Origin of the sequence: Streptomyces sp. G-G2, from assembly GCF_030063135.1 — a bacterium.
Lineage (GTDB): Bacteria > Actinomycetota > Actinomycetes > Streptomycetales > Streptomycetaceae > Streptomyces.
In genome coordinates, this window is sequence record NZ_JASISO010000002.1 from 1 (window position 1) to 226,551 (window position 226,551).

General features: G+C 72.1%; 201 protein-coding genes, 6 tRNA genes, 1 other RNA gene, 3 pseudogenes and 1 riboswitch (1 of these 212 only partly in view). Of the genes and pseudogenes, 125 read left to right on the forward strand and 86 right to left on the reverse strand.

The window, feature by feature from the left end; translation table 11 throughout:
* Positions 1-128: 128 nt before the first annotated feature.
* The 3 genes from QMF80_RS01545 (at position 129) to QMF80_RS01555 (ending at position 6,743) form a co-directional block, all read left to right on the forward strand.
* The gene (locus QMF80_RS01545) at positions 129-629 is read left to right on the forward strand and encodes a DUF6912 family protein (protein ID WP_283448836.1); all 501 of its coding nucleotides are present in this window, start codon (positions 129-131) and stop codon (positions 627-629) included.
* Positions 626-1,315, forward strand: coding sequence for an HAD family hydrolase (locus QMF80_RS01550; protein WP_283448837.1), 690 nt, complete (start codon positions 626-628; stop codon positions 1,313-1,315). Before QMF80_RS01545 ends, QMF80_RS01550 begins: the two co-directional genes overlap by 4 nt.
* Positions 1,316-1,694: 379 nt before the next feature.
* A complete protein-coding gene (locus tag QMF80_RS01555; protein WP_283448838.1) occupies positions 1,695-6,743 on the forward strand; it encodes an NAD-glutamate dehydrogenase in 5,049 nt (1,682 codons plus the stop codon).
* A 115-nt stretch (positions 6,744-6,858) separates the two neighbouring features.
* Here QMF80_RS01555 and QMF80_RS01560 read toward each other — a convergent pair whose 3' ends face one another.
* Together QMF80_RS01560 and QMF80_RS01565 are read right to left on the reverse strand one after the other, a co-directional pair.
* Positions 6,859-7,698, reverse strand: coding sequence for an ABC transporter ATP-binding protein (locus QMF80_RS01560; protein WP_502962738.1), 840 nt, complete (start codon positions 7,696-7,698; stop codon positions 6,859-6,861).
* Positions 7,691-8,581: an ABC transporter permease gene (locus QMF80_RS01565; RefSeq protein ID WP_283449172.1), complete on the reverse strand. Its 891-nt coding sequence runs from the start codon at positions 8,579-8,581 to the stop codon at positions 7,691-7,693. Before QMF80_RS01565 ends, QMF80_RS01560 begins: the two co-directional genes overlap by 8 nt.
* A gap of 187 nt (positions 8,582-8,768) precedes the next feature.
* On the opposite strand from QMF80_RS01565, the gene QMF80_RS01570 reads away from it, so the two are divergent.
* Complete coding sequence (locus tag QMF80_RS01570; protein WP_283448839.1) at positions 8,769-9,419, forward strand: TetR/AcrR family transcriptional regulator; 651 nt, start codon at positions 8,769-8,771, stop codon at positions 9,417-9,419.
* Positions 9,420-9,605: 186 nt separating this feature from the next.
* Here QMF80_RS01570 and QMF80_RS01575 read toward each other — a convergent pair whose 3' ends face one another.
* From QMF80_RS01575 to QMF80_RS01595, 5 genes are all read right to left on the reverse strand, one after another.
* On the reverse strand, positions 9,606-11,831 hold the full coding sequence (locus QMF80_RS01575) for a bifunctional glycosyltransferase/CDP-glycerol:glycerophosphate glycerophosphotransferase (RefSeq protein WP_283448840.1): 2,226 nt from the start codon (positions 11,829-11,831) through the stop codon (positions 9,606-9,608).
* A gap of 142 nt (positions 11,832-11,973) precedes the next feature.
* Positions 11,974-12,831, reverse strand: a complete 858-nt coding sequence (locus QMF80_RS01580; protein ID WP_283448841.1) for a carbohydrate ABC transporter permease — start codon at positions 12,829-12,831, stop codon at positions 11,974-11,976.
* Positions 12,828-14,156 carry a carbohydrate ABC transporter permease gene (locus QMF80_RS01585; RefSeq protein WP_502962739.1) on the reverse strand — a complete coding sequence of 443 codons (1,329 nt, stop codon included), beginning with the start codon at positions 14,154-14,156 and terminating at the stop codon, positions 12,828-12,830. Before QMF80_RS01585 ends, QMF80_RS01580 begins: the two co-directional genes overlap by 4 nt.
* A gap of 5 nt (positions 14,157-14,161) precedes the next feature.
* Positions 14,162-15,541, reverse strand: a complete 1,380-nt coding sequence (locus tag QMF80_RS01590; protein ID WP_283449179.1) for an ABC transporter substrate-binding protein — start codon at positions 15,539-15,541, stop codon at positions 14,162-14,164.
* Between the two features lie 118 nt (positions 15,542-15,659).
* Positions 15,660-18,845 (reverse strand): FHA domain-containing protein, encoded by a 3,186-nt coding sequence (locus QMF80_RS01595; RefSeq protein WP_283448842.1) that lies wholly within the window; start codon positions 18,843-18,845, stop codon positions 15,660-15,662.
* A gap of 425 nt (positions 18,846-19,270) precedes the next feature.
* Here QMF80_RS01595 and QMF80_RS01600 point away from each other — a divergent pair, with 425 nt between their 5' ends.
* Both QMF80_RS01600 and QMF80_RS01605 read left to right on the forward strand, forming a co-directional pair.
* Positions 19,271-20,998, forward strand: a complete 1,728-nt coding sequence (locus QMF80_RS01600) for a serine/threonine-protein kinase (protein ID WP_283448843.1) — start codon at positions 19,271-19,273, stop codon at positions 20,996-20,998.
* Positions 20,999-21,167: 169 nt separating this feature from the next.
* Positions 21,168-22,427, forward strand: coding sequence for a serine/threonine-protein kinase (locus QMF80_RS01605; protein ID WP_283448844.1), 1,260 nt, complete (start codon positions 21,168-21,170; stop codon positions 22,425-22,427).
* 139 nt (positions 22,428-22,566) lie between these two features.
* Here the strand turns inward: QMF80_RS01605 and QMF80_RS01610 are convergent, their stop codons facing one another.
* Positions 22,567-23,580: an isopenicillin N synthase family dioxygenase gene (locus tag QMF80_RS01610; RefSeq protein WP_283448845.1), complete on the reverse strand. Its 1,014-nt coding sequence runs from the start codon at positions 23,578-23,580 to the stop codon at positions 22,567-22,569.
* Between the two features lie 325 nt (positions 23,581-23,905).
* Here QMF80_RS01610 and prfB point away from each other — a divergent pair, with 325 nt between their 5' ends.
* Positions 23,906-25,015 (forward strand): peptide chain release factor 2, encoded by a 1,110-nt coding sequence (gene prfB, locus QMF80_RS01615; RefSeq protein ID WP_283448846.1) that lies wholly within the window; start codon positions 23,906-23,908, stop codon positions 25,013-25,015.
* 73 nt (positions 25,016-25,088) lie between these two features.
* Here prfB and QMF80_RS01620 read toward each other — a convergent pair whose 3' ends face one another.
* Positions 25,089-25,283 (reverse strand): hypothetical protein, encoded by a 195-nt coding sequence (locus tag QMF80_RS01620; RefSeq protein WP_283448847.1) that lies wholly within the window; start codon positions 25,281-25,283, stop codon positions 25,089-25,091.
* A 225-nt stretch (positions 25,284-25,508) separates the two neighbouring features.
* On the opposite strand from QMF80_RS01620, the gene ftsE reads away from it, so the two are divergent.
* The 5 genes from ftsE to ssrA all read left to right on the forward strand — a co-directional run bounded on the left by ftsE (position 25,509) and on the right by ssrA (position 29,452).
* A complete protein-coding gene (gene ftsE, locus QMF80_RS01625) occupies positions 25,509-26,198 on the forward strand; it encodes a cell division ATP-binding protein FtsE (protein WP_283448848.1) in 690 nt (229 codons plus the stop codon).
* A gap of 58 nt (positions 26,199-26,256) precedes the next feature.
* Positions 26,257-27,180, forward strand: a complete 924-nt coding sequence (gene ftsX, locus QMF80_RS01630; RefSeq protein WP_283448849.1) for a permease-like cell division protein FtsX — start codon at positions 26,257-26,259, stop codon at positions 27,178-27,180.
* Positions 27,181-27,247: 67 nt separating this feature from the next.
* A complete protein-coding gene (locus QMF80_RS01635) occupies positions 27,248-28,456 on the forward strand; it encodes a S41 family peptidase (protein ID WP_283448850.1) in 1,209 nt (402 codons plus the stop codon).
* A gap of 18 nt (positions 28,457-28,474) precedes the next feature.
* On the forward strand, positions 28,475-28,960 hold the full coding sequence (smpB, locus tag QMF80_RS01640; RefSeq protein ID WP_283448851.1) for an SsrA-binding protein SmpB: 486 nt from the start codon (positions 28,475-28,477) through the stop codon (positions 28,958-28,960).
* A gap of 103 nt (positions 28,961-29,063) precedes the next feature.
* Positions 29,064-29,452, forward strand: a transfer-messenger RNA (tmRNA) gene (ssrA, locus tag QMF80_RS01645).
* 87 nt (positions 29,453-29,539) lie between these two features.
* Here ssrA and QMF80_RS01650 read toward each other — a convergent pair.
* Positions 29,540-30,799 (reverse strand): MFS transporter, encoded by a 1,260-nt coding sequence (locus QMF80_RS01650; protein WP_283448852.1) that lies wholly within the window; start codon positions 30,797-30,799, stop codon positions 29,540-29,542.
* A 93-nt stretch (positions 30,800-30,892) separates the two neighbouring features.
* Between QMF80_RS01650 and QMF80_RS01655 the strand changes: the two genes are divergently transcribed.
* From QMF80_RS01655 to QMF80_RS01690, 8 genes are all read left to right on the forward strand, one after another.
* A complete protein-coding gene (locus tag QMF80_RS01655) occupies positions 30,893-31,858 on the forward strand; it encodes a LysR family transcriptional regulator (protein ID WP_283448853.1) in 966 nt (321 codons plus the stop codon).
* A 170-nt stretch (positions 31,859-32,028) separates the two neighbouring features.
* A complete protein-coding gene (locus QMF80_RS01660) occupies positions 32,029-33,390 on the forward strand; it encodes a nitrate/nitrite transporter (protein WP_283448854.1) in 1,362 nt (453 codons plus the stop codon).
* Positions 33,391-33,489: 99 nt separating this feature from the next.
* Complete coding sequence (locus QMF80_RS01665; RefSeq protein WP_283448855.1) at positions 33,490-34,626, forward strand: uroporphyrinogen-III synthase; 1,137 nt, start codon at positions 33,490-33,492, stop codon at positions 34,624-34,626.
* Positions 34,627-34,743: 117 nt separating this feature from the next.
* Positions 34,744-35,295 carry a GNAT family N-acetyltransferase gene (locus tag QMF80_RS01670; protein ID WP_283448856.1) on the forward strand — a complete coding sequence of 184 codons (552 nt, stop codon included), beginning with the start codon at positions 34,744-34,746 and terminating at the stop codon, positions 35,293-35,295.
* Positions 35,296-35,358: 63 nt separating this feature from the next.
* On the forward strand, positions 35,359-35,928 hold the full coding sequence (locus QMF80_RS01675; protein WP_283448857.1) for a CGNR zinc finger domain-containing protein: 570 nt from the start codon (positions 35,359-35,361) through the stop codon (positions 35,926-35,928).
* Between the two features lie 137 nt (positions 35,929-36,065).
* The gene (locus QMF80_RS01680) at positions 36,066-38,372 is read left to right on the forward strand and encodes a HelD family protein (protein ID WP_283448858.1); all 2,307 of its coding nucleotides are present in this window, start codon (positions 36,066-36,068) and stop codon (positions 38,370-38,372) included.
* 535 nt (positions 38,373-38,907) lie between these two features.
* Positions 38,908-40,353 (forward strand): NAD-dependent malic enzyme, encoded by a 1,446-nt coding sequence (locus QMF80_RS01685; protein ID WP_283448859.1) that lies wholly within the window; start codon positions 38,908-38,910, stop codon positions 40,351-40,353.
* 315 nt (positions 40,354-40,668) lie between these two features.
* Entirely contained in the window at positions 40,669-40,950 is a 282-nt protein-coding gene (locus tag QMF80_RS01690; protein WP_007264399.1) for an HU family DNA-binding protein, read from the forward strand.
* Positions 40,951-41,065: 115 nt separating this feature from the next.
* On the opposite strand, the gene murA is transcribed toward QMF80_RS01690, so the two are convergent.
* Positions 41,066-42,412: a UDP-N-acetylglucosamine 1-carboxyvinyltransferase gene (murA, locus tag QMF80_RS01695; protein ID WP_283448861.1), complete on the reverse strand. Its 1,347-nt coding sequence runs from the start codon at positions 42,410-42,412 to the stop codon at positions 41,066-41,068.
* Between the two features lie 265 nt (positions 42,413-42,677).
* On the opposite strand from murA, the gene QMF80_RS01700 reads away from it, so the two are divergent.
* From QMF80_RS01700 to QMF80_RS01770, 15 genes are all read left to right on the forward strand, one after another.
* A complete protein-coding gene (locus QMF80_RS01700) occupies positions 42,678-43,238 on the forward strand; it encodes a YqgE/AlgH family protein (RefSeq protein ID WP_283448862.1) in 561 nt (186 codons plus the stop codon).
* 196 nt (positions 43,239-43,434) lie between these two features.
* Positions 43,435-43,716, forward strand: coding sequence for a DUF3039 domain-containing protein (locus QMF80_RS01705; RefSeq protein ID WP_283448863.1), 282 nt, complete (start codon positions 43,435-43,437; stop codon positions 43,714-43,716).
* A gap of 184 nt (positions 43,717-43,900) precedes the next feature.
* Entirely contained in the window at positions 43,901-45,556 is a 1,656-nt protein-coding gene (locus QMF80_RS01710) for a beta-N-acetylhexosaminidase (protein ID WP_283448864.1), read from the forward strand.
* A gap of 272 nt (positions 45,557-45,828) precedes the next feature.
* The gene (locus QMF80_RS01715; RefSeq protein ID WP_502962740.1) at positions 45,829-46,737 is read left to right on the forward strand and encodes an FAD binding domain-containing protein; all 909 of its coding nucleotides are present in this window, start codon (positions 45,829-45,831) and stop codon (positions 46,735-46,737) included.
* The gene (locus tag QMF80_RS01720; RefSeq protein ID WP_283448865.1) at positions 46,734-48,944 is read left to right on the forward strand and encodes a 2Fe-2S iron-sulfur cluster-binding protein; all 2,211 of its coding nucleotides are present in this window, start codon (positions 46,734-46,736) and stop codon (positions 48,942-48,944) included. Before QMF80_RS01715 ends, QMF80_RS01720 begins: the two co-directional genes overlap by 4 nt.
* Positions 48,945-49,075: 131 nt before the next feature.
* Positions 49,076-51,361, forward strand: coding sequence for a xanthine dehydrogenase family protein molybdopterin-binding subunit (locus QMF80_RS01725; protein ID WP_283449183.1), 2,286 nt, complete (start codon positions 49,076-49,078; stop codon positions 51,359-51,361).
* Positions 51,362-51,538: 177 nt separating this feature from the next.
* Positions 51,539-52,072 carry a DUF2563 family protein gene (locus tag QMF80_RS01730; protein WP_283448866.1) on the forward strand — a complete coding sequence of 178 codons (534 nt, stop codon included), beginning with the start codon at positions 51,539-51,541 and terminating at the stop codon, positions 52,070-52,072.
* On the forward strand, positions 52,072-53,574 hold the full coding sequence (locus QMF80_RS01735; RefSeq protein ID WP_283448867.1) for a WXG100 family type VII secretion target: 1,503 nt from the start codon (positions 52,072-52,074) through the stop codon (positions 53,572-53,574). Before QMF80_RS01730 ends, QMF80_RS01735 begins: the two co-directional genes overlap by 1 nt.
* Positions 53,575-53,622: 48 nt before the next feature.
* Positions 53,623-54,786 carry a type VII secretion-associated serine protease mycosin gene (gene mycP / locus QMF80_RS01740; RefSeq protein ID WP_283448868.1) on the forward strand — a complete coding sequence of 388 codons (1,164 nt, stop codon included), beginning with the start codon at positions 53,623-53,625 and terminating at the stop codon, positions 54,784-54,786.
* A gap of 14 nt (positions 54,787-54,800) precedes the next feature.
* Entirely contained in the window at positions 54,801-55,211 is a 411-nt protein-coding gene (locus QMF80_RS01745) for a hypothetical protein (protein ID WP_283448869.1), read from the forward strand.
* Between the two features lie 33 nt (positions 55,212-55,244).
* On the forward strand, positions 55,245-57,527 hold the full coding sequence (locus QMF80_RS01750) for a hypothetical protein (protein ID WP_283448870.1): 2,283 nt from the start codon (positions 55,245-55,247) through the stop codon (positions 57,525-57,527).
* 47 nt (positions 57,528-57,574) lie between these two features.
* Positions 57,575-58,069 carry a hypothetical protein gene (locus tag QMF80_RS01755; RefSeq protein ID WP_283448871.1) on the forward strand — a complete coding sequence of 165 codons (495 nt, stop codon included), beginning with the start codon at positions 57,575-57,577 and terminating at the stop codon, positions 58,067-58,069.
* A 103-nt stretch (positions 58,070-58,172) separates the two neighbouring features.
* Positions 58,173-58,703, forward strand: a complete 531-nt coding sequence (locus QMF80_RS01760; RefSeq protein ID WP_283448872.1) for a hypothetical protein — start codon at positions 58,173-58,175, stop codon at positions 58,701-58,703.
* 136 nt (positions 58,704-58,839) lie between these two features.
* Positions 58,840-59,439, forward strand: a complete 600-nt coding sequence (locus QMF80_RS01765; RefSeq protein ID WP_283448873.1) for a hypothetical protein — start codon at positions 58,840-58,842, stop codon at positions 59,437-59,439.
* A gap of 549 nt (positions 59,440-59,988) precedes the next feature.
* Positions 59,989-60,666: a hypothetical protein gene (locus QMF80_RS01770; protein WP_283448874.1), complete on the forward strand. Its 678-nt coding sequence runs from the start codon at positions 59,989-59,991 to the stop codon at positions 60,664-60,666.
* Positions 60,667-60,776: 110 nt separating this feature from the next.
* Here QMF80_RS01770 and QMF80_RS01775 read toward each other — a convergent pair.
* Positions 60,777-60,848, reverse strand: a tRNA-Cys gene (locus QMF80_RS01775).
* A gap of 301 nt (positions 60,849-61,149) precedes the next feature.
* On the opposite strand from QMF80_RS01775, the gene QMF80_RS01780 reads away from it, so the two are divergent.
* The 4 genes from QMF80_RS01780 (at position 61,150) to QMF80_RS01795 (ending at position 65,249) form a co-directional block, all read left to right on the forward strand.
* Positions 61,150-62,646: an MFS transporter gene (locus tag QMF80_RS01780; RefSeq protein WP_283448875.1), complete on the forward strand. Its 1,497-nt coding sequence runs from the start codon at positions 61,150-61,152 to the stop codon at positions 62,644-62,646.
* A 32-nt stretch (positions 62,647-62,678) separates the two neighbouring features.
* On the forward strand, positions 62,679-62,879 hold the full coding sequence (locus QMF80_RS01785; protein WP_283448876.1) for a hypothetical protein: 201 nt from the start codon (positions 62,679-62,681) through the stop codon (positions 62,877-62,879).
* A complete protein-coding gene (locus QMF80_RS01790) occupies positions 62,876-63,313 on the forward strand; it encodes a type II toxin-antitoxin system death-on-curing family toxin (RefSeq protein WP_283448877.1) in 438 nt (145 codons plus the stop codon). The genes QMF80_RS01785 and QMF80_RS01790 overlap by 4 nt, the downstream gene beginning before the upstream one ends.
* 151 nt (positions 63,314-63,464) lie before the next feature.
* Positions 63,465-65,249 (forward strand): DEAD/DEAH box helicase, encoded by a 1,785-nt coding sequence (locus QMF80_RS01795; protein ID WP_283448878.1) that lies wholly within the window; start codon positions 63,465-63,467, stop codon positions 65,247-65,249.
* Positions 65,250-65,377: 128 nt separating this feature from the next.
* Here the strand turns inward: QMF80_RS01795 and QMF80_RS01800 are convergent, their stop codons facing one another.
* Positions 65,378-66,391: a hypothetical protein gene (locus QMF80_RS01800; protein WP_283448879.1), complete on the reverse strand. Its 1,014-nt coding sequence runs from the start codon at positions 66,389-66,391 to the stop codon at positions 65,378-65,380.
* A gap of 370 nt (positions 66,392-66,761) precedes the next feature.
* Between QMF80_RS01800 and QMF80_RS01805 the strand changes: the two genes are divergently transcribed.
* Complete coding sequence (locus tag QMF80_RS01805; RefSeq protein WP_007264382.1) at positions 66,762-67,403, forward strand: IclR family transcriptional regulator; 642 nt, start codon at positions 66,762-66,764, stop codon at positions 67,401-67,403.
* 34 nt (positions 67,404-67,437) lie between these two features.
* Complete coding sequence (locus QMF80_RS01810; RefSeq protein ID WP_283448881.1) at positions 67,438-68,235, forward strand: S16 family serine protease; 798 nt, start codon at positions 67,438-67,440, stop codon at positions 68,233-68,235.
* On the opposite strand, the gene QMF80_RS01815 is transcribed toward QMF80_RS01810, so the two are convergent.
* From QMF80_RS01815 to QMF80_RS01850, 8 genes are all read right to left on the reverse strand, one after another.
* A complete protein-coding gene (locus tag QMF80_RS01815) occupies positions 68,165-69,475 on the reverse strand; it encodes an MFS transporter (RefSeq protein ID WP_283448882.1) in 1,311 nt (436 codons plus the stop codon). The two genes, QMF80_RS01810 and QMF80_RS01815, sit on opposite strands and share 71 nt — an antisense overlap.
* Entirely contained in the window at positions 69,472-69,723 is a 252-nt protein-coding gene (locus tag QMF80_RS01820; protein ID WP_283448883.1) for a hypothetical protein, read from the reverse strand. The genes QMF80_RS01815 and QMF80_RS01820 overlap by 4 nt, the downstream gene beginning before the upstream one ends.
* A gap of 101 nt (positions 69,724-69,824) precedes the next feature.
* Positions 69,825-70,481, reverse strand: a complete 657-nt coding sequence (locus QMF80_RS01825) for an ArsR/SmtB family transcription factor (RefSeq protein ID WP_283448884.1) — start codon at positions 70,479-70,481, stop codon at positions 69,825-69,827.
* 107 nt (positions 70,482-70,588) lie between these two features.
* A complete protein-coding gene (locus QMF80_RS01830; protein WP_502962741.1) occupies positions 70,589-71,590 on the reverse strand; it encodes a glycine betaine ABC transporter substrate-binding protein in 1,002 nt (333 codons plus the stop codon).
* Positions 71,591-71,683: 93 nt separating this feature from the next.
* A complete protein-coding gene (locus QMF80_RS01835; protein ID WP_283448885.1) occupies positions 71,684-72,586 on the reverse strand; it encodes an ABC transporter permease in 903 nt (300 codons plus the stop codon).
* Positions 72,583-73,857 (reverse strand): betaine/proline/choline family ABC transporter ATP-binding protein, encoded by a 1,275-nt coding sequence (locus QMF80_RS01840; RefSeq protein ID WP_283448886.1) that lies wholly within the window; start codon positions 73,855-73,857, stop codon positions 72,583-72,585. The genes QMF80_RS01835 and QMF80_RS01840 overlap by 4 nt, the downstream gene beginning before the upstream one ends.
* Positions 73,850-74,497, reverse strand: a complete 648-nt coding sequence (locus QMF80_RS01845; protein WP_283448887.1) for an ABC transporter permease — start codon at positions 74,495-74,497, stop codon at positions 73,850-73,852. Before QMF80_RS01845 ends, QMF80_RS01840 begins: the two co-directional genes overlap by 8 nt.
* Before the next feature lie 102 nt (positions 74,498-74,599).
* On the reverse strand, positions 74,600-75,070 hold the full coding sequence (locus QMF80_RS01850) for an Lrp/AsnC family transcriptional regulator (RefSeq protein WP_283448888.1): 471 nt from the start codon (positions 75,068-75,070) through the stop codon (positions 74,600-74,602).
* A gap of 122 nt (positions 75,071-75,192) precedes the next feature.
* On the opposite strand from QMF80_RS01850, the gene hppD reads away from it, so the two are divergent.
* Positions 75,193-76,338, forward strand: coding sequence for a 4-hydroxyphenylpyruvate dioxygenase (gene hppD, locus QMF80_RS01855; RefSeq protein WP_283448889.1), 1,146 nt, complete (start codon positions 75,193-75,195; stop codon positions 76,336-76,338).
* A gap of 147 nt (positions 76,339-76,485) precedes the next feature.
* Here hppD and QMF80_RS01860 read toward each other — a convergent pair whose 3' ends face one another.
* Positions 76,486-77,958, reverse strand: coding sequence for a tetratricopeptide repeat protein (locus QMF80_RS01860; protein ID WP_283448890.1), 1,473 nt, complete (start codon positions 77,956-77,958; stop codon positions 76,486-76,488).
* 96 nt (positions 77,959-78,054) lie between these two features.
* Here QMF80_RS01860 and QMF80_RS01865 point away from each other — a divergent pair, with 96 nt between their 5' ends.
* The gene (locus QMF80_RS01865) at positions 78,055-79,422 is read left to right on the forward strand and encodes an FAD-binding oxidoreductase (protein ID WP_283448891.1); all 1,368 of its coding nucleotides are present in this window, start codon (positions 78,055-78,057) and stop codon (positions 79,420-79,422) included.
* 30 nt (positions 79,423-79,452) lie between these two features.
* On the opposite strand, the gene QMF80_RS01870 is transcribed toward QMF80_RS01865, so the two are convergent.
* Positions 79,453-79,932, reverse strand: a complete 480-nt coding sequence (locus QMF80_RS01870; RefSeq protein ID WP_283448892.1) for an SsgA family sporulation/cell division regulator — start codon at positions 79,930-79,932, stop codon at positions 79,453-79,455.
* 265 nt (positions 79,933-80,197) lie between these two features.
* Between QMF80_RS01870 and QMF80_RS01875 the strand changes: the two genes are divergently transcribed.
* Both QMF80_RS01875 and QMF80_RS01880 read left to right on the forward strand, forming a co-directional pair.
* On the forward strand, positions 80,198-81,529 hold the full coding sequence (locus QMF80_RS01875) for an RDD family protein (RefSeq protein ID WP_283448893.1): 1,332 nt from the start codon (positions 80,198-80,200) through the stop codon (positions 81,527-81,529).
* Positions 81,530-81,608: 79 nt separating this feature from the next.
* Positions 81,609-82,376: an RDD family protein gene (locus tag QMF80_RS01880; protein ID WP_283448894.1), complete on the forward strand. Its 768-nt coding sequence runs from the start codon at positions 81,609-81,611 to the stop codon at positions 82,374-82,376.
* A 104-nt stretch (positions 82,377-82,480) separates the two neighbouring features.
* Here the strand turns inward: QMF80_RS01880 and QMF80_RS01885 are convergent, their stop codons facing one another.
* Positions 82,481-82,762 carry a hypothetical protein gene (locus tag QMF80_RS01885; RefSeq protein WP_283448895.1) on the reverse strand — a complete coding sequence of 94 codons (282 nt, stop codon included), beginning with the start codon at positions 82,760-82,762 and terminating at the stop codon, positions 82,481-82,483.
* A gap of 383 nt (positions 82,763-83,145) precedes the next feature.
* Between QMF80_RS01885 and QMF80_RS01890 the strand changes: the two genes are divergently transcribed.
* Both QMF80_RS01890 and QMF80_RS01895 read left to right on the forward strand, forming a co-directional pair.
* Positions 83,146-85,566, forward strand: a complete 2,421-nt coding sequence (locus tag QMF80_RS01890; protein WP_283448896.1) for an immune inhibitor A domain-containing protein — start codon at positions 83,146-83,148, stop codon at positions 85,564-85,566.
* A gap of 110 nt (positions 85,567-85,676) precedes the next feature.
* The gene (locus QMF80_RS01895) at positions 85,677-85,982 is read left to right on the forward strand and encodes a hypothetical protein (protein ID WP_283448897.1); all 306 of its coding nucleotides are present in this window, start codon (positions 85,677-85,679) and stop codon (positions 85,980-85,982) included.
* A 67-nt stretch (positions 85,983-86,049) separates the two neighbouring features.
* Here the strand turns inward: QMF80_RS01895 and QMF80_RS01900 are convergent, their stop codons facing one another.
* Both QMF80_RS01900 and QMF80_RS01905 read right to left on the reverse strand, forming a co-directional pair.
* Positions 86,050-86,652, reverse strand: a complete 603-nt coding sequence (locus tag QMF80_RS01900; RefSeq protein WP_283448898.1) for an isochorismatase family protein — start codon at positions 86,650-86,652, stop codon at positions 86,050-86,052.
* Between the two features lie 190 nt (positions 86,653-86,842).
* The gene (locus QMF80_RS01905) at positions 86,843-88,171 is read right to left on the reverse strand and encodes a nicotinate phosphoribosyltransferase (protein ID WP_283448899.1); all 1,329 of its coding nucleotides are present in this window, start codon (positions 88,169-88,171) and stop codon (positions 86,843-86,845) included.
* An 80-nt stretch (positions 88,172-88,251) separates the two neighbouring features.
* Between QMF80_RS01905 and clpS the strand changes: the two genes are divergently transcribed.
* The 7 genes from clpS (at position 88,252) to QMF80_RS01935 (ending at position 92,993) form a co-directional block, all read left to right on the forward strand.
* A complete protein-coding gene (clpS, locus tag QMF80_RS01910) occupies positions 88,252-88,566 on the forward strand; it encodes an ATP-dependent Clp protease adapter ClpS (RefSeq protein ID WP_283448900.1) in 315 nt (104 codons plus the stop codon).
* The gene (locus QMF80_RS01915) at positions 88,566-89,183 is read left to right on the forward strand and encodes a DUF2017 domain-containing protein (RefSeq protein WP_283448901.1); all 618 of its coding nucleotides are present in this window, start codon (positions 88,566-88,568) and stop codon (positions 89,181-89,183) included. Before clpS ends, QMF80_RS01915 begins: the two co-directional genes overlap by 1 nt.
* 319 nt (positions 89,184-89,502) lie before the next feature.
* Positions 89,503-90,942 (forward strand): amino acid permease, encoded by a 1,440-nt coding sequence (locus tag QMF80_RS01920; protein WP_283448902.1) that lies wholly within the window; start codon positions 89,503-89,505, stop codon positions 90,940-90,942.
* Between the two features lie 97 nt (positions 90,943-91,039).
* Positions 91,040-91,462 carry a M67 family metallopeptidase gene (locus QMF80_RS01925; RefSeq protein WP_283448903.1) on the forward strand — a complete coding sequence of 141 codons (423 nt, stop codon included), beginning with the start codon at positions 91,040-91,042 and terminating at the stop codon, positions 91,460-91,462.
* An 88-nt stretch (positions 91,463-91,550) separates the two neighbouring features.
* Complete coding sequence (locus tag QMF80_RS37980) at positions 91,551-91,667, forward strand: putative leader peptide (RefSeq protein WP_349372164.1); 117 nt, start codon at positions 91,551-91,553, stop codon at positions 91,665-91,667.
* Positions 91,668-91,755: 88 nt separating this feature from the next.
* Complete coding sequence (locus QMF80_RS01930) at positions 91,756-92,043, forward strand: MoaD/ThiS family protein (protein WP_283448904.1); 288 nt, start codon at positions 91,756-91,758, stop codon at positions 92,041-92,043.
* Complete coding sequence (locus QMF80_RS01935) at positions 92,043-92,993, forward strand: PLP-dependent cysteine synthase family protein (RefSeq protein ID WP_283448905.1); 951 nt, start codon at positions 92,043-92,045, stop codon at positions 92,991-92,993. The genes QMF80_RS01930 and QMF80_RS01935 overlap by 1 nt, the downstream gene beginning before the upstream one ends.
* Positions 92,994-93,169: 176 nt before the next feature.
* Here the strand turns inward: QMF80_RS01935 and QMF80_RS01940 are convergent, their stop codons facing one another.
* The gene (locus QMF80_RS01940; RefSeq protein ID WP_283448906.1) at positions 93,170-93,541 is read right to left on the reverse strand and encodes a DUF488 domain-containing protein; all 372 of its coding nucleotides are present in this window, start codon (positions 93,539-93,541) and stop codon (positions 93,170-93,172) included.
* Positions 93,538-93,738 carry a hypothetical protein gene (locus QMF80_RS01945; RefSeq protein WP_283448907.1) on the reverse strand — a complete coding sequence of 67 codons (201 nt, stop codon included), beginning with the start codon at positions 93,736-93,738 and terminating at the stop codon, positions 93,538-93,540. The genes QMF80_RS01940 and QMF80_RS01945 overlap by 4 nt, the downstream gene beginning before the upstream one ends.
* Positions 93,739-93,939: 201 nt before the next feature.
* Here QMF80_RS01945 and QMF80_RS01950 point away from each other — a divergent pair, with 201 nt between their 5' ends.
* Positions 93,940-94,692, forward strand: coding sequence for an MBL fold metallo-hydrolase (locus QMF80_RS01950; protein WP_283448908.1), 753 nt, complete (start codon positions 93,940-93,942; stop codon positions 94,690-94,692).
* A gap of 143 nt (positions 94,693-94,835) precedes the next feature.
* Here QMF80_RS01950 and QMF80_RS01955 read toward each other — a convergent pair whose 3' ends face one another.
* Both QMF80_RS01955 and QMF80_RS01960 read right to left on the reverse strand, forming a co-directional pair.
* Complete coding sequence (locus QMF80_RS01955; protein ID WP_283448909.1) at positions 94,836-96,110, reverse strand: PTS transporter subunit EIIC; 1,275 nt, start codon at positions 96,108-96,110, stop codon at positions 94,836-94,838.
* Between the two features lie 322 nt (positions 96,111-96,432).
* Positions 96,433-97,734 carry a PTS transporter subunit EIIC gene (locus QMF80_RS01960; RefSeq protein ID WP_283448910.1) on the reverse strand — a complete coding sequence of 434 codons (1,302 nt, stop codon included), beginning with the start codon at positions 97,732-97,734 and terminating at the stop codon, positions 96,433-96,435.
* 256 nt (positions 97,735-97,990) lie between these two features.
* Here QMF80_RS01960 and QMF80_RS01965 point away from each other — a divergent pair.
* The 4 genes and pseudogenes from QMF80_RS01965 to rdgB all read left to right on the forward strand — a co-directional run.
* A pseudogene (locus QMF80_RS01965) lies at positions 97,991-98,227 on the forward strand (PTS sugar transporter subunit IIB); the annotation flags it as partial.
* Between the two features lie 153 nt (positions 98,228-98,380).
* A complete protein-coding gene (rph, locus tag QMF80_RS01970) occupies positions 98,381-99,106 on the forward strand; it encodes a ribonuclease PH (RefSeq protein WP_283448911.1) in 726 nt (241 codons plus the stop codon).
* Positions 99,107-99,214: 108 nt separating this feature from the next.
* The gene (locus QMF80_RS01975; protein WP_283448912.1) at positions 99,215-99,616 is read left to right on the forward strand and encodes a hypothetical protein; all 402 of its coding nucleotides are present in this window, start codon (positions 99,215-99,217) and stop codon (positions 99,614-99,616) included.
* Positions 99,617-99,658: 42 nt separating this feature from the next.
* Complete coding sequence (gene rdgB, locus QMF80_RS01980) at positions 99,659-100,273, forward strand: RdgB/HAM1 family non-canonical purine NTP pyrophosphatase (RefSeq protein WP_283448913.1); 615 nt, start codon at positions 99,659-99,661, stop codon at positions 100,271-100,273.
* A 63-nt stretch (positions 100,274-100,336) separates the two neighbouring features.
* Here rdgB and QMF80_RS01985 read toward each other — a convergent pair.
* From QMF80_RS01985 to bcp, 3 genes are all read right to left on the reverse strand, one after another.
* Positions 100,337-100,420, reverse strand: a tRNA-Leu gene (locus QMF80_RS01985).
* 60 nt (positions 100,421-100,480) lie between these two features.
* Positions 100,481-101,482, reverse strand: coding sequence for an HNH endonuclease (locus QMF80_RS01990; protein ID WP_283448914.1), 1,002 nt, complete (start codon positions 101,480-101,482; stop codon positions 100,481-100,483).
* A gap of 145 nt (positions 101,483-101,627) precedes the next feature.
* Entirely contained in the window at positions 101,628-102,095 is a 468-nt protein-coding gene (bcp, locus tag QMF80_RS01995; RefSeq protein ID WP_283448915.1) for a thioredoxin-dependent thiol peroxidase, read from the reverse strand.
* Positions 102,096-102,207: 112 nt separating this feature from the next.
* Between bcp and QMF80_RS02000 the strand changes: the two genes are divergently transcribed.
* The 3 genes from QMF80_RS02000 (at position 102,208) to QMF80_RS02010 (ending at position 103,401) form a co-directional block, all read left to right on the forward strand.
* Positions 102,208-102,528 carry a DUF3618 domain-containing protein gene (locus QMF80_RS02000; protein ID WP_283448916.1) on the forward strand — a complete coding sequence of 107 codons (321 nt, stop codon included), beginning with the start codon at positions 102,208-102,210 and terminating at the stop codon, positions 102,526-102,528.
* A gap of 22 nt (positions 102,529-102,550) precedes the next feature.
* On the forward strand, positions 102,551-102,895 hold the full coding sequence (locus tag QMF80_RS02005) for a GroES family chaperonin (protein WP_283448917.1): 345 nt from the start codon (positions 102,551-102,553) through the stop codon (positions 102,893-102,895).
* Between the two features lie 88 nt (positions 102,896-102,983).
* Positions 102,984-103,049: riboswitch (guanidine-III (ykkC-III) riboswitch) on the forward strand.
* Between the two features lie 31 nt (positions 103,050-103,080).
* The gene (locus tag QMF80_RS02010) at positions 103,081-103,401 is read left to right on the forward strand and encodes a DMT family transporter (protein WP_283448918.1); all 321 of its coding nucleotides are present in this window, start codon (positions 103,081-103,083) and stop codon (positions 103,399-103,401) included.
* An 80-nt stretch (positions 103,402-103,481) separates the two neighbouring features.
* On the opposite strand, the gene QMF80_RS02015 is transcribed toward QMF80_RS02010, so the two are convergent.
* Complete coding sequence (locus QMF80_RS02015; protein ID WP_502962742.1) at positions 103,482-106,013, reverse strand: transglycosylase domain-containing protein; 2,532 nt, start codon at positions 106,011-106,013, stop codon at positions 103,482-103,484.
* A 173-nt stretch (positions 106,014-106,186) separates the two neighbouring features.
* On the opposite strand from QMF80_RS02015, the gene QMF80_RS02020 reads away from it, so the two are divergent.
* The 5 genes from QMF80_RS02020 (at position 106,187) to QMF80_RS02040 (ending at position 111,333) form a co-directional block, all read left to right on the forward strand.
* A complete protein-coding gene (locus QMF80_RS02020; RefSeq protein ID WP_283448919.1) occupies positions 106,187-107,002 on the forward strand; it encodes an ABC transporter permease in 816 nt (271 codons plus the stop codon).
* A gap of 160 nt (positions 107,003-107,162) precedes the next feature.
* Positions 107,163-107,927 carry an ABC transporter permease gene (locus tag QMF80_RS02025; RefSeq protein ID WP_283449189.1) on the forward strand — a complete coding sequence of 255 codons (765 nt, stop codon included), beginning with the start codon at positions 107,163-107,165 and terminating at the stop codon, positions 107,925-107,927.
* Between the two features lie 94 nt (positions 107,928-108,021).
* Positions 108,022-108,990, forward strand: coding sequence for an ABC transporter ATP-binding protein (locus QMF80_RS02030; RefSeq protein WP_283448920.1), 969 nt, complete (start codon positions 108,022-108,024; stop codon positions 108,988-108,990).
* Between the two features lie 89 nt (positions 108,991-109,079).
* On the forward strand, positions 109,080-109,802 hold the full coding sequence (locus tag QMF80_RS02035; protein WP_283448921.1) for a DUF1707 SHOCT-like domain-containing protein: 723 nt from the start codon (positions 109,080-109,082) through the stop codon (positions 109,800-109,802).
* A 118-nt stretch (positions 109,803-109,920) separates the two neighbouring features.
* Positions 109,921-111,333 (forward strand): DUF445 domain-containing protein, encoded by a 1,413-nt coding sequence (locus tag QMF80_RS02040; RefSeq protein WP_283448922.1) that lies wholly within the window; start codon positions 109,921-109,923, stop codon positions 111,331-111,333.
* A 112-nt stretch (positions 111,334-111,445) separates the two neighbouring features.
* Here QMF80_RS02040 and QMF80_RS02045 read toward each other — a convergent pair whose 3' ends face one another.
* Positions 111,446-111,745, reverse strand: a complete 300-nt coding sequence (locus QMF80_RS02045; RefSeq protein ID WP_283448923.1) for a hypothetical protein — start codon at positions 111,743-111,745, stop codon at positions 111,446-111,448.
* A gap of 45 nt (positions 111,746-111,790) precedes the next feature.
* Positions 111,791-111,955, reverse strand: coding sequence for a hypothetical protein (locus QMF80_RS02050; RefSeq protein WP_283448924.1), 165 nt, complete (start codon positions 111,953-111,955; stop codon positions 111,791-111,793).
* Positions 111,956-112,195: 240 nt separating this feature from the next.
* Between QMF80_RS02050 and QMF80_RS02055 the strand changes: the two genes are divergently transcribed.
* Genes QMF80_RS02055 through QMF80_RS02065 form a run of 3 tightly spaced genes read left to right on the forward strand, consistent with a single transcriptional unit; the run spans position 112,196 to position 114,806 of the window.
* Positions 112,196-112,753, forward strand: coding sequence for a GNAT family N-acetyltransferase (locus QMF80_RS02055; RefSeq protein ID WP_283448925.1), 558 nt, complete (start codon positions 112,196-112,198; stop codon positions 112,751-112,753).
* A 35-nt stretch (positions 112,754-112,788) separates the two neighbouring features.
* Positions 112,789-113,778, forward strand: a complete 990-nt coding sequence (locus QMF80_RS02060) for a hypothetical protein (protein ID WP_283448926.1) — start codon at positions 112,789-112,791, stop codon at positions 113,776-113,778.
* Between the two features lie 50 nt (positions 113,779-113,828).
* Positions 113,829-114,806: a NaeI family type II restriction endonuclease gene (locus QMF80_RS02065; RefSeq protein ID WP_283448927.1), complete on the forward strand. Its 978-nt coding sequence runs from the start codon at positions 113,829-113,831 to the stop codon at positions 114,804-114,806.
* Here the strand turns inward: QMF80_RS02065 and QMF80_RS02070 are convergent.
* The 4 genes from QMF80_RS02070 to QMF80_RS02085 all read right to left on the reverse strand — a co-directional run bounded on the left by QMF80_RS02070 (position 114,787) and on the right by QMF80_RS02085 (position 118,528).
* A complete protein-coding gene (locus QMF80_RS02070) occupies positions 114,787-115,920 on the reverse strand; it encodes a DNA cytosine methyltransferase (RefSeq protein WP_283448928.1) in 1,134 nt (377 codons plus the stop codon). The two genes, QMF80_RS02065 and QMF80_RS02070, sit on opposite strands and share 20 nt — an antisense overlap.
* A gap of 141 nt (positions 115,921-116,061) precedes the next feature.
* Positions 116,062-116,955: an NgoMIV family type II restriction endonuclease gene (locus QMF80_RS02075; protein ID WP_283448929.1), complete on the reverse strand. Its 894-nt coding sequence runs from the start codon at positions 116,953-116,955 to the stop codon at positions 116,062-116,064.
* 66 nt (positions 116,956-117,021) lie between these two features.
* Positions 117,022-117,474: a very short patch repair endonuclease gene (locus tag QMF80_RS02080; protein ID WP_283448930.1), complete on the reverse strand. Its 453-nt coding sequence runs from the start codon at positions 117,472-117,474 to the stop codon at positions 117,022-117,024.
* A gap of 49 nt (positions 117,475-117,523) precedes the next feature.
* Positions 117,524-118,528: a tetratricopeptide repeat protein gene (locus tag QMF80_RS02085; protein WP_283448931.1), complete on the reverse strand. Its 1,005-nt coding sequence runs from the start codon at positions 118,526-118,528 to the stop codon at positions 117,524-117,526.
* Between the two features lie 56 nt (positions 118,529-118,584).
* Here QMF80_RS02085 and QMF80_RS02090 point away from each other — a divergent pair, with 56 nt between their 5' ends.
* From QMF80_RS02090 to QMF80_RS02115, 6 genes are all read left to right on the forward strand, one after another.
* Positions 118,585-119,412 (forward strand): class E sortase, encoded by an 828-nt coding sequence (locus QMF80_RS02090; protein ID WP_283448932.1) that lies wholly within the window; start codon positions 118,585-118,587, stop codon positions 119,410-119,412.
* A 61-nt stretch (positions 119,413-119,473) separates the two neighbouring features.
* Positions 119,474-119,644 (forward strand): DUF3311 domain-containing protein, encoded by a 171-nt coding sequence (locus tag QMF80_RS02095; RefSeq protein ID WP_283448933.1) that lies wholly within the window; start codon positions 119,474-119,476, stop codon positions 119,642-119,644.
* A gap of 38 nt (positions 119,645-119,682) precedes the next feature.
* A complete protein-coding gene (locus QMF80_RS02100; RefSeq protein ID WP_283449191.1) occupies positions 119,683-121,146 on the forward strand; it encodes a sodium:solute symporter family protein in 1,464 nt (487 codons plus the stop codon).
* Between the two features lie 51 nt (positions 121,147-121,197).
* Positions 121,198-121,521 (forward strand): DUF6412 domain-containing protein, encoded by a 324-nt coding sequence (locus tag QMF80_RS02105; protein ID WP_283448934.1) that lies wholly within the window; start codon positions 121,198-121,200, stop codon positions 121,519-121,521.
* A 111-nt stretch (positions 121,522-121,632) separates the two neighbouring features.
* On the forward strand, positions 121,633-122,340 hold the full coding sequence (locus tag QMF80_RS02110) for a YidC/Oxa1 family membrane protein insertase (RefSeq protein ID WP_283448935.1): 708 nt from the start codon (positions 121,633-121,635) through the stop codon (positions 122,338-122,340).
* Between the two features lie 179 nt (positions 122,341-122,519).
* Positions 122,520-123,377: a fumarylacetoacetate hydrolase family protein gene (locus QMF80_RS02115; RefSeq protein ID WP_283448936.1), complete on the forward strand. Its 858-nt coding sequence runs from the start codon at positions 122,520-122,522 to the stop codon at positions 123,375-123,377.
* A gap of 185 nt (positions 123,378-123,562) precedes the next feature.
* Here the strand turns inward: QMF80_RS02115 and QMF80_RS02120 are convergent, their stop codons facing one another.
* Positions 123,563-124,669 (reverse strand): Gfo/Idh/MocA family oxidoreductase, encoded by a 1,107-nt coding sequence (locus QMF80_RS02120; RefSeq protein ID WP_283448937.1) that lies wholly within the window; start codon positions 124,667-124,669, stop codon positions 123,563-123,565.
* 59 nt (positions 124,670-124,728) lie between these two features.
* Here QMF80_RS02120 and QMF80_RS02125 point away from each other — a divergent pair, with 59 nt between their 5' ends.
* From QMF80_RS02125 to QMF80_RS02185, 13 genes are all read left to right on the forward strand, one after another.
* Positions 124,729-125,883, forward strand: coding sequence for an ROK family transcriptional regulator (locus QMF80_RS02125; protein ID WP_502962751.1), 1,155 nt, complete (start codon positions 124,729-124,731; stop codon positions 125,881-125,883).
* A gap of 263 nt (positions 125,884-126,146) precedes the next feature.
* Positions 126,147-126,986: a hypothetical protein gene (locus QMF80_RS02130; RefSeq protein ID WP_283448938.1), complete on the forward strand. Its 840-nt coding sequence runs from the start codon at positions 126,147-126,149 to the stop codon at positions 126,984-126,986.
* 92 nt (positions 126,987-127,078) lie between these two features.
* Positions 127,079-127,837 carry a GntR family transcriptional regulator gene (locus QMF80_RS02135; RefSeq protein WP_283448939.1) on the forward strand — a complete coding sequence of 253 codons (759 nt, stop codon included), beginning with the start codon at positions 127,079-127,081 and terminating at the stop codon, positions 127,835-127,837.
* Between the two features lie 148 nt (positions 127,838-127,985).
* On the forward strand, positions 127,986-129,107 hold the full coding sequence (locus tag QMF80_RS02140; protein WP_283448940.1) for a TIGR03364 family FAD-dependent oxidoreductase: 1,122 nt from the start codon (positions 127,986-127,988) through the stop codon (positions 129,105-129,107).
* Positions 129,104-129,931 carry a phosphonatase-like hydrolase gene (locus tag QMF80_RS02145; RefSeq protein WP_502962743.1) on the forward strand — a complete coding sequence of 276 codons (828 nt, stop codon included), beginning with the start codon at positions 129,104-129,106 and terminating at the stop codon, positions 129,929-129,931. Before QMF80_RS02140 ends, QMF80_RS02145 begins: the two co-directional genes overlap by 4 nt.
* Positions 129,928-130,977 carry an ABC transporter ATP-binding protein gene (locus tag QMF80_RS02150; RefSeq protein ID WP_283448941.1) on the forward strand — a complete coding sequence of 350 codons (1,050 nt, stop codon included), beginning with the start codon at positions 129,928-129,930 and terminating at the stop codon, positions 130,975-130,977. Before QMF80_RS02145 ends, QMF80_RS02150 begins: the two co-directional genes overlap by 4 nt.
* Positions 130,970-131,851: a 2-aminoethylphosphonate ABC transporter permease subunit gene (locus tag QMF80_RS02155; protein WP_283448942.1), complete on the forward strand. Its 882-nt coding sequence runs from the start codon at positions 130,970-130,972 to the stop codon at positions 131,849-131,851. Before QMF80_RS02150 ends, QMF80_RS02155 begins: the two co-directional genes overlap by 8 nt.
* Entirely contained in the window at positions 131,838-132,635 is a 798-nt protein-coding gene (locus tag QMF80_RS02160; RefSeq protein ID WP_283448943.1) for an ABC transporter permease, read from the forward strand. Before QMF80_RS02155 ends, QMF80_RS02160 begins: the two co-directional genes overlap by 14 nt.
* Positions 132,636-132,688: 53 nt before the next feature.
* Positions 132,689-133,759 (forward strand): 2-aminoethylphosphonate ABC transporter substrate-binding protein, encoded by a 1,071-nt coding sequence (locus QMF80_RS02165; protein WP_283449195.1) that lies wholly within the window; start codon positions 132,689-132,691, stop codon positions 133,757-133,759.
* A gap of 147 nt (positions 133,760-133,906) precedes the next feature.
* Positions 133,907-135,427 (forward strand): alkaline phosphatase family protein, encoded by a 1,521-nt coding sequence (locus QMF80_RS02170; protein ID WP_283448944.1) that lies wholly within the window; start codon positions 133,907-133,909, stop codon positions 135,425-135,427.
* Positions 135,428-135,573: 146 nt separating this feature from the next.
* A complete protein-coding gene (locus QMF80_RS02175) occupies positions 135,574-136,353 on the forward strand; it encodes an HAD-IIA family hydrolase (protein WP_283448945.1) in 780 nt (259 codons plus the stop codon).
* A gap of 115 nt (positions 136,354-136,468) precedes the next feature.
* Positions 136,469-137,077: a hypothetical protein gene (locus QMF80_RS02180; RefSeq protein WP_283448946.1), complete on the forward strand. Its 609-nt coding sequence runs from the start codon at positions 136,469-136,471 to the stop codon at positions 137,075-137,077.
* 9 nt (positions 137,078-137,086) lie between these two features.
* The gene (locus QMF80_RS02185; protein WP_283448947.1) at positions 137,087-137,797 is read left to right on the forward strand and encodes a class F sortase; all 711 of its coding nucleotides are present in this window, start codon (positions 137,087-137,089) and stop codon (positions 137,795-137,797) included.
* A 60-nt stretch (positions 137,798-137,857) separates the two neighbouring features.
* Here QMF80_RS02185 and QMF80_RS02190 read toward each other — a convergent pair.
* Positions 137,858-137,931, reverse strand: a tRNA-Lys gene (locus tag QMF80_RS02190).
* A 229-nt stretch (positions 137,932-138,160) separates the two neighbouring features.
* On the opposite strand from QMF80_RS02190, the gene QMF80_RS02195 reads away from it, so the two are divergent.
* The 5 genes from QMF80_RS02195 to QMF80_RS02215 all read left to right on the forward strand — a co-directional run bounded on the left by QMF80_RS02195 (position 138,161) and on the right by QMF80_RS02215 (position 144,607).
* Positions 138,161-139,474 (forward strand): peptidoglycan-binding protein, encoded by a 1,314-nt coding sequence (locus QMF80_RS02195; protein WP_283449196.1) that lies wholly within the window; start codon positions 138,161-138,163, stop codon positions 139,472-139,474.
* Positions 139,475-139,485: 11 nt separating this feature from the next.
* Positions 139,486-141,909 carry an SPFH domain-containing protein gene (locus QMF80_RS02200; protein ID WP_283448948.1) on the forward strand — a complete coding sequence of 808 codons (2,424 nt, stop codon included), beginning with the start codon at positions 139,486-139,488 and terminating at the stop codon, positions 141,907-141,909.
* A 225-nt stretch (positions 141,910-142,134) separates the two neighbouring features.
* Positions 142,135-142,755 (forward strand): lytic polysaccharide monooxygenase auxiliary activity family 9 protein, encoded by a 621-nt coding sequence (locus tag QMF80_RS02205; protein ID WP_283448949.1) that lies wholly within the window; start codon positions 142,135-142,137, stop codon positions 142,753-142,755.
* A 26-nt stretch (positions 142,756-142,781) separates the two neighbouring features.
* The gene (locus tag QMF80_RS02210) at positions 142,782-144,467 is read left to right on the forward strand and encodes an AMP-binding protein (protein ID WP_283448950.1); all 1,686 of its coding nucleotides are present in this window, start codon (positions 142,782-142,784) and stop codon (positions 144,465-144,467) included.
* Between the two features lie 66 nt (positions 144,468-144,533).
* Positions 144,534-144,607, forward strand: a tRNA-Lys gene (locus QMF80_RS02215).
* 90 nt (positions 144,608-144,697) lie between these two features.
* Here QMF80_RS02215 and QMF80_RS02220 read toward each other — a convergent pair.
* On the reverse strand, positions 144,698-145,456 hold the full coding sequence (locus QMF80_RS02220) for an IclR family transcriptional regulator (protein ID WP_283448951.1): 759 nt from the start codon (positions 145,454-145,456) through the stop codon (positions 144,698-144,700).
* 297 nt (positions 145,457-145,753) lie between these two features.
* Between QMF80_RS02220 and QMF80_RS02225 the strand changes: the two genes are divergently transcribed.
* Both QMF80_RS02225 and QMF80_RS02230 read left to right on the forward strand, forming a co-directional pair.
* The gene (locus QMF80_RS02225) at positions 145,754-146,860 is read left to right on the forward strand and encodes an LLM class flavin-dependent oxidoreductase (protein WP_283448952.1); all 1,107 of its coding nucleotides are present in this window, start codon (positions 145,754-145,756) and stop codon (positions 146,858-146,860) included.
* Positions 146,861-147,121: 261 nt separating this feature from the next.
* Positions 147,122-148,822 (forward strand): glycosyl hydrolase family 18 protein, encoded by a 1,701-nt coding sequence (locus tag QMF80_RS02230; protein ID WP_283448953.1) that lies wholly within the window; start codon positions 147,122-147,124, stop codon positions 148,820-148,822.
* 135 nt (positions 148,823-148,957) lie between these two features.
* On the opposite strand, the gene QMF80_RS02235 is transcribed toward QMF80_RS02230, so the two are convergent.
* Positions 148,958-150,823 carry a putative bifunctional diguanylate cyclase/phosphodiesterase gene (locus QMF80_RS02235; protein ID WP_283448954.1) on the reverse strand — a complete coding sequence of 622 codons (1,866 nt, stop codon included), beginning with the start codon at positions 150,821-150,823 and terminating at the stop codon, positions 148,958-148,960.
* A gap of 326 nt (positions 150,824-151,149) precedes the next feature.
* Here QMF80_RS02235 and QMF80_RS02240 point away from each other — a divergent pair, with 326 nt between their 5' ends.
* Positions 151,150-152,409, forward strand: a complete 1,260-nt coding sequence (locus tag QMF80_RS02240; protein WP_502962744.1) for a M6 family metalloprotease domain-containing protein — start codon at positions 151,150-151,152, stop codon at positions 152,407-152,409.
* 71 nt (positions 152,410-152,480) lie between these two features.
* Here QMF80_RS02240 and QMF80_RS02245 read toward each other — a convergent pair.
* The 7 genes from QMF80_RS02245 to QMF80_RS02275 all read right to left on the reverse strand — a co-directional run bounded on the left by QMF80_RS02245 (position 152,481) and on the right by QMF80_RS02275 (position 158,740).
* Positions 152,481-152,554, reverse strand: a tRNA-Lys gene (locus QMF80_RS02245).
* Entirely contained in the window at positions 152,545-153,195 is a 651-nt protein-coding gene (locus tag QMF80_RS02250) for a bifunctional DNA primase/polymerase (protein WP_283448956.1), read from the reverse strand. Before QMF80_RS02250 ends, QMF80_RS02245 begins: the two co-directional genes overlap by 10 nt.
* A 168-nt stretch (positions 153,196-153,363) precedes the next feature.
* The gene (locus QMF80_RS02255; protein ID WP_283448957.1) at positions 153,364-153,708 is read right to left on the reverse strand and encodes a DUF8844 domain-containing protein; all 345 of its coding nucleotides are present in this window, start codon (positions 153,706-153,708) and stop codon (positions 153,364-153,366) included.
* Positions 153,709-153,848: 140 nt separating this feature from the next.
* The gene (locus QMF80_RS02260) at positions 153,849-155,189 is read right to left on the reverse strand and encodes an AAA domain-containing protein (RefSeq protein WP_283448958.1); all 1,341 of its coding nucleotides are present in this window, start codon (positions 155,187-155,189) and stop codon (positions 153,849-153,851) included.
* Positions 155,186-156,769 (reverse strand): hypothetical protein, encoded by a 1,584-nt coding sequence (locus QMF80_RS02265; RefSeq protein ID WP_283448959.1) that lies wholly within the window; start codon positions 156,767-156,769, stop codon positions 155,186-155,188. Before QMF80_RS02265 ends, QMF80_RS02260 begins: the two co-directional genes overlap by 4 nt.
* Positions 156,757-157,914, reverse strand: coding sequence for a hypothetical protein (locus QMF80_RS02270; RefSeq protein ID WP_502962745.1), 1,158 nt, complete (start codon positions 157,912-157,914; stop codon positions 156,757-156,759). Before QMF80_RS02270 ends, QMF80_RS02265 begins: the two co-directional genes overlap by 13 nt.
* Positions 157,856-158,740, reverse strand: a complete 885-nt coding sequence (locus QMF80_RS02275) for a phosphatase PAP2 family protein (protein WP_283448961.1) — start codon at positions 158,738-158,740, stop codon at positions 157,856-157,858. Before QMF80_RS02275 ends, QMF80_RS02270 begins: the two co-directional genes overlap by 59 nt.
* Before the next feature lie 138 nt (positions 158,741-158,878).
* On the opposite strand from QMF80_RS02275, the gene QMF80_RS02280 reads away from it, so the two are divergent.
* Entirely contained in the window at positions 158,879-159,475 is a 597-nt protein-coding gene (locus tag QMF80_RS02280) for a histidine phosphatase family protein (RefSeq protein WP_283448962.1), read from the forward strand.
* A gap of 21 nt (positions 159,476-159,496) precedes the next feature.
* On the opposite strand, the gene QMF80_RS02285 is transcribed toward QMF80_RS02280, so the two are convergent.
* Positions 159,497-160,855, reverse strand: coding sequence for an NsdA family TPR-like regulatory protein (locus QMF80_RS02285; RefSeq protein ID WP_283448963.1), 1,359 nt, complete (start codon positions 160,853-160,855; stop codon positions 159,497-159,499).
* 256 nt (positions 160,856-161,111) lie between these two features.
* On the opposite strand from QMF80_RS02285, the gene QMF80_RS02290 reads away from it, so the two are divergent.
* The gene (locus QMF80_RS02290; RefSeq protein WP_283448964.1) at positions 161,112-161,528 is read left to right on the forward strand and encodes a hypothetical protein; all 417 of its coding nucleotides are present in this window, start codon (positions 161,112-161,114) and stop codon (positions 161,526-161,528) included.
* Positions 161,529-161,574: 46 nt separating this feature from the next.
* Positions 161,575-162,471 (forward strand): spermidine synthase, encoded by an 897-nt coding sequence (locus QMF80_RS02295; RefSeq protein WP_283448965.1) that lies wholly within the window; start codon positions 161,575-161,577, stop codon positions 162,469-162,471.
* A 34-nt stretch (positions 162,472-162,505) separates the two neighbouring features.
* Here the strand turns inward: QMF80_RS02295 and QMF80_RS02300 are convergent, their stop codons facing one another.
* Entirely contained in the window at positions 162,506-163,036 is a 531-nt protein-coding gene (locus QMF80_RS02300) for a hypothetical protein (RefSeq protein WP_283448966.1), read from the reverse strand.
* A gap of 79 nt (positions 163,037-163,115) precedes the next feature.
* Here QMF80_RS02300 and QMF80_RS02305 point away from each other — a divergent pair, with 79 nt between their 5' ends.
* The 6 genes from QMF80_RS02305 (at position 163,116) to QMF80_RS02330 (ending at position 167,404) form a co-directional block, all read left to right on the forward strand.
* Positions 163,116-163,805, forward strand: coding sequence for a response regulator transcription factor (locus QMF80_RS02305; protein ID WP_283448967.1), 690 nt, complete (start codon positions 163,116-163,118; stop codon positions 163,803-163,805).
* A 91-nt stretch (positions 163,806-163,896) separates the two neighbouring features.
* Positions 163,897-165,294, forward strand: coding sequence for a sensor histidine kinase (locus QMF80_RS02310; protein ID WP_283448968.1), 1,398 nt, complete (start codon positions 163,897-163,899; stop codon positions 165,292-165,294).
* An 85-nt stretch (positions 165,295-165,379) separates the two neighbouring features.
* Positions 165,380-165,544 (forward strand): DUF5993 family protein, encoded by a 165-nt coding sequence (locus QMF80_RS02315; protein ID WP_283448969.1) that lies wholly within the window; start codon positions 165,380-165,382, stop codon positions 165,542-165,544.
* A gap of 11 nt (positions 165,545-165,555) precedes the next feature.
* Positions 165,556-166,191, forward strand: a complete 636-nt coding sequence (locus QMF80_RS02320; RefSeq protein ID WP_283448970.1) for a disulfide bond formation protein B — start codon at positions 165,556-165,558, stop codon at positions 166,189-166,191.
* A gap of 124 nt (positions 166,192-166,315) precedes the next feature.
* A complete protein-coding gene (locus QMF80_RS02325; protein WP_283448971.1) occupies positions 166,316-167,035 on the forward strand; it encodes an NADPH-dependent F420 reductase in 720 nt (239 codons plus the stop codon).
* 66 nt (positions 167,036-167,101) lie between these two features.
* On the forward strand, positions 167,102-167,404 hold the full coding sequence (locus QMF80_RS02330) for a DUF3303 family protein (RefSeq protein WP_283448972.1): 303 nt from the start codon (positions 167,102-167,104) through the stop codon (positions 167,402-167,404).
* A 102-nt stretch (positions 167,405-167,506) separates the two neighbouring features.
* Here the strand turns inward: QMF80_RS02330 and QMF80_RS02335 are convergent, their stop codons facing one another.
* Positions 167,507-168,088, reverse strand: a complete 582-nt coding sequence (locus tag QMF80_RS02335) for a MarR family winged helix-turn-helix transcriptional regulator (RefSeq protein WP_283448973.1) — start codon at positions 168,086-168,088, stop codon at positions 167,507-167,509.
* Between the two features lie 133 nt (positions 168,089-168,221).
* On the opposite strand from QMF80_RS02335, the gene QMF80_RS02340 reads away from it, so the two are divergent.
* Positions 168,222-169,064, forward strand: a complete 843-nt coding sequence (locus tag QMF80_RS02340) for an NmrA family NAD(P)-binding protein (RefSeq protein WP_283448974.1) — start codon at positions 168,222-168,224, stop codon at positions 169,062-169,064.
* Here QMF80_RS02340 and QMF80_RS02345 read toward each other — a convergent pair.
* From QMF80_RS02345 to QMF80_RS02360, 4 genes are read right to left on the reverse strand one after another with little or no spacing between them, the layout of a single operon-like run.
* Positions 169,061-170,512, reverse strand: coding sequence for a glycoside hydrolase family 1 protein (locus QMF80_RS02345; RefSeq protein ID WP_502962746.1), 1,452 nt, complete (start codon positions 170,510-170,512; stop codon positions 169,061-169,063). The genes QMF80_RS02340 and QMF80_RS02345 overlap by 4 nt on opposite strands.
* Positions 170,509-171,333, reverse strand: a complete 825-nt coding sequence (locus tag QMF80_RS02350) for a carbohydrate ABC transporter permease (RefSeq protein WP_283448975.1) — start codon at positions 171,331-171,333, stop codon at positions 170,509-170,511. The genes QMF80_RS02345 and QMF80_RS02350 overlap by 4 nt, the downstream gene beginning before the upstream one ends.
* Positions 171,330-172,367 carry a carbohydrate ABC transporter permease gene (locus tag QMF80_RS02355; RefSeq protein WP_283448976.1) on the reverse strand — a complete coding sequence of 346 codons (1,038 nt, stop codon included), beginning with the start codon at positions 172,365-172,367 and terminating at the stop codon, positions 171,330-171,332. The genes QMF80_RS02350 and QMF80_RS02355 overlap by 4 nt, the downstream gene beginning before the upstream one ends.
* 6 nt (positions 172,368-172,373) lie before the next feature.
* Positions 172,374-173,711 carry an ABC transporter substrate-binding protein gene (locus QMF80_RS02360; protein WP_283448977.1) on the reverse strand — a complete coding sequence of 446 codons (1,338 nt, stop codon included), beginning with the start codon at positions 173,709-173,711 and terminating at the stop codon, positions 172,374-172,376.
* Positions 173,712-173,849: 138 nt separating this feature from the next.
* On the opposite strand from QMF80_RS02360, the gene QMF80_RS02365 reads away from it, so the two are divergent.
* Positions 173,850-174,914 (forward strand): LacI family DNA-binding transcriptional regulator, encoded by a 1,065-nt coding sequence (locus tag QMF80_RS02365; protein ID WP_283448978.1) that lies wholly within the window; start codon positions 173,850-173,852, stop codon positions 174,912-174,914.
* Positions 174,915-174,996: 82 nt separating this feature from the next.
* Here the strand turns inward: QMF80_RS02365 and QMF80_RS02370 are convergent.
* From QMF80_RS02370 to QMF80_RS02385, 4 genes are all read right to left on the reverse strand, one after another.
* Positions 174,997-175,069: transfer RNA gene (locus tag QMF80_RS02370), tRNA-His, on the reverse strand.
* A gap of 105 nt (positions 175,070-175,174) precedes the next feature.
* Positions 175,175-175,777: an oligoribonuclease gene (gene orn / locus QMF80_RS02375; protein WP_283448979.1), complete on the reverse strand. Its 603-nt coding sequence runs from the start codon at positions 175,775-175,777 to the stop codon at positions 175,175-175,177.
* Positions 175,778-175,924: 147 nt separating this feature from the next.
* Positions 175,925-177,097 (reverse strand): helix-turn-helix domain-containing protein, encoded by a 1,173-nt coding sequence (locus QMF80_RS02380; protein ID WP_283448980.1) that lies wholly within the window; start codon positions 177,095-177,097, stop codon positions 175,925-175,927.
* A 375-nt stretch (positions 177,098-177,472) separates the two neighbouring features.
* Complete coding sequence (locus QMF80_RS02385) at positions 177,473-177,799, reverse strand: hypothetical protein (RefSeq protein WP_349372165.1); 327 nt, start codon at positions 177,797-177,799, stop codon at positions 177,473-177,475.
* A 406-nt stretch (positions 177,800-178,205) separates the two neighbouring features.
* Here QMF80_RS02385 and QMF80_RS02390 point away from each other — a divergent pair, with 406 nt between their 5' ends.
* Together QMF80_RS02390 and QMF80_RS02395 are read left to right on the forward strand one after the other, a co-directional pair.
* The gene (locus tag QMF80_RS02390; protein WP_283448981.1) at positions 178,206-178,736 is read left to right on the forward strand and encodes a universal stress protein; all 531 of its coding nucleotides are present in this window, start codon (positions 178,206-178,208) and stop codon (positions 178,734-178,736) included.
* A 120-nt stretch (positions 178,737-178,856) separates the two neighbouring features.
* Complete coding sequence (locus tag QMF80_RS02395; protein WP_283448982.1) at positions 178,857-179,423, forward strand: GPR1/FUN34/YaaH family transporter; 567 nt, start codon at positions 178,857-178,859, stop codon at positions 179,421-179,423.
* A 103-nt stretch (positions 179,424-179,526) separates the two neighbouring features.
* On the opposite strand, the gene glmS is transcribed toward QMF80_RS02395, so the two are convergent.
* The 3 genes from glmS to QMF80_RS02410 form a co-directional block, all read right to left on the reverse strand.
* Positions 179,527-181,344 carry a glutamine--fructose-6-phosphate transaminase (isomerizing) gene (glmS, locus tag QMF80_RS02400; RefSeq protein ID WP_283448983.1) on the reverse strand — a complete coding sequence of 606 codons (1,818 nt, stop codon included), beginning with the start codon at positions 181,342-181,344 and terminating at the stop codon, positions 179,527-179,529.
* A 74-nt stretch (positions 181,345-181,418) separates the two neighbouring features.
* The gene (locus QMF80_RS02405; RefSeq protein ID WP_283448984.1) at positions 181,419-181,694 is read right to left on the reverse strand and encodes a hypothetical protein; all 276 of its coding nucleotides are present in this window, start codon (positions 181,692-181,694) and stop codon (positions 181,419-181,421) included.
* A gap of 107 nt (positions 181,695-181,801) precedes the next feature.
* The gene (locus tag QMF80_RS02410; RefSeq protein WP_283448985.1) at positions 181,802-182,722 is read right to left on the reverse strand and encodes a DUF4429 domain-containing protein; all 921 of its coding nucleotides are present in this window, start codon (positions 182,720-182,722) and stop codon (positions 181,802-181,804) included.
* A 52-nt stretch (positions 182,723-182,774) separates the two neighbouring features.
* On the opposite strand from QMF80_RS02410, the gene QMF80_RS02415 reads away from it, so the two are divergent.
* A complete protein-coding gene (locus QMF80_RS02415) occupies positions 182,775-184,358 on the forward strand; it encodes a beta-N-acetylhexosaminidase (RefSeq protein ID WP_283448986.1) in 1,584 nt (527 codons plus the stop codon).
* A 120-nt stretch (positions 184,359-184,478) separates the two neighbouring features.
* On the opposite strand, the gene QMF80_RS02420 is transcribed toward QMF80_RS02415, so the two are convergent.
* From QMF80_RS02420 to QMF80_RS02465, 10 genes are all read right to left on the reverse strand, one after another.
* Positions 184,479-186,260, reverse strand: a complete 1,782-nt coding sequence (locus tag QMF80_RS02420) for an IucA/IucC family protein (protein WP_283448987.1) — start codon at positions 186,258-186,260, stop codon at positions 184,479-184,481.
* On the reverse strand, positions 186,257-186,847 hold the full coding sequence (locus QMF80_RS02425) for a GNAT family N-acetyltransferase (RefSeq protein WP_283448988.1): 591 nt from the start codon (positions 186,845-186,847) through the stop codon (positions 186,257-186,259). Before QMF80_RS02425 ends, QMF80_RS02420 begins: the two co-directional genes overlap by 4 nt.
* The gene (locus tag QMF80_RS02430; RefSeq protein ID WP_283448989.1) at positions 186,844-188,163 is read right to left on the reverse strand and encodes a lysine N(6)-hydroxylase/L-ornithine N(5)-oxygenase family protein; all 1,320 of its coding nucleotides are present in this window, start codon (positions 188,161-188,163) and stop codon (positions 186,844-186,846) included. Before QMF80_RS02430 ends, QMF80_RS02425 begins: the two co-directional genes overlap by 4 nt.
* Positions 188,147-189,664 carry a pyridoxal phosphate-dependent decarboxylase family protein gene (locus QMF80_RS02435; protein ID WP_283448990.1) on the reverse strand — a complete coding sequence of 506 codons (1,518 nt, stop codon included), beginning with the start codon at positions 189,662-189,664 and terminating at the stop codon, positions 188,147-188,149. The genes QMF80_RS02430 and QMF80_RS02435 overlap by 17 nt, the downstream gene beginning before the upstream one ends.
* Before the next feature lie 124 nt (positions 189,665-189,788).
* Entirely contained in the window at positions 189,789-190,688 is a 900-nt protein-coding gene (locus QMF80_RS02440) for a siderophore-interacting protein (RefSeq protein ID WP_283448991.1), read from the reverse strand.
* Positions 190,689-190,749: 61 nt separating this feature from the next.
* Positions 190,750-191,787, reverse strand: a complete 1,038-nt coding sequence (locus QMF80_RS02445) for an ABC transporter substrate-binding protein (protein ID WP_283448992.1) — start codon at positions 191,785-191,787, stop codon at positions 190,750-190,752.
* Between the two features lie 367 nt (positions 191,788-192,154).
* On the reverse strand, positions 192,155-193,315 hold the full coding sequence (locus QMF80_RS02450; RefSeq protein WP_283448993.1) for an acyl-CoA dehydrogenase family protein: 1,161 nt from the start codon (positions 193,313-193,315) through the stop codon (positions 192,155-192,157).
* 4 nt (positions 193,316-193,319) lie between these two features.
* On the reverse strand, positions 193,320-194,240 hold the full coding sequence (locus QMF80_RS02455; RefSeq protein ID WP_283449201.1) for a hydroxymethylglutaryl-CoA lyase: 921 nt from the start codon (positions 194,238-194,240) through the stop codon (positions 193,320-193,322).
* 11 nt (positions 194,241-194,251) lie between these two features.
* Positions 194,252-196,255, reverse strand: a complete 2,004-nt coding sequence (locus QMF80_RS02460; protein WP_283448994.1) for an ATP-binding protein — start codon at positions 196,253-196,255, stop codon at positions 194,252-194,254.
* 23 nt (positions 196,256-196,278) lie between these two features.
* Positions 196,279-197,895 (reverse strand): carboxyl transferase domain-containing protein, encoded by a 1,617-nt coding sequence (locus QMF80_RS02465; protein WP_283448995.1) that lies wholly within the window; start codon positions 197,893-197,895, stop codon positions 196,279-196,281.
* A gap of 96 nt (positions 197,896-197,991) precedes the next feature.
* Between QMF80_RS02465 and QMF80_RS02470 the strand changes: the two genes are divergently transcribed.
* Positions 197,992-198,570: an SACE_7040 family transcriptional regulator gene (locus QMF80_RS02470; protein ID WP_283448996.1), complete on the forward strand. Its 579-nt coding sequence runs from the start codon at positions 197,992-197,994 to the stop codon at positions 198,568-198,570.
* A 65-nt stretch (positions 198,571-198,635) separates the two neighbouring features.
* Complete coding sequence (locus tag QMF80_RS02475) at positions 198,636-199,436, forward strand: phosphatase (protein WP_283448997.1); 801 nt, start codon at positions 198,636-198,638, stop codon at positions 199,434-199,436.
* 31 nt (positions 199,437-199,467) lie between these two features.
* Here QMF80_RS02475 and QMF80_RS02480 read toward each other — a convergent pair whose 3' ends face one another.
* Positions 199,468-200,313 carry an SDR family NAD(P)-dependent oxidoreductase gene (locus tag QMF80_RS02480; protein ID WP_283448998.1) on the reverse strand — a complete coding sequence of 282 codons (846 nt, stop codon included), beginning with the start codon at positions 200,311-200,313 and terminating at the stop codon, positions 199,468-199,470.
* A gap of 103 nt (positions 200,314-200,416) precedes the next feature.
* On the opposite strand from QMF80_RS02480, the gene QMF80_RS02485 reads away from it, so the two are divergent.
* Both QMF80_RS02485 and QMF80_RS02490 read left to right on the forward strand, forming a co-directional pair.
* Positions 200,417-200,878: a MarR family winged helix-turn-helix transcriptional regulator gene (locus QMF80_RS02485; RefSeq protein ID WP_283448999.1), complete on the forward strand. Its 462-nt coding sequence runs from the start codon at positions 200,417-200,419 to the stop codon at positions 200,876-200,878.
* Between the two features lie 329 nt (positions 200,879-201,207).
* Positions 201,208-201,423, forward strand: coding sequence for a DUF6243 family protein (locus tag QMF80_RS02490; RefSeq protein WP_283449000.1), 216 nt, complete (start codon positions 201,208-201,210; stop codon positions 201,421-201,423).
* A 37-nt stretch (positions 201,424-201,460) separates the two neighbouring features.
* On the opposite strand, the gene QMF80_RS02495 is transcribed toward QMF80_RS02490, so the two are convergent.
* Both QMF80_RS02495 and QMF80_RS02500 read right to left on the reverse strand, forming a co-directional pair.
* A complete protein-coding gene (locus QMF80_RS02495; protein ID WP_283449001.1) occupies positions 201,461-202,429 on the reverse strand; it encodes a cation diffusion facilitator family transporter in 969 nt (322 codons plus the stop codon).
* A gap of 27 nt (positions 202,430-202,456) precedes the next feature.
* Positions 202,457-203,362 carry an acyl-CoA thioesterase gene (locus tag QMF80_RS02500; protein ID WP_283449002.1) on the reverse strand — a complete coding sequence of 302 codons (906 nt, stop codon included), beginning with the start codon at positions 203,360-203,362 and terminating at the stop codon, positions 202,457-202,459.
* Between the two features lie 158 nt (positions 203,363-203,520).
* Here QMF80_RS02500 and QMF80_RS02505 point away from each other — a divergent pair.
* Positions 203,521-204,784, forward strand: a pseudogene (locus QMF80_RS02505) (RNA-guided endonuclease InsQ/TnpB family protein).
* Here the strand turns inward: QMF80_RS02505 and QMF80_RS02510 are convergent.
* From QMF80_RS02510 to QMF80_RS02520, 3 genes are all read right to left on the reverse strand, one after another.
* Positions 204,759-205,916: an acyl-CoA dehydrogenase family protein gene (locus tag QMF80_RS02510; RefSeq protein ID WP_283449003.1), complete on the reverse strand. Its 1,158-nt coding sequence runs from the start codon at positions 205,914-205,916 to the stop codon at positions 204,759-204,761. The pseudogene QMF80_RS02505 and the gene QMF80_RS02510 sit on opposite strands and share 26 nt — an antisense overlap.
* A gap of 298 nt (positions 205,917-206,214) precedes the next feature.
* Positions 206,215-206,730 carry a hypothetical protein gene (locus QMF80_RS02515; RefSeq protein ID WP_283449004.1) on the reverse strand — a complete coding sequence of 172 codons (516 nt, stop codon included), beginning with the start codon at positions 206,728-206,730 and terminating at the stop codon, positions 206,215-206,217.
* Between the two features lie 101 nt (positions 206,731-206,831).
* Positions 206,832-208,421, reverse strand: coding sequence for a PucR family transcriptional regulator (locus QMF80_RS02520; protein WP_283449005.1), 1,590 nt, complete (start codon positions 208,419-208,421; stop codon positions 206,832-206,834).
* A 124-nt stretch (positions 208,422-208,545) separates the two neighbouring features.
* On the opposite strand from QMF80_RS02520, the gene speB reads away from it, so the two are divergent.
* Entirely contained in the window at positions 208,546-209,511 is a 966-nt protein-coding gene (gene speB, locus QMF80_RS02525; protein WP_283449006.1) for an agmatinase, read from the forward strand.
* A 46-nt stretch (positions 209,512-209,557) separates the two neighbouring features.
* Positions 209,558-211,246: a thiamine pyrophosphate-binding protein gene (locus QMF80_RS02530; protein ID WP_283449007.1), complete on the forward strand. Its 1,689-nt coding sequence runs from the start codon at positions 209,558-209,560 to the stop codon at positions 211,244-211,246.
* Here QMF80_RS02530 and QMF80_RS02535 read toward each other — a convergent pair.
* Positions 211,215-211,670, reverse strand: coding sequence for an ATP-binding protein (locus QMF80_RS02535; protein WP_283449008.1), 456 nt, complete (start codon positions 211,668-211,670; stop codon positions 211,215-211,217). The two genes, QMF80_RS02530 and QMF80_RS02535, sit on opposite strands and share 32 nt — an antisense overlap.
* Positions 211,671-211,826: 156 nt before the next feature.
* Here QMF80_RS02535 and QMF80_RS02540 point away from each other — a divergent pair, with 156 nt between their 5' ends.
* The 4 genes from QMF80_RS02540 to QMF80_RS02555 all read left to right on the forward strand — a co-directional run bounded on the left by QMF80_RS02540 (position 211,827) and on the right by QMF80_RS02555 (position 218,733).
* Positions 211,827-212,588, forward strand: coding sequence for a GntR family transcriptional regulator (locus QMF80_RS02540; RefSeq protein ID WP_283449009.1), 762 nt, complete (start codon positions 211,827-211,829; stop codon positions 212,586-212,588).
* Between the two features lie 137 nt (positions 212,589-212,725).
* Positions 212,726-216,661: an ABC transporter ATP-binding protein gene (locus QMF80_RS02545; RefSeq protein ID WP_502962747.1), complete on the forward strand. Its 3,936-nt coding sequence runs from the start codon at positions 212,726-212,728 to the stop codon at positions 216,659-216,661.
* A 183-nt stretch (positions 216,662-216,844) separates the two neighbouring features.
* Positions 216,845-217,198 carry a hypothetical protein gene (locus QMF80_RS02550; protein ID WP_283449011.1) on the forward strand — a complete coding sequence of 118 codons (354 nt, stop codon included), beginning with the start codon at positions 216,845-216,847 and terminating at the stop codon, positions 217,196-217,198.
* 86 nt (positions 217,199-217,284) lie between these two features.
* Positions 217,285-218,733: a S28 family serine protease gene (locus QMF80_RS02555; protein ID WP_283449012.1), complete on the forward strand. Its 1,449-nt coding sequence runs from the start codon at positions 217,285-217,287 to the stop codon at positions 218,731-218,733.
* A 65-nt stretch (positions 218,734-218,798) separates the two neighbouring features.
* Here QMF80_RS02555 and QMF80_RS02560 read toward each other — a convergent pair whose 3' ends face one another.
* Together QMF80_RS02560 and QMF80_RS02565 are read right to left on the reverse strand one after the other, a co-directional pair.
* Entirely contained in the window at positions 218,799-220,595 is a 1,797-nt protein-coding gene (locus QMF80_RS02560; RefSeq protein ID WP_283449014.1) for a glycoside hydrolase family 3 protein, read from the reverse strand.
* A gap of 34 nt (positions 220,596-220,629) precedes the next feature.
* Positions 220,630-221,553: a LysR family transcriptional regulator gene (locus QMF80_RS02565; protein ID WP_283449016.1), complete on the reverse strand. Its 924-nt coding sequence runs from the start codon at positions 221,551-221,553 to the stop codon at positions 220,630-220,632.
* 82 nt (positions 221,554-221,635) lie between these two features.
* Here QMF80_RS02565 and QMF80_RS02570 point away from each other — a divergent pair, with 82 nt between their 5' ends.
* Positions 221,636-222,556 carry an EamA family transporter gene (locus QMF80_RS02570; protein WP_283449018.1) on the forward strand — a complete coding sequence of 307 codons (921 nt, stop codon included), beginning with the start codon at positions 221,636-221,638 and terminating at the stop codon, positions 222,554-222,556.
* Here QMF80_RS02570 and QMF80_RS02575 read toward each other — a convergent pair.
* Positions 222,507-222,992: pseudogene (locus QMF80_RS02575) on the reverse strand (GNAT family N-acetyltransferase); the annotation flags it as partial. The gene QMF80_RS02570 and the pseudogene QMF80_RS02575 sit on opposite strands and share 50 nt — an antisense overlap.
* Positions 222,993-223,141: 149 nt before the next feature.
* The gene (locus QMF80_RS02580) at positions 223,142-223,672 is read right to left on the reverse strand and encodes a DUF937 domain-containing protein (protein WP_283449020.1); all 531 of its coding nucleotides are present in this window, start codon (positions 223,670-223,672) and stop codon (positions 223,142-223,144) included.
* Between the two features lie 254 nt (positions 223,673-223,926).
* Here QMF80_RS02580 and recD2 point away from each other — a divergent pair, with 254 nt between their 5' ends.
* Positions 223,927-226,170: an SF1B family DNA helicase RecD2 gene (gene recD2 / locus QMF80_RS02585; RefSeq protein WP_283449022.1), complete on the forward strand. Its 2,244-nt coding sequence runs from the start codon at positions 223,927-223,929 to the stop codon at positions 226,168-226,170.
* A gap of 167 nt (positions 226,171-226,337) precedes the next feature.
* Positions 226,338-226,551, forward strand: the 5' portion of a protein-coding gene (locus QMF80_RS02590; RefSeq protein ID WP_283449025.1) for a citrate synthase. It continues 1,076 nt past the right edge of the window; 214 of the gene's 1,290 nt are visible here — the first part of the coding sequence; it begins with the start codon at positions 226,338-226,340; the stop codon falls past the right edge of the window.

Genomic DNA, 226,551 nt, shown 5'->3' on the forward strand with positions numbered 1-226,551 from the left:
GTGGACGCGGACCGCCGTCCCCGCGGCACCCCGAAAGGGGACCGGGCCCTGGGCCGGGAGTGGAGCTTTGGCGCGCGCACCCGCGGTCGTATCCTGAGGGCGTTTCCGACTACCGAAAGCAGCCGGCCATGCGCGTGTACGTCCCCCTGACCCTCCCCGGGCTCGCCGAGGCGCACAAGGCGGGCGAGCTGGGCCCCGCCCCGCTGCGGGCGTACGCCGTCACGCCCGGCCTGCGCGAGTGGTACGTCTCGGACGACATCGAGGAGCTGGAGTACGCCGCCCTGAACCGGGCCGCCCTCGCCTCCCTGCGCCTGATCGCCGCGGACCCCGCCACCCCCCGCAGGCGGGTCGTCGTCGCGCTCGACGTGGACGACAAGGCCGCCGCCGCGACCCCCGGCGTGGACGAGGCCACCCTCGGACAGGTGGCGCTCGGCGCCGCCGTGCGCCTGACCGTGGCCGCCGCCGTGCACGTGGACGCCGAGGACGCCGAGTCCGATGTGACGGCCGCCGCGGCCGCGCTGGCCGCCGCGGACGCGGGCGACGACGACGCGCGGTTCACCGTGGACGGCGCCGAGGACCACGACCTGCTGTGGTTCGGCGTCCAGGAGATCCCCGGGCTGCTCAGATGACCGCCGTGAGCGCGGTGTCGGGGGCGCTCGGCGCCCACATCGTCTGGGACTGGAACGGGACCCTCCTCCACGACATCGACGCGGTCATGGCGGCCACGAACGCCTCCTTCGCCGAGCTGGGCTTCGCGCCGCTCACCCTGGAGCGCTACCGCGAGCTGTACGTCGTACCGGTGCCGAACTTCTACGCGCGGCTGATGGGACGGCTGCCCACCGACGACGAGTGGCTGCTCATGGACGCGACCTTCCACCGCCACTACTGGGCGCGGGCGGAGCACGCCGGGCTGGCCGAGGGCGCCCGGGAGCTGCTGGACGGCTGGCGGACGGCCGGGCTGACTCAGTCCCTGCTGTCCCTCGCGCCCCACGAGAAGCTGGTGCCCCTGGTCCGCAGGCACGGGATCGACGGGCACTTCCTGCGCGTCGACGGCCGCGTCGGCCCCTCGCACACCTCCAAGGCCGGTCATCTCGTACGTCATATGGCGGCCCTGGAGGAGACGGGTGTGACCGCTGCCCGTACGGTCCTCATCGGAGACGCCGTGGACGATGCCCTCGCGGCCGCTCACGTGGGCGCCCGGGCCGTGCTCTACACCGGCGGTTCGCACAGCCGCCGCAGTCTGGAATCAGCCGGAGTCCCGGTCGTGGACACCCTGGCGGACGCCGTACGGACTGCTCGCGAATTGGCGGGATAGCGACGTTTGAGATGCCCAGGAGGCCCCCCGCACGCGCGAGGGCCCTCCGTCGCTGTCCAGAGTGTCAAAGTTCGACCCCTGGTTTTGTACACATACAGCTCATGACGGGCCGGGGGTGAGGCGAGATAGCCTTGTCCCGTGATCAGCGCGATAGTCCTCGGGGGCACTGAAGCCCCCGGCCCGCGCCCGGCGCACCACCGTGCCCGGGCCATCGCTGATCCCCGCCGCCGGGGCCCCGTGCCGAACATGGCCGATTCTGCCCCGCCCGGCTCTGACGACGGCATAGCGTCGATCCCGAACGGACATCCCGCCTCGCGGCGCTATGTCATTTCTTCCTTCACCTACGTCACGCAATGGCGCGCGACAGGAGCCAGAGGACATGCAGACCAAGCTGGACGAAGCAAAGGCCGAGCTGCTCGCACGGGCGGCCCGGGTAGCTGAGCACAGCCCGGCCGGGGGGCTACTTCCGACTGGGTCCGAGCAAGGGGGGCGGCCGGATCCGGACACCACGCTCTCCTACCTCCAGCGCTACTACCTGCACACCGCACCCGAGGACCTCACCGACCGTGACCCGGTCGACGTCTTCGGCGCCGCGCTCTCCCACTACCGGCTCGCCGAGAACCGGCCACAGGGCACGGCCAGCGTGCGCGTCCACACCCCCACGGTCGAGGAGAACGGCTGGACCTCCAGCCACTCCGTCGTCGAGGTCGTCACCGACGACATGCCCTTCCTCGTCGACAGCGTCACCAACGAGCTGTCCCGCCAGGGCCGCGGCATCCACGTCGTGATCCACCCGCAGGTCGTCGTACGCCGTGACGTCACCGGCAAGCTGATCGAGATCCTCGGCCCCGACTGTGCCCACCCGTCGCCCGACCGCCACCCCTCGACGAGTCCCTCCGGGACGCCCGATGTCTTCGGTCCCGCCACCGCGCGTCCCCACGACTCCCTCGTCGAGTCCTGGATCCACGTCGAGATCGACCGCGAGACCGACCGCGCCGACCTCAAGCAGATCACCGCCGATCTGCTGCGCGTCCTGTCCGACGTCCGCGAGGCCGTCGAGGACTGGGAGAAGATGCGGGACGCCGCCCGCCGCATCGCCGAGGAGCTGCCCGGCGAGCCCACCGCCCCCGACCTGCGCGAGCACGAGCTGGACGAGGCCCGGGAGCTGCTGCGCTGGCTGGCCGGTGACAACTTCACCTTCCTCGGCTACCGCGAGTACAACCTGGTCGACGGGGACTCGCTGGCCGCCGTACCCGGCACCGGCCTGGGCATCCTGCGCTCCGACCCGATCCACAGCGGCAAGGACGAGGGCCACCCCGTCTCGCCGTCCTTCAACCGGCTGCCCGTCGACGCCCGCGCCAAGGCCCGCGAGCACAAGCTGCTGGTGCTGACCAAGGCCAACAGCCGCTCCACCGTCCACCGCCCGTCCTACCTCGACTACGTCGGCGTCAAGAAGTTCGACGCCGAGGGCAACGTCGTCGGCGAGCGCCGCTTCCTCGGCCTGTTCTCCTCGGCCGCCTACACCGAGTCCGTGCGCCGCGTCCCGGTGATCCGCCGCAAGGTCGTCGAGGTCCTCGACGGCGCGGGCTTCGCGCCCAGCAGCCACGACGGCCGCGACCTGCTCCAGATCCTGGAGACCTACCCGCGCGACGAGCTGTTCCAGACCCCGGTCGACCAGCTGCGCGCCATCGCCACCTCGGTCCTGTACCTCCAGGAACGCCGCCGACTGCGGCTGTACCTGCGCCAGGACGAGTACGGGCGCTACTACTCGGCCCTGGTCTACCTGCCCCGCGACCGCTACACCACCGGCGTCCGGCTGCGCCTGATCGCGATCCTCCAGGAGGAACTGGGCGGCACCAGCGTCGACTTCACCGCCTGGAACACGGAGTCGATCCTCTCCCGCATCCACTTCGTCGTCCGCGTCCCGCAGGGCACCGAGCTGCCCGCCCTCACCGACGCCGACGCCGACCGCATCGAGGCCCGCCTGGTCGAGGCGGCCCGCTCCTGGGCCGACGGCTTCGGCGAGGCGCTGACCGCCGAGTGCGGCGAGGAGCGCGCCGCCGAGCTGCTGCGCCGCTACGGGTCCTCCTTCCCCGAGGGCTACAAGGCCGACCACTCCCCGCGCGCCGCGGTCGCCGACCTGGTCCGCCTGGAACGGCTGTCCGCCAGCACCAGCGACTTCGACCTGTCGCTGTACGAGCCGGTCGGTGCGGCCCCCGGCGAACGCCGCTTCAAGATCTACCGCCAGGGCGAGCAGGTCTCCCTGTCCGCCGTACTGCCGGTCCTCCAGCGCCTCGGCGTCGAGGTCACCGACGAGCGGCCCTACGAGCTGCGCTGCGCCGACCGCACGCACGCCTGGATCTACGACTTCGGCCTGCGCCTGCCCGTCTCCGCCGGGAACGGCGACTACGTCGGCGACGACGCCCGCGAGCGGTTCCAGAACGCCTTCGCCGCCGTCTGGCAGGGCCAGGCGGAGAACGACAACTTCAACACCCTGGTGCTGAGCGCCGGGCTCACCTGGCGGCAGGCCGTGGTGCTGCGCGCGTACGCGAAGTACCTGCGCCAGGCCGGTTCCACCTTCAGCCAGGACTACATGGAGGACACCCTCCGCAACAACGTCCACACCACCCGGCTGCTGGTCTCGCTCTTCGAGGCGCGGCTGTCTCCCGGCCGCCAGGCCGCGGGCACCGAGCTGATCGACGCGATGCTGGAGGAGCTGGAAGGCGCCCTGGACCAGGTCGCCTCGCTGGACGAGGACCGCATCCTGCGGGCCTTCCTCACCCTCATCAAGGCCACCCTGCGGACCAACTTCTTCCAGAGCGCCAGCGAGGGAAGCGACAAGCGGGGCCAGAAGACGAAGTCCGGCGAGCCGCACTCCTACGTGTCGATGAAGTTCGACCCGCAGGCGATCCCGGACCTCCCCGCGCCCCGCCCGGCGTACGAGATCTGGGTCTACTCCCCGCGCGTCGAGGGCGTCCACCTGCGCTTCGGCAAGGTCGCCCGTGGCGGCCTGCGCTGGTCCGACCGGCGCGAGGACTTCCGTACGGAGGTCCTCGGCCTGGTCAAGGCGCAGATGGTGAAGAACACCGTCATCGTGCCGGTCGGCGCCAAGGGCGGCTTCGTCGCCAAGAACCTGCCCGACCCGTCGGTGGACCGCGACGCCTGGCTCGCCGAGGGCATCGCCTCGTACAAGATCTTCATCTCGGCGCTGCTCGACATCACCGACAACCTCGTCGGCGGCGAGGTCGTGCCGCCGAAGGACGTGGTCCGCCACGACGAGGACGACACCTACCTCGTCGTCGCCGCAGACAAGGGCACCGCGACCTTCTCCGACATCGCCAACGCCGTCGCCGAGTCCTACGGCTTCTGGCTCGGCGACGCCTTCGCCTCGGGCGGCTCGGCCGGTTACGACCACAAGGGCATGGGCATCACCGCCCGCGGCGCCTGGGAGTCGGTCAAGCGGCACTTCCGCGAGCTGGGCCACGACACCCAGAACGAGGACTTCACGGCGGTCGGCGTCGGTGACATGTCCGGCGACGTCTTCGGCAACGGCATGCTGCTCTCCGAGCACATCCGCCTGGTCGCCGCCTTCGACCACCGGCACATCTTCCTCGACCCGAACCCGGACGCGGCCACCTCGTACGCCGAGCGCCGCCGCCTGTTCGAGCTGCCGCGCTCCTCGTGGGCCGACTACGACACCTCGCTGCTCTCCGCGGGCGGCGGCATCCACCCCCGCACCGCCAAGGCCATCCCGGTCACCCCGCAGATCCGCCAGGCCCTCGGCATCGAGGCCGGGATCAGCAAGATGACCCCGGCCGAGCTGATGCAGGCCGTCCTCAAGTCCCCCGTGGACCTGCTGTGGAACGGCGGCATCGGTACGTACGTCAAGGCGACGGCCGAGACCCACGCGGACGTCGGCGACAAGGCGAACGACGCCATCCGCGTCGACGGCCAGGACGTGCGCGCCCGGGTCATCGGCGAGGGCGGCAACCTCGGTCTGACCCAGCTGGGCCGGATCGAGTTCGCCCGGCTCGGCGCGGGCGGCGAGGGCGGCAAGATCAACACGGACGCCATCGACAACAGCGCGGGCGTGGACACCTCCGACCACGAGGTGAACATCAAGATCCTGCTCAACGCGGTGGTCTCCGACGGCGACATGACCGTCAAGCAGCGCAACACCCTCCTCGCCGCGATGACCGACGAGGTCGGCCACCTGGTCCTGCGCAACAACTACGCGCAGAACGTCGCGCTCGCCAACGGCGCGGCCCAGGCCCCCAGCCTGCTCCACGCCCAGCAGCGCTTCATGCGCCGCCTGGAGCGGGACGGACGGCTCGACCGGGGGCTGGAGTTCCTGCCCACCGACCGGCAGATCCGCGAACTGCTCAGCGGCAACCGCGGCCTGACCCAGCCGGAACTGGCCGTCCTGTTCGCCTACACCAAGATCACGGTGGCGGACGAGCTGATCGGCACCGGGCTGCCGGACGACCCCTACCTGCGCCGACTGCTGCACGAGTACTTCCCGGGCGCGCTGCGCGAGCAGTTCCCCGAGCAGATCGACGCGCACGCGCTGCGCCGCGAGATCACCACCACGATCCTGGTCAACGACACCGTCAACAGCGGTGGCTCGACCTTCCTGCACCGGCTGCGCGAGGAGACCGGGGCCTCCCTGGAGGAGATCGTCCGGGCGCAGCTCTCGGCCCGCGAGATCTTCGGCCTGGCCGAGGTGTGGGACGCGGTCGAGGCGCTGGACACCAAGGTCGCGGCCGATGTGCAGACCCGGATCCGGCTGCACTCGCGCCGTCTGGTCGAGCGCGGCACCCGCTGGCTGCTCAACAACCGGCCGCAGCCGCTCCAGATCACCGAGACCATCGGCTTCTTCAGCGAGCGGGTCACGCACGTGTGGTCCGAGCTGCCCAAGCTGGTGCGCGGCGCCGACCAGGAGTGGTACGTGTCGATCGTGGCCGAGCTGACCGGGGCGGGCGTCCCGGAGGAGCTGGCCGCGAAGGTGGCCGGGTTCTCCTCGGCCTTCCCGACGCTCGACATCGTCGCGATCGCCGACCGCACGGGCATCGAGCCGCTGGCGGTGGCCGAGGTCTACTACGACCTCGCGGACCGCCTGGAGATCACCAAGCTGATGGACCGGATCATCGAGCTGCCGCGGTCCGACCGCTGGCAGTCGATGGCCCGCGCCTCCATCCGTGAGGACCTGTTCGCCGCGCACGCGGCGCTGACCGCCGACGTACTGGCGGTCGGCAACGGTGCCTCGACTCCCGAGCAGCGCTTCGCGGCGTGGGAGGAGAAGAGCGCGGCGATCATCGGCCGGGCCCGGACGACCCTGGAGGAGATCCAGAGTTCGGACGACTTCGACCTCGCGAACCTGTCGGTGGCGATGCGGACGATGCGTTCGCTGCTGCGGACGCACAGCTGAGCGTCGTAGCGGGAGAAGCAGGGCGAACGGGGAGGGCCCCGGGACCGGATTCCGGTCCCGGGGCCCTCCCCGTTCGTGTCCTGCCGTGCTGCCGTCCTGCTGCACGGCCCTTGGGCTATTGCCTGCCGAACTCCTCGTACGCGTCGCAGACTTCCTTGGTCGGCCCGTCCATCCGCAGCACGCCGTGCTCCAGCCACAGGACCCGGTCGCAGGTCTCGCGGATGGTGCCGATGCCGTGGCTGACCAGGAAGACCGTGCCCGCCGTCTTGCGCAGCTCCTCGATCCGCCGCTGGCTGCGCCGCTGGAAGGCGGCGTCACCGGTGGCGAGGGCCTCGTCGATCATCAGGACGTCGTGGTCCTTGGCCGCGGCGATGGAGAAGCGCAGGCGGGCGCCCATGCCGGAGGAGTAGGTGCGCATCGGGAGCGAGATGAAGTCGCCCTTCTCGTTGATTCCGGAGAAGTCGACGATGCCCTGGTAGCGCTCCTGGACCTGCTGCTTGGACATGCCCATGGCCAGGCCGCCGAGGATGACGTTGCGCTCGCCGGTCAGGTCGTTCATCAGGGCGGCGTTCACGCCGAGCAGCGAGGGCTGGCCGTGCGAGAAGATCCGGCCGCTCTCCACGGGCTGCAGGCCCGCGATCGCCGAGAGCAGGGTGGACTTGCCGGAGCCGTTGGTGCCGATCAGGCCGATGGCCTCGCCCTTGTACGCGATGAAGGACACCCCGCGTACGGCGCGCACCTCGCGGATCCCGGGCTTGGGCTTCTTGCGGTTGAAGATCCGGCTGAGCGCGGCGGTGGCGCTGCCGCGGCCGCCGCCGGTGCCCACGATCTTGTAGGTGATGTGGACGTTGTCCGCGATGACGGTCGGGACGCGGGTGTCGGCGGGTGCGTGGACCCGGTCGGCCGTCGTGCCGGTCGTCGTGCCCGTCGTCGTATCAGTCGTCGTATCAGCCACGGCCGTACTCCTCCTCGGCCTTCCAGAAGTAGATGAAGCCGCCGATGCCGACGACGAGGGACCAGCCGAGGGCGATCAGCCAGACGTGGTGCGGGAGTGCGGAGATCTTGGTGCTGTCGATCAGCGCGTACCGCATCAGGTCGATGTAGACGGCGGCCGGGTTGAACTGGAGCACGGTCATCACCCAGTGCGGCAGGTGGTCGTTCTTCAGCATGTCGCTGATGCTCCACATGACGCCCGAGGAGTACATCCAGGTGCGCAGGATGAAGGGCATCAGCTGGCTGACGTCCGGGTTCTTGCTGCCGAGGCGGGCCATGACCATGGCGCAGCCCGCGCAGAAGACGGCCATCAGGAACAGGGTGGGGAAGGCCAGCAGCCAGCGCGGGCCCGGAACCTGGCCGAAGCAGAGCAGCAGCACGACCAGCGCGCCCATGGTGACGAGCAGCTGCTGGAAGAGCTGGATCACGCTGGACAGGGGGAGGCTGGCGCGGGGGAAGTGCAGGGCCCGGACGAGGCCGAGGTTGCTGTGGACCGCGCGGGTTCCGGCGTTGATCGAACTGCCGATGAAGTCCCAGACGAAGACGCCCGTGATCAGGAACGGGAGGTAGTCCGAGACGCCGCGGCTGGCGTTCATGATGATGCCGAAGATGAAGTAGTACACGGCCGCGTTCAGCAGCGGGGTGACCAGGTGCCAGACCTGGCCGAGCTTCGCGGTGCTGTACGTCGAGGCCATGCGCGCGGTCGCGTACGACATCACGAAGTGGCGGCGGTCCCAGAGCTGCCGGATGTAGGTCGGCAACGAGGGGCGGGCGCCGCTGAGCGTCAGGCCGTGGGCGGCCGCCAGGGCGTCGATGTCCAGCTCGGCGGCCGGGGCTCCGGCCATGGTGGTGGTCGTGGTCACGGGGGTCGCTTTCGACGGGGGCGGGGCGTCGGGACCCGGGCCTCCCAGCGGCAGCTGAGGGCGGGACGGGTCCGTATCGTCGCTAGGGCGAGATTAGGGCGGGACGCGTCGGAACGCAACCGTATCGTCGTGACGGGCCAGGGACGGCGTACGCGGCTATGCTCCCTGTATGACCACGGACCCCGCCGCTCCCGCCTCCGCCCGTGCCGCCGTCCCCGCTGCCGCTCGGGTCACCCGTCGTCGGGCGCCCGCCGGGGCCGCCGTCCTGCGGGCGGACGTGACCGAGGCGATCCGGGACGCGGTGGTCGAGGAACTGGCCGCGGTCGGCTTCGCACGGATGTCGATCGAGGGGATCGCGCGGCGGGCGGGGGTCGGCAAGACGGCCGTCTACCGGCGGTGGAAGTCCAAGCTGCATCTGGTGCTGGATCTGGTCGCCGCCTTCGCGGTGGACGGGCTGCCGGTGCCTGCCACCGGGTCGCTGTACGGGGACGTACGGGCCCTGCTCGAAGTCATGTCGCACGTGCTGCGGCACCCGGTCGCGTCCGCGGTCATCCCCGACCTGCTGGTCGAGGCGGCGCGGAACCCGGAGATCGCGTCCGCGGTGCGGGGGGCGCTGCTGGACGGGCAGCGGAGGCTCGCCGAGGGGATCGTGTCGGAGGCGGTCGCGCGGGGGGAGCTGGTGGAGGGTACCGATCCGGAGCGGGCGCTCGATCTGGCGATCGGGCCGTTGTACTGGCGGGTGGTGGTCGTGAGCGGTTCCGCTCCGCGGGGGTACCTGGATGATCTGGCCGCTTCGGTCGTGGCGGGTCTCAAGGCCTGACCCTGGCGGGTCGCGGCCCCTTCCCGGGGCGGGGGCCCCGCGGGGCTGCTTTTGGCTGGGTCCGGGTGCCGCCGTGCGGGCTGGTCTGCCCTCCGGGGGCGCCTCAAACGCCGGCGGGGCTGGGGTTGGTGGGTGTCCAGCCTGCCCGGCGTTTGAGGGGCCGCCGGGGGCGCGTCCGCTGGGTCGTTAGGGCCTGAGGGGGGCCGCCGGGGTGGGGTGGCGGTCTTCCAGGGGGATCACCGGGGGGAGGGCCGAGGACTGGCCCAGGAAGACCCGCCGCACCACCCGCTCCGCCGCGTAACCGTCGTCGTACGAGCAGAACCGGGACCGGAAGGACGCCCGGAGCTGCGCCGAGCGCGAGCCCCGCCAGTGCCCGGTGGCGAAGATGTCCACCAGCTCGTCCTCGGTCCGCGCGACCGCCCCCGGCGGAAAGGCGCGGAGGTCGAAGTACGTGCCGCGCGAGGCCTCGTACGCCTCCCAGTCGTCCGCGTGGATCACGATCGGCCGGTCCAGCGCCGCGTAGTCGAACATCAGCGACGAGTAGTCCGTCACCAACGCGTCCGACGCCAGGCAGAGTTCCTCCACCGACGGGTGGTCCGACACGTCCAGCAGCCGGGGGTGCGGGTCCCACGGCGGCGGCGCGTCCGCGTACGTCAGGTGCGTGCGCGCCAGGATCGTGAACCGCGGCCCCAGATCGCGCAGCACCCGCTCGAAGTCGAGGTGGTCGGGCCTGCTGCGCCGGTAGTCGCGGTGCGTGGGCGCGTACAGGATGACCGTCGAGCCCGCCGGGACGCCCAGGCGTTCGCGCAGCTCCAGCACCTCGCCGGGGCCCGCCCGGTGGAAGACGTCGTTGCGCGGGTAGCCGTACTCCAGCGTCGTGTACGACGACGGCAGCGCCTTCTCCCACACCAGCGTGGAGTGCCGGTTCGCGGAGAGCAGGTAGTCCCACTGGTCGGCGCCCCGCAGCAGGCCCGCGAAATCGGTGGTCGGGGTGGCCGCCGGGCGGTCCTGGAGGTCCAGGCCGACCCGCTTGAGCGGGGTCCCGTGCTGGGTCTGCACCAGGATCTGCCCCGGCCGCTTCACCAGCGCCCGGTCGAAGTTGACGTTCGTCACCAGGTACGTCGCCCGCGCCAGCGCCGTCCAGTACGCCAGCGAGCCGGGGAGCAGCGCGGTCGTCTCCTTCGGCAGGGTCGCGGTGTGCGCCGGGTCGCAGATCCACGCCGTGCGCGTGCCGGGCGCCAGTTCCCGCAGCTTCGCCTCGATCGCGGCCGGGTTGCAGGCGTAGCCGCCGTGCCAGTACGCGCTGAACACGGCGAGCCCGGACCGCAGCGGCAGCAGCCGCTGGATCCGGTAGTGGCAGCGCAGGGCGGTTTCCCGCAGCCCCCGCCAGGCGGTGGCCGCGGCGCGCCCGAGCCGGATCGCGGTGGCCCGCAGCGCCGAGAGCAGCCCGTACGTCCGCCGGACCCCGCACCGCATCAGGGTGTGCCGCACCCGGTCGGTGCGGGAGAGGGACACCGGGCGCGCGCCGGAGCGCACCGGGACCCGGTAGCGGCGCAGCAGGGTGGCCGCGCGCCGGAAGAACTCGGGCCGTCCGGCGCGCGGGAGGCGGCGCGGGTCGGCGTACAGGGCGCAGAAGTGCTCGGCCATCCGCCGGTGCACGACGGGCCGCCACCGGTCGAGTTCGGGCCGGGTGCCGAGGTAGGCGAACACCCGGTCGTACTGGTCGAAGATGTCGAGGTGGCGGCGGCTGGAGGTGGCCAGGATCGAGCCGGTGCGTCGCTGGCGGTAGTGCACGCACACCCGGTCCAGGACGGCGACGGACTCGGCGGCCAGCAGTGCCGGGTAGGTCCAGGGGGTGTCCTCGTAGAAACCGGGCGGGAAGGCGAGGCCCTCGCGCTCGATGAACTCGCGGCGGTACGTCTTGTTCCACACCACCATGAGCATGCCGAGCAGCGCCGGGCGGTCCGTGAGCCGGAAGCTGGCCGGGCCCTCCTCTGAGAGCCGGTGCGCGAGCCGGTTGCGGGTGGTCTCGCCGGTCCAGAAGGTGCGCGCGTAGTCGTAGACGAGGACGTCGGGGGAGCCGGTGGCCTTCAGGCGGTCCGCGACGGCCTGCAGGGCGCCGGGGGCGAGGGTGTCGTCGCCGTCGAGGAAGACGAGGTAGTCGCCGGTGGCCCGGGCCAGGCCCGCGTTGCGTGCCGGGCCCAGGCCTCCGTTGTGCGGGAGGTGCACGGGGGTGACCCGGGGGTCCCGGGCGGCGTACTCGTCGATGATCTGGCCGCAGGCGTCCGGGGAAGCGTCGTCCACCACGATCAGTTCCAGATCCGGGTACGACTGGGAGAGGACCGATTCCAGACTCTCCTGGAGGTACGCCTGGACCTTGTACGCGGGCACGATGACGCTGAACCGGGTCACGGCACATCCAGGGGTCGGCGCGGGCATATTACCCACCAACCCCGGGGGTGGTGATCGGGTTACGCGACCTGTGGCATTTGGGTTACGCAGCGTCAACGCAGCACGTCAACGCGGCGATTCGCCCCTTTCGATCATCCGCCGACTACTTGATGGCGCCCGCCATCACCCCCGAGACGAACTGCCGCTGGAACGCGAAGAACACGGCCAGCGGGATCACCATCGACAGGAACGCGCCCGGCGCCAGGACATCGATGTTGTTGCTGAACTGCCGTACTTGCTGCTGGAGCGCCACCGTGATCGGCGGGTGCGCCGAGTCCGCGAAGACCAGCGCCACCAGCATGTCGTTCCACACCCACAGGAACTGGAAGATGCCCAGCGAGGCGATCGCCGGACCGCCCAGCGGCAGCACCACCCGGGTGAACAGCCTCAGTTCGCCCGCGCCGTCCAGCCGCGCCGCCTCCAGCAGTTCGCGCGGGATCTCGGCGAAGAAGTTCCGCAGCAGGAACACCGCGAACGGCAGCCCGAAGGCGGTGTGGAACAGCACCACACCGGCCGTGGTCTCGAACAGCCCGATGGAGCCGAAGAGTTCGGAGACCGGGATCAGCGCCACCTGTACGGGGACCACGAGCAGCGCGACCACCAGCAGGAACAGCGCGTCCCGGCCCGGGAACTCCAGCCAGGCGAAGGCGTATCCGGCGAAGGCGCCCAGCAGCACCACCAGCAGGGTCGCGGGCACGGTGATCGCCACCGTGCTCAGCAGGGACCCCGTGATGGTGTCGTTGGACAGCAGGTGGTCGTAGTTGACGGTGGTCAGCCGGGACGGCGCGGTCAGCACCTGCCACCAGCCGGCCTTGTTCAGGTCGGCCGGGGACAGCAGCGAGGAGATCAGCAGCCCCAGGGTCGGCAGCAGCCAGAACATGGCGGCCAGGACCAGGAACACCCGGACCGCCCCGCCCGCGGCGCGCGCCGCCAGCCTGCCCGTGACGCTCGTGTCGCTCATCGGGCTGCCTCCCGGCGCATCCGGTGGATGTTGTAGAGCATGACGGGGAGCACCAGCACCAGCAGCAGGACCGCGATGGCGCTGCCCAGGCCCGGGTTCGCGTCCGTGCCGAAGGAGGTGCGGTAGAGCTGGAGCGCCAGGACGTTCGCGTCGTCCTGCACCGAGCCGGGCGCGATCACGAAGACCAGGTCGAAGATCTTCATGACGTTGATGACCAGGGTCACCAGCACCACGCCCAGCACCGGCGCCAGCAGCGGCACGGTGATCCGGCGGAACACCTGCCACTCGTTGGCCCCGTCCACCCGGGCCGCCTCCAGCAGCTCCCTGGGCACGGCGGCCAGCCCGGCCCCGATCAGGACCATCGCGAACCCGGCCCACATCCACACGTACGCGCCGATGACGGCCGGAGTGACCAGCGTCGGGCCCAGCCACTGCACGCCCGCGTAGGGCGCGGCGAAGTTCGACGCGGGCAGCCGCAGCAGCGCCCCGTCGGCCTTCGCGGACAGCGTGAAGGTGCCGTCGCCCGAAGCCGTGGCCGAGTCCACCACCTTGCCGTCCTTGACCGCCTCGACCCGCATGCCCGCGTACCCCGACTCCGCCGGGTCCAGCGCGTTCGTACGGCCGCCCCCGCCCCGGGTGAAGTCCTGCCAGGCGGTTCCGGTCACCTTGTCCGGCTCGGCGCCGGCCGCCTTCGCCGGACGGGTGCCCTTCGGGAGGTCGGCCGGGGCCACCCCGACCAGCGGGAGCAGCGCCGGGACGCCCGCCCGTACCGGATCACGCGTCACGAACGCGCCACCGCCCGCGTCCACGAGCGGCGAGTCCCGGCCCGGCCGGGCCTTGGGGAACGCCGAGGACGGCGCGAAGGTGTCGTGGACGCCGACCCACACCGCGTTCGCCACCCCGCGGTCCGGGTCCGCCTCGTACACCAGCCGGAAGATGATGCCCGCGGCCAGCATCGAGATGGCCATGGGCATGAACACCAGCAGCTTGAACGCCGTTCCCCAGCGCACCCGTTCGGTCAGCACCGCGAAGATCAGGCCCAGCGCGGTCGCCGTCGTCGGCGCCAGCACCACCCACAGGGCGGTGTTGCCGAGCGCGGTGCGGATGGTGTCGTCGTGCAGGATCTCCCGGTAGTTCGCGGCGCCCACGAAGGAGCCGCCGGACCGGTCGAAGAGGCTGCGGTAGAGGGAGTAGCCGATCGGGTGCACGACCAGCGCGCCCAGCAGCACCAGCGCGGGCAGCAGGAACGCCGCCGCCACGATCCGCTGCCGCCGGGCCGCACGGGTCCGGGCACCGGCCGCGGCGGCGACCGTCTTCGGGGCCACCGGGATCAGTTCCCGAAGGCCTTGGCCGCGTCGGCCTCCAGCCTTGCCTGGGTCCCCGCCACGTCGGCGGGGTTCGCCAGGAAGTCCTGGAGGTCCTTCCACTCACCCGCCCCCGGCGTACCGCCGAAGGACGCCGGAGCCTGGTCCGACATGTCGAAGCGGAAGTCGTCGCCCGCCGCGATCAGGTTCTTGGCGATGTCGCGCTGGATGGCGTTGGGGTAGGCACCCGGATTCACCGCGCGGTTGGGCGAGACGAACCCGCCCAGCTTCGCCTGGATCTCCGCCGCGTCCGTCGACGCCAGGAACGTCAGCAGCGCCTGCGCGCCCTTCGTGGGCTTCAGCGCCACCGCCACGTCGCCGCCCGACACCACGGGGGCCTTCGCGCCGACCTTCGGGAAGGGGAACACCAGGGCGTCCTCACCCACCTTCGCCTCCGTCTGCGCGATGTTCACCGCGACGAAGTCACCCTCGAAGACCATCCCCGCCGCGGGCCGGTCCCCGCCCGTGAAGGTCTGGGTGACGGACTTCGGGAACTCGGTCGCCAGCGCGCCGGTCTGGCCGCCCGCCAGGAAGTCCTTGCGCCCGAACAGCTGGCCCAGGGTGGTCAGCGCCTGCTTGACGCTGTCGTCCGTCCACTTGATCTCGTGCTTGGCCAGCTGGTCGTACTTCTGCGGACCCGCCTGCGAGAGGTAGATGTTCTCGAACCAGTCGGTCAGGGTCCAGCCGTCCGCGCCGCCCACCGACACCGCCGGTACACCCGAGGCCGACAGGGTGTCCGCCGTCTCCAGGAACGCCGCCCACGTCTCGGGGACCTGCGCGCCCGCCGCCTTGAACGCCTTCGCGTTGTACCAGACCAGCGACTTGTTGGCCGCCTTGTAGTACACGCCGTACTGGGTTCCGTTCACCGCGCCCAGCGACTTCCAGCCCGCCGAGTAGTTCTGGTCCAGCTGCTTCCGCGCCTCCGGGCCCACCGGCTGCACCCACTTGTTCGCCACCGCCGACACCAGCGCCCCGACCTGGGGCAGCAGCGCCACGTCCGGCGGCGCGCCGCCCGCGACCTTCGTACCGAGGAAGGTGACGATCGGGTCCTGCGCGGGGACGAAGGTGACGGTGGCGCCCGTCCGCTTCTCGAACTCCTTGAGCACCTTGGTGAAGTTCTCCTGCTCCGGGCCCGTCCAGACCGCGGCGACCTCCACCTTCTCGCCCGCCAGGGAAGGCAACTGAACGCTCGGCCGGCTCTCCCCGCCCTGCGGGGAGGGGGACGCGTCCTTCTTCCCGTCGCCGCCGCCACCGCACGCGGTGAGGGCCAGCGCGCCCACGGCGGCCAGCGCCGTCCAGCCGCGCAGGCGTGTCCGTGTGGTACGTCCCGATCCGTGCGTGTGCATGGCTGCGCCCCCGATGTCCATGGTGTGTCCCGGACCACAAGGTCTACGCCGAGCCGTGCGCCCCCGCAATACCGCGTCGGGGACCGCTACCCAGCGTCGAGGGCGGGATCAGTGGGGCTCAGGGGGCGGGCGGAAAGAGTACGGGCGTGGCCGAGACCAGGTGGGAGGCCCGGTCCAGGGCGCTGGCCAGCAGCGCGAGGTCGGTCGGACCATTGCCCAGCTCGCGCACCGGACGGCGCGCGGGTGGATCACCCATCCGCTCCCACTCCACCGGAACCACAGTGGGTCTCTGGGTCGCCGTCCGCGGGATCCGGCCGGTCACCCGGCCCGCCTGGAACGGCACCGGCCGCCCGTCGGTGTGCCGCAGCAGCCCGCGACCGGGCCCCGGCTGGTCCGGCGCGTCCAGCTCCACCCGCAGCGTGGCCAGCCGGGCCAGCTCGGTGTCGGCAGTACGGTCCGGCCGGGCGCTGGTCGCCACCAGGTGGACGCCGAGCCGCGCGCCCTCCCGGGCCACCGCCTCCAGCGCGCGCACCACCGAACCCGCCGAGGGGCGGCCCGTACTGCCCAGGGCGGGCGCGACGAGCGCGTCGAAGTCGTCCACCAGCACCACCAGCCGGGGCAGCGGACTGGGCCCCGGAGCGTCGGTGCGGGGGGCGGCCGAACGCAGCCGCAGCGTGCCCGAGCGCAGGGGCTCCAGATCGCCGCGCAGCTCGCCCGTGCTGGGGCGGCGCGGCGCGACCATCCGGTCCGCGACCTCATGCCGCGCGTGCCACTCCGTGAACGGAACCCCGGCCAGCAGCTCGTGACGGCGCTTGAGTTCGGCGCCGAGGGCCTGCGCGAACTCCCGCATGCGCAGCGGATCGGAGGCCACCAAGTGCGCGCAGACGTGCGGCAGTTCGGTGCAGGGGAGCAGCCCGTCACCGCGCTCGCCCCCCGCCCCGTCCAGGAGCACCAGCCCGAGCCGGTCCGGCCGGGCGGCGGCGGACAGGGACGCGGCGACCGACCGCAGCAGCTCCGTGCGCCCGCTGCCCGCCGGGCCCTCGATCAGCAGGTGCGGGCCGTCGGTGACCAGCTCGGCCCCGACCGGGCCGCGCCGTCCGCTGCCGAGGACGATCTCCGCGTGCCCGCCGACGCCCTGCCCCTGGTCGGTGGCCGCCGCCCAACGGGCCATCAGGGAGGCCGGGGTGGCCCGGGCCAGCCCCAGTTCGTCCAGCAGGCGGGCGGTCGCGGGCAGGGTCGCGGTGGCCGGACGCACCGGTTCGGTGACCGCGCCCTCGGTGCGCAGCGGGGCCAGGGCGCGGGCGAAGCGCTCCGCCCAGGCGCTGGAGACCGCGTCGGCGACGGAGGTCTCCCCGGGGGTCACCGGTCGGCCCCCGCTGACGGTGAAACTCCGTACGGTCGTGGCCACATCGCCGCTGAGCAGGCCCACGGCGCCGCAGTCCCGGAAGGCCGGGGCGAGCGCGCAGGCCGCCCGGTAGGTCTCGTCCACCGGCGAGGCCGGGGTGGCGGCCGGTGCGTCGGCGAGGGCCAGTACGTGGATCCCGGCGGCCGGACCGTGCGAGGCGAGGCGGCCGGTGACGTCGCGCAGCTGGCCGGGGCCGGGATCGCCGTCGACGACGACCAGGGTGAAGGGACCGGCGTACGAACGGGCGGCGGCGGCCACGGCCTCGTGGCCCGCGGCGGCCCAACCGGCCCCGAGCGGGCTGTCGTCGAGGCGCCGGGTCAGCTCGCCGGTCCGGGCGGTCGCCTGGTCGCGGTCGTACGCGAGCAGCAGGCGGCAGTCCTGGCCGTGCGCGGGCCGGGTGTGCGGGAGCCAGCCGAGCCAGCCCCAGTCGGCGCGCCGCTCGGCCAGCGGACGGGCCCGGTCCGCGGCGACCAGCACGATCTCCAGCACGGCGGGGGAGTGCAGGGCGGCCAGCTGGGCGACCACGGACCGGGCCACTCCGGTCAGCCGGGCGCGGGGGCCTGCCAGGCCGAGGGCCCCGGCGGTGCGCAGCGCGACCCGGCTGCCCGCGCCGAGGCCGACCACGAGGTGCTCGGGGTGGGCGGGGCCGCGGCCCCAGAGCCGGGCGGTGGGGCCGAGCGCGGCCAGCAGCAGCGTGGCGGGGTCGTCGGGCCCGGGGACGGCGCCCGGCGGCACGGGCGGGGCGGCGGCCGAGGAGCCGGCCCCGTCCTCCTCCTCGCGGCCGACCCACTTGCGGGCCCACGCCCCTATCCCGCGTCGGCGGCCGGCTCCGGCTCCGGATTCGGGTCCGGATTCGGGTCCGGTCGCGGGTCCGGATCCCGGGCCGTTCCCGGGGGCGGTTCTGGCCCGGGTCCCGCCCGGGGGCGTCCCGTTCCCCGTGCCGGAACCGGCGTACGGGTCGGCGTAGGGGTCCAGGTACGGGGCGGAGCGGGGCGCGGCGTGCGGGGCGCCGGCGCCGGACGCGTGGGCGCCCGTATCCGGTCCGCCCGCGGCGGGCCAGGAGGTCGCTCGGTGGCCGGAATCCGACCCCGGGGCGATGGGGCCGGTGTGCGGGGGCCGCGGTCCGGCGGTGTGCTGCCCGGCGCTCGGGGCGCCCGGGGCGGCGTAAGGCGGGGACCCCTGCGCGTGGGGGTCCGTACCGGGGGCGCCCGCGGCGGGCCAGGAAGGGGCGGGGTGGCCGGATTCCGAGCGGGCGAGCGGGAGGGTCAGGTGGCCCTCCAGATCGGGGGTCAGCGGGAGCGGGGCCGCGGCCGGGCCCGCCAGGCGCAGGGTGGATTCGCCGATCCGCAGCAGTGCGCCGGGCGCGAGGGGGACCGGGGTGCCGGTGACGGCCACGCCGTCCAGCGCCGTGCCGTTCGTCGAATCGAGGTCGGCCACCGTCACCCGGCCGTCCTCCGTCACCGTCACCGCGCAGTGCGCCCGTGACACGTCCGGGTCGTCCAGCGGCACGTCCGCGTCCGCCGAGCGCCCGATCCGGATCGATCCGGGGTGCAGCAGGTGCACCCCGCCCGCGTCGGGACCCGCCGCCACGTGCAGCTGGGGCGCGCCGAGGCCCTCCTCGAGCCCGGGCGACACGTCCGGCACGGGTGTGTGCAGCGCCAGTACGGCCCCGTCGACCAGTGGTGGCTCACCCAGCACCCGGCGTTGCGGATCGAGCCGCTCCGCCCCGGCGTAGAGCACGACGGCGCCCCCCGTGTCGGGGCCCGCGACGGTCGCCGCCAGCCCCGAGGCCACCGCGGCCAGGGGGGTGCCGACGGGCGCCGTGACGAGCACGTCGCAGGTCGCGGACGCGATCTGGTGGCCGCTGCGCGGCCCGAGGACGGTCAGCCGGATCTGCATCGCCGTCAGCGGTCCCTTCTGCGCGGTGCGCGCTGCGTGCGCCCGGCAGGGAACAGACGGGACATGACTGCCCGTTCACCCCCGCCCGGCACGGACGCGTCGTCCGGTCAGGTCATCCGGAAGGCGGGGCTCCCGACCCCGCCGACTCCGTACGGGTGCATCCTCGCACCTGTCACCGACAACACGCCCGGCACCCGGGCACAAGTGATCTTGATCGGTCGCCGCCGGGTCCACTCCCCGTACAGATACGGACAGCAACCCGCGGAAAATCGCCATGGGCATACCCCGCAAATGTCACTCTTCGTATATATGTACGGCAACCATCGTCGGTCGCCCAGCGTCTTCCCCGGGGACACCGCCTAGAGTGGGTCGGAAAAACGCTCGGAAGAACGCAGCCAGAACACCACAGCAGGGGAGCGCGAGACGTGCGGCCAGTCGGCAGCAAGTACCTGCTCGAGGAGCCGCTCGGACGCGGCGCCACGGGCACCGTCTGGCGTGCCCGCCAGCGTGAGGCGGCGGGCGCCGAGGCGGCGGTCGCGGGCCAGCCCGGCGAGACCGTGGCGATCAAGGTCCTCAAGGAGGAGCTGGCGCACGACCCCGACGTCGTCATGCGCTTCCTGCGGGAGCGCTCCGTCCTGCTGCGCCTGACCCACCCCAACATCGTGCGGACCCGCGACCTCGTCGTCGAGGGCGATCTGCTCGCCCTCGTCATGGACCTGATCGACGGTCCCGACCTGCACAAATACCTCCGCGAGAACGGGCCCTTCACCCCGGTCGCCGCGAGCCTGCTGACCGCCCAGATCGCGGACGCGCTCGCCGCCAGCCATGCCGACGGCGTGGTCCACCGCGACCTCAAGCCCGCCAACGTCCTGCTCGACGAGCGCGACGGCCAGATGCGCCCGATGCTCACCGACTTCGGCATCGCGCGGCTGGCCGACTCCCCGGGCCTCACCCGCACCCACGAGTTCGTCGGCACGCCCGCCTACGTCGCCCCCGAGTCCGCCGAGGGCCGCCCGCAGACCTCCGCGGTCGACATCTACGGCGCGGGCATCCTGATGTACGAGCTGGTCACCGGCCGTCCGCCGTTCGCGGGCGGGACCGCGCTGGAGGTCCTGCACCGCCACCTCAGCGAGGAGCCGCAGCGCCCCTCGACCCTGCCCGAGCCGCTGTGGACGGTCATCGAGCGCTGCCTGAGCAAGGAGCCGGACCACCGGCCCAGCGCCGTGAACCTGGCCCGCGCCCTGCGCGTGGTCGCCGCGGGCATCGGCGTGCACTCCTCCTCCGCCGAGGTCGAGGCCGCCCTCGGCGTCGGTGCGCTGCTCGCGCCCGACCCCTCGCCCGCGCCGGTCCCGCAGACCCCCGGAGCCGCGGACCCGACCCAGGTGCTGCCGGGGCACATGGGCTCGCCCATGGGTGCCTACGATCCCCACGCGGCCACCAGCGTCATGCAGTCCATGCCGCCCGCTCCGCAGCACTCCCCCGGCGCCGACCCGACCTCGGTCATGCCGCCCGTGCAGCAGCCGGACCAGCCGCACCCGTGGCAGTCGCAGATGCAGGCCGCCCGGGACCGCAACGAGCAGACCCAGGTCCAGTACCTCGACCCGGCCCAGGACCCCCTGCGGCGCCGACCGCAGCGCCAGGCGCCCTCGCCGCAGCAGTACCAGCAGCCGCAACAGCCCCAGCAGTACCAGCAGGGCCCGCCGCAGCACTACCAGCAGCCTCAGCAGCCCGGGCAGTACCGGCAGTCGCCCCCGCCGCAGCAGTACCAGCAGCCGCAGCAGTACCAGCAGCGGCCCCCGCAGCAGCAGCCCCAGCACTACGCGCCGCAACAGCAGCAGCCCCAGCAGCCCCAGCAGCACCAGCCGAGGCAGCCCCAGCAGCAGCCCGCCCAGCGCGAGCCGCGCGAACCCCGCGAGCCGCGCCGCCGCAGCAGCAACCCGATGCGGATCCCGGGGCTGGGCTGCCTCAAGGGCTGCCTGTTCACCATCGTCCTGCTCTTCGTCGCGGGCTGGCTGGTCTGGGAACTGACGCCCCTCCAGGAGTGGGTGGGCACCGGCAAGGGCTGGTGGGACCAGGTCTGGTCCTGGGGCACGAGCATCACCAACTGGATCGGCGACCTCGGCGGCAGCGGTGGTGGCGGGAGCACCGGCTGACGGGCCGACAGAACGGCCCGGTAGCGGTGAGTTCGTGGATTTGTCGACTTCTGGGGCGTGATTTCGCCCGCAGAAGTGAAGGTCGCCACGAATTGAGGCCCCTGCTGGCCTCCAACCCCCATTCGGCCGCGTAGCTTTGGTGCGTACGCCAGCCGCTGAGGGAGCAGTCGTGGCACGGAAGATCGGCAGCCGGTACACCGCGCACCAGATCCTTGGGCGCGGCAGCGCGGGCACGGTATGGCTCGGCGAGGGGCCCGACGGCCCCGTCGCCGTCAAGCTGCTCCGTGAGGACCTCGCGTCCGACCAGGAGCTGGTGGGACGGTTCGTCCAGGAGCGCAGCGCGCTGCTCGGACTGGAGCACCCCCATGTCGTCTCGGTCCGCGACCTCGTCGTGGACGGCAACGACCTCGCACTCGTCATGGACCTCGTCCGCGGCACCGACCTGCGCACCCGGCTCGACCGGGAGCGGCGGCTGGCCCCGGAGGCGGCCGTCGCGATCGTCGCCGACGTCGCCGACGCGCTCGCCGCCGCGCACGCGGCCGGGGTGGTGCACCGCGACGTCAAGCCGGAGAACGTCCTGCTCGACATGCAGGGCGAGATCGGCCCGGGCGGTGCGCACCCGGCGCTGCTCACCGACTTCGGCGTGGCCAAGCTGATCGACTCCCCGCGCCGGGCCGGACCCGCGCCCGGCGGCGTCCGGGCCACCGCGCCGACCACGCGGATCATCGGCACCCCCGACTACCTCGCCCCCGAGATCGTCGAGGGTCTGCCGCCGCGGGCCGCGGTGGACATATACGCGCTGGCCACCGTGCTGTACGAGCTGCTCGCCGGGTTCACGCCCTTCGGGGGCGGGCACCCGGGGGCGGTGCTGCGGCGGCACGTCACCGAGACGGTGGTGCCCCTGCCGGGGATCCCCGACGAACTGTGGCAACTGATGGTCCAGTGCCTGGCCAAGGCGCCCGCCTCGCGGCTGCGGGCCTCCGAACTCTCCGCCCGGCTGCGGGACCTGCTGCCGCTGCTGGCCGGGATGCCGCCGCTTGACGTGGACGAGCCGGACGACCTGGAAGCGGTGCCGCCCGAGCGGACCGCCGTGGAGGAGACCCCGGCGGTACCGGCGCGGCGGCGGGGCGTGGTGCCGCTGGTTCCGGGGTCGGCGACGGACTCGAACCGGGACACGCACACCTCGATGCGGGTGCCCGGGCCGGAGGAACTGGCGGGCGGTGCGCTCGGGACGGCCCGGGTGCCGAGGCCTGCCGGGGGGCACCGGCCGGGGGCGGCGCGGCACCGTGCCGACACCGTGCGCAAGCGCAGGCTGATGCTGTCCGCGGCCGGGGTGCTGCTGGTGGCGGCCGTCTCCGTCGGCGGCTACCTCGCGGCGTCCGACGACGCCCCGCCCCCGCCGGGCACGAAGCGCTCGGCAACGCCGTAGCCCTTGCCGGTACGGAATCCAGCCTCGCCGGCGGGGAGGCGGCCCTTTCAACGCCGACGGGGCTGAAAGGGCCGCCCCGAGGCGCCGACGGGGCTGAACACGACGCCTCAGGCGCCGGCGGGGCCGGAGAGGGCCCGGGTCACGGCGTCAGCAGGGCGGGGTGCCAGCGGCGCGCCACGGCGGGGTGGGCGCGGACCCAGCCCTTGAGCTCGTTGCGCCCGTACTCCGCGTGCAGCGGGTTCGACGCGTCCCGCATCAGGCCCGGCGCCGAGCGCAGGTAGTCCCCGGGGACGGTGTCGACGACCGCGTCCAGCCGCGGGTTGTAGAAGAACGGCACCGAGTACCGTTCCACCGCCCCCGGCGGGCTCACCACCCGGTGGTCGGTGGCGCGCAGGTACCCCCGCGTCGCGATCTCCAGCAGCTCGCCCAGGTTGACCACGAACGCCCCCGGCAGCGGCGGCACGTCCAGGTAGCCCTCCCCGCGCCGGACCTGGAGGCCGCCCACCGCGTCCTGGAGCAGCAGGGTCAGGAAGCCGTAGTCCTTGTGCGCGCCCACGCCCTGGTCGGTGCCGGAGGGCGCCGAGCCGGGGTAGCGGATCAGCTTCGTGTGCAGGTGCGGCCGGTCCGCGAAGGCCGCGTCGAAGAAGTCCGCCGGGGCCCCGATCGAGGCCAGCAGCTCCTGGAGCAGCCGGTGGGCCACCGCGGCGAGCCGGGACTGCCAGTCCAGGACCACGCCCCGCAGCTCCGGCAGGGCGGCGGGCCACTGGTTGGGCCCCTCCAGCCACAGGTACGCCGGGTCCCCGGGCCCCACCGGCGGCGCGGGGCGTTCCGCGCCGACGTCCAGCTGGTCGCGCCAGTCGGAGGCGCCGCCGGTCAGCTCGTGGCCGATCCGGGTGTAGCCGCGGAAGTGCGGCGAGTTCAGATTGCTCACGGCCAGCCGGTCGGCCTCGGGGAGCGCGAAGAAGGCCCGGGTCAGCTCCAGGACGCGGGCGGTCTCGGCGGCGCCGACCCCGTGCCCGGTCAGGTGCAGGAACCCGGTGTCGCGGGCGGCGGCGTGCAGTTCCGCACGGAAACCGGCCCGCTCGGCCGGGTCGTCGGCCCGGGACAGGTCCAGGACGGGAAGAGAGGTCAGAGAAGGGTGCGCGGACGGCATGACGGCTCCGTTTCGGATGTCACGGGGTCCTGTTCCCCAAGGGTGGCGGGGACGGCGGTCGGGGAGGGGCCGCAGGCAGGGGTGGCGCCGGGGGCCGCGTGAGCCGCGTACAGGACCGAAGGGCGAATCGAGCAGCTGGGAACTCAGGCTGTGGTTCGGTCCGGCGGCCGACAGCTCGTCGTCGTGACACGCATGTAGTCCACATGGCGGCGGATCACGAGCGAAACAGTCATGCGATGAGCGTACGCCCGTGCGGAGGCCCGGTCGTAGAGGTGTATTCGGCCTGGCCGGACGGGGCCGTCCGGGGACCGGCTACGCTGGACCCGTGGCAGTCGTCGATGTTTCCGAAGAGCTGAAGTCCCTCTCCTCGACCATGGGGTCGATCGAGGCCGTCCTGGACCTCGACAAGTTGAGGGCGGCGATCGCCGTGCTCGAGGAGCAGGCCGCCGCGCCGTCCCTGTGGGACGACCCGGAGGCCGCCCAGAAGATCACGAGCAAGCTTTCCCACCTCCAGGCCGAGGTCCGCAAGACCGAGAACCTGCGCGGCCGGATCGACGACCTCGAAGTCCTGTTCGATCTCGCCCAGGAGATGGACGACGCGGACACCCTCGCCGAGGCCGAGACCGAGCTGGTCTCGGTCCGCAAGGCCCTGGCCGAGATGGAAGTCCGTACGCTCCTGTCCGGCGAGTACTCCGAGCGCGAGGCCCTCGTCAACATCCGGGCCGAGGCCGGCGGCGTGGACGCCTCCGACTTCGCCGAGCGCCTCCAGCGCATGTACCTGCGCTGGGCCGAGCGGCACGGCTACCCGACCGAGGTCTACGAAACCTCGTACGCCGAAGAGGCGGGCATCAAGTCGACCACCTTCGTGGTCAAGGCCCCGTACGCCTACGGCACCCTTTCGGTGGAGCAGGGCACCCACCGCCTCGTGCGGATCTCGCCCTTCGACAACCAGGGCCGCCGCCAGACCTCCTTCGCGGGTGTCGAGGTGCTGCCGGTCGTCGAGACCAGCGACCACGTCGAGATCGACGAGACCGAGCTGCGCGTGGACGTGTACCGCGCCTCGGGCCCCGGCGGCCAGGGCGTCAACACCACCGACTCGGCGGTGCGCATCACGCACCTGCCGACCGGCATCGTCGTCTCCTGCCAGAACGAGCGCTCGCAGATCCAGAACAAGGCCAGCGCGATGAACGTCCTCCAGGCCAAGCTGCTGGAGCGGCGCCGCCAGGAGGAGAAGGACAAGATGGACGCCCTCAAGGACGGCGGAAGCTCCTGGGGCAACCAGATGCGCTCCTACGTCCTGCACCCGTACCAGATGGTCAAGGACCTGCGGACGGAGTTCGAGGTCGGCAATCCGCAGGCGGTGCTCGACGGCGAGATCGACGGCTTCCTGGAGGCCGGGATCCGCTGGCGCAAGCAGCAGGAGCAGGCTTCGTAGCCTCCCCCCGAACAGCGAAGAAGCCCGGATCCCTCGCGAGGGGTCCGGGCTTCTTCGATCGGTACGTGTGGCGCTACGCGGCCTGGTGAGCCACCAGCGCGAGCGCTGCCACGAGCACCACCATGAGCGCGATCAGCGTCATGGGGTTGAGGTTGGCGAAGGGGCGGTCCTCCTGCTGGAGGCGCTCCCTGTTCGCCCGGCACACCGGGCAGCGGCCCTGACTGACGGGCGCGGCGCAGTTCGCGCACACGAGCCGGTCATATGTCATGCGCTCTCCTCCTCTCGTCCCCATGTACAACGGCGGCGGGAACGAGTCCGTTCCCCTTACCACTGTGCCAGCTCGCGCGACATTCGGCGCGGCCCGTCCGGGCAAACGCGATCCCGGCTCTGCCGCACCACGGGATATAACGGACAACTCCGGATGCCGGGTCCCTAGCCCGCGCCCGTTCGCGTATGGTCACGCTCACCTACTCCCGGCGACCGTGGTGCACCCGTGATCCGATTCGACAGTGTGTCCAAGTACTACCCGAAGCAGAGCCAGCCCGCACTCAGGGACGTGTCCCTGGAGATCGTCAAGGGTGAGTTCGTCTTCCTGGTCGGCTCCTCCGGCTCCGGCAAGTCCACCTTCCTGCGGCTGATACTGCGCGAGGAGCGGGCCAGCCAGGGTCAGGTGCACGTCCTGGGCAAGGACCTCGCCAGACTCTCCAACTGGAAGGTCCCGCACATGCGGCGCCAGCTGGGGACCGTCTTCCAGGACTTCCGGCTGCTTCCCAACAAGACGGTCGCGGAGAACGTGGCCTTCGCGCAGGAAGTCATCGGCAAACCGCGCGGCGAGATCCGCAAGGCCGTCCCCCAGGTGCTGGAGCTGGTCGGTCTGGGCGGCAAAGAGGGCCGCATGCCCGGCGAGCTGTCCGGCGGTGAGCAGCAGCGCGTGGCCATCGCCCGCGCCTTCGTCAACCGCCCGGCACTGCTGATCGCGGACGAGCCGACCGGCAACCTCGACCCGTCGACCTCCGTCGGGATCATGAAGCTGCTGGACCGGATCAACCGGACCGGCACCACCGTGATCATGGCGACGCACGACCAGCAGATCGTCGACCAGATGCGCAAGCGCGTCATCGAACTCGAACAGGGCCGTCTCGTGCGCGACCAGTCGCGCGGCGTCTACGGCTACCAGCACTGAAGCCGGCCCCGAAGCCGGCACTGAAACGCCAGCACTGAAGCAGCACTGAAAGGACGCCATGCGCGCCCAGTTCGTCATGTCCGAGATCGGCGTGGGCCTCCGCCGCAATCTCACCATGACCTTCGCGGTCATCATTTCCGTGGCCCTGTCGCTGGCCCTGTTCGGTGGCTCCCTGCTCATGCGCGACCAGGTGAGCCAGATGAAGGGCTACTGGTACGACAAGGTCAACGTCTCGATCTACCTCTGCAACAAGAACGACGCCGAGGCGAGCGGGGGCGCCTCCTGCGCCAAGGGCGCGGTGACCGCGGAGCAGAAGAAGCAGATCGAGGCCGACCTCAAGAAGATGGACCTGGTCGAGACCGTCGCGTACGAGTCCTCCGACGAGGCCTACAAGCACTACAAGCAGCAGTTCGGGCACACCGCGCTCGCCGCCTCCATCACCCCGGACCAGATGCCCGAGTCCTTCCGCGTGAAGCTGAAGAACCCGGAGAAGTACAAGGTCATCACCACCGCCTTCGCCGGGCGGGACGGGGTCCAGTCGGTCGAGGACCAGCGGACCGTCCTGGACAACCTCTTCCGGCTGCTCGGCTACCTCAATGTGGCCGCCCTCGGGATCATGTTGATCATGCTGGTGGTGGCGCTGCTGCTGATCGTCAACACGGTGCGCGTCTCCGCCTTCAGCCGTCGGCGGGAGACCGGGATCATGCGGCTGGTGGGCGCTTCCAGCTTCTACATCCAGGTGCCGTTCATCATGGAGGCCGCCTTCGCCGGCCTGATCGGCGCGGTGCTGGCCTGCGGGATGCTGGCCTCCGGCCAGTACTTCGTGATCGACCACGGCGCGGGGCTGCGGCAGAAGATGGAGCTGATCAATTTCATCGGCTGGGACGCGGTGCTCACCAAGCTGCCGTTGGTACTGGTCATCGGTCTGCTGATGCCCTCGCTCGCGGCGTTCGTCGCCTTGCGCAAGTACCTGAAGGTGTGACGAGTGCCCCGTGGGCGGTGCGGCCAACCCGCCGTGCCGGCCCGGGGCTTGTCCTAGACTCGGCGCCATGCCGGGCCGCCCCGTCTCCTCCTCTCTCTGTCCACGGCCCCGCGACCTCCGTCGCGGGGCCGCTCTGACGTTGGCGCTGCTCGGAGCCCTCGGCGGGCTCGGGAGCGCGGTGGGCTCCGGGTACCGGCCGGGCGACCCGGGCGCCGGTGGACGGGCGTCCGCGGCCCTCGCCCGTACGGAGACCCCCGCGCCCGGGGCCACCCGGCCGGGAACCGCCGACCGGGACGCCGTCGCCCGGGCCGCGGCCGAGGCCGTCGCCGAGGGCAAGTCCGCCAAGAACGCCGCCCAGGACGTGGTGAGCCGCAGCGGCGACCGCTGGGGCGTGGTCTACGACCAGGGCGAGTACGCCTCCTTCGAGGACGACCTCGACGGCCGCTACACCGGGGTCGGGCTCTGGGCCGAGCGGGCTCCCGACGGCCGGATCCAGGTGTCCCGGGTCCAGCCCGGCGGCCCCGCGGCGCTGGCCGGACTGCGCGCCGGGGACCGGCTGACCCGGGTCGACGACGCGCCCGTGACCGGGCTGGCCGTGGCCCAGGTCGTGGCCCGGCTGCGCGGCGGCGCCGGGACCGCGGTGACCCTGGAGGTGGAGCGGGCCGGGGCGGCCCTCACCGCGACCGTGCGCCGGGCCCGGGTGAACACCGAGGCCGTGACGGTACGGCAGCTGGCCGAGGGGGTGGTGGTCATCAAGGTGGCCTCCTTCACCCGGGGCTCGGGCGAGCGGGTCCGGGAGGCGGTCCGCGCGGCCCCTTCCGGCGCCGGGGTGCTGCTGGACCTGCGCGGGAACCCCGGGGGCCTGGTCACCGAGGCGGTGACGGCCGCCTCCGCGTTCCTGGACGGCGGGCTGGTGGCGACGTACGACGTGCGAGGCGCCCAGCGCGCCCTGTACGCGGACCGGGGCGGGGACACCGCCCGACCGCTGGTCGCGCTGGTCGACGGCGGCACGATGAGCGCGGCAGAGCTGGTCACCGGCGCCCTCCAGGACCGGGGCCGGGCCGTGACGGTCGGCAGCCACACCTTCGGCAAGGGTTCGGTGCAGATGCCGACGGAGCTGGCGGACGGTTCGGTGGCCGAGCTGACGGTGGGTACGTACCGCACGCCCGCGGGCCGCAGCCTGGACGGGCGGGGCATCGTCCCGGACCTGACGGCCGACGAGCGCGTCGAGGAACGGGCCCGTCAGGTATTGGGTGGCCTCGGGGTGGGTCCATAGTGCGAAAATGACCGCACTATGGCTAAGGAAACAGGGCGCAAGCTGATCGCCCAGAACAAGAAGGCACGGCACGACTACACGATCATCGACACCTACGAGTGCGGTCTCGTGCTCACGGGTACCGAGGTCAAGTCCCTGCGCCAGGGACGCGCCTCGCTGGTGGACGGCTTCGTGTCGGTGGAGAGCGGCGAGGCCTGGCTCTACAACGTGCACGTGCCGGAGTACAGCCAGGGCACCTGGACCAACCACAGCGCCCGCCGCAAGCGCAAGCTCCTCATGCACCGCGAGGAGATCAACAAGCTGGACTCGAAGACCGGCGAGACGGGCAACACGATCGTGCCGCTCTCGCTGTACTTCAAGGACGGCCGGGCCAAGGTCGAGATCGCGCTCGCGAAGGGCAAGAAGGAGTACGACAAGCGCCAGTCGCTGCGGGAGCAGCAGGACACGCGCGAGACGAACCGGGTGATCTCGGCCGTGAAGCGCAAGGAGCGCGGTCAGCTGTAATCTCCTGGCATCCCGTGGTCCACTTCGCGTACCATGGGGTCAAGCACCTCCCCGGTGGGGGCGTGCGTCTTGAGCGGTACCCAATTGAATAGCGTGTCAACATGGGGATGATCGGTTTCGACAGCGGATGTCGATGCAGGGGAAGCGAGCCGAGGAAGCGGCAATGATCTCGTTAACCACCTGTCGCAAAAAATAATCGCCAATTCCAACAGCGATAACTCCCGCTTCTCCCTCGCTGCCTAATAACAGCGAACTGAAGCCTCTGTGAGGAGCGTCAGCCCGGGAGTGGTCCCGGCCCGGATCCTGGCGTCACTAAGGGATCTAAACCTCTAGCCCCGGTCACGGGGGTTTGAGGGAAACCAAACAGTGACTGAGCCCGTCGGAGACTTGTCCGTGTGATCTCCGGGGCCGAGAAAAGCGCAGCGGAATGCGCTCGGAGAAGCCCTGCTTCTGCACCGTTGGACGCGGGTTCGATTCCCGCCATCTCCACCACCCCATGTGGCCCCTGGCCCGGCGAGTACCTCGCCGGGCCAGGGGCTTTTTGCTGCCCGTGCCCGGCGTGCACCGGTGGTGCGGCGGTCACCTGGTGCGCGTGAGCGCGGACCGGGCCGCCGCGATCAGGAGGGCCGCCGCGGCCGCCGCGGCCGGGAGGGCGTAGGAGGCGGTGGGGCCCAGGCGGTCGACGGTGGCGCCCGCGGTGGCCGAGCCGGCGGCGATGCCCGACAGGATGGCGGTGACGGCCAGGGTCATGCCCTCATTGAGGCGGGCTTCCGGGGTGGCGCGCTGGACCAGGGCCATGGCCGTGACCATCGTCGGTGCGGTGGCCATGCCCGCCAGCAGCAGGGCCGCGGCCAGCGCGGGCACCGAGCCGGTGGCCGCGGCCGCCCAGGGCAGGGCCATCAGGACCGCCAGGGCGCTCACGCACACCCCCAGGCCGCGGGGGCGCATGGCGCCGTAGATCAGCCCGGCGCCGCAGGAGCCCGCCGCCTGGAGGGCGAGGACCGGGCCCGCGGCGGTGGTGAGGCCGTGGGCCGTGAGGTACGCGATCGAGGCGACCTCCATCGAGCCGAAGACCGCGCCGAGGGCCAGGAACAGGGCCAGCAGCCCCGGCAGGCCCGGGGAGCGCAGCGGTGAGCGGTGGTGGGTGCGGCCCGCGGGCGGCGGTTCGGTGGCCCGCCGCGAGGTGAAGAGGACCATGCCGGTGAGCAGCAGGGCCGCGCCGGTGAGGGTGCCCGCCTCCGGGAAGGCCAGGGAGCACAAGGTGGCCGCCAGGACCGGGCCGAGCAGGTAGCACAGCTCGTCCGCCGCCTGCTCGAAGGACATCGCGGTGTGCCGCGCGGCGGGGGAGTCGCGCAGCAGGTGGGTCCAGCGGGCGCGGGCCAGGCCGCCGATGTTGGGGGTGGTCGCGGTGGCGGCGTAGGAGGCGAAGAGCGTCCAGGCGGGGGCCTGGGTGCGGACGCACCACACCAGGGAGAGCGAGCCGAGCACCGCGATCAGGGTGGCCGGGAGGGCGATCCGGGCCTGCCCGTGGCGGTCGGTCAGCCGGGCCGTGAACGGCGCGACCACGGCGGTGGCGGCGAGCCCGGTGGCGGTGACCGCGCCCGCGAGGGCGTACGAGCCGTGCTGGCCCGCGATCATCAGGACCGCGCTGACCCCGAACATGCCCATGGGCAGCCGGGCGAGCAGGTTCCCCGCGGTGAAGGCCCGGGTGCCGGGGAGGGCGAACAGCAGCCGGTACGGTCCCGGCGGCCGCCGCCGCGGGGCGGGCGCGGGAGCCGGAGCGGGGGCGGCGAGGACCAGGGTGGCGCCGGTGACGGTCATCAGCGGGGTGGTGGGCATGGGCCCAGCCTCGGGGCGGGGAGCGGGGGCGGTCCAACACCTGTTCCGGCACGATTCACGCACCCGCGTTGTCAATCGGGTTAGGCTGCCCGGGTGAACGCACGCGAGGTGGACCCCCGGCTGCTGCGCGGGTTCGTCGCCACCGCCGAGGAACTCCACTTCACCCGGGCCGCCGCCCGCCTGTACGTCGCGCAGCAGGCGCTCAGCCGGGACATCCGCCGCCTCGAACAGACCCTGGGCGCCCGGCTCTTCGTCCGCACGACCCGGCAGGTCGAGCTCACCTCGGACGGCGAACGGCTGCTGCCCCACGCGCGCCGCGTGCTGCGCGCCCACGACGAACTCGCCGCCGCCTTCGGCGCCGCCGGGCGGCCCCTGCTCGTCGACCTCAACTCCGAGGGCCCCGGCACCGCACGCCAGGTCCTGGTCCGGGCCCGCGAACTGGCCCCGGACCAAGAGCTGATGGCCCGCTTCGAGAGCGGCCTCACGCACAGCGCGGGCGAGATCGCCGCCGGACGCCTGGACGTGTCCTTCGGCCGGTTCGGCGGCCTCGCCCCCGCCCTGCGGGCCCGCCTCGCCCACCAGCCGGTGCGCTACGAGCCGCTGGCCGTGGTGCTCCCGCGGGACCACCCGCTCGCCGCCCGGGCCGCCGTTCCCGTCGACGCGCTGGCCGGGCAGACGCTGTACGCGGGGGCGGGCAACCCGCGCACCCTGGAGTGGACCGACCTGGCGCGCGGGCTCTTCGCGGGGCGCGGTATCGCCCTCGCGCCGCCCGCGCCCGTCGCCGTCGGCAAGGAGGAGTTCCGCCGGGTGATGGCGAAGACCGGGCACGCGGTCCTGGCGACCGTGGACTTCCCGGACATGCCGGGCTGCGTACGGCGGCCGTTGATCCACCCCGTGCCGCTGTCCCCGCTGTCCATGGTGTGGCGCGCGGGATTCGGCCACCCCGGGCTGGACGCGCTGCGCACGGCGGCCGCCGAGCTGGGCGGCGTACGCGGCTGGCTCGACGTACCGGACGGCGGCTGGCTCCCCGACGGCGACGCGGCGCTGATGCGGGGCTGACGCGGGCGGACGGCGGGGCGTACGCGCGGCCGACGGCGGGGCGGCGCGCTCACACCGGGCCGCCGCCTCGGGTGAGTGCACGGTATCCCCGTGGTCACCCGGCGGGGACCGGGGGCGAAACGAGCCTTCCCTACGGTCGTCATCACGAACACGAGAGCAGTGGAGGCGTGATGACCGCACCGCGCACGGGCGGCCGCTGGATCGAGCGGTGGGACCCCGAGGACGAGACTTTCTGGAAGGAGACGGGGGAACGGACCGCCCGGCGCAATCTGCTCTACTCCGTACTCAGCGAGCACATCGGCTTCTCGATCTGGTCGCTGTGGTCGGTGATGGTCCTGTTCATGGGACCGGGCTACGGCATCGACCCGGCCGGGAAGTTCACCCTGATCGCCACCGCGACCTTCGTCGGCGCGCTCGCCCGGGTCCCGTACACCTTCGCCGTCGCCCGCTTCGGCGGCCGCAACTGGACCGTGCTCAGCGCCCTGATGCTGCTCGCGCCGACCGTGGCCGCGCTGGTGGTGATGGAGCCGGGCACCTCGTACGGCACGTTCCTGCTCGTCGCCGCCCTGACCGGGGTCGGCGGCGGGAACTTCGCCTCGTCCATGACCAACATCAACGCCTTCTTCCCGCTGCGCGAGAAGGGCTGGGCGCTCGGCCTCAACGCGGGCGGCGGCAACATCGGCGTCCCCGTCGTCCAGCTCGCCGGACTGCTGGTCATCGGCACGGCCGGAGCCGGACACCCGAGGCTCCTGCTCGCCGCCTACCTCCCGCTCATCGTGATCGCGGCGGCGCTGGCGGCGGCCCGGATGGACAACCTGGCGCCCGTGCGCAACGACACCGGGGCGGTCCGCGAGGCGGTGCGCGACCGGCACACCTGGATCATGTCGTTCCTGTACGTCGGCACCTTCGGGTCCTTCATCGGCTACAGCTTCGCCTTCGGCCTGGTCCTGCAGACCCAGTTCGGCCGGACCCCGCTCCAGGCCGCCTCCCTGACCTTCATCGGGCCGCTGCTCGGCTCGCTGGTGCGGCCCGTGGGCGGACGGCTCGCCGACCGGTACGGCGGCGCGTGGATCACCCTGGGTACGTTCGTCGCGATGGCGGCGGCCACCTCGGTGGTGATCCTCGCCTCGGTGCGGCACTCGCTGCCGGTGTTCCTGACCGGGTTCGTGGCCCTGTTCGTGCTCAGCGGGCTCGGCAACGGATCGACGTACAAGATGATCCCCGGCATCTTCCAGGCCAAGGCCCTGGCCCGGGGCATGAGCGGGGAGGACGCGGCCGCCTACGGGCGACGGCTGTCCGGGGCCGCCATGGGGCTCATCGGCGCCGTCGGCGCACTCGGCGGCCTCGGCATCAACCTGGTCTTCCGGGAGGCCTTCCTGGCCTCGGGGACGGGCACCGCCGCCTTCGCCACCTTCCTCGGTTTCTACGCCGCCTGCTGCGCGGTGACCTGGGCGGTATACCTTCGACGGCCCGCCGGGCGCGTCGCCCAGGCTCCGGACCCGGCCGCGAACCCGCAGCTCACGTCGGTGTAACGGCGGTTAACGGCGCCGAAATACGGGGGAACCGAGCCTGACACGACGCCTTGACAGGCTCGGTCCACCCGCACACCCCCTTGCGCAAGGCAGGTCACCATGGACGACACACAGGCCGGGCCGCTCGCCGGGTACACGGTGGGGGTCACCGCCGCGCGGCGCGCCGACGAACTGATCGCGCTGCTGCGGCGGCGCGGAGCGGTGGTCCTGCACGCGCCCGCCCTGCGGATCGTGCCGCTCGCCGACGACAGCGAACTGCTCGCCGCGACCAAGGAACTCCTCAGCTGCCCGCCCGACGCGGTGATCGCCACCACCGCCATCGGCTTCCGGGGCTGGATCGAGGCCGCCGACGGATGGGGGATCGGCGAGGAACTCCTGAGCCGGCTGCGCGGCACCGAACTGCTGGCCCGCGGCCCGAAGGTCAAGGGCGCGGTCCGGGCCGCCGGGCTGGTGGAAGCCTGGTCGCCGAAGTCCGAATCGCTCGCGGAGGTGCTGGACCGGCTGCTCAATGCCGGAGTGGCCGGGCGCCGGATCGCGATCCAGCTGCACGGGGAGCCGCTGCCGGGGTTCGTGGAGGCGCTGCGGGAGGGCGGGGCCGTGGTGATCGTCGTACCGGTGTACCGGTGGATGCCGCCGCAGGACGTCGGCCCGCTGGACCGGCTGCTCGACGCGGTCGTCTCCGGCGCGGTGGACGCGGTCAGCTTCACCTCGGCGCCCGCCGCCGCCTCGCTGCTGGCGCGGGCGGCGGAGCGGGGGATGCGCGAAGAGGTGCTCCAGGGACTGCGTACGGGCGTCCTGGCGGCCTGCGTGGGGCCGGTGACCGCGCTTCCGCTCCAGGAGCACGGGGTCGCGACGGTACAGCCCGAACGGTTCCGGCTGGGCCCGCTCGTCCAGGTCCTGTGCCAGGAGCTGCCGGGGCGGGCCCGGGTACTGCCGGTGGGCGGGCACCGGCTGGAGATCCGGGGCCACGCGGTCCTGGTCGACCAGGATCTGAGGCCCGTACCGCCCGCCGGCATGGCCCTGTTGCGGGCGCTGACCCGGCGGCCGGGGTGGGTCGTGGGCCGGGCCGAACTGCTGCGGGTGCTGCCGGGGGCGGGGCGGGACGAGCACGCGGTCGAGACGGCGATGGCGCGGCTGCGGGTGGCGCTGGGGGTGCCGAAGCTGATCCAGACGGTGGTGAAGCGGGGGTACCGGCTGGCGCTGGACGCGGGGGGCGAGGCGAAGTACGACGCGTGACCCCTGGCGGGGGCGCCGCACCTCCCCTCCGGGGGCGCCTCACACGCCGACGGGGCTGGATGGGGCTGAGGTGGTGGGCGGGCCCAAGGCCCGTGGGGGGATGGGTACCTTGGGGGGATGATCATCGCTGACGGAGTGGACATGCGGGAGGTCGCGCTCGGCGACGCCGCCGCGCTGGCCGCCGCGTTCGTGCGCAACCGCGCCCACATGGCCCCCTACGAGCCGACACGGCTGGACGAGTTCTACACCGAGCGGGGGCAGCGCGAGCGGATCGAGACGACGCTCGGGGACCGGGACGCGGGACGCACCCGGCAGTCCGTGCTCCTCGACACGGCCACCCGCGAGCTCATCGGCACCATCACCCTCCAGAACATCGTGCTCGGCCCCCTCCGCAGCGCCGGCGTCGGCTACTGGATCGACCGGGCCCGCACCGGCAGGGGCCTGGCCTCCGCCGCCCTCGCCGAGACGATCAGGGTGGCCCGCGAGGAGACCGGCCTGCACCGGCTCGCGGCCGGGACGCTGCTCGACAACCTCGCCTCGCAGCGGGTGCTCGCCAAGGCCGGGTTCGAGACGTACGGCGTCGCGCCCCGCTACCTGTACATCAGCGGCGCCTGGCGCGACCACCGCCTCTTCCAGTTGCTGCTGCACGACGATCCGCCCTCTGCATGAGGCTTCCGCCCGGGCCCGCCCCAGGGGCACTCTGGTGGGGAGACGGCCTAGGCGGTGACGGGCATGTGGTTCGAATCCGGGCGGATCTGTCTGGACCTGGTGGCCACCCTCGGGCCCCCCGAGGGAATCGCGGACTGCGCCGGGCTGGGCCTGTGGCTCTCCGGAGCCGGGCTGGTGCCCGGCCGGACCCCGCCCGCCCACCTGGACAGCGACTGGCTGGAGCCGTTCCGGTCCCTCCGGACGGACGTCGGCGCCCTCGTGGCGGCGGAGCTGCGCGGCCGCGCCCCCGGCGAGGAGGCGCTCGCCCGGGTCAACGCGCGGGCCTCCGGTCCACCCCCGGCACTGTGTGCCGTACGCGACCCCGGCGGGCACCTCGTGCGCGAGCTGTGCGGCGGGGCCGCCGCGGTGGGCTGCGCGGCCCTGCTGGCGGCCGTGGCGCGCGACGCGGTGGAGCTGCTCACGGACCCCGGCGACCGCGACCGCCTGCGGGCCTGCGAAGGTGAGGGCTGTACCCGGGTCTACCTGGACACCTCGCGCGGCCACCGGCGGCGCTGGTGCTCCAGTGAACTGTGCGGAAACCGGGAGCGGGTGGCCCGTCACCGCGCGCGGGTGCTCGCCGCGCGTCCCGCGTAGCGCATACACGCCCATAACGGCCTCACGGCGCCTTTCGCGCCCGCCTTTCGCGCGCTCGCGCGCGAGACGGGCGTGCGGACACCCCTTTGTTCGCGTACGGTTGACGGTCGCCCAATGCACGTCAGAAGGGGGCCTTGGTGGCCGCGCAGGATGCCGCTGTCGACAGCACGGCGGATTCCGTCCGCGATCGCGAGATCGCGGTCGAGCAGACTCATCTGGACCAGGTGTACCGCCGCCTTGAGGAGAAGATCCACGAGGCCGAGTTCCTGATGAACGACGCGGCCAAGCGGGGTCAGGTCGGTACCCCCGGCGCCCTCGCGGAACGCGACGCGCAGGTCTTCCGCGCCGGAATTCATCTCAACCGGCTCAACAACGAATTCGAGGACTTCCTCTTCGGACGGATCGACCTCGTCCTCGGCAAGGACGGGGAACGCGGCGCCGACGGCGCCTTCACCTCCGTCGAACCCGCCGAGGACGCGATCCGGCCCGACCTCACCGCCGACATCGCCGAAACCCTGCACATCGGGCGCATCGGCGTACTCGACAACGACTACGCGCCGCTGGTCATCGACTGGCGCGCGCCCGCCGCCGCGCCGTTCTACCGCTCCACGCCCAAGGAGCCCGGCCGGGTGGTGCGCCGCCGCGTCATCCGCTCCAAGGGCCGCAAGGTCCTCGGGGTCGAGGACGACCTGATGCGCCCCGAGGTGACCGCGCACCTCGACGGCCGCGAGCTGCCCGTGCTCGGCGACGGCGCGCTGATGGCCGCCCTCGGCCGGGCCCGTACGCACTCCATGCGCGACATCGTCTCCTCCATCCAGGCGGAGCAGGACATGGTGATCCGGGCCCCCGCCGCCTCCGTCGCGGAGGTCGCGGGCGGCCCCGGCACCGGCAAGACCGCCGTCGCCCTGCACCGGGCCGCGTACCTGCTCTACCAGGACCGCAGGCGCTACTCCGGCGGCATCCTGATCGTCTCGCCGACCCCGCTGCTCGTCGCCTACACCGAGGGCGTGCTGCCCTCGCTCGGCGAGGAGGGCCAGGTCGCCATCCGGGCGCTCGGCTCGCTGGTCGACGGCGCCGAGGCGAGTACGTACGACGAACCGGCGGTCGCCCGGATCAAGGGCTCCTCCCGGATGCTGCCGATCCTGCGCAAGGCCGTGCGGGGCGCGCTGGAGCTGGGCGGCGCCCCCGAACGGCTGCGCGTGGTCGCCTTCGGGCGCCGCCAGGAGCTGGAGGGCGACGAGCTGAACCGGATCCGCCAGGTCGTCCTCGGCGCCACCACGCCCGTCAACCTGCTGCGCCCGCGCGCCCGCAAACTGCTGCTGGACGCGCTGTGGGCCAAGTCCGGCGGCGCCGGGCGGCACACCGACCGGGAACTCGCCGCCGAGCTGCGCTCCGGCTTCGACGAGGACATCTCCACCGAGGACGCCTTCCTCGAGTTCCTGAACGCCTGGTGGCCCGAGCTGACCCCGCGCGGGGTGCTCGCCACGATGGCCGACGAGCGGCGCCTGGGCCGCTGGGCCCGCCGGGTGCTGAACCCGCGCGAGACCCGGCTGCTGGCCCGCTCGCTGCGCCGGACGGGTGCGGACGGCAAGGGTCCGCTCTCGGTGCACGACGTGGCGCTGCTGGACGAGCTCCTGCTGCTGGTCGGCGCCCCGGCGCGGCCCAAGCGCAAGCGCGATCTGGACCCGCTGGCGCACCTCACGGGCCTGGAGGAGCTGATGCCGGGCCGCGAGGAGACCCAGTGGGAGCGGGCCGAGCGGCTGGCGGCGGAGCGCACCGAGTACGCGCACGTGATCGTGGACGAGGCCCAGGACCTGACGCCGATGCAGTGGCGGATGGTGGGCAGGCGCGGCCGGACCGGCACGTGGACGGTGGTGGGCGACGCCGCCCAGTCCTCCTGGAGCGACCCGGAGGAGGCGGCCGCGGCCCGGGACGAGGCGCTGGGCAGCCGCCCGCGCCGCAAGTTCACGCTGACCGTCAACTACCGCAACCCCGCCGAGATCGCCGAACTGGCGGCCCGGGTGCTGCGCCTGGCCATGCCGGGGATGGAGCCGCCGACGGCGGTCCGCTCCACCGGGCTGGAGCCGCGCTTCACCGCGGCGGGCGCCGATCTGGGCGCTTCGGTGCGGGAGGAGACCCGGCGGCTGCTGGAACAGGTCGACGGCACGGTCGGCGTGGTCGTGGCGATGGACCGGCGCGCGGAGGCGGCCGGGTGGCTCGCGGAGCTGGGGGAGCGCGCGGTGGCGCTCGGCAGCCTGGAGGCCAAGGGCCTGGAGTACGACGCCACGGTGGTGGTCTCCCCGGCGGAGATCGCCGAGGAGTCCCCGGCGGGCCTGCGGGTGCTCTACGTCGCCCTGACCCGGGCGACGCAGCAGCTCACGGTGGTGTCGGGGGCCCGGGACCGGCCCGACGGGGCCGGGATGCCGGAGCTGCTGCGGGACTGACGGGCGCGGCCCGCGGGGGCCCCGTACGGGCGCGGCCCGCGGGGGCCCCGTACGGGCGCGCGGGCCTCGTACGGGGCGTGCCGGGGGCCTCGTACGGGGTGCGCGGGCGGGCGTACGGCCATCCGGTCGGCGGCCGGACGCGTGGCCGTCGGAGTCAACCCCCTGGAGGGGGATCACTTCCGGCGAACCTTTGTTAGCCTGGGATACGGCACCGACTCGATCCAAGCCCCCGGGCCCAACCTTCGTCGCCTAGAGCGACCACTTGCCGCGAGGCGAGCATGGCGGGTCGGTGTCGTAAGCGTTGAGAACAGGTCTGCGCCCTCCGCTCCAAGCGGAGGGCGCAGACCTGTTTTGCGTGCCTGGTGGGGGTTTCGGGTGATCGGTAAATCTCGTATGGTGGAAGTGTCTTTCCGAAATTTGTAGCTGGTTACCTTGTACCGGCCGGTAGGTGGGACGATCGGACAACAGGTCCTGCCGCGCTTGACGTGTGCGGGGCCCGTGTACAGCGAACCTTGGACAGCAGAGGAACACGGCCATGGCAACGGCGCCCAGCGTCTCGTACTCGATGACGGTCCGCCTGGAGGTGCCCGCGAGCGGCACCGCGGTCTCCCAGCTCACCACCGTCGTGGAGTCCTCCGGAGGGTCGGTCACCGGCCTCGACGTGACCGCCTCGGGCCACGAGAAGCTCCGTATCGACGTCACGATCGCCGCGACCTCCACGGCGCACGCCGACGAGATCGTCGAGAAGCTCCGCGGGATCGAGGGGGTGAGCCTGGGCAAGGTCTCCGACCGTACGTTCCTCATGCACCTCGGCGGCAAGATCGAGATGGCATCGAAGCACCCCATCCGCAACCGTGACGACCTCTCCATGATCTACACCCCGGGCGTGGCCCGCGTGTGCATGGCGATCGCGGAGAACCCCGAGGACGCGCGGCGTCTGACCATCAAGCGCAATTCCGTCGCAGTCGTGACGGACGGGTCGGCCGTGCTCGGTCTGGGCAACATCGGCCCGATGGCCGCGCTGCCCGTCATGGAGGGCAAGGCGGCCCTCTTCAAGCGCTTCGCGGGGATCGACGCGTGGCCGATCTGCCTCGACACGCAGGACAGCGACGAGATCGTCGCGATCGTCAAGGCCATCGCCCCCGGCTTCGCCGGCATCAACCTGGAGGACATCTCCGCGCCGCGCTGCTTCGAGATCGAGGCCCGCCTGCGCGAGGCCCTCGACATCCCCGTCTTCCACGACGACCAGCACGGCACCGCCATCGTCGTCCTCGCCGCCCTCACCAACGCACTGCGCGTCGTGAACAAGGCCGTTGGCGATGTGAAGGTCGTCATGTCCGGCGCCGGCGCGGCCGGTACGGCCATCCTCAAGCTGCTCCTCGCGGCGGGCGTCAAGAACGTCGTCAGCGCCGACATCCACGGCGTCGTGCACGCCGGCCGCGCCGACCTCGTCGACGCCGACAGCGAGTCGCCGCTGCGCTGGATCGCCGACAACACCAACCCCGAGGGCTCCACGGGCACGCTCAAGGAGGCCGTCGTCGGCGCCGACGTGTTCATCGGCGTCTCGGCCCCGAACGTCCTGAACGGCGACGACGTGGCCGCCATGGCCGACGACGCCATCGTGTTCGCGCTCGCGAACCCGGACCCCGAAGTGGACCCGGCCGTGGCCCGCCAGACGGCGGCCGTCGTGGCCACCGGCCGCTCGGACTTCCCCAACCAGATCAACAACGTGCTGGTCTTCCCGGGCGTCTTCCGCGGCCTCCTGGACGCCCAGTCCCGCACCGTGGACACCAGCATGATGCTGGCCGCCGCGACCGCCCTGGCCGACGTGGTGACCGAGGACGAGCTGAACGCGAACTACATCATCCCGTCCGTCTTCAACGACAAGGTCGCGGGCGCGGTCGCCGGAGCGGTCCGCAAGGCGGCCACCTCGGCGGCCCCGGTGAGCAGCACCGCTGTGACGGGTCCCACGTCCACCTGAGCCACCGGGGGCCCCTTCCCGGCGCGTCGCGGGATGCGGGCCCGGCGGGGCGCCTCTAGGGTTGCGGGGATGCCCGCGTGGTACGCGGTCCGCGTCCCACCGGCGCGGACAGAGCGTCACGGCGGCGTGACTGTGGCGCTTTTCGTGTGACCCTGGCGGGTGCCGGATTGGCTTTCCCGCCGCTGGTGGGGGCAGGATGCGTAACCGGGCGAGAGGGTCTGACGTTCAGACCCGGGTCCGGGGACTGTCCTAGGGCCCTGGCAGCATCGGCTTCGATCTCACGCCTCATAGGCAAGTTGAACACGGGAGTACAACATGAACCGCAGTGAGCTGGTGGCCGCTCTGTCCGAGCGCGCCGAGGTGACCCGCAAGGACGCCGACGCCGTTCTGGCCGCGCTCGCCGAGACCGTCGGCGAGATCGTCGCCAAGGGCGACGAGAAGGTCACCATCCCCGGCTTCCTGACCTTCGAGCGCACCCACCGTGCCGCTCGCACCGCGCGCAACCCGCAGACCGGCGACCCCATCCAGATCCCGGCCGGCTACAGCGTGAAGGTCTCCGCGGGCTCCAAGCTCAAGGAAGCCGCCAAGGGCAAGTAAGTCCCCCTTGCGGGCCTCTGGCCAGTAGGGAACGCGTAGTACCCAGTACTACGAAGGAAGGGCGGCCACCCCAGTGGGGTGGCCGCCCTTCCGCGTGCCGACGCGTACGTCCGTACTAGACGAGGTCACCGTTCGGCAGTTCGACCTTCGCACCCAGTTCCACGAGCTTCTCCATGAAGTTCTCGTAGCCGCGGTTGATCAGGTCGATACCGTGCACTCGCGAAGTCCCCTCGGCCGCGAGCGCCGCGATCAGGTACGAGAACCCGCCGCGGAGGTCGGGGATGACCAGGTCCGCGCCCTGCAGCTTGGTGGGGCCGGAGACGACCGCCGAGTGCAGGAAGTTGCGCTGGCCGAACCGGCACGCCGAGCCGCCCAGGCACTCCCGGTACAGCTGGATGTGCGCGCCCATCTGGTTCAGCGCGGAGGTGAAGCCCAGCCGGGACTCGTAGACCGTCTCGTGGACGATGGAGAGCCCGGTCGCCTGGGTCAGCGCCACCACCAGCGGCTGCTGCCAGTCGGTCTGGAAACCGGGGTGTACGTCCGTCTCCAGGTGGATCGCCTTGAGCGGGCCGCCCGGGTGCCAGAAGCGGATGCCCTCGTCGTCGATCTCGAAGGCGCCGCCGACCCGGCGGAAGGTGTTCAGGAACGTCATCATCGAGCGCTGCTGCGCTCCGCGGACGTAGATGTTGCCGCCGGTCGCCAGGGCCGCGGAAGCCCAGGAGGCGGCCTCCAGGCGGTCCGGGAGCGCCTTGTGGTTGTAGCCGCCCAGCTCGTCCACACCGGTGATGCGGATCGTGCGGTCGGTGTCGACGGAGATGATCGCGCCCATCTTCTGCAGGACGCAGATGAGATCTTCGATCTCCGGCTCGACGGCCGCGTTGCTCAGCTCGGTCACGCCCTCGGCCAGGACGGCCGTCAGCAGCACCTGCTCGGTCGAACCGACCGAGGGGTAGGGCAGGCGGATCTTGCAGCCGCGCAGCCGCTGCGGGGCCTCCAGGTACTGACCGCCCTCGCGCTTCTCGATGGTCGCGCCGAACTGGCGGAGCACGTCGAAGTGGAAGTCGATCGGCCGGCCGCCGATGTCACAGCCGCCCAGGCCCGGGATGAAGGCGTGGCCGAGGCGGTGCAGCAGGGGGCCGCAGAAGAGGATCGGGATGCGCGACGAACCCGCGTGGGCGTCGATGTCGGCCACGTTGGCGCTCTCGACGTACGTCGGGTCGAGCACCAGCTCGCCCGGCTCCTCGCCGGGGAGAACGGTGACGCCGTGCAGCTGGAGGAGCCCGCGCACGACCCGCACGTCGCGGATGTCCGGAACATTGCGGAGCCGACTGGGTGAGCTGCCGAGCAGGGCCGCCACCATGGCCTTCGGCACGAGGTTCTTCGCACCACGGACACGGATCTCGCCCTCGAGCGGGGTACCGCCGTGGACAAGCAGTACATCGTCACTGACTGTGCCGGTCATGAATCTCGCGTTCCGGAAGAGGGGATGGGCAGGGGGCCAGGGGAAAGGGTAAGCGGCACCACCCCCTGGTACGTAAGGGCGACGTGGCCGTATGACTGTCATGAATTCGCCACAGCACCCTATGTGTCCGCCAGATAGCGGAGTGTCGCCTTCCGGCCTGGCGCCGGTACGCGCTCCCGGGCCGCGGCCGTGCGCCCTGAGCTGCGCACGATCACCGAGCGCCGGACGCTCCCCGAACCGGGCGGATGTGCGAGACCATGGCCGCATGACCGAGGTGTCCTCCCTCACAGGGCGGTTGCTCGTGGCCACCCCCGCCCTCGCGGACCCGAATTTCGACCGCGCGGTGATCCTGCTGCTCGACCACGACGAGCAGGGTTCCCTCGGCGTGGTCCTCAACCGGCCCACCCCGGTCGGCGTCGGCGACATCCTGCTGCCCTGGGCTCCGCTGGCCGGTTCCCCCGGGGTGGTCTTCCAGGGCGGCCCGGTCGCCCTCGACTCCGCCCTAGGTATCGCGGTCGTCCCCGGTGAGGAGGGCCCCCTGGGCTGGCGCCGGGTGCACGGCGCGATCGGCCTGGTCGACCTGGAGGCCCCGCCGGAACTGCTGGCCAGCGCCCTGGGCTCGCTGCGCATCTTCGCGGGCTACTCGGGCTGGGGCCCGGGCCAGCTGGAGGACGAGCTGGGCGGGGGCGCCTGGTACGTCGTCGAGTCCGAGCCGGGCGACGTGGCCTACCCGGATCCGGAACACCTCTGGCGCGCCGTCCTGCGCCGCCAGCGCAGCGACCTCGCGATGGTCGCCACCTATCCGGACGACCCGTCGCTCAACTGATTCCCGGGTGTGGATCCGGGGATCGCGAACATCGCCGCCCCTTCGGCCGGTCAGATCATGGCGTACATGGCGTACGTCGATGCGGCGCACACGTCCCGCACCCCGGGTGGCTGGACGCGGACGGAACGCCACAGCCGGTGGCGCCCGACGCAAGCCTGGTCGCTTCGGCGGCGGGTCGTTGATTACTCTGGCTTGTATGAGCACTCTTGAGCCCGAGCGCGGGTCTGGCACGGGAACCCTCGTCGAGCCGACGCCGCAGGTTTCCCACGGTGACGGCGACCACGAGCGCTTCGCCCACTACGTCCAGAAGGACAAGATCATGGCGAGCGCGCTCGACGGGACCCCCGTCGTCGCGCTCTGCGGCAAGGTCTGGGTACCGGGCCGCGACCCGAAGAAGTACCCGGTCTGCCCCATGTGCAAGGAGATCTACGAGTCCATGGGCGCCGGCGGGGACAAGGACAAGGGCAAGGACAAGTAGTCACGTCCTGACCCGAGCGGGCCTGAAGGCCCCCGGGCGCACTTCGGTGCGCCCGGGGGCCTTTCGCGTGCCCGGGGCGCGGGTAGGGTCGGGCGGGACGAGCGCCCTGCGGAACGGCCGTTGCGCAGGGCGCAACACGCTGCGCCGCCTTGGCCGTTCGGCGGCCGTCCCGGAGGACTGACCCATGGACCTGGACCCCGGAAACCATCTGATCCCCGCGCCCCGGGACGCCGCGTTCGCGGACGGCGGGGCGCGGTACGGATTCGGGCCCGAGCCCGATTTCGCCGCCGGGCCCGGTACGGAGGCCACCGCGCGCTGGCTGCGCGGGGTGCTGGGGGCCGCCGCGGGGTGGGGGCTGCCGCCCGCCGACCCCGGTGAGCGGGCCGACGTACGGCTGGGCGTCGACGAGCGCGTCGGGCGGGAGCTGGGCCCCGAGGGGTACGAGCTGACCGTCGGCCCGGACGGGGTCGGCGTCCTGGGCGGCGGGCCCGCCGGGGTGTTCTGGGGCGCGCAGACGCTGCGTCAGCTGCTCGGGCCGCACGCGTACCGGCGGGCGCCGCTGCCCGGGGCGGCCTGGAGCCTGCCGTACGGGACGGTCCGGGACGCGCCCCGGTTCGGCTGGCGCGGGCTGCTGCTCGACGTGGCCCGGCACTTCATGCCCAAGGACGGGGTGCTGCGGTACATCGACCTGCTGGCCGCCCACAAGCTCAACGTGCTGCACCTGCACCTGACGGACGACCAAGGCTGGCGGATCGAGATCAAGCGCTACCCCCGGCTCACCGGGGTCGGCGCGTGGCGGGAGCGGTCCCGCCGGGGCCACCGGGCCTCCCCGCTGTGGAACGAGACCCCGCACGGCGGGTACTACACCCAGGACGACATCCGCGAGATCGTCGCCTACGCGGCGGAGCGCCAGGTCCGGGTGGTCCCGGAGATCGACGTACCGGGCCACGCGCAGGCCGCCATCGCCGCCTACCCGGAACTGGGCAACACCGACGTGGTGGACACCGCGGCGCTCGGGGTGTGGGACGACTGGGGGATCAACGAGAACGTGCTCGCGCCCACCGAGGCCGTGCTGCGGTTCTACGAGGACGTCTTCGAGGAAGTGCTGGAGCTGTTCCCGGCGGAGGTCTCGCCCTTCGTGCACGTGGGCGGCGACGAGTGCCCCAAGACGCAGTGGAAGGCCTCGCCGCTCGCCCAGGAGCGGATCCGGGAGCTGGGGGTGGACGGCGAGGACGGGCTCCAGGCCTGGTTCATCCGGCATTTCGACGGCTGGCTCGCCGAGCGCGGGCGGCGGCTGATCGGCTGGGACGAGATCCTGGAGGGCGGCCTGGCGGACGGGGCGGCCGTCTCCTCCTGGCGCGGTTACGCGGGCGGGATCGCGGCCGCCGAGGCCGGGCACGACGTGGTGATGTGCCCCGAGCAGCAGGTGTACCTGGATTACCGTCAGGCGGAGGGCCCCGACGAGCCGGTGCCCATCGGGTACGTCCGGGCGCTGGAGGACGTCTACCGCTTCGAACCGGTGCCCGCGGCGCTGTCCCCGGAGGCCGCGGCGCACGTCCTGGGCGCGCAGGCCAACGTCTGGACCGAGGTGATGGAGAACCAGGACCGGGTGGACTACCAGGTGTTCCCGCGCCTGGCCGCCTTCGCCGAGGTGGTCTGGTCGCGGCTGCCGGAACCCGCCGCCCGGGACTACGCGGACTTCGAGGCACGGATGACCGGGCACTACCCGCGGCTGGACGCCCTCGGGGTCGACTACCGGCCGCCGGGCGGTCCGTTGCCGTGGCAGCGCCGGCCCGGGGTGCTCGGCCGCCCGAAGGACGGACTCCCGCCGCAGGTGTGACGCACGGGCGTGCGGCTGGTGAAGCATCAGGGGAGATTCCAGGAACTCTTCCTCGAATTCCTGCTATACGGGCACAAACGGGCGATCCGGGTCGGACGCGGACGGCGTACGGGCCCGGCGCATGCGGGGGCCCGGCCCCGGCGGGGGCGCCCGGCGGACCCTCGCGCCGGGCGGCGCTGAAGATGTGCCAGAGTTGCCACGTCCCGGTCGTGAGCACGTACCGTACGGCGGAACAGGCGTGAGCGCCGGGACATCGGGAAGGGGCAGCTGGGTTGACCACGCACGCACCGCACGCACTGCACGCACCGGATTCACCTCAGGGGCCGCAGCCGACGCAGTCCGTGACGCTGCCGGCCTCGCTCGACGAGGCCGTGGCGGCGCTGGCCGCCATGCCCGCCGCCGTGCCCGTGGCCGGTGGCACCGACCTCATGGCCGCCGTCAACGCCGGGCTGCTGCGCCCGGCCGCGCTGGTCGGCCTGGGCCGGATCAACGAGATCCGCGGCTGGCAGTACCAGGACGGCCACGCCCTCCTCGGCGCCGGACTCACCCACGCGCGGATGGGCCGGCCGGACTTCGCGGCGCTGATCCCCGCCCTGGCCGCCGCGGCCCGCGCGGCCGGACCGCCGCAGATCCGCAACGCGGGCACCCTCGGCGGCAACATCGCCACGGCCGCCCCGACCGGTGACGCACTGCCGGTGCTGGCGGCGCTGGAGGCGGTCCTCGTCATCGTCGGCCCGTTCGGTTCCCGGGAGATTCCCGTCTCGCACCTGCTGGCCGGGCGCGAGATGCTGCGGCCCGGTGAGCTGATCGGTTTCGTCCGGGTCCCCCTGCTGCACGCGCCGCAGGTGTTCCTGAAGGCCACGGGCCGGACCGGCCCGGGGCGCGCGGTGGCTTCCGTGGGGCTCGTACTGGACCCCGCGCGCCGGGGCGTGCGCATCGCGGTGGGCGCGGTCGCGCCGATGCCGCTGCGGCCCCTGGAGGCCGAGCAGTGGGTGGCCTCGCTGATCGACTGGGACGGGGAGCGCACGCTGGCCCCGGACGCGCTGGAGGCCTTCGGCGAGTACGTCGCGGCCGCCTGCGTACCGGACCAGGGCGAAGTGGTGGCCCCGGCCGTGCTGCACTTGCGGCGGACGGTGGCGGTACTGGCACGGAGGGCCCTGGGGAGGGCGCTGACCTCATGAGTGAGAACGAGAACGTGAACGACGGTGTGAACGACGGTACGGGCCACGGCGACGGCTCCCCGTGGGGCTGGGAGCCGGTGCCGCACGGGGGCGAGTACGACTCCGACGCGACGGCGTTCGTGAAGCTGCCCCCGGAGATGCTTGGCGCGACCGGTACCGGGGAGCCGCTGGAGGCCCCCGGGCACGGGTTCGTGCCGCCGCCGATGATCGTGCCGCTGGGCTCGGCCGGTACGGACCCGGCGGCGACCGGCACGTGGACGCTCCCGGTGCGCTGGCCCGAGGCGGCCGGCTCCGCCCCGGCGGCCCCCGCCGCGCGGACGCAGGCCCCGGCCGCTCCGGTCCTGGGGCCGATCCCGGCCGTGATCCCGATGCCCGCGTCGGCGATGGCCGCGCTGCACGGGGACGCGGAGCCGGGCGCGGACGCGGAGGGGAACAGGCGCGGGAACGGGAACGGACACGCGGACACCGACCGGGGCGCGGGGCCGGATCACGGCTACGAGTACGGGCACGCCCCGGACCAGGGCCACGAGTCCGGCTCGACCGCCGAATGGCGCTTCCCCGAGGCCGCGCAGCCCGCCGAGGACCCGTACGGCGACCAGAACGGCGGCCCGTACGGCGACCAGAGCGGTCACCACGACCTGAGCGGCCTGTACGACCCGCACGACCCGCACGGGCAGCACGACCCGAACGGCCAGCACGGTCAGCACGACCCGCACGACCCGCACGGCCAGAGCGGCCAGACCGGGCAGTGGGCGATCCCCGTCGTGGACGGGGAACTCCCGGAGGAGTCGGGCGAGTTCCGGCGCGGGGCGGCGGCGGCCGACTGGAGCCAGGCCCCGGCCACCCTGCCGGGCGGAGCCGCGGCCCCCTGGGCCACGCACCCCGGCCTCGGCCTCTCCGACGCCGAGCAGCACCACGCGGAGCAGCACCACGGCGAGCAGTACCGGGACGAGCGGCGCCAGGACGAACGGCACCACGCCGAGCAGCGCCAGGACGAGCCGGTGGCCGGCGCGAGCCGGTTCGACGCCTTCGGCGCCCTCGACCCCGAGCAGACGATGAGCGCGGGCGTCCTTCCCCCCGACCCGGGGGCCGGGCCGGAGCAGCGGGTGCACGGCGAGGCCGACGCGGGGTTGGCGCGCCTGCCGCGCGGACCCCGGGTGCTGGGCGGTCCCGGGGTGGGCACGCCGCTCCCGGAGGCTCTGGAGCACGAGGAGGGGCAGGTCGCCCCGGCCCCGGACATCGACGCCGCGCACGGCGCGGCCGGGGCGCCGGTGACCGCGGAGCGGCCGCATCCGGCCGCCGAGCCCGAGCACGTGGAGGAGCGCGGGGCGCAGCCCCCGGGTGAGCACGTGGACGGGGCCGAGGAGGCCTTCGGGTCCGGCGGAGCGGGCGGTGCGCCGGGTGCCGGCGAGGGGGAGCACCGGGAAACCGCGGCGGCCCCGGAGGCGGACGGTCCGGGGGAGGTTCCGGACGCGGGGACGACGTACGACGAAGGAGCCGCGGCCCCCGTCCAGGACGCGGCGCCGGTCCACGAGGAGCACCCGCTCGCCTCGTACGTGCTGCGCGTCAACGGCGCCGACCGGCCCGTCACCGGCGCCTGGATCGGCGAGTCGCTGCTCTACGTGCTGCGCGAGCGGCTCGGCCTGGCCGGAGCCAAGGACGGCTGCTCCCAGGGCGAGTGCGGCGCCTGCGCCGTGCAGGTCGACGGCCGCCTCGTCGCGTCCTGCCTGGTGCCCGCCGCGACCGCCGCGAGCAGTGAGGTCCGTACGGTCGAGGGCCTGGCCGCCGACGGCGAACCCTCCGACGTGCAGCGGGCGCTGTGCCGGTCGGGGGCCGTCCAGTGCGGTTTCTGCGTGCCGGGCATGGCGATGACGATCCACGACCTCCTGGAGGGCAACCACGCCCCCAGCGAGCTGCAGACCCGCCAGGCCCTGTGCGGGAACCTGTGCCGGTGCTCCGGCTACCGGGGCGTCATCGACGCCGTCGGCGAGGTGGTCGCGGAACGCGCGGCGGCCGCCGAGTCGGGAGCCCCGGGCGGGGCGGGAGCGGAACCGCGCATCCCGCACCAGGCGGCGCCGGGCGAGGGCGGCATCCACCCGGACCGCGGGCACGACCACGGTCCGGACCACGGGTCGGCGACGCACGGCTCGGCGCACGGGTCGACCCACCAGCAGCAGCACCAGCAGCGGCACGGAGGCATGGCGTGAGCGGGCGAGACGCGGCGACGGCGACCAATCCGGGCGCTGTTCCGGGCGCCGGGGCGGGGCCCGGTTCGGGGACCGCGTCCGGGGCCGGGCTCGGTTCGGGGCCCGCCACCGGATCGTTCTCCGTGGCGGCCATGGCCGAGGCCGAGGCCGCCGAGCCGGCGGCCCTGCTGCGCGGCATCGGCGCGTCCGTCCCCGCGGCCGACACCCGCGCCAAGTCCGAGGGGACCTTCCCCTACGCCGCCGACCTGTGGGCCGAGGGCCTGCTCTGGGCGGCCGTGCTGCGCTCCCCGCACGCCCACGCCCGGATCCGCTCCATCGACACCTCGGCCGCCGCCGAGATGCCCGGCGTCCGCGCCGTGATCACGCACGCCGACGTCCCCGGCGCCACCACCCACGGCAGGCGCATCGCCGACCGCCCGGTCTTCGCCCACGACCTGGTCCGCCACCACGGCGAGCCCATCGCCGCCGTGGCCGCCGACCACCCGGACACCGCCCGGCTGGCCGCCGCCGCCATCGCGGTCGAGTACGAGCTGCTGGACGCCGTCACCGACCCCGAACACGCCTTCGGCGCCCCGCCGCTGCACCCCGACGGCAACCTGATCCGGCACATCCCGCTGCGCTACGGCGACCCGGAGGCCGTCGGCGAGGTCGTCGTCGAGGGCCTGTACCGGATCGGCCGTCAGGACCCCGCCCCCATCGGCGCCGAGGCCGGGCTCGCCGTGCCGCGCCCCGACGGCGGCGTCGAGATCTACACCGCCTCCACCGACCCGCACACCGACCGCGACCTCGCGGCCGCCTGCTTCGGCCTCGAACCCGAGCGGGTCAAGATCGTCGTCACCGGTGTTCCGGGCGCGACCGCCGACCGCGAGGACCCCGCGTTCCAGCTGCCGCTGGGACTGCTGGCGCTGCGAACCGGCTACCCGGTCAAGCTCGCCGCCACCCGCGAGGAGTCCTTCCTCGGGCACGCCCACCGCCACCCGACCCTGCTGCGCTACCGCCACCACGCGGACGCGGACGGCCGCCTGGTCAAGGTCGAGGCCCAGATCCTGATGGACGCGGGCGCCTACGCCGACTCCTCGGCGGAGTCGCTGGCCGCGGCGGTCGCCTTCGCGTGCGGCCCGTACGTCGTCCCGCACGCCTTCGTCGAAGGCTGGGCCGTACGCACCAACAACCCGCCGTCGGGTCACGTCCGCGGCGAGGGCGCCATGCAGGTGTGCGCGGCGTACGAGGGCCAGATGGACAAGCTCGCGGCCGCCCTCGGCATCGACGGCGCCGAAGTGCGGATGCGCAACGTACTGGCCACCGGGGACCTGCTGCCCACCGGCCAGACCGTGACCTGCCCCGCGCCGGTGGCCGAACTGCTGCGCGCGGTACGGGACTTCGACCTGCCGCCGCTGCCGAAGGACACCCCGGAGGAGGAGTGGCTGCTGCCCGGCGGCCCGGAGGGCGCGGGCGAGCCGGGCGCGGTGCGGCGCGGCGTCGGCTACGGCGTCGGCATGGTCCACATGCTCGGCGCGGAGGGCACCGACGAGGTGTCGACGGCGACCGTGAAGGTGCTGGACGGTGTCGCGACGGTGATCTGCGCGGCCGTCGACACCGGCCAGGGCTTCGCGACGCTGGCCCGCCAGATCGTCCAGGAAGTACTGGGCGTCGACGAGGTGGTGACGGCCCCGGTGGACACGGACCAGCCGCCCGCCGGGGCGTCGGCGCACGGCCGCCACACGTGGGTGTCGGGCGGGGCGGTGGAGCGGGCGGCCAAGATGGTCCGTACGCAGCTGCTCCAGCCGATGGCCCACACGCTGGGCATGTCCACCGAGCTGCTCCAGATCACGGATGGCCGGATCACGTCGTACGACGGGGCGTTCTCCACCACCGTGGCGGAGGCGATGGCGGGCAAGGAACTCTGGGCGACGGCCCAGTGCCGCCCGCACCCGACCGAACCGCTGGACGCGGACGGCCAGGGGGACGCGTTCGTGGGGCTCGCGTTCTGCGCGATCCGCGCGGTGGTCGACGTGGACATCGAGCTCGGCTCGGTGCGGGTCGTCGAGCTGGCGGTGGCGCAGGACGTCGGCCGGGTGCTCAACCCCCGCCAGCTGGAAGCCCGTATCGAGGCGGGCGTCACCCAGGGCGTGGGCGCGGCCCTGACCGAGAACCTCCGCTCGGCCGCGGGCCTCATCCGCCACCCCGACCTGACGGGCTACGCCCTGCCGACGGCGCTGGACGCCCCGGTGGTGCGGATCGTCAAACTGGTGGAGGAACGGGACGTGGTGGCGCCCTTCGGCGCGAAGGCGGCGAGCGCGGTCCCTGTGGTGACGACGCCCGCGGCGGTAGCCTCGGCGGTACGCGCGGCAACGGGCCGCCCGGTCAACAGGCTCCCGATCCGGCCATCGGCGGCGGTGGCCGCGCCCAACTCGTGACCGTGTGACCCGCATTGCACGTGCAACCCCGAGCTTGGGGCTGTCGGTGCCGGTCGCTACAGTGATCTGTACGTCTGCGTACGTGCGGCTTCGTGAGCACGAAGTCGGGGGCGGGGCGCGGTGGTAACACCGCGCTGACGGGGAATCACGGGGATACGGGGAGTCGGGGAGGCCATCGTGGCAGAGGAAGTGGACCAGAGTGTGATTGCGGCGATCCCATTCGCCGGTCCGGCGGTGCTGGGGTTCAACCAGGTGATGCTGGCGACCCAGGGGCCGGCGCTGTTCGTCGAGCACGAGTCGATGCTCAAGTACAAGCAGCGGGTCGACACCCTGCTGGAACAGCTCAAGGGCTCCCAGGCCGACCACGGCAAACTGGCGGACGGCACCCTGGGCAAGACGGACCTGGGCCACGGCTTCCCCGAGGCGGACGGCCTCTACACGGCGTACAACAAGGTCCGGACCGAGCTGGAGACGCTGTCGAAGGCGTTGGGCGGGCAGATCGAGGCACTCGGCATCGCTGTCGAGGCCTCACGTGTCGGATACGCCAACATCGACGAAGACATCAAGCGGCGCATGAGGCTCCTGCACACGCAGGCCGAGGAGCAGTACGTTCGGGCGCGCGACCCGCAGAAGCAAGCGGCTGACAAGGCGGCGACGGCCGCCGGTCAGCCGCCGCACAACGCAGACGATGGCTCTGGGGGTGCCATTTAATGACGACCAATTTTGAGGCTTATTCGCACAAGGACCTCCTGGCGATGGTCGCGGCGGTGAACCCGGAGACGGTGAAGACGCTCGGTCAGCTGCTGACGGATGCCGAGTCCACGATCACGAAGATCGGCAACGACCTCAAGAACCACAAGGTCGAGGGCTGGCAGGGCAAGGCTTCCGAAGAATTCCAGGAATGGGTCAACGCCGCGGGCAACGCGACGCTGCGGCTGGGTGAGTACAGCCAGACCGGTGGCACCTGGATGACCAACGCGGCCCAGACGCTGGTCGAGGTCAAGGCCAACATGCCGAAGTACGACACGGCCGCGGCGGACAACCTGCAGGCGTCGAAGGACTACCACAACGACCCGGACGCGCGGGATGTCGGGCAGAAGGCCTTCACGAAGCTCAACGGGGACCACGCCTTGGCGGTCCAGCAGATGACGAAGCTGGCGCAGTCGTACGAGGCGTCGACGACGCAGATGAACACGGCGGTGCCGCCTACGTACCCGCCGCCGCCGGGCAGGTTTGTGCCGGAGAGCGTCGGTGGCCGAGAGAACGTCGGGCGAGCGGGCTCGGGTAGCGACGGCACTCGTGATGCAAGCAATACGTCTTCCGGACACGTTGCTCGTGCTGAGAACGATTCCTCGGGACACACCACTACTTCGACGCAACAGGTCTCGCACGACAGCACGTTGCCGCCGTCGACAACAGGGCCAGACTCCGGACAGACGCATGTGCCGAGCGTCCCCGACCACAATGTGGGTACCGACCTCAACACGGTCGGCACCCTGCCGGACAAGCCGGTCACCCAGGTCCCCGGGACGCCCGTCGGCATTGGGCCCAGCGGTCCCGGTGGTGGCGGAGCCGGGCCCATCGGGACCATCCCGCCCCTGACGCTTCCGTCGGTTGGCGGTATGAAGTCGCCCACTGGTGGCATCAGTGGCGGCCGGTCGCCCATCAGCGGTGTGGGCCCGGGCGGCGGTTTCCCCAATACGTCGGCTACCGGCGGCAAGGTCGGCGGCGTCGCGGGTCTTCCTCCGCGTGACGCAGGCATCACTGGTGGCCGTCCGATTTCCGCCGGTGGACGTGCCTCGTCCATCCCGCGCGGCACGGTCATCGGCAACGAAGGCGGTCCGGCCGGACGCGGTATGGCCGGCGGCATAGGTGGTGCCGGTGGTATGGGTGGTGGCACGGGCGGACAGGGCGGTTCGGCCGTGGGCCGTCGGCTCGCCAGTGAGCCCGGTGGTGTGGTCGGTGGCCGTCAGCCGGGTGCGGGCGGCCGTTCGACCACGGGCGGCAAGCCGTTCACACAGGGCGGTTCAGGTCTCGTGCGCAACCAGGGCGGTGGTGCGGCCGGCGGTGTCGGCGGTGCCATGGGACATGCGGGTGCGGGTACCGGTGGCAAGAAGCGCAACGACCAGGCGGGCGAGCGTCCCGATTACCTGGCCGAGGACGAAGAGACCTGGCAGGGCGACCGTCGTGTCGTTCCGCCGGTGATCGACTGAGCGAACGGGACGTTGCACGAGATGCGCATGCGGAGAGTTACGTCGGTCATGATGGGCGTTCTGCTGGCCGGAGTCGCCGCGACTCCGGCCCACGCGGAGACCATTCGGGCCCAGCAATGGCATCTCGAGTCGATGCACGCTGATGAGATGTGGAAGACGAGCACCGGCAAGGGCATTACTGTCGCCGTGATCGATACGGGTGTGGGGAAGGTGCCGGAACTCGAGGGCCAGGTTCTGCCCGGTAAGGACCTGGCTGTCGGCTATAAGGGCGACGAGCGCACCGACTATGAGAATCACGGCACGGCAATGGCGGGAGCTATTGCCGGGACAGGCAAGGGGCCTGGTGGGGACGGGGCGTTCGGTCTGGCGCCAGACGCGAAGATTCTGCCGATTCGTGTGCCTCACGAGGAAGGCGGTGATGGAGAGACTCCTTCGTGGATTCAGGCGATCCGGTACGCAGCTGACTCAGACGCCAAGATCATCAGCATTTCTCTGGCGCGAAAGGGGGAGGATCCTCAGCTCCCTGATGCTGTGAAGTACGCACTGTCGAAGGGCAAGCTGCTCTTCGCCGGCGTGGGCAATACCGGTGTCGGCGAAAACCCGGTGCTCTACCCCGCTGCCACGGCTGGAGTAGTCGGAGTCTCTGCGATCGACCGACAGGCAAATGCCACAGCAGAGTCGCAGCGCGGTGCACAAGTTGACCTGGCGGCACCCGGCATGGACATCGTGGCGGCGTGCGCGGGTGAGACGGGTATCTGCAAGGGGCACGGCACCAGCGACGCCACAGCCCTAGCCTCCGCCTCCGCCGCCCTCATCTGGTCCGCCCACCCCGACTGGACCAACAACCAGGTCCTTCGTGTCCTGCTCAACACCTCCGGCAAGCCCCGCGACGGCGCCGAGCGGAACGACTTCATCGGCTACGGCGTCGTCCGCCCCCGGATCGCGCTCGCGACCCCGGGTGATCCCGGTCCGGCCAACGTCTACCCGTTGCCCGACCTGGCCGCCGCCGAGGCGAAGGGCAAGGCGCCCTCCGCCACTCCTTCGGCCTCCGGAGACGGCAAGACGCCCGAGAAGGCGACCCGGGTGCCCGTGGCCGAGGAAGCCGGCGGCGGGCTCGGGGCCGTGACCTGGATCGCCATCGGGCTGGGCGCGTGCCTGGTGATAGGCGGCGCCGTCACCGCAGTCGTCGTACGCCGCACCAACCGACCGTAGGAGCACCGGACCGGATGTCCTTCGAACAAGAGTGGTCCTCCGCGCGCGCTGCCGTTCGCCTCAACCACGTCCCCGCCGAGCCCGGCCCCGGCGGACCCGGCGGGGCGGACCTGAGCATCGCCGATGACGATCTCGGCGCGGTCGGCAGCGACGCGTACGTCCTGCACGACCGGCTCTCGCGCGACGGCGATCACGCCCGCGTGGCGACCTTCGAAGCGGCGATCGCCCTCACCAACCGGAACTTCACCAGCGGCGCGGCCCTGCTCAAGGTGCACGACCGCTGGAGTTCCCAGCTGAAGGTGCTCGTCGCGGCCTGCGCGAACATCTCCAACCACCTGGACTACACCGTGGCCTCCCACGCGAAGGAAGAGGCGGACCTCGTGGCCGCGCTCTCGGCGTCGAAGGTCAACGAGTACCTCAAGTAGGCCGCCAGGCCCGTAGGAAGGCATCGCAGGTACGTGCTGACGTTCGAGAACGTGATGAACGCTCCGCTGGAGCAGCTCCAGACCGCCGTCCAGGACTGGGGCGCGATGGCCACGAAACTGGCGGAGCTGGCCGAGACGGCCCGTACCGGCATGCGGGCCAAGGCGGACAAGGCCGACTGGAAGGGCGCCAACGCGGACGTGACGAAGCCCTTCGTGGCCAAGACCGCGAAGGAGTTCGACGACGCGGCCAAGGAGGCCGAGGGCGTCCACCTCGCGCTGGCGGACGGGCACGCCACCTTCAAGGCGGCCCGGGACCAGCTCAAGAAGATCGTGGACGTGGACGCCCCGGCCGCCGGGTACCAGATCGACGCCACGGGGCGCGTCACGCCCGTACCGATCGCGGACGCCAAGGAGCGGTACGCCGCCCAGCACGACCCCGACTACCAGCAGACGGTGCGGGAGAACCGCGACGCGTGGCAGGCGCAGGTCGACCGGGCCGTCGAGGACTGCGCCGACGCCGACGACTCGCTGGCCCGGGTGCTCCAGGCCAACGTCACGGACGAGCACAACTTCACCACGCCGAAGTACACGACTCTGGACGCCGAACAGGTGGACCGGGCCGCCGACCTGATGAAGAAGGTGACCGGCGAGGGCGGTACGGCCCGCAACGTCGAGGCGCTGCGCGAGCTGGAGGACCTGCTCGACGACAACCGCGCCGACCCCGAGTTCGCGACGGGCTTCTACCGGCAGGTGGGACCCGAGGCCACGCTCCAGATGTACGCGAAGATGTCGCTGGACTCCAGCATGCTCGGCCCGGCGGGCCAGGACCGCACCCTCATGGTCGGCAACATCCAGAGCGACCTGGGCGCGATGCTCGGCCTGGCCACGCACAAGGACGTACCGAACCACCTCGACGCCGCGTGGACGACGCAGCTGATGAAGGCCGGGCGCAAGGAGATGGACGTCGGCCTGACGCAGAAGGTTTACGGCTACCAGGCACTCGGCTCGCTGCTGCGCGAGGGCACGTACGACAAGGACTTCCTGACCTCGGTCGGCCGCGACATGGTCGCGATGGACGACAAGAACCCGAAGATCTGGGAACACACCGCCCCGATCGATCCGGGCGTCATCCTCAACCACGGAGCCGAGGGCGGCAGGGGCTTCTACCCGCTGACGGGCCTGATGGAGGCACTCGGCAACAATCCGGACGCGGCGACGGCCTTCTTCAACGAGCCGGTGCGCTCCGACACCAACGGTGACGGGATCGTCACCACGGCTGACAAGGTGGTCAGCGGGCAGCACGGCAAGGCGCAGGGCATGGTCGACTACATGCTCGACAAGCAGCCGTACGTGGACGCCTTCGACACGACGCGGATTGGCGAGCCCAATCCGGCCCAGGAGGCCGTCGGCAACGCCCTGGAGACCGCCGTCTCGGGCCGAGTGGCCGGCGACGAGGACGCCAAACCGGTCCCGCACACCAAGGGTATGGCCGACGTCATGGAACGGGTGGTCGAGAAGATCGGCGACAAGCCGGAGTTGGTCCACCCGAAGCCGGGCGAGGACGGCCCACTGAGCGGCCTGTCGGGCCACTTCGGCCAGATGGCCGCCGAATACATGCCGGACATCCAGGCCTCGGCCGAGAACGGCAGCGGGATGATCAAGGTCACTGGGGAGATGGCCGAGTTCCACAAAGCCGACATGGCGAACTTCATCGGCGCGGTGGGCCAGGATCCGGACGCGTACGGCGCGATGACCAACGCCTCGCGGGCGTTCACGACGACGTTGGTCAACGATGTCATCGTCCACCGGGCGGAGTACGAGGACGTCGACGCGGGGATCAAGAGCGCCGTCCACCCGGGCGGTCAGATCGCGGGCATCCTGTCGGAAGCGCGGGCTGAGGGCACGTTTGCCAAGAGTGCTCACACGGCGGAGGAGTACGTCAAGGGCGTCGAAGACAACGCCAAGTGGGTCAATCGGGGGATCAGCGCGGCGGGCGGCAAGTACCTGGAGTTGGTGCCGGTGGCCGGCGATCTCGTGGAGTGGCTCCAGGAGGACGTGACCGAGAGCGTGGTCGAGCGGGCCGAGAAGGACCAGGCGATCAAAACCGGCGAGGTCAACAGCAAAGCGGTGTACGACTACTCGGACGCGGAGGGAGAGGCGAGCCTCTCGGCAGGGCAATCGGTTCGCAAGGCGGCGAGCGGAACCGGTATGAGTCAGCGGACCATCGACGCTTTGGCCGGTGTGGCCTCGACGGAAACATCGAACGCCCACGCTGTAGGCCGTGGTCAGGTCGCGACCGCCAACGGCGGTTCCTGATGCGTGTCGGCCGGGTTCCGCGCATACTCGCTGCCGGGCTGGCCACGATGGTGGGGCTCACCGGTTGTGGCGAGGAGGCGAAGCCGGCGGCGCAGCTGCTGCAGGAACGGACCTGCTTCGGGGTCTTTACGCGGGACGACCTGGCGCCCTTTCTGGGCGACGGTGATGACGTGAGGGTCTCCGGGGCATCGGATGCCGAGCTGACCGCTGCACGTAGAGGCGTCACCTGCACCGTCGCGGCCGGCTCAAACTACTTCCAGGCATCGGCCACCCGGCAGCCGTTGGGGCAGAGCTTCTTCTGGAATCGCGAGACGATCCACCCGGCGGCGGATCCGCTGGCTCTCGGTGACGACGCGATCGTGTATAACGTCGGCGCGAGGGCGCTCGTCAATTGCAGGGGTGGCACTGACGAGTTCGGGCTCGAGGTACATGTCAGCGGCGACGTTGACAAGATGAAGCCCGAAGAGCGCCGCCCCCTGTTCGCCAAACTCGTCGCGAAACTGCTGGACGCCGCCAAGCAGCAGTCGAAGTGCAGGGTCTGACGCGCTGACGCCGACGCGCCAAGATGTGCGGGAGCAGCGGTCCGGGAAGGGCCCGGACGAGTCCGCTTCACCGCGGGCCTCCGCCTCGGCCAAGTATCCGACCGTGGCGGTGGGGGAGGCCTGTCCCGGCCTGCTCGACGCAGCGAGCGGTGAGGCGCTCGAACGTGTGGTGCAGTCGTCGTACCTGATCCGGGATGCCCAGCAGGCCGTCGGTGTCACGGCCATGGGCGAGGCCCTGGAGGGTGCCTACCGCGCGGGCCCCAAGGTCCGGGAGGCGCCGGTGGCGCCGTGCACAGTGACGGGCCGGGTGGGTACGAACAGGTCGGCAGAGATCCGGCTGTCCGCCGAAAGCCGCAATGCGGACCAGCAGGGCGGCGCGCCGGGCGGCATGCAGACGGGCGTCCGCGAGTCCCGTGGCGAGAAGGAACGGGGCGTGGCCTTCGACTGTGTCAGCTCCCGCGTCGGCTCCACCCGCGAGGTTCCCCTGCGGATCACCGCCGTCTTCAAGGACCGGTGGAGCGGTAGCGACGGGGATGCCGCGCTCGCGAAGGACTACCTCGCCATCGCGTACTCCGCCGCGCGCGCCGTGGCGAAGGAGCTGGGCTGCGGCGACGGCGGCGGCCTGTCCAGTTGAGACGGAGCGGCCGGATACGGGTCTGGTCCAGGTGCGCCCGGGGCGCCAAGATGGGCGGGACCAACGGTCCGGGAGCAGCCCGGCGTGAGGGAAGGCGGCTCCTGGGGTGTTGCACCGACGCGGGCACAGAGGTCTCTTGCGCATCGGCGCGCTGGCCATCGGGGCGGGCGTGCTGAGCGGGTGTGCCGGGGGCGGGGTCCTCAAGGCCGCCGGGGTGCCGGAGCTGCCCGAGCGCGGGTGCTGGGGGGTCTTCGACCGGGCCGACCTGGCTCGGGTCGTGGGGGACGGGGACGAGGCCACGGTGAACGTGTCCGGGGGGTTCGTCCTGGCGCGGGACAACCAGGTCGCCGCCTGTCACGTCGACGTGGACGGCGAGGGCAGGTTCCTGGCCGAGGCCAAACGGCCCCCCGGCCCCACCGTCTCCCTGTCGGCGCCGGAGACGGCCGAGGACGGTGACGGTGCCACCGACGGGGAGGCGGGGGACGCGCCGGGGGATGAGGCGGGGGCGGAGCCCGAGCCCCTGCCCTTCGGGATCCGGGGGCGGGTCTGGGCGGACGGCGCCGCGGTCACGTTCACCTGCGAGCGGCCGCTGGAGGACCCCTTCGAGGTACGGCTGCGGATCAGCGGCCGGGTCCGTGAGGCCACCGCCCAGGACACCGACGACCAGCGGGTCCTCACGAGCCTGATGAGGCAGTACTTCGACTCCGCCCAACGCCAGCTGCTCTGCGAGGCGTGAAGGGCGAGGCGTGAGGGTCGTGAGGCGTGAGGGTCGTGAGGCACGGGGGTCGTGAGGCACGGGGGTCGTGAGGCGCGAGGCGCGGGCACGGCGCAACTCGCTGCGCACGTTCGTCCCGGCTGGTTCGAGCAGGATCCGCCGAGGCCCATCGATGTTCATTCTCCCGCAGGCACAGGCCGGGTGAGGGACCGTCAGATTCTCTCAGTCGTCGGCGTGCGCCCGTGAACGAGACGGAAGGTGAGACGGAGCGGAGTCGTACATCGCTCTGGCGGTACCCCGAACCCTGAGGTCGGCCTCGACTCATCGGGCCCGGTGCGGCCACCGTCGCGGCCGCGCCGGAGCCTGCCCGCGGACAACCGCCGAGGGGCGTCCGAGTCGCTGCCGCGGAACCGCGGAAAGGGGGCGATCTGCTTGGCTCCGGCCGGAGTTGCCGAACTCAAGTGCGTGTGCTGAGCTGGAGGAACGGTCAGTTTCTGATGCTGACCGCTTCAGTGCTCTCACCTCGGTGGTAATTCTCTCTGCGCCGACAGGCCAGTGTGGAGGATTCGAATGGGCGCGAAAGGCTTTACCGCGCATGCTCGTCGCTTGCGTTGGCTGTCGGTCAAAGGCCTTGCAGTCATGGCCCTGGCGGCCGGGACGCTTACCTTCGCGCCCGCCGCACAAGCCGATGATTACGGACCCTACACCTGCAAGACCGGACTCGTATGGAGGGAAGCCGTACCGGGCGACTACGTGTGTGTCAGCCCGCCGTGGCGGACGCAGACGCAGCACGAGAATGCGGCAGCCTCCTCGAATGCGCAGCCGGGTGGCGGAGCCTATGGCCCGGATACCTGCAAGCCGGGATATGTCTGGCGTGAAACCCGACCCTCAGACCACGTCTGCGTCCTCCATTCCGGCAATAGTCGTTTTTGGAACAAGCGCAGCGATGAGACTGCGTATACGGGATATGTGCGCTACCCGGAGATGCCTGCCAATGGCACGTCCAGCTACTGGGAAAACATTGACCGTCGCTTGCATGTGAGGGGGCCCGGCTCGACGTTCGCCTTCTACGGCTTGGAACCCGGTCGGGATTTCCGGTACGTGGGCAGCACCGCCTACGGCCAGGACTCGGTGAGTGCGTACCAGTGCGGACAGTCGTCCAGTCGGCGCATGCAGGTGGTCGCCGTCGACGCGCTGACAGGCAGCGTCAGCAATGCCGGCAGCGTGGCTGTCCCCAGCTGCATGTGACGGCCGCGAGGCCCTCGGGGCCGAGCGCGGTAGTGAAGGTCACCAACGACAGGGCGGCACCCCGTTCCGGGGTGCCGCCCTGTCGTTGGTGCGCCTGGTCAAGCGTTCAGAAGCCGTGACCGGAATCGAACCGGCGTAACTCGCTTTGCAGGCGAGTCCCTCAACCACTCGGGCACACGGCTGTGGTGATGAGACGACCGTAAGAGGGCGGCCGGGGCGGGGGGAAGGGGATCGGCGCGGACGCAACGCGACTGCCATACCCCGTTCACAACCGGCGGCCACCGCACCGACGTAGACGCGGCGAGCGTGCGTGGCCGCCGGAGGTCGGACGGACACCGGGACGAACCGCTGCGCGAGGTCCCCTGGTCCGGAGCGCACCCGCCCGACGGGCCGTCGACCCCACAGCACTAGGACCGGAGGCGGAGGCGAAGATCGGTCGTAATGACAGGGACGAACCCCGGATATGCCCCTTACGCTGGGGCGATGAGCGCCCTCGAACCCCGTGCACCCGAGATAGCACCCGATCCCGTCCCCGCGGCTGCGCCGCAGTCATCGGGCGGGATCATGGGCGCGGCGCACCGGACGCTCAGCATCGGGATCATCTCCGTCATCTTCATCATCGCGTTCGAGGCCACCGCCGTCGGTACGGCCATGCCCGTCGCCGCCCGCGAGCTGGACGGGATCGCCCTCTACGCCTTCGCCTTCTCCTCCTACTTCACCACCAGCCTCTTCGGCATGGTCCTGGCCGGGCAGTGGTCCGACCGCAGCGGTCCGCTCGGCGCGCTCACCGTGGGGATCGGCGGGGTCGCCGCCGGGTTGCTGTTCTCCGGAACGGCCGCTTCCATGTGGGTGTTCGTCCTCGGCCGGGCCGTGCAGGGGCTCGGTGGCGGGCTGGTGATCGTCGCCCTGTACGTCGTCGTCGGGCGCGCCTATGAGGAGCGGCTCCGCCCCGTGATCATGGCGGCCTTCGCCGCGAGCTGGGTCGTGCCGTCCATCGTCGGTCCGCTGATCTCCGGCACGGTCACCGAGCACCTCGGCTGGCGCTGGGTGTTCCTCGGAATTCCGGCCATGGTCATCGTCCCGCTGCTGGTCGCCCTGCCGGAGATCCGCCGGAGCGCGGGCGGGCCCGTCGACAAGGACGCCGCCCCGCAGCCCTTCGACCGGCGCCGGATCCGGCTCGCCTTCGGCATCTCGCTGGGCGCCGGGCTGCTCCAGTACGCCGCCCAGGACCTGCGCTGGCTCTCGCTCGTGCCCGCCCTCGTGGGCACCGCGCTGCTCGTGCCCGCCGTGCGGGGTCTGCTGCCGCGCGGGACGTACCTGGCCCGGCGCGGGCTGCCCGCCGTGGTGCTGCTGCGCGGGGTGGCGGCCGGTGCGTTCATCGCGGCCGAGAGCTTCGTGCCGCTGATGCTGGTGACCCAGCGCGGGCTGAGCCCCACGCTGGCCGGGTTCTCGCTGGCCCTCGGCGGGGCCACCTGGGCGCTGGGCTCCTGGGTGCAGTCCAAGGCGCGGGCCGTGCCTCACCGCGAGCGGCTCATGGTGGCCGGAATGCTGCTGGTGGCGTTCTCCGTCGCCGCCGCGCCCGCCGTACTGATCGAGGCGGTGCCGGTGTGGACGCTGGCCGTCGTCTGGGGGTTCGGCTGCCTGGGCATGGGCCTGGTGATCGGCCCGACCAGCGTGCTGCTGCTCCAGTTGTCGCCGCCGCAGGAGGCGGGGGCCAACTCGGCCGCCCTGCAGATCTCCGACGCCCTCGCCAACGTGGTGCTGCTGGCCATCGGCGGGGCCGCCTTCGCCGCGCTCGGCGGGGGTTCCGTCGGAGCCGCGCACGCCGTGACCGGGGCGGCCGGGGCCGGGCCCTCCCATCCGGGGGCGTTCGTGGCCGTCTTCCTGCCGATGGCGGCGGTGGCCCTGGTCGGCGCCTGGGTCGCCACGCGCGTCGCCACTACGGAGCCGACGCCGTCCCCGGCCGCGAAAACCGGCTGAGTCCGGTAGGGCCGCCCGGCTACGCTCCACGGATGAACGAGCTGATCATCGGCCTGTCCGACACCGAGCGCGCCGAGCTGGCCGATCTGGCCGACGCGTGCGGACGTACGCCCGAGGAGTGCGCGCTGGAGGCGGTACGGGCCCACCTGGGCCGGGAGCGCGACCGGGTGGCCGCCGCCGCCGAGCGCCTCGCCGCGGCCCACGCCCCGCTGCTGAAGCGGCTCGGCGCGTGAGCGCGGAGCGGGGCGGGACCGAGGTCCGGCCGGACGTCCGCCACCTCACCCTCGCCGAGGTCGCCGACCTGGCCCGGCTCGCCTGCCTGGCCCGGGACCAGCCCGTGCGGCTGCGCGCCCCCGGCCTGCTGGAATCCGCCGTGCACCGGCCGCGGGCGCGCATGATGGGGACCCCGGCCTACGCCGACCCGTACGAGCAGGCCGCCGCGCTGCTCCACGGCATCGCCGCGAACCACCCCCTGGTCGACGGGAACAAGCGGACCGCCTGGCTCGCGGCCGCCACCTTCCTCGCCGTGAACGGGACCGACCTCGCCGACGCCGACCAGGGGACGGCGTACCGCCTGGTCATCGACGTGGCGTCCGGTACGGAGGGGGACATCGGGCGGATCGCGGGCCGCCTGCGCGCGCTGAGCCCCGCGGCGCACCCGGTGTGACGCTCGCCGCACCCGCCGAGGTCACGGGCCTGTCCCTCCGGCGGGCCCCGGCGGGGGCCGGTAGGGTGGCACGGTTGTCCTACGTACGACTGCCTGCCGCCCGTACCGCTGCCCGTAATGGATACGCCACCGAGAGCCCGAACCGGAGACCGTGACTACTACCGCCTCCCACCACCTCTCTCCCGCCTTCCCCGGCCGTGCGCCGTGGGGTACCGCCAGCAAGCTGCGTGCCTGGCAGGAGGGTGCGCTCACCCGATACCTCGAAACCCAGCCGCGCGACTTCATGGCCGTCGCGACCCCCGGCGCGGGCAAGACCACTTTCGCCCTGACCCTCGCCTCCTGGCTGCTGCACCACCACGTCGTGCAGCAGGTGACCGTCGTCGCGCCCACCGAGCACCTGAAGAAGCAGTGGGCGGAAGCGGCGGCCCGGATAGGCATCCGGCTCGACCCCGACTATTCGGCGGGGCCGCTCAGCAAGGACTACCACGGCGTCGCCGTCACCTACGCGGGTGTCGGCGTACGGCCGATGCTCCACCGCAACCGGTGCGAGCAGCGCAAGACCCTGGTGATCCTGGACGAGATCCACCACGCGGGTGACTCGAAGTCCTGGGGCGAGGCGTGCCTGGAGGCCTTCGACCCGGCGACCCGGCGGCTCACGCTGACCGGAACGCCCTTCCGCTCCGACGCGAACCCGATCCCCTTCGTGACGTACGAGGAGGGGAACGACGGGATCCGGCGTTCCTCGGCCGACTACACCTACGGCTACGGCAACGCGCTCGCCGACGGCGTCGTACGGCCCGTGATCTTCATGTCCTACAGCGGCAACATGCGCTGGCGCACCAAGGCGGGCGACGAGATCGCGGCCCGGCTCGGCGAGCCGATGACCAAGGACGCCATCTCGCAGGCCTGGCGCACCGCGCTGGACCCGCGCGGCGACTGGATGCCGAACGTGCTGCGCGCCGCCGACCAGCGGCTCACCGAGGTCAGGAAGGGCATCCCGGACGCGGGCGGGCTGGTCATCGCCGCCGACCAGGAGTCGGCGCGGGCGTACGCCAAGCTGATCCGGGACATCACCGGGACCAAGGCGACCGTGGTCCTCTCCGACGACACGGGCGCCTCGAAGCGGATCGACAGCTTCACCGAGGACGGCAGCCGCTGGATGGTCGCGGTCCGGATGGTGTCCGAGGGCGTCGACGTACCCCGGCTCGCGGTCGGCGTGTACGCGACGACGATCTCCACCCCGCTGTTCTTCGCGCAGGCCGTCGGCCGGTTCGTACGATCGCGCAGGCGCGGCGAGACCGCGTCCGTGTTCCTTCCGACCATTCCCTACCTGCTGGGCTTCGCGAGCGAGATGGAGGTCGAGCGCGACCACGTGCTCGACAAGCCGAAGAAGCAGGGCGAGGAAGACCCGTACGCCGAGTCCGAGAAGGAGATGGACGAGGCGAACCGGCAGGAGGACGAGGACACCGGCGACGAGGAGCAGATGTCCTTCGAGGCGCTGGAGTCGGACGCCGTCTTCGACCGGGTGCTGTACGACGGCGCCGAGTTCGGGATGCAGGCGCACCCCGGCAGCGAGGAGGAGCAGGACTACCTCGGGATCCCGGGGCTGCTGGAGCCGGACCAGGTCCAGATGCTGCTGCACAAGCGTCAGGCCCGGCAGATCGCGCACAGCCGCCGCAAGCCGGACACCGAGGCGGACCTGCTGGAGCTGCCCGCCGACCGGCGGCCGGTGGTTTCGCACAAGGAATTGCTGGAGCTGCGCAAGTCGCTGAACACGATGGTGGGCGCGTACGTCCACCAGAGCGGCAAGCCGCACGGGGTCATCCACACCGAGCTGCGGCGGGTGTGCGGGGGACCGCCGAGCGCGGAGGCGACGGCGGGGCAGCTGCGGGAGCGGATCAAGAAGGTGCAGGAGTGGGCCACCCGGATGCGGTGACCTGGCGGTGAGCCGGGCCGCGATCCGGCGGCGAGCCGCTCGTGGCAGACGGGAAGGGGTCCGTGCGCGTGACGCGCACAGACCCCTTCCCGTTGTCCTGCGGTGTTCCGCTGCCCTGCGGGAGGGTGCTACGCGGTCGGGCGACGGCGACGGCCGGTGCCCGCGACCAGGGCCGCGCCCATGGCGAGGGCCACGCCCGCGCCGCCGAGGGCCCAAGAAGTGGCGGCGTCAGCGCCGGTCTCGGCCAGCTCGCCACCGGCGTTGGTGCTGCCCGTGTTGCCCGCGTTGCCGGCGTTGTGGTCGACGACCGGGGTGGTGATGCCACCGTCAGGCTTCGGGTTGTTGGTGTTGCCACCAGCGTTGCCGTTGCCGTTCCCGTGGTCGCCGCCGGTGTTGCCACCGCCGTTGGTGCCGCGGGCGGTGATCTTCGAGTACTCGACGGCCGTGTCGGACCAGATGTCCTCGTCGCCGTTGCTGCCGCCGGAGGCCGCGAACAGGATCTCGCCCACCGGGGCGTTCGCGCCGAAGCGGACGCGGACGGACAGGTTCGACGCGCCCTCAGGGAGGCGGATGTCGTCCGTCAGCAGGGCGACCGGGGTGCCGTCCTCGGAGACGATCTGGGCGTTGTGCCAGGTACCGCCGACCAGGACCTGCACCTGTACGTCCTTGGCCTTCAGCTTGCCGTGCTCGTCGGCGACGGCCAGCACGAGCACGTAGCTCTTCTGGACCTTGCCGTCGTTGTCCACGGTGACCTTGAAGCCCGCCCAGTCGCCGCCCGCCGTGAAGGAGGAGGGCACATCCGTCAGGCCCAGCTTCGGCCCGGGGGCGGTTTCGAGGTCCTCGTCGTCCAGGCCGTGCCCGGTGTCGACGCCCGGGGTCGGAGCCGGGGCGGGCTTGCCGCCCGCGACCGGCGGAACGACCGGGGCAGGCGGAACGACCGGAGCCGGGCCGGGCTTGCCCTCGGTGACCGGGGCCGGGGTTTCGGCCTTGTCCGGGGTCGCGGCCTCGTCCTTGGTGAGGTCGGTGTCCGGGGTCGTGACCGAGGTGGTCTTGGTCTCGTCGGCCATCGCCGGCGTGGCCATGAGGACCGTCGGACCGACCACGGCTGCGGCGGCTACGACGGCCATGCGCTTCAGGTTCATTTGTGTGCTTTCCCTCCCGTGTGGCTCCGGGCGGCCTGCCCGTCACCACCCCCCAACATTCTTTTGAACGTGATCAGACTAGTAGTCGTTTAAAACTTTCTTACGCCGGGGGAGGTCACGAAATGACACACGAGCCCGGAGCGAATCGGCATATACGGGTAGCAGGCGCCCGGATTCTGGACGAGGCCTTCCGCTGAGCGGACCCGGTCGCTACTGTCCCCGCATTGAACGCCCCGTGGCAGTGCCGCCGCGGGAGCGCAGCCGGTGCCATGGTCTGAACCGGCGGCCTCTCCGTGCGTCGCCGAATGGGATACGGCAGCGCTCCACCCCGCGAGAGTCACCGCCGCTCACCGATAGAGGGAGAGGCGTCGTGACCGCGGAAACCTCCCAGACTCTCGACAGAGGGCTCAGAGTCCTCAAACTGCTCGCCGACACCGACCACGGTCTGACCGTCACAGAGCTGTCCAACCGCCTCGGTGTCAACCGCACCGTGGTCTACCGCCTCCTCGCCACGCTGGAGCAGCACGCCCTGGTCCGCCGCGACCTCGGCGGCCGCGCCCGCGTCGGCCTCGGCGTGCTGCGGCTGGGACGTCAGGTCCACCCGCTCGTACGCGAGGCGGCCCTGCCCGCGCTGCGGTCCCTCGCCGAGGACATCGGTGCCACCGCGCACCTGACCCTCGTCGACGGCACCGAGGCGCTCGCCGTGGCCGTGGTGGAGCCCACCTGGACGGACTACCACGTGGCCTACCGGGCCGGGTTCCGCCACCCGCTCGACCGCGGGGCCGCGGGCCGGGCGATCCTGGCGGCCCGTCAGGGCTCCTTGATCGAGCCCGGGTACACGCTGACCCACGGGGAGCTGGAAGCGGGCGCCAGCGGCGCCGCAGCGCCCCTGGTGGGCATCACCGGCCTGGAGGGCAGCGTCGGCGTCGTGATGCTCGCCGACGCCGTGCCCGAACGGGTCGGTCCGCGCGTCGTGGACGCGGCCCGTGAGGTGGCCGACGCGCTGCGCTGAACCCGAGCGGGCACCCGGCGGCTAGATTGGCCGGGTGCTCTCTCGTCTCACACGCCTGTCGCGTCCCGCCGCCCTGGCCGTCTGCGCCGCGCCCGTCCTCGGGCTGTTCGCCGTGGCGGCCCTGGCCCCCCTGCCGTTCGTCCTGGCGAGCCCGGGGCTCACCACCGATGTGCTCGGGGCCAAGGACGGCAAGCCCGTCATCACGGTCAGCGGCGCGCCGACCCGCGAGACGGCCGGCAGGCTGCGGATGACCACGATCCTGGCCACCGGCCCCTCCAGCACGGTCAGCCTGGCCGAACTCGCCGACAACTGGTTCCGGACGGACCGCGCCGTCATGCCCAAGGAAGCGGTCTATCCGACGGGCGGGAGCGACGAAGAGATCACCGCGCACAACATGGAGGAAATGACCACGTCGCAGTCGGCGGCCACCGCCGCCGCCCTCGGCTTTCTCCACAAGAGCCCGGACAGCGTGAAGGTCGAACTCAATCTCGCCGACGTGGGCGGACCCAGCGCCGGACTGCTCTTCTCCCTCGGCATCGTCGACAAACTCGACGGTGACGGAAAGGGCGGCGACCTCACCGGCGGCCGCGACATCGCCGGTACGGGCACCATCGACGCGGACGGCACGGTCGGCGCGGTCGGGGGCGTGGCGCTGAAAACCCAGGCCGCCGCGCGGGACGGCGCGACCGTCTTCCTGGTCCCCAAGGCGGAGTGCTCGGACGCCAGGACCGAACTCCCCGAGGGGCTCCGGCTGATCCCCGTCACGACCCTGACGGAAGCCGTGAACGATCTGCGGGCACTGAACCGTGGGGAGCAGGTTCCGTCCTGCTGAGCGGGGGCTTCTCCATCGCGCGCCAGGCCGGGAACACCAGCGGCGCGAGCGTCGTCAGCAGGTAGGCCCCGCCGAACAGCAGCAGCGCCGTCCCGATGCCCCAGGACTCCACCAGCAGCCCGGCCGCCAGCCCGCCCAGCGGCATGGTCAGTTCGCAGCCCGCCGTGGTCACGCCCGCGACCCGGCTGCGCAGCTCCTCGGGCACGTGCTCATAGATCACCGTGGTCAGGACGGGGTTGAGGACGCCCGCGCCCAGCCCGGACAGCGCCATCGTCACGGCCAGCGGCAGCGCGGTGTCGGTGAGGCCCGCCACGACGTAGCGCGGAGCCCCGCAGAGTATGAAGGCCGCGGCGAACACCAGCCGCCGCGGCAGCCGGTCGCCCCAGGCGCCGTAGAGCAGCGCGCCCAGCAGTGCGAAGCCGCCGAAGAGCGAGATCATCAGGCCGATCGCGGTGGCCCCGCCCAGCGCGTCACGGCCGTGCACGGGCAGCAGTACGGCCCCCCACGCCTGGTCCATGCCGTTGGTCAGCATGACCATGGACGTGACGCCCAGCAGCAGCCGGGACTTGAGCAGGAACGCCCAGCCCTCGCCCAGTTCGGCCCGGTAGAGCGCGAGCGACACCGCCCCGCCCCCGCGCTGCGGGTCCGCCGCGGGTATCCCGCGCAGGAACGCGCCGACCAGCAGCGCGGACGCCCCGAAGGTGGCCGCGTCCAGCAGCAGCACCGTCTCCGCCCCGAAGAAGGCGATGAGTACGCCCGCCAGGGCGGCCCCGATCATCCGCGCCCCGCGCGACACCGCGTCGTACAGCCCGGCGGCCCGGGTGATGGTGGTGCCCGCGTGCTCGGCGAGGTTGGGCAGCAGCACGCCCCGGGCGGTCAGCCCCGGCGTGTGCACGAGGCCGCTGACGGCCATCAGCGCGCACAGCATCCAGAACTCCAGCGCCCCCGCGTAGTGCAGCAGCGGTATCGCGCCGACGGACAGCGCGCAGACCAGGTCGGACGTGACCGAGACCCGGCGGCGGCCGATCCGGTCGATCACCGGACCGCCGACGAGGGCGGCCACGATGACGGGCAGGGTGGCGCAGAAGGCGACGACACCGGCCCGGCCCGCGCTGCCCGTGGTCTGGAGCACGAACCACGGGACGCCGATGAGGGTGAGCGAACTACCGGCTATGGAGATCGTGTTGGCGGTGAGGACGGCCGCGAAGGGGCGCCTGCTCCCGCCGGCCGGGGCGCTCACGCCGCGTGCGGGTGAGCGGGACCGCGGCCGAAGCCGTGGTCGTGACCGAGCAGCCGGGTCCCCGCGGCGACCAGCGCCCGACCGACCAGCACGCGCACGACCGGGGCGTGGGCGCGGCCGGTGCCGCGTCCGGCGGACCCGGCGCGGGCGGCGGCGCGGACACCCGCCCCGGCGGCCCGCGCGGCCAGCTCGCCCGTGCGGGCGGTGTGCAGGACGGTGTGGGTCTCGGCGGGAGTGAAGGCGAGCATGGCGGAACTCCTTCTGGCAGGAAGCGAGCCGAAGTGGCAGGGGAGCGAGCGGTGGTGCGGGGCGGGGCGACGGGGTCAGGGGCGAGCGGCGGGGCCCCGGGTCAGTCGGAGGTCCTCGGGAAGACGTGGGTGTGGAAGCGGACGGTCTCGGCGTCGTCCGCCGGGTCCAGATCCCGGTAGCTGTTGATCAGGTCGTGCAGCTTGTTGATGAGCTCGTGGGACTGGCCGGCGGTCAGCCGCAGCGTGAAGTCGCTGAGGTCCGCGCCCTGGCGCCACTCCGTCGACCAGGTGTGGGAGCTGCCGAGCCAGGTGCTCATCTCCTGCGCGTGGATCGTCGCGATCTCCTGCAGGAACACCTCCGCCGCGCTGCGCGTCGCCGGGTCGCCGTCGTTCATCAGCGTCTCGTCGAAGGCGGTGCCGTCGTGGGCGGAGCGCCACCAGCGCTCGCGCCCCTTGCCGTGCTCGGGGGCGTCCTCGACGAAACCGTACGCGGCCAGCTGGCGCAGGTGGTAGCTGGTGGCCCCGCTGGACTCGCCCAGCCGCTCGGCCAGTTGGGAAGCGGTGGCCGGGCCGTCATGGCGCAGGGCGGCCAGCAGCCGTATGCGCAGCGGGTGGGCGAGGCCGCGCAGGGCGTGCGCGTCGAGGTTGCGGACCCTCGGCTGCGAAGGCCCCACGGGCTGCTGCGACTCTGACTGCCGCTGCGACTGTCGCTGCGACTGCGACTGCGGCGGCTGCGGTGCTTCGGCGTTCTCGGGCATGCCCTCACTGTAGGCATGCAAAGCATTCTTTGCAAGGTATTCTTTGCATAGAGTTCTTTGGAACCCGGGCGGTTCCCGTCCTCGCCCCCGCCCCGGCCCCGCCCGCCTCAGCCCTCCTTGATGAGCCCCTGCCCGATCAGCCAGTCCTTCGCCACGTCGTGCGGGTCCTGCCCCTCCACGTCCACCTTCGCGTTCAGCTCCCGCGCGACCCCGGTCGTCAGCTTCCGCGTCAGCGGATCCAGCAGCCGCGCGATCACCGGGTACTTGGCGAGCGTCTTCGCGTGGAGTTCCGGGGCCGCGTTGTAGTTGGGGAAGAACCGCCGGTCGTCCACCAGTGTGTCCAGGTCCATCGCCTTGATCCGGCCGTCCGTCGTGAACGCCTCGCCCAGCAGGCACGAGTCCGACTTCGACACCTGCGTGTAGATGATCCCGGCGTCCATCTTCCGCACGTTGCCCGCCGGGATCCTCATGCCGTACGCCCGCTCCATCCCCGGCAGGCCGTCCTCCCGGGACGCGAACTCGTTCTCCACGCACACCGTCACCGCGCCCGGGTCCTCCCGGGACAGCTTCGCCACGTCCGACATCGTCTTCAGCCCGTACTTGGCGTTGTTCTTCTTGCTGATCGCCAGCGTGTAGGTGTTGTTGAGCGTGGAGGGAGGCAGCCAGGCCACCCCGTTGCGCACGTCGGCGTCGCGGACCGCCTCCCACTGCTTGTACGGGTCCTCGATCGGTTTGGCGTTGCCCAGGTACGTGATCCAGGCCGTGCCCGTGTACTCGTACATCGCGTCCGCGTCGCCCTTGACGATCGCCTCGCGCGAGCTGACCGAGCCGGGCAGGTTCGTCCGGTCCAGGACCTCCGCCCCGGCCGCCTTGAAGATGAGCCCGATCATCTGGCCGAGCACGATGTTCTCGCTGAAGTTCTTCGACGTCACCGTCAGCGAGGCCCCCTTGAGGGGGAGCCCCTGCCCGACCGACCCGGGAACCACGTCGTCCACCATCGGCGAGCCGCTCTTGAGCCCGCACCCCGACACGGCCGTCGCCAGCAGCACCACCGCCGCGAGCCCGGCCCGTACGCCGCCCCGCGCACCGGCCCCTGCGCCGCCCCGCACACCGGCCCGAACGACGCCGCGCGCACCTCCGCGCACGACCCTCCGCCCGCTCCGCACACCCCTGCGCCCGCCCGGGGCGAGTCCCCTGTCCATCTAGGCCTCCAGCCCGCGCGGCGTCATGAGCGTCTCCACCAGCGAGGCCAGCCAGTCCACGAACAGGGCCAGCGCCACCGTCAGCACCGACCCCAGCACCAGCACCGGCATCCGCTGCGTCTGGATCCCCGAGGTGATCAGGTCGCCCAGCCCGCCGCCCCCGCCGAAGGTGGCCAGGGCCGCCGTGCCGACATTGAGGACCAGGGCCGTCCGTACGCCCGCCAGGATCAGCGGGACCGCCAGCGGCAGCTCCACCTTCGTCAGGGTCCCCACCGAGGACATCCCGATCCCGCGCGACGCCTCCACCAGCTGGGGATCGATCGCGCGCAGCCCGGCCACCGTGTTGGAGAGCACCGGCAGCACGGCGTACGCCACCATCCCGATGATCGCGGTCGAAGGGCCGATGCCCAGCCAGATCACCAGCAGCGCCAGCAGGCCGATGGCCGGGGTGGCCTGGCCGATGTTGGCGAAGGCGGTCACCACGGGGGCGGCCCCGCGCAGACCGCGCCGGGTCAGCGCGATGCCCAGCGGGATCGCGATCACCAGCACCCAGAAGGTGGAGATCGCGGTCAGCTGGACGTGCTGGCGCAGCCGCAGCCACACGTTTCCGCCGCCGAGCGAGTTCTCCGCGATCGTGTCCAGGTGGATGTTGGTGATCCACAGGTACGTCGCCACCAGCAGCAGCGCCAGTACGAGGGGCAGCGCGAGCAGCTGGGTCCAGGTGATCCGGCGCCGGGACGCGGCGGCCACCGCGCCCGCGGCCGGGAGGCCCGTCCCCTCGTCCCCGTCGCCGATCAGCTCGTCGTCACGGAAGGCGTGCCCCTTGACCTCGTGCTCGCCGGGCGGCCGCTGGGGGGAGGGGGGACCGGAGGCGCCCGTACCGCGCCCTTTCCTGGTGCTCATGACGGGTCCGCACCGCCCTCCAGCTCTTGTTCGGTGCGGTGGTGGCGCAGTTCCTCCAGGTCGTGCTGGTGTTCGGTGGCGGCGAGCCGGTCCGCCTCCAGCATCTCGTGCACCGAGTTCATCAGGGTCTCCATGTCGACGACGCCGATGTACTCCCCGCGCCGCCCCGTCACCGCGACCCGCCCGCCGCTGTCGGTCAGTACCGCCTCCAGCGCGTCGTGCAGGGTGGCGTCCCGCGTCACCGTGTCGTGCACCAGCTGGCCCGCCCGGGCCAGCGAGCCCTTGGCGCGCATCAGGTCCCCGCGCCGCAGCCACTTGTAGGGGCGGCCGCGCCGGTCGAGCATGAGCAGTTCGTTGTGCGGGCCGGTGCGCAGCTTGTTGAAGATCTGCTGGAGCGGATCGTCGACGGTCACCGTCGGGAAGTCGGCGACCTCGACGTCGCGGACCCGGGTGAGGTTCAGCCGCTTGAGGGCCGCGCCCGCGCCGACGAAGCCGGAGACGAAGTCGTCGGCCGGGTTGGTGAGGATCGCCTCGGGGGTGTCGAACTGGGCGATGTGCGAACGTTCCCGCAGCACCGCGATCCGGTCGCCCAGCTTGATGGCCTCGTCGAAGTCGTGCGTGACGAAGACGATCGTCTTGTGCAGCTCGTGCTGGAGCCGGATCAGTTCGTCCTGGAGGTGGTCGCGGGTGATCGGGTCCACCGCGCCGAAGGGTTCGTCCATCAGGAGTACGGGCGGATCCGCGGCCAGCGCCCGGGCCACGCCCACGCGCTGCTGCTGGCCGCCCGACAGCTGGCGCGGGTAGCGGCCGTGGAACTCCCTGGGGTCCAGGCCCACCAGGTCGAGCATCTCCTCGACCCGGTCCTTCACCCGTGACTTGGACCAGCCGACCATCTTGGGGACCAGGGCGATGTTCTCGGCGACCGTCATGTGCGGGAAGAGCCCGGAGGACTGGATGGCGTACCCGATCTTGCGCCGGAGCTTGACCGGGTCCATGTCGGTGACGTCCTCGTCGCCGATCCGGATCCGGCCCGAGGTGGGCTCGATCAGCCGGTTGATCATCTTGAGGGTGGTGGACTTCCCGCAGCCCGACGGGCCGACGAAGACGACCGTCTCGCCCGCCTTGATGTCCATCGAGACGCCGTCGACGGAGGGGTTGGGGTTGCCCGGGTAGCGCTTGGTCAGCTGCTCCAGCTGGATGGTCGCGCCGGAGGTCGCCCCCGGCGCCGGGCCGGAGGAGGGCGCCGCGGTGGTCTCGGTCGGCTCAGACACGGATTCCCCTCGGGATGGTGAGACGGCCGAGCAGCACGTACGCGGCGTCGAAGAGCAGGGCGAGCACGACGATCCCCAGCGTCCCGGCGAGTACCTGGTTGATGGCGTTGGCGCTGCCGAGCGAGGCGATCCCGCGGAAGATCTCGTTGCCGAGGCCCGGGCCGGAGGCGTACGCGGCGATCGCGGCGATGCCCATGAGCATCTGGGTGGAGACCCGGATCCCGGTCAGGATCGGCGGCCAGGCGAGCGGCAGCTCCACCTTCAGCAGGCGGGCGGTGCGCGACATGCCGATGCCCGTGGCCGCGTCGACGAGGGCCGGGTCCACGCCCCGCAGCCCGACGATCGAGTTCCGGACGATCGGCAGCAGGCCGTAGAGGGTCAGCGCGATCACGGTCGGTGCCACACCGAGGCCGACGAGCGGGATCAGCAGACCGATCAGGGCGAGCGAGGGGACCGTCAGGATGGTGGCGGTGGAGGTGACGGCCAGGTTGCCCGCCCAGCCGCTGCGGTAGGTGAGGACGCCGATGGTGATGCCCAGGACGGTCGCGATCACCATGCACTGGAAGACCGCGCTGGCGTGCTGGAAGGCGTCGGTGAGCAACTGCTGGTGGCGATGCGACAGGTAGGCCCAGAAGCTCACACCGTCTCACCTCGTCCTTCGTGTCGCCGCGGAGCCGAGTGGATGGGCGCCGGGTCGTCGGGTCGCCGGATCGCCGGATTCCCGCGTCCTCCCGTCGCCCCGTCAGTCGTCCTCGGCCGCTTGTTCGACCAGCGGGATGATCCGCAGGGGTACGGGATTCTCCATGACGATCGCCGTCGAAGCCCGAACGATCCCATCAAACCCGACAACCAGGTCGATAACCCGCTGGAGATCGGCGTTGGACCGGGCCACCAGACGGCACAGCATGTCCCCGTGGCCGGTCGTGGTGTGCAGCTCCAGCACCTCCGGAACTCCGGTCAAGTGGGCTCGTACGTCCGCCCCCTGGCCCTGTTTGATCTCCAGAGTGGCGAAGGCCGTGACCGGGTAGCCCAGCGCCGTCGGGTCCACCTGCGGGCCGAACCCCCGGATGACGCCATTCGACTGAAGCCGGTCGAGCCGCGCCTGCACCGTGCCGCGCGCCACGCCGAGCCGGCGCGAGGCCTCCAGGACCCCGATCCGGGGTTCCCGGGCGAGCAGCACGATCAGCCTTCCATCCAGCCGGTCGATTCCCATGGGTGCCCCTCCGCTGGTCATCCTGTACAGATGCTGCACACATCCTGGGCCCTTCCTGAGCAATCTGCGCAGCAAAAATGGCAACTATTGCGCAGCTTGTGGTTCGGCGGGACTCTGCGCTCATGACTGAGACCCTCGATCACGCGCCGGACACCGACCGTAAGGACGACCCCTTCCCGGTCAAGGGAATGGACGCCGTCGTCTTCGCCGTCGGCAATGCCAAGCAGGCCGCGTACTTCTACTCCACGGCCTTCGGCATGAAGCTCGTCGCCTACTCCGGACCGGAGAACGGCTGCCGCGAGACCGCGAGCTACGTCCTGACCAACGGCTCCGCGCGCTTCGTCTTCACCTCGGTCATCAAGGCGTGCTCCGACCACGGTCGCTTCATCGCCGAGCACGTCACCGCCCACGGCGACGGCGTCATCGACCTCGCCATCGAGGTCCCGGACGCCCGCGCCGCCTACGCCTTCGCCGTCGAGCAGGGCGCACGCGGCCTGGACGAGCCGTACGAGCTGAAGGACGAGCACGGCACGGTCGTCCTGGCCGCCATCGCGACCTACGGCCAGACCCGGCACACGCTGGTCGACCGCTCGAACTACACCGGCCCCTACCTGCCGGGCTTCGTCAGCGCCACCCCCCTGGTGGAGGGCCCGGCCAAGCGGACCTTCCAGGCGATCGACCACTGCGTCGGCAACGTCGAGCTGGGCCGCATGAACGAGTGGGTCGCCTTCTACAACAAGGTCATGGGCTTCACGAACATGAAGGAGTTCGTGGGCGACGACATCGCGACCGAGTACTCGGCGCTGATGTCGAAGGTCGTCGCCGACGGCACCCTGAAGGTCAAGTTCCCGATCAACGAGCCCGCGATCGCGAAGAAGAAGTCGCAGATCGACGAGTACCTGGAGTTCTACGGCAGCGCGGGCGTCCAGCACATCGCGCTGGCCACGAACGACATCGTCTCGACCGTACGGACGATGCGCGCGGCGGGCGTGGCCTTCCTGGACACCCCCGACTCGTACTACGACACCCTCGGCGAGTGGGCGGGCGAGACCCGGGTACCGGTCGAGACCCTGCGCGAGCTGAAGATCCTCGTCGACCGCGACGAGGACGGCTACCTCCTGCAGATCTTCACCAAGCCGGTCCAGGACAAGCCGACCGTGTTCTTCGAGATGATCGAGCGCCACGGCTCGATGGGCTTCGGCAAGGGCAACTTCAAGGCCCTCTTCCAGGCGATCGAGCGCGAGCAGGAGAAGCGCGGCAACCTGTAGGAGCCGCCCCCACCGCCGCGCCTCAGACGCCGGCGGGGCAGCCTTGCCCCAGGGCAACGCGGCCCCGCCCGGCGGCTGAGGGCTGCTTCGGGTCCCGCCCGGCGTGTGGGGCGCTCCCGCCGGGCGGGTCCGGGCAGCGCCCGGTGCTCAGCGCGCCGACGGTGACGGCGACGGCTTCGCCGAGGGCTTCGGCATCACCGGCGCCACCCACGGAGTCTTCGGCTGCATGTTCTCCGGCCCGCCCCCCGCGGGCAGGCCCACCGCCTCCAGGGCCTCCTTCGCCTGCGGCCCCCGCAGCGGCGAGAACCGCGGGTTCGTCCGCAGTGCCTCCTGGAAGTGGCGCCGGGCCGCCGCCCCGTCGCCCAGGCCCCGCTCGATCTGCCCCCGGTGGTACGAGAAGTCCGCGCTCCGCAAGCCCAGCTCCGTCGCCTTCTTCGCGTACTCCAGCGCCGCCGCGTCGTCTCCGGTCCGGTGCAGCGCCCACCCCAGGGCGTCCGCCACCTGCACGTTCTTGTGCCGCGCCCACTCCGTCGTCAGCCGCCGCACCGCCGCCGCCGGATCGCCGTGGTCCGCTTCGAACAGCCCGAGCGTCACCGCGTCGGTGACCCCGTTCGCCCCGCCCCGCGTGGCCAGCGAGGCCAGCGCCTCGTACGGAACCCGCGCCTCCTCCGTCCGGCCCAGCGCCTCCAGCAGCTCACCCAGCTCCAGGTCCAGCTGCGCCACCGGCGCCCGGCCCAGCGCCATCCGGTAGTCCCGGACCGCCTCCCCCTCGCGCCCCAGCGAGGCCAGCGCCCGGGCCCGACCGCCCAGCGCCTCCGCCTGCCCCGGGTCCGTCCGCAGCGCGCCCTCGAACTGCCGCAGCGCCTCCCCGGAGTCCCCGCGCTCCCAGGCCAGCTCCCCGAGCCGGCAGAGCACGTACGCCTTCTCCACCGGGGCCTTCGCCGCGCCCGCCGCGTTCGCCATCGCGGCCGTCGCGTCCTCGCGCCAGCCCCGGTCGCGGTAGACCTGCGCGGCCCGGGTGAACGCCGCCAGGCCCGGGCGCAGCTCCAGCAGCCGGTCCATGGCCTTCTCGGCGGCCTTGTAGTCGCCCAGCCCGTTGTAGGCGTCCACGAGCACCGGGTACGCCGTCCACCGCTTCGGCGACTGCGCCCGTACCAGCTCGCCCCACTTCTTCCCGGTCCCGTAGTCCCGCCGGGCGTTGGCCAGCGTGCCCATGCCCGTCATCGCGTCGAAGTTGCCCTTCTCCGCGGGCCGCAGCTCCAGCGATCGCTTCAGCGCCCGCTCCGCCTTCGGGTACCACCCGGAGTCCGCGGTGCGCCGCCCCTGCTCCAGGTACGCGGCCCCCAGCACCGCCCACGACCCGTCGTCGTCCGCGTGCGCCGCCACCCACTTCTCCCGGTCGGCGATCAGCGCGCTCAGGTCCACGGCCGCCGCGGGCGCGCCCATGCCGACCGCCGACGCGGCCCGTTCGCTCGGCCCGGGCGGGCGGGCGTCGTCACCGTGCTCGACCGGCCTGATCACCAGGGCCCCGATGATCAGGACCACGGCGACGGCGGCGGGCACGAGCGTCTTGCGGCCGGTGAAGGTCACGGGCGGAGCGGGTCGTGATTCCTCGTCCATGGGTTCACTGTGCGTCAATATGAAGAGCGCGCAGAGGTGTCCGAAGAGGGTCGCGCCCGGGTTCACACCGATGGCGGCGGGTGTCACGCTGGCCCCATGGACGATCTCTCGGCACGCCTCCTCGAAGGGCTGCCCGCCGCGGCCGTGATCACCGACCCGCAGGTGACCACCTCGTACGCGGCCGACATGGCCGGATTCTGCGCCGCCGGAACCCCGGCCGTCGTGGTCCTGCCACGTACGGTCGAACAGGTCCAGCACGTCATGCGCACCGCGACCGCGCTCCGGGTCCCCGTCGTCCCGCAGGGCGCCCGCACGGGCCTCTCCGGCGCGGCCAACGCCACCGACGGCTGCGTCGTGCTCTCCCTCACCGCCATGGACCGCATCCTGGAGATCAGCACCGTCGACCGGATCGCCGTCGTCGAACCCGGCGTGATCAACGCCGTGCTCTCACGGGCCGTCGCCGAGCGCGGCCTCTGCTACCCGCCCGACCCCTCCAGCTGGGAACAGTGCACGATCGGCGGCAACATCGGCACCGCCTCCGGCGGCCTGTGCTGCGTCAAGTACGGGGTCACCGCCGAATACGTGCTCGGGCTGGACGTGGTCCTCGCCGACGGGCGGCTCCTGCGCACCGGCCGCCGCACCGCCAAGGGCGTCGCCGGATACGACCTCACCCGCCTCTTCGTGGGCTCCGAGGGCACCCTGGGCGTCGTCGTCCGGGCCGTGCTCGCCCTGCGCCCCGCACCGCCGCGCCGGCTCGCGCTCGCCGCCGAGTTCCCCTCGGCCGCCGCGGCCTGCGCGGCCGTCTGCGCCGTCATGGAGGCCGGGCTGACGCCCTCGCTGCTGGAACTGATGGACCGTACGACCGTCCGCGCCGTCAACGCGCTCGGCCGGATGGGGCTGCCGGAAAGCACCGAGGCCCTGCTCCTCGCCGCCTTCGACACCCCCGAGGCGCCCGCCGAACTCGCGGCGGTCGGCGCGCTGTGCGAGGCCGCCGGAGCCACCGCCGTGGTACCCGCCGAGGACGAGGCCGAGTCCGAACTGCTCCTCCAGGCCCGCCGGATGGCCCTCACCGCGCTCGACGCACTGCGCCCGGCCACGATGATCGACGACGTGTGCGTACCGCGCTCCCGGCTGGCCGAGATGCTGGACGGGACGAGCGCGATCGCCGCCGCGTACGACCTGACCATCGGGGTGTGCGCGCACGCGGGCGACGGCAACACGCACCCGGTGGTCTGCTTCGACCCGGCGGACGAGGACGAGACCGCGCGGGCCCGCGCGTCCTTCGACGAGATCATGGCGCTGGGCCTCGCCCTGGGCGGCACGATCACCGGCGAACACGGGGTCGGGATGCTGAAGAAGGAGTGGCTCGCCCGGGAACTGGGACCGGTCGGGCTGGAGGCGCAGCGCGCGGTCAAGCACGCCTTCGACCCGCTGGGCCTGCTCAACCCGGGCAAGCTCTTCTGAGACCGGGCTCCCAGGGGAGGTCCGCCGTGCTCACAGGTCGCCGTCCGAGGACTCGTCGGAGGGCCAGGGGTCGCGCAGCCACAGGTCGTCGGCCGGCGTGGGCGCCAGGAGGGCCGCCAACGCGTCGTCCAGACCCAGGCGTTCGGCCTCGGTGCCGGGCGGGACCAGGCGCAGGGTGCGCTCCAGCCAGGCCGACACCGCCCCGGCCGGGGCCTCCAAGAGGGCGTCCCCGTCGGGGGAACTGAGCGCCATGCAGAGCACGCTGCGGTTCTCGATCTTGGTGGGCCAGATCCGGACGTCGCCGTGGCCGCAGGGGCGGAAGACGCCCTCGACCAGGAGCTCACGGGCGAAGGTCCAGTTGACCGGGGCCCTGGAGCCGGTGTGGAAGGTGATGTGGACGGCGTACGGGTCCTCCGTACGGTAGGCCAGCTTGGCGGGGACGCAGACGCTGCGCTCGGGGGACAGGACCAGTCGCAGTTCCAGCTCGCGCTCGATGAGGGGGTAGTGCATGGGGCTGCCTCGCTTCGGTTCTCGCCTCGGGCGGGGCCGGTGCCGTGCCCCACACCTGGAGAGAGCGCGCGGGCACGCGGGTATGACGCGACTTTCCCCGACCGTCCCCAGGTTGGCCGAAACCTGCTGTTGGCTGAAAAAGCGGCGCATGGCGCGAGGTTCGCCCGAAGGGCTGCACTCTGCCGTTAACGCACCTGTGGGACCGGGGTTCTTGGCTATGGTCCTCCCCTGCACAAGCCTCACGCCACGAACGGAGTTGGGGACATTGACGGCCTCCCCTGGAGACGGCGGGCCCGCGGCCCGCGAGGGGTACTACCCCGACCCGTCCATCCCCGGGTACGTCCGGTACTGGAACGGCGGGTCCTGGGTCCCCGGTACGAGCCGCCCCGCGCCCGCGGAGGAGACCGGGCCGGTCTTCCTCGACGAGACCTCCCTGACCACCACCCCGCCAGAACCGGAACCCCGGCCCGCGGCGCTTCCGGTACGCGCGCCCGAGCCGGAACCGGTGGTGTGGCAGGCTGACCCGGCGCATCAGGAAGGCTTCGGCGGGCCCCGGGACCACCGCGTTTCCTGGGGTCAGGGCGAACCCGAGCACCTTCACGCGGTGGCCCGTTCGAGTGGAGTGTCCCTCGGCCGCAGCCGCCCCGAGCCGCTTCCCGAGGCACAAGCGGAACTTTGGCCCGAGCCGCTCCGGGAGCCCGTACGGGACTCCGTGCGCGACGCGACGCGCGACGCCCCGCGGGAACCGGCGGCCCTGCGCGGCAGCGCCCCCGGGGTCCGGATCGGGCGCACCGCGGGCGCGGCCGAGCGGCTGCCCGCCCAGGCCTCGGGGCGCCCGGCGGCGGAAGGGGTCGGCATCCTGTCGGCGAAGTCCCCGCTGGCCCCCGAGACCCCGGCGCCCGCCCCGGCTCCAGCCCCCGCCCCGGCCCGGACCGCCGCTCCAGCCCCCGCCCCGGCCCTGGCCCCGGCGCCCGTGTGGCCGGAGCCCCGGGAGGCCCCGGCCGCTTCCCCCGCGCCCGCACCCGCGTCCGCCCCCGCGCCCGACCGCGCCCCCGCACCCGACGCCGCGCGGCCGGTCGGCGGGCCCCGGCGCACCGACAACGCCGTCTTCGAGCGGATGGCCGAGCGCGCGGTGCGCCCCGCCGGGCCCGGCCGGCGGCTGCTGGCCCGCGCCCTGGACTCCGTACCGGCGCTCGCGGTCGCGGCGCTGGTCGCGCGGCCCCTCGTACCGGCGGCGACCGCGCACCTGGACGCCAAGGTGGAGGCGGCCCGGGGGAGCGGGCGCACCGTCACGGTGTGGCTCCTCGACGGCACCACCACCGGCTACCTGGGCCTCGTCCTGGCGGCGGTGCTGCTCTTCGGCGTGTTCTACGAGGTGCTGCCGACCGCGCGCTGGGGCCGTACCCCGGGCAAGAAGCTGTGCGGGATCAGGGTGCTCGCCACCGCGACCCGGCGGCCGCCGTCCTTCGGTGCGGCGCTGCGGCGCTGGCTGGTGTACGCGCTGCTCGGCCTGCCCGGCTCCCTGTGGTGCCTGGTGGACCGGCCGCGGCGGCGGGCCTGGCACGACAGGGCCGCGGGGACCTACGTGACCCGCTGAGCGGGTCCGCTCCCGGGGCGGTCCCCCGGATGGACGCGGTCCCGTTGCGGGGGCCACCGGCCCGGGTTGGACTCGGGCCATGAGTACCGACCAGCCGCCGCCGGGCCAGCCGCCCGAGGACGACCCGTTCCTCAAGAAGCCCCAGCAGCCGACGCCCCCGTCGGGCGGTTCGCCGTACGGCTCGCCCCCGCCCCCCGCGGGCGGCCCGCCGCCGGGCGGACCCCCTCCCGGCGGACCTCCCCCCGGCGGCGGACACCCGCCCGGCGGAGGCGGCTACCCGCCCCCGCCGCCCCCCTACGGCGGCGGTGGTGACCCCTACGGCGGGAGCGGAGGCGGCGGTTACGGGATGCCCGACCCGCTCGCCGGGATGCCCCCGCTGGCCCCGTTCGGCAAGCGGCTCGCCGCCCGGGTCATCGACGCGCTCATCATCGGCATCCCGCTGTACGTGCTGGAGCTGATCTTCAGCAGCAAGCGGTACGTCGTCGACACGAACAAGGGCGACGACGTCAGCGATGTCGTCGTCCGCTCGTACAGCGGCAGCGGTCTGATCTGGACGCTGATCGGGATCCTCGCGTACGTGGGCTACGACTGGTTCATGACGAAGAGGAACGGCCAGACCCTCGGCAAGAAGCTCATGGGGCTGCGCGTCGCGATGCTCAACGACGGCGGAGTGCCGCCGTCCAACGCCTCGCTGACCCGTGCGGCGGTCCTGTGGCTGCCCACGCTGATCTGCTGCTTCTGCCTGTGGCCGATCGCGCTCGTCGTCTCCGTGCTCATCGACAAGCCGTACAAGCAGGGGTGGCACGACAAGGCCGCCAAGACCGTGGTGGTCACCGCGACCCCGTGAAGCGGCCCGGCGATCTGAACGGGGTCGCGGACCGAGGCCGAGCGGACCGAACGGCCGAGCGATATGAACGGCCCAGCGGGCCGGGCGGCTTGACGGCCGGAGGGCTAGCGGTGCAGCGAGTGGTGTTCGGCGGCGGCCGTCCGTGGTGAGGGTACCCGGGCGGCCGTCGGCGTGAGCGCGGCAGGAGCGGCGGTGTCGGAACCACGGCGCCGCCGCTTCGGCATGGGGACGGTCAGCGCGACGAGGAGGCCGAGGGCGAGGGCCGCCGCCGAGATGACCGCGACGCCGACGCCCGTACTCGTCTGCGAGAGCAGCAGCATGGCGATCGTCGAGACGACGACGGTGACGGAACCGGAAGTGAGCTGAACCACGGTCGGTCGCGGCATGGCGATATCCGTCCTCAAGCAGGGAGGGGACTCTACGACGGGGGATGCCCGAGCCCGACCAACGGTAAGCCTGTCCTCACCTGATGGCACTGGCCCGCCGGAGCACAGGGGGCGCACAGAGTCATGCGATGGCCCAGGATGTCGGGGGGCGGGCACGGAACGGCGTGGGCGGGAAGTGTGGTTCGTCCCGTATGACCGTGGAACGTCCGAATAACGGAACTCCTTGACCGCATAGTGCAGTTGTAGGGATCAAGTCAAGGTCTGTCTTTTCTCGCGTTACTCCGGTCAAATGTCGTCACTTGAGACGCGTGCCGCGCGGAACCCCCCGCTCCTATGGAGACGTTCCGACCGTCCTGGCGGCCGCGGGAGGGGAACGACATCAAGTGACCAGCAACTCCGCCCGAAGAAGAGCGCTGCGCACCACGGCCGTCGCCGTGGCCATCGCCGCGTGCGCCGCCACCGGCGCCGCTTTCAGCACGGCGACCGCCGCCGGACCGAGCACCGGCCCCGGTGCCGTGTCCTCGTCCGACCGTCAGGACCCGACGGCTCCGGCCGCCGAGAAGGTCCAGCACAACCTCGACGGCCCGTTCACCAAGCAGCAGGAGCAGGCCCGCAAGGCCGCTCTGGAGCAGGTGCTGGCCGGCAAGAAGAACGTCGAGCAGCGCGGTGCTTCCAAGGTCGTCAAGCTCGACGACAAGAAGTACGTCGAGCTGGGCCGCGAGAAGACCGACAAGATCTTCACGATCCTCGTCGACTTCGGCGACCAGGTCGACAGCACCACCATGTTCGACCCGGACGGCCCCGACGGTCCGAAGCCCCCGGTCCAGAAGTACGGCGGCAACGCCGGCCCGGCGCACAACCAGATAGCCCAGCCGGACCGTACGACGAACAACAGCACGGCGTGGCGCAAGGACTTCAGCCGCGACTACTTCCAGGACCTGTACTTCGGTACCGGCCCCGGCAAGAACTCGCTGAAGACCTACTACGAGAAGACCTCCTCCGGCCGTTACTCGGTCGAGGGCCAGGTCGCCGACTGGGTCAAGATCCCGTACAACGAGGCCCGTTACGGCTCGAACTACTGCGGTCAGACCAACTGCAACAACGTGTGGGACACCGTCAAGGACGGCGTCAACGCGTGGGCGGAAGGCCAGAAGAAGGCCGGCAAGACCGACGCCGAGATCAAGGCGACGCTGTCCCAGTACGACCAGTGGGACCGCAACGACTACGACGGCGACGGCAACTTCAACGAGCCCGACGGCTACATCGACCACTTCCAGATCGTCCACGCGGGCGAGGACGAGTCGGCCGGTGGCGGCGTACAGGGCACCAACGCCCTGTGGGCGCACCGCTGGTACGCCTACGGTACGGACGCGGGCAAGACCGGCCCGGCGGACAACAAGGCCGGTGGCACCCAGATCGGCAACACCGGCATCTGGGTCGGCGACTACACCATGCAGCCCGAGAACGGCGGCCTCGGCGTCTTCGCGCACGAGTACGGCCACGACCTCGGCCTCCCGGACCTGTACGACACCTCCGGTGGTGGCGACAACTCGGTCGGTTTCTGGTCCCTGATGTCGGCCGGTTCCTGGCTCGGCGACGGCAAGGACTCGATCGGCGACCTCCCCGGCGACATGACGGCCTGGGACAAGTACCAGCTCGGCTGGCTGAACTACGACACGGCCAAGGCCGCGACGAAGTCCACCCACAAGCTGGGCGTCTCGGAGTTCAACACCAAGGACAAGCAGGCCCTGGTCGTCGAGCTGCCGAAGAAGCAGGTCAGGACGGACATCGTCGCTCCCGCCGAGGGTTCCTCGCAGTGGTGGAGCAACATGGGTGACGACCTCAAGAACACCCTCACCCGCCCGGTCGACCTGACCGGCAAGACCTCCGCCGCCCTGTCCCTCAAGGGCTGGTGGGACATCGAGAAGGACTACGACTTCCTCTACGCGGAGGTCTCCACCGACGGCGGCGCCAACTGGAACGCCCTCGCCGGTACCGCCAACGGCAAGGCCATCCCGCTCGACGCCGGCGGTTCCCCGGCCCTGACGGACGCCTCCGGCGCCTGGCAGGACCTGAACTACCCGCTCGACGCCTACGCGGGCAAGAAGTTCGACCTCCGCTTCCGCTACCAGACGGACGGTGGCGCGGGCGGCAAGGGCTTCACCGGCGACGCCATCACCGTGACCGCGGACGGCCAGACCCTCTTCACCGACGGCGCCGAGAACGGCGACAACGGCTGGACCGGCAAGGGCTTCTCGCGCATCGGGGCCAACTTCACCAAGGAGTACGCCCAGTACTACCTGGCGGAGAACCGCCGCTACGTCTCGTACGACTCCACCCTCAAGGTGGGTCCGTACAACTTCGGTTTCTCCAACACCAAGCCGGGCTGGGTCGAGCACTACCCGTACCAGGACGGCCTGCTCATCTGGCAGTGGGACACCTCCCAGAAGGACAACAACACCAGCCAGCACCCGGGCCAGGGTCTGATCCTTCCGATCGACGCCAACGCCAAGCCCATGAAGTGGGCCGACGGCACCCTGCTGCGGAACAAGATCCAGCCGTACGACGCCACCTTCAGCGCGTACTCGACGGACGCCTTCACCCTGCACAAGAACGGTGAGGCGCTCTTCCTGAAGCCGAAGCCCGCCAACCTGGTCTTCGACGACCACAAGGGCAAGTACTTCTACGACGAGAACCCGACCGGTTCGGTGAAGGTCACTGACACCAACACCAAGATCAAGATCGTGAAGGAGCCCTACGACGGTCTCCAGATGACGGTCGAGGTCGGTCCCTCCACCAAGTAACACGCAAAACCGCAGGTCAGAGCATGATCGGCCGTCGCCCTCTAGCGGGCGGCGGCCGTTCGCGTTTAGATGCCGGTGCGAGTTTCTTATTGACGGGGGAGATGACAAGCATGCCCGGTGGAGGATTTGTCCGGTTGCCAGGCGGCAGCGTGGTCGTAGCGCTCACGCTGCCCAGACCGTCCGGTGAGGGCGGAAATGTCCGCGTGCTCGTGCACGCCGTGAACCGGGCCCGCGCCCTGACCAGGCTGCGGAACCTCGGGATGCGGGCCGTGTACCTGCGGGGCAACGCGCAGCCGCCGACACCCGACGAGGTGACGGCGGTCCTGCACCACCCGGACGGCCTCCTGTGGCGCTGCGCCCCGGACCGGGCCGAGGAACTCTGGCACCCGATCCGGGCGCTCCTGCCGGGGGCCTAGGGCTGTGACCCGGCACACCTTCCCGGTCACGGCACTGGGGCGGCGCCGGCGTGGTCCTGCGGCGCCCTCAGGCGCCGGTGGCGTGGGGGGAGCCGGAGAGCTTCACTCCGGCCGCCCTGAGCTGCTCCAGGGCCCGCTCCGTGGTGTGCGGGGCCACGCCCGCCGTGAGATCGAGCAGTACGCGGGTGTCGAAGCCCGCCGCCGCGGCGTCCAGGGCGGTGGCCCGTACGCAGTGGTCCGTGGCGATGCCGACCACGTCGACCTCGGTGACCTCGCGGGCCCGCAGCCAGTCGGTGAGGGTCAGGCCGTTCTCGTCGGCGCCCTCGAAGCCGCTGTACGCCGCCTCGTACGCGCCCTTGTCGAAGACCGCCGCGACGGCGCCCGAGGCGACGGCGGGGGCGAAGTTCGGGTGGAACCCGACACCCTCGGTCCCGGCGACGCAGTGCACGGGCCAGGAGGTCTCGAAGTCCGGCTCCGCCGGGGGGCGGGCGAAGTGGTCCCCGGGGTCGATGTGGTGGTCCCGGGTGGCCACGACGTGCCGGTAGCCGGGGGTGGCCTGGCCGATCAGCTCGGTGATCGCGGCGGCGACGTCGGCGCCGCCGGTGACCGCGAGGCTGCCGCCCTCGCAGAAGTCGTTCTGTACGTCGACGACGATCAGTGCGCGGTGCATGTCGCGTGTCCTTCGCTCGATGTGACGGCGCCGCCTTTGCCCCTGGCCGGCCCGGCCCTTCCGGGGGCTCTTCCCCGAGGCCCCCTCCCCGAATCCGCCACCCGCCACCCGCCCCGGCGGATCCGGGCCCCTCCAGCCCCGCCGGCGGGGCTGGGAAGGTGCCGCCAGGCAGCCGGTCCGGCCCGGTGGGTCAGACGTACTCGGTCGGGATCACGGCCTCGCCCCGCGACAGCTGCGTCGCGGACAGCGGCAGGGCCGCCAGCACTCCCCGGTGCCGGTCCCGCGCCGCCTCCAGCGGCTCCCGCGCGACCACCTCACCGCCCTTGACCAGCTGCACCAGCAACTGCGACCCGGCCAGGGCCGACGGCACCGGCCCGGTGCCGAGGACCTCCGCCTCGGCCACGCCGTCCGCGTCCCGGCGCCGCGCGGCCCACTTGCGGCCGCCCACCGAGGTCTTGCCGCCGGAGGACTTCTTCGCCACCGGGTGCAGCGTCGCCTTGGGGTCCGCCGAGGTGGCCCGGGCGACCAGCTTGTAGACCATCGAGCAGGTCGGGTGCCCACTGCCGGTGACCAGCTGCGTGCCCACCCCGTACGCGTCCACCGGCGCCGCCGCCAGCGAGGCGATGGCGTACTCGTCGAGGTCGGAGGTGACCACGATCCGCGTGGAGGTCGCGCCCAGCTCGTCGAGCTGCTGCCGCACCCGGTGCGCGACGAGCAGCAGGTCCCCGGAGTCGATGCGCACCGCGCCGAGCCCGGTCCCCGCGATCTCCACGGCCGTCCGTACCGCTTCGGCCACGTCGTACGTGTCCACCAGCAGCGTCGTCGAGCCGCCCAGCGAGGCCACCTGGGCCTCGAACGCGTCCCGCTCGCTGTCGTGCACCAGGGTGAAGGCGTGCGCGCTGGTGCCCACGGTGGGGATCCCGTACCGGAAGCCGGCCGCCAGGTCCGAGGTGGAGGCGAAACCGCCGACGTACGCGGCCCGCGCCGAGGCCACCGCGGCCAGCTCGTGGGTCCGCCGCGCGCCCATCTCGATCAGCGGGCGCCCGCCCGCCGCCGAGGACATCCGGGAGGCGGCGGCGGCGATCGCCGAGTCGTGGTTGAGGATCGAGAGGACCACGGTCTCCAGCAGCACGCACTCGGCGAAGCTGCCCTCGACGCGCAGGACGGGCGAGCCGGGGAAGTAGACCTCGCCCTCCGGGTAGCCCCAGATGTCCCCGGAGAAGCGGTACGACGCCAGCCAGTCCAGGGTCCGCATGTCGACCACGGCCCGCTCGCGCAGGAACTCCAGCACGGCGGCGTCGAAGCGGAAGTTCTCCACCGCGTCCAGCACCCGGCCCGTTCCGGCCACCACTCCGTAGCGCCGCCCCTCGGGCAGCCGCCGGGTGAAGACCTCGAAGACCGAACGCCGGTCGGCGGTGCCGTTGGCCAGCGCCGCCTGCAACATCGTCAGCTCGTAATGGTCCGTGAAGAGCGCCGTCGACGGTACGTCCACCGGCAGGCCCAGGTCCGCAGGGTTCATGGCACGGATGCTAGCGCACATCTCGTCAGAGTGACGAGATGTAGGGCCCGTTTGTGCGACCGGCCCGTCCCAGTGGCAGCATGGGACAAGTGAGTGTCGCCCCCATTGAGATCGAACGCACCAAATCCGCCGAGGAGACCTTCGCGGTCCCCGAACCGGACGTCCCCTGGGTGACCCTGGTGCACAACGACCCGGTCAATCTCATGAGCTATGTGGCGTACGTGTTCCAGGCGTACTTCGGCTACTCCAAGGACAAGGCGAACAAGCTGATGCTCGACGTCCATCACAAGGGACGGGCGGTCGTCTCCAGCGGCAGCCGCGAGGAGATGGAACGCGACGTGCAGGCCATGCACGGCTACGGCCTGTGGGCGACCCTCTCCCAGGACCGCAACTGATGGAGCGCGAGACGGGCACCTTCGTGCCGCTCGAGAACGGCGGCGCGGCCGCCCGGCTGGACGGGATCGAGATCCAGATCCTGCGCTCGCTGGCCGTGCAGCTGCTGGAGCTGATCGGGCCCGGCCCCGCCGAGCCCGCCGCGGACGCCGATCCGCTGGCGGTGCTCTTCGCCGCCGACGGCCCCACCGAGCCGCCCTCCGACCCGGCGCTGGCCCGGCTGTTCCCGGACGCGTACGGCGGCCCGGGCGCCGGGGGCGGGGCCGACCCGGAGGAGCTGCGGGCCCACTCGGCCGAATTCCGCCGGTACACCGAGAACGACCTGCGCTCGCGCAAGCGCGAGGACGCGCTGGCCGTCGTACGCAGCCTCGACGCGCTGAGGTCCGCCGGTGACGAGGGCGACGAGGGCGCGCTGCTGGAGCTGACCGGCGAGCTGCCGCTGCGCTGGCTCGGCTCGCTCAACGACCTGCGGCTCACCATCGCGGCCCGGCTGGACATCACCGAGGACGACGAGAGCGCGGTGCTGTTCGGGCTGCCGGACGACGATCCGCGCAAACCGATGGTGATGGCGTACCTGTGGCTCGGCGGTCTCCAGGAGACCTTGATCGAGACGCTCTGAGCCCCACTGCGTTCACGCGTCGTTCGCTCAGCGGACGCTCAAATCCGGATAACGATCAGGTCACCGCCATGCGGTGATCTGATCTTTCCTACGCGCTTTGTCCCTATTTTTTCGTGCTGTGCGTCACTTTTTCGCGCCTCGATCACCCATAAGCCCGTGATAAATCTTCACGACTGCCGACGGGACGCCACCCCTGTTCCCCGGCTCGCTCGAACCGGCTGACCGCCGGGTGCAACTCCATCCGTATCCGGGGGGATCGAGGATCCGGTCCGCAGCCACTTCCAGGCGCGGGCCGGCGTGGAGAAAGGCGCACCAAGACATGACCTCTGTGCAGGTCGAGCACGACGACACCAAGCCGTCAGGCGGCGGCGAGCCCGAGGCGGGCGGCGGTTACCACCGCACGCTCGGCGCGCGGCAGATCCAGATGATCGCCATCGGCGGAGCCATCGGCACCGGCCTCTTCCTGGGCGCCGGCAAGGCGATCTCCAAGGCGGGCCCGAGCCTCATTCTGGCCTACGCCATCGCGGGCCTGGTCATCTTCTTCATCATGCGGGCCCTGGGCGAACTGCTCATGTACCGCCCCGTCTCGGGCTCCTTCTCGGACTACGCCCGCGAGTTCCTCGGCCCCTTCTGGGGGTACGTGACGGGCTGGACGTACTGGCTCTTCTGGGTGGTCACCGGCATCGTCGAGGTCACCGCCGCCGCGAAGTACATGTCCTTCTGGACGCACGGGAGCTTCCCTCAATGGGGCTTCGCGCTGATCTTCACGCTGATCCTCTACGCCGCCAACCTGATCTCCGTGAAGCTCTTCGGCGAGCTGGAGTTCTGGTTCTCGATGGTCAAGGTCACCGCCATCGTCGGCATGATCCTGATCTGCGCCGGCATCCTGACCATCGGCTTCTCCGACGCCGCCGACACGGCGACCGTCTCGAACCTGTGGAACGACCGGGGCTTCTTCCCCAACGGCATCGGCGAGACGCTGATGACCCTCCAGATCGTGATGTTCGCCTTCCTCGCGGTCGAGCTGGTCGGCGTCACCGCCGGTGAGTCCAAGGACCCGGAGAAGACCCTCCCCAAGGCCATCAACACCGTGCCGTGGCGGATCGCCGTCTTCTACGTCGGCGCGCTGATCATGATCCTGTCGGTCATCCCGTGGAACCAGTTCAAGGCCGGCGAGAGCCCCTTCGTGCTGGCCTTCGAGAAGATGGGCCTCGGCGTCGGCGCGGCCATCGTCAACTTCGTGGTGCTGACCGCCGCCCTGTCCTCCTGCAACTCGGGCATGTACTCCACCGGCCGCATGCTGCGCGACCTCGCGCTCAACGGCCAGGGCCCGAAGGTCTTCACCAAGCTGACCAGGAGCGGCACCCCGCTGGTCGGCACCACCTTCTCCGCCGCGCTGATGCTGGTGGGCGTCTGGATCAACTACGTCGCCCCGGGCAAGGCCTTCGACTACGTCGTCTCCTTCGCCACCATCTCCGGCATGTGGGCCTGGATCATGATCCTGGTCTGCCAGATCCGCTACCGCGCCAAGGCCGACCGGGGCGAGCTGCCCGGCTCCTCCTTCCGGGCGCCCGGAGCCCCGTACACGAGCTGGTTCGCCCTGGCCTTCATCGCCATGGTGATCGTGATGATGGGCATCGACGCGGACGCGCGGGTCTCGCTGTACTGCGCGCCGCTGTGGGGTCTGATCCTCGGCGTCTCCTACCTGGTGATGAAGAGCCGCGACCCGCGCGGCTCGGCGTTCACCAAGGCTCCGTAGCAGCAGAGGCCGCGCCGCAGCGGTCTCGTGTCCAGCATCCGGGCCCTCCCGTACCACTCCTCGGTACGGGAGGGTCCGTCTGTTTATCCTTTCGCTCATGCTGACCCTCACCCAGGACCTGTACGACCGGATCGTCGAGCACGCCCGCAAGGACCACCCGGACGAGGCCTGCGGGATCGTCGCGGGCCCGGCGGGCACCGGCCGCCCCGAGCGGTTCGTGCCGATGCTGAACGCCGCGCGGTCGCCCACGTTCTACGAGTTCGACTCCAAGGACCTGCTCACGCTCTACCGGGAACTGGACGACCGGGACGAGGAGCCCGTGATCGTCTACCACTCCCACACCGCGACCGAGGCCTATCCCTCGCGCACGGACGTGACGTACGCGAACGAGCCCGGCGCGCACTACGTGCTGGTCTCCACGGCGGACGAGGACGGCCTGGGGGAGTTCCAGTTCCGGTCGTACCGCATCGTCGACGGGGTGATCACGGAGGAAGACGTGCAGGTCGTCGCCGGTTACTAGGAGGCTACTGCCCAGTATGTGAGCGGTTGGCGTCCATAATGCGGGATCACACTCCAAACGTGGGACCGGGAATCGTTAACATGACCGCATGGTTCCCCACGACGTGAGCATCGAGACGCCCGGCAGGCTGCTGCTCGTGGCGCGGCTGCACGTCGATCTGTGCCGCCTCGCCAGTGCCATCTGTCCTGCCGCTGTCGCCGCCTGAGCACCGGCAGCACTCCGCACTGCCGCCGCACCGCTTTCCCAGCTCCGCCCTTCTCGTACGCACTCTTCCTTCACGACTGGAGCCAGCCATGGCCATCGAGGTCCGCATCCCCACCATCCTCCGCCCCTACACCGACGGCGAAAAGGCCGTGTCCGGCGAAGGCGCCACCCTCGCCGACCTCTTCGCCGACCTGGAGACCCGCCACAAGGGCATCCAGGAGCGCATCATCGACGAGGCCAAGGGCGGCGAGCTGCGCCGCTTCGTGAACGTGTACCTCAACGACGAGGACGTCCGCTTCCTCGCGGGCATCACCACCGAGCTGAAGGACGGCGACAGCATCACCATCCTCCCGGCCGTGGCCGGCGGATCGAAGTAATGCGCTACGACTCCCCGCTGGCGGCGGTCGGCAACACCCCGCTGGTCCGGCTGCCCCGGCTGTCCCCGTCCGAGGACGTCCGGATCTGGGCCAAGCTGGAGGACCGCAACCCGACCGGCTCGATCAAGGACCGCCCCGCGCTCCACATGGTCGAGCAGGCCGAGAAGTCCGGCCGCCTGTACCCCGGGTGCACCATCTTGGAGCCCACCTCCGGCAACACGGGCATCTCGCTCGCGATGGCCGCGAAGCTCAAGGGCTACCGGATCGTGTGCGTCATGCCGGAGAACACGAGCCAGGAGCGCCGTGACCTCCTGGCGATGTGGGGAGCCGAGATCGTCCCGTCGCCCGCCGCGGGCGGCTCCAACACGGCGGTCCGCGTCGCCAAGGAACTGGCGGCGGAGCACCCGGACTGGGTGATGCTCTACCAGTACGGGAACCCGGACAACGCGGGCGCCCACTACGCCACGACCGGGCCGGAGATCCTCGCCGACCTCCCGTCCATCACGCACTTCGTGGCGGGCCTGGGGACGACGGGCACCCTCATGGGGGTCGGCCGCTACCTGCGCGAGCACGTCGAGGGCGTCCGGATCGTCGCCGCGGAGCCGCGCTACGACGACCTTGTCTACGGCCTGCGGAACCTGGACGAGGGCTTCGTCCCGGAGCTGTACGACGCCTCCGTGCTGACCACCCGCTTCTCGGTGGGCTCGGCGGACGCGGTGACCCGCACCCGTGAGCTGCTCCAGCAGGAGGGCATCTTCGCGGGCGTCTCCACCGGGGCGGCGCTGCACGCGGCGATCGGGGTGGGCCGCAAGGCGGTGGCGGCGGGGGAGTCGGCGGACATCGTGTTCGTCGTGGCCGACGGCGGCTGGAAGTACCTGTCGACGGGCGTCTACACGGCGACCACGACGGAAGAAGCCATCGAAGCCCTCCAGGGCCAACTCTGGGCCTAGGCCAATCTCCAGCCCGCCCCGGCGTTCGAGGGCGTCTTCGGCGCGTGTCAGTGACGGCCGCCGGGTGCGGCTGGTTCCGCCCTCCGGGGGGCGCCTCAATCGCCGGCGGGGCTGGAGCTTCGGCCCGCCCGGCGTTCGAGGGCGTCTTCGGGGCCGCGGGGCCACCGCGGGCCCCGTCAGGGGGTGAGGAGGGCGGCCAGGATCGCGGCGTGGCTGGTCGCCGGGTCCTTGACCGCCGTCAGCAGCGTCACCGGACCGGCCGCCGCCAGCCCCCGCAGCCGCGCCACCGCGGCCCCGGCCTCCGCCCCCGCCAGCTCTGCCTCGTACCGCTCCCGGAACTCCTCGAAGCTGCCGCCCCCGCCGTGGAACCACGTCCGCAGCTCCGCCGACGGAGTCACCTCCTTCGGCCACTCGTCCACCGCGGCCGCCGCCTTCGCCAGACCCCGCGGCCACAGCCGGTCCACGAGCACGCGGACCCCGTCCGCCGCCGGGTCCGGGGGATCGTAGACCCGCCGCAGCCGGATTCCGCCGCCGTGCTCCGCCGTCATGAGCCCTCGCCTCCCGCTCCTCCGTGCCGCGGCCACCGCACCTGGTCCCACACCACCGGGCCGCGGCGGCGGCCCCGGCCGTGCGCGGCCCCGAGCGCTCCCGGCGGCCGCGCCGCCGCCCCGGGGCGGGCCGTCACCAGCACCACCGGCACCACGGCCACCACCGCCGTGACACCGGGCCACCAGGACGTGTCCATGCGTCGACCGTAACCCCGCACGGCAACCCGCGTACGGCCCGTCGCTCCACCGGGTGACAGCGCAGGTGAGTTGCCCCACAACGGCCCGCCGTGGAGGAGCGACGGGCCGTTCCGCGCTCTACGCTCGACTCCACGCACGCCCCCGTCGCCCTCCCCGTCTCCGTGTAACGTCCACGGACCGTCCACGGAGGTTCCCGCTCCATGAAGCTCACCGTCGTCGGTTGCTCGGGCTCGTTCCCGTCCGCGGAATCGGCCTGTTCGAGCTACCTCGTCGAGGCCGACGGCTTCCGGCTGCTCCTCGACATGGGCAACGGCGCCCTCGGTGAGCTGCAGCGCCACATCGGCCTGTACGACCTCGACGCGGTCTTCCTCAGCCACCTGCACGCCGACCACTGCATCGACATGTGCGGCTACTTCGTCGCCCGCTACTACCGACACGAGGGCGGCCGCTGCGGGACCATCCCGGTCTACGGCCCCGAAGGCACCGAGAAGCGCCTGACCACGGCCTACGAGGACGTCCCCGACGAGCGTTCGATGAGCGAGGTCTTCGACTTCCGCACCCTGAAGCCCGGCAACTTCGAGATCGGCCCGTTCCAGGTGCGCACCGAACGGGTCTCGCACCCGATCGAGTCGTACGGCATCCGCCTCGAACACGGCGGGCGCTCCCTGACGTACTCCGGCGACACCGGTGTCTGCACCGAACTCGGCCTGCTCGCCGAGGGCGCCGACCTGCTGCTCTGCGAGGCCTCCTTCACCCACGGCAAGGAGGACATCCCCGACCTGCACCTGAACGGGCGCGAGGCGGGGGAGTTCGCCCGGGGCGGGGCGGTCGGACGGCTCGTCCTGACCCACATCCCGCCGTGGACGGACGCCGAACGCAACCTCGCCGACGCGCGCGCGGTGTACGGGGGCCCGGTGGCCCTCGCCCGCGCGGGCGAGGTCTACGAGATCTAGTGCCGCGTCAGGCAACGTTCGCCCCGTCGCGACACTAGTGCCGTCGATACGCGCCCCGCACGCACGACCGAAGCCCCCGCTCTCCTTCCGGAAGGCGGGGGCTTCGGTTCGTGCGTGCGGGTGCCGGGTGGTGGCAGCCGGGGCTACTTCGCCTCGGCCTTCTCCATCTCGGCGATCTCCTCGTCGGACTCGCGGCCCGGGGTCGGAAGGTTGAACTTGGTGATCGCGAACCGGAAGCCGAAGTAGTAGATCGCGGCGAAGACCAGGCCGATCGGAATGATCATCCAGGGGTTCGTCGACTTGCTCCACGCGAGGCCGTAGTCGATCAGACCGGCCGAGAAGGTGAAGCCCGTGTGCACCCCGAGGGCCCAGGTGACGGCCATGGACACGGCGGTCAGCACGGCGTGGATCGCGTACAGCAGCGGCGCGATGAACATGAAGGAGAACTCGATCGGCTCGGTGACACCCGTGACGAACGAGGTGAGCGCGAGCGAGACCATCATGCCCGTGACGGCCTTGCGGCGCTCCGGACGGGCGGAGCGCGCGATGGCCAGGGCGGCGGCCGGAAGACCGAACATCATGATCGGGTAGAAGCCGGTCATGAACAGACCGGCGCTCGGGTCACCGGCGAAGAAGCGGTGCAGGTCGCCGTGGACGACGTCGCCCGCGGGGTTGGTGAAGTCACCGATCTGGAACCAGGCGACGGTGTTGACGAACTGGTGCATGCCGATCGGGATCAGGCCGCGGTTGATGAGACCGAAGAGGCCCGCACCGACGGAGCCGAGGCCGGTCATCCACTCGCCGAAGCTGGAGATGACCTCACCGATCGGCCCCCACACCAGGCCGAAGAACACGCCGAGGACGACGCCGACGAAGGCCATGATGATCGGGACCAGGCGGCGGCCGTTGAAGAAGCCGAGCCAGTCCACGAGCTTGGTGCGGTGGTAACGCTGCCACAGGAGCGCGGCGAGCAGACCCATGATGATGCCGCCGAGGACACCCGGGTCGTTGACCACCGCCGGGATGTCAACACCCTTGTTCTCGGTAGTGTTGATGATGGCCTCGTGCACCGGGAACGCGGTGAGCACGTTCTTGTAGACGAGGAAGCCGACGAGCGCCGCGAGGGCGGTCGAGCCGTCCGACTTCTTGGCGAAGCCGATCGCGACACCGATGCAGAAGAGCAGCGGCAGGTTGGCGAAGACGGTGTCACCGGCGGTGGCGAACACCTTGGCGACCTTGTCCCAGCCGAAACCGTCCTTGCCGAACACGTCGGGCTGGCCGAGGCGCACCAGGATACCGGCGGCGGGCAGGACGGCGATGGGCAGCTGGAGGCTGCGGCCGACCTTCTGGAGGCCCTGGATCAGGCCCGATCCCCGCTTCTTCGCGGGCGGCGCCGTTGCGGCAGTAGCCGAACTCATAACTTCCTCCGGGGAGCAAGGCGCCGCCAAGGGGGTGCATCCAAGGGGGACGGCGGCGTCTCGAAAAAGGGGGACACGCCGCCGGGGGAAGCGAACGTGGTCTACACCAATGGGTGGTGTAGACCAGTTGTAACACGGTGAGGGTTAGATAAGGAACCTTCGATTTCCTGTGGCTTGCACCACACTTCCGGATCCGCCGCCTCCGGACACGCCGAAGGCCCCCGGATCGGGATCCAGGGGCCTTCGGCGGTGCGGTCGGCAGGTGAAGCGGAGGAGGGGCGGAGGCAAAGCGAGAGGCGGCGGGGGAGGCGGCGGAGAGGGGCTACGCCTTGGTGTTCTCCGCCTGCATGGCAGCGATCTCCTCGTCCGACTCCCGGCCCGGGGTCGGCACGTTGAACTTCGTGATCACGAAGCGGAAGACCGCGTAGTAGACGACCGCGAAGACCAGGCCGATCGGGATGATCAGCCAGGGCTTCGTCGCCAGGCTCCAGTTGATGACGTAGTCGATCAGGCCCGCCGAGAAGCTGAAGCCGTCGTGCACGCCCAGCGCCCACGTCACCGCCATCGACACACCCGTCAGCAGCGCGTGGATCACGTACAGCACCGGCGCCACGAACAGGAAGGAGTACTCCAGCGGCTCCGTGATGCCCGTGACGAATGAGGTCAGGCCCACCGACAGCATCAGGCCGCCGACCTCTTTGCGGCGCAGCGGCTTCGCGCAGTGCGTGATCGCCAGGGCCGCCGCGGGCAGCGCGAACATCATGATGGGGAAGAAGCCGGAGAGGAACTGGCCGGCGTTCGGGTCACCCGCCAGGAACATGGCGATGTCACCGTGCACCTCCTGGCCGTTCGGCTTGACGTAGGTGCCGAACTGGAACCACACCGGCACGTTCAGGAACTGGTGCAGGCCGATCACCAGCAGCGCGCGGTTCGCGACACCGAAGATGCCCGCGCCCCAGGCACCCAGCCCCACCAGCCAGTCGGAGAAGCTCTGCAGCGCGTCGCCGATCGGCGGCCAGACCCACAGGCAGACCACGGCGAACGCGATCGCGACGAAGGCCATGATGATCGGCACCAGGCGGCGCCCGTTGAAGAAGCCGAGCCAGTCGACCAGCTTCACCCGGTGGTAGCGCTGCCAGAACCAGGCGGCCAGCAGGCCCATGACGATGCCGCCGAAGACACCGGGGTTCTGGAAGGTGTATTCGACGAAGCTGTCGCCGCTCCCCAGACAGGCGCCCTTGATGTCCTTGGTGCCCGCGGGGCAGTCCTTGGGGAAGGCGTGCAGGACGTTGCGGTAGACGAGGAAGCCGACGACCGCGGCGAGGGCGGTCGAGCCGTCGGCCTTCTTGGCCATGCCGATGGCGACACCGATGCAGAAGAGGAGAGGCAGGCCGAGGTCGGCGTTCAGCAGCGCGCCGCCCGCGTTCGCCATCACCTTGGCGACATCGGTCCAGCCCAGACCGTCCTTGCCGAACACGTCGTCCTGGCCGAGCCGGTTGAGGATGCCCGCCGCGGGCAGGACGGCGATCGGCAGCTGGAGGCTGCGCCCCATCTTCTGGAGCCCTTGGAAAATGCCGTTCCACCACTTCTGCTGCGGCACGGCTGCGGCGCTGCTCGCGCTCATCGGCGTCCTCCCTGGCCTGGTCGGTGACCGGCCCGTTTTTGGTGGCTGCGACACTTGCGGCACACTGGTGTAGACCACTCCTGATGCGGTCGCATTCACCCGCCCACCGGGCAGGTTGCTGCTGATCGTTATCATTCGGTACATACCGGACATGTGCCCGCGTAAGTGAGCCAACCGTGGGCTACCGTGACGGAGCGGACGCTCACGCGGAGCATGACGCCGCCGAGACTCGTTCTTCGTAGAACTCAGGGAGAAACAGATGGCCACCAAGGCTGAGAAGATCGTCGCCGGGCTCGGCGGTATCGACAACATCGAAGAGGTCGAGGGCTGCATCACGCGCCTGCGCACCGAGGTCAAGGACCCGGCCCTGGTCGACGAGGTCGCGCTGAAGGCCGCGGGCGCCCACGGCGTCGTCAAGATGGGCACCGCGATCCAGGTCGTCATCGGCACCGACGCCGACCCGATCGCCGCCGACATCGAAGACATGATGTGAGCTGAGCCCACCCGGCTCACCCACCACAACACATCACCGGCCACTCATCCGGCCCCCATGTCCTTGTGGAAAGACCCCGTCCAGGGCCGCACCCGGACGGGGTCTTTCCACAAGGACATGGGGGCCGGGCCCGTACCGGCTAGGCTCGCCACCATGTCTCGTATCGACGGCCGTACCCCCGAACAGCTCCGCCCGGTGACCATCGAGCGCGGATGGAGCAAGCACGCCGAGGGCTCCGTCCTCATCTCCTACGGCGACACCAAAGTCTTCTGCACCGCCTCCTTCAGCGAAGGCGTCCCCCGCTGGCGCAAGGGCAGCGGCGAGGGCTGGGTCACCTCCGAGTACTCGATGCTGCCCCGCTCGACCAACACCCGAGGCGACCGCGAGTCCGTACGCGGCAAGATCGGCGGCCGCACCCACGAGATCTCCCGCCTGATCGGCCGCTCGCTGCGCGCCGTCATCGACTACAAGGCCCTCGGCGAAAACACCATCGTCCTGGACTGCGACGTCCTCCAGGCCGACGGAGGCACCCGCACCGCCGCCATCACCGGCGCCTACGTCGCCCTCGCCGACGCCATCGCCTGGGGCCAGCAGAAGAAGCTGATCAAGGCCGGGCGCAAGCCCCTCACCGGCACCGTCGCCGCCGTCAGCGTCGGCATCGTCGACGGCGAACCGCTCCTCGACCTCTGCTACGAGGAGGACGTGCGCGCCGAGACCGACATGAACGTCGTCTGCACCGGCGACGGCCGCTTCGTCGAGGTCCAGGGCACCGCCGAGGGCGAGCCCTTCGACCGCAAGGAACTCAACGCCCTGCTCGACCTCGCGGCCGGCGGCTGCGCGGACCTCGAAGCCATCCAGCGCGGAGCGCTGGAGCTCTAACACCGCCACCGCGGCAACCGCGGGGCATGCGCGCGCGTCTCCACGGGTACGGGCGCACGGCGTCGAAGCCGTGCGCCCGTCCACGCATCCGACCCGGGGGGAACACCCATGCCGCACCACCGCACCCGTCGCCGCCTGCGGCTGTCCGCCGTCCTCCTGTCCGCCGCGCTCGCCGTTCCCGCGCTGACCTCGTGCGACGCGATATCGACGGCGATGGACTGCGCGAACACGGCGGTAGCCATCACGGACGGGGCGAACGACCTCCAGCAGGCCGTCTCGCAGGCGGGCAACAGCCCCCAGGACGCGCAGAACGCGCTCAACCAGATCGAGCAGAACCTCAAGAAGGTCGGCGACCAGACCGGCAACGCCGACCTCGGCAAGGCGGTGGACTCGATGACCGCGGCGGTCAAGAACGTCCGTACGTCGATCGAAGGCGGCAACACCGCCCCGGACATCACCCCGGTCGCGGACGCCGCCAAGGAGATCTCGAAGGTCTGCACCCCGGGATAGCCTCCCCGCGGAGCCCTCTCGGCCCACCGGGATAATGGAGGCATGACCTCCACGCCCACTCGCCTGATCCTGGCCACCCGCAACGCGGGCAAGGTCACCGAACTCCGCGCCATCCTGTCCGACGCCGGCCTGCCGCACGAGCTGGTCGGCGCGGACGCGTACCCGGAGATCCCCGACGTCAAGGAAACCGGCGTCACCTTCGCCGAGAACGCCCTGCTCAAGGCCCATGCGCTGGCGCAGGCCACGGGATACCCGGCCATCGCCGACGACTCCGGCCTGTGCGTGGACGTACTCAACGGCGCACCCGGCATCTTCTCGGCCCGCTGGGCTGGCGCCCACGGGGACGACAAGGCGAACCTCGACCTCCTGCTCGCCCAGCTCGGCGACATCGGCGACGAGCACCGCGCGGCCCACTTCGCCTGCGCCGCCGCCCTCGCCCTCCCGGACGGCACCGAACGCGTCGTCGAGGGCCGCCTCCTGGGCACCCTGCGCCACGTCCCGGCGGGCACCGGCGGCTTCGGCTACGACCCGATCCTCCAGCCCCTGGGCGACACCCGCACCTGCGCGGAACTCTCGGCGCCGGAGAAGAACGCCATCTCCCACCGCGGCCACGCCTTCCGCGGCCTGGTCCCGGTCATCCGCGACCTCCTGGGCTGAGCCCCGGAGACGCCGAAGGCCCGAACGCGCCCTGAGGGCGTTCGGGCCTTCGGTTCAAAGGCGTGCGGTCGGAGGGACTCGAACCCTCAAGGGATTTCTCCCACAACTACCTAAAAGTTGCGTGTAGGCCAATTCCACCACGACCGCGACTAACCGGTCAATTAGGACATTGGCCCTGGCCGGCTGCGGCTAGTGTACGGCGGTGACTCACCGTGGGTCGACAGGCTTCTTTCGCCGGTTCCGACACCAGGCGGCCGTGAGGGCGTGGCAGTTGGGGCAGAGGTAGCGGAGGTTCTCCCCTCGGTTGTCGAGCCAGTCCCCACTGATGTGGTCGATCTGGAGGGTGATCGGCTCGCCCCGCCACGCGCCGGGATTTCCGCAATGGGCGCAGGCGTGCGGGACGCCGATCTCCTGGAGCGCCCGGTGCAGCCGGGAGCGGCCGGTCCGGGCGGATCCGTCGGGCAGCAGGACGAGCGTGCGGGGTGCGACCGCCCTCGGTGCCGTCACTGGGCCGGCCGCCCAGGAGCGCCGTGTGAAATGGGTGACACCGAGCCCGAGTTGAGCCACGCGCCGCCGCACCCGCCGGTGATTGACGTCATTGACCTCGAGGCCGAGGGCGCGCATCAGGTCCGCGTAGCTCGCCGCTTCCGGGACGGCGGTACGCAGCGCCTCCTCGGGAAGGGTCGGCCGGGAGTTCCGGAAGTGGGCCGTCGCGATGCCGTGCTCCTTCAGCATTCTCCCGAGTGCGGCTCGCGATCGGCCGTCGTCCGCCATGTCCAGGGCCCGGGCCACGCCGCGGAGGCTGTCGGCGGCCGCCGCCGCGGCGGCGAGTTCTGCCGGGGTGAGTGGCAGCTCGACGTGGCCCCGATCCATTCCCGGGAAATGGCTGATGTCGATGCCTGCCGCCGCCATGCGGCGGACGATGTGCGACAAGGTGCCGGTGGCGGGGCGGGCTCCGAGCGTGAGCGCCACCTCGCGCAACGTGGTCGACGACGCGGCAGCGGCGGCTATGGCCGCGTCCGGGTACGTGCGCCACGGGCTCTGCTTCGCGAAGTGGCTGGTGTCGATCCCGTGGGCGGCGGCCTTCTTCTGTAGGGCCCGGCGCTGCCCGCCGCTCGCCTTCAGTCCGAGCCGACGCGTCAGGTCGGCCCAGCTTCGGGACTCGGATATGGCCTCGGTCAATGTGTTCCGGTCGTATGGATCACCCATGGTTTTTCCCCTTGTTCCGTTCCGGCCGCGCGTTCGGGGCCTCGTACGGACTAACGAACCGATATGCGGACGGTTACGCCCGATAATCGGAGCGGCCCGCTCCATTTCTTTGGGGCGGGCCGCTCGGGCAAGGGTGGGGGCGGGGTCAGATGCCCAGGTCCTTGATGATCTTGGCTACGTGGCCGGTGGCCTTGACGTTGTACAGGGCGCGCTCGACCTTGCCCTCCTCGTCCACGACCACGGTGGAGCGGATGACTCCGGTGACCGTCTTGCCGTACAGCTTCTTCTCGCCGTACGCGCCGTACGCCGTCAGGACCTCCTTCTCGGGGTCGCCGACCAGGGTGACCTTCAGCTCTTCCTTGTCGCGGAACTTCGCCAGCTTCTCCGGCTTGTCCGGGGAGACGCCGATGACGTCGTAGCCCGCCGTGGCGAGGAGGGAGAGGTTGTCGGTGAAGTCGCAGGCCTGCTTCGTGCAGCCCGGGGTCAGGGCCGCCGGGTAGAAGTAGACGATGACCTTGCGGCCCTTGTGGTCGGCGAGCGAGACCTCGTTGCCGTCCGCGTCGGGCAGGGTGAAGGCGGGGGCGGTGTCGCCCGGCTGCAGTCGCTCGCTCATGTGTCAGCAGTCTCCTCGGGAGGGGATCAGTACGGGACGAGACTAAGCTGACAGACTGTTCACGGCGGACTACGCCCCTTACGACCAGGACCACGACGACGGAGGCAGCGCGGTGCCGGAAGCCAGGACCCCCGAACAGATCGAGGCGGACATCGTCCGCAGGCGCGAGCAGCTCGCCGAGACGCTCGACGAGATCGGCGTGCGCGTGCACCCGAAGACGATTGTCGGGGACGCCAAGGCCAAGGTCGCCGGTGTCGTGGACCACACGGCCGGTCGGGCCTTCGTCGCCGTCAACCGGCTCGTCACCGATGTGAGGGGCGGGCTGCGGGGCGAGGACGGTGCTCCGCGCCTCGAGCGGATCGTGCCCGTCGCGCTGGTCGCCGTAGCCCTCGTCGGCCTGCTGGCCCTCGGCGCCCGCCGCAAGCGCGCGTGACCCGGGCGGGTAGGTTCGGGGCGTGAGCGAGAACAGCACCCACGACGACAAACTGCCCATCCGCATGCTGCACGACCGCGTGCTCGTACGGTCCGACTCGCCCGAGGGCGAGCGCCGCTCGGGCGGCGGCATTCTCATCCCGGCGACGGCCGCGGTGGGCAAGCGCCTCGCCTGGGCGGCCGTGGTCGCGGTCGGGCAGAACGTGCGGAGCGTGGAGCCCGGTGACCGGGTGCTGTACGACCCCGAGGACCGGGCCGAGGTCGAGGTGCGCGGGGCGACGTACATCCTGATGCGCGAGCGGGACCTGCACGCCGTGGCCGCTGAGCGGCTGGAGGGCGCCGAGGACTCCACCGGGCTGTACCTCTGACGTCGGAGGAGCCCGCAGGACGACGGCAGGACGACAGCAGGACGTACGAGAGGGCCGGTGACCTGGGTCACCGGCCCTCTGGCGTGCCGTTTTGCTACGGTGGAGGGGATTCCCGACGAGACGCGCCGTACCGGGTCCGACAAGACGACGCACCCCGCTCCCGTTCTCGTCGGAAGGTGCCTGCCATGGCCTGGATCCTGCTCCTGCTCGCCGGTCTGCTCGAAGTCGGCTGGTCGATCGGAATGAAGTTCACCGAAGGCTTCACCCGGCTGTGGCCCAGTGTGTTCACCGGCGCCGGCATCGTCGCGAGCATGGTGCTGCTGTCCTACGCGGCCAAGACCCTGCCCATCGGTACGGCGTACGGCGTGTGGGTCGGGATCGGCGCGGCCGGGGCGGCGGTGCTGGGGATGATGGTGCTCGGTGAGCCCGTGACCGCCGCCCGGATCTTCTTCATCTGTCTGCTGCTGGTCGCCGTGGTGGGGCTCAAGGCGACCTCCGGTCACTGACCGCTGTCGTCACTGGCCAGCCGTGCGTCACTGACCAGCCGTGCGCACTGACCGGCTCCGCGCTCCTGACCGGCTCCGCGTCACTGGCCGCCGAAGAGATCGTTGCCCTCCGTCGTCGCGCCGCCGCGGGTGCCCTCGGTCGTCGCGCCGCCCCGGTCGCCCGCGGTGGTGCCACCGCGGTTTCCGGCGGTGGCGCCACCGTTGTCGGTGCCGCCGTTGGACGGGGTTCCGGTGGTCCCCCCGTTGGTGGGGGTGCCGGTGGCGCCGCCGTTCGTCGGGGTTCCGGTGGTGCCCCCGTTGGTGGGGGTGCCGTTCGTCCCGCCGTTCGTCGGAGTGCCGGTGGTGCCGCCGTTGCCCGGGGTGCCCGTGGTGCCGCCCGTGTTGGTGGTCGGGGGCCTGCTGAACGGCGGCTCCTGGGAGCTGGGCGGCGGCGCCACCGGCAGCCCCCCGCCCGGCTGGAGGTCCAGTTCGAAGTCCAGCGGGTCGCTGCCCTGCAGCGCCGCCTTCGTGTACGCCGCCCAGATCCGCGCGGGATAGCCGCCGCCGCTGATCCGGGCCTCGCCCAGCGCGCCGTAGAGCGGCTGGGGGACGCCCGTGTCCGGGTCCTGGCCCATCATCGCGACCACCGTCACCAGGTCCGGGGTGAACGCCGCGAACCAGGCGGCCTTGTCCAGTTCGGCGGTGCCGGTCTTGCCCGCCGCCGGGTGCCCGGCGGCCAGGGCGGCCGTACCGGTGCCGTTGTCCACCACGCTGACCAGCATCGACGTGGTGGTGTCGGCGGCTTCGCGGGTGACCGCCTGGCGCCCGGCCCGGTCCGGGAGGGCCACGGTGTCCTCGCCCTTGGTCACCTTCTCGATGAAGGTGTAGGGGGTGTGGCGGCCGTGGTCGGCGAGGGTGGCGTAGGCCTGGGTCATGTCGAGCACGCTGGCCTGGACCGTGCCCAGCGCGATCGCCGGGCCGGTGTCGAAGTTGGGGGTGTCCTCCGGGATGCCGAGGGCGACGGCGGTCTCCTTGACCTTGGCGCCGCCGACGTCGACCGCCATCTGCGCGTACACGGCGTTGACGGAGAGGTCGGTGGCGGTGCGGACGGTGATGTTCCCGTAGGAGGCGTCGTCCTCGTTGGTCGGGTTGAAGGGGATCCGGCTGCCGACCACCGGGCGCTTGTTGGCGCCGCTGTAGAGGGTGTTCGGGGTGATGGCGCGGCCGTCCTGGGTGCGCGCGTCGTTCTCCACGGCGGAGGTGAAGACGAACGGCTTGAAGGTGGAGGCGACCTGGAAGTCGTGCCGGGTCGCGTTGTTGACGTACTGCTTGGTGTAGTCGATCCCGCCGTAGAGGGCGACGACCTTGCCGGTCATCGGGTCGATGGAGGCGCCGCCCGCGCGCACCAGGCGGTCCGCCTTGCGGGTCGCCGGGTCGAGTTTGGCGAGCACCTGCTTCTGGACGGCGTCGACGAAGGCGTTCTGGCGGTGCTTGTCGATGGTGGTGGTGATGCGGTAGCCGCCTTCGGCGAAGGTCTTGTCGTCGATGATCTTGTGGTCGACGATGTAGTCCTTGATCGCCTCGACCAGGTAGCCGCGCTGGCCCGACAGTCCGGCGGCCGGCCGGACCTTGCCGGGCTCGGGGAACTTCACGGCGGCCCGTTCGGCCGCGGGCATCCAGCCCTTCTTCACCATGCCGTCGAGTACGTAGTTCCAGCGCGCGAGGGCGCGGTCGCGGCTCTGCGGGTGGGCGACGACGTCGAAGGCGCTGGGGGAGTTGAGCAGGGTGGCGAGGTAGGCGCCCTCGGCGGTGGTGAGTTTGCCGACGTCCTTGCCGTAGTAGGCCTGGGCGGCGGCCTGGATGCCGTACGCGTTGCGGCCGAAGTAACTGGTGTTCAGGTAGCCCTCAAGAATGTAGTCCTTCGACTTCTCACGACCGAGTTTGATCGCGATGAAGAACTCCTTGGCCTTCCGCTTCACCGTCTGTTCCTGGCCCAGGTAGTAGTTCTTGACGTACTGCTGGGTGATGGTGGAACCGGACTGGGTGCCCTTGCCGGTGGCCGTGTTCCAGGCGGCGCGCAGCATCGCCTTGGGGTCCACGGCCCGTTCGGAGTAGAAGTCCCTGTCCTCGGCGGCCAGTACGGTCTCCTGGACGGTGCGGGGGATCTGGGACAGCTCGACGTTGACGCGGTTGACCTCGCCGTCGCGGGCGATCAGCGAACCGTCCGTGTACATGTAGACGTTCGACTGCGCGGTGGCGGCGGTGTTGGCGGGCGGGATCTTCACGAGGAGGTAGCCCGCGACGAGGGCGCCGCCGACCAGCAGGGTGAGGAGCAGGAACGTTCCGAGCGCCATCCGCCAGGTGGGGATCGCGCGGCGCCAGCTCGACCGCTTCCGCTTGGCCTTCTTCGCCGCGGCGGCCGGTTCGCCGGCGTTCTGCGTTTCCACCGTGTTCTGCGCGCCCTTCGCGCTGTTCGAGCCGTTCGAGCCGTTCGTGTCCTTCACGTTCTCCGCGCTCCGCGCGCCCTGCTGTTGCGGGGCGGGCCCGTCGGGAGGCCCGGCGGGGGAGGGGTTCACCGCGGGGGTGTCCGGGTCCCGAGGGGTCCAGCCCGGAGGCGGTGACTTGTCGCTCATGTCTCCAGGGCTCCTCGGCGCCGTACGAAATATCCGTCTTGTACCTGATGGTGTCTACCCGATGGCCAATGATTCCGCGGCGGGCGGGCGTAAATCCCTCGCGTGGATCGCCCCACCGCACTAAGCTCGCGCGCTTTGGCCGTCGTAGGAACAACGTGCAAAGGGAGGAATCGGTGCACAGGACCGCGCACCTCTATGCGGCGATCGCGGCGGGCGGCTTCCGCCGCTACGCCACCTACGGAACGGCCACCGCGGCGGGGGTGTTCACCAACACCGTCTTCGGGTTCATCGTCGCCTACACCTACATCGCGCTGTGGGACGAGCGGCCCGGCCTCGGTGGCTACGACCAGGCGCAGGCCCTGACCTTCGTATGGGTCAGCCAGTCCCTGCTCGCCGCGGGGGCGCTCATTGGCGGCGGCTTCCAGGAGGAGATCCAGGAGCGCATCCGGACGGGTGACATCGCCGTCGACCTCTACCGGCCCGCGGACCTCCAGATGTGGTGGCTGGCCGCCGATCTGGGTCGCGCGGGCTTCCAGTTGCTGGGCCGCGGGGTGGTTCCGCTGGTCGCGGGGGCGCTCGCCTTCCAGCTCGCGCTGCCGAGCGCGCCGGGGCGCTGGCTGCTCTTCCTGCTGTCCGTACTGCTCGGCCTGGTGGTCAGCTTCGCGCTGCGCTTCCTGCTCGGGCTGTTCGCGTTCTGGCTGCTGGACGGGTCGGGCATCAACATGGTCGCGACCCTCGTCTCCATCTTCTTCTCCGGGATGCTGCTCCCGCTGACCGTCTTCCCGGGCGGCTTCGGCGAGGTGGTCCGGATGCTGCCCTGGTCGGCGATGCTCCAGGTGCCGCTGGACGTGCTGATGGGCCGGCACGCGGGGGCCGGGAGCGCGGTGCGGGCGCTGGGGTTCCAGGCCGCGTGGGCGGCTGTGCTCCTGGGGGCCGGCCGGCTGCTCCAGTCCGCCGCGACGCGCAAGGCGGTGGTCCAGGGTGGTTGACACGAACGTACGCGACGCGCCTCTGCCGGGGGCGGGGGACGGGTCCGGCTCCGGGTCCGGGTCCGGGTCCGGCCTCGGCCCGGTGTCCGGCCTCGGCGAGCGGCTCGGGTTCTGGCGGCAGGCGGCCGAGGGCCTGCGCGGCTACGGCCTGATCGTGGCGATGTGGGTCCGGGCGACCATGACCTACCGCTCGTCCTTCCTCATCGCCCTCTTCGGCAACGGGGTGGGCAGCCTGCTCGACTTCGTCGCGATCTTCATCATGTTCCGGCACGTGAGCGTCCTCGGCGGCTTCACGCTCCCCGAGATCGCCCTGCTGTACGGGTCCTGTTCGGCCTCGCTGGGCCTGGCGGACCTGCTGCTCGGCAACACCGACCGGATCGGCGTCCGGATCCGCGACGGCTCCCTCGACACCATGCTCGTCCGCCCGGTGCCGGTGCTCGCGCAGGTCGCGGCGGACCGGTTCGCGCTGCGTCGCCTGGGCCGGGTGGTGCAGGGACTCGGCGTGCTGGCCTGGGCGTTGTCGGCGCTGGACGTGCAGTGGACGGCGGGGCGGGTGCTGCTGGTGCCGGTGATGGTGGTGGCCGGGGCCGCGATCTTCGGCGCGGTGATGGTGGCGGGCGCGGCGTTCCAGTTCGTCGCCGGGGACGCGGCCGAGGTGCAGAACTCCTTCACGTACGGCGGCAACACGATGCTCCAGTACCCGCCGAGCGTCTTCGGCAAGGAGCTGCTGCGCGGCGTCACCTTCGTGGTGCCGCTGGCCTTCGTGAACTGGCTGCCCGCGCTCCACGTCCTGGGGCGGCCGGACCCGTTGGGGCTGCCGGGCTGGGTGGCGTACGTGAGCCCGCTGGTCGCGGTGCTGGTGCTCGTACCGGCGGCGCTGGCGTGGCGGGCGGCGTTGCGGTCGTACCGAAGTACGGGGAGCTGACACGGGTGCGGATGTGAACGCGGATGTGAACGCGGATGCGGATGTGGAGAGGGAGCGGAGTGCCGATGCGGGCGAGGAAACAGGGAGGTGTGCCATGGAACCGCTGATCGAGCTGGCCGACGTACGGAAGGTCTTCGACGTACGGCGCCGCACGGGGCTGCTGCGCCGGGAGAAACGGCAGGTCAAGGCCGTGGACGGGCTCAGCTTCGAGATCGCGCGGGGGGAGATGGTCGGCTACATCGGGCCCAACGGCGCCGGGAAGTCCACCACGATCAAGATGCTGACCGGCATCCTGACGCCCAGCGGCGGCCTGTTGCGGGTCGCGGGCATCGATCCGGCGCGCGAGCGGACGCGGCTGGCGCACCGGATCGGCGTGGTGTTCGGGCAGCGCACCACGCTGTGGTGGGACCTGCCGCTGAAGGACTCGTACGGGCTGATGCGGCGGATGTACCGGATCCCGGCCGACCGTTTCCGCGCCAATCTGGAGCGGTGTGTGGAGCGGCTGGACCTGGGTGCGCTGCTCGACGTACCGGTCCGTCAGCTGTCGCTGGGGCAGCGGATGCGCGGGGACATCGCGGCGGCGCTGCTGCACGATCCGGACGTGCTGTACCTGGACGAGCCGACGATCGGCCTGGACGTGGTGAGCAAGGCGAAGGTGCGCGGTTTCCTGCGGGAGCTGAACCGGGAGCAGGGCACCACCGTGCTGCTGACCACGCACGACCTCCAGGACATCGAGCAGTTGTGCGAGCGGGTGATGGTGATCGACCACGGGCGGCTGGTCTACGACGGCGCGCTCGCCGGACTGCACGCGGCGGGGCCGGACGGGGGCGGCGGCGAGCGGACGCTGGTGGTGGACCTGGAGCGGGACCTGCCGCCCATCACGGTGCCGGGCGCGCGGGTGGTGAAGGTGGAGGGGCCGCGGCAGTGGCTGGCCTTCCCGGCGGCGGAGTCGGCGGCTCCGCTGGTGGCGGCGGTGGCGGCCCGGTATCCGCTGGTGGACCTGTCGGTACGGGAACCGGACATCGAGGACGTGATCGCGCGGATGTACGCGGGGCGGGAGTAGCGGGGAAGGGTGACGCGGTTCACGGCCACCAGCTCCCTTGTCCCCGGGACCACTTCGGTTCGGGCGGTCGTCTGCATAGGCTGTGCCATATGAGTGAAGAGCGGCCGGAGAAGCCGTTGCCGGAGAAGCGGTTGCCCGATCTGCGGGCGTCCGACGCCGACCGGGAGCGAGTGGTGGAGCGGCTGCGCGATGCCGTCGCCGAGGGCCGCATCGACATGGACGAGTTCGAGGAGCGGCTGGAGGCGGCCTACAGGTCCCGTACGTACGCCGAACTGGCGCCCCTGACCAGCGATCTTCCGGCGGTCCCGGGCCAGGAGCCGGCGGGAGCGGTCGCGCCGCATCCGGTCTCGTTCGCCAAGGCGCCCCTGCCCTCCTCGGGTAGGGACACGTCCTCGGGGGAGTCCTGGCCCGCGCGGATCGGCGGCCGGGGAACGTCGGCGGCCGGTGTGGCGATCATGTCCGCCTTCCAGCGCAAGGGGCACTGGACGGTGCCCGCGCACTTCACCGCGGTGGCGTTCTGGGGCGGTGGCCAGATCGACCTGCGCGAGGCCCGGTTCGAGACGCGCGAGGTCGTGATCAACTGCGTCGCGGTCATGGGCGGCATCGAGATCATCGTGCCGCCGGGCGTGGAGGTCGACGTACGGGGCATCGGCGTGATGGGCGCCTTCGACCACCGGGAGATGGCGGTTCCCGCGGAACCAGGCGCCCCGCGGGTGGTCGTGAACGGCCTGGCCTTCTGGGGCGGCGTCGAAGTGAAGCAGAAGCCGCGCAAGCTGCCGCGCGGTGAGCGCTCGCGGCGCAAGGAGCTGTAGGCCCGGCATCACGCGGCTGTGACGTGGGGACACGCCGGGTGTCGGCGGGAACTCCACGGCCGCCCCGGGAGTCGGATGCTATGCAGACAAACCGGCGCCCCCGGGGAAGGCAGGACCCGTGAACGACACAGGCACGAACCCGACCGCTGACAGGGAGAGGGAGACGGAAGCTGACCGGAGACAGCGGTCGGCAGCGCCCTCGGTTCCTCCCTCGGGGCCTCCCTCGGACCCGCCTCCGGGTCCTCCCTCGGGGCCTCCGTCCGGCCTGTTCGTGTTCAACGCGGCGGACGAGGAGCGGCAGCGCGGCGTCCGCCGGATGAAGACCACCGCCACCGGCCTGCTCGTCCTGGTCGCGCTGGTCTACGTATTCGCCACATGGGCCCAGCACGCGGGCGGCGGGGGCGGCTGGGCGGGCTATGTCGCGGCCGCGGCCGAGGCGGGCATGGTCGGCGCGCTCGCGGACTGGTTCGCGGTCACCGCCCTCTTCCGGCGCCCGCTCGGCCTGCCGATCCCGCACACCGCGATCATTCCGACCAAGAAGGACCAGCTCGGAGTCTCCCTCGGGGAGTTCGTCGGCGAGAACTTCCTGTCCGCCGACGTCGTCCGTACGCGCCTGCACGCGCTCGGCATCGGTGGCCGCGTGGGCGCCTGGCTGGCCGATCCCGCACACGCCGACCGGGTCACCGACGAGCTGGCGACCGCGCTGCGCGGCGCGCTGACCGTCCTGCGCGACTCCGACGTACAGGCCGTCGTCGGCGAGGCCATCACGCGGCGCGCCGAGACCGCCGAGATCGCGCCGGGCGTCGGCAAGACCCTGGAGCGGATCGTCGCGGACGGCGGGCACCGGCGGGCCGTGGACCTGGTGTGCGTGAAGGCGCACGACTGGCTGGTCACGCACGGGGAGTCGGTGATGGACGCGGTCCAGGGCGGGGCGCCCGGCTGGACCCCCCGGTTCGTCGACCGGAAGATCGGCGACCGGGTGTACAAGGAACTGCTGCGGTTCGTCACGGAGATGCGCGACATGCCGCACCACCCGGCGCGCGGCGCCGTGGACCGGTTCTTGAGCGACTTCGCGGCCGACCTCCAGTCGGACACGGACACCCGGGCCCGGGTCGAGCGGCTCAAGTCCGAGGTCCTGGCGCGCGGCGAGGTCCAGGACATCATCGCGTCGGCGTGGTCGGCGGTCCGCTCGATGATCCTCTCGGCGGCGGAGGACGAGCGCAGCGAACTGCGCCTGCGGGTGCGCGCCTCCCTTCTTTCCCTCGGCTCCCGCCTGGCGACGGACGGCCGCCTGCAGGCGAAGGTGGAGGGCTGGATCGAGGGCGCGGTGGTGTACGTCGTGACGACGTACCGGGCCGAGATCACCTCGCTGATCACGGACACGGTGGCCGGCTGGGACGCGGAACACACCTCGCGCAAGATCGAGGCCCACATCGGCCGCGACCTCCAGTTCATCCGCATCAACGGCACGGTGGTCGGCGCCCTGGCGGGCCTCCTGATCTACACGGTGAGCCAGGCACTGGGGGCGTAGGGGGTGTGTAGGGGTGTACGGGCGTAGGGGCGTACGGGCGGGCTCGCCCCCGGCCGCGCATCCCCGGCCCCGCGTCGTCCGGCCCGCCCCCGCCAGGGGCCCCGCCGCGGGGTCAGGCGCGGTCCGCCACCGCCCAGGAGGCGGCGGCGACCACACCAGCCGCGCCGAACACCGCGGGCCACGCGCCGATCTTCTTCGCCAGCGGGTGCGAACCGGCGAAGCCGGCCAGGTACAGGGCGCCGAGGCCGGCCGCCGCCGGGGCCCCGGCGCGGCGGTGCCACTCGCGCCCGGCCACGAGCCCGGCCGTACCGAGTACGACCCCGCCCAGCGGCCGCTTCCGCGTCCAGCGCGCGACGGTGTACCCGCCGACCAGCCCCGCCGCGGCCACTACCGAACTCGGTACCCGTGCCATGTCCATTCCCTCCGCCGTACGGACGTCCTACGCTTCCTCCCGAGGCTAACGCGACCGCCGCGCCAGCCGCCGGGCACCCACCGCCCCGAGCAGCAGCACGGCCCCGCCCACGACGCCGGGCGGGACGCCTGGCGGGAGTACGGCGACCACGCCCAGCACCAGCAGGAACGCCACGGCGCACGCGCCGACCGCCCGCAGGGATCCGTCCACGCAGGCCCTCCCTCACGAGACATGAGCCCGCGTCACGGGCCCGTCACCCTGACAACGCCCCACGCCCGCTCCTGACACGCCCGCGCGCCACACGCACCAGGCGGCGGGAACCGCCCCATACCACCGGGAACAGCCGGAATCTCCCGATCGAGGGATGCGCCACACCAGGCAACCACCGGGGCGTAGATTCGCTCTCCGGAGGAGACAACCCACCCAGCCCACCCCGAGGAGCGGACACCCGTGATCTGCTACGGACCGGCCGTCCTCGACCTGACGGACGAACTGGTCGACACCTACGCCGACGTCTTTTCCGGCCCGCCGTGGAACGAAGGTGAAGAAACCATTCGCCAGTTCGCGGCCCGGCTCCTGTCGGACACCCGCCGCCGTGGTTTCCGTACCGCCTTCGCCCAGACCGCGACCGGCATCGACGGCTTCGCCACCGCCTGGCTGACCCGCGCGCCCTTCCCGGCCGACCGCGGCTACGCCCAGGTCACCGCCCAGCTCGGGCGCGCCCGCGTCCGAAGGCTCCTCGTCGACGCCCTGGAGGTCGACGAACTCGCCGTACGCCGCCACGCCCGCGGCCAGGGCACCGGCCGCGCCCTGCTCGCCGAGATCACCGCCGACGCCCCGGACCGCCGCGCCTGGCTGCTCACCGCCCGCGCCGCCACCGACACCGTCGCCACCTACCGCAGGCTCGGCTGGCACGAGGTGACCCCGCTTCCCGGCACCGAGAACGCGGTCATCGTCTTCCTCGCTCCCGACCACCCCGAGGCGGCCTCCGCGACCGCCGCGGCCTGACGCTTGCCCCCACCCCCGCCGGGCATACCGGCAGCATGATCACCGAATTCGCCCCGCTCGCCCGGCGCCAGCTGAACCTGGCCACCTACCACCAGCTCAAGGCCGCCCGCGTCCCCGCCGCCACCATCACCGGCCGCACCCGCCCGGGCGGCCCCTGGCAGCGCCTCCTGCCCCGCGTCTACCTCCTGCAGACCGGGCCGCCGGACACCCGCCAACGGGCCCTTTCCGCCGTCCTGTACGCCGCCCAGCCCGCCCGGGACGCCCCCCTCGCCGGTACCACCGCCGCCCTCACCGGCGGAGCCGCCCTGGCCCTGCTCGGCGTACGGGACGCCCCCGCGGCCCCCATCGACGTACTGGTCCGGGCCCCGCGCACCCTCGCCCCCGCCCCCGGAGTCCGGCCCCGGACGATTTCCCGCTGGCCCGCCTCGATCACCGTCTCCGGCATCCCGAGCACCCGGCCGCTGCGCGCGGCCGCCGACTTCGAGGCCCGGGCCGATGACCCGGACCTGGTCCGCTCGGTCCTGGCGAACGTCGTCCAGGCCGGCTGGTGCCACCCCCACGACCTCCACGTCGAACTCCGGGCCTCCCGCACCCTCGCCCGCCCCGCCGTCCGCGGCGCGGCGGCCGAACTGGTGGCGGGCGTCCGCTCGATCGCCGAGGCCCGCGCCCGCGACACCCTCACGGCCACGGACCTCCCCGTCCCCCTGTGGAACGCCCGCCTCCACACCCCCGACGGCACCTTCCTGGCCAGCCCGGACGCGTACTGGCCGGACGAGGGCGTGGCCCTGGAGATCGACTCGGCGGAGTACCACTACACGCGCGACGCCTGGCAGGCCACGCTCCGCCGCCGCCTCCGCCTGGAGGCCCACGGCATCCTCGTGGTCAGCGCGACCCCGTCGATGATCCGCGACACACCCAAGGAGGTCACCGCGGCCCTCCGCACCCTCCTGACCCTGGCCACCACCCGCCCCGCCCCACCCACAGCCACCCCGCGCGACCACCACCAGCTGGAGCTGCCCCTTTAGGGGTGTATGTCCGAGCCTCGTCGCGCCAGTTCGTCAATTGAGTGCGAGAAATGCTCGAACATGATCGTAATCTGATCGCCATGATGACGAGTGATGCACTTTTCGGTGACGACCTCGAGCCCTCGGGGGAACGGAGCGGGGACGGAAGGCTGGACCGGGTGGCTGCCTGGTTCGCATGTCAGCCCGATCTGCAGAATCGTTTTTCCGCAATTTTGAGGAGATCGATCGACGAGGTCCTGGATGGTCAGCAGACTGGTCGGTACGACCTCGATGCCCCCAATGTGGCCAAGACCGAGAAGACCTATCTGGGCACCAAGGTCGAAATCATCTGTCAAGCGGAATTCGGTCTTTCGCGAGGTTCCAAGTTGGACTACAGCGTTGCTGGAGTCGACGTTGATGCAAAATTCTCGCTCACTGGAGCCTGGATGATCCCCGTCGAGGCAATGGGGCATATCTGCCTCGTGATGTCCGCCGACGACGCCGCGTCATCCTTCCAGGTCGGCCTGGTGCACATACAGGATGAAGTGCTGACGAATCGTGGAAATCGCGACGGGAAGAGGTCCATATCCGCGCGAGGGCGCTCTGCCATTCACTGGATGGTTCGGAACGGTGTGCTGGCCCCGAATGTTCTGCTCCGACTGGATGTGGAAACTCGTCGCAGAATCGAATCGGTGCCGGCGGGTCAGCAGCGAGTGAATCAAGTTTTTATGCTTGTGCAAGGAACGGTGGTCGATCGCAACGTCATCGCGACGGTCGCTCGTCAGTTGGACGCGCCGAAGCGAGTTCGTGATGCTCGTAATCAGCTGCGGGCGGAGGGCATCATCATCCTCGGACACCAGAATGACAGCCCCGCCATCGCGCGGATGCTGGGACTCGAGGTTCCCGTCAAAGGGACCTGGGTCGCCGCACCACTCGCTGTGGCGCAGCCGGGGGACACCCGACCCGGCGCGATCATCGAAGGGAAGATCTACGTCGTAGCGAAGCCGGGTGAGGACCGAGTGCCTGTGCCTACGACCCTTCGGTTCTGAGGTTCGCCAGCAGGTAGGGCTTGAGGTGGGTGGCGATGGCCTCGGCGAGCATGGGCGGTACCGCGTTCCCGATCTGCTTCGCGATCTGAATCTTGGTTCCACACCACAGGAACGTGTCGGGGAACGTTTGCAGGAGGGCGGCCTCGCGATGGGTGATGGGTCGGTCGACCCGATATCCGTCTACGCCAGGCTCCCATTGGGGGTGCAGGTACTGGCCCTTCTCCGGTTTGTAGAACTCTGTCCTGATGGTCAATGAAGGCTGACTCCACTGCATTCGCCCCATGACGTCGGTCGTCCCGGTGGCCTTTTTCTTCCAGCAGTTCGGAAGGAGGCCGTGAGGGAGGTCGAATCGTCCACCCCCCGGTGGGACGTGGGCGTAGCGGAGAAGGGAAAGCTCGGTAGGGGTCCTGCCGATGTGGAGATCTTCGCTCTTGAAGATCCCGGGTACGCCTTGGTCGAAGAACGAGGTCGTCGAGGCGGGCAACATTGTCGTGTTCGGCCTGTCGGCGAGTCCCTTGTCCCCGAAGGCGTCCTTGACCGTGCGCCAAGGCTTGAGGCCCATGGGGTTGCCCTGCCCGTGGGTCTGACCGGGGAGGGGGATGCGGCCGATCTTGGATCCGATCACGATGGCGCGCTTCCGGCGTTGCGGGACTCCGAAGTCGGCTGCCAGCAGCAGTCCGTGCGTGAGCTCGTAATCCTCGAGCAGCCCACCTGGGCGAACTTCCTGCTGCAGCAGGAGAAACTCGGAGGACTTCAGAAAACGGTCCACATTCTCAATGACGAAGACCTTGGGGCGGGCGTGTTGGACGAAGCGGATGTACTCCTTCCAGAGCTTGTTCCGCGGATCATCGACATCGCGAGTGCCCAGGTTGGAGAAGCCCTGGCACGGCGGTCCCCCGATGATGACGTCCGCTTCCGGGATCTCGCGATCCTCGACCCCCGCGATGTCGCCCCAGCGCATGTGTTTTTCGCCGTAGTTGGCCGCGTAGGTCGCGGCCGCTTGAAGATCCCACTCCACCGCCATGGTCGGTTTGTACCCCTTCGCGGCAATGAAGCCGGCAGTCATGCCGCCGCAGCCTGCGAACAGATCGATCATGGAGATGTGCTTAGCCATGGGGCACAGGTTAGTCGGAGGTACTGACAGTTGTCCCGGATGGCGGTGGGAGTGGAGGGAGGAGCATGCTTGGCTGGCGTCGATCCGTCGCGAAAGTGTGCGGTCGGTCACAGGCCGGGGCGTTGGTGCCCCGATGGCCGCTCAGAGGGTTGCGACGTACTCGCGCAGTTCGTCGTAGTCACGGAGGCGGCGCTGGTCGCAAAGGCGCCTGAAGTTGTCGCGGATCCCCAAGCGCGCCCTGGGCTGATTCCCGGCGCAGTACTCGTCGATGGCTTGGGAGAGCGCGGGCAGGTTGAGGTGATAGACACAGTCGATCTCCCCCGACCCTCTGCCGAGAAGGGCCAGCATGGAGGGGCGGGGCTCCATCGTCACTGTGGCGAAGTGGGGCATGCGGCCTCTGCGCAGCGAGGCCATTTTCGCTCCCTGGCTGCGGCAGTCCTGAGCGCGGTCGGTCCGGAGTGTCCACTTCAAGGACAGCCCGGCCACTAGATGCCTGGGTCCGTTCTGTCCGGTAGTTACGCCCGGTGTCGATCGGGACACGGTGATGTCCAGCTTGAGGAGGGACTCCTCGCCCAGGAGGTCCAGCAGGTCGCGGCGGCGGCCTTCCAGGATTTCCAGTTCGTTGTGGATCCCATCGAGGTGGGTGTCCAATTCGCACTGTACATCCGCGGCGATGGTAGATGCCGCAGAGAAGTCCCGGAGATCCTTCACCCTACGGGTTACCGCCAAGGAGCTGTCCTTGCGGAGCGTGGCCGTGGCGTTGAGGTGAGAGAACTGCTCGAAGCTTGCAATAGACCTCTCCGGTTGCACCATCAGGTGCGGAGACGCGACCTGGAAATACTGGGAGAGGTCTGCTGCCATCGTGCTCGCCATGAGATTGCCGACGGCATCGGACGGGGCAAGTTTGCCGGGAGCTATGCCCATTGATTCGAAGAACGCAGTGCCGAGGTCGATGGACTGCTTGTCGTTCGCGTCCGAAGTGTTGGGACGCCCATTACGGTATCCGCAAAGAGAGGCGACGAACGGTGCGGGCACGAGTGCTCCAGTTCTGCGATTCAATGGGCGATCGGTGACTGCGGAGAAGTCGGGGAGGTCCTGAAGTCATTGTGATGCGAGGCCACCCGGGGATTGCGAGCGGTTTGCTCGTTCCCTCTTGATGCTCGTGACCGTGTCGGCCACGGTGGTGGGTGTCTCGTGTTCCCAGAAGCGGAGCACGGTCCAGCCGTTCGCTTGGAGATGTGCGGTTGTGGCCAGATCCCGGGCCATGTTCTTGTCCAGCTTTGTCCGCCACCACTCGGCATTGGCCTTCGGCTGCGTCGCGTGCTGAGGGCAGCCGTGCCAGAAGCAACCGTCGAGGAAGACGGCGATCTTGTCCCGTCCGAAGGAAATGTCGATGGTTCGCCGTGGCATGCCCGGCACGGGAACGTGCACGCGGTAGCGGAGTCCGGATGCGTGCAGGAGCCGTCGTACTGCCACCTCGGGAGCGGTGTCTCGCGAGTTCTGGCGGCTCATGCGGGCCGAGACCTCGGGAGAGGAGGGGGCGACATCGGGCATGGATCAATGATGCCGGCCCCATCGCTCAGCCCGTCGGGCTGGCAGGACTTCAGGCCAGGGGGGAGCCGTGGCAGGTGGCGTAGGGCTTGGTGGAGGCGCACCAGCACGGGGTGGTGGGGGAGGGGGGCCAGGGGGTGGCCTTGCCGCGGGCCGCGAGGGTGGTGGCGTATTCCGCCAGGAGGCTCGGGGAGGCGGGGGAGGTCTTCTCGGAGGCCGCGAAGGCTTCGTACGAGGGGACGCTCGCCGTGACGATGCCGAGGTTGGTGGTGCCCGAGGCGGCCAGGGCGCGCAGGGAGGCTTCGATCTCCGTCAGGTGCGCGGCGTGGGAGGGGTACTCCGAGGCCAGCGTCGGGTACGACGCGAGGAGTTCGGTGAGTTCCTGGAGGGGCCAGTGCAGCAGGGCAACCGGGAAGGGGCGGGAGAGCGCGGCGCGGCGGTCGCCGAGTTCGGCGCGCAGGCGGGCGATCTCGGCGCGGAGCTCGGCCGGGTCGTCGGAGCCCAGGGCCCAGATGCGCTTGGGGTCGTGGAGTTCGTCGAGCGGGATCGGGCCGGTGTGCCGGGTGTCGGCGACCATGTCCCAGTCGTCGTGGGCGAGCCCGAGGAGGCGGCGGACCCGGTGGCGGCCCGTGAGGAGGGCCGTGGTCGAGGTGGTGAGGGGCTCCTCGTCGGTGATGAGGAGCTGGGCGGCCTGGGTGAAGCACTCGTGGGCGGCGTCGAGTTCGTCGTGGGCCTCGAGGGTCTCCGCGATGACCTCCCAGGGCGCCGGGTCGTCGGGGGCGGCCGCGCGGATGCCGGAGATCAGGGCGCGGGCCTCGGCCTCGTGACCGTACTCCCACAGGTTCGCGGCCTGGAGGGCCTTGATCAGGTGGGTGTTGTCCGGGGTGCCGGCCAAGAGCTGGTCGTAGAGCGTGCTCGCCCGTTCGCGTACGTCGCCCAGTTCGAGGTGGGCCGCGGCTTGGAGGAGCAGCGGCTCCTGGTCCTCGGGGTAGCGGTTCGCCGTGCGGATGAGGCGCTCGGCTTCGGCGATGTGCTCGGCAGGCGTGTCGGGGCGCATGGTTCACACCGTACTGGGCCTGGTCAGTTGGCGGGGCAGGACTTAAGGTGCGGCCCGTGCGGGATCACATACCTGTGGTGGTGCAGGGGAGCGGTCGGCGGGCCCGGCGCGTGGGGATCGCGCGGGTGCTGTGGGGCTGTGCCGAACTGACCGTCACGCTGGGTGTGGTGGTGTTGTTGCTGGTGGTGCACCAGATGTGGTGGACGAACCGGCAGGCGGTCGCGGGCGCGCGGGAGCAGGTGCGGGCCCTCGAACGGGCCTGGGACCGCGAAGCCCCCGCCTCCGGAGCCGGAGCCGGGCCCGAGTCCGAGTCCGATCCCCAGGCCGTGGCTGATCCGGTGCCCGAGGCGGAGCCCGAGCCCGAGCCCGAGCCCGAGGCCACGCCCACGCGCGCGCCCGTGGCAGGTGCTGGTTCCGCCGGGCGCGGGGTGGCGGCGCCGGGCGCGTCGAAGGCGTACGCCGTGCTCCGGATCCCCCGGCTGGGGTTGGTCGTACCCGTCGCGCAGGGGGTGGACAAGGCCGCGGTGCTGGACAAGGGGTACGCCGGGCACTACCCGGGGACCGCGCAGCCCGGGGCGCAGGGGAACTTCGCGCTCGCGGGGCACCGCAATACGCACGGAGAACCGTTCCGCTACATCAACCGGTTGCGGGCCGGGGACGAGATCCAGGTCGAGGCGCGGGGGCGGACGTACACGTACGTCGTCGGGCAGGTGCTGCCGGAGACCACGGCGCGGGACACCGGGGTGATCGCGCCGGTGCCCAGGAGCGTGGTGAGGCCGGGATCCGGCTACGACCAGCCCGGGGCGTACATCACTCTGACGACCTGCACGCCCGAGTACACCTCCACGTACCGGCTGGTGGTGTGGGGGACGTTGAAGGGGTAGGCGCGGCGGCCGGGGCGTCTACCGTGGGGGTGTGCGTTCGAAACGGGTGAAACGTCCTCAGTTGGCTTGGCTCGCCGTCCCCTTCGTGCTCTTCCTCGGAGTCCTTCCCCTGGTGAACCGGGTGGAGCCGCTCGCCTTCGGGCGGGTGCCCTTCCTGCTCGTGTGGTGCGTCGGCGCGACGCTGGTCACGCCGCTCGCCGTATGGCTGGCCTGGCGCGGTGATCACCGGTGAGCGGGGCGGCCGTGGCCACGTCCGTCTTCGCCGTGTTCATGGTGGCGACCGTCGCGCTCGGCCTCTTCGCCGTACGAGGCAGGGGCGGGAGCGGAGGCGGGGGAGGCGGGCTCGCCGAGTGGTCGGTGGGCGGGCGCTCGCTGGGCACGGTCTTCATCTGGGTGCTGATGGCGGGCGAGGGCTACACCAGCTTCAGCTACCTGGGCGCGGCGGGCTGGGGCTACAACTACGGCGCGCCCGTGATGTACGTCGTCGCGTACATGTCCTGCGGGTACGCCGTCGGTTACGTCGTCGGGCCGATGCTCTGGGACTACGCGCGCCGGCACGGCCTGGTCGGGATCTCGGACATGGTCGCGCACCGGTACGGGCGCCCCTGGCTCGGCGCGGCGGTCGCGGTGCTCGCGTCCGTCTTCCTGCTCCCCTACATCCAGCTCCAGATCACCGGGATGGGGGTGGTGGTCTCGACCGTGACCTACGGGGCCGTGTCCCTGGAGTGGGCGTACTTCATGGCGTTCGCCGTCACCACCGGGTTCGTGGTGGTCAGCGGCCTGCGGGGGAGCGCGTGGGTGTCCGTGCTCAAGGACGTCCTGGTCATCGGGACGCTGGGGTTCCTCGCGGTGTACGTGCCGGTGCACTACTTCGGCGGGTACGGGGCGCTGTTCGGGCGGCTGGTCGCGGAGCGGCCCGAGTGGCTGACCCTGCCCGGGCACGGCGGCGGGGGCCTGGGGATGGGGTGGTTCGCCTCCACCTCGGTGCTCAACGCGCTGACCGTGGTCATCTTCCCGACCACCGTGGCGGGCTACCTGGGGGCGCGGAGCGCCGACGCGCTGCGGCGCAACGCGATCCTGCTGCCCGCGTACAACGTGCTGCTCTTCGTGCCCATGCTGCTGGGGATGGCCGCGCTGTTCGTGGTTCCGGGGCTGACCGGCGCGGGCTCGAACCTCGCGCTGTTCAAGCTGGTCGTGGACTCCCTTCCCGCGTGGGCGCTGGGGCTGATCGGGGTGGCGGCGGCGCTGTCCTCGATCGTGCCGATGGCGGTGTTCATGCTGGTGATCGGGACGATGCGGGGGCGCAGCGTGCTGTCCCTGGTGCCCGGGTGGAGTGCGGGGGAGCGGCAGAAGCTCGCCTCGCAGGTGGTCGTGGTGGTGGCGGGGGCGCTGGCGCTGGTGATGACGTACACCGTGCCCAACACGCTGGTGCGGCTCTCGCTCATCTCCTACGAGGGGATGGCGCAGCTGGTTCCGATGCTGCTGCTGGGGCTGGTGTGGCGGCGGATGACCCTGGTCGCGGCGGTGAGCGGGCTGGTGGTGGGGGTCGCGGCCGTCTGCGCGTTCGTGTTCACGGGCAACGACCCCGTGTGGGGGGTGAACGCCGGGATGGTCGCGCTCGGGATGAACCTGGCGGTCGCGCTGGCGGTGGCGTGGGGCGGGCCGCGGGAGGCGGACGGGCGGCCGGACGCGGAGGTGCTGGCGGCCGATCCCCTTGTCAGTGGACCGGGTTAGTCTGGTGGGGCGATAGAGAAATCGACGGTGTGTGCGAGGGGGGTGGGCCGAGTGGCGCGCGTACGCGGGTTGTTGAGCGCCGTACTGCTCTCGGGCCTCCTCACGCTGTTCCTCGGTCTCTCGCTCGGGCTCTCCCTCGGTGAGGGCGCGCTGGGCGCCGCCGTCGCCTGCGCGGCCACGGCCGCTGTCGGCGCCGCCGTGCTGGGCTGCGCGGCGCTGCTCGCGCGGTGCGCCTCGCCCGTGCCCCCCACCCGAATACGCACCGCGATCCGTGATCGCGAACAGCGCACGGCCTTCCTGCCGCAGCGCGATCCCGACGCCTCCGGCCGCTCGCGGCCCAGGGCGCCCGGGCGGCTCGTCCTGACGGCCGCGTAGGGGCGCACCCCGGAGTACCGGGCGGATCCTTTCGTCCCCACGCGGCTCGTCACGCCGAAATGCGGTTCCACGCATCTTTCGACGTTCGACGAGACCTTCCGGAGGGACTCCGTGTCCGTTCTCACCTCTCTCACCTCTCTCTCCCATGGGTTCACGCAGGGCGTGGCACAGCCGGTCGCCGCGCTCGCGGGGCTGCTGGAGCCGGTCGCGGGCGCGTCGGCGACCGCCGCCGCGATCGTGCTGTTCACCGTGCTGGTGCGGCTCGCCCTGCACCCGCTGAGCCGGGCGGCCTTCCGGGGCGCGACCCCGTCGGCCGGGTGCCTGCCCGTCGTGGCGCAGTTGCCGGTGTTCTTCCTCATGTACCGGGCGTTCACGTCCTCGGACAGCGGGCTGCTGGACGAGCGGCTCCTCGCGGCGCCGTTGGGCTCCCGGTGGGCCGACGCGCTGGGGGACGGCGGCCTGTTCGGAGCGCCGGGTCTCGTGTTCCTGGCGCTGTTCGCCGCCAGCGCGGCCGTCGCCGCGTGGAGTGCGGTACGGGGGCGGCGGGCCGCGCGCTCGGCCGGTGCGCCCGAGCTGGCCGCCACGGTGCCCGCGGAGCAGCGGGAACTGCTGCGCAAGCTGACCGGCGCGCTGCCGCTGCTCTCCTTCGGCACGCTGGTCACCGCGGCGTGGGTACCGCTGGCCGCCGGGCTGTACCTCGTGGCCTCGGCCGGGTGGACGGTGGCGGAGCGGGTCTGGCTCCAGCACCGCAAGGATCGGGCCGGGCGGGCGGCGCGGCCGCTCGCGCAGCGGTCCGCGCAGCGATCCCCCGCCGCCTGAGGGAGGCGGCCCGGCCGGAGGAGGGCGGGCCTCGGAGGGAGGCGTTCCAGTCTGTGAACAGGGTCTTGCGGAGTGGGCCGAGTTATTGGAGGATCAGCCAATCCTCCGATGGCCGCAACCCATCGGCCGGCCCGGGGCGTGCCCACGGGCCGACCACCCACGACCACGGGAGAATGCCCATGAAGCTGCTGCGTGTCGGACCGGTGGGTGCTGAGCGCCCCGCGCTGCTCGACCAGGACGGGACCCTGCGGGACCTGTCCGGCCTGATCACGGACGTGGACGGCGCCCTGCTGGCCGACGACTCCGTGCTGTCCCGGGTACGGGACGCGGTGGCATCCGGTGAGCTTCCCGTCCTGGCCGCGGAGGGCCTGCGCATCGGCGCCCCGGTCGGCCGGATCGGCAAGGTCGTGGGCATCGGCCTGAACTACCACGGGCACGCGGCGGAGGTGGGCGCCGAGACCCCCGCCGAGCCGATCATGTTCCTCAAGGCTCCGGACACCGTGGTCGGCCCCGACGACACCGTGCTGATCCCGCGCGGCAGCGTGAAGACCGACTGGGAAGCGGAGCTGGGCGTCGTCATCGGCGCCACCGCCCGCTACCTGGCCTCGGCCGAGGAGGGCCTCGCGCACGTCGGCGGCTACGTCCTCGTGAACGACGTATCGGAGCGCGAGTTCCAGATCGAGCGCGGCGGCACCTGGGACAAGGGCAAGAACTGCGAGACCTTCACCCCGCTGGGCCCCTGGCTGGTCACGGCCGACGAGATACCGGACCCGCAGGTCCTGGACGTCAAGCTGTGGGTCAACGGCGAACTCAAGCAGGATGGCGAGACCTGCGACCAGATCTTCCCGGTCGGCGAGGTCGTGCGGTATCTGAGCCAGTTCATGACCCTGTACCCGGGCGATGTCATTGTCACCGGCACCCCGGCCGGAGTGGCCATGGGGCAGCCGGAGCCGAAGCCGTTCCTGCGGGCCGGGGACGTCGTGGAGCTGGAGATCGAGAAGCTCGGCCGTCAGCGCCAGGAGTTCAAGAGCGCCTGACCGGTACCGGCCGGACGCAAGCAGCGCGAAGGGGCGGGTCCGCCGTGGTCGGCGACCCGCCCCTTCCGTGTCCGCGCGCTCGCGTCCGGAGGTCCGCCTCCGGGCTTCGGGCCCGGAGCGTCAGCCGCATGCCGCCGCGCCGCGGCGCCGCGCCGTCACGACCAGGCCCGCGATTTTCGGGCGGATCAGACCGCGAACGGTGTGATCGTGACCGCGGTCCCCTCCACTGACGAGCGCCGCGCGGCCTCCAGCACCGCCAGGCAGTCCGCCGCCTCGTACGCGGTGACCGGTGCCGGGCCGCCCTCGCGCAGCGCCGAGGCCACCGCCGCGTAGTACGCCGGGTAGTTGCCCGGTTCGGTCGGTACGGGCCGCCCGCCGCCCGTCACCGGGGACTCGCCGGAGCCGATCCGGCCCCGGAACTCCTCCGGCTCCACGCCCCACGGCCGGTCCGTGCCCGGCCGCTCGCCCTCGCGCAGGGCGGCCTCCTGCGGATCCAGGCCGTACTTCACGTAGCCCGCGGCGGAGCCCAGTACGCGCATCCGCGGGCCCAGCTGGGCGGTGGTCGCGCTGACGTAGAGGTGGGAGCGGACCCCGTTCGCGTGGGTGATCGCGATGAAGGTGTCGTCGTCCGCCTGGGCGCCCGGCCTGCGCACGTCCGCCTCCGCGTAGACCTGGACGGCCGGGCCGAACAGCACCAGCGCCTGGTCGACGACATGGCTGCCCAGGTCGTAGAGCAGGCCGCCGATCTCCTCCGGGGCGCCGGACTCGCGCCAGCCGCCCTTGAGCTGCGGGCGACAGCGCTCGAAGCGGGACTCGTAGCGCTGGACCTCGCCCAGCTCGCCCTCCTCGATCAGGCGGCGCACGGTGAGGAAGTCGTTGTCCCAGCGGCGGTTCTGGAAGACGGAGAGGAAGGTACCCGTCCGGTCGGCCAGCGCGGCCAGCTCGCGCGCCTCGGCGGCGGTGGCGGCGAGCGGCTTGTCGACGACCACCGCGAGACCCGCCGTCAGGGCGGCGGTGGCGAGGTCGACATGGGTCTTGTTGGGAGAGGCGATGACCACCAGATCCAGCTCCCCGGCCCGCTCCCACAGCTCGTCCGGCGTCCTCGCGACGTGTACGCCCGGGAACGCGCCGCGCGCCTGCTCCTGGCGGGTGGGGTCGGAGGTGACGACCGTGTCGAGGACGAGCCCCTCGGTCGCGGCCACGAGCGGGGCGTGGAAGACGGACCCCGCGAGCCCGTAGCCGATCAGGCCGACGCGCAGGGGAGGGGTGGAGGCAGTGGAGGCGGTGGTCATGGCATCCACTTTGGCAACACTGTTGCCGAAGTGCAAGGAGGGTGGACAATGGGCGGGTGATCAGGGGCAGCGCGAGCGCGACGGGCAGCGGAACGGGCAGGGGCGGCAGGGGCGGCGTCGGCGGCGTCGGCGCGGGCGAGGGAGCGGCCGGGCGGGTGGCCGGCGGAGCGAACCTGGCCGGGCTGCGCGGGCACAACGCCGCGCTGGTACTGGCCCTGCTCCGCCGGGCGGGTCTGCGCGGCGAGCCCGGCCCGGGCCGCGGCGAACTGGCCGAGGCCACAGGACTGACCCCCCAGGCCGTCAGCAAGATCACGGCCCGGCTGGTGGCGGAGGGCCTGGTCGCGGAGGCCGGCCGGGGAGCGTCCACCGGGGGCAAGCCGCGCACCCTGCTCCGGCTCGTTCCGGAGGCCGGGCACGCCGTGGGCGCTCAGCTGGACCGCGATGAGCTGCGCGTGGTGCGGGTGGACCTGCTGGGCCGGGTGGTGGCCGAGTGGCGCGGGCCGCTGGACTTCGGCGCCGGGCCCGAACTGGTCGTGGCCGCGGTCACGGACACGGTGATACGGGCCTGCGCGGCCGGGACCCCGTGGGGCGTGGGCGTCGCCGCGCCCGGCCCGCTGGACCACCGGACCGGGGTGCTGGGGCGGGTGACCGGATATCCCGGGTGGGAGGGCTACCCGCTGCGGGAGGTGCTGGCCGAACGGCTCGGGTTGCCGGTGGTGGTCGACAAGGACACCAACGCGGGCGCGGCGGCGGGTGGGGCGGGTCCGGGCTCCGGTTCCTCGGTGTACGTGCACGTGGGCACCGGGCTGGGCGCGGGGCTGCGGCTCGGCGGCGCGGTGTACCGGGGGAGCGGGTCGGGGGCGGGGGAGTTCGGGCACCAGGTGCTGCTGCTGGACGGGCCGCCGTGCCGGTGCGGGGCGCGGGGGTGCGCGGAGGTGCTGTGCCTGGACGCGGTGGCGCGGGGTGACTTCGTACGGGCCGCGCGGGTGCTGGGGGAGGCCGCCGCGAACCTGGTCGCGCTGCTGGACGTGGACCGGGTGCAGCTGGGCGGGCGCGTGGTGGCGGCCGCGCCGGAGGTGTTCGTCGAGGGGGTCCGTACGGTACTGGCGGCCCGCGCCCTGGGCCGCGCACCGGCGGTGGTGGAACGGGCCCCGGGCGGGGTGGCCGAGGGCGCGGCGGAACTGGTCCTGGCCCCCTACTTCGGCCAGGCCTGACCGCCGCCCCCATGTACCCGGCCCCGTGATTCCGGCGCCGGCCCGGGCGCGCGCCGCACCCTTGCCGGCCCGGGCGCGCCGCACCCCTGACCTCTGGCCTCCGTCACCTGACCCCCTTGACCCCCTGCGCCGATCGGGCGTAAACCGGTTCGGGCGGGGCGCGGTGCGCGGTGCGCGGGAGGGGCGGTGTGGGAAGGTGCGGCCACGGCGGGGTGATTGTCACTTCGTCAGATCATCGTCCGGCGAGCAAGCGAAGGTCCTCCATGCGACTGCGCGAAGCCCTTGCCCTCTCCGTGGTCCTGGTCTCCGTACCGGGACCGGCCGCCGCCTCCCCAGCGCTCGCCGCGACCGTGCCCGCCGCGCTTGCCGCGCCAGCACCCGCAGCCCCCGTACCTCCCGGCGGCGGGGGCGCCCGGCCCGCGCCCGCGCTGCCCTCGCGCGCCCGGGCCACCTGCGGTGACGGCAAGAGCGCGGCCTTCCCCATCGGGGCCCGGATCCGCGGCGGCCCGCCCGTCTACCGCCTCGGCGCCGGACCGCAGACCTGGTACCTGGACCTGACCAACACCACCGCCACCGAATGCACCGCCATCCACCCCGTGGTCGTCTTCACGGACAAGGCGCGGGCCCTGCGCCCCGCCCACCTCCGGATGGAGTTCGAGGCGCAGGGCGCGGTCCTGCCGGTCAGCCTGGAGCACACCGACCGGGACGAGATCATCGCCGTGTTCGACGGCGGGCAGGCCTTCCCCGGCTTCACCGTCGGCCCCGGCGGCTCGGCCACCGTCACCGTGCGGCTGGCGTTCGCCGCCGACGCGCCGGTCGGTGACGTCGTCGCCGACGCCGCGCTGGTCCAGCGCAAGGGGGACGACGGGGACTGGATCGGTGAGGCGGGCGGGTACCGCTTCTCCGTCGAAGTCCCCCAGGAGCCCGTCGAGGCGGGATCCGCCGCGACCCTCGCCGAGACCGGCCCCGGCGCGGGCACGACGCACGCCCGCGCCCACGCCGCCCGCGAGTGGGCCTCCGGCTCGGGTGCGTTCGGCGCGCTGGGCGCCCTCATCGTGGGAGTCGCCCTGCTGCTCGGCGCCCGCCGCCTGCGCCGCCCTTAGCCCGCCGCCCTTAGCCCGCCGCCCGCCGACGCGGCCCGCCGACCGCCCGCCCGGCCGTGCCCGCCGACACCCCGCCCCCGTAAAGTCCCAGCGTGGAACCGACCCGTCACCGCCCCGGCTCGCCCGTCCGCTCCGGCATTCCCGAGCACGGGCGCATCCCCAAGTACTACGCCGTCAAGGCGCGGATCGCCGCCCTCGTCGAGGAACTCGGCGAGGGCGGCGCCCTGCCCACCGAGCGCGATCTCGCCGAGCGCTACGAGGTGTCCCGCGAGACCGTCCGCCAGGCCCTGCGGGAGCTGCTGCTCGAAGGCAGGCTGCGCCGCGCCGGGCGCGGCACCGTCGTCGCCGGGCCGAAGCTGGAGCAGCCGCTGTCCCTCGCCAGTTACACCGAGGGGGTCCGCCGGCAGGGGCGCCGCCCGGGCCGTCACCTCATCGGGCTGGAGCAGTTCCCCTGCCCGCCGGAGCTGGCCGCCGGGATCGGCGCCGAACCCGGCGAGCCCGTCTGGCACCTGGAGCGGGTTCTTCTGGCCGACGACGAGCGGGTGGGCCTGGAGAGCACGTACGTCCGGGTGGCCCGCGCCCCCCGCCTGGACAGCGAATTCCAGCCGGATTCCTCTTTCTACGGGTATCTCCGGGAGCGTCTCGGCATCGACTTCGGCGACGCCGACGAGAAGCTGGAGACGGTCCTGGCCACCCCCCGCGAAGCGCTGCTCATCGGGACTCCGCCCGCGCTCCCGATGCTCCTGATCCACCGTTTCTCGCGGGATCAGGACGGTCGGCCGCTGGAGCGGGTGCGTTCGCTCTACCGTGGCGACCGGTTCAGCTTCACGACCCACCTCCGGCCCGAGTAACCAAGAGCACAACGCAACAAACCCACACCAAGCAGACAGATCTACATCACAGAATGATAACGGGTCTGGTCCAAGCGTTAGGGGCTGTTCACTGGCGTGTTGCCTGATGGATCCTCGAGGGCCATGGGCCCCGACCACCGTGGTCCGGGTGAGAGTCATAGTCATCGGAGGCGGCGTGGTCGGCACCATGCACGCCTGGCAAGCAGTCGAACGCGGCCATGAGGTCGTCCAGATCGAGCGCGAAGCCGAGGCGCGCGGTGCCTCACTGCGCAATTTCGGCCAGATCTGGGTCAGTGGACGGGCCGGCGGTGAGGAGCTCGACACCGCTCTGCGCGCCCGCGAACTCTGGGAGCGGATCGGGGAACGGGTCCCCGGCCTCGGCTTCCGCGCCATCGGATCCCTCACCCCGGTCCGCAACGCCCGCGAACACGCGGTCGCCGAGGCGGCCGTCGCCCGCCCCGACGCGGCCGCCCGCGGCTACCAACTGCTCACCGCCGCCGAGGCGCGCGGGATCAACCCGGCCCTGCGCGGCGCCTTCGCGTCGGCCCTGTGGTGCGAGCGGGACGCGGCCGTCGAGCCGCGCACCGCGCAGCTCCACCTGCGCGAGGCGCTCAGGGCCTCCGGCCGCTACACCTTCCTCCCCGGCCGAGAGGTCCGCGAGGTCACCGGCCCCGGCGCCGTCCGCGACGACCACGGTGACGTCCACCGCGGCGACGTCGTGGTCCTGGCCACCGGCGCCTGGCTGTCCGGCCTGGTCCGCGAGCTGGTCCCGGACCTGCCCGTGCGCCGCGTCCGGCTCCAGATGATGCAGACCGAGCCGCTCGGCGAGGCGCTGACCACCTCGGTCGCCGACGCCGACAGCTTCCGCTACTACCCCGCCTACCGGAGCGAGGCCCTCGACGCGCTCAACGCCGAGCAGGCGCAGGCCCCGGTCGCCGCGGCGCACAAGATGCAGCTCCTGATGGTCCAGCGCCGCGACGGCGGCCTGACCATCGGCGACACCCACGAGTACGAGCACCCCTTCGCGTTCGACACCCTCGAAGAGCCCTACGACCACCTCACCGGGGTCGTCGAGTCCTTCCTGGGCCGCCCGCTGCCGAAGATCCGGCACCGCTGGGCAGGCGTGTACGCGCAGTGCACCGACACCACCCGGGTCGTCCACCGCCAGCAGGTGCGGGACGGCGTGTGGCTGGTGACCGGACCCGGAGGCCGGGGCATGACCTGCTCGCCCGCCATGGCCGAGACCACCGCGAACGAACTGGGCTGGTGAACCACATGACCGACCGCACCACCTCCCACGGCACCGACGACGCCCGCGCCGACGTCAGCAGCACCCGTACCGACGACGCCCGCACCCGCGACGCCCGCACCCACCACCTCGTCGTCCTCGACATGGCGGGCACCACCGTCGCCGACGGCGGCCTCGTCGAGCGGGCCTTCGAGCGCGCCGCCGAACGCCTCGGCGTCGAGCCCGGCTCCGCCGACCACGCCGACAAGCTCCAGTACGTCCGCGACACCATGGGCGAGTCGAAGATCTCCGTCTTCCGCCACCTCTTCGGTACGGAGGACCTCGCCCAGCGCGCCAACGCGGCCTTCGAGCAGGCGTACGGCGAGCTGGTCGACGGGGGCCTCATCGCCCCCCTCCCCGGCGCCCGCGAGACCATCGAGCAGCTCCGCGCCGACGGCCGCACCGTCGTCCTGACCACCGGCTTCGCCCGGGTCACCCAGGACGCCATCCTCGACGCCCTCGGCTGGCGGGACCTCGCCGACCTCACCCTGTGCCCCGCCGACGCGGGCGGCCGCGGCCGCCCCTACCCGGACATGGTGCTGGCCGCGTTCCTGCGGACCGGCGCGGTGGCCGACGTACGCGAGACGGTCGTCGTCGGCGACACGGCGTACGACATGCTCAGCGGTCGCCGGGCGGGCGCCGGGATCGTGGCAGGAGTGCTCACCGGAGCGCACGGCCACGCGGCGCTCACCGCGAACGGCGCGACCCACGTCCTCGGCTCCGTCGCCGAACTCCCCGCCCTCCTCGGCCCGCTGACCCCGGCCCCGGCCCCGGCCCCTGCCCCGGCCCCGGAGTCCGGCAGGTGAGCGGCATCCGCTTCGACTCCGTCTCGGTCGCCTACGGCGGCCACACCGTCCTGGACTCCCTCGACCTGGCCGTCGAGCCCGGCGAGGTCATGGCGCTGCTCGGACCCTCCGGTTCCGGCAAGACCACGGCGCTGCGCGCGGTCGCGGGTTTCGTACGTCCCGTCTCGGGCCGGGTGTTCATCGGTGACCGGGACGTCACCTCGCTCCCGCCGCACAAGCGGGGCATCGGGATGGTCGTCCAGCAGTACGCGCTCTTCCCGCACATGCGCGTCGAGGACAACGTCGCCTTCGGCCTCAAGGCGCAGAAGGCGGACAAGGCGCGGATCCCCGAGCGGGTGGCCGAGGCCCTGGACATGACGGGCATGGCGGCCTACGCCAAGCGCTACCCGCGCGAACTGTCCGGCGGCCAGCAGCAGCGCGTGGCCATCGCCCGCGCGCTCGCCATCCGCCCCGGGGTGCTGCTGCTCGACGAGCCGCTCTCGGCGCTCGACGCCCAGCTCCGCTCCGGAATGCTGGCCGAACTGGCCCGGCTGCACCGCGAACTGCCCGACGTATCGATCCTGTACGTCACCCACGACCAGGTGGAGGCCCTCACCCTCGCCGACCGGATCGCGGTCATGGACCGGGCCCGCCTCCAGGACTGCGGCACCCCGCAGGAGCTGTACCGCGCCCCGCGCACCGAGTTCACCGCGTCCTTCGTCGGCAACGCCAACCTCCTCCCGGTCACCGTGGCCGCCGGTGGCGCGCTCTTCGCCGGGCGCGCCCTGGCCCTGGACCCGGGCCGCGCCGCCCCCGGCGCGAGCGCGACCCTGTGCGTGCGCCCGCACCTGCTCGCCCTGGGCGACGGGCCGAACGCCCTCAGCGGCAAGATCACCGAGGTGCAGTGGCGGGGCGCGACGCACCGGCTGTACGTCGATGTGGACGGCCACCGCGTCAAGGCGGACCTGCCGGAGCTGCGGGAGACCCCGGCGCTGGGCGACCACGTGACCCTGCACTTCGAACCGCGGGACGCGGTCCTGCTGGCGGCGGGGGTGTCCGATGGGTGAGGCGGTGGCGCGCCCGCTCGCCGCCGACACCCCGGCCCCCGTGCGGCGCGCCGCCACGGCGCCCCGCTGGGTGTGGGCCCTGCCGCCGGTCGCCGTGCTCGGCCTGGTCTTCCTCTACCCCCTCGCACTGGTCGTCCAGCAGTCCCTCACCCCCGACAACGGCGGCGGCGCCTTCGACGCCTACGGGAACGTCTTCGCCTCCACCGTCTTCCGCGAGGCCCTCGGCACCACCGTCTGGCTGGCCGCCGGAGCCACCGTCGGCTGTCTGGTCCTCGGCTTCGCGCTCGCGCTGATCATCGCCTTCGTGCCGTTCCCCGGGGCCAGGGCCGTCGCCAAGTTCATCGACGTGTTCCTCTCCTTCCCCTCCTTCCTCATCACCCTCGCGCTCCTCTTCGTCTACGGCTCCGTCGGCATGGCCAACGGACTGTGGACCGACGTCACCGGTGCGGCGGAGGGGCCCTTCCGCTTCCTCACCACCCCCTGGGGCGTCCTCCTCGCGGAGATCACCTACTTCACGCCCTTCGTGATGCGCCCGCTGCTCGCGGCCTTCTCCCAACTGGACACCGCGCAGCTGGAGGTGGCCTCCTCCCTCGGCGCCAAGCCGGGCCGGATCATCCGGCGGGTGATCCTCCCCGAGGCCCTGCCCGCGCTCGGCGCGGGCGGCAGCCTGGTCCTGGTCATGTGCCTGAACGAGTTCGGGATCGTCCTGTTCACCGGGGCCAAGGACGTCACCACCCTGCCGATGCTCATCTACGGCAAGGCCATCCTCGAATCCGACTACCCGGCCGCCTGTGTGGTCGCCGTGGTCAACATAGCGATCTCCGTCGGCCTGTTCGGCCTCTACCGGGTGGTGAGCAAGCGTGCTGGTGCATAGCAAGTCCGGCCGCTGGGCCGCCTGGGCCGTCTTCACGCTGCTCTTCCTGCCGCTGTTCGCGCTGCCCCTGCTCGTGGTGGTCGCGGCCTCCTTCACCACCCACTGGTCCGGGGCCTTCCCCTCCGGCCCGACCACCGAGAACTACGCGGCCGCCGTGCGGGGCGAATCCCTCCAGGCCCTCACCACCAGCCTGGTCACCGCCCTGGTCGCCAGCCTGCTCGCGCTCACCGCCGGAACCTGGGCGGCGCTGGCCGCCGCCGGGCTGAAGAAGTACGGGAGGCGGTCCCTGGACGCCCTGTTCATGCTGCCGGTCGCCGTTCCGTCCGTGGTCGTGGGACTCGCCGTACTCGTCGCCTTCAGCCGTCCGCCGGTCCTGCTCAACGGCACGAGCGGCATTGTCATCCTGGCGCACACGATTCTTGTCACCGCGTTCGCCTACCAGTCGGTTTCAGCCGCGATCGTACGTCTGGATCCGGCCTACGAGCAGGCGGCGGCCAGCCTCGGCGCCCGCCCCTCGTACGTGCTGTGGCGGGTCAGGCTGCCGCTCCTGCTGCCCTCGCTCACCGCGGCCGCCGGGCTCTGCTTCGCCCTGTCCATGGGTGAGCTGAGCGCCACGATGATGCTCTACCCGCCCGACTGGATGCCCCTGCCCGTCCGGATCTTCACCGCCACCGACCGCGGCTCGCTCTTCAGCGGCTCCGCCATCGCCGTGGTCCTGATGGCCGCCACCCTGCTGGTGCTGCTGGCCGTCGCCCGCATCCGCACCAGAGCCTCCTACCGCTGAGCAGTACCTCTCCTGAAGGAAGCCCCATGTCCCGCGTGTTCCGCGTGTTCCGCATGCCCAGCAGCCTCCTGCGCCCGCTCGTCGCTCTCACCGGATGCCTCGCCGCCGGCGCCACCCTGACCGCCTGCGGCGGTTCCTCCGCCGCCGACTCCAAGGGCGGCGAGAAGGTCGTCACCGTCTACAGCGCGGACGGGCTCAAGGGGGAGAAGGGCGACGGCTGGTACGACAAGGTCTTCGCGGACTTCACCAAGAAGACCGGCATCACCGTGAAGTACGTCGAGGGCGGCTCCGGCGAGATGGTGCAGCGCGCCGTCCGCGAGCAGTCCAACACGCAGGCCGACGTACTGATCACCCTCCCGCCCTTCATCCAGCAGGCCGACGGCAAGGGGCTGCTCCAGTCGTACAAGCCGCAGGGCTCGGACCAGGTCAACGGCGCGAACAAGGCCGCCGACGGCAAGTGGACCTCGGTCGTCAACAACTACTTCGGCTTCGTCTACAACAAGAAGGAGCTGACCGAGGCCCCCAGGACCTGGGAGGAACTGCTGAACGGCACGTTCAAGGGCAAGCTCCAGTACTCCACTCCGGGCGTCGCGGGCGACGGCACCGCCGTGGTCGTCAAGTCGATGCACGACTTCGGCGGCAAGGACGCGGCGATGGAGTACCTGAAGAAGCTCCAGGCCAACAATGTCGGCCCGTCCTCCTCCACCAGCAAGCTCGCGCCCAAGACCGACAAGGGCGAGATCCTCGTCGCCAACGGCGACGTACAGATGAACTTCGCCCAGTCCAAGTCCATGCCGAACCTGGGCATCTGGTTCCCGGCCAAGGACGGCGGCAAGCCCACCACCTTCGCGCTGCCGTACGCGGCGGGCCTGATGAGCAAGGGCCCGCACACCGAGAACGGCAAGAAGCTCCTCGACTACCTGCTCACCGAGGACGCCCAGAAACTGGTCAGCGAGGTCGGCGGCGGCTTCCCGGCGCGCGCCGACGTCAAGCCCACGGACGCCAACGCGGTGGAGCTGACGAAGATCATGACCGGGGTCGAGGTCTTCGAGCCGGACTGGGCCGACATCGACAAGAACCTGTCCTCGTACGTGGACGCGTGGAAGTCGGCCACTGGCAGCTGACCGAAGCCGGTCGGCCACCTTCACGTCACCCGCTCCCGAAAGAGTGACGTTTGGGTAACAGGTCTGGTCCATGGCTCCCCGTCATGGACCGGCCTCCTCGCACGGCCCACCGCTGAACTCCCCTTCGCCCACTCCCTGGAGGAGTACGTGTCCCCTGTCCTGCCAGGACGCGCCCTCGCCGTGGCGGCCACCGCCGCGGCCCTGCTCGCCGCCGCCGCCCAGACCGCCCCGGCGGCTCCGGCCGCCCCCGCGGCCACCGTCAACAAGGTCCTCGTCATCGGGATCGACGGCACCGTCCTCGACCGCGTCAAGGTCGCCGACGCCCCGAACCTCAACGGCCTGATGGCCCAGGGTCTGACCGCCCGCAGCACCCTGTACGCCAACCCCATGGCCGCCACCTCCTCCGGCCCCGGCTGGTCCACCATCGCCACGGGGGTCTGGCCCGACAAGCACGGCGTGAAGGACAACTCCTTCACCGGCAAGAACTACACGGCCCACCCGGACTTCCTGACCCGCGCCGAGAACGCCAACCCCGCGCTCAACACCTACGCGGCCGCCGACTGGGAGCCCATCACCTCCACCGACCAGAACGGTCCGATCTTCTCGCCGAAGGTGGACAAGCGCCTCTCCCTCAAGGGCGACCGCGACGGCTACGGCAGCGAGGACCCGAAGATCGCCGCCGCGGCCTCCGCGGAACTGCGCGACCAGAACCCCGACGCCGCCTTCGTCTACTTCGGCGAGATCGACCACGCGGGCCACTCCTCCGGCGCCGCCAGCCAGGAGTACCTGAACACCATCGGCCGGGTCGACAAGCTCGTCGGTCAGCTGCTCACCGCCGTCCATGCCCGGCCCACGTACGGCCAGGAGAACTGGAAGGTCCTGGTCACCACCGACCACGGTCACACCGACGCGGGCGGCCACGGCGGCTCCACGATCCAGGAGCGCGGCACCTTCGTCATCGCCAAGGGCGCGGGCATCGCGGCGGGTTCGGTACGCAACGACGTACGCCTCGTCGACGTCGCCGCCACCGCGCTCCAGCAGGTCGGCGTCTCCACCGCCGGACTGGACGGCGTACCGCTGAACGCGCCGGACAGCGACCCCTTCGACACCCTGCGGCCCAGCCTCCAGGCCAGGGTGGACGAGACGGGCATCGGCGCGGGCGTGAAGGGCTTCACGCACACCCCGCCCGCGGGCTGGGCCGTCGACAACTCCAGGATGGGCACGGGCGGTGTCGCCGAGTGGGCCGGATGGGCCTTCACCACCGACGAGTTCTGGAGCCAGTCCCAGCGCGACCAGTGGCGCGAACTGAACGTCCGCTCCCGTGACGTCTTCGCCGTCGCCGACTCCGACGAGTGGGACGACAAGAGCCACACCGGCACCTTCGACTCCACCCTGATCACCCCCAAGTGGCCGGTGGCCGGGGGTGCGACGAAGACCCTCGCCTTCCAGACGCACTACCGCCACGAGGCCGGGCAGAGCGCCCAGGTCCTCGTCTCGTACAACGGCGGCGCCCCGACGGTGGTCAAGAACTACACCGCCGACGCCGTCGCGACGTCCGAGGCCATCGCGCTCCAGGTCCCGGCGGGCGCCACCGACGTCCAGGTCCGCTTCCGCTACAGCGGCAGCAACAACTGGTACTGGACCGTCGACAACGTCACCCTCGGCTGACCCTTCCCCGCAGGTCACCGCACGCGGTGACCGGGCCGTGGACGCCGAACGCGTCCACGGCCCGGCCCGCGTAGGGTGGTGGAGACCCAGCGGGTCAAGGCCAGCGGCCTCCGCAGCGGGGGTCACCGAGAGCGGAGAACAGTCCAGTGGCAGAGCGCAAGCCGATCGAATCCTGGCTCACCGACATGGACGGGGTCCTCATCCACGAGGGCATCCCGATCCCCGGCGCCGATGTCTTCATCAAGCGGCTGCGCGACTCCGGCAAGCCCTTCCTGGTGCTGACCAACAACTCCATCTACACCCCGCGCGACCTCCAGGCCCGGCTCCAGCGCATGGGCCTCGACGTCCCCGTCGAGAACATCTGGACCTCGGCGCTGGCCACCGCGAAGTTCCTCGACGACCAGCGCCCCGGCGGCACGGCGTACGTCATCGGCGAGGCCGGGCTGACCACCGCCCTGCACGACATCGGGTACATCCTGACCGACCACGAGCCGGACTACGTGGTGCTGGGCGAGACCCGGACGTACAGCTTCGAGGCCATGACCAAGGCGGTCCGCCTGATCAACGCGGGCGCCCGCTTCATCTGCACCAACCCGGACGAGACCGGTCCCTCCGCCGAGGGCCCGCTGCCCGCGACCGGCGCCGTCGCCGCGCTGATCACCAAGGCGACCGGCAAGAAGCCGTACTTCGCGGGCAAGCCGAACCCGCTGATGATGCGCACCGGTCTGAACGCCATCGGCGCGCACTCCGAGACCAGCGCGATGATCGGCGACCGGATGGACACCGACGTACTGGCGGGCCTGGAGGCGGGGATGCAGACCTTCCTCGTCCTGACCGGCCTCACCTCCGAGGCGGACACCGAGAAGTTCCCCTACCGCCCCACCAAGACGGTGCCCTCGATCGCGGACCTGGTCGACCTCGTCTGACCCGGTGGCAGCCCGGCCCCGGGGTGTACTTGTGACACGTACGGGCCAAGCGCGCGCCGCTCCGGATGCGGAGCGGCGCGCCGCACGTGAACCTCCTTGAAGAAGGAGGTTCACCATGCGCAGTGATCTGATCGCTCTCCGTGTCGCCAAGGTGGCCGTCGCCCTGACGGCACTCACCGCCGTGACCACCGTGACCGCCCCCCTCGCCCTCGCCAACGGGGACGACCGCGGCGGAGTCTCGGCCGATCCGGACCCGGCCCGCCCCGGAGCGCAGGTCAAACTGCGCGTCCGGGGCTGTGACGGCGACTGGGCGTCCGCCACGTCCTCGGCCTTCGTCTCCGAGATCCGCCTCAGCCGGGGGCGGGGCGGTGACCACGAGCTCTGGGGCGACGCCCACATCCGCTCGGACGCGTGGTCCGGTCGTCACGAGATCCGGATCAAGTGCGACGACCGCGACGACCGGGTACGCGGCTCCCTGGAGGTCGAGCACCACCAGCCCTCCCACCACGAGACGCCCATCTGGCCGGTCCACGCGGGAGGCGGCGCGATGGCGGCCGAGCTGGCCGCGGCGCCCCCCGCCAAGGCCACCACCGCCAAGAAGGACCACGACACGGGCGGCCCCGGCCTCCCGCACACCGTGATCGGCGCGGTGCTGGCCGCCGCGGCCACCCTTGCCGTCGCGGGCCGGGCGCTGACCCTGCGCCGCCGCCGCAGCGGCGAGTGAGGGCCCCCGGTGACGGCTGAGCCCAAGGCCTCCGGCGGCGGGCGGCTGCTGACCGCCGCCGCCTGGACGGTGCTGGTGCTGGGCCTGTGGCTGTGGGGCCGGGAGATCACCGGGGTGTCCGGAGGCCCGTACGCCCAGCCGGGTCTGATGTCCGCCCCCGGGCTGCCCGCCGCGCACGCCCCGATCCACGCGCCCGCCGCGGCCGGGCCGCCCCAGCGGGTGGACGTGCCCTCCATAGGCATCCAGGCCCCGGTGATCAACCGGGTCCTGGACGCCGAGGGGGCGATCGAACCGCCGCCGTACGACCAGCCGGGCACGGTGGGCTGGTGGTCGGGCGGGGTCCAGCCCGGGGCCGCGGGCACCGCACTGCTGGTCGGCCACGTGGACACCGAGTCCAAGCCCGCGGTGTTCTACGGGCTCAGCTCGGCGCAGCCGGGCGGCAAGGTGCGGGTGCTGCGCGCGGACGGCACGCTGGCCGAGTTCACCATCGACGACATCCAGGTCTACGAGCGGACCTCCTTCGACCCGCACAAGGCCTACGGGCCGAAAGTGCCGGGCCGGGCGGAGGTGCGGCTGGTGACCTGCGGGGGTTCGTACGACAAGGCGGCGAAGCGGTACACGGCGAACGTGGTGGTGTCGGCGTACCTGACGGCCACGACGAAGCCCGAGCCGCAGGCCGCTCCCTCAGCGGCGGCGTCCGCCGCCGCGACGGGCGGCTGACACGGGCCCGGCCGAATGCGAAGAAGCCCCTCGCGTGAGCGAGGGGCTTCTTCGTGTCTGTGCGCCGCCAGGGACTCGAACCCCGGACCCGCTGATTAAGAGTCAGCTGCTCTAACCAACTGAGCTAGCGGCGCTTGTTTCGACAAAGAGAACTTTACCCCACCCGTGGCGGTGCTCGTGACGCCACACGCCCGCCTTGTCCGATTAACCCACGTTTGAGGTGTTTATCGTGCACGATGTCTCTTGGCCGCGCCGTACCTGATGCCCCGCCAGATACGCCCCGGCCGACCAGTGGACGAGCAGGGGAGTGGACGGAACCGCATGACGACGCAGCCTCCGACACAGGTGCCGACGCATCCGGCGATGCCGGTGCCGCTCTTCGAGGAGTACGACCCCGGCGGCGACTGCGGGTGCCCCGGCTGCGCCCGGCGGCGGCGCGACCTCGCCCGCGCCCGGGCCATACCGCTCCGTGACGGCGGTCATCCGGCCGCCCGCGGAGCCCGCCGCGCGCTCGTCCTCGCCACCGCCGCCGGCGTGGTGCTCAGCGGCGGAACCGGCGCCGCGGTGGCGGTGAGCGGCCCCGACCCGGTCCCGGGACCCGTGACACCCGGCAGCCCCCAGGGCGGCCGGGCCCCGCTGCACGGCCCCTCGCGCACGGGCCCGGTCAAAGCGCCGGCCGCGCGGCGGCAGATCGGCCGTACGACGATCATCAACCGGGCGAAGCTGTGGCTGGACGCCAAGGTCCCCTACAGCATGTCCCTGTACTGGACCGACGGCTACCGCCAGGACTGCTCGGGCTACGTCTCCATGGCCTGGAACCTCGGCACCAACGAGTGGACGGGCAGCCTCGACACCTTCGCCACCCGCATCACCAAGGACGAACTGCTGCCGGGGGACATGCTCCTCTTCCACAACCCGGCCGACCCGAACCAGGGCTCGCACGTCACCCTCTTCGGCGGCTGGGTGGACGAGACCCGCACGCACTACATCGCCTACGAGCAGACGCGCCCGACGACGCGGAAGCAGGCGACGCCGTACGGGTACTGGAACAACGCCACCAAGTACCTTCCCTACCGCTTCAACGGGATCACCGGCGGCATCACCCCCGAGGCACCGGCCGCCGGGCCGAAGCCGGTGGCCGACGTGACCTACCCGGGGGCGGCGAAGTTCGGGGCGGGCGCGAACAACGAGTACGTCACCCAGCTCGGCCAGATGCTGAGCGGACGCGGCGGCTCGCGGTTCTACCCGCAGGGGATCGGCCCGCAGTGGACCGACTCCGACCGGCTGGCCACCCAGGCCTTCCAGCGGGCCCAGGGCTGGACCGGGGGCGAGGCGGACGGCCGGCCGGGCCCGAAGACCTGGAGCCTCCTGGTCCAGAAGCGGGGCAAGGACATCCCGCCCACGGTGGCGGGCGCGACCGGCCCGCCGTCGCTGCGGGTGCCGCCCTACCCGGGGGCCGCGGTGCTGCGCCCCGGCGCGTCCGGCCCGGCGGTCACCGCCCTGGGGCGGCAGCTGGTGCGCAAGGGCTTCGGCAAGTACTACCCGACCGGCCCGGGCCCCCGGTGGGGCGAGGCCGACCGCCGCGCCGTCGAGGCGTTCCAGCGCGCGCAGGGCTGGCGCGGGACCTCGGCCGACGGCTATCCGGGCCCGGAAACCTGGCGCCGGTTGTTCGCATGACGGAGGCAACGATGTACCCCACGCGTACGACGTTCACGACGGGCACCATGGCGGTCCCCCCGGTCACCCCGGCCCCGACACCCCCCCGGCCCGCCACTCCGGGTCCGCTGCCGGTCGCCCGGGCGACCGCCCCGGCCGCGCCCCGGGCGGGCCTGCACACCCTGGCGGCCCCCCTCCCGCCCCCCACCGCCACGGCGCCGGGCCGCTGGTCCATGACCCCGCCGCTCCCCCCGGGCCCGACCCCCGAGGACACCCCCGCCCCGGCGACGGCCACGGCGTACGGGTTCACCCCGGTGGCGGCCTCCCCGATCGGCCCTCCCGCGACGGCGCGGCCGCGGGAGCCGCGGGTCGAAGAACGGCACCCGACGGGCCGGCCGCGGTACGCCGCCGCCGCGCCCCCGGTGTTCCCGGCCGACGCGCCCGTGACGGCGCGGCCGCAGGCGGCTCGGGCCGACGAGGCGGTGCCCGCGCGGCGGCCGTACGTCGCTGACCCGGGCCCGTTCACGGCCCGCCCCGCGGGGTCGCCGGAGCCGACGGACCCGCCCCTCGCGCCGAGCGGGGCCGGGCTCCCCGGGCCGGGGACCGGGGCCTTCGCGACGGCGCGGCCGGGCGCGCCCGGGGCCGACGAGGCCCCGGCTGCGGTGCCCGCGGCCCCCGCACCCCCGGCGGCCACGTGCGCCGCCCCGGAGCCGGAACTGGAACGGGAACCGGAACCGGAACCGGTCCGCACCGCGCCGGAGGCGGAGGGCGCGGGAGACCTCGCCCGGGGCGACGTACCCGCCGCGCGGGTCGAGGTCGGGGTCGAGGCGGCGCCCGCCATGGCCGGGCTCGGGCGGACCGCGGAACCGGACGCCGTATGGCCGCCCGCCCCCGGCGCGGCCCGCACGGTGCGCGGGCCCGGCATCACGTCCGGGGGCGCCGGCGACCCCGGAGCCCGGTTCGTCGACCCGCCCACCCCCCGCACCGCGTCCGAGGGCGCGTACCCGTGGACGGAGTCCGGACCGGAACTCGACCTCAGGGCCGAGGAGGCGTACCTCTGGGCCGACGGCGGGCCCGGGCCGGGCCACGAATCCGCCCCCGCGACCGCCCCGGCCCCGGACCCGGCGACCGCGACCGCCCCGGCGGCGCCCGGGACCACGTACCCCCGGACCGGTCCCGGATCGGAGCAGGGCGACGACGGCGCCGCACCGGCGGCCGAGCCCTGGGACGCGTACCCCTGGACCGACCCCGGGACGGGACCGGGCGACGCCCAGGGCGCCCCCGCCCCGCACGGGGTCGCGCACGTCGTGGCGCAGGCCGTGGCGCGGGGGATGGAGGACGATACCCAGGACCTGCCCCGGGTCAGCCTGCCGGGGCCCGCCGGGGCCGGGGTCGCCGAGGTGCCGGCCGGGCTGCCGTTCCGGGCCGCCGGCGCCGCCGCGGCGCGGGGGCCGGCCCGGCCCCGGCCCAGCCTCGGCGCCGGTCCCACGGGCGGGGCCAAGGCGACTGCCTCCGCCTCCGCCCTCACGTCCGCCTCAGCCCCCGGCCGCCGCGTCCCCCGCGGGGACGACCGGCTGCGGGAGGTCCGCGGGCCCGTCCTGCCCGGGTCCGTCGGCCTGCTCATCGGCGCCCTCGCCCTCGCCGGGTGCGCCGCCGTGCTCTGGCGGGCCGGGGCGCTGCCCCCCGCGCTGGTGGCGGCGTTCGGGGCCACGCCCCACCCGTACGAGGGGCTGCGTTCCTACCAGTGGCCCCCGCTCGCCTTCCTCGGCGTCGTCGCCCTGTTCGCCCTCGGCGGCCTCGGCCGGGGCCGTACCGGCCACGCCTGGGTGCTGACCCTGTTCGGCCGCTACCGCGGCACGGTCCGCCGCAGCGGTCTGCTCTGGGTCAGCCCCCTGCTGCTGCGCCGCCGGGTCGACGTACGCCTGCGGCACTGGCGCAGCGACCCGCTGCCCGCCGTCGACTCGGGCGGTCTCGCCCTCCAGGTCGTCGTGCAGGTGGTCTGGCAGATCAAGGACACCGCCCGGGCCGCCCTCGCCGTCGAGGACCACAGCGACTACCTCGCCGAGCAGGTCGAGTCCGCCATGGCCCGGGTGCTCTCGCAGCTCCCCGCCGACGCCTTCCACGAGGACGCCCCGACCCTGCGCGACGCGGAGGCGGTGGGTGACGCGCTGACCCGGATGCTGGCGGCCGAGACGGAGGCCGTGGGCATCGAGGTCTACTCGGCGCAGCCGACCCGGATCGAGTACGCCCCGGAGGTCGCCGCCGCGATGCGCCGCCGCCGGGTCGCCGCGATCGACGCGAAGCACCGGGACAGCGTGCTGACCTCGGTGGTCGACGCGGTCGACGACACCGTCAACCGGCTGACCTCCCGGGGTCTGGTGGAGTTGGACGACTACGAGCGCAAGGCACTGGTGAAGGACCTGACGGTGGCCTTCTACACGGGGCGCCCGGAGTAACCACCGCGTTCACGCGGACCCGGAGGGGCGGCCGGAGCCATCGGCCGCCCCTCCGGCGTGTCCGCTATCCGGGGCTGCCCGCATCGCGGGACGCCTGTTCGCCGATTGGTCTGGACATGGCCAACTCACGTCAATAATCTGGGACTTGGTCTAGACCGATTCAGGTACCGCAGTTCCCCACGCGTGCGCACGCTCACCGAACTCCCCCCACGTTCAAGGAGCATCATGCGTAACACCCGCATGCCCACCCGCACGCCCAGACGGGCCCGCGCCGCCGCGCTCGGTCTCGGCGTGATCCTCGGGGTGTCCGTGCTCAGCGCCCCCACCGCGAGCAGCCACGGGTACACCGACAGCCCCATCAGCCGCCAGAAGCTCTGCGCCAACAAGACCGTCGCCAACTGCGGCTCCATCCAGTGGGAGCCGCAGAGCGTCGAGGGGCTCAAGGGCTTCCCGGCGGCGGGCCCGGCCGACGGCCGGATATGTTCGGGCAACCACCCCGAGTTCGCGGAACTCGACGACCCGCGCGGCGGGACCTGGCCCACCACCAAGGTGACCAGCGGGCAGCCCTACAGCTTCCGGTGGCAGTTCACCGCGAACCACTCCACCACCGACTTCCGGTACTACGTCACCAAGAACGGCTGGGACCCCGCCAAGCCCCTCACCCGGGCCTCGCTCGACCCCCAGCCCTTCCTCACGGTCGCCTACAACGGGGCGCGCCCCGACATGACCACCGTCCACCAGGGCGTGATGCCGAGCGGCAAGACCGGTCGGCACATGATCCTGGCGGTGTGGACCGTCAACGACACCGCCAACGCCTTCTACTCGTGCTCCGACGTTCAGTTCTGACGTAACGTCAGCTAATCTCCGGCGGCATGCGGACGACGACACCCGAGACCGTCGCGGAACTCATGGCGCGCCAATGGGGCGACCACCGGCCCGGGCTGAGGTACGGAGACACCGTCCTCAGCCACCACCGGACCGCCCAGGAGGCCGCCGCGCGCGCCGCGCTGCTCGTCGACCTGCTGCCCCCGGGGGCGGAGCCGCACCTGGGGGTGCTGCTCGACAACACCCCCGAGTTCCCCTTCTGGCTCGGCGCGGCGGCCCTCGCCGGGGCCGCCGTCGCCGGGATCAACCCCACCCGGCGCGGGCCCGAGCTGGCCCGAGACATCCTGCACACCGACTGCCGGATCCTGGTCACCGAGCGGGCCCACCTGCCGCTCCTGCGCGGCCTCGACCTGCCCGGCGTCCGCGTCCTGGTCACCGACAGCGAGGAGTACGCCGACCTCCTCGCCCCCTACGCGGGCGCCGAGCCGGGCGGGGCTTCGCTGCGGCCCGGCGGCCCCGGTCCCGGCGACCGGCTGCTCCTTTACTTCACCTCCGGCTCCACCGGCGCCCCCAAGGCCGCGATCTGCACCCAGGGCCGGCTCGCCGCCGCCGGGGCCGCCCTCGTACGGCAGTTCTCGGTCACCCCCGACGACGTCCACTACATCTGCATGCCGATGTTCCACGGCAACGCCGTCATCGCCGACTGGCTCCCGGCCCTCGCCGCAGGCGCCTCGGTGGCGCTGCGCCGCCGCTTCTCGGCGTCCGCGTTCCTGGACGACGTACGGGCGTACGGGGCGACGTACTTCACCTACGTCGGGCGCGCGGTCCAGTACCTGCTGGCCACCGAGCCGCGCCCCGACGACCGGGACAACCCGCTGCGGCTCGGTTTCGGCACCGAGGCGGGGGCGGTGGACGCGGCCCGCTTCGCCGAGCGCTTCGGGGTCCGGCTGGTCGAGGGCTACGGCGCCACCGAGGGCGGCGCCTCCGTCCAGCGCACCCCGGACACCCCGGCGGGCGCCCTGGGCCGGGCGGGGGCCGGGAGCGACCTGGCCGTCATCGACCCGGAGACGGGCGCCGAGTGCCCGGCGGCCGTCTTCGACGGGCGGGGCCGCCTCGTGAACGGCGCCGCGGCCATAGGGGAGCTGGTCAACCGGGGGCGCAGCCTCTTCGAGGGGTACTGGCGCAACCCCGACGCGGAGGCGGCCCGGACCCGGGACGGCTGGTACTGGACGGGGGACCTGTTCTTCCGCGACGCCGAGGGCTTCCTCTACTTCGCGGCCCGCACGGACGACCGGCTGCGCGTGGACAGCGAGAACCTGGCCGCCGCGATGATCGAGAACATCCTGGCGCGCTGGGAGGAGGCGGCGGCGGTCGCCGTGTACGCGGTGCCGGACGAGGTGGCCGGGGACCAGGTGATGGCGGCCCTCGCGCTGCGGCCCGGGGCGGTCTTCGATCCGCGGGCGTTCGGGGCCTTCCTCGCCGCTCAGCCCGACCTGGGCACGAAGATGGCCCCGCGCTACGTCCGGGTGGTCGCGGACATGCCGGTCACGGCGACGAACAAGGTGCACCGGGTGGGGCTGCGCCGGGACGGTTTCCGGACCCCGGACCCGGTCTGGTGGCGTCCGGTACCGGCCGCGCCGGTCACGGGGTACCGCCCGCTGACCGCGGCGGACGTTTCCGGTCTCCTGGAGTCGTATACGGCCCAGTCCCGCGCGGACCTGCTGGGCCGGTGACCGGAGGCCGGTCGAAGGTGGTCGCGAGCACCCCTGGGGACCGGGTAATATTTTCTCTGCCAGCAGGCGCCGCTAGCTCAGTTGGTTAGAGCAGCTGACTCTTAATCAGCGGGTCCGGGGTTCGAGTCCCTGGCGGCGCACCTGTCCTTCGGGCGGTTTCCGGTTCACCGGGAACCGCCCGAAGTGTTTCCGCCCCTGTGCGTCCCTGGTCGTGCGCCGCCGGACCGGCCCTACAGCGTGAGCGACAGCAGCAGCGGCGCGGCCTTGCGGTTCAGCGCCTCCGCCGCGGCCCGCAGCCGGTGCGCGTGCTCGACCGGCATCGACAGGGCCAGGCACCCCACCGCCGACCCGGCCGTGATCGGCACCGCCGCGCAGACCGTGCCCACCGCGTATTCCTGCAGGTCCAGCATCGGGACCGTGGCGGGCTGGCTGTCCAGCTTCGAGAACAGGATCCGCTCGTTGGTGATCGTCTTCGACGTGAGCCGGGCGATCTTGTGCCGCGAGAGGTGGTCGCGGCGGCCGTTCTGGTCGAGCTGCGTCAACAGGCACTTGCCGACCGCGCTGGCGTGCGCGGCGGAACGGAAGTCGACCCACTCGTGCACCTTGGGGGTGCGGGGACTGTCCGCGAACTGCGTGATCCGTACTTCCCCGTCCACGTACCGGCTGATGTAGACCGCCGCCCCCACCGAGTCGCGCAGTCGGTCCAGGGTCTCCTGGAGCTTGTCCTGCAACGCCTGCTGCCGGTCCATGCCGGAGCCCAGGAGGACGAGCGAGTCACCTATCGCGTAGGCGCCGTCGGACACCTGCAGTACGTACCCCTCCCGCCGCAGCATGAGGAGCATGGGGGTGAGATGGGCCGAAGGCAGCCCCGTCTCACGGGCGATCTGTACGTCCGTCACGCCACCGGTGTGCCGTGCGATCGTTTCGAGTACGCGCAGCGCGTACTGCACCGAGTGGAACGGCGCGGTCGGCTCGGGCTTCAGCGCCACGGTTTTCCCCCTAGCAGGTTGTTACCGCTTGCTCTCACACGATAGCCACCAAGCGCCCCGCCCGGAGCGGCTGTTGAAGAGATTGATGGCTCAATTATGCCCCTGGACCAGTGGCTACCCAGTTGGCATATGCCACTGTCAACCGCCCTGTCCGGGTGTGCCGGGAATGCCCCGCACCCGTCCGCTGTTCGAACCCCTCGTACGGCCACGGCACCGGACGGATCCGGACGGGTCCTGGGGGTGGCGTGCACACGACGAGCGGCCGGACCGGCCGCCGACGACGACGGAGGAGCGAAGATGGCTGACACGGGGGACGGGGTGGGCGCGCCGGACGCGATCCGCGGAACCGTCCGCGGCTCGGCGCCGGTACCGCTGTCCGTACTGGACCTGGTCACCGTCGGCGCGGGCAGTACCGCCCACGCCTCGCTGCGCACCAGCGTGGACATCGCGAGGCTCGCCGAAGCGCGCGGCTACCACCGCCACTGGATCGCCGAACACCACTCCATGCCCGGGGTCGCCAGCTCCTCCCCGGCCGTGATCCTGGCGCACCTGGCCGCCCACACCTCGCGGATCCGGCTCGGCTCCGGCGGGGTCATGCTGCCCAACCACGCCCCGCTCGCGATCGCCGAGCAGTTCGGCACCCTGGAAGCGCTCGCGCCGGGGCGGATCGACCTGGGCCTCGGCCGCGCGCCCGGCACCGACGGGCGCACCGCCATGGCGCTGCGCGGCGGGGGCAGGCTCGACGAGGGCGCCGAGGACTTCCCGCGCCAGCTCGCCGAACTGACCCGGTTCCTCGACGACGACTTCCCCGACGGGCACCCCTACGCCCGGGTGCACGCCGTGCCCGGGCCGGTGCAGGGATCCCCCGCCCGGCCGCCGGTGTGGCTGCTGGGCTCCTCCGGTTTCAGCGCGAGTCTGGCCGGACAGCTCGGTCTCCCCTTCGCCTACGCCCACCACTTCTCGGCGGCGGGCACGCTGCCCGCGCTCGACCTCTACCGGCAGAGCTTCCGCCCCTCGGCGGTGCTGGCCGAGCCGTACGCGCTGATCGGGGTGTCGGCGCTGGCCGCCGACACCGCGGAGGCCGCCCACGCCCAGGTGCTCACCGGCGCGCTGGCGATGCTGCGGCTGCGGAGCGGGCGGCCGGGCCTGGTGCCGACCCCGCGGGATGCGGCGGCGTACTCCTTCAGCGCCCTGGAGCGGGAGTTCGTCGACAGCTGGCTCGCCACCATCGTGTACGGCACCCCGGACGAGGTCCGGGAGGGGCTGGACGGTCTGGTCAAGCGGACGGGTGCGGACGAGCTGATGCTGACCACGACCGGGCACAGCGGAGCGGCCCGCGTGCGGTCGTACGGGCTCGTCGCAGATGCGTACGGGATGCGTGCGGAGGGCGTGGAACCTGCCTGAGTAGCCGCGAACGGGGTTTGGCTGGTTTGTTGCCAAAACCTTGCGCGGGGATGACCTAAGGGGGCCTTAAACCGCTCGTCACCGGGGTGACGAGCGGTTTTTGTTATGCGATCAGGTCTCTGACGAGGGGATTTGTCGTCCAACTGGTCTAGTCCTTGTTTGGTCCAAACCATTGACGCGGCGTTGGAGTGATCGCTATCACTTCTCTCACCCGCAAGCTTTTCCACGGCTCTGCCCTCCCCCCGCCTCCGGAGGCCCCCCATGCACATCCGTAAACCGCTCATCGCGGCGGCCACCACGGCCGCTCTCGCCGCAGGGGTGCTCGCCACCTTCGCCGGCCTCGGCACCGCGCAGGCCGCGGACTCCACGACCACCGCAGCGACGGCCGGCGGTGGCGTCAAGATCGCCTATTACGACCAGTGGAGCGTGTACGGGAACGCCTTCTACCCCAAGCAGCTCGACACCCGGGGGATCGCGAGCAAGCTGGACGTCCTCAACTACTCGTTCGGCAACATCCACCCCACCAACCTCACCTGTTTCGAGGCCAACAAGGCGGCGGGTGACGACAACAACGCCGGCGCCGGTGACGGCGCGGGGGACTCCTACGCCGACTACCAGAAGTCCTTCAGCGCGGCCGACAGCGTCAGCGGCGTCGCGGACAAGTGGGACCAGCCGATCGTCGGCGTCATGAACCAGTTCAAGCAGCTGAAGGCGAAGTACCCGCACCTCAAGATCAACATATCGATCGGCGGCTGGACCTACTCCAAGTACTTCCACGACGCGGCGCTCACCGACGCCAGCCGCAAGAAGCTCGTCTCCTCCTGCATCGACCAGTACATCAAGGGCAACCTGCCGGTCGACGGGGGCTACGGCGGCGCGGGCAGCGCGGCCGGGATCTTCGACGGCATCGACATCGACTGGGAGTACCCCGGCTCCACCGGCGGCCACCTGGGCAACCACACCGGACCCGAGGACAAGGCCAACTACACGCTGCTGCTCAAGGAGTTCCGTGAGCAGCTCGACGCGTACGGCGCGGCCAACGGCGGCAAGAAGTACCTGCTGACCTCGGCCCTCCCGGCCGGCCAGGACAAGATCAAGTACATCGAGACGGACAAGATCGGCGCGTACCTCGACTACGCGAACATCATGACCTACGACATGCACGGCGCCTGGGACGGCGACGGGCCGACCTACCACCAGTCCCCGCTGCTGAACTCGGCCGCCGACCCGACCGACCCCATCGCGCCGGGCACCCAGAAGTACGGCATCAAGAACGCCATCGACTCCTGGCTCGACGGCAACGCGGCCTACGGCATCGCGGGCGGCTTCCCCGCCAACAAGCTGACCCTGGGCTACGAGTTCTACTACCGCGGCTGGAAGGGCGTTCCCGCCGGGACCGCCAACGGCCTCGCCCAGACCGCGACGGGCCCCTCCGCGGCCCGGCCCACCAGCCAGCAGGCGGGCATCGCCAACTACAAGGAGCTTGGCGGGATCGTCGACAACCCGGCCACCACCTTCTGGGACGACCAGGCCAAGGCCTCGTATTTCTACAAGGACGGCGAGTTCTTCACCGGCCTGAACCAGAAGTCCATCCAGGCCCGGGTCGACTACGGCAAGCAGCGCGGCCTGGCCGGCGCGATGATGTACTCGCTGCTCGGCCTGGACGACAAGACCACGCTGCTGAACCAGATCTCGGACGCCCTCGGCGGAACCACCCAGCCGCCGACCACCCCGCCGACGACGCCTCCCACGACCCCGCCGACCACGCCCCCGACCACGCCTCCCACCACCCCGCCCGCGGGCTGCGGTGCGGTCGCGGCCTACGTCGGCGGTGCCGTCTACACCGGTGGCAGCCAGGTCTCCTACGGCGGCCACAAGTGGCAGGCCCAGTGGTGGACGCAGAACGAGGTGCCCGGCACCACCGGCGCGTGGGGTGTCTGGAAGGACCTCGGCGCCTGCTGATCCCCCCACCCCGCGCCGAGCGAGCGCCGCCTCCGCCCTTCCCAGGGGCGGGGGCGGCGGTGTTCGCGGACCCGGAAGGCCGGTTCGGACGCTCGGTCGGTTCAGACGCTCGGTCGGCTCGGACGCTCGGCCGGTTCAGCGGGCGAGGTCCTGCGGGCGGGCGATGATCATCTCGGCGATCCGTTCCGGGGCCACCGCGCGGGAGTACAGCCAGCCCTGACCGGTGTCGCAGCCCACCCGGCGCAGCCGCGCCGCCTGCCCCGCCGTCTCCACGCACTCGGCGGTCACCGTCAGCCCCAGCCGGTGCGCCAGCTGCACCAGGGCCTCCACGATGGTCTCGTCGGCCGGGTTCGGGTGCGAGCCCTCCTCGTAACGGAAGCCCCGCACGAAGGAGCCGTCCAGCTTCAGCACCGAGACCGGCAGCCGGGACAGGTAGGCCAGGTTGGAGTAGCCAGTGCCGAAGTCGTCGATGGCGATCCGCACCCCCATGTCGCTCAGCGCCTGCAGGGCCTGGAGCGGCCGCCCGGCCGAGCCCATCACCGCCGACTCGGTCAGCTCCAGCTGGAGCAGCTGCGGCGCGAGCCCGGTCTCCGCCAGGATCTCCGCGACGTCGCCGACCAGGTCGGAGTCCCACACCTGGCGCACCGCGACGTTCACGGACACGAAGACCGGTGCGTCACTGGGGTGTTCGATCTGCCAGCGGCGCGCCTGGCGGCAGGCCGTCCGCAGCACCCACTGCCCCAACTGCACGATGGAACCGTCCTCTTCGGCGATCCCGATGAACCGATTCGGCGTGAGGGTCCCGAACTGCGGGTGGTTCCAGCGCACCAGGGCCTCCACGCCCCGCACCACCCCGCTCTCCAGGTCCACCAGCGGCTGGTACTCCAGCACGAACTCGTCGCGCTCCACCGCCGGCCGCAGCGTCGAGGACAGGGCCTGGCGGGTCATCCGATGGGCGTTGCGCTCCGGGTCGAAGAGGGTCCAGCGGGCCTTGCCGTCCTCCTTCGCCCAGTACAGCGTGGTGTCGGCGGCCTGCATCAGCGCCGTCGCCGAGGTCCCGGCCGCCACCCGCTCCACCACCCCGATGGAGGCCGACACCGACAGCCGTTGCCCGGCCAGGTCGAACGGCTCCTGTACGGCGGCCAGCGCCGAGCGGGCCAGGTCCGCGAGCTGCTCGGTGCCCGTGGAGTCCTCCACGAGCAGGGCGAACTCGTCGCCGCCGAGCCGCGCGACCAGATGGCCGCCCGTACGCCCGTAACCGGACTGGTCCGCGCACTGGGCGAGCCGGGCCGCGACGGCGGTCAGCAGCCGGTCGCCGACCCGGTGGCCCAGGGTGTCGTTGACCGCCTTGAACCCGTCGAGGTCCAGGTAGCACAGGCCGATCCGGCCGGTGCCCCCGCGTTCGTAGGAGGGGCTCTCCAGGGCGGCCGACAACCGCTCGAAGAACAGCGCCCGGTTGGGCAGCCGGGTCACCGGGTCGTGCATCTGGAGGTGCCGCAGCCGGGCCTGGAGGTCGCGCCGGTCGCTGATGTCGGCGACCGACAGCAGGACGTCCCCGCTGCCCGGTACGGGCCCCAGCGTGACCTCGGTCCACAGCGAGTGCCCGTCGGGGTGCTTGAGCCGCCGGGTGCAGCGCAGCCGGGCCTGGCGCCCGCGCAGCACCTCGCGGTAGGCCTGCCAGGTCCGGGCCTCGGCGGCCAGGTCGACCAGATCGGCCGCGGACCGCCCGTCGAGGTCGTGGGCCTCGGTGCCGAGCAGCCCGGCGAGGGCCGAGTTGGCGGCGACGACGAAGCCGTCGCGGTCGACGACGGCCATCGCGAGGTGGGCCGCGTTGAACGCGGCCCGGTAGTCGCGCAGTTCGGATCCGCTCCGGCCCACCGGGGTCCGGCCGGGGCCGCCCGGGGACGTGGTCGACGCCGCAGGCACTGCCGGGTGACGCTCCGTGACGGTCGGTCGGATGCTGTCGGCCGCCGAACCGGTTCCTTCTGGGGTTCCGCTCACCGTTCGCTCCCGCAGTGCTCGTGGTGTCCGTGCAGGAAAGTGTGCCGATCATAGAGGCTGCCGGGAGGCCCTATCCAGCGGCGCCGCCGCGACGACCCCTCCGCTTCGGCGTGCTGACGGTTCGTCCGCCCCCTGTCGCCCGATCGTTTCTGCGCGGCTGTGAGCGCGCGGAGTCCGTGTGTGACCTCGGCTGACCGATCGTGACGTTCCGTAGACACAGATGAATATGCGCGTAAAGCCGCGGGGTCACCGGGATGCCGTACCGCTCACTCGTGTGGGGCAGCGGAACAGGACATTAGTAAGACAATCGCCGCAAGGTGGGTGGGATGTTACGAAATCCACCACCGGAGGTCGATGTGCCGCGACAGCAGACACCCGGGGGAGTGGAGCGCGCGCGCAGTGCCGCGGCCGCCCTCACCTCCCTCGCGGCCATCGCCGCGATCTCGCTCGTCGCGGGTCCGGCGGTGGCCGATTCCGGGGCCGGGCCGTGCGCGCTCACCCGAACGGCGTCGCACCACTCGCTGGGCCTGGACACCTGGAACGGCGACTACCCCAAGCCGGAACGTTCCCTCAACGCCCTGATGGTCTTCCTGTCCTTCCCGGACTTCCGGCCCGTCACCACCCCCGACCAGCTGACGGCCGATTACTTCCCGGCCACCAGCCAGTTCTTCGAGCGGGCCTCGTACGGCCGCTTCCAGCTGGTCCCGCACCCGCAGCGGCACTGGATGCAGATGCCCAAGCCGTCCACCGCCTACGGGATGCAGCGTGACTGGGCCCCCGAGGCGCGGGCTGCCTACGTGCGCGACGCCGTCGCCACCGCCGACCCCGAGGTGGACTTCAGCGCGTACGACATCGTGTACTTCGTCGCCGACCCGGACGCGCCCGGGGTGGACTCCGACGCCACCAAGGTCGTCAACTTCGACCGGCCGATCCGGGCCGACGGCACCGATCTGCGGCGGATCGTCACCGTCTTCGAGAAGCACCCGCCGGACCGCAACGTCCTGGCGCACGAGACCGGGCACGTCTTCGACCTGCCGGACCTCTATCACCGGCCCAACGACGGCAAGGGGGACTGGGACACCTACGTCGGCGACTGGGACGTGATGGGGAGCCAGTTCGGGATGGCCCCGGACCTGTTCGCCTGGCACAAGTGGAAGCTGGGCTGGCTGGGCCCCGGCCAGGTGGACTGCGTGCGCGGCGGCACCTCCCTGCACACCCTCCAGCCGCTGGCCCAGGCACCGCAGCGGGGCGGCTCGGTCGGAACCCGGCTCGCGGTCGTCCGTACGGGCCCCGGCACCGCGATCGCCATCGAGGCGCGGGGCTCCGCGGGCAACGACGGGCACACCTGCACCGAGGGCGTCCTGGTCTACCGGGTGCGCAACGACCCCGCGTCGGGCGGCGGCCCGATCGAGGTGGTGGACGGGCATCCGCACACCGACGCCTGCTGGGGCCGCTCGGTCTACCCGCCGCTCGCGGACGCGCCGCTGGAGGTGGGCGAGACGTTCACCGTGCCGGGGGAGCGGATCACCATCGAGGTCGCCGACCGGACCCAGTCCGGCGCGTACACGGTGAAGATCACGAGCTAGTGCCGCGTCCGGCGGTGCCGCGTCCGGACACGAAGAAGGCCCCCACTCGCGTGGGGGCCTTCCTCCGTCTGTGCGCCGCCAGGGACTCGAACCCCGGACCCGCTGATTAAGAGTCAGCTGCTCTAACCAACTGAGCTAGCGGCGCTTGCTGACGTCGTAGACATTAGCATCCGGATCGGCCGAAGGAAAAATCGATATCCGCAGGTCCGGTGCCGACTCGGCGCCGCCGCCGCGGGCGGCCCGCACGCAGGCCCACAGCAGGGCCTCGGGCCCCGGGAGCCAGGGGAGCCGGGTGTCCGGGGCCACCAGCCAGCGCGAATGCCCCGGCGCGGCGCCGGGCGCGGCGGCCAGCGCCGGTACGGTCACCGCGTCGCCCCGGCCGTGGCAGAGCGGGGCGGGCGCGGTGGCGTGGGCCCCGCCGTCGGCCCCGCCGCCGCGGGCCTCCCCCCACTCCTCCCACGCGAGCAGCGCGGGCAGCCGGTGGGCCGTGCCGGGCGTGGCGAAGAGCAGCGTCCGGCCGCGGTGCACGGCCACCGGCCCGGACCCCGGGCCCTCGCTCCAGAGCAGGTCCAGCATCCGGCGCCCGAAGACCGCGGGCACGTTGACGACGTCGAAGGCGCTGCCGCAGGGGAGCACCGCGGGGGCGGTGGGCCTGCTCTGCCACAGCGTGAGGGTGCTGTGCGGGTAGGGCGAGGCGGAGGCGAGCCAGGCGGCGCCCTGCGGGGTGACGTGGGTGGCGGGTGCGTGGAGGGTGGGGCAGCCGGTAGCCGTCGTCATCGTGGTCATGGGGAAGGTCTACCGGCCGTGGCGCTCCGGTTCCCGGGAGTTACGGGAAACCAGGACACGGCGGGGCGGGCTGGGGTATCTTGCGCTGCGCATATGCCAGAACGGATGTACGGGTGCGGGCGGATGCGTGGGTGGACGGGGGCGCGGTGCGGCCGGGACCGCCGCCCGCTAGCGGTCCTCGGCGGCGCCCCGCAGCAGTGCCTCGCCGAACTCGATCATCTTCTCGGCGTAGTCCTCGGACCACTGGGCGCGCTCGCCGATCACCGCCGCCGAGAGGCGGTCGAACCGTCGCGGGTCCGCCAGCTGGGCGGCCGCCATCGCCTGGAACTCGACGGCCCGGTCCTGCGCCGCCCGGAAGGCGAGCGCGAGTTCGGTGGCGCGGGCCAGCAGTTCGCGCGGGTCCTCGATCGACTCGAGGTCGAAGAAGTGCTCGGGATCCGTGGCGGCTTCCGAGGGCTCGAAGAGCAGCGGAGCGGGCCGCAGCCTCCGCTCGGTGCGCTCGGGCTCTGCCATGCGTGTCCTCCTGCTTCGTGGACGGATTCCTTCCGGGCCACCGTCCATTGTCCAGCGCCGCGCAAGCCCGCCCCAAGGCCCCCCGCCCCGGGAACGCCCGTACGAACGTCCCGGGCGCGGGCCGTGCTCACGGCCCGGGGCTACGGCTTCCAGGGGACGCGGTGTTCCGCGAGGTGGGCCAGGACCGAGTGGTTGGCCTCCCAGCCGTCCGGGAACTTCATGGTCACGCCCAGCTGGACCGGTTCCGTCGAGGGATGGTCGTCCAGCAGGCGCGCTATGCCCGCGCGGGCCACCACCACGCAGGCGTGCCGGTGGCGGGAGGCCAAGACGCACAGGCGGCCCGTCTCCAGGTGGAAGGCCGTCGCGTCCGGGCGGCCCGACAACGGGTGCAGGACCACGGTGAGGTCGTACTCGCGCCCCTGGAGCCGGTTCGCGGTGTCCACCGTCACCCCCGTGACCCCCAGCCCCGCCAGGGCGGCGCGGACCGCCGAGGCCTGGTCGCGGTGGGCCGTGCCGACCGCGATCCGGTCAGCGGTCAGCGCCGCCGGGCCCGGGCTCCGCTCGTCCGAGGTCACCGCGCCCCGGTCCAGGGCCCGGCGGACCACCAGGGCCACCGCCCCCACCGCCTCCGGGTCCGTGCGCGGGGTGTGCCGGGCGGGCAGCTCCAGCAGGCCCCACCCGGACTCGGCGGCCTCGTCGAGGACCCGGTCCGGGCCGGACCCGTCCGAGGGCACGCCGTACGAGAGCCGCCGGTCGCCGTGGTCCGTACCGCTGCGGAACCGGGTGTACGGGTAGAACGCGCGCGACACCAGCGGCGCGGCCGACGCCGGGAGCCGCCACGACACCGGCAGCCGGTGCTGCGGCAGCCGCGGATTGTGCGCCAGCAGGGTGGAGACCGCCGAGGCGGAGGGGTCGTAGGACAACCCCGCCCACTGCTCGGCGCCGACCACGCTGAACGGGTCCAGCTGGCCCGGATCGCCCACGAACAGCGCCCGTTCGAACAGTCCGGCCACGGCCAGCAGCGCGTCGGAGCGCATCTGGTACGCCTCGTCGACGATCGCGTGCTCCCACGGCTCCACGCCCTGTGTGTGCGCCCACTTCGCCGCCGTCGAGATGACGATCGGGAGGTCGCCCAGGTCGCCCGCCTTCGCGGACAGCGTCACCGACGGCAGCTCCAGCAGCGCCTTGTCGTAGGCCTCGCCGTCACTGCTGTGCAGGCGGCCCACCCGCAGCTCCGGGTCCTTCTCGGCGAGGCGCAGCACCAGGTCGTCCACCTGCGCGTTGGTCTGCGCCACGATCATCGTCCGGCGCCCGGCGGCGGCCAGTTCGCGGGCCGCCCGCACCACCAGGGTGGACTTCCCGGCCCCGGGCGGGGAGTCGACGACCACGCCCCGCTCGGCGCCGTGCAGCGTGTCGCGCAGGATCGCCTCGGTGGCCCGGGCCGCCGCGGCGGCCGGATCGACGGTGCTGGTCGCGCTCACAGGATGTCCTCGTCGGTCACGGCGTCGGCATGGGCGGCGGGGGCCCCGGATCCGGGCGGCCCGCCGTGCGTCCACGGGGTGTGCTCCGGGTCGGGCAGCTTCGGGCCGCCCCGCGCGTCGTGCTCGAACAGGGTCCAGCACACCCGGTCGCCCTTGCCCGGCACCGAGCCCGCGTCCGGTTCCCTGCCGCGCCCCATCTTGTCCAGCAGCCGCAGCACGAGCAGCCCGTCCCCGCGGGGACCGGCGTACCCGACGAACTCGGCCGACTGCGGGCGCCCGTCCAGCGCCCGGTACACCTTCGCCCGGCCGCCGTCCTCGGGCAGCTGCGGCCGGTCCTCCGTCGCCACCGTCACCAGCGGGCGGGGGCTCGGCCGCTTGGACTCCGTCCACTCCATGACCACCTCGGTGACCTCGCCCGTGAAGGCCTCGCCCGCCAGCCGCCGTCCCGCCATCACGAGGGGGTCGTCCAGGGCCTCCTGGGCGTCCACCCGGACCTGCTCGGTCTCGCGGGTGGCCAGCTTCTGGGCCGCCGTCACCGCGTCGTCACGGCGGGGCTGCGGCGGTTCACCCGCCCGGACCCGGTCCCGGTGGCCGGTGTACGACCAGCGGTCACGGGTCCAACGCTGCTCCGCGTACGCCCCTTCGGGCAGGGTGCGCAGCAGGTCCAGGGACCGCCACACCGCGTCCCAGGTGGGCCGAAGCTGGGCCTCGACCAGGTCCCGTACCGCGCGTTCCGTCCGCTCCACCGCCTCCGCGACCCGCGGCTCGGCGGCGCGGGCCGCGTCGAACCGGGCCATCGCGGGGGCCAGCAGCCGGTTGTCGAAGGCCGGGTCGGTGGCCGGGCCCGCCGGGGGCACCAGCAACTGCCCGTCCCGGTCGCGCTCCAGCTCCGCGCGCAGCGCCGCCCGCGCGCCGGAGGTCCCGTCCGGCGGGTCGATCCAGGCCAGTAGCGCGCCGAGGTGCTGGTCCTCCAGACTGCTCTGCCCGCTCGCCCAGTGCCGGGCCAGCAGTTCCGTCGCGGACAGCAGCATCGAGGACCCGGGCACCCGGGACCGCTCGCCGAGGTGGGTGAACCAGCGGCCCAGCAGCGGCACCCGTGGCGGCGCCGGATACGGAGCCTCGGGGTCCTCCTCGGCCGTACGCCGGAACCGCATCGACCGCCCGAGCAGCCGGACGTACTCCACGCCCGCCCGGCTCGGCACGATCAGCTGCGGGGCGTCCGCGCACAGCTCGGTCGCCACCTTCACTTTCTTGCCGCTCTCCGGATCCGTCTCGGTCCGCTCGGCGGCCTCCACGGCGTCCGCATACCCGTCCAGGTACGGCAGCACCACGTCGGCCAGCTCCGCCAGGAACTCCCAGCGCAGGTTCCGGTCCCGCGGCTGCGCGACGACCAGCAGCCGCGGCTGCGCCCGGTCCGTACCCACCAGCGCGCCGAGCGGCGCCCCCGCCTCACCGGCCGTGGTCAGGGGTACGCACACCAGCGGGCGCTCGCCCAGGTGCCGGTGCCGTACGGTCGCCAGCGGCTGCGCCCGCCCCGCGCGGACGGCCTCCAGCCGGGCCAGGGTGCTCAGCAGGGGCATGCGGCTTCCTCCCGCGCGGTGCGTGCGGGCGCCTGCTCCAGGGCCTCGGCGCGCAGCCGGGCGGCCCGGTGCAGCGCCGCCGAGGTCGGGTCGTCGGCCGGGCCCGTCCCGGCGGCGGCCGCCAGCGCCGCGCCGACCGTGGTGAACGCGCCCAGTTCCCCGCGTACGGAGCGGCCGAGCGCGGTCACCGCGTCTGCCGCGCGGGACCTCTCCCGGCAGTGGAACGCCAGCTCGCAGGCGGCCAGGCAGTCAGGGGCGTAGGCGGCGTCCACCGCCTCCACCGCCTCGGCCAGCTCCTCGGCGGGCCGGGCCGGATCGAAGCTCAGCCCGGCGGGCAGGGCCGCGGCCAGCTCCTCGACCCGGGTGAGCCGGTCCAGCTGGCGCGCGGTCACCGCGCGCTGCTTGCGGATGTCCACGACGGAGGCGGTGGGCAGGTTGGAGAAGTCCTTGGGGCAGACCAGCAGCGTCGTGTGACCGACGACGGCGCCCTCCAGCACGGCCGCGACCCGCTCCAGGGCGAGCACGTACACGGCGGACTGACGGGCGGCGGCGCCGACCTTCGCCGCGTCCGCGGCCCCGTCGATCATCGGGAAGGACTTGATCTCGACGACGGTCCAGCGCCCGTCGGGATGCACCACGACCGCGTCGGGCTCCAGGTAGGCGGGCGACCCGGCGACCTCCAGCGCGAGCATCGGATGGTCGAGCAGGGTCCAGGCCGCGGCCACCGTGGCCTCGCGCAGGGCGAGCGCGGTCCGGGCGGCGCGGCCCTCGGGACCGGCGGCGGTGAGGTCGGGGACGTGGGGCCGCCGGGTCGGCGGCTCGGCCCCCGCGCCGAGGTGCTCGTGCACCAGGCGCAGCAGTTCGGCGCCGCCGTCGCCCTTGACCTTGGCTTCGAAGGAGTTCCCGCGGATCATCGCGAACTGCGACTGGCCGAAGGCGGCCGGTGAGCCGAGCGCCGAGGCCAGCGCCGTCTTGTCCACCCCGGCGCCGTCGAGCAGGGCGCGTCTGCCGCAGCCGGGGTTGGCGGCGAGGGCCGCCAGCGCCCGGGCGTCGAGCGGGCGGGGCGGCACGGCGGGGCCGCGCAGATCAGCGAGCCGTTGCCGGAGCGTCGTCTGCGGGGGGCCGCTGGGCGGGAAGGAGCTCACCCGCGGAAGTCTCCCATCCGCCACTGACAATCGTGGACTTACGGCGGAAACCGGAGACGGCGGACTCCGTCGCGGGCGCGCGGGCAGCGGCGGCGGCCCGGCGCTCGCCGAGCCGTTCCAGGGACAGCGCGAACAGGAACCCGGCGCCCATGACGCCCGCCCCGGCGGCGGCGTCCAGGAAGTAGTGGTTCGCGGTGCCCATCACGACGAGGGTGGTGACGAGCGGGTACACCGCGCCCAGGACCCGCAGCAGCGGGTGGCGCCCGTACCGCCACAGCAGCACTCCGCACCACAGGGCCCAGCCGACGTGCAGGCTCGGCATCGCCGCGTACTGATTGGTGAAGGAGCCCATCCCGCGCGGCGCGCTGGCCTCCGCGCCCCACCAGCCGTACGCGCTGTACTGGGCCATGGTGTCGTGGAACCCGTGCGCCAGGCCGAGCAGCCGCGGCGGGCAGGTGGGCATCAGGGCGAAGCCGACGAGCCCGAGGAGGGTGGAGGAGACCAGCCAGGTCCGGGCGGTGCGGTAGTGCTCGGGGCGTCGGTGGTACATCCAGAGCAGCACGGCCGGGGTGATCAGGTAGTGCAGCGAGGCGTATATGAAGTCGGCGGGTATGCCGAGCCACGCGTGCTCGGTGAAGAGCCGGTTGAGCGGGCTCTCGAAGTCGAGGAGCAGGGCCTGCTCGAAGCGCAGGATCGCCATGCCGTGGTCGACGGCGAGCTGAACGTCGCCCCGGGCCAGGAGTCGGCCGCCCGAGTAGGCGCCGTAGACGAGCCCCAGGAGCAGCAGTTCGGCCCACCACCGGGTGGGCCGTCGCCAATTAGTCATACGGTGTAAGACGCGGATGAGCACCCGGAGGTTGCCCGGAGTCCATGTGATGGATGATGACCTGAAGACAGAACCATATGATCCACAGCACAAGCACCACAATGGCTGGTGAACTCTCATGGACCGGGAGAAAAAGACATGGCCCCCCGCATCCTGCTGGCCCGCCACGGACAGACCGCATGGTCGCTGTCCGGCAAGCACACGGGACGTACGGACATCCCGCTGCTGGAAGAGGGGAAGCGGGGCGCGAAGCTGCTCGGCGAGCGCCTGGCCCGCCACCCGTGGGCCGGACTCCCGGGCGTCGAGGTCCGCACCAGCCCGCTGATCCGCGCGAGCGAGAGTTGTGACCTGGCCGGGTTCGGCCTCCAGGCGGAGGCCTGGGACACGCTCATGGAATGGGACTACGGCGACTACGAGGGCATGACCCCGGCCGAGATCCACGCGATCCAGCCGGGCTGGCTCATCTGGCGCCACGGGGCACCGGGCGGCGAGAGCGTCGCCGACGTCTCCGCGCGGGCGGACGAGGTGGTCACCTGGGCCCGCTCGTCGGAACGCGACGTACTCGTCTTCGCCCACGGCCACATCCTGCGCACCCTGGCCGCCCGCTGGCTCGGGATGGACGCCTCCTTCGGCGCCCGCATCAAGCTGGATCCGACCTCGCTGTCGGTCCTCGGCTGGGCCTACGGCGCCCCGGCGCTGGAGCGCTGGAACGACACCGGGCACCTGGACGCGTAGCGGAGCCCCTCCCGCAACCCGTCAGGCCGAGGCGTGGCGGGTCAGGAAGGCGCCCACGCGCGGTGAGCGCTGGTGCGGGACCAGGGCGCGGGCCGTGTGGGCCAGCATCGACTGGACCCGGGTCGAGCGGACCTCGGCCAGCAGGTCCAGGACCCGGTGCCCCGCCCAGGCGGCCTCGTCGGGGGCCCCGGCCCGGGCCAGGTCGTCGGCCAGCTCCGCGGTGTAGAGGGCCACGTTCCGGGCGAAGTGCGGGGCTTGGAGGTCGGCGGCCCGCCGGGCGTGCCGGGCCGCCCGGGAGTACTCCTCGAGCGCCGCCCAGCAGCGCGCCTCCAGGAACTCCAGCTCCGCCTCGCCGAAGAAGGACATCCACTCCGGGTCGGCGGCGGAGGGGCCCCGCGAGAAATGGGTGTGGGCCCGGGTCAGGGCGTCCTCGCAGGACCTGCGCTCGGCCATGCCGGCCCAGCCGCCCGCCTCGCGCAGGGCCAGCAGGGACAGCAGCCGGGGGGAGCCGAGGTTGCGGGCCGCGCGCGCCCCGGCCTGGGCCGCGCGGACGGACTCGCGGGGGCGCCCGCAGTCCCCGGCCAGGAAGGCCGCGTTGCTGAAGGCGTGCGCCTCCAGGCCCGCGTCGCCCGAGACCCGGGCGGTGGCGAGGGCCTCCGCGTAGTGCGAGCGGGCGTCCTCGAACCGCCCCGAGTCGTGGGCCAGCCAGCCCACCGAGACGGCCAGTTCCCCGGCGCCCGCGTGCAGCCGGTCCTCGGTGGACTGCCGGGCGGCCCCGGCGTCCAGCAGGGCATAGGCGGTGCGCAGCGGTTCGGCGGCCTTGCGGTAGAGGCTGTCCGCGCCGTGCCGGTCGTCCAGGAGGCGGATCTGGCGCACCGCGTCCTCGACGGCCTCGGCCTCGGCGTCACCGGCTCGGGAGGGGAACCGGCGGTTGTCGGCGAGCAGCGTGAGGTTCAGGGTCGCGGCCGCCGCCACGGTCGCGGAGCCGCCCGCCATGAATGCGCGACGCAACACGTCGCTCTCCTTGGAGAAATGCGTGAAGCCTGGGAACAGGGACAGGGATGGTGCGGGGATCCGCGGTGCGGGCATCCGGGGTGAGGGGATCCGGTGCGCGGCCCGGCCGCGTACCGCCTCGCGGGGTGAGAAGCCCAGATCGGTGAGCGTACGCCCCGGGAACATGTGGAGGAACACGCGCTCGTAGGCGTAATTGGGACAACGGATCTCTCCCGACTCGACCCGGCCGATGTAGCGGGCGTCGCAGGAAACCGTTTCTCCGATTTCCTTCGCCGCCCGGCGCACCACGGCCGCGAACTCGGCGGGAGAATGCCGCCCCCTGAGCCGCCGGAACGATGAGTTGGGTGAGTGGGGGGACGCCGCCATGGACGTGGCCTCTCTGGCGAGGGACGCTGCCGGTGATCTGCTGGGCCCGGCGAGCACGAACGTACCGCCAGCGGGGGCGGGCCCACACGGTGTTTGCCTACAAAACGGATATCTCACCCGCGATCCGCCATGAACTGCCATCCTTTGCGGCGTCCTGCCGCCGCACCCGTTGACGGCCCCGTGCGTTGAACCATGCGGACCGGGAGGCGAGTCCGGGTACGCGCATCGAGGAGGGGTTCCCTTGTTGGAGGGCGGCATGGAGAGCAGTGGATCGAACACCGCGACCGAGCCTGGCAGGGCCCCGGCCGGAACGCAGGCCCCGGCCCCGGACCTGGTGACCGTGCCCACGCGGCAGGGACTGGAGGCGGTCGACATCATCCGCCGCGCCGCGAGCCGGGACAGCGGGGTCGGACCCGTGATGCACGACGGGTCCGGCGACACCCTCGGATTCCTGGTACCCCCCGGCACCGCCGACGCCTGGGACCTGCCGGGCAGCGCGTGTACGCAGACCAACGGGCGCGGCACCCGGTTCTTCGGCGAATCCCCCGCCGCGGGCGGCACCGGCTGGCTGCTGCCCCCGGACTCCACCGGTCCGGTCACCGATCCCGAGGTCCTGCGGGCGGCGCTCGGCGAGGCGGCCCGGCTGATCGAGGCCGCCGACAACTGCCGCTGAGCCACCGGCCCGGGCCGGTGAGCTGGGACGACGCCATAATGAGGGCATGGCAAAGGGCAGGCAGCGCGGCGAACGAGGCGGCAGCGGGAACGGGAGCGGACGGACGGGGGCGGCCGAACCCCTCGTCGGCCAGGTCGACGGCGGCACGGCGGAGCTGACGCCGGACCGGGAGCGCGCCCACGCCTGGACCCTGCTGATCGACGGCGCCCCGCAGTCCCATGTGGACCTCGACGATCCGGGCTACCTGGACTTCTCCTACCAGCGCCGGATCGGGCACCTGATCGACCTGGCCGCCCCCGCCCGGCAGCCCCTCAACGTGCTGCACCTCGGCGGCGGCGCCTTCACCCTGGCCCGCTACACGGCGGCCGCGCGGCCCCGTTCCGCGCAGCAGGTCGTGGAGATCGACGCGGGCCTGGTGGCCTTCGTGCGGGCCCACCTCCCGCTCGACCCCCAGGCGCGGGTCCGGGTCCGGGCCACCGACGCGCGGGCCGGGATGGCCAAGCTCCCGGACGGCTGGGCGGACCTGGTGATCGCCGACGTGTTCAGCGGCGCGCGCACCCCCGCGCACCTGACCAGCGCCGAGTTCCTGGACGACGTACGCCGGGTGCTGAAGCCCACCGGGTGGTACGTCGCCAACCTGGCGGACGGGCCGCCGCTGGCGCACCTGCGCGGGCAGATCGCCACCGCGGCCTCCCGGTTCGGGCAGCTGGCGATGGCCGCGGACCCCGTGGTGTGGCGGGGCAAACGCTTCGGCAACGCGGTGCTCGTGGCCGCGGACCAGGAGCTTCCGGTGGCCGAGTTCACCCGGCGGGTGGCGAGCGACCCGCACCCGGGACGGGTCGAGCACGGGCGGGAACTGGCCGCCTTCGCGGGCGGGGCCGCGCCGGTCGCCGACGCGTCGGCGGTGGCCTCGCCGGCGCCGCCGCCGTCGGTGTTCCGCTGAGGGACCGCGATCCTTCGGCTCGGCGGCCGCTCGGCTACTCGTCGACGATCTCGACCGTGGGCGGATGGCCGTTCCACGTGCAGAAGACGGACACCGTCCGCTCGCCGCGGGTGAAGTTCACCCGGATCCACTCCGTCTGCTTCCACACCTGCATCCGCCAGCCCGCCCCCGGGGTCGCGGAGACCAGCTGGCCCGCCGGGCCGCCGAGGTCAAGGACCACCCGGCCGCCCGGGACCGGGTAGCTGCGGACGCCGTCGGCCTCCTCCTCCGTCCCGGACGACGGCCGGCGGGACCCGCCGACCGGCGCGGACGGGGCGGACGGGGTGGCCGGCGGCGCCGACGGGGACGCTGCCGAGGGCGACGGCGAGGGGGTCGGTGACGGCGACGGCGCGGGCGGCAGGGCCGCGCCGGTCGAGGAGGAGCGGGGCAGCGCCGTCAACGGCACCGCGAGCGGGGGATCGTAGGCCGTACCGGACATCACGGTGTGGACGCCCCACCAGGAGAGCGTCACCGAGGCCCCGGTCGCCAGCGTCCAGGCCAGGGAGTGCACCAGTGCTCGTCGCATCAGAGGACATACTGCACCACCCGTTCGAGTGAGGGCCCGACACCGCCGGGCGTCCCTCGAATGGACTACGGTGCCGCTCATGGCAAGTGTGCTCGTGGTCGAGGACGACCAGTTCGTACGTTCCGCCCTCATCCGGCACCTGACCGAGGCCTCCCACACCGTGCGGAGCGTCGGCACCGCCCTGGAGGCCCTGCGCGAGGTCGCGCACCACCGCTTCGACCTGGTCATCCTGGACCTCGGACTGCCCGACCTGGACGGGGCGGAGGCGCTGAAGATGCTGCGCGGGATCACCGACGTACCGGTGATCATCGCGACCGCGCGCGACGACGAGGCGGAGATCGTCCGGCTGCTCAACGACGGCGCCGACGACTACCTGACCAAGCCCTTCTCCGTGGAGCACCTCTCGGCCCGGATGGCCGCCGTGCTGCGCCGTTCGCGGGCCGCCGCCGGGGGCGAACCGCCCTCGCGGGTGCTGCGGGTGGGCGGGCTGGCCATCGACCCGCTGCGGCGTCAGGCGGAGCTGGACGGGGCCGTACTGGACCTGACCCGCCGGGAGTTCGACCTGCTGGCCTTCCTGGCCGGGCGGCCCGGGGTGGTCGTGGCCCGGCGCGAGCTGCTGGCCGAGGTGTGGCAGCAGTCGTACGGCGACGACCAGACCATCGACGTCCACCTGTCCTGGCTGCGCCGCAAGCTCGGCGAGACGGCGGCCAGCCCGCGCTACCTGCACACGCTGCGGGGGGTCGGGGTCAAGCTGGAGCCGCCGCGGTGAGCGGGGTCCGCCGGGCGCGCGCCGGGGCGGGCTCCGGCGTCGGCCACCGCTCGGGCGGCGGCTCCCGTCGGATCGGGGCGGGCCGGGCGCGATGAGGTGGGCGCTCGTCAAGGTGTGCCTCGCGGTCACCACCATGGTCGTCGCGGCCTTCGCCATCCCCCTGGGACTGGTGGTCCGGGAGATGGCCAGCGACCGGGCCTTCTCCAACGCCGAACGGCAGGCCGCCACCATCGGGCCCACCCTCTCCATCACCACCGATCCGCTCCAGCTGCGCAAGGCCGTCGAGTCCACGCAGATGGGCGCGGCCCGGCGGATGGCCGTGCACGTGCCCGCCGTCGGCGGTGGCGCGGCGGTGGACATCGGCGGCCCGGCCGAGAGCGGCGCGGGCTGGGCCGGGGCGCACGCCGTCGCCGAGACCCGCGCCTACGGGCGGGCGATGACCACCTCGGTGCCCGGCGGGGGCTCGGCGCTGCTCCAGCCCACTGCGCTCGGCTCCGGAGACATCGCGGTGATCGAGATCTACGTGCCGGAGAGCGAGGTCAGCAACGGCGTCAGCACGGCCTGGCTGGTCCTCGCGGGCGTGGGCCTCGCACTGATCGTGGGCTCGGTGGCGGTGGCCGACCGGCTCGGCGCCCGGCTGGTGCGCCCCGCCGAACGGCTCGCCGACGCCGCCCACCGGCTGGGCGACGGCAAGCTCGGGGCGCGGGTCCCCGAGGAGGGGCCGAAGGAACTCCGGTCGGCCGCGATCGCGTTCAACGCCATGGCGGACCAGGTCGTCGAACTCCTCGCCAGCGAGCGGGAGCTGGCCGCCGACCTCTCGCACCGGCTGCGGACGCCGCTGACGGTGCTGCGGCTCAACGCGGCCTCCCTCGGGGACGGTCCGGCGGCCGAGCAGACCCGGGCGGCCGTCGAGCAGCTGGAACGCGAGGTGGACACCATCATCCGGACCGCGCGCGAGCAGCGGCCCGCCGCCGCGCAGGGCTTCTCGGGCGCGGGCTGCGACGCCTCCGAGGTGATCCGGGACCGGATGGCCTTCTGGTCGGCGCTGGCGGAGGACGAGGGCCGGGAGGTGCGGCTGGCCGGCGTGGACCGGGTCGTACGGATCCCCGTGGGCCGGCCCGAACTGGCGGCCGCGCTCGACGCGATGCTCGGCAACGTCTTCCGGCACACCGCCGAGGGCACGCCCTTCGCGGTGGACGTGCACGACGCGGGGGGCGCGGTGATCGTGCTCGTCTCGGACGCCGGGCCGGGCATCGCCGACCCCGACGCGGCGCTGCGGCGCGGCAACGACGGGGGACGGGACGGGTCCACCGGACTGGGCCTGGACATCGTGCGCAGGGTCGCGGAATCGACCGGCGGGGACGTGCGGCTGGGGCGGTCGGTGCTGGGGGGTACCGAGGTGCGGGTGTGGATCGCGCTGGACGGGCGGGCCCGGGGCGAATCGGGCGGGGCGCGGGGGCGCCGTGGACGGCGTAAGCGCTCCAAGTGACACCGGCGCGGCAAGTGACGTAAGAGGGGCGGGACGGGGGCGCGCCTTATGGGTGCTTTGTCTCTATATCGGTACGGTCCGGCGCATGGACACCCTTATCTTCGGCGGGCTCCTCGCCACCCTGATCGCGATGTACCGGGAGTCGTCCCGGGCGATCCTGCTCGCGGCCTGGTGGGTCGTACTGCTCGCCGTGATCCTGCTGATGGCGCACCACATCACCAGCGGCCTCGCCCTCACCCTGAGCTACTGACCGTGGCCGCGATGACCGGGCTCGTGCCGGAGTCCGCACTGACGGGCGGGCTGCTGGGCCGGGTCCAGTACTGGTTCGCGTGCCTCTTCGTCGTCGGCTGGACGGGGGTCGTCTGCGGGGGGCTCTTCTTCCAGTTCGGGCTGTGGGAGTACCCGTGCCCGCTGTGCGTCGTGCAGCGGATGTTCATGCTGCTGGCCGCGACCGGGGCGGCGTACATCATCCGTACCGGGCTGGCGGCCGGGGCGGTGACGGGGCGCGACTACATGATGGGCTGGGGGCTGTCCCTGGTCGCGGTGATCGGCGGGTCGTTCGCGTCCTGGCGGCAGACGATGCTGCACGTCCTGCCGGGGGACAAGGGGTTCGGGAGCGAGGTGTTCGGCCTCCACCTGTACGTGTGGGCGTGGATGCTCTTCCAGGCCTCGGCGGTCGCGATCGGGATCGTCCTGGCCTTCGCGCACTCGACGGCGGACCGGGCGGTGCCGGAGGACGGGCCGTACCGGGCGGTGGGGACGGCCGCGCTGTGGTTCCTCGGTGTGGTGATCGCGGTGAACGTGGTGGCGGTGTTCTTCGAGGAGGGGTTCCACTGGTTCCTTCCGGACGACCCGACGAAGTACCGGCTGCTCTACGACATCGGCCTCCTCGGCTGAGGCGCGGGGGTCATCCTCGCGGGGCCGGGTGGTGGGTGGCCGGTGGCCGGGCCTTCGGCTGGCGGTCGGGTCGTCGACTGGTCAGGCGTTCAGGCGTTCAGGCGTTCAGGAAAGGGCGTACGTCATGCGTTACGCAGTACTCGGAACCGGGATCGTCGGCCGCACCATCGCCGGGAAGCTGGTCTCCCTCGGCCACGAGGTGGTGATCGGCACCCGCGACCCCGCCGTCACGCTCGCCGTGCGCGAGCCGGGGGAGACCGGGACCCCGCCGTACGCGGACTGGCGGGCCGGGAACCCGGAGGTGCGGCTGGCCTCCTTCGCCGACGCGGCGGAAGGGGCCGACGTACTCGTCAACGCCACCGGTGGCCGGGTCAGCCTGCTGGCGCTGGCCTCGGTGGACACCGCGCACGTCGACGGGAAGGTGCTGATCGACATCGCCAACCCGCTCGACTTCTCCCGGGGGTTCCCGCCCGGCCTCGACCCGGTCGGCACCGACAGTCTCGGTGAGCAGATCCAGCGGGCGCACCCCGCGCTGCGCGTGGTCAAGACGCTGAACACCATGCAGTGCGGGGTGATGGTCGACCCGTCCCGGGTGGCCGGGGAGCACCACGTGTTCCTGTCCGGGGACGACGGGGAGGCGAAGAAGGAGGTGCGGGAGCTGCTGCACTCCTTCGGGTGGCCCGAGACGGGCGTGCTCGACCTCGGCGGAATCGAGACCGCGCGTGGAACCGAGATGCTGCTGCCGATCTGGCTGCGGCTGATGGGCACGCTCGGGCACACCGATTTCAACTTCCACATCCAGGGCGCGGGGGCCGGGACGGGCGCGGGTACCGGCGGCCCCTGACGGGCGAGGAATTGTTGCCGGGCCGGGTGGCTGAGCCGAGGGTGGGCGTGACGGAAGGAGTCACGCATGAGAGTCATGCTTCGGATGCACCTGGACACGGCCGCCGCGAACGAGGGCACCACGAACGGCACGCTGGAGCGGGCGATGGGCCGGCTCATGGAGGCGTTGAATCCGGAGGCCTCCTACTTCGGACTGTCCGAGGGGGTGCGCTCCTGCTGGATCGTCTTCGACATGCGGGACAGCTCGCAGCTGCCGACGCTGACCGAGGAACTGTTCGTGGAGTTCGGCGCGGAGATCGAGATCGCGCCGGTGATGGACCGCGACGACCTGGCGAAGGGGCTGCGGGCACTGGGCACGGCGGGGCACTGACGGGCGCCCCCGCGCGGCGCCCGGCGGGGCGGCGGGGCGCCGTGGGGGACGGCCTGGCGGCGGGGTTGAGGGGCGGAACGGCCGGTGGGGTGGCCGGTGGGATCACGTGGCGGGCTTGTCCGTGGTGTCCGTCGTGTCCGTCGCTTTCGGCTTCTCCGTCGTGTCCGTCGTGTCCGTCGCTTCCTTCGCGCCGGAGGTCAGGCGGCGGGCCTGGGCCCGGCCGACCTCGGCGGCGCGGTGCAGGTAGTCGCCGATGACGGCGAGTTCGCTGTCCGAGTAGTCGGCCAGTACGGCGCCGAAAGCGCGTCCCGGGGTCTCCCAGGCCGCGCCGATCCGGGCGCGCGCCGCGGGGGCGAGGGCGACGAGGGAGCGGCGGCGGTCGTGGGGGTCGGCGTGCCGCTCCACGATCCCCGCCTTGACCAACCGGTCGACGAGCCGGGTGGCGGAACCCGAGGTCAGGCCGGTGAGTCGGGCGATGTCGCCCGTGCTGACGGGGTCGGGTTCCATGTCGAGGAGCGCCACGCACTGCAGGTCGGTGGGGTGCAGACCGATGTGGTCGGCCATCGCCTGGCTGAAGACCGAGTAGTCGGCGTAGTGCCGCTGGCTCTCGGTGACGACCCGCGCCAGCAGCTCGGCGCGGGTCCAGGCCTGGGAATCACCCGAAGGAAGTGAATCGGTTGACATCGGCTCCTCCATGCTTCAGATTTGACTGCGTGACGCAGAGAATGTGTAGCGCAGAAGGTGCGCGGCGCGGAATCTGTGCCACGTATTCAGTCTAGCTGTCGAAGCTCACCGAGACCTACCAAGGGAACATGTCATGACGATCCTCGTCACCGGCGGCCGCGGCGCCGTCGCCCGCGGCCTCGCCGCTCTGCTCGTCGAGCGCGGGATCCCGTTCCGCCCGGCCTCCCGCGAGCCCGCGGCGCCCGGCGCGGCCCCCGGGTCCGTCCACTGCGACCTGACCGATCCGGCCACCTTCCCGGCCGCCCTGAAGGGCGTCCGGTCCGTCTTCCTCTACGCCGCCGCCGAAGGCATCGACGACTTCGTCAAGGAGGCCGTCACCGCGGGAGTGCAGCACATCGCGCTCCTGTCCTCCTCCAGCGTGCTGGGGCCCGACGCCCGGGAGAGTGCCCTGTCCGCCTCGCACCTCGCCGTGGAGGAGGCCCTGCTCGCCGCTCCGCTGCGGACCACGCTGCTGCGGCCCGGCTCCTTCGCGAGCAATGCGGGCAGCTGGGCCTGGCCCATCCGGTCCGGTGCTCCCGTGCGACTGCCCTACCCCGGCTCGCACAGCGATCCGGTGCACGAGACCGACATCGCCGAGGCGGCTTTCGCCGTCCTCACCGACGCCGGTCTCGGCGGGCGCGCGTACACCCTCACCGGGCCCCGGTCGCTGAGCTTCGAGGCCCAGATCGAGATCCTGGCCGGAGTCCTCGGCCGTCCCATCGCCTGCGAGACGATCACCCCGGCCGCGTGGAAGTCCTCCGTCGCCGACTACATCCCGGAGCCCTACGCCGATGCGCTCCTGGCCTACTGGGCCGCCTCGGACGGGGTTCCCGTAGAGATAACCGACACCGTCGAGCTCCTCACCGGCCACCCGGCCCGCTCGTTCGCGACCTGGGCCGAGGAGCACGTCGCCGAGTTCGCCGCGCCGCAGGCCTAACCGCCGCTCCGCAGAAGGCCGGTGCGCGCGAGGTGCGCGTACCAGCGGGCACTGGAACGCGGGGTGCGGACCTGGGTCCCGTAGTCCACGTGGACGATGCCGAAGCGTTTGCTGTAGCCGTAGGACCATTCGAAGTTGTCGAGCAGAGACCAGAGGAAGTAGCCGCCGACCGGGGCGCCGTCGCGCAGCGCGCGGTGGATGGCGGACAGGTGGGCCTCCAAGTAGGCGATGCGCGGGGGGTCGTGCAGATCGGGGGCGAAGGCGGCGCCGTTCTCGGTGACCAGGAGGGGGAGGCCCGGAGCCTCCCGGGTGAAGCGCATCAGCAGGTCGTGCAGGCCGCTGGAATCGATGGACCAGCCCATGTCCGTCCGCTCGCCGGGCGGTTGGTGGAAGACGACCGAGTCGGCCCCCGGCCAGGGGGAGTGGGACGTGGAGCCATGGCCGTCGCTGCGCGGGGCGGCCGGATCGGTGGCGGCGGTGGCCGCCGAGACCAGAGCGGGCGTGTAGTAGTTCACGCCCAGGAACCCCAACGGCTGGTGGATGAGGGCCTCGTCCCCGGGCCGGACGAAGGACCAGTCGCTCAGGGCAGCCGTGTCCGTCAGCAGGTCCTCGGGGTAGGAACCGTGCAGCAGGGGCCCGGTGAAGACACGGTTGGCGAGGGCGTCGATCCGGCGGCGGGCGTCCAGGTCGGCGGGCGAATCGGTCAGTGCGCGGACCGCGCTCGGGTTCAGGGCGATACCGACCCGGGCCGAGGAGGGCAGGGCCCCGACGGCGAGTCCGTGGGCCAGATTGAGGTGGTGGGCCGCGCGCAGCGAGTCCGCCGGGGACGTACGGCCCGGGGCGTGCACCCCCGAGGCATACCCGAGGAAGGCGCTGCACCAGGGCTCGTTGAGCGTGGTCCACCACGACACCCGGTCGGCCAGCGCGTCGGAGACCTGGGCGGCGTACCGGGCGAAGGCATGGGCCGTCTCCCGCTCCGGCCAGCCGCCCCGGTCCTCCAGCTCCTGCGGGAGGTCCCAGTGGTAGAGCGTCGGACAGGGCTCGATGCCATGGGCGAGGAGTTCGTCCACGAGGCGGTCGTAGAAGCCCAGGCCACCGCTCAGCACCCGGGGCCAGGAAATCGAGAAACGGTAGGCCTTCAGGCCGAGTTCCGCCATCAGGCGCACGTCCTCGCGCCACAACCGCAGATGATCCGCCGCCACGTCGCCCGTATCGCCCGCGTGCACCTTCCCCGGGGTCCGGCAGAAGGTGTCCCAGATGGACGCGTCGCGCGCCTGCGCCCCGCCCTCGATCTGGAAGGCCGCCGTCGCCGCGCCCCAGAGGAAGTCCCCGGGGAACGTCAGCTCCGCGACCGCTTCGGTGGCTGCCCCTGTGGCCGTGACCGTGTCCGCTTCGGTGGCTGCCCCCGTGGCCGTGACCGTGTCCGTGTTCGCTCGGATGTCCGTCAACCCTTCACCGCTCCCTGCATGATGCCGCCCACGATCTGGCGGCCGAAGACGAGAAAGACCAGCAGCAGCGGCAGCGTGCCCAGCAGGGCGCCCGCCATGATCACCGACTGGTCGGGGATGTAGCCCCGGCCGAGGCCCGTCAGGGCCACCTGGACCGTCGGGCTGCCGTCCTGGGTCAGCGCGACGATCGGCCAGAAGAAGTCGTTCCAGGCCATGACGAACGTGAGCATGCCCAGCACCGCCATCGCGGGACGGGCCGCCGGGAACACCACGTGCCACACGATCCGCAGCGAGCCCGCGCCGTCCACCCGGGCCGCCTCGACCAGCTCCGGCGGCAGCGCCTGGGACAGGTACTGCCGCATGAAGAACACCCCGAAGGCGGAGACCAGGGTCGGCAGGATCACCGCCTGGAGCCGGTCCGTCCAGGCCAGGTCGGCGATCAGCATGTAGAGCGGCACCACGCTCAGCTGCGGCGGGATCATCATCGTGGCGACCACCACCATCAGCAGCCCGTCCCGGCCGCGGAACCGCAGCCGGGCGAAGGCGAAGCCCGCCAGGGTGGAGAAGAGGACCGTCCCCGCCGCGACCGTCCCGGCCACCACCAGGGTGTTGAACAGGGCCACGCCCATGTTGGCGTCGGTCCAGGCGACCGACAGGTTGTGCCACAGGTTCCCGCCGAACCAGAACGGCGGCGGTGTCTGTGCCAGCCGGGTGTTGTTCCGGGAGGCGGCGATCGCCGTCCACAGCAGGGGGAAGAGCGAGCCCAGCGTGAAGACGCCGAGGACCAGATAGGTGAGGCGTCCGGCGCGCATCGACTTCATCGGGGCTCACCCCGTCCCCGCAGCAGCCGGGCCGCCCCGGCGATCAGCAGCAGGATCAGGAACATCGCCCAGGCGATCGCCGAAGCGCGGCCGAGGTGAAGGTTCACCCAGCCCTGCTCGTACAGGTACAGGCCCAGCGTCTGGAACTGGTGGTCCGCTCCACCGGTCGCCCCGCCCCCGCCGTTGAACAGCAGCGGCTCACCGAACAACTGCGTCGCCCCGATCGTCGACACCACACAGGTGAACAGGATCGTCGGCCGCAGCGAAGGCACCGTCACATGGAGGAACTGTTGGAAACGCGACGCACCGTCCAGCTCCGCCGACTCGTACAGCTCGCCCGGGACCGCCTGCATCGCCGCCAGGTAGATCAGCGCGTTGTAGCCGGTCCACCGCCAGACCACGATCGTGGACACCGCGAACTGGGAGGCGAAGGAGCCGTTCTGCCAGTCCACCGCATCGAAACCGACCAGCCCCAGCGCCCAGTTGGCCATGCCGTAGTCCCGGCCGAAGATCAGGACGAAGACCAGCGTGGCCGCCGCCACCGAGGTCGCGTACGGGGTCAGCACCGCGACCCGGAAGAAGGCGGATCCCCGCATCTTATAGTTGAGCAGGTGGGCCAGCCCCAGCGCGATCGCCAGCTGTGGCACCGTGGACAGCACGCCGATCGTGAAGGTGTTGCGCAGCGCGTTCCAGAAGAACTCGTCGTCCAGCAGCCGGGTGAAATTGCGCAGCCCCACCCACTGCATGCTGTCCGGGTCGGTCAGCTCCACCTGGTGCAGCGCGGCCCAGCCCGTGTACAGGAGCGGGAAGAGGCCGAAGACGGCGAAGAAGAGGAAGAAGGGCGCCACGAAGGCGTACGGGCTCCAGCGCAGGTCCCACCGGTAGCGACGGGACCGCCAGGCCTCCCGCCGGGAGGTCCCGTCCGGATCGCCCCCGCCCGCGCGCACCCCGAGCCCGCCGCCGGGCCGGGCCCCGGCCCCGGGGTCCCGCGCCCCGGGTACCAGGACCGCCGGAGCGGTCGTTTCGTCAGACATCGCCACTCACTCGCCCAAGGCGTTGTCGATCGCCTTGACCGCCGCCTGCCAGCCTTCCTCCGGCGAACGGCCCTTCTGGTCGACCTGGAGCATGCCGATGTCCGCCAGATTCTGCGCGATCACCAGGTCCTTGGGGCCGACCACGGTCACCGGCACCCCCTCGGCCGCCCGGGCGAAGATCTCCCCGATCGGCGCGCCCCCGAAGTAGGGGTGCTGGGCACCCGCCACGGACGGCAGCTTGTAGGCGGCCGACGCGCTGGGGAAGCTGCCCCGCTTCTCGAACAGCCGGGCCTGCTGCGCGGGCGCCGTCAGCCAGGCCGCGAGCTTCGCCGCCTCCTCGGAGTGCTTCCCCGCCTTCGGCACCACCAGGAACGAGCCGCCCCAGTTGCTCGGCTTCGGAGCCGCCGCCACGTCCCACTTGTCCTTGCCCGCCGGTCCCGCCTTGTCCTGGATGTAGCCGAGCATCCAGGCCGGGCAGGAGACGGTCGCGAAGGAGCCGTTGGCGAAGCCCTGATCCCACGCCGGGGTGAACTGCTGGAGGCGGGCGCTCAGCCCGTCCGTCGCGAACCGGGCGGCGAGGTCGAAGGCCCCGCGCACCGCCGGGTTCGTCTTGTAGACCACCGCGCCCTGGTCGTCGTAGAACCGCTGGGCGCTGCCGCCGGTGACCGCCGCCATCACGCCCGAGGCGGAGTCCACGAAGGCGGTGCCCTTGGGCGCCTTCGCCTGGTACGTCCGTCCCGCTTCCAGGTACTTCGTCCAGTCGCCCGCCCAGAGCGCACCCACGGCCGCCCGGTCGGTGGGCAGTCCGGCCGCCGCGAAGAGGTCCTTGCGGTAGCAGACGCCCTCGGGCCCGATGTCGGTGCCGAGGGCCACCGTGGCTCCGGACTTCGCGGTCCCCTGGGCCCACTTCCACGGCAGGAAGGCCGACTTGTCCACCCCGGGTGCCTTGCCCAGGTCCACCAGTTTCTCCGCCTGCGTCGCCGCGACCTCGGCGATGTTGTTGACCTCGACCGCCTGGATGTCCGCGAGCCCGCTGCCCGCGCCGAGGTGGGTGAGGAGCTGCGGGTAGTAGTTCTCGTTCCGCTCGATCGAGGTCTGCTTGATCAGGACCTCGGGGTGCGCGGCCATGTACTCGTCGTACAGGCCCGCCTCCTGGAGGCCGAAGGCCCCGAAGACGCCGACGGTGAGCGTGGTGCGGGCCCCGCCGTCCTTGGTGCCCCCGCCGGACGGGCCGGCCGCCTGCTGCGGGTCCGCCGAGCAGCCCGTGACCACCGCCAGCAGCAGCGCGGCCGCCGCGACGGCGCGCGTGGGTCTGGCGGAGAAGGGTCCGGATTTGGTTCGCATGCGCATCCTCCCTGAAGGATTTGACGTGCCGACCACGGCGCACCTGGTGTGAGGCGCGGCGACGTGGTGTTGTGAGACACACTGTGGGAGCGCTCCCACCGCCGTCAAGAGGTAGATTCCGAGAAAGGGAGGCAGCCAATGGACGGGCGAGGACGCAGCGGGGGACGGCCGACGCTGGAGGAGGTGGCCGCGCGCGCCGGGGTCGGCCGGGGCACCGCCTCCCGGGTGATCAACGGTTCGTCCAAGGTCAGCGACCGCACCCGGGCCGCCGTCGAGAGCGCGGTCACGGAGCTGGGGTACGTCCCCAACCGGGCCGCCCGCGCCCTCGCCGCCAACCGCACCGACGCCATCGCGCTCGTGATCCCGGAGACCGAGTCGCGGTTCTTCGCCGAGCCCTACTTCTCCGAGGTGGTGCGCGGTGTCGGAGCCGCGCTGGCCGACACCGACATCCAGCTCGTCCTCACCCTGGCCGGGGGCGACCGCGAACGCCGCCGCCTCGCCCAGTACCTCTCCGGGCACCGGGTCGACGGCGTACTCCTGGTCTCGGTGCACGCGGACGACCCGCTGCCGGACCTGCTGGCCGAGCTGGGCCTGCCCGCCGTCATCAGCGGCCCCCGGTCGGCGGACGAGCCGCTGCCCAGTGTGGACACCGACAACCTCGCGGGCGCTCTGGCGGCCGTACGCCATCTGCTGGACCGGGGCCGGCGCGCGACGGCGACGATCGCCGGGCCGCTCGACGTCTACGCGTCCCGCCGCCGCCTGGACGGCTACCGCCAGGCGCTGACCGACGCCGGGCTCGGCGTGGACGAGGGGCTCATCGCGGTCGGTGACTTCACCGAGGAGGGCGGCCGCCGGGCGATGCGCGAACTGCTCGCCCGCCGCCCCGGCCTCGACGCGGTCTTCGCCGCCTCCGACCTGATGGCGGCCGGCGCGGGCCGGGAGCTGCGCGCGGCGGGCCGCCGGATCCCCGAGGACGTGGCCCTGGTCGGCTTCGACGACTCCTCGGTGGCCCGGCACATGGACCCGCCGCTGACCAGCGTCCGCCAGCCGCTGGAGGAGCTGGGCGCGACCATGACGCGGCTGCTGCTGGAACGGATAGCCGAGGCCGGGGCCGGTTCCGGCGCGGGCGGCCCGGATGGCTCCGCTTCCCGGCCGCGGGGGGTCGTGCTGCCGACGGAGCTGGTGATCCGGCAGTCCTCGTAGCCGGGCGGGACGCGCGGAGCGGCCGCCCGGGGCCAACGCGAAGGGCCCCGGTCCGCTCGCGCGGACCGGGGCCCTCCAACAGGGTGAGTGACGGGACTTGAACCCGCGGCCACCTGGACCACAACCAGGTGCTCTACCAACTGAGCTACACCCACCATGCCCGGCGGGAATCCCGACCGGCCGATTAAAAGGGTACAGGGTCCGGGAGGGTGCTCGCTCCCTCGTTTCCCCCGGCCCGTCGGCCACCGGCCGCCGGGCCGCTACTCGGCGGGCAGGACGTGCTTCGCGGCGATGGTCCGCGCGGTGTCGGAGTCCGGTCCGGGCTGCGGTACGAAGACCGCCTCGCGGTAGTAGCGCAGCTCGGCGATGGACTCCTTGATGTCCGCCAAGGCCCGGTGGTTGCCGCTCTTGGGCGGGCTGTTGAAGTAGGCCCGCGGGTACCAGCGGCGCGCCAGCTCCTTGACCGAGGACACGTCCACGATCCGGTAGTGCATGTACGCCTCGAGCGTGCCCATGTCACGGAGCAGGAAGCCGCGGTCGGTGCCGACCGAGTTCCCGCACAGCGGAGCCTTGCCGGGCTCCTTGACGTGTTCCCGTACGTAAGCCAGGACCTGGGCCTCGGCGTCCGCGAGGGTGGTCCCCCCGGCCAGCTCTTCGAGCAGGCCGGACGAGGTGTGCATCTCGCGCACCACGTCGGGCATGGTCACCAGGGCGGCGTCCGGCGGGCGGATCACGATGTCCACGCCTTCGCCGAGCACATTCAGTTCCGAGTCGGTGACCAGTGCGGCCACCTCGATAAGTGCGTCGTCCGCCAACGAGAGCCCGGTCATCTCGCAGTCGATCCACACCATGCGATCGTTCATGCGCCCCACCTTATGCGGAGCTTCACCGGATGCGGACCTCCCTGCGGTCGTCCGCGTCCGGGGCCGCCCGCAACCGCGGAGGTCCCCCCGGCCCTGGTACGGGCCGGGGGGACCTCCGCGGTGCGGCGGTGTCCGCCCGGGACGGGACTACGCGTGCTCGCGCAGGACCCGGCCGGGGGAGTACAGCTCGGTCACCGACGGACCCGTGGCCGCCAGGGCGGCCGCGGCCCGCTGGGGCTGCGGCGTGCGCTGGTGCGGAACCGGCCCGTCGGAGAGCTGGGCCACCTGGGACGCGTCGGTCTGCGGCCGACGTGCCCGGTAGGCGGAGCGGTAGGCAGCCGGGGAAGACCCCAGCTGTCGCCGGAAGTGCCCGCGCAGGGCCACCGGCGAGCGGAACCCGCAGCGCCCGGCGACCTCGTCGACCGAGTAGTCGGAGGTCTCCAGCAGCCGCTGTGCCTGGAGCACCCGCTGGGTGATCAGCCACTGCAGCGGCGCGCTGCCGGTCAGCGATCGGAACCGCCGGTCGAACGTGCGCCTGCTCATGTAGGCGCGGGCCGCCAGCGTCTCCACGTCGAACTGCTCGTGGAGGTGTTCCAGCGCCCAGGCGACGACCTCGGCGAGCGGGTCGGCACCGATCTCCTCCGGCAGCGACCGGTCGAGATAGCGCTCCTGGCCCCCGGTGCGGCGCGGCGGCACGACGAGCCTGCGGGCCAGGGCCCCGGCCGCCTCGCTGCCGTGGTCCGTGCGCACGATGTGCAGGCACAGGTCGATTCCGGCCGCGGTGCCCGCGGACGTCAGTACGTCGCCGTCGTCCACGAACAGCTCGCGCGGATCGACATGGACGGACGGGTACCGCTTGGCCAGCGTCGGCGCGTACATCCAGTGCGTCGTCGCGGGCCTGCCGTCCAGCAGACCGGCGGCGGCGAGCACGAAGGCCCCCGTGCACAGTCCGACGATCCGGGCTCCCTCCTCGTGCGCCTGACGCAGTGCGTCGAGCGCCTCCGGAGGCGGCGGCGAAGTGATGGAGCGCCAGGCCGGAACGACGACCGTGCCTGCCCGGGCGATCGCCTCCAACCCGTACGGCGCGGTCAGTTCGAGTCCGCCGGTGGTCCGCAGCGGACCGTCCTCCCCGGCGCACACGAGCAGTCGATAGCGTGGAACTCCCGCGTCCTGCCGGTCAATGCCGAACACGGAGAGTGGAATGGAACTCTCGAAAATCGGACCGCCGCTGAAGAGCAGCACCGCGACAATTTCCCTGCGGCGGCGCCCTGCTAGCTTCCGTCCGGCGTCCGCGACGACGGCGGTGGAATCCTGGCTCATGGCGCTAAGCCCCCCTTGGGTGTCGCGACTCCTTGGTCTGGTCGCACCTGCACGTTTCCCCTCGGCCTTGCACGTGATCCCCCGCCGTAAATACATGATCGAATCTACTGCGTCCCGTGGTGTCGGCGTGACAAGTTCAGCACGCAGCGCTATGTCGACTTGGCAACTTGGCGAAAAGCATTCGATCAGGAACCCTTCCACTCCGCCAGGCGGGTGGGAAGTCCGCCGCCTGCCCCTGGCCAGTACGCGTAGGGTCAGAGCCTTCCCCCGGCTCTGTCGTCCCTGGTGGTGGGGGGGTTGGGCAGGCGCTCCGGCAAGGGTGGAGTCCGGAAGTGAAGTTGGCTGAAAACGTGCGGGCGCGCGTGTGCGAATCAGTCATTCGTGGGTGGAGATCCCGCCGGAGCCGTGGCATCCGCGGTGCGTTCGGGCCCCGGTACGGGAGTGCCTGCCGCGGTGCGCGGACCCGGGAGGGACCGCTGCCGCGACCGGCACCGGGGCCGTGGCCCGCTGCGTCTTCTCCGACTGGCGCAGCATCGCCCGGCACGCGGCCGTGACGGTCACCAGGCCCAGGGTCGCGACCGCGGCCCCGTCGAAGGAGGTCCCGTAGACCACCAGGACCACGGGGACGAGGAGGCAGCTGAAGGCGGCCCAGCGCACCACGTCACCCGCCGGGTCGTCGGCGGACCGGTGGGCCGGGTGCACGGACGAGTGAATGGCCGGGGGGTGCGGGGAGGGGTGCGGTGAAGCGGACTGCGTCGGCTGAGCTGGCTGGACGGGGTGGACCGGATGACCGGGCACGGCGTACTCCCTGCGGGCTCTTCCTGGACGGTCGGACCGGTGTCCAACGCCGCGCGACGGGGCTCGGTCACTGCGCGCACGGGTGGCTCGTCACTGGCTGTAGGGGGCAGCGGCCATTGCCAAGGCGTCCTCGCTCCGGCATGCTCCCTGGGACACTCTCCAGGGACGGCAAGCCCTGTGCACGACAGGAGTGTCGCCGTACCCTGGGGGTAAGGGCTTGGGAAGATGGTTCCCGGACACACCCCTCCGTCACCCTGAGTCGCCAATTCCGCCCGTCCCTGATTCCTGAGGACCTTTCGCCGAGACGCTTATGGCCGGTCACGAATTCTCCGAACCCGCGGACCGCAAGCGCAAACCTCTCGCCGACTCCGTGTCGGCCGACCTGCGCGCGGTGGAACAGACACGTCTTGTTTGCGACCCGGCCTTCCGGCACGGGGTCGTGGTGGGATTCGACGGATCGACGTCGAGCGAGCGCGCGCTCGCCTACGCGATCGGGATGGCCCGGCGCTCCGGTTCCGGTCTGATCATCGTCCATGTGGCCAACCGGCTGCCCACCACCGTGTGGGCGGGCTGTGAGCCCCCGGTCTTCGTGGACGTCCCGGACCACCGCACCGAGGTGCTCGGGCTGGAACTGGCGTGCGCCGACTACCTGGCCGAGGTCCCGTGGATCCTGGTCGAGCGCGGCGGGGACATCTGCCACGAGCTGGAGGAGGTCGGCCGCGAGTATTCGGCCGACGCGATCGTGGTCGGCTCCACCCAGGGTTTCGTGGGCCGCATCTTCGGCTCGGTCGCCGGGCGCCTCGCCAAGCGGGCGCAACGGCCGGTAGTCGTCATCCCGTAACCCGGCGTAGATGTCCCGTGACCCAGCCGTAACCGGCTCTCTGGTGGATTGCTCCCTTGTGAAGGGTAGATAAAAGCCGCTGGGACACAGCACAAAACTGCAGATCGAAGGGAGCCCGCCGTGGACAACGACGTCTCTGCGGGAAGTACGGCCTCGACTTCGACCCTGGGGCACCTCGCCCTGGGGCTGACCCTTCTCGCGTTCGGAATCGGCCACACCGGCATCATCGGTGGGGTGTCGGCCGCCGATTCCGTCTCGCTCGCCATGTACATCGGCGGTCTCGCCCTGTTCGTCCTCGGGATCCTGGAGTTCCGGGGCGGCAACGGCTTCAACGGCACGGCGTTCGCCGGGCTCGGCGCCTTCTGGTTCACCTGGGCGAGCGGTGCGGGGGACAAGGTCTCCGCACACGCTGCCGGAACGTTTCTTGTGCTCTTCGCCCTGCTCGCGCTGACCCTCACCCTGGGCGCCGCGAGCGGTCTGTTCGGCCAGGGCATGTACGGCCTGCTGTTCCTCTCGCTGGTGCTGCTCGCGATATCCGCCTTCGCGGACAGCGGCTCGCTGGCCAAGGCGGCGGGCTGGGCCGCCGCCGTGGCCGGCCTGCTGGGCTGGTACGGGGCCACGGCCGCGCTCGCCAAGTGGCCGACCGCGCTCGGCCGGACCTCCCGCGGGGCGGTTCCGGCGAGCTGACCGGGCCCTCGGGAGAGTCGGGAGGGAGCGGGGAAACGGAACGGCCCCTCGCGCGCGGGGACGCGCGGGGGGCCGTTCGGCGTGATCTGGCCGGGGATCCCGCCTACTCGACGGTGACCGACTTCGCCAGGTTGCGCGGCTTGTCGATGTCCCGGCCCAGGGACAGGGCCGTGTGGTAGGCCAGCAGCTGGAGCGGGATGCCCATCAGGATCGGGTCCAGCTCGTCCTCGTTCTTCGGCACCACGATGGTGTGGTCGGCCTTCTCCTGCTCACGGTGGGCGACGGCGAGGATGCGGCCGCTGCGGGCCTTGATCTCCTCCAGCGCCGCGCGGTTCTTCTCCAGCAGGTCGTCGTCCGGCACGATCGCGACCGTCGGCATCGCGGGCTCGATCAGGGCCAGCGGGCCGTGCTTCAGCTCGGAGGCGGGGTAGGCCTCGGCGTGGATGTAGGAGATCTCCTTGAGCTTGAGCGAGGCCTCCAGGGCCACCGGGTAACCGCGCACCCGGCCGATGAACATCATCGACTTGGCCTCGGCGTACTCGGCGGCCAGCTTCTTGATGTCCTCCTCGCCGTCGAGGATCTCCTGGATCTGCGCGGGCAGCTTGCGCAGGCCCTCGATGATCCGCTTGCCGTCGGTGACGGACAGGTCGCGGATGCGGCCCAGGTGCACCGCGAGCAGCGCGAAGGCGACCACCGTGTTGGTGAAGCACTTGGTGGACACGACGCAGACCTCGGGGCCCGCGTGCACGTATACGCCGCCGTCGGCCTCGCGGGCGATGGCCGAGCCGACCACGTTGACCACGCCGAGGACGCGGGCGCCCTTGCGCTTGAGCTCCTGCACCGCCGCGAGCACGTCGTACGTCTCACCCGACTGGGAGACCGCGATGTAGAGGGTGTCGGGGTCCACCACCGGGTTGCGGTAACGGAATTCGGACGCGGGCTCGGCGTCGGCGGGGATCCGGGCCAGGCCCTCGATGAGGCCCGCGCCGATCAGACCCGCGTGGTAGGAGGTGCCGCAGCCCAGGATCTTGACCCGGCGGATGCCGCGCGCCTCGCGCGGGTCCAGGTTCAGGCCGCCCAGGTGGACGGTGTTGAACCGGTCGTCGATCCGGCCGCGCAGCACGCGGTCGACGGCGTCGACCTGCTCGGTGATCTCCTTGTGCATGTAGGTGTCGTGGCCGCCCATGTCGTAGGAGGCGGCCTCCCACTCCACGGTCTCGGGGGTGGCGGTGGTCGTGGTACCGCTGGTGGTGTAGGTGCGGAAGTCGTCGGCCTTCAGGGTGGCCATCTCGCCGTCGTCGAGGGTCACGACCTGGCGGGTGTGGGCGACCAGCGCGGCGACGTCCGAGGCGACGAACATCTCCTTCTCGCCGATGCCGAGGACGACCGGCGAGCCGTTGCGGGCGACGACGATGCGGTCGGCGAAGTCGGCGTGCATGACGGCGATGCCGTAAGTGCCCTCGACGACCTTGAGCGCCTCGCGGACCTTCTCCTCCAGGGTGTCGGCCGGGGAGCGGCCGATCAGGTGGACGAGCACCTCGGTGTCGGTCTCCGAGACGAAGACGACGCCCTCGGCGGTCAGCTTGGCGCGCAGCTCGTCGGCGTTGTCGACGATGCCGTTGTGGACGACGGCGACCTTGTTGTCGGCGTCCAGGTGCGGGTGCGAGTTGAGGTCGCTCGGGGCGCCGTGGGTGGCCCAACGGGTGTGGGCGATGCCGGTGGTGCCGGCGAAGCGCTTGGGGACGCGGGACTCCAGTTCGCGGACCCTGCCCTTGGCCTTGACGACCTTCAGGGCCGGGGACTTCGGGCTGTTGACCACGATGCCCGCCGAGTCGTAGCCGCGGTACTCCAGCCGCTGGAGGCCCTCCAGCAGCAGCGGTGCCACGTCACGCTTGCCGATGTAACCGACGATTCCGCACATACGGTCCTGCCCCTCCTGAAGTTCGGTACGTGTGCCTGCCCGGGCCCGCCCGGTCGGCGGTTCCCCGGCCGGTGTCAGCCGTAGACGATGCGGCGCAGCTGCCGGAGCGAGAGCTCCGGGGGCGCCACGGCGCGGTGCGGCAGCTCGGCCGCGATCCGCTCGAAGATCTCGGCGTTGACCGCGCCGCCGGACTGCAGCTCGCGGTGGCGGCGCCGGACGAACTCCTCGGTCGTCTCGTCGAAGTACGCGAGGACGTCGAGCACCACCCGGGCGGCTTCGCCGCGCTGGAGCGCGGTGCTGCGCACCAGGTGGTCGACGAGGTCGTCATGCGACGGGCGGCGGTCGGGCACCCGTAGATACTGACCGTTGATCTCCTGGAACGCAAAGATCCTGCCCGGAATCGGGCAGGATCTAGCTGGTGCAGACCAACGGAAGTGTTTCATCCGGTCGTAGTCGGTCAGAAACGACCCAGAACCGCCTGCTTGGCTGTCGTGAACTCCTCCGCCGTCAGCACCCCCGACTGGTGCAGCTCGGCCAGCTCGCGCAGCCGCCGCAGCAGGACGTCGTGGTCCTCGGCCGGAGCGGCGCCCGCCGCCCCCGCCGCCGCCCCCGCCGCCGCGGCGCCCGCCGGAGCGGGCAGCGCCTTCTCCCACCCCGCCGGTACGGCGTCCCGCTGGGCCGCCGGGTGCGGCATCCGCGCCAGCACCGCCGCCGCGACCAGCGCCATCAGCGGGTCCTTCTTGAAGCCGAACAGCTCCACCGCGTACGAGTCGTACTTCGGGGCGGGCGCGGGCGGCGCGCCCGTCAGGGCGAAGCGGAGGTAGCCGTTCTCGATCCCCGCCGCCGGGAACCACTCCACCGACCGCAGGTCACCCACACGGAACTCGCGGGATCCGGCGGACTGCTTCGACTCCTCCGTCTTCCAGTTCCATTCCAGGGCGATCCGGTCCCCGTCGAAGGACACCGTCCCGTCCCCCGCGCCCACCGTGACCGGCACCGCGGGCCCCGCCAGCAGGTACTCACCGACCGGCCCGCCGTCCACCCGGTCCAGCAGCAGCGCGGCCCGCACCTCGTCGACGAAGTACTCCGCGACCCCCGCGCGATCCGCCAGGACCGTCAGCGCGTACGGATCGGAGGCGGTCGCCAGCCGTCCGCCCGTCGCCTGGAGCAGCGGATCGGCGCCCTCGCGCAGGCGCAGCCGCAGCCTGCCCGCCCTGCGCCCCGGTTCGAAGGAGATCCCCGCCAGCGCGCGCAGCGGCACCACCACTTCGCCGAGGGTCTGCCGCAGCAGACCCACCCCCTTGTCGCGGCCGGGGACGATGCGCACCGCGTCCCCGTCGAACGTCCAATTGCCGTCCTTCTGGATGATTTCCGCCATGCCCGGATTCTCGCACCGGCCCGGGCGCCGCTTCTGGCCTATATCTGGGCGCATGAGAGTCCTGCGCACCTTCGCGGCCCTGCTGGTCCTCACGGGGACGGCCTCCTGCGCCGCCGCCCCCGGGGACGACGGGAAACCGGGTGCCCCGGCGCCCGCGCTGCCCGCCTACCAACGCCTGCTCCCGGCGCCCGCCCAGGCCAAGTCCGGCGCTCCGGGCACCGGTTACGTCCTCGGTCCCGGCACGGTGATCCGGGCCGACCCGTCCTCCCCGGACACCCGGGAGAGCGCCGACCGGCTCGCCGAGCAGCTGCGCGAGTCCAGCGGCCTGTCCCTGCTGGTCGTGGACAGCGACCAGGCCGAGGGGATCCTGCTGCGGATCGACGGGCAGGCCGAGGAGCTGGGCGCGGAGGGCTACCGGCTGACCTCCGACGCCACCGCCGTGACCCTGACCGCCCGCACCCCGGCCGGGCTCTTCTACGCCGTGCAGACCCTGCGCCAGCTGGTCCCGGCCTCGGGCGGGGGACTGGTCCAGGGCGGCACGATCACCGACACCCCGCGCTTCGCCTACCGGGGCGCCATGCTCGACATCGCCCGCCACTACTTCCCCGTCGGCCAGGCGAAGCGGTACGTCGACCAGCTCGCCCAGTACAAGGTCAACACCCTGCACGTGCACCTGAGCGACGACCAGGGCTGGCGCCTAGCGGTCGACTCCTGGCCGCGCCTCGCCTCGTACGGGGGCGGCACCCAGGTCGGCGGCGGGCCCGGCGGGGCCTGGAGCAAGGAGGAGTACCGCTCCCTGGTGTCGTACGCGGCCGAGCGGCACGTCGAGGTGGTCCCCGAGATCGACATGCCGGGTCACGTGAACGCGGCGCTCGCCTCCTACGCGGAGCTGAACTGCGACGACAAGGCACCCGCCCGCTACACGGGGATCAAGGTCGGCTTCAGCTCCCTGTGCGTGGCCAAGGAGGTGACGTACCGGTTCATCGACGAGGTGCTCGGCGAGCTTGCCGAGCTGACCCCGGGCCGGTACCTGCACATCGGCGGGGACGAGGCGCACAGCACGAGTGCCGAGGACTACGCGGCGTTCATGGACCGGGCGCAGGAGGTGGTGGCCCGGCACGGGAAGACGGCCGTGGCCTGGCACCAGCTGTCGGCGGCCCGCCCGGCGGCCGGGACGGTGCTCCAGTACTGGGGGAACACGGCCACCTCGGCCGCCGAGAAGGGACGGGTGGCGGCCGCCGCGCGGGACGGGCACCCGCTGATCCTGTCCCCGGCGGACCGGCTGTACCTCGACATGAAGTACGACGTGACGACGAAGCCGGGGCTGACCTGGGCCGGGTACGTGCCGGTACGGCGGGCCTACGACTGGGAACCGGGGACCTACCTCGCCGCGGCCGGGGTGGCGGAGTCCGCGGTGCTGGGGGTGGAGGCCCCGCTGTGGACCGAGACCATCGGGAACCGGGCCGACCTGGAGTTCATGGCCTTCCCCCGGATGCTGGGCCTCGCGGAGCTGGGCTGGGCGCCCGCGGCCGCGCACGACTGGGCGTCGTACCGCAAGCGGCTGGCGGCGCAGGGCCCGCGGCTGGACGAGCAGCGGGTGACCTTCTACCGGGCGCCGGACGTTCCCTGGTCCTGACCGGGGGCCGACGGGGCGGGGGCAGGTCAGGGGCCGGCCGGGAGCCGGCCGGACCAGGGGCCGGGGCGGCCGGGCGCGCTGTGCGAGGGACCGTATCGGACAGCGTGCCCGGCCGCCGGCTCACCGCCGCGCGAAGGGCGCGACGGGGTTCTTGAGGGTGCCGACCAGCTGGAGCGCGGCGGCCGGGTCGGCGAGGTCGACCATCTGCTTGTTGTTGCGCAGCTGGAGCCGGTTCAGGCAGGACAGCTGGAACTCCTCGGCGAACAGGTCGTAGCGCGCGAAGCGCTCCGCGAGCTGCGGCATCGAGTCCTGGTAGGCGTGCCCGCACTCGGCGACCGCCCCCCAGAAGGTGGACTCCTCGCAGATGCCCTCCGACTCCAGGATCGAGCCCAGGAAGCGGAAGAAGCAGTCGAAGACGTCCGTGAAGACCGACAGCAGCTTCATGTCCTCGGGGATGTCCGCCCGGACCCGCTCGACCGCGGGCGGCAGCACCGCGTCCGGGTCCATGACGACGATCTCCTCGGCGATGTCCTTGAAGATCGCCCGCTTCACCACGCCGCCCTCGATGACGAGGATGGTGTTCTCGCCGTGCGGCATGTAGGCGAGGTCGTACTGGTAGAAGCAGTGCAGCAGCGGCACCAGGTAGGCCCGCAGGTACGAGCGCAGCCACTCGGCCGGGGTCAGCCCCGACTCCTCGATCAGGGCGCCCACGAAGGACTTCCCCTCGGAGTCCACGTGGAGCAGCGAGGCCATCGTGGCCGGGCGCTCCCCGTCGCGCAGCGATTCCACCGGGGACTCGCGCCACAGCGCGGCCAGCATCTTGCGGTACGGGGAGTACCGGTCGGTGGCGCGCTCGTACTGGCGGTGGTGGTAGCCGATGGCGGCCCGCTCGCGGATGATCGAGAAGTCGACCGAGCGCAGGGTCTCGTCGTTCTGGATCAGCTGGTGCAGCCAGTCGTTGATGGCCGGGGTGGCCTCCATGTAGGCGGCGGAGAGGCCGCGCATGAACCCCATGTTGAGGACCGAGATGGCCGTCTTGACGTAGTGCTTGTGCGGCGCGCTCTGGTTGAAGAACGTACGGATCGACTGCTGCGCGAGGTAGGCGTCCTCGCCCTCGCCCAGCAGCACCAGGCGCCGGCCCGCGATCTCGGCGGCGAAGGTGACCGAGGTCTTGTTCCACCACTGCCAGGGGTGCACCGGCAGCAGGTGGTAGTCCGCGAGGTCCAGGCCCAGCTCGCGCATCCGGGCCGCGAAGCCCTCGACGGCGGCGTCGCCCAGCTCGGCGCGGAGGAAGGAGTCGTGGTCCAGGCCGGCGCCCGCCGTGAAGGTGGAGACGTCCTTGTGCGCCGCGACCCACACGAGGTGGACGGGGCTCGCGGCCTCCGGGGCGTACGAGAGGAACTCGTGGACGCCGAAGCCGAGGCGGCCGTTGTTGGCCACGAAGCACGGGTGGCCCTCGGTCATGCCCGTCTCGATGTCCTGGAAGGAGGACGTGGCGAGGACGGCGGCGGGGGTCTGCTCCTTGGTGTACTTGAAGGCGGAGCCCGCGAGGGTGGAGGAGATCTCCTCCAGGTACACCGGCAGCACCTCGGCGCTCAGCCCGAGCGTCTCCCGCAGCTCGATGTGGAAGTCGAGCGCGTCCAGCGGCAGTTCCCTGCCGTTCTGGTGGCGGGTGACCGAGGACTCCTCGACCGCCCAGTGGTCCAGGGCGTGCAGCCGGGCGGTGAAGCGGTACTCCACGCTCCCGTCGTCGCTGCGGACGGCGTAGCGGTCCTCGCCGAGCGGTTCGGGGGTCAGCAGGCGCTCGTGCGAGAACTCCGCGAGGCCCTTGCGCACGAGGGCGCGGTTGGCGCGCTCCCACAGCTCGGGGGAGAGGTGGGACACGGCGTCGGCGAGGCTCATATGGAGGCTCCCTGGGTGGAGGCCTGCGTGGCGGCCTGGAACTGGGCGCGGGTGCAGAAGCTCAGCAGAGCTTCCTTCTCGGGCTTGGTGACCGGCCCGTAGGGCACGAAGCCGACGGCCTCGTTGAGGGTGTGCACGGCGGTGTTGCGGACGTCGGGTTCGACGACGACGCGCTCGGTCGCCGGGTCCGCGAACAGCGAGGCCATGACGGTGGTGATGACACCGAGGGTGAACCCGTGCAGCGGGGTGTCGCCGGGGGCGACCAGGAAGTGCATGCCGACGTCCCCGGGCCGGGCGTCGTACAGGCCGACCAGTTCCAGCTCGCTCGGGTCGTAGCGCTCCATCAGGAAGGCCGGGCGGCCGTCGTGCAGTCCGATGAACGCGTCGTGGTGCTCGGCCGCGGCGATCTTCATGTACTCGCGCTCGACGTCCGGCAGCGCGGCGTCCTGCATCATCCAGAACGCGGCCTTCGGGTGGGTGACCCAGCCGTGCAGCAGCTCCGCGTCGGCGAAGGGGTCCAGCGGCCGGACGGCGAAGGTGCCGAGGGCCGGATCGGTGCGGGTGAAGAGGACGTCGGTGGTGCTCATGCCAGGGGGCCTTCCGGGGCGGCGAACTGCTGGAACGCGATGGACTTCTCGACCTTGTAGTACTCGCGGCCGAGGAGTTCTCCGATGATGTACGCGTTGCGGTACGCGGCCATGCCCAGGTCGGGCGAGGTGATCGAGTGGTTGTGGACCGTGCCGTTCTGGAGGAACACGCCGCGGCCGGTGGTGTCGATGCTGTAGTTGCGGGCCGCGTCGGGGCGCCCGTGGCCGTCGAAGTTCAGCCGGTCGCGCACCGGGTTCAGGAACTCCGGCAGGCTGTACTTGTAGCCGGTGGCCAGCACCAGGCCCTCGGTGGCGAGGCTGAAGTCCCGCTCCTGCTCCTCCTGGCGCAGCCCCAGGGTGTAGGCGCCCGTGGTGGTGTCGTAGGCCGCGGAGTTCAGCGAGGTGTTCGTCAGCAGGGTGGTGGGGACCGGGCCCGGCGAGGAGACCTTCTTCTGGTAGAGCATGTCGAAGATGGCGTTGATCAGCTCGCCGTCGATGCCCTTGAAGAGGTTCTTCTGCTGGGTCTCCAGGCGGTAGCGGGTGTCCTCGGGGAGCGCGTGGAAGTAGTCCACGTACTCGGGGGAGGTCATCTCCAGCGTCAGCTTGGTGTACTCCAGCGGGAAGAACCGCGGGGAGCGGGTGACCCAGTTGAGCTGGTAGCCGTGTACGTCGATCTCCGACAGGAGGTCGTAGTAGATCTCGGCGGCGCTCTGGCCCGAACCGACCAGGGTGATCGACTTCTTCTTCTGCAGCTCCGCCTTGTTCTGCACGTAGGCGCAGTTGTGGGTGAAGTCGCCGCCCAGGGAGGCGCAGGCCTCGGGGACGAAGGGCGGGGTGCCCGTGCCCAGGACCAGGCGGCGGGCGCGGTGCACCGAGCCCTGGTCGGTGTGGACCTCGTACAGCCCGGCGGCCTCGTCGTAGGTGACCTCGGTGACGGAGGTCGAGTAGAGGACGTTCTCCAGGCGGTCCGCGGCCCAGCGGCAGTAGTCGTTGTACTCGGTCCGCAGCGGGTAGAAGTTCTCCCGTATGTAGAAGGAGTACAGCCGGTCCTTGTCCTTCAGGTAGTTCAGGAAGGAGAAGGGGGAGGTCGGGTCGGCCAGCGTGACCAGGTCCGACATGAACGGCGTCTGCAGGTGCGCGCCGTCCAGGAACATCCCGGCGTGCCATTCGAAGTGCGGCTTCGACTCGATGAACAGGCCGTCGAGTTCGTCGACCGGCGCGGTCAGGCAGGCGAGTCCCAGGTTGAAGGGACCGAGCCCGATGGCGATGAAGTCGTGCGGCCCGCGGGGGTCACGGAGGTCACGAGGCGTGGACAAGGGATTCTCCCAGGTACTGCTCGGCGTGGGCGGCGAGCAGGTCGAGGACGGCCGCGATGTCGGACGTCGTGGTCTGCGGGTTGAGGAGGGTGAACTTCAGGTACTGATGGCCGTCCACCTTGGTGCCGGCGACGACCGCCTCGCCGGAGGCGAACAGGGCCTTGCGGGCGTACAGGTTGGCCTCGTCGACCAGGTCGGCGCGGTGCTCGCCCGCGTCCGGTCCGGCCAGGGGCCCCTCACGGCGGTAGCTGGGGGAGTAGCGGAAGACGAGCGTGGAGATCTGCGGTTCGACGACGACCTGGAAGCGCGGGTCGGCGGCGATCAGCTTCCAGCCCTCGGCGGCCAGGTCGATGACCTCGTCGAAGAGCGAGCCGAGGCCGTCCGCGCCCATCACGCGCAGGGTCATCCAGAGTTTGAGGGCGTCGAAGCGGCGCGTGGTCTGGATCGACTTGTCGACCTGGTTGGGGATCTTCTCCTCGGCCATCCGGCGCGGGTTGAGGTAGTCCGCGTGGTACGTGGCGTGCTTGAGGGTGTCGCGGTCGCGGACCAGCACCGCGCTGGAGGAGACGGGCTGGAAGAAGGATTTGTGGTAGTCCACGGTGACCGAATCGGCCCGCTCGATGCCGTCGAGGAGGTGGCGGCGCGTGGGGGAGGCCAGCAGCCCGCAGCCGTAGGCGGCGTCCACGTGCATCCAGGTGGAGTGCTCGGCGGCCAGGTCGGCGATCTCCTGGAGCGGGTCGATGGACCCGAAGTCGGTGGTTCCGGCGGTGGCCACGACGGCCATGGGGACGAGGCCCTCGCGGACGCAGTTCTCCAGCTCCAGGGCGAGGAGCGAGGTGTCCATCCGGCGGTTGGAGTCGCAGGGGACGGAGATGACGGCTTCGTAGCCGAGGCCGAGCATGGCGGCCGACTTCTGCACGCTGAAGTGACTGCACTCCGAGGTGAAGACGCGCAGCTTCGGCAGCACCTGCGACTTGGGCAGGACGGCCGCGCAGTTCTGCATGACCTTGCGGCAGGCCTCGTCGCGGGCCAGGAACAGCGCGTGGAAGTTCGACTGGCTGCCGCCGGAGGTGAAGACGCCGTCCGCGTCCGGGCCGAGGCCGATGCGCTGGGCGGTCCAGTCGATCAGGCGTCGCTCGATGAGCGTGGCGCCGATCGACTGGTCCCACGTGTCGAGGGAGGAGTTGACGGCGGAGAGGACCGCCTCGCCGAGCACGGCCGGGATGACGACCGGGCAGTTGAGGTGACCGAGGTAGCGCGGGTGGTGGAAGTACACCGCGTCGCGCAGGTAGACCTCTTCCAGCTCGTCGAGGACGAGGGCCGGGTCTTCGAGCGGCGTGTCCAGGTCGATCCCGTTGATGACCGGGGCGAGTTCGTCGACGGATATGCCGGTGTGGGGCCGTTCCGTGGTGGCGATCTTGGCAGCCACGCGTGCGACGCCCTCGGTGACGGAACGCCGGTAGAGGTCCGCGGTCGTCTCGTTGAGCAGATGCTGACGCATCAACTGGTTCCTCCGGGCGGGGAAGAGGGGGAGTGGGGCGGTAATTAGGTTAGCCTAACCTAACTATGAGGCCAAATGAGGATGGGCCCCGGCCAAAAGCCGGGGCCCATCCTCAAGTGGTCTTCTAGAGAGCCGAGTTGGGGTCCTCGCTGGGAGCCTTGCCCGCGTACGCCTCGGCGAGCAACTGCTCCTCGGTCGCGCCGAGTCGCCAGTAGCCGGTGAAGCTCACCGCGCGCCGGTTGATGGAACGTTCCTGCACGACGTGCCGGCGGACCGCCCGCACCGTGCCCGCCTCGCCCGCGATCCAGGCGTACGGAGCCACCGCCTCCGGCCGCTCGGCCGCCCGCAGCACCTCCAGGACCCGTTCGGTGCGCCCGGGGCCCTGGTCCGTACGGACGATCCAGGTGATCTCCGCGCCCGCCGGGGCCGCCAGTTCGAGCCGGTCGTCCTCGTGCGGGACCTCGAACCACGCCGTCACCCGCGCGTCGTCCGGGAGCTGCTCCAAGATCGCCGCGGCGGCGGGCAGCGCGGTCTCGTCGGCGTACATCAGGACCGCGTCCGTGCCCGCGGGCGGCTGGAACCGCACCGACTTGTTCTCCGCGACGGCCGGGCCGATCACCAGGATCCGGCGGCCGGAAACCGCCCTGCCCGCCCACGCGGAGGCGGGGCTGCCCTCGCCGTGCAGGACGAAGTCGATGTCGATCTCGTCCACGCCCTCCTCCGTGCGCCGCTGCTCGCGCACCGTGTACGAGCGCATCACCGGACGTTCCTCGTCCGGCATCCCGCGCCACGCGCCGAACCAGGTGTCCTCGTCGGTGGACGGCAGGACGGTGTGCTCCTGGTGCGGCGGCGGCAGGAAGAGCGAGAGGCTCTGGTCGCGGCCGCCGGACCGGAAGCCCGCGAGGGACGGGCCGCCGAACGTGACGCGCAGGAAGGAGTGGCCGAGGCGCCGGGTGCGCAGTACTTCGAGCGCGAAGAACCGGAAGTGGGCGACGGCGGCGGGAGCCGGTGCGGTGACGGTCATGCGGAAGGTCCCCCCTGGGACGGAGTGCGTACGGAGGTCAGGGCGATCCGGGGTGCCGTGCTCAGCCGAGCTTCTTGGCCTTCTCGATGGAGGTGGCCAGGTCCTCGACCAGCTTGGCGGCCTTGTCGTACGAGTAGATCGGCTCGGTGACGCGCGGGACGACCTGCCCGGCCTTGACGGCGGGCAGTTCGTTCCAGGTCGGCTTGGCCTTCAGGGCCTCCGGCTGGAGGGTGGCGCTGCGGTTGTCGAGCATGATCACGTCTGCCTTGTACTTGCCCGCGTTCTCCCAGCTGAGGCTCTCGAAGAAGCCGCCCTCGTCCAGCTTCTCGGGGGTGACGAACTCGACGCCCAGCTCCTCGAAGTACTTAAGGTCGGCCGAGGTCTTCGCGGTGGAGACGTAGAACATCTGGTCGGCGCCGGAACCGACGAGCACCTTGACGCCCGGGTTGGCCTTGGTGGCCGCGCGCAGCTTGGCGGAGGCCGCCTCGAAGCGGGTCTTGGCGTCGACGACGTTCTTGGCGTTCATGTCGGCGCCCAGGGACTTCGCCAGCTCGGCCATCCGCTCCAGCGGCTTGGTGAGGCTGACGTCGCCGCCCACCGAGATCGCGGCGGCCGGGGCCAGCTTCAGGATCTTGTCCTTGGAGGCCTCGGGGACGTACCAGTACGTGCCGTCCCAGGTGTTGGTGAGGAGCAGGTCGGGCTGGAGGGCCGCGTACTTCTCGACGTTGAACTGGTCGTAGACGTTGCCGAGGACCTCGACCTTGGAGACGTCCATCGAACCGGCCTGCACGTCGGGCTTGCCGTCGGGCAGGGTCGTCGGGCCGAACACGCCCTTGACCGGGATGCCGTAGTCGTAGAGCGCGGCGGCCGTGCCGGTGAAGGCGACGATGTTCTTCGGCTTCGCCTTGAGCGAGATGTCCTTGCCGAGGTCGTCCTTGAACGTCCAAGCGCCCTGGCTCGCGCCCGCCTTGTCCGCCCCGCCCTTCTCGGATTTCGCGTCGGAGCCACCGCAGGCGGTGAGCGCGGCGACGAGACCGAGGGCGCCGCCGGCGGCGATGAGGCCGCGGCGGGTGAGGAGGGAGGACCGGGACTTGGGCATGTGGGTGTCCGCTTTCGTGCGTTGCAGGGGCCGCTCTCGGCCGTTCGCAACGAAGGTTAGCCTAACCTCACACGCTATGGGTAAGGGGGACCTAAGTTCCTCTCCGAAACCTGCTCCGGCATAGGGTCGCGGAACGCGGTGCCGGGGGAGGGCGCATGGTCACGCTGTTGTCGCTGGCCTGCCCGTTCGCCGCGGGGTACCTGATCGTCACGGGAGTTCCCGCTGTCGCGGCTCTGTACCTGGCCCGACGGGACCCGGGCAGAACTCGTCCCGGGCTGGGTCGACCCGGTGCTGATGGGTTCGCTGGCCGGCGCCGCCGCGTGTGCGGCGGGCGCCGGGATGCGAAACGCGCGCCGCCTCGGCAGCGTCAGCCGGAGAAGCCCAGTTCGCGGGCGATGAGCATGCGCTGGACCTCGCTGGTGCCCTCGCCGATCTCCAGGATCTTGGAGTCGCGCCACATCCGGGCCACGGGGTACTCGTTCATGAAGCCGTAGCCGCCGTGGATCTGGGTGGCCTCGCGGGCGTTGTCGACGGCGACCGTCGAGGAGTACAGCTTCGCGAGCGCCGCCTCCTTCTTGAACGGCTCCCCGTGCACCAGCCGGGACGCCGCGTCGCGCCAGCCGAGCCGTGCCATGTGGGCGCGCATCTCCATGTCCGCCAGCTTGAACTGGATGGCCTGGTTGTCGCCGATCGCCCGCCCGAAGGCGTGGCGCTCCTTGGCGTACTTCACCGACTCGTCCACGCAGCCCTGGGCCAGGCCCGTCGCGAGCGCGGAGATGGCGATGCGGCCCTCGTCGAGGATGCGCAGGAACTGGGCGTAGCCGCGGCCCTCCGCGCCCACCAGGTTGGCGAGCGGGACCCGTACGTCCTGGAAGGACAGCTCACGGGTGTCGGAGGAGTTCCAGCCGACCTTGGAGTACGGCGCCGCCACCGTGAAGCCGGGCGTGCCCGACGGCACGATGATCGAGGAGATCTCCGGGCGGCCGTCGGCCTTGCGGCCGGTCACCGCGGTGACCGTGACCAGGCCGGTGATGTCGGTGCCGGAGTTGGTGATGAAGCACTTCGACCCGTTGATCACCCACTCGTCGCCGTCCCGTACGGCCGTGGTGCGGGTGCCGCCCGCGTCCGAGCCGCCGTCCGGCTCGGTCAGGCCGAAGGCGCCGAGGATCTCACCGGAGCACATCCGCGGCAGCCACTCCCGCTTCTGCTCCTCGGTGCCGAACAGGTGGATCGGCATGGCGCCCAGCGAGACGCCCGCCTCCAGGGTGATGGCGACGGAGGAGTCGACGCGGGCCAGCTCCTCCAGGGCGATGCCTAGGGCGAGGTAGTCGCCGCCCATGCCCCCGTACTCCTCCGGGAAGGGCAGCCCGAACAGGCCCATCCGGCCCATCTCGCGGACGATCTCGTACGGGAACTCGTGGCGCTCGTAGAGGTCGCCGATCTTCGGGGCGACCACGTCGTGCGCGAACGCCTCGACGGTGCGGCGGAGTTCCTCGTGCTCGGGGGTGAGCCGGTGGTCGAGGGCCATGGTTCTACTGCTCCTTGTGGGAGAGGGCTTTGACGGTGCGGGAGGGGCTGGGCCGTCCCAGCTGTTCGGCCATCCACACGCTCGTGGCGGTGAGGGCGGCCAGATCGACCCCGGTGTCGATGCCGAGGCCGTCGAGCATCCACACGAGGTCCTCGGTGGCGAGGTTCCCGGTGGCGCTCTTCGCGTACGGGCAGCCGCCGAGGCCGCCCGCGGAGGCGTCGACGGTGCTCACGCCGTGCTGGAGCGCGGCGAGGGTGTTGGACAGGGCCTGTCCGTAGGTGTCGTGGAAGTGGACCCCGATCCGGTCGGTCCCGACGCCCGCCTCGTTCAGCGCGGACAGGAGGGCCTGGACGTGGCCGGGGGTCGCGACGCCGATGGTGTCGCCGAGGCTCAGTTCGTCGCAGCCGAGGTCGAGGAGGGCCTTCGCCACCCGGACGACCTGGTGGACCGGGACCGGCCCCTCCCACGGGTCGCCGAAGCACATCGAGAGGTAGCCGCGGACGTGCGCCCCGCTCGCCTTCGCACGGGCGACGACCGGCTCGAACATGGCGAGGGACTCCGCGACGGTCCGGTTGAGGTTGCGGGTGGCGAAGGTCTCCGTCGCCGAGCCGAACACCGCGATCCGGGTGGCGCCGAGGGCGAGGGCCCGGTCCAGGCCGCGCTCGTTGGGCACCAGGACCGGCAGGGCCGCGGAGACGCCGGACAGGAGCGGGAAGAGCTCTTCCGCGTCGGCCAGCTGGGGCACCCACTTGGGGTGCACGAAGCTGGTCGCCTCGATGGTGGTCAGGCCCGCCGAGGCGAGGCGGTGGATGAACTCCGCCTTCACGGCGGTGGGTACGGAGGTCTTCTCGTTCTGCAGGCCGTCGCGGGCGCCGACCTCGTGGATACGGACCCGGGCCGGGAGGCCGGGCGCGGGAAAGGCCATCGGGAGCCCGTTCACTTGGCCTCCTTCTCTGTGGCGGGGGTGACCACGGCCAGGATCTGGTCCATGGCGACGGTGGTGCCGGGAGTGACGTCCAGGGCGGTGACGGTGCCCGCGTGGGGGGCGGAGATGACGTGTTCCATCTTCATCGCCTCGACGACCAGCAGGCTCTGGCCCGCCGCGACCTCGTCCCCGACCGCCACCTTCACCACGGTGACGGTGCCGGGCATCGGGGCGGCGAGGGTGTCGGCACCGGCGCCGCCGCGGCCGGTGAGGGAGGCGGTGACGGGGTCGTGGCGCTGGACGTGCCAGGTGTCGCCGTCGCGGCCGAGCCAGGTCCCCTCCGGGGAGGGGGCGTGGGTGAACCGGTGGGTGACGCCGTCGAGTTCGACCGTCACGGTGCCGTGGGTGCGCGTGACGATCCGGGCGCGCGTCGGCGCGGTACCGGCGAGGAGCAGCTCCGTGTCCGTGTCCGCCGGTCGGGTGCGGACCTCGACGGGGTCCGCGCCCGGGAGGCGGAGGTGGTGGACCGTCCAGGCGGGGGTCCCGCCCAGGCGCCAGCCGTTGGGCACCCCGAAGGGGTCGACCCAGGCGGACGTCGGCGTCGGCTCGGGGCCCGCCAGCAGCGCCGCCGCGAAGTACACCTCGTCCGGGACCCCCTCCGGGAGGAGGGTCGCAAGGTCCCGCTCGACCAGCCCGGTGTCCAGGTCGCCCGACACCACGTCCGGGTGCGCCAGCAGGCGGCGCAGGAAACCGGTGTTCGTCTGGACGCCCAGGATCACGGTGTCCGCGAGCGCCGCCCGCAGGGTCCGCAGCGCGGCGGCCCGGTCCGGCCCGTAGGCGATGACCTTCGAGAGCATCGGGTCGTAGGTGCTGCCGACCGGAACGCCCTCGGTCAGCCCGGAGTCCGTGCGCACGGCGCCGCCGGAAGGCTCCGACAGGGCCAGCACCGTCCCGCCCGAGGGCAGGAACCCGCGCGCCGGGTCCTCCGCGCAGACGCGGGCCTCGATCGCGTGGCCGGTCAGGGTGATGTCGTCCTGCCCGAAGCCCAGCAGCTCCCCGGCGGCCACCCGCAGCTGCCACTCCACCAGGTCCAGGCCCGTCACCAGCTCGGTGACCGGGTGCTCGACCTGGAGGCGGGTGTTCATCTCCATGAAGTAGTACGAAGAGGGGTCCCCGCCCGGCACGATGAACTCCACCGTGCCCGCGCCCACGTACCCGCACGAGCGGGCCGCCGAGGTGGCCGCCGCGCCCATCGCCTCGCGCAGCTCCGGGGTCAGCAGGACGCTCGGCGCCTCCTCGATGACCTTCTGGTGGCGCCGCTGGAGCGAGCACTCGCGCTCCCCGAGGTGGACGACGTTCCCGTGGCCGTCCGCCAGGACCTGGATCTCGATGTGCCGGGGGCGGTCCACCCAGCGCTCCACGAGCAGGGTGTCGTCGCCGAAGGAGGACCGGGCTTCGCGCCGCGCGGCCGCGATCTCCTCGCCCAGCAGCGCTTCGTCGCGCACCAGCCGCATGCCCTTGCCGCCGCCGCCCGCCGAGGGCTTGAGCAGGACCGGCATGCCGATCTCCCGTGACGCGGCGGTCAGTTCGGCGTCGGTGAGCCCGCTGCCGGTGGAGCCGGGGACCACCGGGACGCCTGCCGCCCGTACGGTCTCCTTCGCCCGGATCTTGTCGCCCATCAGCGCGATGGCGGTGGCGGGCGGCCCGATGAAGGCCAGGCCCGCCTCGGCGCAGGCGGCGGCGAAGGCGGCGTTCTCGGCGAGGAAGCCGTAACCGGGGTGGACGGCCTCCGCCCCGGTGCGGCGGGCGGCGTCGAGCAGCCGCTCCACCGACAGGTAGCTCTCGGCGGCTGCCGCCGGGCCGATCCGGACGGCCGTGTCGGCTTCCCGTACATGGCGGGCGTCGGCGTCCGCGTCGCTGAACACGGCGACGGAGCGCACGCCCAGCTCCCGGAGCGTACGGATGACCCGGACCGCGATCTCGCCCCGGTTGGCCACCAGAACAGTGCTGAACATCGAAGAGGTCCTCACGTCACACATCACATCCGGAAGATGCCGAAAGCCGGTTCGGCGAGGGGGGCGTTGGCGCAGGCGGTCAGGGCGAGCCCCAGCACCTGCCGGGTCTCCACCGGGTCGATGACCCCGTCGTCCCACAGCCGCGCGGTGGCGTAGTAGGCGTTGCCCTGTTCCTCGTACTGCGCGCGGATGGGGGCCTTGAAGGCGTCCTCGTCGTCGGCGGGCCACTCCTGGCCCGCGCCCTCGATCTGGTCGCGCTTTACGGTCGCGAGGACCGAGGCGGCCTGCTCGCCGCCCATCACCGAGATCTTGGCGTTGGGCCACATCCACAGGAAGCGGGGGCTGTAGGCCCGGCCGCACATCGAGTAGTTGCCCGCGCCGTACGAGCCGCCGACGACCACGGTCAGCTTGGGGACCCGGGTGCAGGCCACGGCGGTGACCATCTTCGCGCCGTGCTTGGCGATGCCGCCCGCCTCGTAGTCCCGGCCGACCATGAAGCCCGAGATGTTCTGGAGGAAGAGGAGGGGGATGCCGCGCTGGTCGCACAGCTCGATGAAGTGGGCGCCCTTCTGGGCGGATTCGGAGAAGAGGATGCCGTTGTTGGCGACGATGCCGACCGGGTGGCCGTGGATCCGGGCGAAGCCGGTGACCAGGGTCTGCCCGAACTCGGACTTGAACTCCTGGAAGCGCGACCCGTCCACGATCCGCGCGATGATCTCGCGGGCGTCGTACGGCGTACGGGAGTCCACCGGGACCGCGCCGTACAGGCCGAACGGGTCCGCCTTCGGCTCCTCGGGAGCCTCCAGCGACCACGGCGCCGCGGCCTTCTCCGGGAGGGTGGCCACGATGGTGCGGACGATCCGCAGCGCGTGCGCGTCGTCCTCGGCCAGGTGGTCGGTGACCCCGGAGACCCGCGAGTGGACCTCGCCGCCGCCCAGCTCCTCGGCCGTGACCACCTCGCCGGTGGCCGCCTTCACCAGCGGCGGGCCGCCGAGGAAGATGGTGCCCTGGCCGCGCACGATGACGGCCTCGTCGCTCATCGCCGGTACGTACGCCCCGCCCGCCGTGCAGGATCCGAGGACGGCGGCGATCTGCGGGATGCCCGCGCCGGACATGCGGGCCTGGTTGTAGAAGATCCGCCCGAAGTGCTCGCGGTCGGGGAAGACCTCGTCCTGCATGGGCAGGAAGGCGCCGCCGGAGTCGACCAGGTAGAGGCAGGGGAGACGGTTCTCCAGGGCCACCTCCTGGGCGCGCAGGTGCTTCTTGACGGTCATCGGGTAGTACGTGCCGCCCTTGACGGTGGCGTCGTTCGCGACGATCACGCACTCGCGGCCGCTGACCCGGCCGATGCCCGCGATCACCCCGGCGGCGGGGGCCGCGCCCCCGTACATGCCCTCGGCGGCCAGCGGGGCCAGCTCCAGGAAGGGCGAGCCGGGGTCGAGGAGGGCGTCCACCCGGTCGCGGGGGAGGAGCTTTCCGCGGGCGGTGTGGCGGGCGCGGGCCTTCTCGCCGCCGCCGAGGCGGGCCGCGTCGAGCCGGGCCCGCAGCCCCTCGGTCAGCTCGCGGTGGGCGGCCTCGTTGGTCCGCCAGGCCTCCGACGCCGGATCGGCGGCGGTCGTCAGCACTGGTGCCTGCTGCATCGCTCGGCTCCCTTGCGCGATTGGGGTTAATGAGCGTTAACACCTTACGCGCCATAGGTTAACGAGCGCTAACGGCCCTGTCTAGAATGGATTCCCATGAGCACCAGAGCGGCCGCCCCCACCCGTCGCGAGCAGATCCTCAACGAGGCCGCTCGTCTCTTCGCCGAGCGTGGGTTCCACGGTGTCGGCGTGGACGAGATAGGGGCCGCGGTGGGCATCAGCGGCCCCGGCCTGTACCGGCATTTCGCGGGCAAGGACGCCATGCTCGCCGAGCTGCTCGTCGGCATCAGCGAGCGGCTGCTGACCGGCGGCCGCCTCCGGGTGGCCGAGGCGGCCGGGGGCCCCGCCGCCGTCCTGGCCTCCCTGATCGACGGGCACATCGACTTCGCCCTCGACGACCGGGCGCTGATCACCGTCCACGACCGCGAGCTGGACCGGCTGCGGGAGGCCGACCGCAAGCTCGTGCGGCAGCTCCAGCGCCAGTACGTGGAGCTGTGGGTGGAGGTCGTACGGGCCCTGCACCCGGAGGTTCCGCAGACGGAGGTACGCATCGCCGTCCACGCCGTCTTCGGCCTGCTGAACTCGACACCGCACCTGGGCCCGCTCGGCCGCGAGGCCGCCGAGTCGCTGCTGCGGCGACTGGCGCACGGGGCGTTCGGGGCGCTGTCGGGGTGAGCGGAGGGGGCGCCGTGTTCCGCTGGATGGGACGCGCCCGTCGCGCCCGGGCCCGCGGCGGCAGAATGGGACCCATGCCGATAGAGACGCCCGTACCCAGCCGCGCCGAACTCATCGATCACCTGGTCCGCACGCGGATCGCGGGGCCGGTCGCCACACCGCGCGAGAACAACCTCTCCCACTACCGCAAGCTCGCCAACGGCGACCGCCACTACTGGCTGGGCCTGGAGCTGGGCGACCGCTGGACGGACGAGCAGGACGTCCTCGCCGTGATGGCGGAACGCTGCGGGGTCGTCGACGACCCGGCGCAGTTGCACGGCCAGGACACCATCGACCCCGAGCTGACCCTCGACGCGCTCGACCGGATGGCGGCGCGGCTGCGCAAGGCCGCCCTCGACCGGCAGCGGGTGCTGTTCGCGACCGGGCACCCGGGCGGCCTGCTCGACGTGCACCGCGCCACGGCGGCGGCCCTGCGGGCGGCCGGGTGCGAGATCGTGGTGATCCCGGCGGGGCTGACGGCCGACGAGGGCTCGGTGTGGCAGTTCGCCGACGTGGCGGTGCTGGAGCGGGGGGCGACCCTGTGGCACACCCATTCGCCGTACCCGATGGCCGCGATCCTGGACGGGCTGGCCGCCGAGGGGCGCCCCCTGCCGGACCTGGTCGTCGCGGACCACGGCTGGGCCGGGTGCGCGGCCCAGCGGGGCCTGGACGCGGTGGGCTACGCCGACTGCAACGACCCGGCCCTCTTCCTCGGCGAGGCCGAGGGCACCCTCCAGGTGGCGGTCCCCCTGGACGACCACGTCCGCGACCCGCGCCACTACGACCCGCTGGTGGCGTACCTCCTGGACGCGGCGGGGCTGTCCTGACCCGCGGGCCCGGTCCGGCCGCCTGACCGGATCAGGCGAGCCAGGCCGAGGTGAGGCCCTGGACCGCCGAGCCGTCGAGGTCGGCCAGCTTCGTGGCCACGAACTCGCGGGCCCAGTCGGAGGTCTGGATCCGGAAGGGCAACGTCTCGGCGGTCAGCGCCTCGACGATGGGGGCCGCCGCCTCGGCCGGGGTCTGGGCATTGCCGAAGGACTCCGTGGTGCGCGTGATGTATGCCTGGAGCGCGGGGGCGTAGGGCCCGGCCGCGGCGAGCAGGGCCGGTACGTCGAGCCGGATGCTGGCGACGAACTCGCTGGCCACGGCGCCCGGTTCGACGACGGACACCTGGACCCCGGTGGTGGCGGCCACGGGCGCGAGTGACTCCATGAACCCCTCGACCGCGAACTTGGCCGCGCAGTACGCCTCGTTGAACGGCTGGCCGACCACGCCGCCGACGCTGGTCACCGTGATGACCCGGCCGCGGGAGGCGCGCAGGTGGGGGAGCGCGGCCTTGGTGAGTTCGACGACGCCGAAGTAGTTGACCTCCATCGCGGCGCGCACCGGCTCCATGCCGTGCTGCTCGATGGTGCCGACGTACCCCGCGCCCGCGTTGTTGACCACGGCGTCCAGCCGGCCGCGCTCGGCGACGGTCTCCGCGACGCAGTCGGCGACGGACCGGGGGTCGGTCACGTCCAGCCGCTTGACCTGGACCAGATCGGCGACGCCCGCCTCGGCGGCGGCCTTCAGCAGGGCGTCGGCCTTGGCGGTGTCGCGCATGGTGGCGACGGTGTGCCACCCGGCCCGGGCGGCGGCCACCGCGGCGGCCAGGCCGATGCCCGTGGACGTGCCGGTGACGAGGACGGTCTTGGTGGTGCTCATGAGGTCTCCCGGGGGGCGGAGGGGTGGACACGGCGCAGGTTTGTGCGTGCACACACACATTATCTTTGTGTGCGTGTGCACGCAACCCGGGTATCCTTCCCCCATGGCGCACAACGAGCTGAGCATGGGCGGTCTCACCCCCCGCGACCACGCCTTCTACGGTCTGGTCTGGGCCGGGACCACCCTCACCGCACGGGTCGACCAGGCGCTCACGCGCCGCCACGACCTGCCGCTGTCCTGGTTCGAGGTCATGCTGTGGCTGAACGCCCAGCAGGAGCCGGTCGCCCCATCCGAGCTGGGCGCCCGCACCCTGCTCAGCCGCAGCCAGGTCTCCCGCGTCGCCGACTCCCTCCAGGCCCGCGGCCTGGTCGAGCGGGTCCCGTCCCCGACCGACGCGCGCTCGGTGCGGATCGCGCTGACCGAAGCGGGCCGCCGGGCCTTCGCCGAGGCCGACGCCACCCGCCGCGAGGCCCTGGCCGAGGCCTTCGACAACCGCCTCGACGACGCGGACATAGCCGCGCTGGAGTCGATCTGGGCCAAACTCAAGGCTCGCCCGGCCTCCTGACAGGTCCACGCCCGCGTCGCTCGTGTCCTCGCACGGATGAGAGGCCGCAAGGTCCTCCGCGACAGCCGGCCGAAGGGCGACGGCGTCCACCGGTCTGCTCGTCCGGAAACGGCTGACTCCCGGCGCTCGCCGCGGCCGGGCCGACGCCGGGGCGGGTGAAAGCTTGGTGTGCGGGGCCGACGGAACCGGGTAACGTCTTTGTCATGTTCTTCCAGAGGCCGATTTACGAGTGAGGGCGTGACAGGCCCCTGCTGACGTCCCTCGACGTCGCCGCGCCCGTCCCCCACCGATGAATCCGTAGATCACTTCACATCATTCCGGGAGAACCCATGACCGTGAGCAAGAACATCAACAACCCCGTGGGCATGGGCGGCGGCCAGCGCAAGAGGCTGTCCCGCGCCGAACGGCAGAACAACGGTCCGCACCGCAACCTCGACCGCCAGGGCGCCGCCGACCAGAAGGCGGAGCTGGTGCGCAAGATGCGCGAGAAGGCGGGCGAAGCCGAGGACGCCGACCAGACGGGCGACGACACCGCGCAGAGCTGACGCACCGCCGCCGCAGGGCCGGCCGGGGCGGGCGGGCTCACCCGGGCGGCGGGGTGGCCGTCGGGGCCGTGGTCGGCGGCGCGGTCGGTGTCGGCGTCGGGTCCAGGTACACCCGGCGGATCGCGGGCCAGCGCTCCCGCAGCTGCGCCTCCGCGTCCTCGCAGGCCGCCTCCACCTGCCGGGCCGACGCCAGGTCGTGGAAGTCGACCTTCGCCGCGATCAGTACCTCGTCCGGGCCCTGCACCAGCGTGGTGAGTTCCAGGACCGCCTCGATGTGCGGCACGGACAGCAGCTCCTCCCGGACCTCCGCCCGGGTGGCCGCGGACAGCGGGCGCCCGATCAGGTACCGCGCGTTCGAGCGCCCCAGCTCCCACGCCACCGCCACCAGGAGCGCCCCGATCAGCAGCGACGCGATCCCGTCGTACGCCCCGGACCCGGTCAGCTGCCCGCCCAGCAGGCCCCCGGCCGCGAGGACGAGCCCGATCAGCGCGGCCACGTTCTCCAGCAGGACCGCCTTCACCGCCGTGTCCGGGGTGTGCTTCACGTACAGCCCCAGCGGCGCCCGCATCCGGGCCGCCTCGCCCTTCATCTGGCGCCAGGCGACCAGCAGCGAGTACCCCTCCAGGACGAAGGCGACCCCGAGGATGACGTACGAGAGGGCCGGGTTCCCCAGGTCCTCCCCGTGCACCAGCGTGTGGATCCCGTCGTACACCGCGAACACCGCGCCGCCGACGAAGGTCGCGATGGAGGCCAGCAGCGCCCAGATGTAGCGCTCCGGCCCGTACCCCAGCGGATGCGCCTCGTCCGCGGGCTTCGCGCTGCGCTTCAGCGAGGCCAGCAGCAGGACCTCGGTCACCGTGTCGGCCACCGAGTGCGCGGCCTCCGACAGCATCGCGCTGGATCCGCTGACGATCCCGCCGACCGCTTTCGCCGCCGCGATCCCCAGGTTGGTGACCACCGCGACCACGACCGTGCCGACGCTCTCGGCGTCTCCGCTGCTGGACATGAGCAGACCGTACGACGGCTGCCCCGGCTACGCGCGCGGAACGCGCACCACGCCCTCCTGGATGACGGTGATGGCGAGTCGCCCGTCCTGGGTCCAGATCCTGGCCTGTCCGAGGCCCCGGCCCGCGGCCGACGAGGGCGACTCCTGGTCGTACAGCAGCCACTCGTCCGCGCGGAACGGCCGGTGGAACCACATCGCGTGGTCCAGCGAAGCCCCCACGACGTCGCCGACCGCCCAGCCGCCCCGCCCGTGGGCGAGCAGCACCGAGTCGAGCAGGGTCATGTCGGAGACGTAGGTGGCCAGGCAGGTGTGCAGCAAGGGGGTCCCCCCGGCGAAGCCAGGGTGTGGGTCGGCGCTGTCCAGCTTGCCCGCCGTACGGAACCACACCTGTGAGCGCGGCTCGACCGGCTCGCCGACGCTGCCCCACGGCGGGGTCGTCGCGTACCGCAGGTCCACCGCGCCCCGCGCCTCGATCAGCCGCTCCACCGTGCCCGGGTCGCGGAAGACGTCCCGGTAGAGGGGGAGGGACTCGGCGGCCGTCGGCAGGGTCTCCGGATCGGGCGCGTCCGGCATGACGGCCTGGTGGTCGAGGCCGTCCTCCGCCGTCTGGAAGGACGCGGAGAGATGGAAGATCGGCTGCCCGTGCTGGACGGCGACGACCCGGCGCGTGGTGAAGGAGCGCCCGTCGCGGATCCGGTCGACGGAGTACACGATCGGCGCGCCGGGGTCACCGGCGCGCAGGAAGTACGAGTGCAGCGAGTGCGCCGTACGGTCTTCGGGCACCGTGCGGCCCGCCGCGACCAGCGCCTGGGCCGCGACCTGACCGCCGAACACCCGCGGTACCAGCGCCGAACGGCTGGTACCGCGGAAGATGTTCTCCTCGATCTGCTCCAGGTCGAGCAGGTCCAGGAGAGTCTTCAGTGCCTCGTTCATGATGGGTAAGGATCCCTCTAGTGGTCTCGCGTGAAAGCCCCGGCCTTCAGACCGGGGATGAAACACGTCTCCGGGCGGCTATGACCCGCGGCCGCACGTCTGCCACGCTTGTGCTCATTCTCCGGATTTGTGAGGCCAGCCCTAGTACCGTCATGCGCGTGCAGTTGCGCTACAACTATCGCGTGTATCCCAATGCTTCGCAGTGCCGTGCGCTTGCGAGTGCGTTCGGGTGCGCGCGTGGTGTGGAACGACTGCCTGCGCGACCGGAAGGAAGCGCACGAGGCTGGGCTGCCGTACGTGAAGTCGGCCGACTTGTCTCGGGTTCGCATCACCCGCGCTAAGCGCACCGAAGAACGCGCCTGGCTTGCTGACGTTTCGGCGGTTGTGCTGCAGCAGTCGCTGCGGGACCTGGATGCCGCCTTCAAGAACTTCTTCGACTCGGTCCGGGGCAAACGCAAAGGCCCGAAGGTCGCACCGCCGCGCTTCAAGTCGAAGAAGGACATTCGGCAGTCCATCCGCTTGAACGCCAACGCCTTCTCGCTCCAGGCGAACGGCGCCGTGTATGTGGCCAAGGTGGGCGACCTGAAGGTGAAGTGGTCGAGGCCTCTGCCAGCCGCGCCCACGTCCCTGACCGTCATCAAGGACGTGGCGGGCCGGTATTTCGCGAGCTTTGTCGTGGACACCGACACCGAGCGCCTGGCCGAGGCCGACACCGAGGTGGGCATCGACCTGGGCCTGTCCACGTTCGCGGTCCTCTCCGACGGTACGAAGATCTCCGCCCCAAGGTTTCTGTGACGGGCCGAGAAGAAGCTCAAGCGGTTGCAGAGGAACCTGAGCCGTAAGGTGAAGGGCTCGAAGAACCGGGCCAAGGCCCGCATCAAGGTTGCTCGGCAGCACGCCCGTGTGGCGGACCGTCGTCGGGACTGGCACCACAAGACGTCCACACAGATCATCCGCGACAACCAAGCGGTGTACGTGGAAGACCTTGCGGTGTCCGGCCTCGCACGTACCCGCCTGGCCAAGTCCATCTATGACGCTGGATGGTCGGCTTTCGTGAACATGCTGGAGTACAAGGCGGTCAAGCACGGCCGGCACTTCGGGAAGATCGGCCGCTTCGAGCCGATATCCCAGGTCTGCTCCGCGTGCGGAGTCAAGGACGGCCCCAAACCCCTGCAAGTCCGCCAGTGGACGTGCAGGGCGTGTGGGGCGGTCCATGACCGTGACGAGAACGCCTCCAAGAACATCCTGGCCGCCGGACGGGCGGACAGGCTAAACGCCTCGCAGAGCGCAGGTAAGACCAGGGCGAGAGTCCCGGCACAGCGCGTTGAAGCAGGAAGTCACCTAGACGGCCACCCGGCCGTGGTGGGAATCCCGGGCCTTCAGGCCGTGGAGCGCGTCAAAGGCCCATCGACTTGGCGATGATGGACTTCATGACCTCGCTGGTGCCGCCGTAGATGCGGTTCACGCGGTTGTCGGCGTACAGGCGGGCGATCGGGTACTCGTTCATGTAGCCGTAGCCGCCGTGCAGCTGGAGGCACTTGTCGATCACGCGGTGCGCGACCTCGGTGCAGAACAGCTTCGCGGACGCGGCCTCGGCGGCGGTCAGCTCACCGGCGTCCAGGGCCTCCAGCGCGCGGTCGGAGACGGCCTCGGCGGCGTCCACCTCGGCCTGGCAGGAGGCCAGTTCGAACTTGGTGTTCTGGAAGTGCGCGACCGGCTTGCCGAAGACGGTGCGGTCCGTCACGTACTGCTGGGCGAACCGGACGGCGGCCTTGGCCTGGGCGTACGCGCCGAAGGCGATGCCCCAGCGCTCGGACGGCAGGTTCGCGCCGAGGTAGTAGAAGCCCTTGTTCTCCTCGCCCATCAGGTCCTCGACCGGGACCTTCACGTCGACGAACGCCAGCTCGGCGGTGTCGGAGGTGCGCAGGCCGAGCTTGTCGAGCTTGCGGCCGATCGAGTAGCCCTCGGACTTGGTGTCCACGGCGAAGAGGGAGATGCCGAAGCGGCGGTCGTCCTCGCGCGGGGCGGAGGTGCGGGCGCAGACGATCACCCGGTCGGCGTGCACGCCACCGGTGATGAAGGTCTTGGAGCCGTTGAGGACGTAGTGCGTGCCGTCCTCGGAGAGCTTCGCGGTGGTCTTCATGCCCGCGACGTCGGAGCCGGTGCCCGGCTCGGTCATCGCGAGGGCCCACATCTCCTCGCCGGTGACGAACTTCGGCAGGTAGCGCTTCTTCTGCTCGTCGGTGGAGAGCATCTTGATGTAGGGGAGGGCGAGCAGCACGTGGACGCCCGAGCCGCCGAAGTTGACGCCCGCGCGCGAGGTCTCCTCGTAGAGGACGGCCTCGAACTTGTGGGTGTCCAGGCCCGCGCCGCCGAACTCCTCGGGCACGTTGATGCCGAAGACGCCCAGCTCGCCGAGCTTGTAGTAGAAGTCGCGGGGCGCCTGGCCGGCCTGGAACCACTCGTCGTAGACGGGGACGACCTCGGCCTCGATGAAGGCGCGGATGGTCTCGCGGAAGGCTTCGTGGTCCTCGTTGAAAACGGTACGGCGCACGGCCGACACTCCCTTTTGCGGCTAAACCGCCGCCGCTCTCGCGGAGGTGGTCGCGCGCCGTCGTGGTTGCTCAAGCTATGGCTTAGGTCTAAGCGCTTGCTCATAATAAGTTACTGGCGGGTTGTGTGCTGTGTCCAGAGTGAGGTCCGGCACGCCCGTACTTCCTCGTGCCAAACACGCCCTAGGAGACTGCTGAAGATCTTGCTCGGGGCGCCCGAGTCACCCCGATTCACCGGTAAATGTCGATCGGGGCAACCTGGTGCAAGCCGGGCGCGTTTCCAAGATCTTCAGGACACTCCTAGAAGCCGGTGCAGACCGCCGAGGCGAAGGGACCCATGGCGCTGGCCGTGACGGGCGGGCGGTCGTCCACCGTCACCGAGCAGGTGGCGGCGCCGCCCCGCGCGCCCAGGGTGACGACGAGGGAGCCGCCCTTGGTGAACCCCTTCGTGGCGATCTCCTTCGTCCACGGCAGGGCCTGGTCGCCGACCTGGCTCGTGGCCGCGTTCCCGTCGTGCCAGGTCGAATAGGTGATGGTCACGCCGGTGGCCCTGCCGGTCGCGGCGTAGGTGACCCGGGCGGGCCGCCCGGCGTCCTCGGACACCTGGTGGACGAGGACGGTGAAGAGGACCGCGCAGCCGCCGAGCAGCAGCAGGAGCAGCCCGAGCAGCACCCACGGCCAGCGGCGGCGCCCGCGCGGCGGGGGCGAACCCTGCGGCGGGCTGCCGGGGGGCGGGCGGCCGGGGGGTGGGCCCCGGGGCGGGCGCGGGCCCCATCCCCGCGGCCCGGGCGGGCCGTCCGTTCGGCGGCTGCTCATGTCACAAGGGTGGCCCCGGGCGTCCCGCTTGTCGTCCCGTCGCGGTGCCCGTCATGTCCGTCGTGCCCGTCGTGATGCCTGTCGTCCGCGGCGGCCCCGCGTCAGCCGCCGTCCGCCGCCCCCGCGTGCCGGAGCGCGAACCACAGCTCCATCCGGGTGTCCGGGTCGTCCAGGTCGGCCGCCAGCAGGACCGCGCAGCGGGCGATGCGCTGGCGGACGGTGTTGCGGTGGACCCCGAGGGCGGCCGCACTGCGGTCCCAGCTGCCGTGGTGGGCCAGCCAGACGCGCAGCGTGTCGGCGTGGGCCGGGTTCAGCGGGGCGAGCAGGGCCCCGGCGTACGCGCGGGCCTCCGCCGGGTCGAGCAGCCCGCCCATGCCGCCCGCCGTGTGCCGGGCCAGCGGTACGCGGGCCGCCTCGGCGCGCTCCAGGGCCCGCCGGGCCTGCGCTCCGGCGGTCCGCAGCTCCGCGGGTCCGGCGGGCGCCCCGACCCCGAGCCGCCAGCCGGGCTGGGGGGCCGGATCCCGGCCGGTGAGCAGGCGTACTCCGTCCGCGCGCGAATCCAGCAGTACGGTGCCCAGCGCGGCCGCCAGGGCCCGCGGGTCTCCGGCGCCGCGGGCGTGGACGGCGTACCAGGGCCCCGGACCCAGGGCCTCGCCCGGATCCCCGCCGAGCAGCAGCCGGGTCAGGGCGGCGGCCTCGTCCCCGCCGGGCCGGTGGGCGGTGAGCAGGGTCAGCAGCACGGCTGCCATGGAGGCAACGGTGTGGTCTCCGGGGGCGCGGACCGGGGTGGCGGTCCCCAGCGCCCGCGCGGGCCCGTACCCGCCGGGCCCCGGCGTGCCCTCCGGACCCGCGCCGGCCTCGGCGGGCGCCGGCATCGGGGTGGTCGGGGTGGTCGGGGCGAGGGTCGCGGCGGCGGTCGAGGTGCGCGGGGCGCCGCCCGCACCAGCCGCGGGGGAGGCCGCCGGGGAGGCCGATGGCTCCGGGTGGCGGTTCAGCGCGTAGGCCGCGAGGTGCCACCCCCCGGCCTCGGCGGTGGCCGTGATCGGGCCCCCGGCGCGGCCGACGCGGCCCAGGAGCGAGGCCAGCGCCCCGGCGGCCGGCGCGGGCAGCGCCCCGCCCGCCGAGCGGCCGTCCGGGGCCAGCTCGACCCGGCCGCCCAGGCTCGCCGCGAGACGGCGCAGCACCGCCGGGACCGGGTCCGGGCGGGCCGCCGCGGCCGCCAGGGACTGCTGGGCCTCGGTGACCCGGCGCAGCTCCCGCGTACGGGCCTCCGCCATCAGCCGCCACACCGTACGGGCGACCGCGCTGAAAGGAGTGCCGGGCGGAATTTCCAGCAGCGGGAGACCGGCGCGGTCGCAGGCCTCGGCCAGCCCGGGCGGCACCCTCTCGTGCACGGGGGCCACCCCGAAGCCGAGCGCCGCGACACCGGCCCCGGCGAGCCGGGCGACGTACTCCCCGGCATCACCCGGCGCAGCGCCCGCGGTCAGCAGCAGCTCGCCGCCCAGCAGGTACGGGGACGGGTCCGCCATCTCGGAGGCGTGCACGCCGTGCACGTCCGCCTCGGCGGGGCCCGCCAGGTGGCGCAGCCCCAGATCCCGGTCGCGGAGCAGCGCGGACAGCAGGACCGGCGGCGTGGGCGGCGGAGCCGGTGACGGGGCGGATGGCGGGGCAGGTGACGGGGCCGACTCCATGGATACTCCGTACACATTGGTGGCACTGGGTGTAGGAAACGTACACTTCGCGCCTCGCCGGTGTCCGTTTACGCTCGAAGCACCGCACCCGCAGGACCCAGGACCACCAGAAGGGCACCCCCTCATGAGCACGCAGCCGCGCGGACCCGTCGACTCCTCCCGCATCCCGCGCTACGCGGGCCCCGCGACCTTCGCCCGGCTGCCCCGCCTCGACGAGGTCGGCACCGCCGACGTCGCCGTGGTCGGCGTGCCCTTCGACTCCGGCGTCTCCTACCGCCCCGGCGCCCGCTTCGGCGGCAACGCCATCCGCGAGGCCTCCCGCCTGCTGCGTCCGTACAACCCGGCGCAGGACGCCTCCCCCTTCGCCCTCGCGCAGGTCGCGGACGCCGGTGACATCGCGGTGAACCCCTTCAACATCAACGAGGCCGTCGACCAGGTCGAGGCCGCGGCCGACGCGCTGCTCGGGGCGGGTTCCCGCCTGATGACCCTCGGCGGCGACCACACCATCGCCCTGCCGCTGCTGCGCTCGGTGGCGAAGAAGCACGGCCCGGTGGCGCTGCTGCACTTCGACGCGCACCTCGACACCTGGGACACGTACTTCGGCGCCGAGTACACGCACGGCACCCCGTTCCGCCGGGCCGTCGAGGAGGGCATCCTCGACACCGAGGCGCTCTCGCACGTCGGAACCCGCGGTCCGCTCTACGGCAAGCAGGACCTGGACGACGACGCCAAGATGGGCTTCGGCATCGTCACCTCGGCGGACGTCTACCGGCGCGGCGCCGACGAGGTCGCGGACCAGCTGCGCCAGCGCATCGGCGACCGTCCGCTCTACATCTCCATCGACATCGACGTCCTGGACCCGGCGCACGCCCCCGGCACCGGCACCCCCGAGGCGGGCGGCATGACCTCCCGCGAGCTGCTGGAGATCATCCGCGGCCTCTCGTCCTGCAACCTGGTTTCGGCCGACGTGGTCGAGGTGGCCCCGGCGTACGATCACGCGGAGATCACCTCGGTCGCGGCCTCGCACACCGCGTACGAGCTGACCACGATCATGAGCCGTCAGATCGCCGCCGCCAAGCAGGGTCGATGAGCACAGCGCCGCGGCGAAGGCGAACCCGAAGGGTGAGTAAGCACACGTGACGCACGACCACGACCTGGTACTCCGTCCCACCGCCGCCCAGACGGCGGCCGCCCTGGCCCCGCCGCCGGGACGCACGGGCGGGGACCTGGTCGTGGAAACGCTGCGCTCGCTCGGCGCCACCACCGTCTTCGGCCTGCCCGGGCAGCACGCGCTCGCCGTCTTCGACGCCGTCGGGCGCTGTGACCTGCGGCTGATCGGGCTCCGGGTCGAGAACAACGCGGGGTTCGCCGCCGACGCGTACGGCCGTCTCACGGGCGAGGCCGTGCCGCTCCTGCTGTCCACCGGGCCGGGCGCGCTGACCGCCCTGCCCGCCCTCGCGGAGGCCGCCGCCGCCTCCGCGCCGGTCCTCGCGATCTCCTCGCAGGTCCCGAGCGCGGGCCTGGGCGGCGGGCGGCGCGGCCACCTGCACGAACTGCGGGACCAGGCGGCGTCCTTCCGGGACGTGGTCAAGTCCGTGCACATCGCCCGGACGCCGTCCCAGATCCCCTCGGTGGTCGCCGAGGCCTGGGAATCGGCGCTGACCGCGCCGCACGGCCCGGTGTGGGTGGAGATTCCGGAGGACGTACTGCGCGCCGACACCCTGATCCCCGAGGTCACCGGCATGGACGCGACACCGCACGAGCTGGCCCCGCGCCCCGAGCTGACGGCGCTCGCCGCGCACTGGCTGGAGAACGCCGAACGCCCGGTGATCATCGCGGGCGGCGGAGTGATCCGTTCGGACGCCTCGAAGAAGCTGCGCGAGCTGGCCGAACGGCTGAACGCCCCGGTCGTCACCACCTTCGGCGGCAAGGGCGCCTTCCCCTGGACCCACCCGCTGTCCCTCCAGTCCTGGCTGGAGGACCGTCACATGACGGACTTCCTGGAGGACGCCGACGTCCTGCTCGTCGTGGGTTCGGGCCTGGGGGAACTCTCCTCGAACTACCACACGTTCTTCCCCGGGGGACGGGTCGTCCAGATCGAGGCCGACCTCGGGAAGCTGGAGTCCAACCACGCGGGCCTCGGCATCCACGCCGACGCGCGCCTTGCCCTCCAGGCGCTCCTGGAGACGGTGTCCGAGCGCCCGGACCCGGGCGCGCCCGAGCGCGTCCGTTCGGTCCTGGCCGCCGTCGCGGAGCGGCTGTCCACCCAGGACGTGACCCTGGAGCAGTCCCTGCTGACCTCCATCAGGTCGGCCCTGCCCCCGCGCTCGCCGTCCTTCTGGGACATGACGATCCTGTCCTACTGGGCCTGGTCCGCCTTCGACGCGAAGCACCCGAACACGATGCACTCGGCGCAGGGCGCGGGCGGCCTCGGCTACGCCTTCCCGGCGGCCCTGGGGGCCTGCGTCGCCGAACCGGACACGCCGGTCCTGGCCGTCTCGGGCGACGGCGGTGCGATGTACTCCCTGGCGGAACTGGCCACGGCTCGCCAGTACGACCTGGACGTGACCTGGCTGATCGTGGACGACGGGGGCTACGGCATCCTGCGCGCGTACATGACGGACGCCTTCGGCGGCCGCACCACGGGCACGGACCTCACCCGCCCCGACTTCGTCGCCCTGGCGCGGTCCTTCGGCGTCCCGGCGTCCACCACCACCCCGGACACCCTGCGCGAGGATCTGAAGAAGTCCCTCGCCACCCCGGGCCCGTCGGTCCTGGTCCTCCCGGCCACCCTCACGATGTTCGCCCCGACCCACCTGGCTTGACGGAGCCGCCCGAGGACCGCTCGGCGACCTCGGCCCATACGGCCTTGCCGCCCCCGGCGCCCCGCGGGCACTGGCCCCAGCGCACGGCGAGCGCGGCAATGATGGCGAGCCCCCGGCCGCGTTCGTCCTGTGCATCGGCCGCGCGCGGGGCCAGCGGGGCGGGGGGACCGGCGTCGGACACCTCCACCCGCACGAGGCCGTCGTACCGGGCGAGCCGGACCCCGATGTCCCGGCCGTGCGGGGCCCGGGCGTGGCGCACGGCATTGGTGACCAGCTCGGAGAGCAGCAGCTCCGCCGTGTCCGTGGGGTCCGTACCGATGTCCCACTCGGTGAACTGGCCGCGCAGCAGGGCGCGCGCCCGTCCGGGGGCACGGGGGCCGCGCGGAACGACGTGGAAAACCTCGGTGTGCTGAGGCAGGGGCATGGCGACACCTCTCTAGAGATAGTGGAAGTGAAGCGCCTTGACATCAGAGGGTCAAGGTTTCTCTAGAGAGGTACAGAGGTTCGCACCGGAGGAACGTGCCGTCTCTTCGTGCCCGGGGGGTGCCTAGGATGACTGGAGATGATCAGGGAGGACCGCATGCCACACGACGGCGCCGTACGACAGCCCAAGTACAAGCGCATCGCCGCCGCCCTGAGGGACGCCATCGCGTCGGGCGAGTACGGCCCCGGGGACCGCCTGCCGGGGGAGAACGACCTGATGGCCGCCTACAGCGTCGCCCGAATGACCGCGCGGCAGGCGCTCGGCGTGCTCCAGGCCGAGGGACTCACCGAGGCGCGCAAGGGCGCCGGAGTCTTCGTGCGGCGGTTCCGGCTCATCCGACGGCGAGGGATCCAGCGGTTGGCCTTCGGGGTGTGGGCTGACGGGCATTCCATCTGGGAGGCGGACTCGGAGGACCGGGAACCGGTGGTCGAGTTCCTCAGTGTCTCGGAGGAGCCGGTGCCAGCCGCCCTGGGTGCCGTACTCGGGCTGACCGAAGGCACACCGGCCTGCGTCCGCCGCCGCAGGTTCCTGCTGGACAACAAGCCGGTGCTGCTCGCGACCTCCTACCTCGACGCCGCCCTCGTGGCCGGGACCCCCATCACCGAACCGGACTCCGGTCCCGGCGGGATCTACGCCCGGCTCGCGGAACTCGGCCACCGGCCGGTCCGCTTCCGCGAGGAGATCCGCTCGCGGATGCCCACTTCGGACGAGGCCGACCGCCTCGGTCTCGCGGCCGGGACTCCCGTGGTCCTGATCTGCCGGACGGCGTACGCCGGTGACGGCCGGGTGGTCGAGGTGAACGAGATGGTCCTCGACTCCGCGTCGTACGTCTTGGAGTACGAGTTCGACGCCTCGTAGCAGGGCCGTGGACCTCGCCCCCGGCGGCGCCTCACACGCCGGCGGGGCTGGTTCTGCCGCCCGTCGGGACGACGCCCCCGGACAGCTCCAGCCGACAGGCGACCCGGCGCGTCACCCGGTGCGATTGTTACGGCGGGATGAAATCCGCCGGTCCGGGCGTTGGGTCTTCCGGCAGGACTGGACGGACGGGGAGGCACCACGTGGCGGCGGCAGCGGAGAAACAGGGCGGCTGGGGCAGGCGGCTGACCGCCTACACCTGGCGTTACAAGGTCAATGTGCTGCTCGCCCTCGGGTCCTCGCTGGCCGGGATGGCCGTCATGGCCCTCGTGCCGCTGGTCACCAAGGTGATCCTCGACGACGTCATCGGGGACAAGAGCAAGTCCATGGGCCCCTGGGCCGGGATGCTCATAGGTGCCGCGCTGCTCGTGTACGTGCTGACCTACATACGCCGCTACTACGGCGGGCGCCTCGCCCTCGACGTGCAGCACGACCTGCGCACCGACATGTTCGCCACCATCGCCCGGCTCGACGGGCGGCGCCAGAGCGAGCTGTCCACCGGACAGGTCATCGGCCGGGCCACCAGTGACCTGCAGCTCATCCAGGGCCTCCTGTTCATGCTCCCCATGACCATCGGGAACTTCCTGCTCTTCGGGATATCCCTGGCGATCATGCTCTGGCTGTCCCCGCTGCTGACCCTGGTCGCGGTGCTCATGGCACCCGCCCTCTGGTTCATAGCCAAGCGCAGCCGCAAGAAGCTCTTCCCCGCCACCTGGTACGCCCAGGGCCAGGCCGCCGCCGTCGCCACCGTGGTCGACGGCGCCGTGACCGGCGTACGCGTCGTGAAGGGCTTCGGCCAGGAGGAGCAGGAGACCGGCAAGCTCCGCGAGGCCGGGCGGCGCCTCTTCGCCGGGCGGATGCGCACCATCCGGCTGAACTCCCGCTACACCCCCGCCCTGCAGGCCGTACCCGCCCTCGGGCAGGTCGCGATGCTCGCCCTCGGCGGCTGGATGGCCACCAAGGGGCAGGTCACCCTCGGCACGTTCGTGGCGTTCTCCACCTACCTCGCCCAGCTCGTCGGCCCGGTCCGGATGCTCGCCATGGTGCTGACCGTCGGCCAGCAGGCCCGCGCGGGCGTCGAGCGCGTACTGGAACTCATCGACACCGAACCCGTCATCGCCGAAGGCAGCCATGTGCTCCCCGCCGACGCGGCAGCGACCGTCGAGTTCGACGACGTCGTGTTCGGCTACGACCCCGAGCGGCCCGTCCTCGACGGGTTCTCGCTCTCCGTCGCCGCCGGGGAGACCGTCGCCGTCGTCGGCGCCTCCGGCAGCGGCAAGTCCACCGTCTCGCTGCTCCTGCCCCGCTTCTACGACGCCGACCGCGGCGCCGTCCGGGTCGGCGGCCACGACGTCCGCGAGCTGACCTACGACTCGCTGCGCGGCGCGATCGGACTGGTCCCGGAGGACTCGTTCCTCTTCTCCGACACCATCCGGTCCAACATCGCCTACGGGAACCCCGGCGCCACCGACGAACAGGTCGAGGCAGCCGCCCGCGCCGCCCAGGCCGACGGGTTCATCAGGGACCTGCCCGCCGGGTACGACACCAAGGTCGGCGAACAGGGCCTCACCCTCTCCGGCGGCCAGCGCCAGCGCGTCGCGCTCGCCCGCGCCATCCTCACCGACCCCCGGCTGCTGCTCCTCGACGACGCGACCTCCGCCGTCGACGCCCGCGTCGAGCACGAGATCCACGAGGCCCTGCGCTCGGTCATGGCGGGCCGCACCACCCTGCTGATCGCGCACCGCCGCTCCACGCTCGCGCTGGCCGACCGGATCGCCGTGCTCGACCAGGGGCGGCTCTCCGACATCGGCACCCACGAGGAACTGGAGCGCAGGTCGCCGCTCTACCGCCGGCTGCTCACCGATCCCGAGGCACTCGCCGCCGGATCGCCCCGGACCTCGGGGACCGACCCCGCCACCGCGCCCCTCCCGGGCCTCTCCCGCTCCCTCGACCGAGAGCTGGAACGCGACCTCGAACGCGATCTGGAGCGGGACCTCGAACTCGAAGCCGAGATCGACTCCGAGCAGGTCAGCGCCAAGCGAAGGGTCTCCGACGGGGTCACCCCCGAGCTGTGGCGCCGCCAGGAGGAGGCGGACGGCGTCAAGGGCCCCGCCGCCGCGAGCGGCGCGCCCGGGGCCGGTCACTCGATGGCCGGAGCCGTCGCCGGGATGCCCGCCACCCCCGAACTCCTCGCCCAGGTCGCCGCGCTGCCCCCCGCGAACGACACCCCCGACGTGGACGAGACCCGCGCCGCGGGCGCCGAGAACAGCTACGGGCTGCGCCACCTGCTGCGCGGCTTCTGGGCCCCGCTCGCCATCAGCCTCGCCCTGGTCGCGCTGGACGCGGGCGCCGGTCTGCTGCTGCCCATCCTGATCCGGCACGGCATCGACCAGGGCGTCGAGCGGCTCGCCCTCGGCGCCGTCTGGGTGGCCGCGGGCCTGGCGCTGGCCGTGGTCCTCACCCAGTGGGCCGCGCAGTTCGCCGAGACCCGGATGACCGGCAAGACCGGCGAGCGCGTGCTCTACGCCCTCCGCGTCAAGATCTTCGCGCAGCTCCAGCGCCTCGGCCTGGACTACTACGAGCGCGAGCTGACCGGCAAGATCATGACCCGGATGACCACGGACGTGGACGCCCTGTCCAGCTTCCTCCAGACGGGCCTGGTCACCGCCGTCGTCTCCGTCTTCACCTTCCTCGGCATCCTCGTCGCCCTCCTCGTCCTCGATGTCGAGCTGGCCCTGATCGTCTTCGCGACCCTGCCGCTGCTGGTGATCGGGACGGTGGTCTTCCGCCGCAGGTCCGTGGCGGCGTACGAGCTGGCCCGCGACCGGGTCGGCCTGGTCAACGCCGACCTCCAGGAGTCGGTGGCCGGGCTGCGCATCGTGCAGGCCTTCCGCCGCGAGCGGGTCGGCGCCGCCCGGTTCGCCGAGCGCAGCGACTCCTACCGGCAGGCCCGGGTCCGTGGCCAGTGGCTGATATCGGTCTACTTCCCCTTCGTCCAGCTGCTGTCCTCGACCGCCGCGGCCGCCGTGCTGATCGTCGGCGCGGGCCGGGTCGAGGCGGGCACGCTGACCACCGGCGCGCTGGTCGCGTACCTGCTCTACATCGACCTGTTCTTCGCCCCCGTCCAGCAGCTCTCCCAGGTCTTCGACGGCTACCAGCAGGCCACGGTCTCGCTCGGCCGGATCCAGGGGCTGCTGCGCGAGCCGACCACCACCCCCCTGCCCGCCGAGCCGCGCGAGGTGCCCGCCCTGCGCGGGGAGATCGCCTTCGAGGACGTCCGGTTCCAGTACGGGACGGCCGAGGAGCGGGGCGCCAAGGGGGACGCCCTGGGCGGCATCAGCCTGCGGATACCCGCCGGGCAGACCGTCGCCTTCGTGGGCGAGACCGGGGCGGGCAAGTCCACCCTGGTCAAGCTGGTCGCCCGGTTCTACGACCCCACCTCGGGCCGGGTCACCGCCGACGGCGCCGACCTGCGCGACCTCGACCTCACGGAGTACCGCCACCGGCTCGGGGTGGTCCCCCAGGAGTCGTACCTCTTCCCGGGTACCGTCCGTGACGCCATCGCCTACGGGCGTCCCGGCGCGAGCGACGCCGAGGTGGAGGCGGCCGCCCGCGCCGTCGGGGCGCACGAGATGATCGCGACCCTGGACGGCGGGTACCTGCACACCGTCGCCGAGCGCGGCCGCAACCTCTCCGCGGGCCAGCGCCAGCTGATCGCACTCGCCCGCGCGGAACTCGTCGACCCGGACATCCTGCTGCTCGACGAGGCCACGGCCGCCCTGGACCTGGCCACCGAGGGCCTGGTCAACCAGGCCACCGACCGGCTCGCGGGCAAGCGCACCACCCTGGTGGTGGCCCACCGGCTGACCACCGCGGCCCGCGCCGACCGGGTCGTGGTGATGGACCGGGGCCAGGTCGTGGAGGACGGGACGCACGCCGAACTCCTGGCCCGCGACGGCCGCTACGCCCGGCTGTGGCGGATCTTCATCGGTGAGGACGAGCACGCCGCGGCCTGAACCCTGGCGGACTCCTCACCGGCCCCTCGCAGGCCTCCTCCCGGCCCCCCGGACGGCGTTGCCGAGCGCAACCATCCGGGGGGTCCGTGCGTCGTACGGGTGCGTGCGTTGTACGTACGACCGACTGGGGGGCACGTGTTCGGGTGGTGGGGTGGAGCGGGCCGGACGGCCCGGGCTCTGGGGGTGGTTCCGGCGGGGCTGCTGCTCGCGGCCGGAGGGGTGCTGGCGGCGCCCGTGGCGGAGGCCGCCACGGGGGGCTGCGCGGGTCAGCGGACCACGACGGTGGCCTTCGCGACCGGTGAGATCCGGGTCTACAGGACGCGGACGAGCGTGTGCGCGGTGACCGTGCCGACGCGTGCGGGGACGCGTCAGGAGATGGCGGTGAGCGTGCAGCCGCGCGGCGGGGCGCCGGTCCGGGACGCGGGCCGGTTCACCCGGTTCGCCGGGCCCGTCACCGTGCCCGCGGTCAGCCGCTGCGTGTATGTAAAGGGGGATGTGGGGTCGGGATCCGGCGATTCCGGCTGGATCCTGTGCTGACAGTGAGGCCCAACGCCCCCTGTTCGATTGTGTGTTGATCCCGCTAGGTTCACCGGTACCGCAGTGAACTCAAGGGGAGGGTGAGAATGCACAAGCCGCTCAGGTGGTTGTTGGCGTGCGTGGTGCTCATCGGCACCACGGGCGCGGCCGGTGTCACGGCCCAGGCAGCCACCGCTGCCGGACCGGCCGCCGCCGGACCGACCGCCGCCACGGACATCAAGGACCAGATCCTCGCGATCCCGGGAATGAGCATCGTCGAGGAGAAGCCGTACCCCGGCTACCGGTTCTTCGTACTGAACTACGAACAGCCGGTCGACCACCGGCAGCCGTGGAAGGGCACCTTCAAGCAGCGGCTGACCCTGCTGCACAAGGACACCTCCCGCCCCACGGTGTTCTTCACCTCCGGCTACAACGTCAACACCAGCCCCCGCCGCAGCGAGCCGACGACCATCGTCGACGGCAACCAGGTGTCGCTGGAGTACCGTTTCTTCACCCCCTCCCGCCCCGACCCCGCCAACTGGTCGAACCTGGACATCTGGCAGGCCGCCAGCGACCAGCACCGCGTCTTCACCGCCCTCAAGAAGCTGTACCCCAAGAACTGGCTGGCCACGGGCGGCAGCAAGGGCGGAATGACCGCGACGTACTACGAGCGCTACTACCCGCGCGACATGGACGGGGTCGTCGCCTACGTCGCCCCCAACGACGTGGTCAACAAGGAGGACTCGGCCTACGACCGGTTCCTCTCCAAGGTCGGCACCAAGGAGTGCCGCGACAAGCTGAACGGGATCCAGCGCGAGGCCCTGCTGCGCCGTGAGCCGCTGGAGGCCACGTACGCGACGGCCGCCGCCCAGAACGGCTGGACCTTCACCACCGTCGGCAACCTCGACAAGGCCTTCGAGGCCGTCGTCCTGGACTACACCTGGTCCTTCTGGCAGTACAGCCTGCTGTCCGACTGCGCGGGCATCCCGACCGCCGCGACCGCCTCCGACCAGGAGATCTGGGACACGGTGAACACGATCTCCGGCTTCTCCGCCTACGCGGACCAGGGCCTGGAGACGTACACCCCGTACTACTACCAGGCGGGCACCCAGCTCGGTTCGCCCGACATCAAGCAGCCGCACCTGGCCGGTCTGACCCGCTACGGCTACCAGCCGCCGCGCAACTTCGTGCCCCGGGACATCCCCATGACCTTCCAGCCCGGGGTCATGGCCGACGTCGACAACTGGGTGCGGAACAACGCCCAGCACATGCTGTTCGTGTACGGCCAGAACGACCCGTGGGGCGCCGAGCCCTTCCACATCGGGTACGGGGCCCGCGACAGCTACGTGATGATCGCGCCCGGAGCCAACCACGGCGCCAACGTGGCCAAGCTCCAGGAGGGCGAGAGCAAGCTCGCCACCGCGAAGATCCTCCAGTGGGCCGGGGTGGCCCCGGCCGCCGTCCAGGCGGACCCGAACAAGGCGGCCCCGCTCGCCCGGGCCGACGCACAGCTCGACAAGCGCGACCTGGAGCGCGAGCCGCAGCTGCGGCCGTAGCGAAGGGGGCCGCGGGCCGCGGGCGGACGCCGCTCCTCAACGGGCGAACATGGCCTGACGCGGCTCTAGTACGTCAGCCCGTGGCCCAGCGGCCAGCGGCCCGGGACCGGCACCGGGAGCCGCCCCGAGGGCCGGTGCGCGCCCGCCACCACCCGGGCCGCGGCCCGCAGGTCGCCGTCGCCCCAGGAGTACGACGCCAGGGCGGCCGCGACCGGCGGCAGCCGGGCCGGGTCGTACGGATTGCGCAGCGCCAGGGTCACCACCCGGGCGCCCGCCGCGACCAGGTCCCGGACCAGGTCGTACTGGGTGCTCGCGCCCTGGGGCACGTTGTAGGTGCACACCAGCACCACGTCGTGGTCCGGCGCGGCGGCCACCGCGCGGGCGGGCGGCAGCGCGGCCGCGGTGAAGCCCAGCGCGCCCAGCTCGCGCGCGAGCACGGCCGTCGGCGGACCGGTGGTCCCGGTGGGGGAGTCCGGGTCGGCCCCGGTGACCAGCAGCTTCGGGTAGCGCACCGGATCCAGCGGCAGCAGCCCCTGGGTGTTGGCCAGCAGGGTCGTCGTACCGGCCGCGACCTCCTCGGCCGCGGACAGGTGCTCCGGGGTGCCGACCGTCGCCGCCACCCGCTCGGGCGCCACCAGGGGGTCCCCGAACAGGCCGCGCCGGGACTTGAGTTCCAGGATCCGCAGGACCGATTCGTCCACGCGCGCCCCGGTCAGTTCGCCGGAGCGGACGGCGGCCAGCACACTGCGGTACGCGAGCCCCAGGTCCGGCGGGTTGAGCAGCTGGTCGCAGCCCGCCTTGAGGGCGAGGACCGGCACCCGGTCGTCCCCGTACTTCTGCCGGACCCCGGCCATCCCCAGCGAATCGGTGATGACCACCCCCGCGAAGCCGAGGCGTTGGCGCAGGATGCCCGTGACGATGGGGTGCGAGAGGGTCGCCGGGTCCCCGGCGGGATCCAGCGCCGCGAAGACGATGTGCGCGGTCATCACCGCGTCCACGCCCGCCTCGACGGCCGCCCGGAACGGCGGCTCGTCCAGCTCCTCCCACTCCGCGCGGGTGTGCCGCATCACCGGCAGCCCCACGTGGCTGTCGGTGTCGGTGTCGCCGTGTCCGGGGAAGTGCTTGACGGTGGCCGCCACCCCCGCGCCCTGATAGCCGCGTACCTGGGCCGCGACCAGCTCCGCGACCGCCCGCGGGTCGGCGCCGAAGGACCGTACGCCGATCACCGGATTGGCCGGGTTGACGTTCACGTCGGCGACCGGGGCGTAGTCCTGGCGGATGCCCAGCGCGGCCAGTTCGGCCCCGGAGATCCGCGCGGCGCGCAGGGCGTCCTCCGCGTCTGCGGCCGCGCCCAGCGCCATCGCCCCCGGCAGCAGGGTCACGGGCTTGCCGATCCGGGTGACCGCCCCGTGCTCCTGGTCGGTGGAGAGCAGCAGCGGGATCCCGGCGCCGGAGTCCCGGGCGGCCCGCTGGAGGGCGTTGGACAGCTCGGCGACCTGGCGGGGGTGGCGGATGTTGCCCGCCCAGCCGAAGTAGATGACCCCGCCCAGGTGGTAACGGGCGATCAGCTCCGCGGCGCTGCGCACGCCCAGCTCGGCCTGGAAGGTGTCCGCGTCGGCCGGATCGGGGCCGGTCGCCACGTGCCCGTACACCCGGCTCACGAAGAGCTGCCCGACCTTCTCCTCCAGGCTCATCCGGGCGAGCGCCCGCCGCGCCTCCTCCCCGGCGACGGGCCCGCTCCCCGGGCCGTACGGGGGTCCGGTGGCCCGGCGGGGCAGCGCGGAGGCGGTGGCTCCGGCGGCCGTCACGGCGGCCACGGCGGCGGCGGACAGCAGGGAGCGGCGAGACGCTTGGTACGGCACCCGGGCACGCTAGCGCCGCCCGGCCCCGCCGTCCCTAAGGACACTCGCCGGGTCCCCCGGACGTGGTCGCCCAGTGCTCCTGGAGGGTCCGGACGGCCTCGGTGATCGCGGGCCTGCGGGTGGCCCCGGTGCGCCACAGGGCGTACAGCTTGCGCACCGGAATCGGGTCGAGGGGGACGGTCACCGCCCCCGGCGGCAGCGCGCCGGTGCCCAGCCTGGGCACCACCGCGATGCCCAGGCCCGCCGCGACCAGGGCGACCAGGGTGTGGTTCTCCTCGGCGACGTGCGCGATGTCCGGTTCGAAACCCACGGCGCGCAGGGTCCGTACGAGCCAGTCGTGGCAGACCCGGCCGGGCGGCTGGCACACCCAACGCTGCCCGCCGAGGTCCTCGCGGCGTACCCGCGCACGGGTGGTGAAGGGGTGTCCCGCGGGCACCACCAGGTCGCAAGGGTCGTCACCGATCACCGCCTGTTCGACCCCCTCGGGCGTCGGCAGCGGGGCGATGTCCCAGTCGTGCGCCACGGCCAGATCGGTGACGCCGCGGGTGACCAGGTCCACCGAGAGGTGCGGGTCGACCTCGGTCAGCCGGACGTCCAGGGCCGGGTGCCGGGCGCCGAGTTCGGCCAGTACCCCGGGCAGCAGCCCGCGCGCGGCACTGGCGAAGGCCGCCACCCGCAGCAGCCCGCTGGGCTGCCCGCGCCGCTCCTCCAGGGTGGTCTCGGCCCGCTCCATGATCGCCAGCAACTCCTGTGCGGTAGCGGCGAGATGGCGGGCCTCCTCGGTGAGCGCGACCCCGCGGCCGCGGCGCTCCAGGAGGGTGGCGCGGGTCTCCCGCTCCAGCTTGGCGATCTGCTGGGAGACGGCGGAGGGGGTGTAGCCGAGGGCGGCCGCTGCGCCCGCGATCGAGCCGTGGACGGAGACGGCGTGCAGGGCGCGCAGCCGGGACAGGTCGAGCATGGGTGAAGCGTAAGCGTTGCTTCATTCAACGGGGAAGAGATCCGTGCTGGTGCTACATGATCGGAGGGCTGATGCTCGGAGGATGCGTCCCGTACACACCGCCCTCGCCGTCCTCGTGGCCGCCGTCTGGGGCTTCAACTTCGTCGTCATCGAGATCGGGCTCGGCCACTTCCCGCCGCTGCTCCTGTCCGCCCTGCGCTTCCTGGTCGCGGCCCTGCCCGCGGTGTTCTTCGTCGGGCGGCCCAAGGTCGCCTGGAAATGGATCCTCGGGGTCGGACTGGCCCTGGGCGTAGCCAAGTTCGGGCTGCTCTTCACCGGCATGGCCGCCGGGATGCCCGCCGGGCTGTCCTCGCTGGTGCTCCAGGTGCAGGCGGTCTTCACGGCGCTGATCGCGGCCGTGGTGCTGCGCGAGCGGCCCGGGCGGGTGCGGCTGGCCGGGATGGGCGTCGCCCTCGTGGGGATCGCCGTCGCGGCCGTCGACCGCGGTACCTCGGCGCCGGTGACCGGCTTCCTGCTGGTGGTCGCGGCCGCCGTCTGCTGGGGCGTGTCCAACGTGCTGACCCGCAAGGCCGCCCCGCCCGACGCGCTCAACTTCATGGTGTGGGTGTGCGCGGTGCCGGTGCTGCCCCTGTTCGGGCTCTCGCTGCTGGTGGAGGGGCCCGAGCGGGACCTGGCCGCGCTGCGGGCCCTGGACTGGTCCGGGGCGGCCGTCATCGGCTACGTCGCCTGGGTGTCCACCGTCTTCGGCTTCGGGGCCTGGGGCTACCTGCTGCGCCGCTACCCGGCCTCGTCGGTGGCGCCGTTCTCGCTGCTGGTGCCGGTCTTCGGCATGTCCTCGGCCGCGCTGGTGCTGGGCGAGGCGGTCACCCCGCTGCGCTGGGTCGCCGCCGCGCTGCTGGTCGGCGGCGTCGCGGCCACCTCGCTGACCCCGCCGCGCGGCGCCCGTACGCCGCTCAGTGCGGCGAGCCCTCCTGGAGCGGCAGCCGCCAGTCCTGTCCGGTGAGGGCGACTCCGTACGAGCGGTGCGGGCGCTCGGCGACCAGGGTGAACCCGGCGCGCTGGTAGAGGGAACGCGCGGCCGTCAGTATGTCGTTGGTCCACAGCACCAGCTCGCGGTAGCCGACCGAACGGGCGAAGCCGATCACCTCGTCCACCAGCTGCGCGCCGATGCCGTGGCCGCGGCCCGCCGGGTCCACGAGCAGCAGCCGGAGCCGGGCGGTGCCGGGCGCGGCATCGCGTACGCACATCACGGAGCCCACCGGGGCGCCGTCCAGCTCGGCGATCCAGACGCGTTCGAGGTAGGGGTCGTGGTCCTGGGCGAAATCCGCCACGATCCGCGCGACCAGGCCCTCGAACTCGCTGTTCCAGCCGAACTCGGCGGCGTAGAGGGCGCCGTGCCGCTGCACGATCCAGCCCAGATCGCCGGGTTCGGGGCGGCGGAAGCGTACCTGCGCGCCGGGCGTGTCCATGGGATCCGAGGATACGGCGCGGTGCGGAGCCGGGGAACGGGGGTTCCCGGCTCCGCGCTGCGCCGTACGGGTGAGGGCGGGCGGGGGCGGTGCGCCGGTGGGGCGGGCAGGCGGTGGCGCTACCTCTTGCCGCCGCCGAGGATCTGGCCCAGCAGGTCGCCGAGGCCGCCGCCGGGGGAGGGGGCCGCGCCCGGGGCGGGGGTGCCCGGGGCCTGGGGGGCGCCCGCCCCGCCCTTGCCCGCGGCCGCGCGCTTGGCGAAGACGGCCAGCAGGACCGGGATCAGCAGCTCGATGACCCGGCTGACGGTGGGGGCGGGGATGCCGGTCTTCTTGGAGACCGCCGCGGCGACCGGCCTGCTCACCTTGGCCAGCACCCCGGCCATCAGGCCGCCGCCCAGCAGGCCGCCGCCGAGGGTGGCCACGCCCTGGAGCGGCGGCTCGGTCACCTCGGCGACGGCCTGGCGGACCTCGACGCCGTCGTCGTCGTCCGTGTCGGCCTTCTGCTGGAGGTCGCCGGTCATCGCGCCGACGGTGGTGGTGATCGTGTCGCGCGCGCCCGAGGCGTCGGTACCCAGCAGACCCGCGATCTCGGTCAGCCTGTCGTCGCCCAGCTCGCTGAGCACGTCGTCCTGGAAAGAAGGTTCGCTCATGCCTGAAACGCTACGTCTGCGGCGATTTGGCGGCACCTCGGGTAACGGATGGATAAAGCCTCGGATCTCTGTGCAACCGTCCGTACGCATCGCGGGTCGTATGGTGCGTCGGTACTTCCGGGAGGGGATCTGGGGGGATCGGGAAGTCCGATGTGGGAGGGGTAACCGTGAGGGGGTCCGGCCGAGAGGCCGGACCCCCTTTCGTTTTCCACAGGTCCGCACAGGCTGTCGGCGGCTGCCGCTAGCGTTGCGCCATGGGGACGGACAGTGCGGTGGGCACGGCGGTGATCGAGGGGGTCCTCGAACGCATCACGTACGCCAATGAGGAGAGCGGCTACACGGTCGCCCGCGTGGACACCGGGCGCGGCGGCGGCGACCTCCTCACGGTGGTCGGTTCGCTGCTCGGGGCCCAACCCGGCGAATCCCTGCGGATGGAGGGCCGTTGGGGATCCCACCCGCAATTCGGCAAGCAGTTCACCGTGGAGAACTACTCCACCGTGCTCCCCGCCACCATCCAGGGCATCCGCCGCTACCTCGGCTCCGGCCTGATCAAGGGCATCGGCCCGAAGATCGCCGACCGGATCGTCGAGCACTTCGGCGTGAGCACCCTGGACGTGATCGAGGACGAGCCGAAGCGGCTGGTCGAGGTTCCCGGGCTCGGGCCCAAGCGGACGAAGATGATCGGCGCCGCCTGGGAGGAGCAGAAGGCCATCAAGGAGGTCATGATCTTCCTCCAGGGCGTCGGGGTCTCCACCTCCATCGCGGTCCGCATCTACAAGAAGTACGCCGACGCCTCCATCTCGGTGGTCCGCAACCAGCCCTACCGGCTCGCCGCCGACGTGTGGGGCATCGGGTTCCTGACCGCGGACAAGATTGCCCAGTCCGTCGGCATCCCGCACGACAGCCCCGAACGGGTGAAGGCCGGGCTCCAGTACGCCCTTTCCCAGTCCACCGACCAGGGCCACTGCTTCCTGCCCGAGGACCGGCTGATCGCCGAGGGGGTCAAGCTGCTCCAGGTGGACACCGGCCTGGTCATCGACTGCCTGGCCGAACTCGCCGCGGACCCCGAGGGGGTCGTCCGCGAGCCGGTGCCCGACCCGCAGGGCGGCCCGCCGCTGACCGCGGTCTACCTGGTGCCCTTCCACCGGGCCGAACTCTCCCTGGTCGGCCAGCTGCGGCGGCTGCTCCAGACCGAGGAGGACCGGATGCCCGCCTTCCGGGACGTCGACTGGGAGAAGGCGCTGGGCTGGCTGGCCGGGAAGACGGGAGCCACCCTCGCGCCCGAGCAGCGGGACGCGGTGAAACTGGCGCTCACCCGTCGGGTCGCGGTGCTCACGGGCGGGCCCGGCTGCGGGAAGTCCTTCACCGTGCGCTCGATCGTGGAGCTGGCCCGGGCCAAGAAGGCCAAGGTGGTGCTCGCCGCGCCCACCGGGCGGGCCGCCAAGCGGCTCGCGGAGCTGACGGGGGCCGACGCCTCCACCGTGCACCGGCTGCTGGAGCTGAAGCCGGGCGGGGACGCGGCGTACGACCGGGAGCGGCCGCTGGACGCGGACCTGGTGGTGGTCGACGAGGCCTCGATGCTGGACCTGCTGCTGGCCAACAAACTGGTCAAGGCCGTGGCGCCGGGGGCCCATCTGCTGCTGGTGGGCGATGTGGACCAGCTGCCGTCGGTCGGCGCGGGCGAGGTGCTGCGGGACCTGCTGGCCGAGGGCGGGCCGGTGCCCGCCGTACGGCTCACCCGGATCTTCCGGCAGGCCCAGCAGTCGGGGGTGGTCACCAACGCCCACCGCATCAACACCGGACTGCCGCCGATCACCGAGGGGCTGCCCGACTTCTTCCTCTTCGCCGAGGAGGACACCGAGGAGGCGGGGCGGCTCACCGTGGACGTGGCGGCCCGCCGGATCCCGGCCCGGTTCGGCCTCGATCCGCGCCGCGACATCCAGGTACTGGCGCCCATGCACCGGGGCCCGGCGGGCGCCGGGACGCTCAACGGGCTGCTCCAGCAGGCGATCACCCCCGCCCGGCCGCAGCTGCCGGAGAAGCGCTTCGGCGGGCGGGTGTTCCGCGTGGGTGACAAGGTGACCCAGATCAGGAACAACTATGACAAGGGTGCCAACGGCGTCTTCAACGGGACGGTCGGCGTGGTCACGGGCCTGGACCTCGACGAACAGCGGCTGACCGTCCGGACCGACGAGGACGAGGAGGTGGCGTACGAGTTCTCCGAGTTGGACGAGCTGGTCCACGCGTACGCCGTCACCATCCACCGCTCCCAGGGGAGTGAATATCCCGCGGTCGTGATCCCGGTCACGACCGGGGCTTGGATGATGCTCCAGCGCAACCTGCTCTACACGGCTGTGACGAGGGCGAAGAAGCTCGTGGTGCTGGTGGGCTCCCGCAAGGCCCTTGCCCAGGCGGTCCGCACGGTTTCCGCAGGCCGGAGGTACACGGCGGTCGCGGCTAGGCTGTCCGGCCGCATACCGGTGGGAAACATCACCTAGGGTTTCGGCAACTGGCCCAGAGGGGGCAGGATGGGAAGGTTGGCGGCACTGAGTGCCGCCAAAAGCACCAAACGCCGACCCCGAGTGCACTCTCCTGCGCCAAATGGGGGAAGGTAGAGGCAGTCAGGGCACCTCGAAGAAGAGGCACTACGTCGGTGAGGGATGACGTGAGCGACAACTCTGTAGTACTCCGGTACGCGGACGGTGAATACACCTACCCGGTGGTCGAGAGCACCGTCGGTGACCAGGGCTTCGATATTTCGAAGCTGCGGGCCCAGACCGGGCTCGTCACCTTGGACAGTGGCTACGGCAACACCGCCGCCTACAAGTCTGCGATTACCTACCTCGACGGCGAGCAGGGAATCCTGCGTTACCGCGGTT

Excerpts from the sequence above, each read along its gene's own strand:
- QMF80_RS02350 (WP_283448975.1), bottom strand. The coding sequence starts at position 171,333 with ATGAAGTCGATGCGCGCCGGACGCCTCACCTATCTGGTCCTCGGCGTC.
- QMF80_RS02060 (WP_283448926.1), top strand. The coding sequence starts at position 112,789 with ATGATCACCGAATTCGCCCCGCTCGCCCGGCGCCAGCTGAACCTGGCC.
- QMF80_RS02450 (WP_283448993.1), bottom strand. The coding sequence starts at position 193,315 with ATGGCCCTCGACCACCGGCTCACCCCCGAGCACGAGGAACTCCGCCGC.
- QMF80_RS02010 (WP_283448918.1), top strand. The coding sequence starts at position 103,081 with ATGGCCTGGATCCTGCTCCTGCTCGCCGGTCTGCTCGAAGTCGGCTGG.
- QMF80_RS02415 (WP_283448986.1), top strand. The coding sequence starts at position 182,775 with ATGAGAGTCCTGCGCACCTTCGCGGCCCTGCTGGTCCTCACGGGGACG.
- QMF80_RS02130 (WP_283448938.1), top strand. The coding sequence starts at position 126,147 with ATGCGACTGCGCGAAGCCCTTGCCCTCTCCGTGGTCCTGGTCTCCGTA.
- QMF80_RS01725 (WP_283449183.1), top strand. The coding sequence starts at position 49,076 with ATGGCCGAGGCCGAGGCCGCCGAGCCGGCGGCCCTGCTGCGCGGCATC.
- QMF80_RS02445 (WP_283448992.1), bottom strand. The coding sequence starts at position 191,787 with ATGCCCAAGTCCCGGTCCTCCCTCCTCACCCGCCGCGGCCTCATCGCC.
- QMF80_RS02565 (WP_283449016.1), bottom strand. The coding sequence starts at position 221,553 with ATGCTCGACCTGTCCCGGCTGCGCGCCCTGCACGCCGTCTCCGTCCAC.
- QMF80_RS01555 (WP_283448838.1), top strand. The coding sequence starts at position 1,695 with ATGCAGACCAAGCTGGACGAAGCAAAGGCCGAGCTGCTCGCACGGGCG.
- QMF80_RS02195 (WP_283449196.1), top strand. The coding sequence starts at position 138,161 with ATGCCGGTGCCGCTCTTCGAGGAGTACGACCCCGGCGGCGACTGCGGG.
- QMF80_RS01990 (WP_283448914.1), bottom strand. The coding sequence starts at position 101,482 with ATGGGTGATCCATACGACCGGAACACATTGACCGAGGCCATATCCGAG.
- QMF80_RS02540 (WP_283449009.1), top strand. The coding sequence starts at position 211,827 with ATGCCACACGACGGCGCCGTACGACAGCCCAAGTACAAGCGCATCGCC.
- QMF80_RS01860 (WP_283448890.1), bottom strand. The coding sequence starts at position 77,958 with ATGGACGAGGAATCACGACCCGCTCCGCCCGTGACCTTCACCGGCCGC.
- QMF80_RS01835 (WP_283448885.1), bottom strand. The coding sequence starts at position 72,586 with ATGAGCACCAGGAAAGGGCGCGGTACGGGCGCCTCCGGTCCCCCCTCC.
- QMF80_RS01565 (WP_283449172.1), bottom strand. The coding sequence starts at position 8,581 with ATGGCCGGAGCCCCGGCCGCCGAGCTGGACATCGACGCCCTGGCGGCC.
- QMF80_RS01925 (WP_283448903.1), top strand. The coding sequence starts at position 91,040 with ATGCTGACCCTCACCCAGGACCTGTACGACCGGATCGTCGAGCACGCC.
- QMF80_RS02255 (WP_283448957.1), bottom strand. The coding sequence starts at position 153,708 with ATGGCAGAGCCCGAGCGCACCGAGCGGAGGCTGCGGCCCGCTCCGCTG.
- QMF80_RS01785 (WP_283448876.1), top strand. The coding sequence starts at position 62,679 with ATGAACGAGCTGATCATCGGCCTGTCCGACACCGAGCGCGCCGAGCTG.
- QMF80_RS01710 (WP_283448864.1), top strand. The coding sequence starts at position 43,901 with ATGGACCTGGACCCCGGAAACCATCTGATCCCCGCGCCCCGGGACGCC.
- QMF80_RS02325 (WP_283448971.1), top strand. The coding sequence starts at position 166,316 with ATGCGTTACGCAGTACTCGGAACCGGGATCGTCGGCCGCACCATCGCC.
- QMF80_RS01975 (WP_283448912.1), top strand. The coding sequence starts at position 99,215 with ATGCCGCACCACCGCACCCGTCGCCGCCTGCGGCTGTCCGCCGTCCTC.
- QMF80_RS01580 (WP_283448841.1), bottom strand. The coding sequence starts at position 12,831 with ATGAGCGACACGAGCGTCACGGGCAGGCTGGCGGCGCGCGCCGCGGGC.
- QMF80_RS02295 (WP_283448965.1), top strand. The coding sequence starts at position 161,575 with ATGGCAAAGGGCAGGCAGCGCGGCGAACGAGGCGGCAGCGGGAACGGG.
- QMF80_RS01685 (WP_283448859.1), top strand. The coding sequence starts at position 38,908 with ATGGCAACGGCGCCCAGCGTCTCGTACTCGATGACGGTCCGCCTGGAG.
- QMF80_RS02500 (WP_283449002.1), bottom strand. The coding sequence starts at position 203,362 with ATGAACGAGGCACTGAAGACTCTCCTGGACCTGCTCGACCTGGAGCAG.
- murA (WP_283448861.1), bottom strand. The coding sequence starts at position 42,412 with ATGACCGGCACAGTCAGTGACGATGTACTGCTTGTCCACGGCGGTACC.
- QMF80_RS02440 (WP_283448991.1), bottom strand. The coding sequence starts at position 190,688 with ATGACCGTCACCGCACCGGCTCCCGCCGCCGTCGCCCACTTCCGGTTC.
- QMF80_RS02580 (WP_283449020.1), bottom strand. The coding sequence starts at position 223,672 with ATGAGCGAACCTTCTTTCCAGGACGACGTGCTCAGCGAGCTGGGCGAC.
- QMF80_RS02470 (WP_283448996.1), top strand. The coding sequence starts at position 197,992 with ATGAGCACCAGAGCGGCCGCCCCCACCCGTCGCGAGCAGATCCTCAAC.
- QMF80_RS02045 (WP_283448923.1), bottom strand. The coding sequence starts at position 111,745 with ATGGCACGGGTACCGAGTTCGGTAGTGGCCGCGGCGGGGCTGGTCGGC.
- QMF80_RS02535 (WP_283449008.1), bottom strand. The coding sequence starts at position 211,670 with ATGCCCCTGCCTCAGCACACCGAGGTTTTCCACGTCGTTCCGCGCGGC.
- QMF80_RS02455 (WP_283449201.1), bottom strand. The coding sequence starts at position 194,240 with ATGGCCTTTCCCGCGCCCGGCCTCCCGGCCCGGGTCCGTATCCACGAG.
- QMF80_RS02300 (WP_283448966.1), bottom strand. The coding sequence starts at position 163,036 with ATGCGACGAGCACTGGTGCACTCCCTGGCCTGGACGCTGGCGACCGGG.
- QMF80_RS02410 (WP_283448985.1), bottom strand. The coding sequence starts at position 182,722 with ATGGCGGAAATCATCCAGAAGGACGGCAATTGGACGTTCGACGGGGAC.
- QMF80_RS02495 (WP_283449001.1), bottom strand. The coding sequence starts at position 202,429 with ATGTCCAGCAGCGGAGACGCCGAGAGCGTCGGCACGGTCGTGGTCGCG.
- QMF80_RS02545 (WP_502962747.1), top strand. The coding sequence starts at position 212,726 with ATGAAATCCGCCGGTCCGGGCGTTGGGTCTTCCGGCAGGACTGGACGG.
- QMF80_RS01825 (WP_283448884.1), bottom strand. The coding sequence starts at position 70,481 with ATGCCCGAGAACGCCGAAGCACCGCAGCCGCCGCAGTCGCAGTCGCAG.
- QMF80_RS01675 (WP_283448857.1), top strand. The coding sequence starts at position 35,359 with ATGTGGTTCGAATCCGGGCGGATCTGTCTGGACCTGGTGGCCACCCTC.
- QMF80_RS02480 (WP_283448998.1), bottom strand. The coding sequence starts at position 200,313 with ATGAGCACCACCAAGACCGTCCTCGTCACCGGCACGTCCACGGGCATC.
- QMF80_RS02285 (WP_283448963.1), bottom strand. The coding sequence starts at position 160,855 with ATGGCGGCGTCCCCCCACTCACCCAACTCATCGTTCCGGCGGCTCAGG.
- QMF80_RS01930 (WP_283448904.1), top strand. The coding sequence starts at position 91,756 with ATGGCCATCGAGGTCCGCATCCCCACCATCCTCCGCCCCTACACCGAC.
- QMF80_RS01800 (WP_283448879.1), bottom strand. The coding sequence starts at position 66,391 with ATGAACCTGAAGCGCATGGCCGTCGTAGCCGCCGCAGCCGTGGTCGGT.
- smpB (WP_283448851.1), top strand. The coding sequence starts at position 28,475 with ATGGCTAAGGAAACAGGGCGCAAGCTGATCGCCCAGAACAAGAAGGCA.
- QMF80_RS01865 (WP_283448891.1), top strand. The coding sequence starts at position 78,055 with ATGGACGATCTCTCGGCACGCCTCCTCGAAGGGCTGCCCGCCGCGGCC.
- QMF80_RS01635 (WP_283448850.1), top strand. The coding sequence starts at position 27,248 with ATGCCGGGCCGCCCCGTCTCCTCCTCTCTCTGTCCACGGCCCCGCGAC.
- glmS (WP_283448983.1), bottom strand. The coding sequence starts at position 181,344 with ATGTGCGGAATCGTCGGTTACATCGGCAAGCGTGACGTGGCACCGCTG.
- QMF80_RS01705 (WP_283448863.1), top strand. The coding sequence starts at position 43,435 with ATGAGCACTCTTGAGCCCGAGCGCGGGTCTGGCACGGGAACCCTCGTC.
- QMF80_RS01550 (WP_283448837.1), top strand. The coding sequence starts at position 626 with ATGACCGCCGTGAGCGCGGTGTCGGGGGCGCTCGGCGCCCACATCGTC.
- QMF80_RS01935 (WP_283448905.1), top strand. The coding sequence starts at position 92,043 with ATGCGCTACGACTCCCCGCTGGCGGCGGTCGGCAACACCCCGCTGGTC.
- QMF80_RS02155 (WP_283448942.1), top strand. The coding sequence starts at position 130,970 with ATGGGTGAGGCGGTGGCGCGCCCGCTCGCCGCCGACACCCCGGCCCCC.
- QMF80_RS02070 (WP_283448928.1), bottom strand. The coding sequence starts at position 115,920 with ATGGCTAAGCACATCTCCATGATCGATCTGTTCGCAGGCTGCGGCGGC.
- QMF80_RS01955 (WP_283448909.1), bottom strand. The coding sequence starts at position 96,110 with ATGAGTTCGGCTACTGCCGCAACGGCGCCGCCCGCGAAGAAGCGGGGA.
- QMF80_RS02390 (WP_283448981.1), top strand. The coding sequence starts at position 178,206 with ATGGCCGGTCACGAATTCTCCGAACCCGCGGACCGCAAGCGCAAACCT.
- QMF80_RS01770 (WP_283448874.1), top strand. The coding sequence starts at position 59,989 with ATGGGCGCGAAAGGCTTTACCGCGCATGCTCGTCGCTTGCGTTGGCTG.
- QMF80_RS02460 (WP_283448994.1), bottom strand. The coding sequence starts at position 196,255 with ATGTTCAGCACTGTTCTGGTGGCCAACCGGGGCGAGATCGCGGTCCGG.
- QMF80_RS01905 (WP_283448899.1), bottom strand. The coding sequence starts at position 88,171 with ATGAACCCTGCGGACCTGGGCCTGCCGGTGGACGTACCGTCGACGGCG.
- QMF80_RS02280 (WP_283448962.1), top strand. The coding sequence starts at position 158,879 with ATGGCCCCCCGCATCCTGCTGGCCCGCCACGGACAGACCGCATGGTCG.
- QMF80_RS01940 (WP_283448906.1), bottom strand. The coding sequence starts at position 93,541 with ATGACGGCGGAGCACGGCGGCGGAATCCGGCTGCGGCGGGTCTACGAT.
- QMF80_RS02085 (WP_283448931.1), bottom strand. The coding sequence starts at position 118,528 with ATGCGCCCCGACACGCCTGCCGAGCACATCGCCGAAGCCGAGCGCCTC.
- QMF80_RS01720 (WP_283448865.1), top strand. The coding sequence starts at position 46,734 with ATGAGTGAGAACGAGAACGTGAACGACGGTGTGAACGACGGTACGGGC.
- QMF80_RS02035 (WP_283448921.1), top strand. The coding sequence starts at position 109,080 with ATGAGTGAAGAGCGGCCGGAGAAGCCGTTGCCGGAGAAGCGGTTGCCC.
- QMF80_RS02570 (WP_283449018.1), top strand. The coding sequence starts at position 221,636 with ATGCGTCCCGTACACACCGCCCTCGCCGTCCTCGTGGCCGCCGTCTGG.
- QMF80_RS02360 (WP_283448977.1), bottom strand. The coding sequence starts at position 173,711 with ATGCGAACCAAATCCGGACCCTTCTCCGCCAGACCCACGCGCGCCGTC.
- QMF80_RS02490 (WP_283449000.1), top strand. The coding sequence starts at position 201,208 with ATGACCGTGAGCAAGAACATCAACAACCCCGTGGGCATGGGCGGCGGC.
- QMF80_RS02485 (WP_283448999.1), top strand. The coding sequence starts at position 200,417 with ATGGCGCACAACGAGCTGAGCATGGGCGGTCTCACCCCCCGCGACCAC.
- QMF80_RS02205 (WP_283448949.1), top strand. The coding sequence starts at position 142,135 with ATGCGTAACACCCGCATGCCCACCCGCACGCCCAGACGGGCCCGCGCC.
- QMF80_RS01590 (WP_283449179.1), bottom strand. The coding sequence starts at position 15,541 with ATGCACACGCACGGATCGGGACGTACCACACGGACACGCCTGCGCGGC.
- QMF80_RS02250 (WP_283448956.1), bottom strand. The coding sequence starts at position 153,195 with ATGACCACGATGACGACGGCTACCGGCTGCCCCACCCTCCACGCACCC.
- QMF80_RS02015 (WP_502962742.1), bottom strand. The coding sequence starts at position 106,013 with ATGAGCGACAAGTCACCGCCTCCGGGCTGGACCCCTCGGGACCCGGAC.
- QMF80_RS02355 (WP_283448976.1), bottom strand. The coding sequence starts at position 172,367 with ATGTCTGACGAAACGACCGCTCCGGCGGTCCTGGTACCCGGGGCGCGG.
- QMF80_RS01620 (WP_283448847.1), bottom strand. The coding sequence starts at position 25,283 with ATGACATATGACCGGCTCGTGTGCGCGAACTGCGCCGCGCCCGTCAGT.
- QMF80_RS02115 (WP_283448936.1), top strand. The coding sequence starts at position 122,520 with ATGAAGCTGCTGCGTGTCGGACCGGTGGGTGCTGAGCGCCCCGCGCTG.
- QMF80_RS02225 (WP_283448952.1), top strand. The coding sequence starts at position 145,754 with ATGGCTGACACGGGGGACGGGGTGGGCGCGCCGGACGCGATCCGCGGA.
- QMF80_RS01945 (WP_283448907.1), bottom strand. The coding sequence starts at position 93,738 with ATGGACACGTCCTGGTGGCCCGGTGTCACGGCGGTGGTGGCCGTGGTG.
- QMF80_RS01610 (WP_283448845.1), bottom strand. The coding sequence starts at position 23,580 with ATGCCGTCCGCGCACCCTTCTCTGACCTCTCTTCCCGTCCTGGACCTG.
- QMF80_RS01700 (WP_283448862.1), top strand. The coding sequence starts at position 42,678 with ATGACCGAGGTGTCCTCCCTCACAGGGCGGTTGCTCGTGGCCACCCCC.
- QMF80_RS02520 (WP_283449005.1), bottom strand. The coding sequence starts at position 208,421 with ATGGAGTCGGCCCCGTCACCTGCCCCGCCATCCGCCCCGTCACCGGCT.
- QMF80_RS02025 (WP_283449189.1), top strand. The coding sequence starts at position 107,163 with ATGTGGGTCCGGGCGACCATGACCTACCGCTCGTCCTTCCTCATCGCC.
- QMF80_RS02100 (WP_283449191.1), top strand. The coding sequence starts at position 119,683 with ATGGTGGCGACCGTCGCGCTCGGCCTCTTCGCCGTACGAGGCAGGGGC.
- QMF80_RS02305 (WP_283448967.1), top strand. The coding sequence starts at position 163,116 with ATGGCAAGTGTGCTCGTGGTCGAGGACGACCAGTTCGTACGTTCCGCC.
- QMF80_RS02555 (WP_283449012.1), top strand. The coding sequence starts at position 217,285 with ATGCACAAGCCGCTCAGGTGGTTGTTGGCGTGCGTGGTGCTCATCGGC.
- QMF80_RS02425 (WP_283448988.1), bottom strand. The coding sequence starts at position 186,847 with ATGAGCACCACCGACGTCCTCTTCACCCGCACCGATCCGGCCCTCGGC.
- QMF80_RS02290 (WP_283448964.1), top strand. The coding sequence starts at position 161,112 with ATGGAGAGCAGTGGATCGAACACCGCGACCGAGCCTGGCAGGGCCCCG.
- QMF80_RS01895 (WP_283448897.1), top strand. The coding sequence starts at position 85,677 with ATGCCCGGTGGAGGATTTGTCCGGTTGCCAGGCGGCAGCGTGGTCGTA.
- hppD (WP_283448889.1), top strand. The coding sequence starts at position 75,193 with ATGACTGAGACCCTCGATCACGCGCCGGACACCGACCGTAAGGACGAC.
- QMF80_RS02420 (WP_283448987.1), bottom strand. The coding sequence starts at position 186,260 with ATGAGCCTCGCCGACGCCGTGTCCCACCTCTCCCCCGAGCTGTGGGAG.
- QMF80_RS01735 (WP_283448867.1), top strand. The coding sequence starts at position 52,072 with ATGACGACCAATTTTGAGGCTTATTCGCACAAGGACCTCCTGGCGATG.
- QMF80_RS37980 (WP_349372164.1), top strand. The coding sequence starts at position 91,551 with ATGGTTCCCCACGACGTGAGCATCGAGACGCCCGGCAGGCTGCTGCTC.
- QMF80_RS02315 (WP_283448969.1), top strand. The coding sequence starts at position 165,380 with ATGGACACCCTTATCTTCGGCGGGCTCCTCGCCACCCTGATCGCGATG.
- QMF80_RS01650 (WP_283448852.1), bottom strand. The coding sequence starts at position 30,799 with ATGCCCACCACCCCGCTGATGACCGTCACCGGCGCCACCCTGGTCCTC.
- QMF80_RS01660 (WP_283448854.1), top strand. The coding sequence starts at position 32,029 with ATGACCGCACCGCGCACGGGCGGCCGCTGGATCGAGCGGTGGGACCCC.
- bcp (WP_283448915.1), bottom strand. The coding sequence starts at position 102,095 with ATGAGCGAGCGACTGCAGCCGGGCGACACCGCCCCCGCCTTCACCCTG.
- QMF80_RS01595 (WP_283448842.1), bottom strand. The coding sequence starts at position 18,845 with ATGCAGATCCGGCTGACCGTCCTCGGGCCGCGCAGCGGCCACCAGATC.
- QMF80_RS01850 (WP_283448888.1), bottom strand. The coding sequence starts at position 75,070 with ATGGGAATCGACCGGCTGGATGGAAGGCTGATCGTGCTGCTCGCCCGG.
- rph (WP_283448911.1), top strand. The coding sequence starts at position 98,381 with ATGTCTCGTATCGACGGCCGTACCCCCGAACAGCTCCGCCCGGTGACC.
- QMF80_RS02275 (WP_283448961.1), bottom strand. The coding sequence starts at position 158,740 with ATGACTAATTGGCGACGGCCCACCCGGTGGTGGGCCGAACTGCTGCTC.
- QMF80_RS02080 (WP_283448930.1), bottom strand. The coding sequence starts at position 117,474 with ATGCCCGATGTCGCCCCCTCCTCTCCCGAGGTCTCGGCCCGCATGAGC.
- speB (WP_283449006.1), top strand. The coding sequence starts at position 208,546 with ATGAGCACGCAGCCGCGCGGACCCGTCGACTCCTCCCGCATCCCGCGC.
- QMF80_RS02435 (WP_283448990.1), bottom strand. The coding sequence starts at position 189,664 with ATGCGTCAGCATCTGCTCAACGAGACGACCGCGGACCTCTACCGGCGT.
- QMF80_RS02065 (WP_283448927.1), top strand. The coding sequence starts at position 113,829 with ATGCTCGAACATGATCGTAATCTGATCGCCATGATGACGAGTGATGCA.
- QMF80_RS01960 (WP_283448910.1), bottom strand. The coding sequence starts at position 97,734 with ATGAGCGCGAGCAGCGCCGCAGCCGTGCCGCAGCAGAAGTGGTGGAAC.
- QMF80_RS01665 (WP_283448855.1), top strand. The coding sequence starts at position 33,490 with ATGGACGACACACAGGCCGGGCCGCTCGCCGGGTACACGGTGGGGGTC.
- QMF80_RS01885 (WP_283448895.1), bottom strand. The coding sequence starts at position 82,762 with ATGCCGCGACCGACCGTGGTTCAGCTCACTTCCGGTTCCGTCACCGTC.
- QMF80_RS02310 (WP_283448968.1), top strand. The coding sequence starts at position 163,897 with ATGAGGTGGGCGCTCGTCAAGGTGTGCCTCGCGGTCACCACCATGGTC.
- QMF80_RS01880 (WP_283448894.1), top strand. The coding sequence starts at position 81,609 with ATGAGTACCGACCAGCCGCCGCCGGGCCAGCCGCCCGAGGACGACCCG.
- QMF80_RS01820 (WP_283448883.1), bottom strand. The coding sequence starts at position 69,723 with ATGCTCGCCTTCACTCCCGCCGAGACCCACACCGTCCTGCACACCGCC.
- QMF80_RS02365 (WP_283448978.1), top strand. The coding sequence starts at position 173,850 with ATGGACGGGCGAGGACGCAGCGGGGGACGGCCGACGCTGGAGGAGGTG.
- QMF80_RS02380 (WP_283448980.1), bottom strand. The coding sequence starts at position 177,097 with ATGAGCCAGGATTCCACCGCCGTCGTCGCGGACGCCGGACGGAAGCTA.
- mycP (WP_283448868.1), top strand. The coding sequence starts at position 53,623 with ATGATGGGCGTTCTGCTGGCCGGAGTCGCCGCGACTCCGGCCCACGCG.
- orn (WP_283448979.1), bottom strand. The coding sequence starts at position 175,777 with ATGAACGATCGCATGGTGTGGATCGACTGCGAGATGACCGGGCTCTCG.
- QMF80_RS01545 (WP_283448836.1), top strand. The coding sequence starts at position 129 with ATGCGCGTGTACGTCCCCCTGACCCTCCCCGGGCTCGCCGAGGCGCAC.
- QMF80_RS02340 (WP_283448974.1), top strand. The coding sequence starts at position 168,222 with ATGACGATCCTCGTCACCGGCGGCCGCGGCGCCGTCGCCCGCGGCCTC.
- QMF80_RS01920 (WP_283448902.1), top strand. The coding sequence starts at position 89,503 with ATGACCTCTGTGCAGGTCGAGCACGACGACACCAAGCCGTCAGGCGGC.
- clpS (WP_283448900.1), top strand. The coding sequence starts at position 88,252 with ATGGGACAAGTGAGTGTCGCCCCCATTGAGATCGAACGCACCAAATCC.
- QMF80_RS01900 (WP_283448898.1), bottom strand. The coding sequence starts at position 86,652 with ATGCACCGCGCACTGATCGTCGTCGACGTACAGAACGACTTCTGCGAG.
- QMF80_RS01755 (WP_283448871.1), top strand. The coding sequence starts at position 57,575 with ATGGTGGGGCTCACCGGTTGTGGCGAGGAGGCGAAGCCGGCGGCGCAG.
- QMF80_RS02230 (WP_283448953.1), top strand. The coding sequence starts at position 147,122 with ATGCACATCCGTAAACCGCTCATCGCGGCGGCCACCACGGCCGCTCTC.
- QMF80_RS02330 (WP_283448972.1), top strand. The coding sequence starts at position 167,102 with ATGAGAGTCATGCTTCGGATGCACCTGGACACGGCCGCCGCGAACGAG.
- QMF80_RS01950 (WP_283448908.1), top strand. The coding sequence starts at position 93,940 with ATGAAGCTCACCGTCGTCGGTTGCTCGGGCTCGTTCCCGTCCGCGGAA.
- QMF80_RS02120 (WP_283448937.1), bottom strand. The coding sequence starts at position 124,669 with ATGACCACCGCCTCCACTGCCTCCACCCCTCCCCTGCGCGTCGGCCTG.
- QMF80_RS01870 (WP_283448892.1), bottom strand. The coding sequence starts at position 79,932 with ATGCACTACCCCCTCATCGAGCGCGAGCTGGAACTGCGACTGGTCCTG.
- QMF80_RS02515 (WP_283449004.1), bottom strand. The coding sequence starts at position 206,730 with ATGAGCAGCCGCCGAACGGACGGCCCGCCCGGGCCGCGGGGATGGGGC.
- QMF80_RS02240 (WP_502962744.1), top strand. The coding sequence starts at position 151,150 with ATGTTACGAAATCCACCACCGGAGGTCGATGTGCCGCGACAGCAGACA.
- ftsX (WP_283448849.1), top strand. The coding sequence starts at position 26,257 with ATGCGCGCCCAGTTCGTCATGTCCGAGATCGGCGTGGGCCTCCGCCGC.
- QMF80_RS02335 (WP_283448973.1), bottom strand. The coding sequence starts at position 168,088 with ATGTCAACCGATTCACTTCCTTCGGGTGATTCCCAGGCCTGGACCCGC.
- QMF80_RS01780 (WP_283448875.1), top strand. The coding sequence starts at position 61,150 with ATGAGCGCCCTCGAACCCCGTGCACCCGAGATAGCACCCGATCCCGTC.
- QMF80_RS02030 (WP_283448920.1), top strand. The coding sequence starts at position 108,022 with ATGGAACCGCTGATCGAGCTGGCCGACGTACGGAAGGTCTTCGACGTA.
- QMF80_RS01570 (WP_283448839.1), top strand. The coding sequence starts at position 8,769 with ATGACCACGGACCCCGCCGCTCCCGCCTCCGCCCGTGCCGCCGTCCCC.
- QMF80_RS02180 (WP_283448946.1), top strand. The coding sequence starts at position 136,469 with ATGCGCAGTGATCTGATCGCTCTCCGTGTCGCCAAGGTGGCCGTCGCC.
- QMF80_RS01670 (WP_283448856.1), top strand. The coding sequence starts at position 34,744 with ATGATCATCGCTGACGGAGTGGACATGCGGGAGGTCGCGCTCGGCGAC.
- QMF80_RS01915 (WP_283448901.1), top strand. The coding sequence starts at position 88,566 with ATGGAGCGCGAGACGGGCACCTTCGTGCCGCTCGAGAACGGCGGCGCG.
- QMF80_RS01690 (WP_007264399.1), top strand. The coding sequence starts at position 40,669 with ATGAACCGCAGTGAGCTGGTGGCCGCTCTGTCCGAGCGCGCCGAGGTG.
- QMF80_RS02165 (WP_283449195.1), top strand. The coding sequence starts at position 132,689 with ATGCCCAGCAGCCTCCTGCGCCCGCTCGTCGCTCTCACCGGATGCCTC.
- QMF80_RS02475 (WP_283448997.1), top strand. The coding sequence starts at position 198,636 with ATGGGACCCATGCCGATAGAGACGCCCGTACCCAGCCGCGCCGAACTC.
- QMF80_RS02200 (WP_283448948.1), top strand. The coding sequence starts at position 139,486 with ATGTACCCCACGCGTACGACGTTCACGACGGGCACCATGGCGGTCCCC.
- rdgB (WP_283448913.1), top strand. The coding sequence starts at position 99,659 with ATGACCTCCACGCCCACTCGCCTGATCCTGGCCACCCGCAACGCGGGC.
- QMF80_RS01745 (WP_283448869.1), top strand. The coding sequence starts at position 54,801 with ATGTCCTTCGAACAAGAGTGGTCCTCCGCGCGCGCTGCCGTTCGCCTC.
- QMF80_RS02320 (WP_283448970.1), top strand. The coding sequence starts at position 165,556 with ATGACCGGGCTCGTGCCGGAGTCCGCACTGACGGGCGGGCTGCTGGGC.
- QMF80_RS02265 (WP_283448959.1), bottom strand. The coding sequence starts at position 156,769 with ATGCCCCTGCTGAGCACCCTGGCCCGGCTGGAGGCCGTCCGCGCGGGG.
- QMF80_RS02465 (WP_283448995.1), bottom strand. The coding sequence starts at position 197,895 with ATGCAGCAGGCACCAGTGCTGACGACCGCCGCCGATCCGGCGTCGGAG.
- QMF80_RS02210 (WP_283448950.1), top strand. The coding sequence starts at position 142,782 with ATGCGGACGACGACACCCGAGACCGTCGCGGAACTCATGGCGCGCCAA.
- recD2 (WP_283449022.1), top strand. The coding sequence starts at position 223,927 with ATGGGGACGGACAGTGCGGTGGGCACGGCGGTGATCGAGGGGGTCCTC.